The organism is Saccharothrix isguenensis (assembly GCF_052936305.1).
Map to the genome: position 1 here is coordinate 3143401 of NZ_CP193626.1, position 230686 is coordinate 3374086.

Genomic DNA, 230686 nt, shown 5'->3' on the forward strand with positions numbered 1-230686 from the left:
GGCCTCGGCGATCATCGACAAGTACGGCCTGGACGGCCTGGACGTCGACTTCGAGGGCCACTCGCTGTCCCTCAACCCCAACGACACGGACTTCCGCGCGCCGACCACGCCGGTGATCGTCAACCTGATCCAGGCGTTGAAGACGCTGAAGGCCCGCTACGGCGCGAAGTTCGTGCTCACCATGGCGCCGGAGACGTTCTTCGTGCAGGTCGGCTACCAGCACTACGGCGGCAGCGGCGGGGCCGACCCCCGGGCGGGCGCGTACCTGCCGGTGATCCACGCGCTGCGCGACGACCTGACCCTGCTGCACGTCCAGCACTACAACTCCGGCCCGATCATGGGCCTGGACAACCAGTACCACTTCATGGGCGGCCACGACTTCCACGTGTCGATGGCGGACATGGTGCTGGCCGGGTTCCCGGTGCGCGGTGACACGACGAAGGTGTTCCCGGGGCTGCGGCAGGACCAGGTGGCCATCGGGCTGCCGGCGAGCGTCAACGCGGGCAACGGGTTCACGTCGGTCGCGGAGGTCCACAAGTCGTTGGACTGCCTGATGAAGGGCGCGAACTGCGGCACGTACAAGCCGAAGGCCGTGTACCCGGACCTGCGCGGGCTGATGACGTGGTCGGTGAACTGGGACCGCCACAACGGCTTCGAGTTCTCCCGTTCGCACCGGGCCTACCTGCCCCGGTAGCCGATCCTGACCCGCCGGGGTTGCCACCCGGCTGCCCGACTGGACCTCCCGGCCGCACCCGGCGGCGATGGACGTGGCGGCGACGCCGGCAAGCGCCGCCGCCACGTCCGCGTCCTAGCAGCCGATGCGGTGGGTGGACAGCGCGATGTCGTCCATCCAGATGTCGTAGCTTCCCTCGTTGGGCTGGTAGAGCTGCCAGCCGAGCTTCACCGTGTCGAACTCTGGGAACAGGAAGTCGACCTGGTTGCCGCCGTGCTCACGGGTCGACACGGTCAGGTCCGGGTTCGCCACGCCGTCGAACCACAGCGTGATCCGGTTGTCGGTGGCGTCCATCCGCCACTCCACGCACTGCCACACACCGGCCCGGGACGGCGCCGACTCGCGCCAGTTCGTCCAGTCGCCGGTCGGCCCGCCGTCCGCGCCGACACCCCACAGCGCCTCGTCCAGCGGCGGCACGTACTGGCCGCCCAGCGGGCGCACCACCTCGGGCCCGTCGCCGGTGGCCTCGATCAGGGTGTAGTGGGCCCAGTCCGGCTGGTCGGGGAACTCGGCGACCTTCACCCGGACCCGGCCGTAGAAGCTGTTGCCGGGCGCGGTGAAGTCGTCCACCTTGAGGAACGCCCGGCCGTTGCCCTCGGCGCGCACGTGCAGCACCTTCTGGCCGCGCCGGTCGCGCTCGACCTCCAGGGAGCCGTTCCTGGTGTCGACGCCCCACTTCAGGCTCGTGCCCGCTCCGGTCGGCACGTTCTGGAAGTCCTCGCAGAACAGCAGGCCGGGACGGGAGCAGGTCTTCAGCCGGTGGTCGGCGGGGCCGGCAGCGGTCGCGGCGGGGAGGGCGACGACCGACAGCAGGACGGCGAGGACCGCCGAGGACAACCGTTTCCGCACGGGTAGCTCCTTCTGCGCTGAGGGGGCAGCAGGAAGTTATCCGTTCTGGGAACGCTCCCATACCTCTGACCGGCGCAACAGCGTTGATCTGTTCGCGCGGGCCGGGAGGCTACTCGAAGCGGGACGGGTCGCCGGCGCCGTGCCGGACGACCTCCGGCTCGCCCTGCGAGAAGTCGACCACGGTCGTCGGCACGGTGCCGCAGTCGCCCGCGTCCAGCACCGCGTCGACCACGTGGTCCAGCCGTTCCTTGATCTCCCAGCCGTGCACCAGGGGCTCTTCCTGGTCCGGCAGCAGCAGGGTGCTGGACAGCAGCGGCTCGCCCAGCTCCTCCAGCAGGGCCAGCGCCACCGGGTGGTCCGGGATGCGCGCGCCGACCGTCTTCTTCTTCGCGTGCATCAGCCGGCGCGGCACCTCGGTGGTCGCCGGGAGGATGAACGTGTAGCTGCCCGGCGTCGCCGCCTTGATCGCCCGGAACACCGCGTTGTCCACGTGCACGAACTGGCCCAGCTGGGCGAAGTCGCGGCACATGAGGGTGAAGTGGTGGCGGTCGTCCAGGTGCCGGATCTGCCGGATCCGGTCCAGGCCGGCCTTGTTGCCCAGTCGGCAGCCGAGCGCGTAGCAGGAGTCGGTGGGGTAGGCGATCAGGCCGTCCGCCTTGATCAGCGCGACCGCCTGGTCGATGGACCTGCGCTGCGGGTTGACCGGGTGCACGTCGAAGTACCTCGCCATGCGGGGAGCCTAGTCTCCCCGGTCGCCGGCTGAGGGAATGCCCCGGACTCCCCGTGGCCGTCGCCGGGCGCCGTGTCGGTCGTTGTCAACATGAGGGTGCTTCGGGATCGATTCACACGTTCGCGTGGATGATCCGCACGGTCGGATAGCGATGACAGTCCTAATTGGACGTGAGTCGACGCGTGTGGTGAAGATGCCTCCGGTGCCGGGGATTCGGGCGCGGAGATCACGTGCCGTCCTGGGCGCCCGACGCTCATCTCGGATTGAAAGCAGAGCAACACTCATGTCCGGCAAGGAAAACGCACCTGACGACCACTCGCTCCCCGTCCACCTCGTCGGCTCGCTGCCGCGTCCCCTGTGTGACGATCCGGACACGTCCATGCGCTGGTTCCTCGCGAACCGCAGCGGTGCGAGGCTGACGGCCCTGCCGTCCGACCGCGACGCGCGATGGATCATCGACTGGCTCACGTACCACCTGGCGTCGCTGCCGGCGCTCGACCAGGTGCGCGGCGGGGACAGCCGTGGCTACGACGACATGCCGTACTACCGCGTCCGGCCGGGGCACCGGCTGCGGCCGGAGGACATCGGCCTCGCCCGGGTCGACCAGGCCGACGCGGCGTTCGCGGCACTCGAACGGCTCGGCGGCGGACCGGGTGTGCCGCACCGGGTGCAGGTCGGGATCCCGAACACGCTCGACTTGGCCGTCTTCGCGTTCGGCTCGATGGAGGCCGCCTGCGAGTGGTTCCCCGTCGTGGAGTCCGCCGTGGTGGACGAGGTCGTCGGGCTGGTCGGCCGGTGGGGTGATCGGCTGCAGTTGCAGTTGGAGACGCCCGCCGTGCTGGTGGCGTACCACCTCACGCCGCGGTCGGCCTGGCCGGCGCTCACCGGTCGGATCACGCAGCAGGTCGCCGAGGTGCTCGCCGCCGCGCCGGACACGCGGTGGGTGGTGCACCTCTGCTACGGCGACTTGGAGCGCGTGCCCGTGTTCACGCCGACGGACCTGTGTTCGGCGGTGGAGTTCCTCAACGCGCTGGCGGGCGTGCTGGCGTCCCGGGGTGTCCCGATGCCGACCGTGCACCTGCCCATAGCGAGTGGGGAGAGCCCGCCGTCCACCGATGCCTCGTTCTTCGAGGCGTTGCGGAGCCTGCGGAGCGACGTGGAGATCATCGCCGGGTTGGTGGCCGAGGAGCATCCCGAGGAGACGCGCGAGGCGCTGGGTCTGACCGTGGAGGCCATCGGCCGCCCGGTGGCCGGCGTCGCCGCCGCGTGCGGGTACGGGCGGCGCACGGTGGAGTCGGCAGCGGCGAACCTGAAGTTGGCGGCACGACTCGCGAAGGAGTGGAGCGCGCGCTGACTACCCTGCGTCGGACCGGTGCCGCTGGTGCGCCGCCCGGTAGACGGGAGTGGTCGTGCTCTTCACCGTCAACGTGGCCGTCGCGCTTCGTCGAGGACGGCACTGGCTGCTGATCGTCCGCGGCCCGGGGTGCGGCACGCGCCCGGCACGCTCGCGGTGGTCGGTGGTCACCTCGAAGTCGAGGGTCCGGGTAGTGACGTGCTGGAAGCCACGGCACGTCGGGAGGTCGCCGAGGAGGTCGGGGTCGACCTCACCGGCACGCCGCTGGTCTGCGCCGAGAGCCCGTTCTTCGTCGGGGACACCGGGAACCGCGTGGTGGGCGTCGTCTTCGCGGCTGTGTTGCCGGACGACGCCGTTCCCGCCGTCACGACGCCCGAGGAGGTGGCGGGCCTGGGGTGGTGGACCCTGGCCGAGTTGGCGGCCGAACCCGACTGTCCTGCCTGGACCTTGCAGAGCGTCCGGCGGGCGGCGGCGGTGTCGGGCTGAGGTCAGCCGAGCGCGTCCCGCAGACCCAGGCCCGCCGGCGGGGGTAGTGGGTCGCCGGCTTGGAACGCCTGGATCAGGTAGGCGACGAGGCGGCGTGAGGCGGCCACGGTCGCGTCCACGGAATCGGTGACGAGGCCGTTGTTGGCCATCAGCACCAGGTTGAGGTCGTCGGGGGTGAAGTCCGGGCGCAGGCGGCCGGTGTCCTTGGCCCGCGTCACCAGCCGGGCGAACGCCTCCTCGGCCAGCGCGCGCTTCTCGTCCACCGGCAACGCGTTCGGGAACGCGCTCAGGAACGCCGCGCTGAACCCGCGGTCCCGCGCCTGCATCTCGCACAGCTCCTCCACCACCCGGCAGAAGGCGCGCCACGGGTCGGGGTCGTCCAGCGCGTCGTGCACCACGGCCGTGCAGGACTGCAACTGGTCCGCGAACACTTCCGTGATCAGCGATTCCTTCGTGGGGAAGCGCCGGTAGAGGGTCGCCACGCCCACCTCGGCCCGGCGGGCGATCTCGGTCATCGACACATCCAGCCCGAGCGCGGCGAAGGTCTCCCGCGCCGAGGCGACGATGCGGTCGCGGTTGTGCTGCGCGTCCACGCGCAACTGAGGCGTCCCAGCGGTCACCCCTCTCACTTTAGCTCAAGTGGAGGGCACCTTCCGTTTGTCGTGTTAGCGTCGAAGTGGAGGGTACCTTCCACTTACTTGAGGAGTGCGTGATGCGCGCAGCGCTGTTCGACCGGTACGGGCCGCCGGAGGTCCTGTACGAGGGCACCGTGCCCGACCCGGAGGTCAAGCCGGGGCAGGTGCTGGTCCGGGTCCACGCCGCCAGCGTCAACGGCGGCGAGGTGATCGCCCGGACCGGGAAGCTGAAGCTTCTGCTCGGCTCCAAGTTCCCCAAGCGCGTCGGCGTCGACTTCGCGGGCGAGGTCGTCTCCGGTCCGGGTTTCGAGCCCGGCGCGCACGTGTGGGGAACTCTGCCTCGCGGTCCGTTCGGCAGCGCCGCCGAGTACGTCGCCGTCCACCCGCGCCAACTCGCGCCCAGCCCCACCGGCCTCGACCTGGTCCACGCCGCCGCACTGCCGGGCGTCGGCACCACCGCCATCACCGCGTTGCGCGACAAGGCCGAACTGCGCCGAGGGGAACGGCTCCTCGTCCGCGGGGCCGGCGGGGGAGTCGGCAGCGTGGCCGTGCAGGTGGGCAAGGCGTACGGCGCCCACGTCACCGCTTCGGCCGGCAAGCGCAACCTCGACTTCGTGCGCGAACTGGGCGCCGACGAGGCGGTCGACTACCGCACCGACCCCGCCGACCTGGGCAGCTTCGACGTCGTCCTCGACACCTACGGCAGCACGCCCCGCGCCTATCGCCGCCTGCTCGCCCCCGGCGGCCGGATGGTCGGCATCGCCTTCCGCTCCGGCGCTGACATCGGCTATGTTCTCGCGTCGGCGGTGTTCGGCGCGCGGCGCGTCCGGTTCTTCAGCGGCAACCCCAAGTCCGACCTGTTCGCCGACCTCACCGCCCTGGTCGAGAGCGGCGCGGTGCGGCCGGTGGTGGACGCGGTTCACCCGCTCGCCGAGATCGCCGCAGCCCACCGCGCGCTGGAAGCCGGTGGCGTGCGCGGCAAGCACGTGGTCCGCGTGGTGTGAGGGTCAGACGAACGGGCTCAGCGTGTTCTCGGCGCCCACCAGCGCCGCGCCGTAGAACTCGAGGTTGACCTGCGGGATGAGCATGCCGTGGCGGGCGGCCACCGTGGCGTCGCGCCAGATCCGCTGCAGGGGGCTCGCGTCGGCGAAGCCGCTCGAACCGTGCGCGTAGAGGAGGGTTTCGAGCGCACGGGTGACGTTGCGCGCGGCGACGGAGGTGTCGGCACGGCAGCGGGCGCGGACGAGATCGGTCGGGTAGGTGGTCTCGGCGGCGTGGCGGTCGAGGGTGTCGGCCGCGCGGTAGGCGTGCAGTTCGGCGGTGTCGAGGGCGATGGCGGCCTCGGCGACCTGGAGCTGGAACGCGACCGAGTCGCGTTGCCGGGCGAAGTCGGTGTACGCGATGGCCTTGCGCTCGGCGGCGGCGGTCACGTGGGTGAGGGCGGCGCGGCCCAGGCCGAGCAGCGGGGCGGCGAGCATCACCACGAGCGTCGCCACGAACGCGGCGCGGTAGGTGGTCGGGTTGGCGGGCGTGACGTTCGAGCCCTCCACCAGGGGACCGAGTCGCAGCACGCGGTGGTCGGGCACGAACGCGTCGTCCACCACGAATCGGTTGCTGCCGGTCGACCTCATCCCGGCCATGTGCCACTCGTCCACGATCCGGTAGTCCTCGCGCGGCACCAGGAGGACCGCCGGGCCGTCGTCGAGGACGACGGCCGCCAAGCCCCAGGTCGCGTGCCAGATGCCGGAGGCGTAGCTCCACCCGCCGCTGAGGCGGTAGCCGCCGGGCACGCGGTGGACCGGGCCGCTGGGCTTCAGGGCGCCGCTGATCCGGGCGTCGGGATCGGCGCCCCACACGTCGTCCTGTGCCTGCTCGGGGTACTGCGCCACGATCCAGCTGCCGCCGTTCCACAGCGCGGCCACCCAACCCGCGCCGCCGTCGATCGCGGCCAGTTCGGCCGCCACGTCGAGGTGCGTGCGGACCGACGCCTCTCCGCCGCCGTAGCGCGCGGGGGTGGCGAGGCGGAACGCTCCCGTTTCCCGCACCACCTCCACGGTGTCGTCGGCCAGTCGGCGTTCGGCGTCGGCCCGGTCGGCGGCGCCGGTCAGCTGCGGGGCGAGGGCCTTGATGGCGGTGAGGACGTCGGCACTCATCGGCAACCTCCGGTGGGCGTTACGGCGAGTAACGATCCTCCCACTGTGGATGGCCCGAACGGAGCGCCCATTCGCGTGGAGGCACCGCCACCACATCGAGCAGGCCACCATCGCGATAGCGCATCCGAACCGCCTGCCACACCTATCGGCCACAGCCGGCCCGGCACACCGTGACCTGACCCTGATGACTCAACCTCTGCGGTGCTGCGTCAGCGGGGAAGGCGCACGTCGTCGAGTCGGCGGAAGCCGGCGGCGTGGAGCAGGCGGGTGGCGCGGTCGTTGATGCCGGTCCGGGCCGGTGATCCGGGAGGCGAGGAGAAGCCGCCGCCGGAGAGTGCGCCGGCGAACAGGACGATCATCAACAACGGCAGCAGGGCAGTCCGGGTGGTCATCGCCCACGGGCCCTTGAGCCCGATCGGGCTGCCGTCGGCGACGCGCACGAGCCGAGTGCCGGCGAGTACCGCGCCCAGCGCGCGGCCATTGCCGTAGCAGAGGCCGTACAGCGGTGGCACCAGGAACAACACGGCGATCAGGAACAGGGCGAGCTGGCCGTCGTCGATGGCCCCGGAGCTGTACGGGACGGAGGCGGCGACGATGCCGACGGCCACACCGAGCAGGTAGACCAGGAAGTCGACCACCCACGTCGCCAGCTGCTGCCACCCGCTCGGCCGGACGTAGAGGGTGCCGTCCTTGAACGTTTCGATGCGCCTCGCGTCCTGGTCCCCGAGGGCGTGCACCGCCTGGCTCTTGACGACCTCCAGTCGGCTCGGCGCCCGGCCGACGTGGGGCATGACCATCACACTCTCCTGTCGCTTCGTGACCGACCGCATCCCGCACCACCTCGGATGCCGGACCGGGTGGTGCGCACGACCTGAGACGCGGACGACGGCTCCGGGGATCCCCGTACGTATGATCCGGGGTCCACGACCAGAGGACGGGACATGAACTCGGATCCGAACGCCGCCCGCGGCGGCCAGTCGCGTCCAGGCCAGTCGCGTCCGGGCCAGTCGCGTCCAGGGCGGTCGCGTCCCGGGCAGGGCGGCGAGGACGCACCGCCCCCGGACCGACCGCAGATCCCGTTCGTCAAGTACTTCGCGGCGCACCTGCTGACGGGGATCGTGGTGTTCGTGGTGCTGACCTTCGCGGTCCCCGGCGAGAACGCGCTCACCGCCCGTGACGTGATCGACTACCTGGCGTTCCACATGCCGATCCCGGTGATCGTCTCGACCCTGCTCTCGTGGCTCATCACCCGGCGCATGACGCTGCCGTACTGGGCGATCGCGCTCATCGCCCTGCCGACCTACCTGTGCACCCTCTTCGTCTACGAAATGGGCCTGCTCATGGCGGCCTCGTAGCAGCGGACCGGTGGGTCAGGCCTCGGCGGCGAGGAGCCGGGCGAGGTCGACCGGCCTGGTGAACATCGGCCAGTGACCCGAGTCGATGTCGACGAAGTCCAGCTGCGAGGCCTTGGCGAGTTCACCGCCGCCGATCCACTCCAGAGCCTGGGCGGGGCTGAACTCGGGGCACACGACGACGGCCGGGACGTCGAAGCGGCGCTCGTCCGCGTAGCGCACCACGCCCGTGGCCACTCCTTCGGGAACGGGAATCGCCCGGGACTCGAAGCGGCCCCTGGCTTCGTCATCCAGGTCGACGGAGTCCGGACCCTCGAACGGTTCCCAACCTGGGAACGGCATGGCGCCGTCCTTCGTCTCGAAGAAGTCCGCGAAAATCTTGCCGTCGCCGGCCGGGAAGCCGCCGACGAGGACGACCTTGGCCACCTTCCCCGGTCGGGCGTCGGCGGCGAGCCACGCCAGGGTGGCGGCGGCGGAATGTCCCACCACCACGGGCTTCCCGGGCATCGAGTCGACGGCGGCGAGCACGGCGGCCACCTGGTCGTCCAGCGTCGCGGCGGTGGTCCCGTCCCCCTGGCCTGGGAGGGTGAGCGGCACCGGGTTGTGGCCGAGTGCTTCGAGCTCGGGCACCACATCGTCCCAGGCGGATCCGTCGAGCCACAGGCCGGCGACGAGCAGGATGTCCATGGTCGGTTCGCCTTCTCCGGTGAGGTCTCATCCGCTGACCTCCAGGACGCCCATCATGCCCATGTCCTCATGGGACGTGGCATGGCACTGGTACGCGGTCCGCCCCGCCACCCAGCTCAACGGCACCGCGATCATCACGGTGCTGCGGGGCGGGACGTCGACGGTGTCGCGCCAGGCTCGCAGAGGTTCGGTGGGGTGTGGTCGGGCGGGTGGGTGTTCAGTCACTGTCCTGGTCCCGTAACGGCCGGTCGAACCGCACCGATGACCGGCGTACACACGTTCGCGGTTGGGAGTGCATGGTGGACAACTCGGCGTTAGGCCTCGTCATGCTGGAAGCCGGGGTCCCGGTGGTCGTGACCGGGGAGGAGCACCACCAGGCTTGGTTGGCGCGGTACCCCGTCGAGTCCGGAGGGCGGCGCGTCGCGGTCTCGTTGGCGTGGTGCGTCATCGGTGCGGGCAAGCATCGCGGCCAGTACGCCATCGAGGTCCGGTTGGACGGGCAGCGGGTCGGCGAGCTGACGCACCTGATGTCGCGGCGCTACGCCGACGTGCTCGGCCAGGTCATCGAGAGCGGTGGCACGCCCGGCTGCGAGGCCGTGATCCGGCACGGCGATCGTGGTCTGGAAATGGTGGTCCACCTGCCGCGCGACCCGTCGAACGTCGTCGTGCCACCGCCGCAGACCGCCTTCGCTCCGCCGGTGAAGCGCCGGTCGCGCCGCAAGGTGCTGATCGCGGCCGGCTCCGTGCTGCTGCTGTTCGTCGTCATCGGCGCCTTGTCCGACCCGAAGACCGGTGACGTGCCGCCCGCCGCCCTGACGACGTCCGCCGCGCCCGTCACGACGACGACCACCGTCGCGCCGACCACGGCCACGGCCACGACAACCACCACCACGACCACGACCACCACCACGACGACGACCGTCGAGCCCGCGCCCAATCCGGAGCCGAAGCCCAACCCGCAGCCGAAGCCCCAGCCCCAGCCCCAGCCCCAGCCCCAGCCCCAGCCCAACCCGGCCACCCAGGCGCCGGCGCCCGCGCCGGTACCCGCGCCCGCGCCGAACCAGGGCTGCCACCCCAGCTACCAGCCGTGCGTGCCCTTCGCGAGCGACGTCGACTGCGCGGGCGGGAGCGGCAACGGCCCCGCGTACGTGCGGGGTCCGATCACCGTCGTAGGACCGGACGAGTACCGCCTGGACCACGACAACGACGGAGTGGGGTGCGAGTAGGCGGGCGTTTGGGCTGAACGGCGGCTGGGCGACGGTCTCCGGAGCTGCCTATAGTCCGGGCGAGATGTTCTGGGAGCGCTCCCAGAAATCGCCCCGACGGAAGAGGGATTCTCGATGAGGAGAGTTCTCGCCGGTGTGCTCGCGACCTCGGTCCTGGCCGGCCTGGTCACGATCGCAGCGCAAGCGAGCCCCCGGACCGCAGCAGCCGCCGACGAACCCGTGGTCGTCGTCTCCAGCACGTTCGACGACGGCACGGCGCAAGGCTGGACGGCACGTGCCGGCGAGGTGGTTGCGCCCAGTACCGCCATCGCCCGCAGCGGCACGCACAGCCTCGCGGTCACCGGCCGGACCGCCGGGTGGCAAGGCCCTTCCCTGAGCATCCTGGACAAGGCGCAGAAGGGCATCGGCTACGAGCTCTCGGTGTGGGTGCGGCTGCCCGCGGGCCAAGCGGCCACCGACGCCAAGCTGTCCGTCGAACGCCGCACCGCCGGCACCCCGTCCTACGACCAGGTGGTCGGCAGCACGGCCGTCACCGCGAACGGCTGGGTCAACCTCAAGGGGTCCTACACGCTCGCCGCCGACGTCGACTTCCTCACCGCCTACGTCGAGGCGACCGACGAGACCGCCGCGCTGCACATCGACGACTTCTCGATGTCCTACACGCCGCTGCCGCCGATCCAGACCGACATCCCGTCGGTGAAGGACGTGCTGGCCGACCACTTCGCGGTGGGCGCCGCGGTCGAGAACGCCCAGGTCCTCAACAACCACGGGCAGTTGCTCGCCAAGCACTTCAACTCCATCACCCCCGGCAACCAGCTCAAGTGGGACGCGACCGAGCCCACCGAGGGCACCTTCCGGTTCGCCGACGCGGACGCCCTCGTCACCTGGGCGAAGGCCAACGGCTCGGTGGTGCGCGGGCACACGTTGGTCTGGCACCAGCAGACCCCGGCGTGGGTGTTCAAGGACGCCGCGGGCAACGACATGACCGCGACGCCGGAGAACAAGGCCCTCGTGCTCGCCCGCCTCGACGCCCACATCCGCGCCGTCGTCGGTCACTACGGCGCCGACATCCCCGTGTGGGACGTGGTGAACGAGGTCATCGACGAGAACCAGGCGGACGGGCTGCGCCGCAGCAAGTGGTTCGAGCTGACGGGCCTGGACTACCTCCGCACCGCGTTCCGGGTGGCCCGCGAGGTCGCGCCGAACGCGCAGCTGGTGATCAACGACTACAACACCAACGTGCCGTCGAAGCGCGACAAGCTCTACGACCTGGTCGTGAAGCTGCGTGCGGAGGGCGTGCCGATCGACGCGGTGGGCCACCAGATGCACGTCAACGTGCAGTGGCCGTCCGTCGCCGAGACGGAGGCGATGCTGGCCAAGTTCGCGCCGCTGGGCATCGACCAGCAGATCACCGAGATGGACGTCTCCATCTACACCGACAACAGCCAGTCCTACCCGACCCCGCCGCGCGAGGTGCTGCTCACCCAGGCCTACCGCTACCGCGACCTGTTCGAGCTCTACAAGCGGCACTCCGACAAGATCAGCTCGGTGACGCTGTGGGGCTTGGCGGACGACGACACGTGGCTGGACAGCTTCCCGGTGACCCGCAAGGACCACCCGCTGCTGTTCGACACGCGCTTGCAGGCGAAGGACGCGTACTGGGGCGTCGTGGACCCGAGCCGGATCGGCGGAACCACCACCACGACCACGCCGACCACCACGACGACGTCCACCACCACCGGCACCAGCACGACTACGACGACGGCCGGCTCGACGACGACCACCACCAGGACCGCCACGCTGACGACCACGACGATCCTGCCGCCGGCGGCGTGCACGGTGGTCTACACGGTCGTCAGCCAGTGGCAGGACGGGTTCCAGGCCGAGGTGCGCGTCACCAACGGGACCACGAGCGCCATCAGCCCGTGGTCGCTCACCTGGCCGTTCCCCAAGGGCCAGCAGATCACCCAGTTGTGGGGTGGCGAGCACACCCAGGAAGGAGCCCAGGCGACCGTGCGCAACGCGTCCTGGAACGGCACCATCGCGCCGAACGGCACGGTGACGTTCGGGTTCCTCGGCACCTGGTCCGACCGCAACGTCAAGCCGATCGACTTCACCCTGAACGGGGTGAGCTGCCGGTCCATGATCAGGTGACGCTCAGTCCTCGGTGATCCGGTAGTAGCGGACGGGCGTGTAGGCGTCCGCCGTTGCCGCCGACCACTTCCGCTCCACTGGCGGCGCGCCGTCGGGGCCGGTCTGCTCCCGCACGACCGGCTCCGACCGCGCCTCGTCCGCCCAGCGCACGAACAGCGCCGCGTGGTTGGCGTTGGTGAGCGCGTCACCGAGCCGGAGGTCGGCGCGGGGGATCTCGGTGGAGACCTCCCGGAGCGTGTTCGTGGTGCGGGAGTGGGTCAGGCCCCACGCCATCGATATGTAGCCGGAGCAGTCGGTGCGGTACCTGCCGTACTCGTTCTCATGACAGGACTGCTGGCTGTACGGCACCCCCGCGTCCAGCCAGGACCGCGACCGGGCGTCGGTCTCGCTGCGCGAGGTCACGCGGTCCTCCGCCGTCGTGCCGCAGGCGATCTTCGCGCTCGGGTCGGCGTGTGCGACCGGAGCGTGGAACGCCACCGTGCAGGCGAGGACGGCGATCAAGGTGCGGGTGCTCATCGAAATCCCCTCTGGTGCGGTGTGCCGCCGGTGTGCGGTCCCGGCGAGGTCGGGCGACACGAGGTTTCCCGCACCACTCGGAAATAGCGGGAATCCACCCGGCCGAGTGGTGTGCGGTGCGTGCGTGCGGTTTCACGTCAGGTGACCAGGGGTAGTCGGATGGTGATCGACGTCGAAGGGAGTCGGTATGCGCACGGTCGTCGTCGTCTCCGCGCTCTGCGTCGCGGTGGGCTGCGGAACGGTGGCCTGCGGTGGTGAGCCGGCGCAACCCGACCCGACCGGGGCGTCCGAGCCGGAGGTGAGCAGCAGGCAGATCGGTGTGCTCGCGCCCGTCGACGCGGCCGACGCGGCGTTCACCTACGACCCGGACGCCGCCCCCACCGGAGCCCGGCTGGAACTGGAGGTGTCCGAGGGCGAGGGCACGACGACCGTGCGCCTGACCGCCGAATTGCTCCAGCCCGACCGGGGTTACGCGGTCCACGCGCACACCGAGCCCTGCGGCCTCACGGGCAGCGACGCCGGCCCGCACTACCAGCACGAGGTGGACCCCGCCGCGACACCGGAGCGGCCGTCCGTCGACCCGGCCTACGCCAACCCGCGCAACGAGATCTGGCTCGACCTCACCACCGACGGCCAGGGCAACGGCTCGGCCGAGACCACCGTCCCGTTCGCCTTCGGCGACCGCGTGCCGGCCTCGATCGTGCTGCACGAGGAACCGAAGACGTCGACCGAACAGGGTCGCGCGGGCAGCGCGGGCGGCCGGGTGGCCTGCTTCACCGCCCCGTTCCGCTGACCGCCGTACCGCTGACGGTCTTGTTCCGCTGACGCGCAGCGACTTCAGGTGCTCGGTTCACGCGGTGACGTCGTGCGCTGACCTGTGCCGTGCTGCCCGGGGCGGCGGCGGGTCCGCCCCGGACGGCGGGTCTCAGCGCTCCAGCAGCATCGCCAGGTCCACCGCGTTCGCCATGGCTTCCGTGCCCGCGTCGTTCGGGTGCAGGTGGTCGCCGCTGTCGTACGCCGGGTCCAGCGTGGCCGGGTCGCCCGGCAGCGCGGTCGCGGCGGCGAAGTCCACCACGCCGTCGAACTCGCCGGAGGTGCGGATCCAGTCGTTCAGCGTCCGCCAGGTCGCCTCGCGCTCCTCGGTCCAGATGAACGAGCCCTTGAACGGCAGGACCGTGCCCCCGTACACCTTCACTCCCTTGGCCCGCGCCTGCGCGATCACGTCGCGGTGCCCGGCGATCAGGTCCTCGGCCGACGCGCTGTAGCCGATGTCGTTCACCGCCTCCAGCAGGATCATCGCCTTCACGCCGGTCTGCGACAGCACGTCCCGCTGCACCCGCGTCACGCCCGCGACGCCCCAGTACGGCTCGTCGCGGTCGGCGATGAGCCGGTTGCCGCCCAGGCCCGCGTTCACCACGGACAACGTCCGGCCGGGCACCGCGTCCAGCCGCCGGGCCAGGAAGTCCGGCCAGCGGCGGTTGGCGTTGCCGGTGGTGCTCGCGGTGTCGGTGATCGAGTCGCCGAACGCCACCACCGTGCCCGCGACCCGCCGCGACGGCGCCACGTCCACGCCGTTCACGACCATCCAGCACGGCGTGTCCTGGAACCCGCCCGACTGCACACCAGTCCGGTCGCCCGACGCCAGGTAGTTGCCCTGCGCGGTGAACGGGTGGTTGGTCAGCGGGCCGGTCGCACGCGGCAGGTAGGCGCTCACCAGCAGGGTCGACAGCGGTTTCACGGTCAGCGCGACCGGGTCGCTGAAGACCTCCCTCCCGGCCGGCACCGTGACGCTCCGCCTGCCCTGGAACGTCACCGTGCGCAAAGTGCCCGGCACCGCCGCGTCGCCGGACGCCTGCACCGCGACCGAGGTCCGACCCACCTCTAACGGCGTGGCGCCGAACGCGTTCGTCAGCCGGACCCGCACGGAGTTGCCGCCGGCGCTGAGGAACACCACGTTGCGCACGGTCTGGTTCTCCAGGCCCTGCCCCGCCGGGCAGTCGCTCCAGGGGATCACGCTGCCGACCACCGGGCTCGCCGCCCAGCCGGCCACCCAGGGTTTGCCGTGGGCCGTGGCGGCGGGCTGCGCCACCACGGTTGCCACGAGGGCGGCGATCACGGCCAGTTTCCCGACGTGTCCTGCCATGAAGGTCTTCTCCCTACGCCAGTCGTCATTGGTGGCGTCGCCGACCGTGGCAGCGAGGTGATTAACCGGTCAAGCGAGGCACGACGAGCGGTGTAAGAGTTGCGGTGAGTGGTTCGGCTTAAAGCGTAAGTTCGACGCTGCGGTGTGGCCGCGCCCCGCGGCAGGGGACGCGGCCAGGGAGGCTCAGGCGTACTCGGGCAGCGTGCGGGCCACGTCGTGCGGCGACGGCATGGCAGCCACCTCGTCGGCGATCGCCCGTGCCGCGCCGCGCACGGCCTCGTCGGCGAGCAGGCGCCGCGCCTTCGCCGTGATCGCCTCGGCGGTCAGGTCGGCACCGGTCAACCGGTCGCCCAGTCCCGCCCCGACCACCATCTCGGCGTTGCTGAACTGGTCGGCCCCCTGCGGCAGGAGGAGTTGCGGCGCGCCGACGCCGAACGTGCCCAACGTCGTGCCGCTGCCACCGTGGTGCACCACGAGGTCCACGTGCGGCAACAGGTCGGCCTGCGGCACCCACGGCACCACGACGACGTTGTCCGGCACCTCGCCGAGCGAGTCCACCTCGACCGTCGGGCCGGCGGCCACGAGCACCCGCGCGTCCACCGCCCCCAGTCCCTCGATGGCGGTCCGCAGCACACCCGCGTCGCCGAACGCGGTGCCCAGCGTCAGGTACACCAACGGCTCGCGGTGCGCGGTCACCCACGACGGCAGGTCGCCCGGCTCGGCGAACGGCACCGGCCGCAGCTCGATCCGCTTCGGCGACCTGGCCAGGAAAGCCGGGTCCTGCACCGACGGCGGGCAGATGTCCACGTACGGGTTGCCGAGCACCATCAGGTCGTCCGAGGGCACCTCGACACCGAGTTCCGCGGCGACCTCGGCCAGGGGCGCCTGCGCGTGGGCGCCGATGTCGTCGGGCCGCCACATCCGCCCGAACGAGTGGCACAGCGCGGGCACCCCGGCGGCCTTCGCGGCCAGGCCGGCGCCCGCGTTGGCCAGCTCGTGCACGACCAGGTCGGGCTTGCGCGCCGCGATGACGGGCTTCAGGTCGGCGGCGAAGCGGCGGGGCAGCACCGAGCCGAACACCAGGGGGATCACGTGCTGCCGGACGGCCTGCCCCCGCTCCGGCGGGATGTCCTCCTGTGCCGCCGCGAACGCCTCGCGCATGCCGATGCCACCGGTGACGTGCTCGATGCCGTGCGGGGTCAACGCGTCCGCGAACGCCGCGCCGGTGACGAACGTGACGTCGTGGCCCAGCTCGCGCGCGGCGATCGCGAGCGGCACCAACGGGTAGGTGTGTCCGTGTGTTTGCAGGCTGGAGAAGAGGATTCGCACCAGGCCGAGCGTAGCGAGGTTTTTTCTACAGCGGGTGAATTCGTCCGTTCGCCACCCTCGCGCAACGAGGTGGCGGTCAGTCCGGCGGCGAGGCCTGGTCGCCCCGCACCGCCACCGTGGCGTCGATGCTCGCGCTCAGGAACCGTGCGACGACCTCCTTGTCCGCCTCGCTGAACTGCTCCCACGCCTCGGTGAACGCGTTGTCGAGCGGGACGAAGAAGCGGCGGCCCAGGTCCAGCGCCTTGTCCCGCACCCGCACCTCCACCTTGCGCCGGTCTTGCGGGCTGCGGATGCGCTCGACGTGCCCGGCCGCCTCCAGCCGGTCGAGCACCGACGTCGTCGCCGACGCGCTCAGGTGCAGCGCCTCGGCCAGTCTGGTGGGCGTCATCGGCTCGCCACCCCACCGCGAGTCCATGATCACCGCCAGCGCGTTCAGGTCGGTTCGGTGCATCTTCTGCTTCTCGCCGAACAGCTCCGCGAACCGGTCGGTTTCGACCGTGAGCTGCCGGAGCAACCTGACCAGGGCCGAGTTGTCGGCCATCCGCCCTCCACTTATTCTTTCGATGGTCGAACTATCAGGCCGTCGAACTACGTGGTCTTGGAGGTCATTCTCCCGTGCAGGCGACCCGCACCCGCACCCGCTGGCTGCTGCCCGCCCTCGTGGCGGTCGCGTGGCTGGCGCTCGGCGGCTTCTCCGGACCGTTCGCGGGCAAGCTCAGCGAGGTCACGGTCAACGACAGCACCGCCTTCCTTCCGGCGTCCGCCGAGGCCACCGAGGTCTCCGAGCTGGTCAAGGCGTTCGGTGAGGTGCGCGGCCTGCCCGCGATCGTGGTCGCCGAACGCGCCACCGGGCTGACCCCGGCCGACCGCGAGTACCTGGGCAGCCGGAACTTCGCCGGTGAGGCGTCGCCGGTCATCCCCTCCGCCCGGGACGACCAGGGCGCGCAGGTAATCGTGGTGGTCGACCAGGGCGACCCGGCGGGCGCGGTGGAGGGGATCCGGGCCGAGGTGGGCGACCCGCCGGACGGGCTCACCGTGCTGGTCACCGGTCCCGCCGCGCAGATCGCCGACCTGAAGGAGGCGTTCAGCGGCATCGACGGCCTGCTGCTCCTGGTCGCGGGCGCGGTGGTGGCGCTGATCCTCGTGCTGGTCTACCGCAGCCCGCTGCTGCCGCTCGTGGTGCTGGTGTCGGGGATCTTCGCGCTCGGCCTGGCCAGCCTCGCCGTCTACCTGCTCGCCGACGGCGGCGTGCTCGACCTCAACGGCCAGAGCCAGGGCATCCTCTTCATCCTCGTCTTCGGCGCGGCAACGGACTACGCGTTGCTGCTCGTGTCCCGGTTCCGCGAGGAGCTGCGCGACACCGAGGACCGCTACCAGGCCATGCGGACGGCGTGGCGGGCCACCATCGAGCCGATCGCCGCGTCGGCGGGCACGGTGGTGCTCGGCGTGCTGTGCCTGCTGTTCAGCGACCTCAACTCGAACAAGGGCCTCGGTCCGGTGGCCGCGATCGGCATCGGCGCGGCGCTGCTGGCGTCGGTCACGTTCCTGCCGGCGGTGCTGGTGCTGCTCGGCCGGTCAGCGTTCTGGCCACGTCGACCGGAACTCGGCTCGCCGCACCCGGAGACGAGCGGGCTCTGGGCGCGGGTCGCCCGGCTGATCTCCGCCCGACCCCGGGCCACGTGGGTCGTCACCACGCTGGTGCTGCTCCTCGGCGTCGCGTTCGTGCCGCAGCTCAAGGCGTCCGGCACGACCCAGTCGGACGTGTTCCTCACCGAGGTCGACTCCGTCGCCGGGCAGGAAGTGCTGTCCCGGCACTTCCCGGGCGGCAGCGGCGCACCGACCGTGGTGCTGGCCCGCGCGGAGCGGGCGGAGGAGGTGACCAGGGCGGCGGACGTGCCCGGTGTGTCCGGGGTGCGGCCCGCCGGCGAGGCTTCGGGCCTGGTGCGGCTGGACGTCGTGCTGGACGACCCGGCCGACTCCGAGGCCGCGCTGGCGACCGTGCAACGGCTGCGTGAGGCGGTCCGCGCGGTGCCGGAGGCCGATGCCAAGGTGGGCGGACCCACCGCGACCCAGCTCGACACCCAGACCACGTCGGAGCGCGACCGGCTGGTGATCATCCCGATCGTGCTGCTGGTGATCTTCCTGGTGCTGGCGTTGCTGCTGCGGTCGCTGCTCGCGCCGTTGCTGCTGATCGCCACGGTCGTGCTGTCGTTCGCGGCGACGATGGGCGTGGCGGCGCTGGTGTTCAACGGGATCCTCGGCTTCCCCGGCGCCGATCCGGTGGTGCCGCTCTTCGGGTTCGTGTTCCTGGTGGCGCTGGGGATCGACTACAACATCTTCCTGATGACGCGGGTCCGCGAGGAGGCCGGTGGGCTGGGCACGCGGGCGGGCGTGCTGCGCGGGCTGACCATCACCGGAGGTGTGATCACGTCGGCGGGAGTGGTGCTCGCGGCGACGTTCTCGGCGTTGGCCGTGCTGCCCGTCCTGTTCCTCGCGCAGATCGCGTTCATCGTGGCGTTCGGCGTGCTGCTGGACACGTTCGTGGTGCGGTCGCTGCTGGTGCCCGCGCTGGCCGTGGACATCGGCCGCCGCATCTGGTGGCCGTCCCGGCTGGCCCGCGGGAAGGACTGACACCGGTGGGTGCGTGGCGGAGCCGAAGGACTCGGCCGTCGGCGGCGTTCGACGCGGCGCCCGTGGGTCATCGGGGTGATCCGAGGTCGGGCGGAGCACGAGGGTGACGAAGCCGAGCACGCCCCGGTAGCGCCGAGCCGGCTCTCCCTGTGGGCGGCGGACGTGGCGAGCGCCTGGGAGTGGTCCGGGTGGTCGGGGTTGTCGAGTGCCCAGGCGGCCAGTGAGCCGGTCCAGCTCCACTCGTACTCGTCCCACTCCGCCACCGTGCTCACGTGTCCGTGCACCTGAGTCCAGCCGTCCGCGACCACCGCGGCGACCGTCGCGGCGAGGTCGGCGTACGTCTGCGCACCGTCCAACTCCGCCCGGACCGCCGGTTCCGGCTCGCGCTCCCAGAAGCAGTCGCCGAGCAGCACCGCACCGACCTCGGCGAGGTGACCCCGTGCGGCGGCGAGGGCGGGCAGCAGCCCACCGAAGGCGTAGGCGGCGCCGACGCTGAGGACCACGTCCGCCCTGCGGTCGGACCGGTACGCGGCCACGTCCCGCTGGACCAGGTGGAGCCGGTCGGACACGTCGAGAGCGGCGGCCTCCGCGCGGGTCTCCCGGAAACCGGCGTCCGAGATGTCCCCGCCCACCGCCGTGACGCCCTTGTGCGCCCGTAGCGCCCGGAGCAACCAGGCGCCCTCACCACAGCCCAGGCCGAGCGCCTGCGCGTCCGGCCGATGGATCACCCGATCGAGGAGTTCCGTCACCGCATGATCGCTGAGGGGCGCTGCGATCGGGTGATCCCGGTGCGCCGGCGCGCTGAGTGTCTGTCGATCCACAACCGTGTGCTCAACACCTCGTCAGGCGCCGCGCTGCCGTTCGGTGACGAGCACTCGGCTGATGAGCACACCGGCCCGGGAGCGCCGGTGGGCGGGGACGACGACCTGTCGTCCCCGCCCGCAGCGCCTACCCGCAGACCGCGCCGTTGGACGCCGAGCCGACCAGCTTGGCGTACTTCGCCAGCACACCCCGCTGGTAACGGGCGGGCAGCGGTTCCCAGCCCACCCGGCGGGCGGCCAGTTCGGCGGCGTCCACCCCGATGTCCAGCGTGCCGTCGGCGACGTTGAGCGTGATCGGGTCGCCGTCGCGGACGAACGCGATCGGCCCGCCGTCCGCCGCCTCCGGGGCGACGTGGCCCACGCACAGGCCGGTCGTGCCGCCGGAGAACCGGCCGTCCGTGAGCAGCAGCACGTCCTTGCCCAGGCCCGCGCCCTTGATCGCGGCGGTGATGGCCAGCATCTCCCGCATCCCCGGCCCGCCCTTGGGGCCCTCGTACCGGATGACCACCACGTCACCGGCCTTGATCGTGCCGTCCTCCAGCGCGTCCATGGCCGCGCGCTCGCGGTCGAACACCCTGGCCGTGCCGGTGAACACGTCCGAGTCGAACCCCGCCGACTTCACCACCGCGCCGTCCGGCGCCAGCGAACCGCGCAGGATCGTGATGCCACCGGTCCGGTGGATCGGCTCGCTCATCGCCCGCAGCACCGTGCCGTCCGGGTCCGGCGGCGCGATGTCCGCCAGGTTCTCGGCGACCGTGCGGCCGGTGACGGTCAGGCAGTCGCCGTGCAGCAGGCCCGCGTCCAGCAGCGCCTTCATCACCACCGGCACACCGCCGATGCGGTCCACGTCCGTCATCACGTGCCGGCCGAACGGCTTCACGTCCGCCAGGTGCGGCACCTTCGCGCCGATCCGGGTGAAGTCGGCCAGGGTCAACTCCACCTCCGCCTCGTGCGCGATGGCCAGCAGGTGCAGCACGGCGTTGGTGGAGCCGCCGAACGCCATCACCACGGCGATCGCGTTCTCGAACGCCTCCCGCGTCATGACCTGCCGGGCGGTGATGCCCTTGCGCAGCATCTCCACCACCGCCTGACCGGACCGCCGGGCGAACCCGTCCCGCCGTCGGTCCGTCGCGGGAGGCGCCGCGCTGCCCGGCAGCGACATGCCCAACGCTTCGGCCGCGCTCGCCATCGTGTTCGCCGTGTACATGCCACCGCACGCGCCCTCACCAGGGCAGATGGCCCTTTCGATCAGGTCGACGTCGGCTCGGCTCATCAACCCGCGGGCGCACGCGCCGACCGCCTCGAACGCGTCGATGATCGTCACCTCGCGCTCGCTGCCGTCCGACAGCGTGACCCGCCCGGGCAGGATCGACCCCGCGTAGAGGAACACGCTCGCCAGGTCCAGCCGGGCCGCCGCCATCAGCATCCCGGGCAGCGACTTGTCGCACCCGGCCAGCAGCACCGAGCCGTCCAGCCGCTCGGCCTGCATGACCGTCTCCACGCTGTCCGCGATCACCTCGCGCGACACGAGCGAGAAGTGCATGCCCTCGTGGCCCATCGAGATGCCGTCGGACACGGAGATCGTGCCGAACTCCAGCGGGTACCCGCCGGCCGCGTGCACACCGTCCTTGCTCGCCTTCGCCAGCCGGTCCAGCGGCAGGTTGCACGGCGTGATCTCGTTCCAGGACGACGCGACACCGATCTGCGGCTTGACCCAGTCGTCGTCCCCCATCCCCACCGCCCGCAGCATGCCGCGCGCGGCGGTCCGCTCCAGGCCGTCGGTGACGTCGCGACTGCGAGGCTTGATGTCCGGCATCTCGTTCATGGGCCGAACCTAACGGTTCCCGGGGTGTTGTTCACGCCGTGCCGTGGCCGCCAGGTACTACGGTGGTGCAGTGGCAGGACGCGGGAGGCAACGACGGTGACCACCTGGACCGATGTGATCAACTACGTCCGCACGCGGTACGAGGTGCTGGAGGAGACGGACAGCTGGCTGCGGTTCCGGCTGGACACGGGGAACAGCCGCACCCAGCAGGTCGCGGTGCACCACGTGCCCGACGAGGACGGCGGGGGTTGGCTGGAGATCTCCTCGGCGGTCGGCCACGCCGACAGGATCGACCCCGGCCGGCTGCTCGAACTGGCCGGCACGTGCCTGGTCGGCGGCGCGGCGGTGGTCGACGGCGTAGCCCTGCTCAAGCACACCGTGCCGCTGGAGGACCTGAGCGTCCTGGAGGAGTTCGAACGCCCGCTGACGATGCTCGTCGCCAGCGCCGACGCGTTCGAGCACGAACTGACGGACAAGGACCACTTCTGACACCGGTCCACGGCGCGGCGGGCGGCCCGGGCGCGGCTATCCGATCAGGATCTCCAGGTCGGCGCACACCCGGGCCACGTCGCCCGCGCACAGCTCGGCGGGCTTGATCGCGTTCTCCGCGACGACCACCTGGCGGACGTTCTCGACGGTGATCAGGTCCGCGCCCAGCAGCACGGACTTCACGTCCCGGCCGGACACCAGGTCACGGGTGTTGCCCGTGGCCAGGTCGTCCGCGCCGCTGAGGTCGCCCTTGGCGACGGCGGCGGCCAGGCGCGCGGCGGCCTCGGCTTCGTCGCGGATCGGCTTGTAGACCGTCATGCACTGGTCGCCGCGCAGGATGGCGCGCAGGCCGTCCAGGGTGGCGTCCTGACCCGTCACCGGCACCCGTCCGGCGGCGAGGCCCCGCTCCTCGAGCACCTCGATCGCCGCGCCCGCCAAGCCGTCGTTGGCGGCGACCACGCCGTCCACCCGGCCGCCGTTCGCGTCGAGCATCCGGGCGAACGCGATCTTGCCCTCGGCCACGTCCCACTTGTCGACGGCGTGGCTCTGCGCGAGCTTCAACGTGCCGTCGTCGTACAGCGGGCCGAGTTTGCGGCGCTGGCCGTCCGCGAACAGGGTGGCGTTGTTGTCGGTGGGTGGGCCCTGCAATTCGATGATGTGCGCGCCCGGCCTGGCGCCCAGGCACTTCAGCAGGCCCTCGGCCTGGAGTTCGCCGACGTTGATGTTGTCGAACGAGACGTAGTAGTCGGCGTGGCCGCCCATGCTGATCCGGTCGTAGTTGATGACCGGGATACCGGCCGCCTTGGCCCTGGCCTCGACCTCCGCCCCGCCCTTCGCGCTCAGCGGCGTGGTCACCAGGACGTGGACCTGCTGGCGGATCATGTCGTCGGCGATGCTCGCGAACTTGCCCTCGTCGTTGTCGGCGTCCTCGATCAACGGCTCCACACCGGCGAACCGCAGTGCCTGGGCGAGCTTCGGCCTGTCCTGCTCCACCCACCGCGAGGACGTCTCGTCGTCCGGAAGGATCACGCCGACCACGGGTTTGCCGGCGTTCACGCCGTCCGGCTCGGACCGCGCCCCGCCGTCAGCACCGCACGCGGTGGAGATCAACGCGACAAAGGCGACGGAGAGCGCTCTCCGACGGTGCATGGCCGACTCCCGGACCTCATGTGCGAAAAGGGGGAGTCGGAATTCCAGCCTGTTCATCGGGGTCGAGTCAAGCTTTTCCCTGATTCGTGTTCGCGTGGTGACCGGGTGGTGAAAACGAATTGCGGAAAGAACCGTGACCGGTGGAATCGGGTCGTGATACCGGGAATTCCGGTCGGGCTCGGCGACGCGTGACGGCAGCCGGCGTCGCGCGGGATCGGCCTCCGGCGTGACGCTGCCGACCCCGCGCGACGTCGCCGTGGTGTTCCGCTTCGGTCACCCGGCCGCTTCGATCACCCCGTCTGCTCGGCGCGCTCCTTGAACGCGTCGAACACCTGCGGCCAGCCGCCGTTGTTGTCGTTCATCGCCTTGGTGCGCACGTCCTCCGGCGCGGCGAGGGAGGCGAAGCCGCTCTCCACGACGCGCAGGCGGGTCTTGTCGCCCTCCGTCGTCAGCGTGAACTCGACCAGGGTGGTGTTGCCGTCGCGCAGCTCCTCGCCGGGGAACGCGCTGGCCCAGCGGTAGGCGACGGACGTCGGCGGCGCGACCTCCTCCACGCGGACCGGGAACTCGCCGAACCGGGTGTTCTTCGCCACCACCGATTCGCCCTCCCGCGCTGCGGCGCCGGTGCTCGGGTCTTCGGCGACCCAGAAGCCCGGCACGGCGACGAGCGACCACACGCGCTCCAGCGGCGCGTCGATGAGTGTGTCGTGCTCGATCCGGTCTTCGCTCATGGCGTGGACTCCGTTCACTGTCGACGTTTGTTGCAACCAGATAGTTGCACAAAGTCGGGCGAGTGGCAACCGGACGGTTGCTACCTGAGTGCTCGGCTGCCAGGACACGGGTGACTCGAGAACCACTTGGCCCGTGCATCGCCTCGTCCGATATGGTTTCGGGCTCCCCGGCTGAGAGCAGGTGTCGCCATGGCGTGTCGAATCAGCGAGCTGGTGCTCGGTTGCCGCGATCCCGAGCTGCTGGCCCGGTTCTGGTGCGAGGTCCTGGACTTCGTCGTGCTCGATCGTGAGGACGGCATGGTGGAGATCGGGCCGCGCGAGGGGTTCGGCGGTCCACAGCCGACGATCATCCTCAGTCGAGGGGACGAGCCGGAGAAGGGGAAGTCCCGGCTGCACGTCGACGTCAACGCCACCGACCGCGATCAGGACGCCGAACTCGAACGCCTGCTGGAGCTCGGTGCGCGCCCGGCCGACATCGGCCAGACCGGGGAGGAGCAGTGGCACGTCCTGGCCGACCCGGAAGGCAATGAGTTCTGCCTGCTCAAGGCCCGCCTGCGTCCACTCTGACGCTCGTCGGCCACGCCTCGGCGGGACCTGGTGAAGGCCGCCCAGGCGTGCCTCTGCGGGGGAACCGATTGGTTCCTGACCGCCTCCTAGCCTCGCAGTCGTGAGAATCGGAATCCTCGGTGCGGGGACGATGGCGGACGCGTTGGGCTCGCGGTGGGCCGCCGCCGGTCACGAGTTGATGGTGGCCGGGCGGACGGCGTGGAAGGCCCGGAAACTGGCCGACAAGTGGGGAGCGCGCAGTGGGAGCTTCCGGGAGGTCGCCGAATTCGGCGAGGTGGCCTTGATCGCGGTGCTCCACCAGGGGGTGGCGGCGACGCTGGACGCGATCGGTGACGCCTTGCCGGCAAGGCCGTCATCGACTGCACCAACCCGGTCGAAGTCGAGCACTTCACGCTCGTCACGCGGCCCGGTGTGTCGATGGCGCAGCACATCGGGCAGGTCACCGGCGGGCACGTCGTCAAGGCGTTCAACCTGTGCCACGCGGACGTCTGGCGGATGGAGCCGCCGGTGTTCGACCACCGCCGCCTCGTCGTGCCGCACTGCGGCAACGATCCGGCGGCCACGGAACTCGCCACACGTCTGATCACCGACCTAGGGTGCGAGCCGTTGCGGGTCGGGGACCTCAGGCACGCCCATCACCTCGAGGCGATGGCCGCCGTCATGATCTCGCTGCTGTTCGGCGGAATGGACACCCTGACGGCGTTCAACCTCGTGGCAGGCACGAGGTCGGGGTGAATCTCGGTCGCGACCGGGTTCGATCGCGAATAAGTTCTTCCTCGAGCAGAGGAGAACCGTGGAGCAGATCAACAAGCGCCTGATGAACTGGGCTTCCATCCTGGACCCCGGCACGCGTGAGCAGGCCGAGAAGGCCTCGCGGATGCCGTTCATCTTCCCGCACTTGGCGCTCATGCCCGACGCGCACCTCGGGAAGGGCGCCACGGTCGGCAGCGTCATCCCGACCCTGGGCGCGATCATCCCGGCAGCGGTCGGCGTCGACATCGGCTGCGGGATGATCGCCGTCCGCACCCAGTTCACCCAGGACGACTTCCGCCAGCGTCCGCTCGGCGCTCTGCGCGAGGCGATCGAGAAGGCCGTGCCGCTGTCGGCGGGGAAGTACAACAAGCACCTCGCGTCCACGGCGCGTGAACGGGTCGGAGCGCTCGCGGCCAAGGCGGAGGAGGCCGGTTTCGACCCCGGCTCCTACGCCGGGAACTGGGAGCTCCAGCTCGGCACGCTCGGCAGCGGCAACCACTTCATCGAGGTCACCCTGGACGAGACCGGCCGGGTGTGGCTGTTCCTGCACTCCGGTTCGCGCGGTGTGGGGAACAAGATCGCCCAGAAGCACATCCGGATCGCCCGCGAGCAGTGCGACCGGCGCTGGATCAGCCTGCCCGACCCCGACCTGGCGTACCTGGTCGAGGGCGAGGACGACTTCTGGCGCTACATCCGCGAGATGCGCTGGGCGCAGGAGTTCGCCTGGCTCAACCGCGAGGAGATGATGGACCGCGTCGTGGACTGCGTGACGGACTGGGTGGGCCGTGACGTGGAACGACAGGAAACCGTGAACTGCTTCGCCGGCGAGACGCAGGTCATCACCCGCACAGCCACGCGTCCGATCGAGTCGTTGGCGGGTGGGGTCCACGAGTTGCTCACCGCCGACGGGGAATGGGTGAAGGCCCCTGTCCGGTCGTTCGGACGGCAGGAGGTCCACGAGATCGTGCTCAGTCGCTCTGGGGTGATCAAGACGATCCGGGCGACGGCCGACCACCGTTGGCTTCTGCGTTCGCGACGAGGACACCAGTACGAGGCGACGACGGCTGAGCTGAAGTCCGGCGAAAGGCTCGAGGTCACCTTCCCGCGCCGGCCGGACGGGCTCGCGGTGGACCGTGAGGCTGCCGCTCGCGGTTTTGTCTACGGCGACGGTCACAAGGACGGCAACCGCGCCATCGCGAACTTCTGCGGCACCAAGGACACCGCGCTCCAGCCGCTGTTCGCAGGGCTCGGGCGCCCGCCACGCGTGTACGACAAGGTGACACGGATCAACGGGCTGCCGGTCGAGTGGAAGACCGAACGGCCGACGCTCGACTCACCGCCAGACGTGCTGTACGGGTGGCTCGCGGGGTACTTCGCGGCCGACGGTGATGTGGGCGAGACGGGTCGCCCGACTCTCGCTTCCTCATGCCGGGAGAACCTGGAGTTCGTCCGGCTGGCCTGCCAGGCCGTCGGTATCGGCACGTTCGGCATCAGGACACGGATGCGGTCCGGCTTCGGCACCGAGCCGACCGCCCTGCACCTCGTCGGCCTGATGCGAGGCGACCTCGATCCGGGGTTCTTCCTGATCGAGGAGCACCGGGCTCGGTTCATAGCCGGGCGACACGCCGCCGAGCGCCGCGGTTGGAACGTCCTCTCCGTTCGGTCGACCGGAGAAACGACCGAGGTGTACTGCGCCGTCGTCGAAGGTACGCACTCGTTCGCTTTGGCGGACAACATCCTGACGCGAAACTGCCACCACAACTACACGGAGCAGGAAACCCACTTCGGCAAGAAGGTGTGGCTGTCCCGCAAGGGCGCCATCAACGCCGAAGAGGGCGCCCCCGGTCTCATCCCCGGCTCGATGGGCACGGCGTCGTACGTGGTGGTCGGCAAGGGCAACCGCGTCGCGCTGAACTCCTCGCCCCACGGCGCCGGGCGCGAGTACTCGCGGTCGGCCGCGCGCCGGGCGTTCAACCGGGAGGACCTGCGCAAGGCGATGGTCGGCATCGAGTACCGCGACACCGACGCGTTCATCGACGAGATCCCGGCCGCGTACAAGGACATCGACGTCGTGATGCAGGACGCGCGGGACCTGGTGGAGGTGCGGCACACGCTGCGGCAGATCGTCAACGTGAAGGGGGACTGACCCGGCTCGCTCGGGCCGGGCTCATTCGGGCCGGGCTCACTCCGGCCGGATCGCCTGCGCCCGCGGGTACTTCCGGCCCGGCACCGGCGTGGGCGACCCGGTGAACGACACCGGCGTGCCGGGGAGCAGCAGGGTGAGGCCTTCGGGCAGGTCGTCGCGGGAGGCGTACCAGGAGCCGCCGCGGGCGTCGGTGATGAACCCGTGCGGCTGCCCGGTGCGCCAACCGGTCACCGTCCCGCGACGACGCCCGCGCGGCAGGCCGGCGGAAGAGGCGACGGCCTCGGCCGAGCGCACGAACGGGCGCCGCAGCGGGTAGTCGTCGTGGTCGGTTGGCGTGAACAGCGCGTCGAAGGCCGGTGTCAGGGTCGCCGCCGCCCGCAGCGGAGCCGCCGTGCGCGGCGTCCAGGCGGGCGGCGAGACGGACGGCACGTCCACCACCGGCACGACCACCCGCACACCGCGACCGGTCAACCGGGTCACCAGCGGCGTGAAGTCGGCGTCGCCGGTGACCAGCACGACCCACTGCAGCGGCACGGTCGTCGCGCGCTCCCACGCTTCGAGTGCGAAGTGGACGTCGACGCCCTTCTCCTTGCCGCCGTGCAGCGGCAAATCGTGCCGGACGACCCCGGCGGACGCCAGCACCGCGTCGAACGACGCGGCCGGGGTCTCGATGCGACCCCGCACGTAGTGGGCCTCCCGCAGCACGCAGTCGTCCAGCGGGAGCCCGGTCTCGGTGTGGACGTACCACCGCAACGCGTCGTGGAAGCCGTCGAGCGAGACGCGGGCCGCGCGCGGGTGGGCGGTGGCGTAGAAATCACTCAGATAAGCGAACCACGTTCCGTCGTAGAACACCCCGATGCGCACGATCTCCGCCACCTGACGAACCTTACCCGGCCGAACGGGCGCACCACGCGGGCCGGGCGGAGCACGCACCCGACCCGACCCGCGTGGGCGACGCCGCTAGCCGAAGGTCACGACGAGGCGGCCGTCCGCGGCGTACGACCAGCGCAGGGCGCCGGTGTAGGAGGAGCACCGCGAACCGTTCGTGCCGGACCAGAACTGGTTCGAGCCGTCGACGTTGCCGAGGGTCCGGTCGTTCGTCCCGCTGCCGGTGCGGCACGAGGTGTTGTTCCGGAACACCGAGCTGCCGCCGTCGAAGTTGAAGTTGCGCTCGGTGTTGTCGATGCTGATGTTGTCCGACACCGTCATCGAGCCGAGGTTGCGGTTGTAGGTGAAACCGTGCTTGCCGTTGTCGTAGGCGATGTTGCGGCGGATGACGTGGTTGACGCCGATGTCCTCGCCGCCGAGCTTGTACCCGTTGCGGTCGCCGTTGCCGGCCTGGCCGCCGTTGCTGAGCGTGCCGTTCTCGTACGCCAGCGAGTCCTCGATGGTCACCGCGCCGATGGGACCCGTGTCCGTCTTGGTGTAGAGGTCCCAGCCGTCGTCGATGTTGTTGTGCGCCACGGCGTAGCGGAAGACGTTGCCGGGTCCGGAGGTGAGCTTCGCGGCGAAACCGTCGGCGTCCTCGCCGTCGGAGTCGGCGTTGTCGTGCGACTCCGCGCTCAGGATGAGGTTGTTGGCCGGCCACTGGTCCTTGGGCGTGGTGGAGAGCATCCGCGAGAGCTGCAACCCGGTGTCGCGGTTGAAGCGCGTGATGGTGCGCTCGAAGATGTTGTTGCTGCCGCCGACGAAGATCCCGTTGTCACCGGCGTGCTCGACGATGATGCCGTGGACGTGCCAGTACGACCCGTTCACGGCGAGCCCGCGGTTGGCCGGGTCCTCGGACTGGGCCGAGAAGTTCAGCACCGGCGTCTCGCCGGGGTGGGCGGCCAGCTTCTTGCGGGCGGTCGCCGTGCCGTTGTTGCCCTGCGGGATGGTGACGGTCCGGGAGTGCGCGTACGTCCCGCCGCGCAGGTAGATCGTCCCGCCCGGGGCGATGCGGGTGATCGCCGAGGTGAGCGTCGTCGGGTCCGCCACCGTGCCCGCCGCGCCGTCGCGGCCGTTCGGGGCCACGTACAGCGTGTCGCCGACCGGCGGCGGGGTGCCTTCGGACGTGAAGTCCAGGTAGTCGAGGTTCGGCAGGCCCGCCGAGCCGGTCGGGTTGAGCCGGATCGTGTTGCTGCCCGCGTTCACGGTGGCGGTCAGGGTCTTGGTGACCCAGGTGCTCCACGCGCCCGTGCCCTCGAACGGCACCGACTGCGCGGTCGTGCCGTTGACGATCAGGTTCGCGGACCGGGCGCTGGTGGTGCCGTTGGCGAACCGCACCGCCAGCGTCGCCGTGCCCGCCGCCGCGGCGTTCACGGTGAACTGGGCGTAGGCGCCGGTCGCGTTGGTGCCGTTGCAGAACCCGGTGCCGGAGAAGCCCGACCAGTCGCTGTCGATGGAGCCCGTGCAGACGGAGGGCGACGTCTCCGCCTCGTGGTGGGTCGTCGCGGCGTTCGCCGTCCCCAGCGATAACGCCAGGACGGCGCTCGCGGCCAGGGCGACGCCCGCGGCAAGCGGTGTGAATCTCATCGTGGGATCTCCTGTGTCGTGGAAGCCGCCAATTCCCGCGATTCCACGAGAACGGACACCGCTGCGCGAGCGCTCATGCACGCCTCCTTGCGGGCAATCGGCCGGAACGTGACCTGTTCCCTCGTTCACGTCTCTGAACTGCGCAAACATTGTGACGAGCGGTCTCAGGCACGTTAACTCAGCTGTTCTCGACACACAATGTCCGAATGGCTGACCGCACGGAGTTCATGATGGTGAACAATCACGCCGAATGGGAATCGTTCACCATCATGAACTCCGCGGTGGTATTGGTCAGTCGTACAGGCGGATGTCCGCGATGCTCCACCAGTTGCCCGCCGCGCCGGTCGACGTGACCCGCAGGTGCCTCGCACTGGTGCGGCGCACGTCGATTTCGGTCAGCTGGCCGGCGCCCGTGCCGGTGGCCAGGGGCCGCCACGTCGTGCCGTCGTCGCTGATCAAGACTTCCCAGTTGCGGGCGTAGTCGCCGAGGTCGCCGCCGCTGTCCACGGCCACCCGGCGGAAGTGCTCGCGGGAGCCGAGGTCCAGTTGCACGTACTGACCCGACGCCTGGGCCTGGCCGCTGCTCCAGCGCGTGGAGGCGTCGTCGTCCACGAGGTTCCCGACGCCTTCACCTGCCGGTGACGCGGTGGCGGTGGCGCGGTCCAGCGACACCTGGTCGAGCTTGGTGCGGAGCGCGTGGTCGCGCGGCCAGGTGAACGTGGCCAGCGCGCCGCCGGGCAGGGTGTACTCGAAGAGCCGTTCGCCGACCTTCACCGCGAACGTGCGCGGGTCGTCGTTCTCGTTGTGCACCACCAGTGCGGTGGAGCCGTCGCGGTTGCGGAACGCCACGTCCATGACCTGGCCGTTCCAGCCGGTGGTGCCGAACGACGTGCTCGCGACCCGCTTCGCGCCCGGCTTCACGAACTTCGACAGGTGGCCGATGGTGTAGTACTCGGCGTCGGTGGTCACGCTGCCGTCCGGGTGGACGGTGACCAGGCCGGTGCACGTGCCGCAGCCGCCGTTGTGCGGGCCGCCGGTGCTGTCCAGCGCGATGTTCCAGTTCACCACCGACTTGGCGTGGTTGCGGGTCGTGCCCACGACGACGTTGCGGGCGTGCCAGGTGAGCGTGTCGCGGAAGACCTTCGCCGGCGGGTCGGTCGCGCCGCGCGAGCCGGAGCACTCGGTGAACCAGATGCCCTTGTCCGGGAACGCGTCGTGCAGTGCGGTCTGCGCGCTCGGGTCGCCGTAGTAGCAGTGGAACGCGGTGCCGGCCACCCAGCGCGCGGCCGGGCTGCCGAGGATCTGGAACGGGTAGTCGGTCTCCGGGCTCGTCCCGGGCGGGGTGGCCGCGATGTCGTTGGGGTGCGTGGCCCAGTTGTGGTCGTAGGCCAGGATCTTCGTGCGAGGGCTGGCGGTCCGCAGCTTCGGGCCCAGCGCCTCGATCACCGCGAGCTGCTGCGCCACCGGCATGTCCGTGCCGGGGTAGGCGTCCGGCGTGCGGTTCTGGGGTTCGTTCTGCACGGACAGGAAGTCCACCGGCACGCCGGCGGCGGTGTAGGCCTCGACGAACTTCACCAGGTAGCGGGCGTAGGCGTCGTAGACCGCCGGGTCGTCCTCCAGCCGGCCGCCGACCAGCGAGTCGGTCGTCTTCATCCACGCGGGCGGGCTCCACGGCGTGCCCATGACCTTCAGCGCCGGGTTGAGCCGCTTCGCCTCGCGCAGCAGCGGCAGCACCTGCGCCTCGTCGGGGGCGATGCTGAAGTGCTCCAGCGGGAAGTCCGTCTGACCGGCGGGGACGTCGTCGTAGGTGTAGTGCTCGGCGGCGGCGGTGAAGTCCGACGAGCCCACCGGCTGGCGCAGGAAGCTCACGCCGATGCCGTGCACCGGGTCGAACAGCTTGCGCATGGTCTCGGCGCGCACCTCCGGGGCCAGCGCGTGCAGCACGGTCGCCGACGAGTCGGTGATCGACGCGCCGAAGCCGTCCACGGTCTGCTCGGTGCGGTCCGGGTCCACGACGATCGTCGGGTGCGGGGAGGAACCGGCGCCGAACGTGACGGGCGCGCGCTCCGCCAGCAGTTCCGCGCGGTCGACGGTCGTCACCCACACCCGCGCCCGCGGGCCGGTCTCGTGACCACCGGCGGCCTGCCCTGCCGGCACGGCGGCGAGACCGAGGATCAGGGCCGCGGCCGAGGCGCGGCGAACAGTCGTTCTCATCGTCGTCCTTAAGCTGAGGAGGTCCGGATGTAACACGAGGTCAATCACTGTGTAACGGCTGCTCGCAGCATGAAACACTTGCTTCCGGCTGTCGTCAACCCCGCGCCGGACACCGGTCGCTATAGTGAGCACGTGCAAACAGAAGCCGGTGACCTGCGGCAACGTCATGCCCGATAACCGGCGCGTCACCGTCCGCGACATCGCCGCGGAGACCGGTGTCTCGATCGCCACCGTCTCGCGGGTGCTCAACGACCACGCCAACGTGGCCCCGCGGACCCGCGATCTGGTACTCCAGGCGGTCGAGCGAAGCAAGATGCGCGTCAGCGAGCCGGGCCGGCCGCGCACCGTCTACGTGCGCTGCCCCTACGTGCTCACCGACTACTTCGGCCTGATCGTGTCCTCGATCGCGGAGACGCTGAAGCGCCACGGCCTGCGCCTGGTGCTCGACGCGGGGGAGTCCTCCCAGCACGCCGACACGCTCGCCGGCCTGCCCGACGAGCCCGGCATCAACGCGGCGATCCTCATCCTCCCGCCGGAGACGGGCGACCAGCTCGTCGCCCTGTCCCGCACCGACCTGCCGTTCGTCGTGGTCGACCCGCGCACCCCGCCGCCACCGGACATCGCCGCCGTCTCGGCCGCGCACTTCGCCGGTGCCCGCGCGTTGACCGGCCACCTGGTCGGCCTCGGCCACCGCGACATCGGCGTCATCGCCGGGCCTGAGGACTGGCTGGCCAGCGACGCCCGGCTGGCCGGTCACCGCGCCGCGCTCTCCCAGGCGGGCGTCCTGCCGATGGCGCACCACCTCTGGCACGTCGAGCCGACCACGGAGGCCGGTCACCGCACCGCCGCGGAACTCCTCGACCACCCGGAACGGCCCACGGCGATCGTCTGCTTCAACGACAAGCTGGCCGTCGGCACGTTGCAGGCCGCCCGTGAACGAGGGCTGCGCATCCCCGACGACCTCTCGATCGCCGGGTTCGACGACATAGACATCAGCCGGGCGACCGACCCGCCGCTGACGACCGTGCGCCAGCCGTTGCAGGAGATGGGGCGCATCGCCGTCACCCAGCTCATGCGGATGCTCGACGGCCACCAGCCCGAAGCCCTGCACATCGAACTGGCCACCACGCTCGTCGTCCGCCACTCCACCGGACCGGCCTGATCCGCCGGCCGCAGAGTCAGGCGATGGCGCCGCCGACGTGCGCGACCACCTCCCGCAGCCAGGTGTGCCCGGCGTCCTGGGTGTGCACCGGGTGCCACCGCATCGCCTCCTGCAGCGGCACGGCGGGGAACGGGCACGGCAGCACCCGCCCGCCCGCCGTGGTCGACCGCTCCGCCAGCCGCCGCTGGATCATCGCCACCCGCCGCGTCCCGGCGGCAGCAGTTGGGACAGCGGCACGGACACGTCGGGCTGATGCCCAGCATGCTCAGCTGCCGGGTGACCGGGGCGTCGCAGGCCCGCTGGTACACCGCCCACGGCAGACGGCCCAGGTCTTCGAGCGTCAGCTCGTCACCCACCTCGGGGTTCTGCAGACGCACGCAGAAGGGGCCTGCGTCCCCTCCGGAACGCAGGCCCCACCCGCGTCAGTGGCCTTGGCTGTGCCAGTCGGTCAAGTGCGACGCCTCTGTGCCGATCGTGGTGTCCTCACCGTGGCCGGTGTGGACGACGGTGTCCTCCGGCAGGGTGAACAACCTCGCCGCGATGGACCGGACGATCGTGTCGAAGTCCGAGTACGACCGGCCGGTGGCGCCCGGTCCGCCGTGGAACAGGGTGTCCCCGGTGAACACGGCGCCCAGGTCGGGGGAGTAGAAGCAGCACGCGCCGGGTGCGTGACCCGGGGTGTGCAGCACGTGCAGCGAGATGCCCGCGATCTCCACGACCTGTCCGTCGGCGAGGTCGCCGTCCGGCGCGACGTCCGGGTGGGTCAGGTCCCAGAGCACGCGGTCGGCGGGGTGCAGGAGCACCGGCGCACCGGTCGCGCGGGCCAGGTCCGGGGCGACGCGGACGTGGTCGTCGTGGGCGTGCGTGGCGAGGACGGCCTTCACCTCGCGCCCGTCGACGACCCGCAGGATCGCGTCCACGTCGTGCGGCGCGTCGATCACGACGCACTCGGTGTCGTCACCCACGACCCAGACGTTGTTGTCCACGTCGAACGTCTGCCCGTCGAGGCTGAAGGTGCCCCGCGTGACGGCGTGGTCCACCCGGGCCATCAGAAGACCACCACCGAGCGCAGCACGTCACCGTGGTGCATCTTGGCGAACGCGTCCTCGACCTGGTCGACCGCGATGGTCTCGGTGACGAACGCGTCGAGGTCGAGCCGCCCCTGCCGGTAGAGGTCGATCATGTACGGGAAGTCGCGGGACGGCAGGCAGTCGCCGTACCAGGACGACTTCAGCGCCCCGCCGCGCGAGAAGAAGTCGATCAGCGGCATGTCGATCCGCATGTCCGGCGTCGGCACGCCGACCAGCACGACGGTGCCGGCCAGGTCACGGGCGTAGAACGCCTGCTTCCAGGTCTCCGGCCGCCCCACCGCGTCGATCACCACGTCCGCGCCGAACCCGCCGGTCAGCTCCCGCACCCGCGCCACCGCGTCCTCCGACGCCGCGTCCACGGTGTGCGTCGCCCCGAGGCCGCGCGCCCACTCCAGCTTCCGCGGGTCGAGGTCGACCGCGATGATCGTGGTCGCCCCGGCGATCCGGGCGCCCGCCACCGCCGCCGAACCGACCCCGCCGCAGCCGATGACGGCGACGCTGTCACCCCGCCCGACGTTGCCGGTGTTGACGGCCGCGCCGAACCCGGCCATCACCCCGCAGCCCAGCAGCCCGGCCACGGCCGGTGACGCCTGCGGGTCCACTTTGGTGCACTGCCCGGCGTGCACGAGCGTCTTCTCGGCGAACGCGCCGATGCCCAGCGCCGGGGACAGCGGCGTCCCGTCGGCCAGGGTCATGGGCTGGGCGGCGTTGTGGGTGTTGAAGCAGTACCAGGGCTTGCCCTTGAGGCACGCCCGGCACGTGCCGCACACCGCGCGCCAGTTCAGCACCACGAAATCGCCCGGCGCGACGTCGGTGACGCCGTCGCCGACCTGCTCCACGATCCCGGCGGCCTCGTGGCCGAGCAGGAACGGGAACTCGTCGTTGATCCCGCCTTCCCGGTAGTGCAGGTCGGTGTGGCACACGCCGCACGCCTGCACCCGCACCACGGCCTCACCCGGCCCCGGGTCGGGCACCACGATGTCGGTCACCTCGACCGGGGCGCCCTTGCCCCGGGCCACCACGCCACGAACCGTCTGTGTCACGAATTCCCTTTCTCGGTGCTGCTGTCCTCAGCGTTCATACCCGATCAACCCGCACGGTAAGCGACTCCCACGCGCGCAGGGTGTTGTCGTGGTGCCGCTCCGGCGGCCCGGCGAGTTCGATCCGGGCCACCCGCTTCGCCGGCGCGGTCAGCAGGGCCGCGGCCTCCAGGCGGGCGACGTGCTGCTCGACCCGCCGATCCGGACGTCGCGGGTAGCGGTGCGGATGAACGTCTGCACGGGCGACTCCCAGCGCACGGCCTCGTCGGAAGCCACCCTGGCAAGGTGCGGCTCCGCCCGCAACCGCTGCCACTGGTCCGGGTGGGTGGCGAAGGCGTACAGCACGGCGGCCAAGCCGTGCACGGTCGTGTCGACACCGGCCGAGAGCAGCGAGCCAACACAGCCCTTGGTCGTCCTGCGGGACGACGATGACCTTGTCGCCGTACGCCGCCAGCTCGGGAGAAAACGCCATGGTGCACCTGCTCCGGCCGCCGTAGAGCAGGCGCCAGTCGGCGCCGACCAGCTCGGCCTGGCGCACCATCGGCAGCAGCGGCGTGATCCCGATGCCGCCCGCGATGAACAGGTAGCGCGGCGACGGGACCAGGCGGGAGTTGGTGCGCGGACCGCCGACGGCGACCCGGTCACCCAGGCGCACGACGTAGTGGACGAACGCCGAACCACCGCGCTCGGCGGGCTCGCGCAGCACCCCGATCCGGTAGCTGCGCGTCCCACCGGTCCCCGCACAGCGAGTGCTGGCGGACCACCCCGTTCGGCAGCACCAGGTATGGCGGTTCTCACCACGGCGACGTAACGGCCGCGACCGGTCGGGTTCCCTCGCGTTTCCACTGAGCGGAAGGGCGTCGGACCTACCGCACGGTGACCGACCGTGCGCGGAGGGGCGGAGTAACTTGACGGTGCGGAGCGTGAAGACTGCGGGGGAACGAGGGCGAGATGCAGGGTGGGGAGAGCGGGGGGCCGGACGAGATCGACCTGAGTCGACCGAGCGCCGCCCGCGTGTACGACTACTACCTCGGTGGGGCGCACAACTTCGCGGTCGACCGGGAGATGGCCCAGCAGGCCATCCGGATGTGGCCCGAACTCCCGGTGATCATGCAGGCGAACCGGGCGTTCCTGCGCCGCGCCGTCCGCTACTGCGTGGCCGCCGGCATCCGGCAGTTCCTGGACCTCGGCTCCGGCATCCCGACGGCGGGCAACGTGCACGAAGTGGCCAGGGCCGCCGCACCGGACACGCGGGTCGTGTACGTGGACCGGGACCCCGTCGCGGTGACCTACAGCAGGTCCATCCTGGGCGACGACCCGCTGACCACCGTGGTCAAGGCCGACCTGCGCGCGCCGGACGCGCTCCTGTCCCGGCCGGAGGTCACGTCGCTGCTGGACTTCGACCAGCCGATCGCCGTCATGATGGTCGCGGTGCTGCACTTCGTGCCGGACTCGGACGACCCGGCTCGGACCATCGCCGGCTACCGCGACGCGCTCCCGCCGGGGAGCTTCCTCGTCGTCTCGCACGCCTCGGACGAGGGGCAGCCGGAGAAGGTGGAGGAGCACCGGCAGCTGTACCGGAACACGTCGACGCCGATGACGATGCGCACCCGGAAGCAGGTCTCCGCCCTGTTCGAGGGGTTCGACCTGATCGACCCGGGCGTGGTGTACCTGCCGCTGTGGCGGCCCGAATCGCCGGACGACGTGGACGAGCACCCCGAGCGGTTCACCGGCCTCGCCGCGGTCGGGCGCAAGCCCTGAACCCCTGGTCGGACCATGGAACTTGCTAGTATGAGCCCATGCCTGATAGTGCCGATACAGACGGTTGTAGTAGTAGGCCGGGCCAGACCCGGCTGATCGAGGATTCGCCGTTCGCGGCGGACGCATCATGTTGATCCTCGCCGGTGTGGCGGCGATCGTGGCCCTCACAGTGGCCACGGGGTACTTCGTGGCCCAGGAGTTCGCCTACATGGCGGTGGACCGGGGCCGGTTGCGGCAGCAGGCGGAGAGCGGCGACAAGGCCGCCGAGCGCGCTTACCGCGTCACCCGGAAGTTGTCCTTCATGCTCTCCGGCGCCCAGTTCGGGATCACGGTCACCGCACTGCTCGCGGGCTACGCGGCCGAACCGCTGCTCGGCACCGGACTGGCCGACCTGCTCGGGCTGACGGGCCTGTCCCCGGCGCTGGCGCTCTCCCTCTCGATGGCCGTGGCGCTGGTGTTCGCCACGGTGGTCCAGATGGTGCTCGGCGAGCTGCTGCCCAAGAACTTCGCCATCGCCCGGCCGGAGGCGCTGGCCAAGGCGCTGAGCGGGTCCACCCTCGCCTACCTCAAGGTCGCCGGCCCGGTGATCCGCCTGTTCGACGCGGCGGCCACCCGGCTGCTGCGCGCGTTGGGGATCGAGCCGGTCGAGGAGCTGCCGCAGGGCGCCACCTCGGAGGACCTGAAGCGGATCATCGGCGACGCGAGCAGCCAGGGCCACCTCGACCCGGAGCTGTCGCACCTGCTGGAACGCGGTCTCGGATTCCGGGAACTGGTCGCGGAGCAGGCCATGACACCGCGCGTGGCGGTGCACAGCGTGCGTGCCGACGAACCCGCCGCCCGCGTCGTGCGGCTGCTGGACACGGGCCACTCGCGGTTCCCGGTGTTCGGCGACGACCTGGACGACCTGCGCGGTGTGGTCGGCCTGGCCGAGGTGCTGACCGTGGCGCCCGAGCGGCGGGCGAGCACCCCGATCGGTGACATCGCGTCGCCGGCGCTGGTGGTGCCCGCGACGCTCCCGCTGCCCGCCGTGCTGGAACGCCTGCGCTCCGAACGCCGCCAGCTGGCGTGCGTGGTGGACGAGTTCGGCGGCTTCTCGGGTGTCGTGTCGCTGGAGGATCTGGCCGAGGAGCTGGTCGGGGCGATCCGCGACGAGGACGACCTGGAGGAGGCCGTCATCGAACCGCTGGGCGCGGGCTCGTGGCGGGTGCCCGGCCGGATGCGGGTGGACGAGATCGCCGACACCACCGGCGTCGAACTGCCCGCCCACGACAGCTACGACACCGTGTCCGGCCTGGTGCTGCGCCGACTGGGGCGTACCGCGCGGGTGGACGACGAGGTCGAGTTCGACGGGGTGTCGGTGCGGGTGACGGCGGTGGCGCGGAACGTGCCGGCCACCGTCGTCATCGCCACCTTGGCGGGTGCCCGATGAGCACCGGCTGGTCTTTGGCGCTGTCGTTGGGGTTGTTGATCGCCAACGCGTTCTTCGTCGCCGCCGAGTTCGCCCTCATCTCCGCCAAGCGGCACCGGTTGGAGCAGGCCGCCGAGACGAGCCGCGCGGCCCGTGCGGCCGTGGCCGGGGTGCGCGAGCTGTCGTTGATGCTCGCCGGCGCGCAGCTCGGCATCACGCTGTGCACGCTGGGGCTCGGCGCGTTGGCCAAGCCCGCCGTCGCCGACCTGCTCGACCCGCTGCTGGCCGCTACGGGGCTGCCCGCCGGGGTGTCGTACGGCATCGCGTTCGCGATCAGCCTGGTACTGGTGGTGTTCCTGCACATGGTGGTGGGCGAGATGGCGCCGAAGTCGTGGGCGATCTCGCACCCGGAGCGCTCCGCCACGTTGCTGGCCCTGCCCTTCCGCGCGTTCGCCCACTCCGTCCGCTGGGTCCTCAGTGGACTCAACGGGGTGAGCAACGCGTTGCTGCGGGCGATGAAGGTGCAGCCGCAGAACGAGTTGGCGCAGGCGCACCGGCCGGACGACCTGCGGATGCTGGTCCGCCAGTCCGCCGAGCACGGCCTGATCCCGGAGGGGCAGCAGCGCCTGCTGACCCGGATGCTGCAACTCCAGAACACCACGGTGGCGCAGGTGATGGTCCCCGTCGAGCAGACGGTGACCGTGTCCGAGCGGACCAGCGCGCGGACCATCGAGCTGCGCAGCCGTGAGTGCGGCCGTTCCCGCTTCCCGGTGACCGATCCGGAGGGCCGGTTCGTCGGCCTGGTCCACATCCGCGACGCCGTCCGGGCCACCGCCGCGGGCGCCGACACCACCGCCGGCGACCTGATGGGGACGGCCCTGACCCTGCCCGCCGCCATGCCCGTGGCCCAAGCCGTCACCGCGATGCGCGCGGACCGCGCGCAACTCGCCCTGGTGGCGGACGAGGACCGGGTCGTGGGCATCGCCGCTTTGGAGGACCTGCTCGAAGAGCTGATCGGCGAGTTCGAGGACGAAACCGACACCCCGCTCGTCGTGACGTAGCCACGTGCCGCGCCTGAACCGTTGTGGTAGGACGGCTCTACGGCGCTGCCCGGCGCGGAACCTCCTGGAGGAACACGATGTCGACCACTTCGGACGACCCGACCACCGCGCCGCCCGGTCGCCCGGCCGTGGTCGACCTGGCCACCTGGCAGGCCGCCCGTGACGAGCTGCTGCTCCGCGAGAAGGCCCACACCCGCGAGGGCGACGCCATCGCCGCGGCCCGCCGCCGGCTGCCGATGGTGGAGTTCGACGGGACGGTCGAGGTCGTGGGACCGGACGGCCCGGTCCCGTTCCTCGACCTGTTCCAGGGCCGCGACGAGCTCGTGGTCTACAAGCACATGTGGTACGACGGCGCGCCGCACCAGGGGCAGTGCGAGGGCTGCACCACCACGGCGTGGCACCTGAAGGACGCCGTCTACCTCAACGCCCGCGGCGTCTCGTTCGCCATCCTGACCACGGGCCGCCGGGACGAGGTGGCCGCCTTCGTCGAGTTCATGGGCTACACCCAGCCCTGGTACTCGGTGCGCGGTCTGGACGGGCCGGTCGGCGGGGACATGGGCTACCTCGCCTGCTTCCTCCGCGACGGCGACCGCGTGTTCCTCACCTACTCCACGACGGGCCGCGGCAACGAGCCGGTCAACGGGTCCATGAGCCTGCTCGACATGACGCCCCACGGTCGCGGCGAGGCCTGGGAGGACAAGCCCGAGGGGTGGCCCGAGGGCGACCGGCCGTGCTGGTCCTGGCGCGCGGACGCGGACGGGAACGCGGACTGGGGCCCGACCAGTCGACCGGTGCCGCAGTGGACCCGGCCCGACGCGACCCCGGTGGAGACCCTCGGCCGGAACGGCCACCACCACTGACGCGGCTCGACGACGCCCTGGGACGCGCGATCCGCCCGCCGCTGTGAGAGCGGCGGGCGGACGTGCGTGCGATCAGGACCGGATCAGGATGCGGTGCAGGTGAGGGTGTAGGCGGTGCCGGAGGTCCCGGACGCGACGAAGCCGAAGCTCGCGCTGGAACCGACGCCGACCGAGCCGTTGTAGGCGGCGTTCCGCGCGGTGACCGAGGACCCGCTCGTGGTCAGGGTCGAGCTCCAGGAGGAGTTGATCCGCTCGCCGTTGGCGAAGGTCCAGCTCACCGTCCAGCCGTTGATCGGCGTGGAGCCGGCCGCCACGCGCACCTCGCCCTGGAAGCCGCCGGACCACTGCGAGGTGACCCGGTAGGTGGCCGAGCAGCCCGCCGGCGGGTTGGTGGTCGTCGTGGTGCTGGTCGTGGTGGTCGTGGTCGTGGTCGTGCTGGTGGAGGTGGTGGTGCTGGTCGGCGTCGTCGTCGTGGTCGTCCCACCGGTGAAGTTCACGTCGCTGCAGGCGTAGTAGCTCTGGTCGAGGTGGCTGGCCTGCCACACCGTGAACAGGATGTGGTGGCCGCTGCGGCCGGGCGCGTTGACCTGGACGGGCGTCCGGTTGCCCGTGGGGATCCTGCCGGTCTGGCCGACGAGTTCCAGGTCGCTCCACTTCAGGGCCTGCGTCTTCGGGTCGAAGCCCTGCTTGGTGGAGTAGACGCGGATGTAGTCGGCGCCGTGCGAGGACGTGTCGTTCAGGTTGAGGGTGAACTGGTTGGGCTTGTTCGGGGCGGTCCACGCGCCGACCTTGTCCATGGCGGCGTAGCGGCCGTTGAAGGTCAGTCCACCGCTGCACAGCTGCCCGTCGGGGATGGCCCCCTGGTGGTTGCCGGCGACGCCTTCGCGGAACAGGCCGTTCCAGTTGTACATCGCGGCCGGCTCGGCCTGCCACGCCTGGTAGCACATGGGGTCTTCGGTGGCCATCTGCTGCGTCGGGCCGTTGGGCCAGCGGTTGTGGCAGCCGTAGTGGCGCGACGGCGGGTCGCTCACCGCGCCGTGGGCCGAGGCGTTGCCCGCGCCGAAGGTCACCACCAGCAGGGTCGTCAGCAGCGTCAGGCAGGTGCCGAAGATCGCCGACGCCCGCCACACGACGGCCTTGGTCGAACCGCCGCCAGGACGGCGAGGTCCGGTGGGAGCGCTTTCAGAGAAGCGAAGCATGTGAACCGCCAAATCTTCATTGATCGACGACATGGACTTCCGCGGGTTCCGGGGGCGGCCGGAACCGACGGTTCTCGAAGCACGTGAGCACTCAGCCCTCGCTGCCTGGGAGCGCTCCCAGACGTGGTGTCGAGAACTGGCTGCTCATCGGTCCTGCTCCGGGTGTGGTGCACGCCGAACCGTTCGCTCGGGGCCGGTGGGGGCCACCCGAGGGCGATCGGAGTCGGGACACCTCGAACTCTTGCGCAACTTGAACGATCACGACGACGGTACGGTCGTCGGCCGGCGCTCGTCAAGGGCGAACCCGCATCACGACTGCGGACTTCGGCATGGTTGCGAAAACACGCGGCGGGGTGCCCGGACCACCGGGTCCGGGCACCCCGACAAGGGTCGCGACTAGCGGATCGAGCCGAGGCGCAGGAACACCGATTCGCCCGGCGCGTCGTCCACGCCGTCGTTGTCCACCACGCCGACCAGTCGCCGCTGCGGTCCGTCGCCGAGGACGGCCAGACCTTCGGGCTTGTCGTGCGTCGCCGCGCCGCCGGCGGTCAGGGCGGGCAGCAGGTCGCGCGCCTCGGTCTTGGGCACCACCGGCTTGGCCTGGCCGGCGGCGACCGGCGCGACCCGCGAGACGTCCACGCGGTAGACCTTCTTGAGGACCGCCGCGTCACCGCGCCGGTTGTCGCGCTCCAGCACGAGCAGCGTGCGGTCATCGAGGGCGGTCACCTCGGACAGGCCGACCCAGGCGCCGGCGGGCGCGGCGTCGAGCGGGTAGGCCACGAACGCCCATTCGCCCGTGACCGGCGTGAAGCGGGCCAGCGTCGCCTGTCCGGGCCGGTCACCCTTCCACTCCCGCTGCACGGCCACCCAGACCTGCTCGCCGTCGCCGCGACCTGTGGTGGTCACGCCCTCGAAACCGTTGCTCGTGGCGGTCGCCGCCACAGAGTCGGGCAGCGGGACCTCGCGGACGACCTCGCCCCTCGCCGTCACCTCGACCAGCAGGTCGGGCCGCGCCTTGCCGTTGCCCTCGGCGGCCACCCAGTAGCCGCCGTCCGGCCGTGCGGCGATGCCCTCGCCGTCGTAGTCCACCGGCTGCCCGTCCTTGGTCACGACCAGTTCCGCGTGCACGCGGGCGGGCGTGGACCCGGTGTCGACGGTCAGCACCCGGGTGGGGCTGTACGCCGAGTCGGTGATCGCCACGACGTCGCGGGCGTTGCCCGGGACGGCGGAAAGCCCCGACAGCGCACCGAAACCGATGCCGTCGGACACGATCGACGGCGTGCCCTCGTTGCGTGCGGCGGACACCGCCGGCGGCGTCCGGGTGATGCGGTAGGACGTGAGCGAGGACCGCACACCGTCCTCGGCGGAGTCCTCCTCGGCCGACACGACCAGCGTGCCGGTCGCCGGGATCGGTAGCAGGCCCTCCGGGCCGACACCGGTCGGCAGCGCCTGGAGGAACCGCGGCCGGCGCGGGTCGTTCACGTCGTACACCGCGACCAGGTTGGCGCGTTCCATGCCGACGAACGCGTACCTGTCGCGCCCGAACGACGCCACGGCGATGCCTTCCGGCTCGACGCCCTTGTTGTCCGAGCGGCCGTCGGGGTACTGGCCCTGGCGGATCGCGGCCTGCTGCAGTTCGTTGCCGGACGAGTGCACGACCTGGCCGGACGCCGCGTCGAACACCGTCCACGTGCGAGAGCCGCCCCCGTAGTCGCCCTCGTCGGCGGTGCCGAGCGTGCGGTCGTCCAACCAGGCCACCGCGTCGGGCTCCCGGGCCGCGGTGATCGTCGCGGTCGGGTCGATCCGACCGTCGTCCGCGACGTCCACGCCGACGACCGTGGCCGAGCCCGCGGAGAAGTGGTTCACCACCGTGCCGGAGCGCAGGTCCACGATCGCGATGTGGTTGTTCTCCTGCAACGTCACGGCCGCCTGGCCGCGGCCGTTGACGCTGACGTACTCGGGCTCGGGGTCGCCGGGGGCGATTTCGGCGATCCCGGTGAGGTCGACCCGGCGCAGCGCCCACGACCCCGGTCCGCCGTCGAGGTCCACGATCGCGAGGAAGCCCGCCGGCGCCTGTGGCATCGCGCCGTCGTCCACGTCCTCGTCACGCTGGTTCTCGATCGCCACGGCGGCGTGCCGGCCGTCGGGGGAGATGTCGATCGAGTCCGGCTGCCCGCCCAGGTCGTGCGTCGCCACGACGGTCCGGGTGTCGAGGTCGACCACGACCAGCACGCCGGAGGGCGACGTGAACGACTCGGAGGTGTCGACCGCGACCAGGGCCAGGCGGCCCACGACGTCCACTGAGGTCGGTTCGCCCGGCACGTCGAGCACACCGGCGGGCGCCAAGTCGCCCTTCCGGCCGACCGAGGCGAACCCGATCCGCCCGGCCGGCGAGTCGGTGTAGACCACGGTCCGCCCGTCCTGCGTCGCCGCCGCGATCTCGGCGGCGGTGTGCTCGGCGGCGGAGCTGTTGTGGAACACGGACAACGTGTCGACGCGCTGGAATCGGCCGGGCGCGGCCGCCGCCGCGGACGACGGCAGCAGCGACGTGGTCACCCCGCAGACCAGCAGGCCTGCGAGAAGACGGACCGGACGGGCCATGGGGCCTCCTACCTCGATGACGGCGCGGGCTTTGTAACCCGTCGAGACGTCGCCGAGGTGAACGGCCGGTGGCGTGCGCCGGTACCTATCGCCACCTGCCGGAACGCGGCTGTGTGCAACGAAGGTCCGGCCAACGCGGGTTCGTCCGACGCGGGTTCGCGCGCAGCGGCCGGTCGGTTCGGCCGGAGGTCTCAGCCGTTGCCGTTGCCCCCACCGCGCTTCTTGTCGTCCTTCTTGTCCTCGTCGTCCTCGTCCTCGTCGTCCTTGCCCTTGTCGTCGCCGATGCGTTGCGAGGACACGACTTCATCGGAGTCGATCAGCGGCGTGCCGTCGCGGACGACGAGCACCAACCGGTGCGACTCGCGGAACCTCTTGCCCTCCGCGCCGGTGAAGTCGATGCCGACGGTGACGGCGTCCGGGCCGGCGGCGGCGGGCGGCGAGCTGATGGTGAGGTCCTTGACGTCACTCCAGGACTTCTCGTACTGCTGCTCGCCCTGCGCCTGGAGCTGCGGTCCGAGCAGTTCCCACGCGCCGGCCGGGTTCTCCGGCAGCAGCCCGTAGTACTCGGCGACCACCTGTTCCAGCCGTTCCGGGGCGACGGTCGTCGGTACGGCGGGCGTGACCGTCGTCGTGGGTGTGGTGCCGCCGGCGGTGTCGGAGCCCCTGGTGGCCAGCACCACACCGAACACGACCAGCGCGGCGACGGCCACGGCGACCAGCGCGATGACGCCTCGACGCCCGGACGTCTGGCCCGGTCGCGGGCCGAGTGGCGCGCCGGACGCCGGTGCATGGCCGGACGGTCCCGGGCTGAACGGTGCCGCGCTGAACGGTGGGCCGGATGCCGGTCCCGCCTGCGGAGCGGGTGGCGGGACGGTCAGCGTGCCGGCCGGGTGCAGGTCGAGCCGGGTCGGCGCCGGTCGCACCGCCCGCAGCAGGTCGGCGGCCTGCGTCATCGTCGGCCTGGTGGACGGGTCGTTGCGCAGCAGCTCCACGAGCACGTCGGTCAGCGGCCCCGCCTGCGTCGGAGGGGCGTAGTGGCCCGAGGCGACGGTGTGCAGCAGGGCGATGGCGTTGTCGCTGTCGCCGAACGGCGGACGCCCCTCCACCGCCGCGTACAGCGTGGCGCCGAGCGAGAACACGTCCGCCGCCGGGCCCGGCTCACTGCCCCGCGCGACCTCCGGCGCCAGGAACGCGGGCGTTCCGGCGAGCAGGCCGGTCTTGGTGACGGTGACGTCCCCGATGGCGCGGGAGATGCCGAAGTCGGTGATCTTCGCGGTGCCGTCGTCGGTCAGCAGGATGTTGCCCGGCTTGACGTCCCGGTGCACGATGCCCGCCGCGTGCGCAGCCGCCAGCGCGCCCGCGATCTGCGCGCCCACGCGCATCACCCGCTCGGCGGGCAGGGCGCCGCGTTCGGCGACCTCGTCGGCCAGGGTCCGGGCGGGCAGGTACTCCATGACGAGGACCGGCCTGCCGTCCTCCTCGACGACGTCGTGCACCGTCACCGCGTTCGGGTGCTGCAACCGGGCGGCGATGCGCCCCTCCCGCGCGGCACGGCCGGCCGCCTCGACCGGATCCGCGCCCTCGGGCACCACCAGTTGCTTGAGCGCCACCACGCGGCCCAGGCGTTCGTCCACCGCCTGCCAGACCACGCCCATCGCACCGGCACCGACGCGCCCGCGCAGCCGGTATCGCCCGGCTACCAAGCGGCCCACGTCCATCGCCGGCACCTCACCCTTCCGGATTGTCGATCCGGGCAATCCTACGTACCGGGAGCGCAGTCACCGACCTCGGCACTCGCCGCCGGGCTCCAACACGAAGATCATCCAGGCAGGAGGGGTTCCCCGTGCGCCGGCGCGGCGACCACGACCGATCAGGCCGCGGTGGACGGCCTGCCGGTCGGTGCGGCGCACTGCGCGAGGAAGGCCGGGCGCGGCCCTTGACCTGCGAATGTGCTGCGTAGGCCGGGGTGGTGTGAACCTCCGTCCCGGATGGCGTAGACTGGTTTCAGCGACGCGGGGTGGAGCAGCTCGGTAGCTCGCTGGGCTCATAACCCAGAGGTCGCAGGTTCAAATCCTGTCCCCGCTACTACGCAGTGCAGAGGCCCCGGGCATCAGCCCGGGGTCTCTGACGTTGTCAGTCCGACACCAAGTCCACGAACGTCGGCCCACCGGCGTCGTCCAGCCGCGCCGGCCACACGTTTCGCGCCGCTTCCCTGCCCGCGATCCGCAGCCGCACGCGCCTGGCGGCCGTTGGTCGGCGCGGGCCGCAGAAGGCCGGGGATGCCGGCCAGGGCGTCGGCGGTGGTCGTCGAGCCCACGATCGGGATGCGCGGCTCGGACAGGTGCCGCACCGCGTCACGGGTGTTCCCGGGCTCGGCCCGACGTGCGCGCCCAGCGCGACGTCGAGCGGCACAGGCCGTGGCCGTCGACCGGGCCTCGCCCACGCCCTTCGGATCAGCGGTCACCGCAACGGAGGGTGGCCGGTGGGCCTCGCCGGTGCCACGCTGGTGGTGATCGACGGGAGGCCACGATGGCGGACGAGAAGCCGGCGAACCGGACCGACGTCGACAAGGCACTGCTCGGCCACGCGACCTACCGGGGCCTGGGGGAGCAGCGGCTGTCCGCGGCCGAGGAGAAGTTCGAGCGGGGCCGCCGCACGGTCGGGCTGTGGCTCGCGCCGCTCGTCACGATCGCCTTCGTGGCGCTGCCGCTGGACATGCCGGGGAACCAGCAGACGCTCGGCGGCATCCTGCTCGGCGTCATCGTGCTGTGGATCACCGAGGCGGTCCCGATCCCGATCGGCGGGCTGCTCGGCGTCGCGGCCGTCGTCATCCTGGGCGTCGTGCCGCCCGACGCCGCGCTGCGCCCGTTCGGCTCGGCGACGATCTTCACGTTCATCGGTGCGTTCATCCTGGCCCAGGCGATGCTCAAGCACGGCCTGGCGCGCCGGTTCGCGTTCCGCATCCTCGCCCTGCCCCGGGTCGGCGGCTCGACCACGGGCGTGATCATCGCGTTCGGCGGGATCACGTGCGTGCTGTCCGCGTTCGTGTCGAACACCGCCACGGTGGCGATGCTGCTCCCGACCGCGCTGGGCATCCTCGGCGTCATCGCGAAGCTGTTGCAGGACAGGGGGATGGTCGCGGCGGACTTCGACCCGCTGCGGCTGCGGGTCGGCACCGCGATCATGCTGATGCTGGCCTACGGCGCGAGCGTCGGCGGGCTGCTGACCCCGGTCGGCAGCCCGCCGAACCTGATCGGCCGCGGGCTGATCGAGGAGGCCACCGGCGAACGCATCTCGTTCGCCCAGTGGACGGCCGCGGCGCTGCCGATCTGCGCGCTCATGTTCGTGGTGCTGGCGGTCGTCCTGTTGCTGCTGAACCGGCCGGAGATCCGGCGCATCGAAGAGGTCGGCGAGTACGTCGCGCGTGAGCGCGCCGCCATGGGCCCGTTGTCCCGCGCGGAGAAGAACACGCTGATCGCCTTCGGCGTCACCGTGACGCTGTGGATCGTGCCCGGCGTCGTGGCCCTGGTGGCGGGCAACGACTCGGACGTCTACGGGGCGATCAGCGACCGGCTGGACGAGGGCATCGTCGCGGTGCTCGGCGCGTCCCTGCTGTACTTGTTGCCGACGGACTGGCGGAAGCGGGAGTTCACCCTCCGCTGGCGCGATGCCGCGGAAATCGACTGGGGGACCATCCTGCTGTTCGGCACGGGCATCATCTTCGGCTCGCTGCTGGCGAGCACCGGCCTGGCCAAGACCCTGGGCGACTCCGCCTCCGCCGCGCTGGGCCTGAGCAGCGTCGTGCCCATCACGATCTTCGCGGTGGTGCTGGCGATCGTGGTGTCGGAGACGACCAGCAACACGGCGTCGGCGGCCGTCGTGGTGCCGATCGTCATCCCGATCGCGGTGGCCGCCGGCGCCGATCCGCTCGTGCCCGCGCTGGCCGCGACGTTCGCCGCGTCGTTCGGGTTCATGCTGCCGGTGTCGACGCCGCAGAACGCGGTGGTCTACGGCTCCGGCGCGGTGCCGATCACGAAGATGATCAGGTCCGGCGCCTCCTTCGACGTGATCGGCGCGGTGCTGATCCTGCTCGGCGTGCCCGCGATGGTCGCGCTGCTGGGGATCGGCGCCTGATGCCCGGACCGGCGCACCGGGTCGCGGGGGTCCCGGGCGACGTGATCGGCGCGGAGGTGATCGCGGCGGCCATCGAGGTCCTCGACGCCGTGTCGGCCGCGCAGGGCATCGCACTGCCCTTCGCGGAGTCCGACTGGTCGTGCGGCCGGTACCGGGCCGAAGGGCGATGATGCCGGCCAACCGGCAGACGACCTACGTCCTCGCTCGCGCACCTGGCCGGCTGACTCCAGACCCGTAGGCCGGGCCGGTGCGCGCACGTCGGATAGCCGCACAGTCCTTCATGGACTGGCCGCACGGGCGCGGTAGGACTCGCGGGCGCGATGAACGACGATGCGCGGGATCACGGCGTGACGCCGTACGTGCACCTGCTGGTCACGATGGCGGTGTCCGGCAGCGCGTTGGCCAGTTCCAAGACCGTGGTCGGCGAACTGCCGCACCAGGTGGCCGCCGCCCTGCGGTTCGGCGGCGGCGCGCTCGTCCTCGGCGAGTCGTTCTCTCGCCTCAAGCGGTGGGCGCGGTGGTCATGCTGGCGGGCACCCTCCTGGCGGTGCTCCGGCTACCGGCCAGAAAAGGCGGTTTGACCATTCTTTTGACGGTATATGATCATAAGTCAGACAAAGATGCCGCAATCCAGGGCAACTTCTGCCTTGGTGCATTCATATGACCCGGATCGCGTTTGCTGCGATCACCCTGCGCGGTACCGGCGCCGCGTTCCTTCGTCAGTCGACCGACCGTTGGACACCTACTCCCGACCTGCAACGGACAGCTGAACCAGAAGTGGGCGGTCAGCGGCGGGACGGTGCGGTCGCTGGGCAAGTGCCTGGACGTGAACGGCGGCAGCACGTCGGACGGCACGATCGTCCAGCTGTGGACGTGCGACGGGTCCGGCGCGCAGAACTGGTCCGTGCAGTCCGACGGCACGTTCCGCAACGGCGGCAAGTGCCTGGACGCCACGGGGGCCGGCTCGGCAGACGGCACGCAGTTCAGCCGGCCGTTCACCCGGCCCGCGTTCAGCCGGCCGGAGACCGGGGCGTTCAGTGGTCGCGGTGGACGATCGTCCTGGCCAGGGCGGCGAGTTCCGCGGCCGGGCGTGGCGCGAGGTCGACCGAGTCCAGGTGGCGCAGGGCATCGGCGAGGAGCAGGTCCGCCTGCTCCTCGCTCCACGCCCGACCTCCGGCCGCCTCCACCAGGTCCGCCATGCGGGCCGGTTCGGCGGTCGTCTCCTGGTACAGCACCGCGAGTTCCCGACCGGCCGGTGTGCCGGACGTCAGGGCGGCGACCACGGGCAGCGACTTCTTGCGGGCGTGGAGGTCCCCGTGCACCGGTTTCCCGGTCACGACCGGGTCGCCCCAGATCCCCAGCAGGTCGTCGACGTGTTGGAACGCCACACCCATTCGCAGGCCGAAGTCACGCAGCCCGGCCACTTCTGCCGGTCCGGCGCCGCCGAAGAGGGCGCCCAGGCCGCAGGCGTTGGCGAGGAGACCGGCGGTCTTGCGCTCCACCATCGCCACGCACTCGGCCAGGTCGATGTCGTGCCTGGCTTCGAAGGCGACGTCGGCGTGCTCACCGTCGACCAGGTCCATCACCGAGGCGTTGAGCATCCGCACGCCGGTCAACGCGGCCCGGTGGTCGCTCGCGGCGAGCACGTCGAAGGCCGACGCCAGCATGGCGTCCCCGCCCAGGATCGCCGAGTGCACGCCGAAGACGTGCCACGCCGTCGGTCGGTGGCGGCGGGTCAGGTCGCGGTCGAGCACGTCGTCGTGCAGCAGCGAGAAGTTGTGCACCAGCTCCACCGCCGCGGCGGCGGGGACGGCGTCGATCGCGGATCCGCCGACCGCCTCGGCCGCGAGCAGCGCCAGCACCGGCCGGATCGCCTTGCCGCCGGGCGAGTTCGTCTGGTCGCCGTGCTCGTCCCACCACCCCAGGTGGTACCCGGCGACGTGTCGCATCGAGGCGGGCAGACCGTCGACCGAGGCGCGGAGGGCCGGCTCCACCATCCCGCGACCCCACGCCACCACGTCGCGCACCGGCCGGGCACGTGCTGCGGCTTCCGATGGCACCACGCGCCTCCTCGTCGGTCGGTCGATCGGGCGGTCAGGCGAGTTGTCGGTCCACGACGGCCGGCGAGAGGACGTGCTGGACCACCATCGCCGCCGCGCCCAGGACGCCGGCGTCGTCACCCGCCTGGGACGGCACGATCCGCAGGTTACCGGTGGCCAGCGGCAGGGAGCGGCGGTAGATCGCCTCCCGCACACCGGCCAGCAGCATCTCGCCGGCGAGTGCGACGGTGCCGCCCACGACGATCAGCGACGGGTTGAACATGCTCACGCACGCGGCGAGGACCTCGCCGATGTTGCGGCCGGCCTGCCGCACCGCCTGGCCCGCTTCGAGGTTGCCCGCCCGGACCAGTGCGACCACGTCGGAACTGGTGTACGCCTCGACCCCCTTGGCGCGCAAGGCCGCCGCGATCGCGGAACCGCTGGCGACGGCCTCCAGGCACCCGGTGTTGCCGCAGCGGCACGGCACGTCGCCGGCGTGCGGCGCGAGGATGTGCCCGAGGTCGCCGGCCGCGCCCACCGCGCCGCGGTGCAGCAGGCCGTTGCTGATGAAGCCTGCGCCTATGCCGGTCGCCACCTTGATCACGATGAGGTGCTCGGCCTCCGGGAACGACGTGGTGTGCTCGCCCAGGGCCATCAGGTTGACCTCGTTGTCCACCAGCACCGGCACGCCGAGTTCGGCGCTGATCAGGCCGGGCACGTCGTAGCCGTCCCACCCGGGCATGATCGGCGGGTTGTTCGGCCGGCCGGTGGAGTGCTCGACCGGGCCGGGCAGGCCGATGCCGACGCCCGCCACGCGCGTCGATTCGAGGCCGTTCTCGGCGAGCAGCGCCCGCCAGGCCGCGATGAGCCGGGGCAGGACCACCTCCGGGCCTTCGGCGATGTCCTGATCGAGCCGGTGGACGGCCAGCGGCGCGCTGGTCAGGTCGGTCACCGCGATGGTGGCGTGCGTCGCGCCGACCTCGGCGGCGAGCACGACCCGCGCACGGGCGTTGAACACGAACCGCCCGGCCGGTCGGCCGCCGGTCGACGCCTCGCTGCCCCCGTCGCTGACGAGACCCGCGTCCAGGAGCGCGTCCAACCTGGCCCGCACGGTCGACCGTGCCAGGCCGGTGACCGTGGTGAGTTCGGAGCGGGTGCGGGGCACACCGTCGCGCAGGAGCCGCAGCAGCTCTCCTGGAGACGCGGCGCCGACGGAGGGAACGTCTTCTTTCACCCTTCAATTGAACCAGAGAGCGCGCCCATCCGGCGCGACTCGGCGAAACATTGCCGACTTTTGGTTGACATCCGCCATTAGCCCCCTTACCGTTCGCCGCATGACTGTGACCCACCTAACTCAAACGGCCGAGAGCGGTCGTACCGAGCCTCGGACACTGCGGGTCGCCGTGGTGGGTGCTGGGTTCATGGGCCGTGTGCACGCCGAGGCGGCCCGGCGTGCCGGGGCCGCGGTGGTCGCCGCCGTGGCGAGCACCCCGGAAGCCGCCGGCCACGCCGCGCGGACCGTCGGCGCCGAGCGCGGGTACCCCGACCTCGACGCGCTGCTGGCCGAAGCGGGGGCCGACGTGGTGCACGTGTGCACGCCGAACGCCCGGCACGCGGAAGCGGTCGAGGCGGCGCTGGCCGCGGGTGCGCACGTCATCTGCGAGAAGCCGCTGGCCGTCAGCGCGGTGCAGGCCGACGCCCTGACCGCCGCGGCGCTCACCACCGGCCGCGTGGGCACCGTCCCGTTCGTCTACCGGTTCCACCCGATGGTCCGCGAGCTGCGGGCGAGGCTGGCGTCCGGGGAGGCGGGCGTGGTCTCCACCGTGACCGGCGGGTACCTCCAGGACTGGCTGGCCGGGCCGAACGACGACGACTGGCGGGTCGACTCGGCCCTGGGCGGGCCGTCCCGGGCGTTCGCGGACATCGGCTCGCACTGGTGCGACCTGTTCGAGTTCGTCACCGGCGACCGGATCCACCGCCTGTCCGCCCAGACCGCCACCGTGCAGGCCCGACCGCGAGCCTCGGTCACCCCGACCGAGGACGCCGCCGTCGTCCAGTTCACCACCGCCGCCGGAGTCCTCGGCACGCTGGTGGTCTCGCAGGTCGCCGCCGGCCGGAAGAACCGGCTGCACCTGGAGGTCTCCGGCACCGAGTCCAGCTTCGCCTTCGACCAGGAGGACCCGGAGCGGCTGTGGGTGGGCCGCCGGGACGGCAACCGGGTGCTGTTGCGCGACCCGTCCACCCTCTCCGCCTCGGCGGCCAGGTACGCGCGGCTGCCCGCCGGGCACGCGCAGGGCTACCAGGACTGCTTCGACGCCTTCGTCGCCGACACCTACGACGCCGTGCGGGGGGATGTCCGGCCGGACGGCCTGCCGACCTTCGTGGACGGCCTGCGCGCGACCCGGATCACCGAGGCGGTCCTGCTGTCCGCCGCGTCCGCCGGGGAGTGGACAGAGGTGGCCGGATGAGTGCCGACCAGGACGTCGTCGTCCGGCTCACCGGCATCACCAAGAGCTTCCTCGGGGTGCCGGTGCTGCGCGGTGTCGACCTCGAACTGCGCGCGGGCGAGGTGCACGCGCTGATGGGCGAGAACGGCGCGGGCAAGTCGACGCTGCTCAAGGTGCTGGCGGGCGTGCACCGGCCGGACTCCGGCCGGATCGAGGTCAACGGCGAGGCGGTCGCCTTCACCACGCCGCGCGAGGCCCAGGAAGCGGGCATCGCGATCATCCACCAGGAGTTCAACCTCCTGGAGCACCGCACGGTCGCGGAGAACGTCTACCTGGGCCGCGAACCGGTCCGCCGGGGGCGGGTGGACCGCCGCAAGATGGAGGAGGACACCCGGAAGCTCCTCGACTGGCTCGGCGAGGAGGGGATCGATCCGGCCGCGCCGATCAGCCGGCTGTCGGTCGCGCGGAAGCAGGTCGTGGAGATCGTCAAGGCCCTGTCCACCGACGCCAAGGTGCTGGCGATGGACGAGCCGACGGCCGCGCTGGCCGACCAGGAAGTGGAACTGCTGTACGACCTGGTCGACCGGCTGAGCAAGCGGGGGATCGCGATCCTCTACGTCTCGCACCGGATGCGCGAGGTGTTCGACCTCAGCAAGCGGATCACCGTGCTCAAGGACGGCGCGTTCGTCACCTGCGCCCTGACCGCCGAGATGACCTCCGACCAGCTCGTCCGGCACATGGTGGGGCGTTCGCTGGACGCGCTCTACCCGGACCGCGCGGCCCCGGAAGACCTCGGCGAGGTCAGGTTGGCCTTGCGCGGCGCGGGCAACGAGCGGGTCCGAGGGGTGACGTTGGAGCTGCGGTCCGGGGAGATCGTCGGCATCGCCGGGCTGCAGGGCTCGGGACGGTCCGCGATCGCCCGTGCGATCTGGGGCACCGAGCCGTTCACGACCGGCACGCTGGAGCTGGACGGCGTGGTGCGGCGGATCACCGGCCCGCGCGCCGCCGTGCGCCTCGGCATCGGGTTCGTCACCGAGGACCGCAAGAGCGAGGGCCTGGCACTGCGTCAGTCCATCCGGGACAACGCGCTGCTGGTCCGGCGGGCGGCGTTGCCGGGCGGCGCCGGGCGCGAGAAGTCCGACCTCGGCGCGTTGCTGAAGTCGGTGGAGATCGTCGCGCGGGGCGAGCACCAGGAGGTGCGGTACCTGTCCGGCGGCAACCAGCAGAAGGTCGTGCTGGCCAAGTGGCTGGCCGTGGGGCCGCGCGTGCTCATCGTGGACGAGCCGACCCGCGGCATCGACGTCGGTGCGAAGCAGGCCGTCCACCGGCTGCTGCGCGACCTGGCCCGGAAGGGCGTCGCGGTGCTGATGATCTCGTCCGAACTGCCGGAGCTGATCGGCATGAGCGATCGGATCCTGGTCGTCCACGAGGGCGCCGTCGCGGGTGAACTTCCCGCGGGCGCCAGTGAGGAGGCCGTCATGGGGCTCGCCACCGGGCACGGAATCGGAGAAGTGGCGTGAGCGTCGTGCAGGAGAAGATCGAGGTGCCCCGGGGGGCCGCCAGGGGTGGCGCCCGGCGATTCAGCCTCACCCCGACCGTGACCGTCTACCTCGCCCTGGTGGTGCTGCTGGTCGTCGGGAGCGTCCTGGTCGGGATCCAGGGCGGCGTCCTGCTCGACCAGGGCGGCATCCTCAACATCCTGACCCGCAGCACCGTGCTGGGGCTGGTCGCGGTCGGCCAGACCATCGTGATCATCAACGGGTCGCTCGACCTGTCGGTGGCCTACCTGGTCGGGCTGTGCTCGCTGGTCGCGGCCGAGACCATGGCCGGCAGCGACGGCATGATGGTGCCCGGCGTGCTGCTGGCGCTCGGTGTCGCCGCCCTCGTCGGCCTGGTGAACGGCCTGGTCGTCACCGTGCTGAAGGTCAACGCGTTCATCGCGACCCTCGGCGTGGCGCTGATCCTGCGGGGCTACCTGGAGGAGAACTACACCGGACCGGCCGGCGACGTGCCGCGCGCGTTCCAGCACCTCGGGTTCGACCGCTTCGGCCCGGTCCCGGTCGGCGTGCTGCTCATGCTCGCGGTCGCCGGCGCGGCCTGGTGGTACCTGCGGCGGACCCGCGGCGGCTACCACATGTACGCGGTCGGCGGTGACATCGACGTGGCCAGGCTGTCCGGCGTGCGCACCGGCCGCACCATCGTCACGGCCCACGTCCTGTGCGCGGTCGCCGCCGGTCTCGCCGGGGTGTTCCTGGCCAGCAGGCTCGGGTCGGGCGCGCCGTACGTCGGCACGGACGCCGGCTACGACCTGGAGTCCATCGCCGCCGTCGTGCTCGGCGGAACGGCGCTGGCCGGCGGCCGCGGCGGTGTCGTCGGCACCATCGGCGGCGTCCTCATCCTGGCCACCCTGGACACCATCTTCGACGACCTCGCGGTCGACCCGTTCTTCAAGGACGTGGTGCGCGGCATCGTCCTCGTCGTCGCGGTGGCGCTCTACGCCCGCCGTCAGCTCTCCAGGAGGTCCGGGTGAACGCGCCCACCACGTGGCGTCCCCGATTGGCGGACGGCACCGCGCCGGTGCTGGCCGTGCTGGCGGTGCTCCTCGTCGCACTCGCCTTCGTCGGCCCGGCCTACTCGGAACCGACCGGCTACCTGGCGCTGCTCAAGCGCGCGGCGCCGTTGGTGATCCTCGCGATCGGCCAGTACTTCGTCATCGTCTCCGGCGGTTTCGACCTGTCGGTCGGGTCGCTGGTCACGGCCGAGGTGGTGATCGCCGCCAGGCTGATCGACGGACAGGAGTCGGCGACGATCTGGGTGATCCCGCTGCTGCTGGCCTTCGGCCTGCTGGTCGGCCTCGTCAACGGGCTGATCACGACCAAGCTGCTGGTGCCGTCGTTCATCGTGACCCTCGGCATGCTCCTCGTGCTCGACGGCGCGGTGTTCCTGTGGACCGGCGGCGCTCCCCGCGGCGCCCTGTCGCCGTCGTTCCGCGTGTTCGGCCGCGGCGGGGTCGACCTGCCGGTGCTCGGGCACCTGCCGTGGTCGGTGGTCGTCCTCCTCGTCGTCCTCGTCGCCGCCGCCTACTTCATGCGCAGCGGCACGGGCCGCACGCTGGTGGCGGTGGGGGACAACCAGGAGGCGGTGCGCCTGGCCGGTGGACGGGTCGTGCGCCTGAAGGTGCTGGCGTTCGTGCTGTCCGGTCTCCTGGCCGCGGTGGCCGCGATCCTGCTCGGCGGGTTCGCGGGCGTGTCGGCCCAGGTGGGCGAGGGCCTGGAGTTCCGGGCCATCACCGCCGTGGTGCTGGGCGGCGTCCTGCTCGGCGGCGGACGTGGCTCCGTCATCGCCGCGGCGGCCGGTGCGTTGACCCTGGAAGCCCTCTTCTCCCTGCTGAACCTGCTCGGCGTCTCCGGCGCCCTGGAGTCCGCCGTGCAGGGCGTGATCATCATCGCCGCGGTGGCCTACGCCTCCCTCGGCGCGAACCTCCGGCTCGGATTCCGGCCGGGCACCGCCGCCGCCGAGCCCTCCACTCGTAACACCCCACCGCCGCACAAGGAGATCCGATGAACAGGAAGTGGTCCGTCGTGGCCGTCGCGGGCGCGCTCGCCATGGCCGGTTGCAGCAGCGACCTGCCCGCCGACAGCGGCACGCCCGGCTCGACGGGCACGTCCAACCCCGCAGGCGCGAAGTCCGAGTTCTTCAACAGCGCGGAGTACGAGCGCCAGCTGAAGTCCCGGACGGTCGCGGCCGAAGGTCCGGCCGACAAGCCGTGGGAGCAGATGATCTCCCCCGAGCTGGTCGACACGGCGAAGTTCGCCAAGCCGGGCGGTGACTACCACGTCTGCTTCTCGAACGCGGCGGTGAACAACCCGTGGCGGCAGGTCGGCTTCACCACGATGAAGGAGGAGGTGAAGCTGCACCCGGAGATCACGAAGTTCACCGTGCTCGACGCGGAGGCCAAGGACGACAAGCAGATCAGCGACATCCAGTCGTTCTCCTCACAGGGTTGCAGCGTGCTGATCGTGTCCCCGAACACGACGGCCACCCTGACGCCCGCCATCGAGGCCGCCTGCAAGACCGACGTGCCGGTGATCGTGTTCGACCGCGGGGTCAACTCGACGTGCCCCGTCACGTTCATCCACCCGATCGGCGGGTTCGCGTTCGGCGCGGACGGCGCGGAGTTCCTGAAGGAGAAGGTGGAGCCGGGCGGCAAGGTCCTCGCCCTGCGCATCCTCCCCGGCGTCGACGTGCTGGAGCAGCGGTGGGCCGCGGCCAACGAGATCTTCTCCGGCAGCGACCTGAAGGTCGTCGGCGTCGAGTTCACCGACGGTGACGCGGCCAAGACCAAGAGCATCGTCAACGACTTCATCCAGCGCGAGGGCCAGATCGACGGCGTGTGGATGGACGCGGGCGCGACGGCCGTCGCAGCGATCGAGGCGTTCCAGGACGCGGGCGTGCCGATCCCGGCGTTCGTCGGCGAGGACCAGCAGGACTTCCTGCGGATGTGGGCCGACGAGAAGATGACCGCCGTCGCGCCGACCTACCCGACGTACCAGTGGCGCACGCCGATCATCGCCGCGCTGAAGATCCTCAACGGTCAGCAGGTGCCCGAGGAGTGGGTGCTCCCGCAGCCGAAGGTCACCGAGGACACGCTGCAGAGCTTCCTCAAGGAAGACATGCCGCCGCTGCACTACGCGATGTGCGGGTGCGAGGGGATGCCGGGCTACCCCGCGCCCTGGAAGTGACGTAGCAGCCCCACCAGGATCGAATCGGAACCCTGCCGAGTCGGATTTCACCGGAAACGGAGGCACCCGTGCACGCCATCGGTGTGAACACGTGGGTCTGGACGTCACCGCTGCGCGACGAGACGCTGGCCGAGCTGGCCACGCGGACCGCCGGATGGGGGTTCGACGTGCTCGAACTCCCGGTGGAGCAGGTCGGCGACTGGGACCCCGCACGGGCGGCACGGGTGCTCTCCGACCACGGCCTCGCCGCGACCGTCTGCCTGGTGATGCCACCGGGCCGGGAGCTGGTCGCGGCCGCCGCCGCGACCGTCGCCGCCACCCAGGACTACCTGCGGCGGGTCGTGGACATCGCGGCGGAGGTGGGGTCGCCGGTCATCGCCGGCCCCGCCTACGCCTCGGTCGGCCGCACGTGGCGCATGTCGGACCGCGAGCGTTCCGACGCCTGCGCCGAGCTGCGCGACAACCTCGCGCCCGTCGTCGAGCACGCCCGCGCGTCCGGCGTGCGGGTCGCGGTGGAACCCCTCAACCGCTACGAGACCAGCCTCCTCAACACCATCGGGCAGACCCTCGCCGCCCTGGAGGGCCTGCCCGCGGACGGCTGCGGCGTCGCGGTCGACGTCTACCACCAGAACATCGAGGAGAAGCACGTCGGCGACGCGATCCGGTCGGCCAAGGGCCGGATCGCGCACGTCCAGGTGTGCGCCAACGACCGCGGCACCCCGGGCGACGACAACCTCGACTGGTCCGACATCGTCGCCGCGATCGCGGAGGCGGACTACACCGGGCCGCTGTGCATCGAGTCGTTCACCGGTGACAACGCGACCATCGCGACCGCCGCGTCCATCTGGCGCCCGCTGGCGTCGTCCCAGGACGCGCTCGCCGTCGACGGGCTGCATTTCCTCCGGGAGGTGGTAGCCACCGCCTGACCCGCGTGTCCCCCCGACTCACCGGCGCCGGCACGCCGGGCGGAACCGAAAGTGTGTGGAGGATCGTGAGAACCCCTGTAGTCCGCTTGCGCACAGTTCTGACCCTCGTGCTGGCCATGCTCATCGTGGTCGGCCTGGCCCCGGCGAGCGCCGCGGCCCACCCCGGCCACGAGGCGCCGGCCGAGTTCCGCGCCCTGCTGTTCACCAAGACCGCCGCCGGCGCCTTCCGGCACGACTCGATCCCGGCCGGCGTCGCCATGGTGGAGAAGCTCGCCGCGGACAACCACTTCGAGGTCGTGCACACCGAGGACGCCGGCCTGTTCACCGACGAGACCCTGGCCGGGTTCGACGTCGTGATCATGCTCCAGAACGGCGGCATGGTCTGGGACACCGACGCCCAGCGCGCCGCCGTGCGGAAGTACGTCAACAACGGTGGCGGCATCGTCGCCGTGCACAACGCGACGGACATGAACATCGAGTCGTCGTTCCCTTGGTGGGACGACTTCGTCAACGGCGGCGCGCACATGACCGCGCACTCCGCCAACGGCCTCTCCGCCACCTCCTACCAGGTGGACGAGGTGCACGAGTCGACCAAGCACCTGCCGGACCGCTGGCAGAAGGTCGAGGAGTGGTACAACTTCAAGCCGAGCATGCGCGGCAAGGTCCACCCGCTGGTCGAGGTGGACGAGAAGACCTACGACCCGGGCCACGAGGCCATGGGCCACGACCACCCGATCTCGTGGTGCCGTGACGCCGAGGGCGGCCGGGTCTGGGCGACCGCCATGGGCCACAACGCCGCCGACTACACCGAGCCGAACTTCGTCGCGCACGTGCTGGGCGGCATCCGGACCGCCGCCGGCGTCGTGCCGTCGGACTGCGGCGCCACCGTCGACGCCAACTTCGAGAAGGTGACGCTCGACGACGGCACCCACGCGCCGACGACGCTGGACGTCGCACCGGACGGCCGCGTGTTCTACACCGAGCTGCTCGGTGAGATCCGCGTGCACGACCCGGCCACCGGCGCCACCTCCACGGCGCTGTCGCTGCCCGTCTACAGCGGCGGCGAGGACGGCCTGGTGTCGCTGGCGCTGGCGCCGGACTTCGCCACCAGCAAGCACCTGTACGTGTACTACTCACCGCCGGGCCTGGCCGAGGTCAACCGGGTCTCGCGGTTCACCGTCGAGGGCGCCGTCATCCGGCCGGACAGCGAGAAGGTCCTGCTGGAGATCCCGGCGTCGCGCCGCGAGGAGCCCGGCCACACCGGCGGGTACCTGGAGTTCGGCCCGAACGGCAACCTGTACATCGGCGTCGGCGACGACACCAACCCGTTCCAGTCCAGCGGGTACGCCCCGGTCGACGAGCGGCCCGGCCGTGACCTGTTCGACGCGCAGAAGACCTCGGCGAACACGAACGACCTGCGCGGCAAGATCCTGCGCGTGCACCCGGAGCCGGACGGCACCTACACCGTCCCGGCGGGCAACATGTTCGCGCCGGGCACGGAGAAGACCAGGCCCGAGATCTACGCCATGGGCTTCCGCAACCCGTTCCGCTTCAACGTCGCCTCCGACGGCACGGTCTACATGGCCGACTACGGACCGGACGCGGGCGGGGACAACCCGTCGCGCGGCCCCGGTGGGCTGGTCGAGTGGAACGTGATCAAGGAGCCCGGCAACTACGGCTGGCCGTACTGCGTGGGCGACAACACGCCGTTCAACGACTTCGACTTCGCGACGAACACGTCCAAGGCGAAGTTCGACTGCGGCAACCTGGTCAACGACTCGCCGAACAACACCGGCCTCACCACGCTGCCCGCCGCCAAGGCCGCCGACGTGTGGTACGGCAACGGCGCCGAGGGCGACGACTTCCCCGAGATGGGCACCGGTGGCGAGGCCCCGATGGCCGGGCCGCGCTACGAGTTCGACCCGAACCTGGAGTCGGACACCAAGTTCCCCGAGTACTACGACGGGAAGCCGTTCTTCTACGACTGGACGCGCAACAAGTTCTGGACGTTCTCCCAGGACGACCAGGGCGGCCTGCTCAAGATCAACGAATGGCTCAAGAGCGCCGCGCCGCTGGCCCCGATGGACATGAAGTTCGGTCCGGACGGCGCCATGTACCTCGTGGAGTGGGGCGGTGGCTACGGCCGGGACAACCCGGACTCCGGCATCTACCGCATCGACTACACGCAGGGCAACCGGCGGCCGACCGCGAAGGCGACGGCCACCCCGTCCTCGGGGCAGGCGCCGCTGCCGGTCACGTTCTCCGGCGCGGGGTCGGACGACCCCGAAGGCGCCGCGCTGACCTACGCGTGGACGTTCGGCGACGGCGGCACGTCCACCGAGACCGAGCCCACCCACACCTACACCGCCAACGGCGTCTACAACGCCCAGCTCACCGTGACCGACCCGTCGGGCAAGAGCGGTGTAACCAACGTCGAGGTGACGGTCGGCAACACGGCGCCGTCGGTGACCATGACGTCCCCGGTCGACGGCGGGTTCTTCGACTTCGGTGACACGGTCGCGTTCGACCTGGACATCACCGACCCGGAGGACGGTCAGCCGGACTGCGCCAAGGCGGTCCTCCAGCCGGCCCTCGGCCACGAGGCGCACGCGCACCCGATCGACCAGATCAACGCGTGCGAGGGCGAGTTCACCACGCTGGTGGACGAAGGCCACGCCGACGCAGACATCTTCTACTCCGTGGACGCGTCCTACACCGACGGCGGCGCCGGTGACCTGCCGCCGCTGGTCGGCCGCGACCTCGCGGTGATCCAGCCCAAGCACAAGCAGGCCGAGTTCCACCAGGAGTCCTCGGGCGTCCTGGTCGGCAACGACGCCGCCGCCGAGTCGGGCAAGCGGGTCGGGGACATCGGCGACGGCGACTGGATCGCCTTCCACCCGGTGAACCTGCACCGGATCGACCGCGTCACCGCACGGGTGGCGTCCGCGTCCGCGGGCGGGTCGATCGAACTGCGCAAGGACTCACCGACCGGCGACCTGGTCGCCACCATCCCGGTGCCCGGGACGGGCGGCATCACCCGGTACGCGACCGCGCCCGACGTGGCGGTCGTCGACCCCGGTGGCACGATGAAGCTGGTCGCGGTGTTCCGCGGCCCGGCCAACCAGTTCACGCTCGACTCGTTCACGTTCATCGGCAAGGGCGTGTCGGTCAACGCCGCGCCGCACGTGGTCGTCACGGCGGACCCGGCGACCGGCACCGCGCCGTTCACCACCAAGTTCACCGCGACGGTGACCGACGCGGAGAACGACGCGCCGTTCACCTACGCGTGGGACCTCGGTGACGGCACTTCGGCGTCCGGCGCCACGGTGGAGCACACCTACGCCGCGGACGGCGCGTACTACGCGTCCGTGACGGTCACCGACGCCGCCGGGCGGACCAAGAAGGTCTCCACCCCGGTGATCGTCCGCGACCCGCCGATGCCGCCCGTCACCTGCGACACCCCGAACCCGGCCATCGCGCCGAGCGACGAGTTCGACGGTGACCGGCTCGACGGGTGCCGCTGGAACGCCATCGTCCGACCGGACCTGGGCTCGATGCGGATGGGCGGCGGTGTGCTGAGCATCGACACCCTGCCCGGTGACATCAACGGTGGCAACAACGACGACCCGCGCAACTTCGTCCTCCAGAACGCACCCGCGGGTGACTGGACGGTGGAGACGAGGCTGGCCGCGCCGGTGGTCGAGCAGTGGCAGCTCGCCGGCTTCATGGTGTACGCCAACGACGACGACTACGTGAAGTTCGACGTCGTCGCGCGCAACGCGCCGGGTCAGGCCGTGACGTTGGGCGCGGAGCTGGTCTCCGAGAACAACGGCTCGTTCGGCGACGGCGGCAACCGGGGCATCACGATCGGCACACCGGAGAGCGGGTGGTGGCACCTCCGCTTGAAGAAGGAGGGCAACACCTACAGCGGCGAGATCAGCGACGGCGGCACCACGTGGACGTCGATGGGCGCTCCGGTGACGAACGACGTGCCGAACGCCAAGTTCGGCCTGATGGCGATCGGCCCGTCGCAGACCATGGGCCCGGTGACGGTCGACTTCGACTGGTTCCGGGTGTCCGTGGACACCACCGCGCCCGAGGTCACGGCGACCGTCGACCCGGCCGAGCCGAACGGCGCGGACGGCTGGTGGACCACGGTGCCGACCGTGGCGGTCCACGCGGTGGACGCCGGTTCCGGCGTGGCCGGCAGCGAGTACCGGATCGACGGCGGCGACTGGAAGCCCTACACCGCACCGTTCCCGGTGACGGGTGACGGCGTCCACGCGGTGGAGTACCGGGCGACCGACGTGCGGGGCAACACCTCCGCACCCGGTTCGATCGAGGTCAAGGTCGACGCGACCGCGCCCGCGGTCAAGCTCGCCGGGCTGTACGACGGCGTGAGCTACGGCCACTCCGAGGACAAGGTGGTCACCTGGCAGGGCGAGGACGCCGCGTCCGGGGTCGGCTCGGTCACGGCCACGCTCGACGGCGCTCCGGTGACGTCCGGCTCGACCATCGCGATGCACGCGCTCGCGCTCGGCGCGCACACGCTGGCGCTGACCGCGACGGACAAGGCGGGCCACAAGCGGGACCTGGTGGTGTCGTTCACCGTCACGACCTCGCTGCCCGACTTGCAGGCCTTGGTCGACCGGTTCTCGGCGGAACGGCGCATCACGTCGTCCGTCGCGCGAGGACTGGACCGCGACCTGGACGAGGCACGCCGGCTGTTGTTCGACGGCAAGCAGGACAAGGCGGTCCAGAAGCTGGAGGGCTTCCGCGACGCGGTCGCCCGCAAGGTGACCGACCAGGCCGTGCGCGACCTGCTCGTGGCCGACGCGGAGGTGGTGATCGCGGCCGTGCGCGGGCAGGCGGGCTGACAGAGGACGGGTTCGACCGTGGTGGCCGTCGCCGAACGTCGTGGATCGACCGCGGCGGCCACCACCCACCATGCGTGGGCGCGAGTGCCGGCTCGCGCCCACCCGACCGGCACCGGGACGTCACCACGTCCCGGTGCCGGCTCGGCGGCCCGACCTCGGTGATCTGAACCGACCCGGTGACCTGGACGGACTTCGAGTGGAGCAGGCGAAGGAGGGTGGCCAATGGCGGACGAACCCACCGGGCTGTGGTTGATCGGCGCACGCGGATCGGTCGCGACCACGGCGATCAGCGGGCTGCTGGCGCTGCGGGCGGGCTTGGCGCCGACGACGGGGTGCGTGACCGAACGACCGGAACTGGCCGGGGCGCCGCTGCCCGGCTGGAACCACCTGGTCGTCGGCGGGCACGACGTGGTCGACACGGGCTTGGTCAAACGGGCGGAGCAGCTGGCCGACAGCGGCGTGCTGCCGCACCGCCTGCTCGGTCCCGTCGCGGCCGGGTTGCGGGCGGCCGACGACGAGGTCCGCGAGGGCTACCACCCGGTCACGCACCGGGGCAGCCAGGCCGACGCCGCCCGGCGGTTGGCGGCCGACATCACCGACTTCCGCGAGCGGCACGGGCTGGCGCGCGTCGTCGTGGTCAACGTGTCCTCGACCGAACCACCGGTCCCGGCCACGCCCGAGCACGACGACCTGGCGTTGTTGGAGCAAGCGCTGGCCGACCCGGCGCGTTCGGTGCTGCCGCCCAGCTCGGTGGCCGCCTACGCGGCGCTGAGCGCGGGGTGCCCGTTCGTGGACTTCACGCCGTCCACCGGCATCGCCTTGCCCGCGCTGGACGAACTCGCCCGACGGGAACGGCTGCCGTACGCGGGGCGTGACGGCAAGACGGGCGAGACGCTGCTGCGGACGGTGCTCGCGCCGATGTTCACCGCGCGGGCGTTGCGGGTGCGGTCCTGGTCGGGGACCAACCTGCTCGGCGGTGGTGACGGCGCGACGCTGGAGGACCCGGCGCACGCGGACAGCAAGATCGTGTCGAAGGCGCGCGGGCTCGCGGCGTTGCTCGGCGACGGCGTCACCGCGCCGCTGCACATCGACAACGTGCCCGACCTGGGCGAGCAGAAGACGGCCTGGGACCACGTGTCGTTCGAGGGGTTCCTCGGCGCGCGCATGTCGCTCCAGCTGACGTGGACCGGGCTGGACTCGTCGCTGGCCGCGCCGCTGGTGCTCGACCTGGCCCGGTTGGTCGCCGCCGCGCACGCCGCCGGTCGGGTGGGGGCGCTGGGCGCGCTCGCGTTCTTCTTCAAGGACCCGCTCGGCAGCGACGAGCACCGCTTCGCCGAGCAGACCCGTGAGCTGTACCGGTGGGCGGGGGAGCTGGGGTGAGGGCGTACGCGGAACTCGTCCGGGCACCGGCCGCGCTGACCGTCCTCGGCGACACCCTCGTCGGGGCCGCTGCGGCCGGCACGCCCTTGCGCGGCAGGCGTTTGCTGCTGCCGCTGTCGTCGGTCGCGCTGTACTGGTCGGGCATGGCGCTCAACGACTGGTCGGACCGGGAACTCGACGCCGTCGAACGTCCGGAGCGCCCGATCCCGTCCGGTCGGATCAGCCCCCGTGCCGCGCTGACCACCGCGGTGGCGCTCAGCGCGACGGGGCTCGGGCTGGCGGCGTTGGCCGGTGGCCGTGACTCGTTGGCCGTCGCCGCGCCGCTCGCCGTGGCGGTGTGGTCCTACGACACCGTCCTGAAGGAGACCGAGGCCGGGCCGCTCGCCATGGCGGCGTGCCGCGCGCTGGACGTGCTGATGGGAGCGGGCCGTGCACAGGCCCGTGCGGCGCTGCCCGCAGCGGCGGTCATGGCGGGGCACACCCTCGGCGTGACGGCGTTGTCCCGTGGCGAGGTGCACGGCGCGTCGCCCAACGCGGCGAAAGCGGTGCTGGGCGGCACGGCCGTGGCCACGGTGGCCACGATCGCCCGCCCGGTCCGGACCTGGCGGCACCGGCTGGGCGTGCTCGCGGGTGCGGCCGGGTACGCGGCCACGGTCGGCCGTGCCCAGCTGGCCGCCGTGCGCGACCCCGGCGCGGGGACCGTCCGATCGGCCACGAAGGCGGGGATCCACGGCATGGTCCCGCTGCAAAGCGCCCTCGTCGCGCGGAGCGGGTCACCGGCCGTCGCCGCCGGGCTCGCGCTCGTGCTGCCCCTCGCCCGCGCGCTGAGCCGGAAGGTGGGCCCGACATGACGTTCCACCTCGGGTACGGCACGAACGGCTTCGCCAACCACCGGTTGGACGACGCCTTGGCGGTGATCGCCGACCTCGGCTACACCGGTGTGGCGCTCACGCTCGACCACGTCCACCTCGACCCGTTCGCCCCGGACCTCGCGCGGCGGGTCGACGAGGTCGCGGCCCGGCTCGACGGCCTCGGCCTGGGCGTCGTGGTGGAGACCGGGGCGCGCTACCTGCTCGACCCGCGCCGCAAGCACCACCCCACGCTGGTCAGCGACGAGCAGGAGGTCCGGGTCGACTTCCTGCTCCGGGCGCTGCGGATCGCGGCCGACCTCGGCGCCGACTGCGTCTCGTTCTGGTCCGGGATCGTGCCCGCCGGGGTGGACCAGGACGAGGCGTGGCAGCGGATGCGGTCCGGCGTCGCGGCGGCCCTGGACGGCGCGGTCCAGCACGGCGTCCCGCTGGCGCTGGAGCCGGAGCCGGGCATGCTCGTGGAGCGCCTGGACCAGGCGCTGGAGCTGCGGGAGGAACTGGGTTCGCCCGGCCTGCTCGGCATCACCCTGGACGTGGGGCACTGCGTCGCGGTCGAACCGCAGGACGCGGCCGACTGCATCCGCCGCGCGGGCGACCTGCTGCTCAACGTGCAGCTGGACGACATGCTGCCCGGCGTCCACGAGCACCTGGAGTTCGGCGACGGCGACCTCGACCTGTCCGCCACGCTCGCCGCCCTGGACGAGATCGGCTACACCGGGCTCGCCGCCGTCGAGCTGCCCCGGCACAGCCACGCCGCGCCCGACGTGGCACGCAGGGCCATGAGCGCGCTGCGCGCGGCGTTGCCCAAGCGGTGGCTCGCGGAGGCGGAAAGCGCGGTGCTGGCCGATCCCACGTCGATCCGCGCGCTCTTCCCCGCTGTCGGCCGGGAGGTGGGCCGCAAGCCGGTCCGGGGCGGGTCCGACCCGCTCGGAGTCGTCCACGGGACCGTGGACGACGTCGCCCGCACCAAGCTGCTGGCCGCCCTCGCGTCGGCGGTCGGACCCGAGGAGCTGGCCGCCGAGCTGACCTCGCTCTACCACCACGGTGACGACGCCGAACGACGTGGCGTCCTGCGCGCCCTCGCCTCCGTGGGGGACAAGGCGCCGGTGGTCGGCGTCGAGTTGGTCAAGGACGCGTTGCGCAGCAACGACACCAGGCTCGTGGCGGCGGCGCTCGGACCGTTCGCCGCCGAGCACCTGGACGCGCACTCGTGGCGGCACGGCGTGCTGAAGTGCCTATTCCTGGGAGTCCCGCTGACCGCCGTGGCCGGGCTCGACCGGCGCGCGGACGCGGAACTGCGGCGGATGGTCGGCGCGTTCGCCGACGAACGCCGCGCCGCCGGCCGTGCCGTGCCCGATGACGCGTTCGACCTGCTGAGGAGCGAGAGCTGATGCGCATCTTCGACCCGCACATCCACATGACCTCACGGACGACGGACGACTACGAGGCGATGCACGAGGCCGGTGTGCGCGCGCTGGTCGAGCCCGCGTTCTGGCTGGGGCAGCCGCGCACGAACGTAGGGTCGTTCACCGACTACTTCGACGCCCTGATCGGCTGGGAGAGGTTCCGCGCGGCGCAGTTCGGCATCCGCCACCACTGCACCATCGCGCTCAACCCCAAAGAGGCGAACGACCCGCGCTGCACCGAGGTGCTGGACGTGCTGCCGCGCTACCTCGCCAAGGACGGCGTGGTCGCGGTCGGCGAGATCGGCTACGACTCGATGACCCCGGAGGAGGACGACGCGTTCGCCCGGCAGCTGGAACTCGCCGTGCGGCACGGGCTGCCCGCGCTGGTGCACACACCGCACCGGGACAAGGCGGCGGGCACGGCCCGGACGCTCGACCTCGTCCGCGAATCCGGCCTGGCCCCCGGACGGGTGGTCGTGGACCACCTGAACGAGACGACCGTGCGCGCCGTGGCCGACTCCGGCTGCTGGATGGGCTTCTCCATCTACCCCGACACCAAGATGGACGAGGACCGGATGGTGGCGATCCTGCGCGAGTACGGCACCGAACGCGTCCTGGTGAACTCCGCCGCCGACTGGGGCCGGTCCGACCCGCTCAAGACGCACAAGACCGGCCTGGCGATGCTCGCCGCCGGGTTCGCCGAGTCCGACGTGGACAAGGTGCTGTGGCACAACCCCGTGGAGTTCTACGGCCAGAGCGGTCGGCTGATGCTGGACGACACGCCAACGGGGGCCACGTTCGCCGGGAACTCCGTGCTGAGGGGCGAACGCCCGTGACGCCCATCGCCTACTGCACGAACGTCCACCCCGCCGAGGACCTGGCCGGCGTCGTCGACCAGCTCGACCGCTACGCCGTCCCCGTGCGGGAGGAGCTGGGCGTCGACACGCTCGGACTCGGGCTGTGGCTGGCCGAACCGGTCGCGCGCGGCCTCGCGGAGGACGTGGCGGCCCGGCGTGGGTTGGCCTCGGAGCTGCGGGCGCGTGGGCTGACGGTGAGCACGCTCAACGCGTTCCCGTACGGCGGGTTCCACCAGGACGTCGTGAAGCACTCCGTCTACCTGCCGACGTGGACCGATCCGCGCCGCCTGTCGTACACGATGGCCTGCGCGACCGTGCTGGCCGACCTGCTGCCCGACTCCGCGTCCTACGGCAGCATCTCGACGTTGCCGCTGGCCTGGCGGGAGCCGTGGACCAGGGCCGACGACGTGCGGGCCCAAGCCGCGTTCGACGTGCTGGCGCGTTGCCTGCGGGCCGAGGCCGGGCGGCACGGCAGGCCGATCAAGCTGGCCGTCGAGCCGGAGCCGGGGTGCGTGCTGGACACCGTCGCCGACGCGGTCGGCTGGCTGGCCGACCGGGTCGACCACGACCACATCGGGATCTGCCTCGACACGTGCCACCTGGCCGTGTCGTTCGCCGATCCGGTCGCGGCGGTGGAGTCGATCCGGGAGGCCGGGCTGTCGGTGGTCAAGGTGCAGGCGTCGGCGGCGCTGGAGGTCGCGTCGCCGGGCACGGAGGAAGGCCGGCGCGCCATCTCCGCGTTCGTCGAGCCGCGCTACCTGCACCAGGTCCGGGAGAACACGCCCACCGGCGTGCTCGCGGCCGACGACCTGCCCGAGGCGCTGACCGACCTGCCCGCCGCCGACCCGTGGCGGGTGCACTTCCACGTCCCGCTGCACGCCTCGCCCGCCGCCCCGCTCACGTCCACGACGGACGTGCTGCTGGCGGCGGCCGACGCGGTCCGGGCCACGTCGGACGCCATGCCGCACGTCGAGGTCGAGACCTACACGTGGACCGTCCTGCCCGGCCCGAGCAAGGACCTGGCGGCCGGTATCGCCGCCGAGCTGCGCTGGGCCGTCGACCACATCGGAGGCGCACCGTGAACCCTCTCGTCGTCATCGACGTCGTCGGCATGACGCCGGCGCTGCTGCCGCACATGCCCAACCTGCGCGCGCTGGGCGAACGGGGCTGGCGGGCCGAGCTGGGCACCGTGCTGCCCGCCGTGACGTGCAGCGTCCAGTCCACCCTGCTCACCGGCCTCACCCCGGCCGACCACGGCATCGTCGGCAACGGCTGGTACTTCCGCGAGCTGGGCGAGGTGTTCCTGTGGCGCCAGCACAACCGGCTGGTGGCGGGGGAGAAGGTGTGGGAGACCGCCCGCCGCGCCCACCCCGGCTACACCGCCGCGAACGTCTGCTGGTGGTACGCGATGGGCGCGTCCACCGACGTGACCGTGACACCGCGCCCGATCTACCACGCCGACGGCCGCAAGTCGCCCGACGCGTACGTCCGCCCACCCGCGCTGCACGACGAGCTGGTGGCCGAGCTGGGCGCGTTCCCGCTGTTCCAGTACTGGGGGCCGACGGCGGCGCTGAAGTCCAGCGAGTGGATCGTCGGCGCGGCCCGGCGCGTCCTCGCGGCACAACGGCCCGACCTGCTGCTGGTCTACGTCCCGCACCTCGACTACGACCTCCAGCGCTTCGGCCCGTCCTCGCCGCAGGCGGTGAAGGCGGCGACCGAGGTGGACGCCGCCCTCGCCCCGCTGCTCGCCGACGCGCAGGCGGCCGGTGGGACCGTCGTGGCCCTGTCGGAGTACGGGATCACGGACGCCCGCAGGCCGGTGGACATCAACCGGGCGTTGCGCCGGGCCGGGCTGCTGGAGGTCTACACGCAGGCCGGGATGGAACTGCTGGACCCGTGGACGTCGCGCGCCTTCGCGGTGGCCGACCACCAGGTCGCCCACGTCTACGTCGCCGATCCCGCCGACATGCCGCGGGCGAGGGCGGTCCTCGCGGAACTGCCCGGCGTGGACGTCGTGCTGGACCGCTCGGCGCAGGCGGGCTTCGGGCTCGACCACGAGCGGTCCGGCGAGCTGATCGCCGTGGCCGAGCCGGACGCGTGGTTCACCTACTACTACTGGACCGACGACGACCGAGCCCCCGACTTCGCCCGTGGCGTCGAGATCCACCGCAAACCCGGCTACGACCCGGCCGAGCTGTTCTTCGACCCGGCCGACCCGCTCGCCAAGGCCAAGGCCGGGCTGAACCTGGCCCGCAAGAAGCTCGGCCTCCGGTACGCCATGAACGTGGTGCCGCTCGACCCGACCTGCGTCCTCGGCACGCACGGCAGGCTGCCCGACCGTGCCGACGACGGCCCGGTGCTGCTGTGCTCCAGCCCGAAGGTTCCGGACGCCGTCGAACGCACCGGCCGGATCGCCGCCACCGACGTCCGTGACCTCCTGCTCGACCTGCAAGGGCTCACAGACGGCGGCTGAGCTGTTTGCCGGGCGGTGGAGTCCGGGGGCATGCTGGGGTGATGGCGGGGGACATCGAGCAGGTACTGGGTGCCGTGGCACATCCCGGCGGGTTCCTGGTGCGCCGACCGGAGCTGTCGGTCGGCGTGGTCCGGGCGGTGTCCAGGGTGTCCGGCTTGGAGATCGAGTTGCTCGCCCGCCGGCCGCTGGACCGGCGCAACGCCAACGAACGACGGCGGGACATCCGCAAGGCCGGGGCGATCGCGCCGCGCACGCTGCTGCCGGCCGTCGACGAGGGCATCGACCTCCGCCTCGGCCTGCTGGACGAGGCCGGCCTCGCGCACTGGCGGCACCCCGATTCGCCGGCGACCAACAGCGGCGACCACGCCGGCGGCGAGTCCGGGCCGACCTACCGTTCCCTGTTCCGGCTGCCGCCGGCGTTCGGCGAGGTCACGCTGGTGTTCGCGTGGCCGGAGATCGGCTTCCCCGAGTCGGTGGTCACCGTGCCGCTGCCGGACCGGGCCACCGTCGAGCGGGCGACCACGTCGATCTGGGAAGCGCCGGTCGCCGCCGAGCCCACCGCCGAGACGTTCGACCACCAGGTGGCATCGTGGCCGCGCGGTGCGGCCATCGAGTCCGGCACCACCGCCGCGCTCCCGCGCGTCCTGCACCGCGACGGCCGCGCGGCCGTCGTGCTCAACCGCCTGGTCGCCGTCGGCCCCGACCTGCTGGCCGGGGGCCTGTCGAGCATCGCCGAGGGTGACGTGGCGCGGACGATCGCGGGCAGTGCGTTCGGTCCGAGCCGACGTTCGTCGCGAGGGCTCGGTGAAGCCGCCCGGATCCGCGCGGACGGCCCCGGCGGCTCCCTCGCGGTGATCCGGGGCGGCCGGGCCCTCTGGCTCAGGGCGCAGTCCGGTTCGTTCTCGGGCGGTGACGGGATCGTCTCCGGCACCCAGGACTTCATCATCGAACGCCCCGAGGACGACGTGCTGGACCTGCTCGTCACCTGGCCGCTCGCCGGACTGCCCGACGCACGCGCGCGCATCCCGCTCGAACGCCTCTGATCCGTCGCCGCTGATCGTCCGCGCTCGCCGTCCCCGCACCGCCGGCCGCCCGCGCGACGACCCGGCTCCCGGCTCGCCGGGTCGGTTCCGCCGGTGGCGTAACCGATCCCGGGCACGGGACCGTCGACTTACCGTGGCCGCATGGAGTCACCGATCACGGGCACCGCCGCCGGCGTGCCGTTCACCGCGCTGCCGCCGACCCCGTCGCCGTCCGCCGACAACGGCCCCGCGCCGCTCGTCGTCACCTGGCACATGCTGGACGCGCCGAGGTCGGACGCCGCGTTCGCCGCCGCGTTGCCGATGAACGACCTGCCCGCCTGGCGGGTGCACCTCGGTATGCCGATGTGCGGGGCGCGCATGGTCGACGGCAGCACGGACGCCGTCGTGCGACTGGTGCGCGAGGACCCCCTGATGTCCTACCTGCACCCGTTCGTCCGACAGGCGTTCGAGGAGTTCCCGGCCGCGCTGGAGTCGATCCGTGCGCAACTGCCGGTCGACGACGGCCCGATCGGCGTGCTCGGCGGGTCGTTGGGCGGAGCCGTCGCGCTGCGGGTCCTCGCCGAGAGCGAGGTCCCCGTCTTCGCCGGCGCCGTCGTCAACGCCGCCATCAGGATGCGGTCCGTCGTGGACATGTTCCCGGGTGACTACCCGTATGACGCGGAGTCCGAGAACGCCGTGGACAGTCTGGACTTCCTCGCCAAGGCGGACGTCATCGCCGGTCGCGCGCCGCTGCTGGTCGTGAGCGGCGAACTGGACCACCCGGCGCTGCGTGCCGACGCGCTGAGCCTGGTCGACGCGGTGGGGACGCGGGCCGAACTGCTGTCGATCGAGGGGCTGGCGCACCCGCTCGCCGACGAACCCGGCATCGAGCCCGCGCCACAACTGCCGCCGGCCCGCCAGGTCGACGCCGGCCTGGTCGCCTGGTTCCGCCGCCACCTCACCACGTGACAGCCGTCAAGCGGACGGTTTGACGGCGGCGACGCGTTCGACCGTGCCGAGCTTGAGCCGTTCGCTGCGCACGACGGTGAACCCCGCTTCCTCCACCACGGGCAGGGGGCGGCGGGTCTGGTGGTCGCCCAGCATCGGCACGGTCACCCGCTCCACGAGGCGCTGGCAGAAGTTGATCGGCCGGTGGTGGCTGCCGACGTGGTCCAGGAGCAGCAACGACCCTCCCGGGCGCAGCACCCGGTTCATCTCGTCCAGCGCGGCCCGCTCGTCGGGGACGCCGCACAGCCCGAGGGTGCAGACGACCGCGTCGAACGTCGCGTCGGCGAAGGGGAGGGCTTGGGCGTCGCCTTCCCGCCAGGTGACGTCGAGGCCGAGTGCGGCGGCACGGGCACGGGCCTGGTCCAGCATGGCGGGGCTGAAGTCCAGGCAGGTCAGCCGGACGCCGGGCGGGTAGTGCGGCAGGTTCAGGCCCGTGCCGACGGCGACTTCCAGGACGTCGCCCCCGGCCCGCGAACAGACCCACTCCCGGCCGCCGCTGAACTGGAGCCGTTCGAGCAGGCCGATGGACCTGTCGTACTTGGGCGCGTACTCGTCCCACTTGGCGCGAATGCGCTCGTCCACGCTGTCCTCCTGGTCGGGCTCACCACGTCGCCGGGGACCCGGCCAGTCCACCGGTCGGCACGTCGCCGCGCACCTCCGGGTCCGCCGTTCCCAGGCGCCGCCCGGCACCCGAAAAACTTCCGGCCGGCCGGGGCCGTTGTCGCTTGAATTGTAAGCGAATGCTTCCCGGGGTGTGGGATGTCATTGTCGGCCGATTTTGTCCTGCGGTCGGGAAAGTGTTCCCGCTTCGGGTTCAGGTCTGTGCACATGGGTCTCTACCAGGCACTTCGGCGAGAACTCCGGCTGTCCGAAGTGGATCGGCGTACTGAGCAAAACAGGAGAAGTGCGGTTCCGTCCGGTCGTGGAAGATGCTTTCGACCAGTATTGACGGAGGGCAGGGTGGCCATGAGCAACAGCACGGTACTCTTACTTTTCCCCATCGCCGTGGCCGTTATCATGCTAGGACTGGGCCTCACCCTGACCCTCGCGGACTTCCGCCGGGTGATGAAGTACCCCAAGGCGATGGTGGTCTGCCTGGTCGCGCAGATGGTGGTGCTGCCGGGGATCTGCCTGGGCCTGGTCCTCCTGTTCGACCTGCGCCCGGAGCTGGCGGTCGGCATGATGCTGCTCGCCGCCTCGCCGGGCGGCAGCACGGCCAGCCTCTACAGCCACCTGTTCAAGGGCGACCTGGCGCTCAACATCTCGCTGACGGCGGTCAACTCCGTGCTGGCGCTGTTCACCCTGCCGGTGATCGTCAACCTGTCGGTGGCGGGCTTCATCGGCGCGGACAGCTCGATCGGCCTCCAGTTCGACAAGGTGGTCCAGGTGTTCGCCGTAGTGCTGGTCCCGATCACCATCGGCATGGCCGTCCGCGCCCGGTTCGGCTCCGTCGCCCAGCGCTTGGAGCGCGCCGTCAAGGTCCTGTCGGTGGTGGTGCTGATCCTCATGATCTCCAGCGTGATCAGCAGCCTCGGCGAGGAGGTGTTCGCCGTCCTCGGTGAGATCATCGTCGTCGTCATCGCGTTCAACTTGTTCAGCATGGGGATCGGCTACTTCGGTCCGCGCCTGCTGGGCGTGGGCGAGCGGGAGTCGATCGCCTCGGCGTTCGAGATCGGCCTGCACAACGCCACCCTGTCCATCGCCATCGGGATGAGCCCGACGCTGTTGAACAACACCGACATGGCGATGCCCTCGGTGACGTACGGCTTCGTCATGTTCTTCACCGCCATCATCTTCGGTCTCATCGTCTCCCGCCGGGTTCGAGTCACCACCGCTGCCGGCGATCCGGTCGCACCCCCGAGCCGGCTGTGACGCCGGGTCGGCTGTGACGCCAGTCGACGAACGCAACATTTCGTGAATTCGAGCGGTAAGTGCGGGATTGGTATGGCTACCGGTCGGTTCGAAGTGAGCCGCACTCATGTTGAGATCGGATGCGGGTTGTGGGACCCGTCGGGCCCGTCCCGTTTCGCGACATCGACCGGGTTGTGTCGTGTGCCACTTCTCGTCACGCTCGGGAAAGATTTCGTTACCGAAGGTCTGACTTCGCCGGAGGAGTGCACGGTCGGGCACGTATAAGAAAACCGAATGGGTCACGTGACCCATTCGCGGTGCCGCCGAATGCCGCGAATCGGTCATTTACAGGTATGCACACGCTTAACAGGTACGAGGCGGCGACGGTTCTCGTGGCGGCGCGGCGGTTCGCCGGACACGTGTCTACTGGCTACCGCGTGACGTCGTTGAGCTGTGTGGATGGCGCTCTGAACGGGCACTGCACCCGTGTGCGGCACTCGCTCGTCGAGGTGGGTGTCCCACTCCTGTAACCGGTGAAATGGATTCGTCCCTGATCGACCTGGCTGCTGTCCGGTTCGCATGTTAATGACGGGTAGCTTTGGTGTGACGCATGGGTACTTGACAGTGCAACTTCCCTGAAGTATATGTGGGTGGACGTTTAGGCGACCTCCGGTGAAAAACGTCCGGAATCTGGCCGTTCGGCCTAGGGCAACTGGGCCAACGGGGCAGGGAATGCGCCCGTTCAGTCCCTTTCAGCCCCTGCGCGGGTGGAGACTCTTGCGCGGCACGGCAGCCGCCGGGTTATTCTCCCGACGCACAACTGGGGAGTGATCGGACGTGCTGACAGGTCATAGCGGGTTGGGTCGTCGCCGACCGTGTCCGGGGATTTAACCCAGCGCTGCCGCTGGAGGGTGTAACGTTTCCCTTGTCCAGACGGATTACGCAGGTAAACCATACCTGCCTGTATTTCGGCGGTTGTCTGCCGCTCACCGAGTCGGTGGCTCCTATGGAAACACGGTGTTGTCGATCCCTGTTCTTCTGACATCGAACTGGTACGGAACAACGCATTGTTGGCGGGATAGCGGGGGGATGCCATGACGGACGCGGATCGCCTACAGGTAGCCATCGTGGGGATCGCGTCGCGGACGCCTGGAGCAGCGGGAACCGAGGAGTTCTGGCAGGTGCTGCGCGGTGGCGTCGACGCGACGCGGGACCGCGACCGGCTCTTCGGTCCCGACCGCGGTGGGTTCGTGGACGGCGTCGAGGAGTTCGACGCCGACTTCTTCCGCATGTCACCACGGGAGGCCGCGGACACCGATCCGCAGCAGCGGCTCGCGCTCGAACTGGCGTGGCAAGGCCTTGAAGACGCGGGCATCGTCGCTGCCGGCACGTCACAGGCGAAGGTCGGCGTGTTCCTGGGTGTCATGGCCGCCGACTACGCGGACCTCGTGGCGATGGCCGGCACCCGCGGCGTCACGCGGCACACGCTGACCGGCGTCCAACGGGCGATGATCGCCAACCGGATCTCCCACACCCTGCGCTTCCACGGTCCGAGCATGACGGTCGACACCGGGCAGTCGTCGTCCCTCGTCGCGGTCCACCTGGCCTGCGAGAGCTTGCGCAACGGCGAAGCGGACATCGCGCTGGCGGGCGGGATCCACCTCAACGTATCGCCGCTCAGCAGCGCCACCGTCGAAGCCGCGGGAGCGCTCTCGCCGTCGGGCAAGTGCTTCGTGTTCGACGAGCGCGCCAACGGGTACGTGCGCGGTGAGGGCGGCGGCGTGGTCGTGCTCAAGCCGCTCACCCGCGCCATCGAGGACGGCGACCGCATCTACGCGGTCATCGAAGGCAGCGCCGTCGGCACCGGCAGCGACGACAGCGGACTGACCGTGCCGAGCGCCACCGCGCAGGCACGCACCATCACCAACGCCCTGGACCACGCGGGAGTCGACCCTGCGGCGGTGCAGTACATCGAACTCCACGGGACCGGCACGCGGGTCGGTGACCCGATCGAGGCCGAGGCGCTGGGCGCGGCCTACGGGCGTTCCCGCACGAGCCCCCTCGTCGTGGGCTCGGTCAAGACGAACATCGGCCACCTCGAAGGCGCCGCCGGCATCGCGGGCCTCATCAAGACCGCGCTGTGCCTCGACCGGCGCGAACTCGTGCCCAGCCTCAACTTCTCGCGGCCGAACCCGCGGATTCCACTGGACGACCTGGGCCTTCGGGTCGTCACCGCCAACGAGCCCTGGCCGTCCGGGGGACGACCCGTCGCGGCGGTGACGTCCCTCGGTATCGGCGGTACGTGCTGCCACGTGGTCCTCACGGCTGCCCCCGCCACGTCCGAAGCCGAGCCGGTCCGGCTCGCGCGCGCCTTGCCGGTGTTGGTGTCCGGCAAGGGTGCCGCGGCGGTGCGGGCGCAGGCAGCGCGGTTGCGCGCGTACCTGGTGGCACACGCCGACTTCGACGTGACCGACGTCGGTTTCTCGGCGGTGACGACGCGCGCTCAGTTCGCTCAGCGTGCCGCGGTGGTCGCCTCGGATCGGGACGGTCTGCTGGCCGGTCTGGACGCTCTCGCCGAGGGTCGACCGGCCGCCGGGGTGTCGCAGGGTTCGCTGGTCGGCGGCAAGTCGGCGTTCCTGTTCACGGGTCAGGGTGCTCAGCGTGCGGGTATGGGCGTGGAGTTGGCGGCTTCGTTCCCGCGTTTCGCCGAGGCTTTGGCCGAGGTGTGTGCGGAGTTGGACCCGAAGCTGGGTCGTTCGCTGAAGGGGTTGTTGGAGGCTGCCGAGGGTTCGTCTGAGGCGTTGTTGTTGAACGACACGGAGTTCACGCAGGCGGCGTTGTTCGCGGTCGAGGTGGCTCTGTTCCGGTTGGTGGAGTCGCTGGGCATGCGTGCCGACTTCCTGATCGGTCATTCGGTGGGGGAGTTGGCTGCTGCGCACGTGGCGGGTGTGCTGTCGCTGGCCGATGCGTGCACGTTGGTGGTGGCGCGTGGTCGGTTGATGGGTGGACTCCCGGCTGGTGGCGGGATGGTGGCGGTTCAGGCGACCGAGGACGAGGTCGTCGGGTCGCTTGCCGGTTTCGAAGGCCGGTTGTCGGTTGCGGCGGTCAATGGTCCGCAGGCTGTGGTGGTGTCCGGTGAGGTCGAGGCGTTGGACGAGTGGTTGCCGCAGTGGGCGCATCGGAAGACGACGCGTCTGCGGGTGAGTCATGCGTTCCACTCGCATCTCATGGATCCGATGTTGGCGGGGTTCCGGGAGGTCGCCGAGGGGCTGACGTTCAGCGAGCCTCGGATTCCGGTTGTGTCGAACGTGACCGGTGGTGTGGTGTCGGCGGAGCTGACCGACCCCGGTTATTGGGTGGACCACGTCCGTGGTGCGGTGCGGTTCACGGATGGTGTCCGCACCCTTCAGGCGCAGGGCGTCACGCGGTTCTTCGAGCTGGGTCCGGACGGTGTGCTGACCGCGATGGCACGGCAGTCGGTGGAGGACGACGCCACCTTCGCTTCGGCGTTGCGGGCACGCCACGAGGAGCCCGAGACGTTCGCGGCTTTCCTGGCCCAGGCGCACATCACCGGCGCCGACGTCGACTGGACCGCCTTCTACGAAGACATGGGCGCACGGCGAGTGGCGTTGCCGACTTACGCCTTCCAGCGCGAGCACTACCGGCTTCCGTCCGGTGTGGGCGCGGGTGACGCCGGCGCGGCCGGGCTGGGCAGGTTCGACCACCCGCTGCTGGCTGCGGCGGTCCGGGTGGGTGACCGGGACGAGTGGTTGTTCACCGGACGGATCTCGTCGGACACCGCGCCCTGGGTGCGCGACCACGCGGTGCTGGGCGTGGTGATCGTCCCCGGCACGGCATTGGTCGAGCTCGCCGCTGCGGCAGGGCGCCACGCGGGCAGCCCGGTGATCGAAGAACTGCGGGCCGAAGCACCGCTGGTCCTGGCGGAGGACGCGCGGCAGTTGCAGGTCGTGGTCGGCGAACCGACCGGCGACGGCCGCCGCCCGGTCGCGATCTACTCCCGGTCCGAGACGTCCGAGGACGACCAGCACTCAGAAACGTGCCACGCGCGGGGAACGCTCGTCGTGGACGGGGCGCCCGTGCCGTCGTGGCTGCCGCTGGAGTGGCCGCCGGTCGACGCCGAACCGATCGCGGTCGACGCCCTGTACGCGCGGCTGACGGAGATCGGCTTCGATCACGGACCGGCCTTCCAAGGCCTGCGGGCCGCGTGGAGCGAGGGCGACGACCTCTACGCCGAGGTCGCGCTGCCCGAAGAGCACGCCGAGAACGCGCCGGAGTTCGGCATCCACCCGGCGCTGTTCGACGCGGTGTTCCACGGCGGACTGGTTCGGACGTCGGCGGCCGAGCTGCCCGCGTCCTGGTCGGGCGTCCGCCTGGGCCGGGGTGGTCTGGCGAGTGCGCGGGCCCGGATCACCCGGACGAGCGGGTCGGCCCTGCGGGTCGACCTCGTCGGTGAGAACGGCGAACTGGTGGCGACCGTGGCGAAGGTCGCGTTCCGCCCGGTCGACCAGGCGCAGCTCACGCCGGCCGGTCAGTCGATCCCGCTGTTCACGGTGGACTGGAACCCCGTGGTCCCGACCCCGCGCAACGGCGTCGATCGGGCCTCCGTCCCGACTCCCGACGTGGTCGTCGCCGTGATCGAGTCGCCGGAGCAGACGGCCGATGTGGCCGTGGCGGCACAGGCGGTCGCCCAGGACGCGCTCGGCTTGATGCAGCGGTGGTTGGCGAGTGAGCCGCCCGCCGCCGCACGGCTCGTTCTCGTGACGCGGCAAGGGATCGCGGTAGGGGACGAAAGCCCCGACCTCGCCCAGGCGCCCGTGCTGGGACTGGTGCGCAGCGCGCAGTCCGAGCACCCAGGCCGGTTCGTGCTCGCCGACCTCGACGCCGACCTCGACGCCGACGCGATCGACTGGGGCTCGTTGGTCGAGCTTGACGAGCCGGTGCTGGCCCTGCGCGAGGGCCGGTGGCTCGCACCGAGGCTGACCCGCGCCGAGGAGCCGAGCGGCCCGCTGCGCCGGCTCGACCCGGACGGGACCGTGCTCGTGACCGGCGGCACCGGTGGCCTCGGCGCTCTGGTGGCACGCCACCTCGCCGGGACCACGCGGCGGTTGGTCCTCGTCAGCAGGCGCGGGTCGGCGGCGGAAGGCGCGAACGCGCTGGTCGCCGAACTCGAAGCGGTCGGTTGCGACGTGCGGGTCGTGGCGTGCGACGTCACCGACCGCGTCCAGCTGGCAGAGCTGATCGGCTCGCTGGAGCACCCGCTGACGGCGGTGGTGCACGCGGCAGGTGTGCTGGACGACGGTGTGGTCGAGTCGCTGACCCCGGAACGGTTGAACCACGTCCTGCGGCCGAAGTTCGCCGCGGCCGTGCACCTGCACGAGCTGACCGCGGGCATGGACTTGTCGGCGTTCGTGCTGTTCTCGTCGGTCTCGGGACTGCTCGGCAGCCCCGGCCAGGCGAACTACGCGGCGGCCAACACCTCGCTGGACGCCCTCGCCGCCGTCCGTCGGGCGGCAGGTCTGCCCGCGACGTCGCTCGCGTGGGGACTGTGGGCGGACCAGGGCATGGCGCGCACGCTCGACGCGGGCAGTGCCGAGCGCTGGGAGCGGAGGGGAGTCCAGGGGCTCGGCGCTGAACTCGGCTTGACGCTGTTCGACGCGGCCCGGCGGCGGGACGCGGCGCTGCTGGTGCCGGTGCGGTTCGACCTCGCCTCACTGCGGGACCAGGCGAAGGCCGGTACGTTGCCCGCGTTGCTGCACGGGCTGGTGCGGGTGCCGGTGCGTCGCGCCGGTGCCGGTGGTTCGTTGGCGCGGCGGCTCGCCGAGCTGCCCGAGGGCGACCGGCCGCGCGTGGTGCTGGAGCTGGTGCAGACGCAGGTCGCCGCGGTGCTGGGCCACACGTCGGCCGCCACCGTCGATCCCGACCGGGCGTTCAAGGAGCTGGGGTTCGACTCGCTCGCCGGTGTCGAGTTGCGCACCCGGTTGATCGAGGCCAGTGGTGTGCGGTTGCCGACGACGCTGGTGTTCGACCACCCGACGTCCGGCGCGGTGGCCCGGTTCCTGCTGGCCGAGGTCGGTGGGGTCGAAGAGGTCACCCGGCCGGTCGCGCGGGTGCGGAGCGCGAAGGCCGACGAGCCGCTGGCGATCGTCGGCATGAGCTGCCGCTACCCCGGCGGTGTCGCCTCGCCCACCGAGCTGTGGCAGCTCGTGTCGGAGGGCCGTGACGCGATCACCGGCCTGCCGGAGGACCGAGGATGGGACCTGGAGCGGCTGTACGACCCGGACCCCGAGAAGCTGGGGACGGTGTACACGCGCGGCGGCGGTTTCGTCGACACCGTCGGTGACTTCGACGCCGGGTTCTTCGGGATCAGCCCGCGTGAGGCGTTGGCCACCGACCCGCAGCAGCGGTTGATGCTGGAAGCCGCGTGGGAGGCGTTCGAGGACGCCGGGATCGACCCCACGACGTTGAAGGGCACGGACACCGGGGTCTTCTGCGGCGTCATGTCCCAGCACGACTACGGCGGCTCGATGCCACCGGAGCTGGAAGGCTTCCGGTTGGCGGGCACCACGTCCAGCGTGGTGTCCGGTCGGGTGGCTTACAGCTTCGGGCTGGAAGGTCCTGCGGTGTCGGTGGACACGGCGTGCTCGTCGTCGTTGGTGGCGCTGCACCTGGCGTCCCAGGCGTTGCGGTCGGGGGAGTGCTCGCTGGCGCTGGTCGGCGGCGTCACCGTCCTTTCCGGACCGTTCCTGTTGACGGAGTTCAGCCGGCAGCGCGGTCTGGCGCCGGACGGGCGGTGCAAGTCGTACGCGGCGGCGGCCGACGGGACCGGGTTCTCGGACGGTCTCGGCCTGCTGGTGCTGGAGAAGTTGTCGGACGCCCGCCGCAACGGCCACCGGGTCCTCGGTGTGGTGCGCGGCAGCGCGGTCAACCAGGACGGCGCGAGCAACGGTCTCACCGCGCCGAACGGCCCGTCTCAGGTCCGCGTGATCCGGCAGGCGCTCGCCAACGCGGGTCTGACGCCCGCCGACGTGGACGCGGTGGAGGGCCACGGGACCGGCACCCGGTTGGGTGACCCGATCGAGGCCCAGGCGCTGCTCGCGACCTATGGCAGTGAACGAGACAACGGTCCGCTGCGGCTGGGGTCGCTGAAGTCGAACATCGGGCACACGTCGGCCGCGGCCGGTGTCGCCGGTGTGATCAAGATGGTGATGGCGATGCGGAACGGGGTGCTGCCGCGGACGCTGAACGTGGACGCGCCCTCACCGCACGTCGACTGGAGCGCCGGGCAGATCAGGCTGCTCACCGAATCCGAGCCGTGGCAGGCGTCGCCCCGCCCGCGCCGGGCCGGCGTGTCGTCGTTCGGGATCAGCGGCACGAACGCCCACGTGATCATCGAAGAGGCGCCGCCCACCGAGGAACCGGTCCGGGACGACCGCGCGCCGGTGGCGATCCCGCTGCTGGTGTCGGCGAAGAGCGAGGTCGCGTTGCGGGCCCAGGCCGACCGCCTGCGTGCCCACCTGCTCGCACGGCCGGAGCTGGAGCTGTTGGACGTCGCCTTCACGGCGGCCACCCAGCGGGCGCAGCTGGATCGGCGTGCGGCCGTCGTGGCCTCCGACCGGGACGGTCTGCTGGCAGGGCTCTCGGCCCTGGCGGACGGCGGTCCGGGCGCGGGCGTCTTCGACGGCGCGCCGATGCCGGGCAAGTCGGCGTTCCTGTTCACGGGCCAGGGCGCCCAGCATCCACGGATGGGCGTCGAGCTGGCGTCGGCGTCCCCGCGTTTCGCCGAGGCGCTGGACGAGGTCTGCGCGGAGCTGGACCCGAGGCTCGGCCGGTCGTTGAAGGAGCTGCTGGAGGCTCCCGAAGGCTCGCCTGAGGCGGCTCTGCTCAACGAGACGGAGTTCACGCAGGCGTCGCTGTTCGCGATCGAGGTCGCCCTGTTCCGGTTGGTCGAGTCGCTCGGTGTGCGCGCCGACTTCCTGATCGGGCACTCGGTCGGCGAGCTGGCGGCGGCCCACGTCGCCGGCGTGCTGTCGCTGGCGGACGCGTGTGAGCTGGTGGTGGCGCGTGGCCGGTTGATGGGCGCGCTTCCGGCCGGTGGCGGCATGGCGGCTGTCCAGGCGACCGAGGAAGAGGTCGTCCCGTCGCTGAAGGCGTTCGCGGATCGCCTCTCGATCGCGGCGGTCAACGGACCGCAAGCCGTGGTGGTGTCCGGTGGTCTGGACGCGTTGGACGAGTGGTTGCCGCAGTGGGCGCACCGCAAGACCACGCGTCTGCGGGTGAGCCACGCGTTCCACTCGCACCTGATGGAGCCGATGCTGGCGGAGTTCCGCCAGGTCGCCGAGGGCTTGACGTTCAACGAGCCGCAGATCCCGATCGTGTCGAACGTGAGCGGCAAGCCGGTGTCGTCGGAGCTGATCGACCCCGGCTACTGGGTCGACCACGTCCGGCAGCCGGTGCGGTTCATGGACGGCGTGCGGGTGCTCGAGCAGTTCGGGGTGACCCGGTTCTTCGAGCTCGGCCCGGACGGCGTGCTCACCGCGATGGCACGCCAGTCGCTGGACGTGGACCACGTCGTATTCGCGCCGGCGATGCGCGCCCGGCACGCCGAGCCCGAGACGTTCGCGGCCTTCCTGGCGCAGGCGCACGTCGCCGGCGCGGTCGTGGACTGGTCCGCGTTCTACGCCGGTTCGGGAGCCCTCCCGGTTGCGTTGCCGACATACGCCTTCCAGCGCGAGCGCTACTGGCTCTCGCCCAGCACGGGGTCCAGCGACCCGGCCGGCGCGGGCCTCGGTCGGATGGACCACCCGGTGCTGTCCGCCGCGGTCGCGGTCGGCGACCGGGACGAGTGGCTGTTCACCGGGCGGATGTCGCAGGACACCGTGCCGTGGGTGCGCGACCACGTGGTGGCGGGCGTCGTGCTCGCGCCGGGGACCGCCCTGGTCGAACTGGCGTTGACGGCGGGCAGGCACGCGGGCTGCCCGGTGCTGGACGAGCTGGTGCTGGAGGCGCCGCTGGTCCTCCAGGGCCGTGCGGCGGTCCAGGTGCAGGTCACGGTCGCGGAGCAGGACGAGGACGGTCGCCGTGCGGTCGCCGTCTACTCGCGTCCGGAAGCCGCCGAGGAGAACGGCGAGGCCACCTGCCACGCCCGTGGCGTGCTCGCCGCGGACACCGGGCCGCCGGCCCCGTTCCCCGCGCAGTGGCCGCCGGCGGGCGCCGAGCCGATCGCGGTGGACGAGCTGTACGCGACGCTCGCCGAGGCGGGCTACGACTACGGCCCCACGTTCCAAGGGGTGCGGGCCGCTTGGCGCGTCGGCGACGAGGTCTACGCGGACGTCGCGCTGACCGATGACCAGGTCGACGCCGCGGGCGGCTTCGGCATCCACCCGGCCCTGTTCGACGCCACGCTGCACGGCGGCTTGGGCAAGCTCGACGCGGGCGACGGGTCGTCCACCCAGCTGCCGTTCTCGTGGTCCGGGGTGCGCATCGAGGAGACCGGGCGCAGCCGGGCACGGGTGCGCATCGCGTCGGCCGGCGAGTCCGGTCTCCGCATCGACCTGGCCGGTGACCGGGGTGAGTCGGTGGCCGGTGTCGAACGGCTCGCGTTCCGGCCGGTGGAGCAGTCGAAGCTGGCCGGTGCGCGGAAGGCCGGGCACGACTCGCTGTTCGCGGTCACCTGGGTACCCGTCACGGACACCACGCCCACCGGGGTCGGGCGGATCGTGGTCCTGGGCGACCTGGCCGCGCCGGGCGAGCGTTTCGCCGACCTGGACGCACTGGACCAGGCCCTCGCGGGTGGTCGCCCCGCTCCCGAAGCGGTCATCGTCGCGATCCGGGACAGCACGGCCGCCGACGCCGCGCAGGCCGTGCGGGACGTCGCCACCGGCACGCTGCGGCTCGTGCAGCGCTGGCTGGCGAGCGAACGGCTGGCCGACGCACGGCTGGTCGTGGTGACCCGCAACGCCGTCGACACCGGTGACGAGGTGCCGGACCTGGCCCAGTCGTCGGTGTGGGGCCTCCTGCGCACCGCGCAGTCCGAGCACCCCGACCGGTTCTCGCTGGTGGACGTCGACGACCCGGACGGCGACATCGCCTGGAGTTCCCTCGTCACGGGCCAAGAGCCGCAGGTGGCGGTGCGCGCGGGACGTGCGCTCGCGCCCCGGCTCACCCGCGCCGCAGCCCCGTCGGTGCCGCCCGGGACCGCCTGGCAGCTGTCGATCGACCGGAAGGGCTCCCTCGAAGACCTCACCATCACCCCCTCGGGCGCCGACCGGCCGCTGGAGCCGGGTGAGGTGCGCTTCAAGGTGCGCGCCGCCGGCCTCAACTTCCGGGACGTGCTGATCGCGCTCGGCACCTACCCCGGTGACGCGCCGCTGGGCAGCGAGGCCGCCGGTGTGGTGCTCGACACCGGCCCCGGCGTCACCGACCTCAAGCCCGGCGACCGGGTGATGGGCCTGGTGCCGAACGGGTTCGGGTCGAAGGCGGTCGCCGACCGGCGGATGATCGTGCCGATGCCCGCCGGCTGGTCGTTCGCCGACGCGGCGTCCGTGCCGCTGGTGTTCCTGACCGCCTACTACGCCCTGTTCGACCTGGCCGGGCTCAAGCGCGGCGAGCGGCTGCTCGTGCACGCCGCCGCCGGTGGCGTGGGCATGGCGGCGATGCAGCTGGCCCGGCACGTCGGGGCGGAGGCCTACGCGACGGCCGGCCCGGCGAAGCGGAACGCGTTGCGCCGCCTCGGGATCTCCGACAACCACATCGCCTCCTCGCGTGACCTCGCGTTCCGCGACGAGTTCCGCGAGTCCACCGACGGCGAGGGCGTCGACGTGGTGCTGAACGCGCTGACCGGCGAGTTCGTCGACGCCTCGCTGGACCTGCTGCCGCGCGGGGGCAGGTTCATCGAGATGGGCAAGGCCGACATCCGCGCGGCCGACCAGGTCGCCGAGGACCACCCGGGCGTCGAGTACCAGGCCTTCGACCTGTTCGAGGCGGGACCGGACCGCATCCAGGAGGTGCTGCGGGAACTCGTCGCGATGTTCGAGCAGGGCCTGCTGGAGCTGTCGCCGATCCGGACGTGGGACGTGCGGAACGCCGCGGAGGCGTTCCGGTTCCTGCGGGAGGGCGCCAACACCGGCAAGGTGGTGCTGACCGTCCCGACGTCGCCGAAGCCCGACGGCACCGTGCTGATCACCGGCGGCACCGGTGGCCTGGGCGCCGTGTTCGCCCGGCACCTCGCCACCCGGCACGGGCTCAAGCACCTGCTCCTGGTCAGCCGGCGCGGCATGGCCGCGGACGGCGTGCCGGAGCTGGTCGCCGAGCTGACCGCGCTGGGCGCCGAGCCGCGCGTCGCCGCCTGCGACGTGTCGGACCGCGGGCAGCTGGCGGAGCTGATCGGCTCGCTGGAGCGCCCGCTGACGGTGGTGATCCACGCGGCCGGTGTGCTGGACGACGGCGTGATCGAAACCCTGACGCCGGAGCAGTTCGACAAGGTGCTGCGGCCCAAGGTGGACGCGGCGCTGCACCTGCACGAGCTGACCGCCGGGATGGACCTGTCCGCGTTCCTCCTGTTCTCCTCGGTCGCCGCCCTGATCGGCAGCCCCGGTCAGGCGAACTACGCGGCGGCCAACGCCACGCTGGACGCCCTCGCCGCGAGGCGTCGCGCGGCCGGCCTGCCCGCCAGGTCCTTCGCCTGGGGCCTGTGGGCGGAAGAGCGCAGCATGGGCGGCACGCTGGACGAAGGCAGCGTGGCGCGGTGGGCCAGGATGGGCATCGGGACGCTGTCCAACGAGCTGGGTGTCGAGCTGTTCGACGCCTCCCGGCTCGCCGACACGGCGCTGTCGGTGCCGGTGCGGCTCGACCTCGGCGCGCTGCGGGCACAGGCACGGTCCGGCACGTTGCCCGCGTTGCTGCGGGGACTCGTGCGGATGCCCAAGCGGCATGCGGAGGCCGGCCGCACGTCATTGGCGCAGCGGTTGGCGAGCGTGCCGGAGAACGACCGCGAGTCGTTCGTGCTGGAACTGGTGCAGGCGCAGGCCGCCGCGGTCCTCGGTCACCCGTCCCCGGCCGCCATCGACGCCGGCCGGACGTTCAAGCAGCTCGGGCTGGACTCGCTGGCGGCGGTGGAGCTGCGCAACCGGCTCACCCAGGCCACCGGGCTGCGGCTGCCCACCACCCTCATCTTCGACCACCCGACCCCCGTCGCGGTGTCCCGTCTCGTGCTGACCCAGGTCGGCGGCAACGCGGAGAAGAGCGGTTCACCGCTGGAAGCGGAACTGCGGAAGATCGAGGCACTGCTGAACGCGGTGGCCGGTGACGCGGAGCAACTCGCCGCGTCCGAGTCACGCCTGCGGTCCCTGAGCAACCGCCTGAGGTCCGTCCTCGGCGGGATGACGAGCACTCGCGCCAAGCCGGACGCCGGGGCTGACGAAGACCTCTACGAGGTGTCCGACGACGACATCTTCGAGCTGATCGACAAGGAGATCGGATCGGCATGACCCAGGCCACGGACGATCCGCGCGGTGGCGGCACGATGACTGACGAGCAGAAGCTCCGCCTGTACCTGCGCAAGGTGACCGGCGAACTGCGCACCGCCAACCGGCGGGTGCGCGAGCTGGAGGACCGCGACGTCGAGCCGCTGGCGATCGTGGGGATGAGCTGCCGGTACCCCGGTGGTGTGACCTCACCGGACGACCTGTGGCAGCTGGTCGACGAAGGCCGTGACGCCGTGTCCGGGCTCCCCGAGGACCGGGGCTGGGACCTGGAGCGCCTGTACGACCCGGACCCGGAACGGCCCGGCACGCTCTACATGCGCAGCGGCAGCTTCCTGCGGGACATCGGCGATTTCGACGCCGGGTTCTTCGGGATCAGCCCGCGTGAGGCGTTGGCCACCGACCCGCAGCAGCGGTTGATGCTGGAAGCGGCGTGGGAGGCGTTCGAGGACGCCGGGATCGACCCGACGTCGTTGCGCGGCTCGGACACCGGCGTGTTCTGCGGCGTCATGACGATGGAGTACGGCGCGCCGACGCCGGAGGTGGAGGGCTTCCGCCTGACCGGCACGACGAACAGCGTGGTGTCCGGTCGGGTGGCTTACAGCTTCGGGCTGGAAGGTCCTGCGGTGTCGGTGGACACGGCGTGCTCGTCGTCGTTGGTGGCGCTGCACCTGGCGTCCCAGGCGTTGCGGTCGGGGGAGTGCTCGCTGGCGCTGGTCGGCGGCGTCACCGTCATGGCCGAGCCGTTCGTGCTGACGGAGTTCAGCCGGCAGCGCGGTCTGGCGCCGGACGGGCGGTGCAAGTCGTACGCGGCGGCGGCGAACGGGACCGGGTTCTCCGACGGTCTCGGCCTGCTGGTGCTGGAGAAGTTGTCGGACGCCCGCCGCAACGGCCACCGGGTCCTCGGTGTGGTGCGCGGCAGCGCGGTCAACCAGGACGGCGCGAGCAATGGTCTGACCGCGCCGAACGGTCCGTCGCAGGAACGGGTGATCCGTCAGGCGTTGTCGAACGCCGGGTTGTCGCCCGCGGACGTCGACGCGGTGGAGGGCCACGGCACGGGCACCCGGTTGGGTGACCCGATCGAGGCCCAGGCGCTGCTGGCCACCTACGGCAGTGAACGGGACAACGGTCCGCTGCGGTTGGGGTCGATCAAGTCGAACATCGGGCACACGTCGGCCGCGGCCGGTGTGGGCGGCGTGATCAAGATGGTCATGGCGATGCGGCACGGGGTGCTGCCGCGCACGCTGCACGTGGACGCGCCGACGCCGCACGTCGACTGGGACTCCGGTCAGGTGTCGCTGCTGACGGAGCCCTCGCCGTGGCCCGCGTCGACCCGACCCAGGCGTGCGGGTGTGTCGTCGTTCGGGGTCAGCGGCACGAACGCGCACGTCATCATCGAAGAGCCGCCCGCCGAGGAACCCGCAGAGGATGCCGGCGCGTCCCGCAGCCTTCCCGCGGTGCCGGTGCTGGTGTCGGCGAAGAGCGACGTGGCGTTGCGCGCGCAGGCGGATCGCCTGCGCGCCCACCTGCTCACCCAGCCGGAGCTGACGCCGTTGGACGTGGCGTTCACGGCGGCCACCGCGCGGGCCCGGCTCGACCTCAGCGCGGCGGTCGTCGCCTCGGATCGGGACGGTCTGCTGGAGGGGCTGTCGGCGCTGGCCGAGGGGCGACCAGGCGTGCAGCAGGGGGCGTACGTCGGCGGCAAGTCGGCGTTCCTGTTCACGGGTCAGGGTGCTCAGCGTGCGGGTATGGGCGTGGAGTTGGCGGCTTCGTTCCCGCGTTTCGCCGAGGCTTTGGCCGAGGTGTGTGCGGAGTTGGACCCGAAGTTGGGTCGGTCGTTGAAGGGGTTGTTGGAGGCTCCCGAGGGTTCGTCTGAGGCTGCTCTGCTGAACGACACGGAGTTCACGCAGGCGGCGTTGTTCGCGGTAGAGGTGGCTCTGTTCCGGTTGGTGGAGTCGCTGGGTGTGCGTGCCGACTTCCTGATCGGTCATTCGGTGGGGGAGTTGGCTGCGGCGCACGTGGCGGGTGTGCTGTCGCTGGCCGATGCGTGCACGTTGGTGGTGGCGCGTGGTCGGTTGATGGGTGGACTCCCGGCTGGTGGCGGGATGGTGGCGGTGCAGGCGACCGAGGACGAGGTCGTCGGGTCGCTTGCCGGTTTCGAAGCCCGGTTGTCGGTCGCGGCGGTCAACGGACCGCAAGCCGTGGTGGTGTCCGGTGGTCTGGACGCGTTGGACGAGTGGTTGCCGCAGTGGGCGCACCGCAAGACCACGCGTCTGCGGGTGAGCCACGCGTTCCACTCGCACCTGATGGATCCGATGCTGGCGGAGTTCCGCCAGGTCGCGGAGGGCCTGACGTTCACCGCGCCTCGCATCCCGGTCGTGTCGAACGTGACCGGCAAGCCGGTGTCGTCGGAGCTGACCGACCCCGGCTACTGGGTCGACCACGTCCGGCAGCCGGTGCGGTTCATGAACGGCGTCCGCACCCTCCAAGCCGAGGGCGTGACGAAGTTCTTGGAGCTCGGACCGGACGGCGTGCTCACCGCGATGGCCCGCCAGTCGCTGGACGACGACGACCTCGTGTTCGCCTCGACGATGCGCGCCCGGCACGCCGAGTCGGAGACGTTCGCCGGTTTCCTGGCCCAGGCGCACATCGCCGGCGCCTCGATCGACTGGCAGTCGTTCTACGCGGACACGGGCGCCCGGCGCGTCGAGTTGCCGACCTACGCGTTCCAGCGTGAGCGCTACTTCCTCCCGTCCAGTGCCGGCGCGACCGATCCCGCCTCGGCGGGTCTCGGCAGGCTGGAGCACCCGGTGCTCGCGGCGGCGGTGCCGGTCGGCGACCGCGACGAGTGGGTGTTCGCCGGGCGCATGTCGCAGGACTCCGTGCCGTGGGTGCGCGACCACGTCGTGCTGGGCATGGTGATCGTGCCGGGCGCCGCCCTGGTCGAGCTGGCCCTGGCCGCCGGCCGCCAGACGGGCAACCAGGGGCTGGAGGAACTGGTCCTGGAGGCGCCGCTGGTCCTGCCGGACAACGCGGCGGTCCAGGTGCAGGTCACCGTCGGCGAGCAGGACCAGGACGGCCGGCGCGACGTCGCGATCTACTCGCGCCCGGAAACCGGTGACCAACGCGGCGCCGTCTGCCACGCGCGCGGAACGCTCGCCGCGGACGCCGAGGCCACCGTGCCGTCGTGGCTCCCGGTCGAGTGGCCGCCCGCAGGCGCCGAACCGATCGCGGTGGACGGGCTGTACGCGCGCCTGGCCGAGATCGGCTACGACTACGGCCCGATGTTCCAAGGCCTGCGGTCCGCCTGGCGGTCCGGCGATGAGGTCTTCACCGAGGTCGTCCTCCCCGAGGGCACCGGCGGGGCGGGGTTCGACCTGCACCCGGCGCTGTTCGACGCGGCGCTGCACGGCGTGCTGCTGGACCTGGAGCTGGGCGCACCGGTCGGGCTGCCATTCTCGTGGTCGGGCGTGCGTCCCGGCCTGGTCGGTGGCACGCGGGTGCGGGTCCGGATCGCCCCGGCGGGCGACTCGGCGCTGCGCATCGACATCACGTCCGAGCTCGGCGAGTCCGTGGCGTCGGTCGACGCCTTCGTCGTCCGCCCGGTGGACCCGGCACAGCTCGAAGGCACGCGGCGCGGTCCGACATCCCTGTTCGAGGTGACGTGGACGCCCGTCACGCCCGCGAGCCGCAACGGTGACGGCCCCGTCCGCATCGCGGTCCTCGGCGGAGACGACTACGCCGACCTGGACGCGCTGGAAGCAGCCCTGGACACCGGCGCGCAGGCGCCGGAACTGGTCGTCGCGCGGATCGAGGCGGCGGCGGGCGAGCTCGTTGCGGCGGCTCACGGGGTCGCCCGCGACACGCTGGCACTGGTGCAGCGGTGGCTCGCCGACCCGTTGTCGGCGGAGATGAAGCTCGCCGTGGTCACCCGGCACGGCATCGCGGTCGGCGACGATGCCCCCGACCTCGCGCTGGCACCGGTGTGGGGTCTGCTGCGCAGTGCGCAGTCCGAGCACCCGGACCGGTTCCTGCTCGTGGACGTCGACACTGCCGACGGCCCGGACTGGGACGCGGTGGCAGGCCTGGACGAGCCGCAGGTGGCGGTGCGCGAGGGACGCGTGCTCGTGCCGAGGCTGATCCCGGCGGGTGAGCCCGCCGAACCGCTGTCGGCGCTGGACCCGGACGGGACGGTCCTGATCACCGGTGGCACCGGCGGCCTGGGTCCGGTGTTCGCGAAGCACCTGGTCTCCCGGCACGGTGTGCAGCACCTGGTGCTGGTGAGCCGGCGTGGCCCGGCCGCCGAAGGTGCGTCCGAGCTGGTCGCCGAACTGGACGCGCTCGGCGCGCGTGCGGTGGTCGCGGCGTGCGACGTGACCGATCGCGGCCAGGTGGCCGACCTGATCGGGTCGTTGGACCACCCGCTGACGGCGGTGGTGCACGCGGCCGGTGTGCTGGACGACGGCGTGGTCGACTCGCTCACCCCGCAGCAGTTGGAGCGCGTGATGCGGCCGAAGGTCGACGCCGCGCTGCACCTGCACGAGCTGACCGAGGGCATGGACCTGGCGGCGTTCGTGCTGTTCTCCTCGATCACCGGCCTGGTCGGCACCCCCGGGCAGGGCAACTACGCGGCGGCGAACACGTTCCTGGACGCGCTCGCGGCCCGGCGGCGATCGGCGGGACTGGCGGCCAGTTCCCTGGCCTGGGGCCTGTGGGGCGAGGCCGGCATGGCGGGCACGCTGGACGACGCCGAGATCGCGCGGCTCGCGCGGACCGGCGTGGAACCGCTGTCCACCGACCTGGGGCTGGAGCTGTTCGACCACTCCCGGCGGCTCGACACGGCGCTGCTCGCGCCGGTGCGCCTCGACCTCGGTGCGCTGAGGGTGCGGGCACGGACGGGCACGCTTCCGGCGTTGCTGCGCGGACTGGTCCGCGTGCCCGCTCGCCGCGTCGAGCAGCACGTGTCGCTGGCACAGAGACTCGCGGGCGTGCAGCCGGCCGAACGGGAAGCGGTCGTGCTCCAGTTCGTGCGGGCGCAGGTCGCGGCCATCCTCGGCCACCCGTCACCCGACAGCGTCCAGCCCGAACGCGCGTTCAAGGACCTCGGGTTCGACTCGCTGTCCGCGGTGGAACTGCGCAACCGGCTCAACCAGGCAGGTGGCGTCCGGCTGCCCGCCACCCTGGTCTTCGACCACCCGACATCGGCGTCGGTCGCACAACTGCTCCTGTCCGAGATCGACGGTGACGCACCGGAAGCGCCCGTCGAGCAGGAGCTCACGAAGCTCGAAGGCATGATCGCCACGATCGGGAACGCGGAGAAGGAGCGGGTGGCCGGACGGCTGCGCGTGCTCCTCGCCGCGCTCACCGACGGTCCTCAGCTCGCGACCGAGCGGATCGAAGCGGCGACCACGATGGACGAGGTTTTCCAGCTGATCGACGCGGAGTTCGGCGCGTCATGACGAGTGCGACCGCAAGCCCGGATCGCCCGAGGGACATGGCTATGAGCGGTGGAGAAACCGACCCGCAGCAGGAGAAGTTGGTCCGGTACCTGAAGAAGATGGCCGTCGACCTCAGCGAGACCCGCGCGCGGCTCACCGAGTACGAGGACCGTGCGAGCGAGCCGCTCGCGATCGTCGGCATGAGCTGCCGCTACCCGGGCGGCGTGATGTCGCCGGACGAGCTGTGGCAGCTCGTGGCGGACGGCCGCATCGGCACGGCGGCGGAGTTCCCCGGCGACCGCGGCTGGGACGTCGAGCACCTCTACGACCCCGACCCGGACCACACCGGCACGTCGTACGCTCGCGGCGGCGGTTTCGTCGACGGCGCTGGTGACTTCGACGCGGAGTTCTTCGGCGTCAGCCCGCGTGAAGCGGTGGTGATGGACCCGCAGCAGCGGCTGCTGCTGGAGTCGGCGTGGGAGGCGTTCGAGGACGCCGGAATCGACCCGACGTCCCTGCGCGGCAGCGACACCGGGGTGTTCTGCGGTGTCATGTACCAGGACTACGGGTTCGTCGCAGGGCAGAGCGACCGGCGTCCCGAGATCGAGGGCTACCTGACGATCGCCTCCGCCGGCAGCGTCGCGTCCGGACGGTTGAGCTACACGTTCGGGTTCGAGGGCCCGGCGGTCAGCGTGGACACCGCGTGCTCGTCGTCCCTCGTCGCAGTGCACCTGGCGAGCCAGTCGCTGCGGGCGCGGGAGTGCTCGATCGCACTGGTCGGCGGCGTCACGGTGCTCGCGCGGCCGAGCGTCTTCATCGAGTTCAGCCGCCAGCGCGGTGTGTCGCCGGACGGGCGCTGCAAGGCGTACGCCGCCGCCGCCGACGGTGTCGGCTGGGCGGAGGGCGCCGGGCTGCTGGTGCTGGAGCGGCTGTCCGACGCGCGGCGCAACGGGCACAAGGTGCTCGCGGTGATCCGCGGCAGCGCGGTCAACCAGGACGGCGCGAGCAACGGCCTCACCGCGCCGAACGGTCCGTCCCAGGAGCGGGTCATCAGGCAGGCGCTCGCGGACGCGGGTCTGAGGGCCGCCGACGTGGACGCCGTCGAAGGGCACGGGACCGGGACGCCCCTCGGTGACCCGATCGAGGCCAAGGCGCTGCTGGCGACCTACGGGCGGGAGCGCGAGAACGGTTCGCTCCGCCTCGGCTCGGTCAAGTCGAACATCGGCCACACCCAGGCCGCGGCCGGAGTCGCCGGGATCATCAAGATGGTCATGGCGATGCGGCACGAAGTGCTGCCGCGCACCCTCCACGTGGACGCGCCGTCGCCGAACGTCGACTGGACCGCCGGTGACGTGCGGCTGCTGACGGAGGCCGAGCCGTGGCCCGCCGGTGAACGCCTTCGCCGCGCCGGGATCTCGTCTTTCGGCGTGAGCGGCACGAACGCGCACGTCATCCTGGAGGAACCGCCGATCGAGGCGGTGTCCGCAGAGCCTTCCGCGCCTTCGGCGGCGGTGCTGTCCGCTGCCGTGCCTCCTGCGACCGTGCCGGTGCTGCTCTCCGCGCGCGGTGAGGCGGCGTTGCGCGAGCAGGCCGACCAGCTGCGGGCGTTGCTGATCGCCCAGCCCGAACTTTCCCTGCTGGACACCGGCTTCTCGTACGCGACCACCCGTGCGCACTTGGAACGGCGTGCGGTGGTCGTGGCAGGTGATCGCGGCGAGCTGCTGACCGGGCTCAAGGCGCTCAGCGCGGCGGAGCCGGCGGCGAACGTGCTCGAAGGGCACGTGATCGGCGGCAAGGCGGTGTTCGTGTTCCCGGGTCAGGGAGCGCAGTGGGAGCGGATGGCGGTGGAGCTGCTGGACTCCTCGCCGGTCTTCGCCGAGGAGGTCGCGGCCTGCGGCAAGGCGTTGTCCCCGCACGTCGACTGGCAGTTGGAGGACGTGCTGCGCGCTGCGCCCGGCGCGCCTTCGCTGGCACGGGTGGACGTCGTGCAGCCCGCGTTGTTCGCCGTGATGGTGTCCCTCGCCCGGCTGTGGCAGTCCTACGGCGTCGTGCCCACGGCCGTCGTCGGGCACTCGCAGGGCGAGATCGCGGCGGCGTACGTGGCGGGCGGTCTGTCCCTTGAGGACGCCGCACGGGTCGTGGCGCTGCGCAGCCGTGCGATCGGTGAGCGGCTGGCGGGCCACGGCGGGCTGGTGTCCGTCGCGCTGCCGGTGGAGCGGGTCGAGGAGCTGATCGAGCCGTACGGCGGCAGCGTGTCCGTGGCGGCGGTGAACAGCCCGGCGGCGGTGGTCGTGGCGGGTGATCCCGGTGCGCTCGACCGGCTGGTGGAGGCCTGCACGGCAGACGGCATCCGGGCCAAGAAGGTGGCCGTCGACTACGCGTCGCACTCGGCGCAGGTCGAGGCGATCGAAACCGAACTGCTGGACGTGCTCGCGCCCATCGCGCCGCGCTCCGGCGGTATCCCGTTCTACTCGACCCTGCGGGGCGGGTTTGTGGACACCGCCGAGCTGGACGCCGACTACTGGTACCGCAACCTGCGCGGCCGGGTCGGTTTCGAGCCCGCGGTCAGGGCGTTGATCGGCAACGGGGTGAACTGCTTCATCGAGATGTCGCCGCACCCGGTGCTGACGATGTCGGTGGAGGACACGATCCAGGACCTCGACGCGGCCGAACGGGTTGCCGCGGTCGGCACGCTGCGTCGGGGCGAAGGCGGGCCCGAGCGGTTCGCGACGTCGTTGGCGGAGGCGCACGTCGCCGGTGTCCCGGTCGACTGGAAGGCGTTCTTCGCGGGCAGCGGCGCGCGGCGGGTCGACCTGCCGAGGTACGCGTTCCAGCGGCAGCGGTACTGGCTGGTGCCCGGCGTGTCCGGTGACCCGGCCGCTGCCGGTCTGGGGCGGCTGGAGCACCCGGTGCTGGCCGCGGCGGTGCAGGTCGGCGACCGGGACGAGTGGCTGTTCACCGGCCGGATGTCGGCCGAGGCCCAGCCGTGGACCCAGGACCACGCCGTGTTCGGCATGGTCATCGTGCCCGGGGCCGCGCTGGTCGAACTGGCGTTGACCGCCGGTCGCCAGGCGGGCTGCCCGGTGGTGGACGAGATCGTGCTCGAAGCGCCGCTGATCCTGACCGACGACGCCGCGCGGCAGGTGCAGGTCACCGTCGCGCCGGCGGACGAGGACGGCCGCCGGCCGGTGGCGATCTACTCGCGCCCGGAGGCCGCCGGAGCCGACGGCGAACGCGAGACCACGTGCCACGCACGCGGGTGGCTCGTTGCCGACGCGCAACCGTCCGTACCGTTCCCCGCGGCGTGGCCGCCGGCGGGCGCGCGGGCGCTCGCGGTCGATTCGCTGTACCCCAGGCTGGCCGAGGTCGGCTACGACTACGGCCCGCTTTTCCAGGGCGTGCGCGCGGCGTGGCGGTCCGGTGAGGACCTGTACACCGAGGTCGTGCTGCCCGAGGACACCGGGGGCGGGGGCGCCACATCTCCTCTTTCCCGGCAACAAAATCCGGCTTCCCCTTCATCCCCGACGCCGGGTTCACTTTCGGGTGATCTCGGTGCCGTGGTGCGGGGGTTCGCTCTTCATCCTGCGCTCTTCGACGCGACCCTGCACGGCGGCCTGATCGAGAAGGAGGCCGGGTCCGGTGCGGACCTGCCGTTCTCGTGGTCCGGGGTGCGGTTGGGGCAGCGGCCGTCCGGTTCGCGGGTCCGGGTGCGGATCAGCCCGGCGGGCGAGTCCGCGATGCGGATCGACGTGGTCGACGAGACCGGGTCGCTGGTCGTCGCGGTCGACACCATCGCGGTCCGCCCGGTCGACCAGGCCCAACTCGAAGGCGCGCAACGCGGACAGCAGCGCGCGCTGTTCCAGGTCGAGTGGGTCACGGTCCAGGACGTGAAGCCGTCCGGAGCGGCGGAGATCGCGGTTCTTGGCGGGATGTCGGCAGCGGGCGAGCGTTACGCGGATCTCGCGGAGTTGGAGCGGGCGCTGGCGGGCGGTGCCACGGTGCCCGACGCGGTGCTCGTCACGATCGAGCCCACCGCGCAGTCGGACGACGCCGCAGCGGCCCGTGAGGTCGCCGGGCGGACGCTCGACCTGCTGCAACGGTGGCTGGCCTGCGAGTCGCTGACCGACGCACGACTGGTCGTGGTGACGCGGCGCGGTGTCGCGGTGGGCGACGAAGCCGCGAACCTGGCCGTCACGCCGGTCTGGGGCTTGGTGCGCAGCGCGCAGTCCGAGCACCCCGGCCGGTTCCTGCTCGTGGACCTCGACGGCGAAGACGGCGAAAAGGACGGAAAGGGCCGAGAAGGCGAAGAGCCGGACTGGGCCACGGTCGTCGGGCTGGACGAGCCGCAGGTCGCGGTGCGCGCCAGTGGTCTGCTCGCGCCGAGGCTCGGACGGGCCGCCGCGGAGTCGACCGGTGGCGCGTGGCGGCTGGCGAGCAAGCGCAAGGGCTCGCTGGAGGACCTGGCGATCATGCCGTCGTCGGGGGAGCGGCCCCTGGGCGTCGACGAGGTGCGGGTGGGGATCCGGGCCGCGGGCCTGAACTTCCGGGACGTGCTGATCGCTCTCGGCCTCTACCCCGGCGACGCGCCCCTGGGCAGCGAAGCGGCCGGTGTGGTGCTGGAGGTCGGCTCCGGCGTGACCGACCTCGCGATCGGCGACCGGGTGTTCGGCCTGGTGCTGGACGCGTTCGGCCCGGTCGCGGTGGCGGACCGGCAGACGATCGTGCCGATGCCCGAGGGCTTCTCGTTCGCCGAGGCGGCGGCGTTGCCGGTGGTCTACCTGACCGCGTACTACGGGCTGGTCGACCTGGCCGGTCTGAAGCCCGGTGAACGGCTGTTGGTGCACGCCGCTGCCGGCGGTGTGGGTATGGCGGCCGTGCAGTTGGCCAAGCACTGGGGTGTCGAGGTCTTCGCGACCGCGAGCAAGCCCAAGTGGGACGCGGTGCGGGGGTTCGGCATCCCCGACGAGCGGATCGCCTCCTCGCGTGACCTCGCGTTCCGCGAGAAGTTCCTCGAGGTCACCGGCGGCGAGGGCGTCGACGTGGTCCTGGACGCGCTCGCGGGCGAGTTCGTGGACGCCTCGCTGGACCTCCTGCCGCGTGGTGGCCGGTTCATCGAGATGGGCAAGGCAGACCTGCGCGACCCGGCGACCGTGGCCGCCGACCACCCGGGCGTGCGCTACCGGTCCTACGACCTGATGGAAGCCGGACCCGAGCGCATCCAACAGATGCTGCTGGAGGTCGTCGCGCTGTTCGAGCAGGGCGCGGTGGACCACTCGCCGATCCGCACGTGGGACGTGCGGCGCGGGCGGGAGGCGTTCCGGTTCCTGCGCGAGGGCCGCAACACCGGCAAGGTCGTGCTCACCGTCCCCGCGCCGCCGGACCCCGACGGCACGGTGCTGATCACCGGTGGCACCAGCGGTCTCGGCGCGCTGTTCGCCAAGCACCTCGCCGAGCGGCACGGCGCCAAGCACCTGCTGCTGGTCAGCCGGCGCGGCCCGGCCGCCGAGGGCGTGCCGGAGCTGGTCGCCGAGCTGGCGTCGCTCGGCGCGGAGGCGACGGTCGCGGCGTGCGACGTGTCCGACCGCACCCAGGTCGCCGCGCTCCTCGGTGCGCTGGAGCACCCGCTCACCGGGGTCATCCACTCGGCCGGTGTGCTGGACGACGGACTGATCGAGTCGCTGACGCCCGAGCGGCTGGAACGGGTGATGCGGCCGAAGATCGACGCCGCACTGCACCTGCACGAGCTGACCGAGGGCATGGAACTGTCGGAGTTCGTCGTGTTCTCGTCGTTCGCGGCGCAGATCGGCAACCCCGGCCAGGGCAACTACGCCGCGGCGAACACGTTCCTCGACGCGCTCGCCGCCAAGCGCCGCGCGGGCGGCCTGGTCGCCACGTCACTGGCGTGGGGCCTGTGGGGCGACGCCACCGGCATGACCGGGGACCTGGACGACAACGAGATCGCCCGGTTGGAACGGCAGGGCTTCGGCGTGCTGTCCGCCCGGCTCGGTCTGGAGCTGTTCGACCAGGCGCGCAAGCTGGACGAGGCGCTGTTCGTGCCGATCCCGCTCGACCTCGGCGCACTGCGGGGGCAGGCACGGTCCGGCATGTTGCCCGCGTTGCTGCGCGGGCTGGTGCGCGCACCGGCACGACGGGTCGAGTCCGCGGGCGGCTCGCTGGCCGAACGACTGGCCGGCGTCGCGCCGAACCACCGGGAACGGGTCGCGCTCGACCTGGTCCGCGCGCAGGTCGCGTCCGTCCTCGGGCACGCCTCGCTCGACGCCATCGAACCCGACCGCGCGTTCAAGGAGCTGGGCTTCGACTCGCTGGCCGCCGTCGAGCTGCGGAACCGGCTCACCCAGGCCACCGGCCTGCGGCTGCCGACCACGCTCGTCTTCGACCACCCGAACCCGCTCGCGGTGACCAGGTTCCTGATCCCGATCGCCATGCCGGACGCCGCGCAGCCGACCACCGAACGGCGGTCGGAGGAGGACCAGATCCGCGACGTGCTGACCTCCATCCCGATCGGACGGCTGCGCAAGGCTGGACTGCTCGACACCCTGCTCGACCTGGCGGACGGCGACGAGGCCGACGACTCGACCGAAGAGGACGTCGAGTCGATCGACGACCTGGACGTGGACGCGCTCATCCGGATGGCCCAAGAAGACGTGTCATGACCCAAGACGCGAGAAAGCCTGGCATGAGAGAGATCGAGCACGTGGTCGCGGCTTCGCGTCCGGACGGGAAGGCGTAGGCGATGGCCTCGAACCAGAACGACATTGTCGATGCCCTCCGCAAGTCGCTCAAGGAGACCGAGCGGCTGCGCCAGCAGAACCGCCGACTCCTGGCCCAGGCGTCCGAGCCGATCGCGATCGTGGGCATGAGCTGCCGGTTCCCCGGCGGCGCCACGACACCGGACGAGCTGTGGAAGCTGGTGTCCGAGGGCCGTGACGCGGTCGTCGGGCTGCCGGAGGACCGCGGCTGGGACCTGGAGAACCTCTACGACCCCGACCCGGACCAGCTCGGCAAGGTCTACGCGGGCGGCGGCGGTTTCGTCGACGGCGTCGGTGACTTCGACGCCGGGTTCTTCGGCATCAGCCCGCGTGAGGCGCTGGCCATCGACCCGGCGCAGCGGCTGGTGCTGGAAGGCGCGTGGGAGGCGTTCGAGGACGCGGGGATCGACCCGACATCGTTGCGAGGCTCGGACACCGGTGTGTTCTGCGGCGCGGTGTCGTCGTTCTACGGCGGCTCGATGACGCCGGAGCAGGAGGGTTTCCGCCTCACCGGCACGGTGGGCAGCATCGTGTCCGGCCGGGTCGCCTACAGCCTCGGGCTGGAAGGCCCGGCGGTCACCGTCGACACGGCCTGCTCGTCCTCTCTCGTGGCGATGCACCTCGCGTCACAGGCCCTGCGGTCGGGCGAGTGCTCGCTCGCCCTCGTCGGCGGCGTCACGGTCCTCGCCGGGCCGTTCCTGCTGGTGGAGTTCAGCCGGCAGCGCGGTCTGGCGGCGGACGGGCGTTGCAAGCCGTACGCGGCCGGTGCGGACGGGACCGGGTTCTCCGACGGCCTCGGCCTGCTGGTGATGGAACGGCTGTCGGACGCGCGTCGCAACGGCCACCGCGTGCTCGCGGTGGTGCGGGGCAGCGCGGTCAACCAGGACGGCGCGAGCAACGGCTTGACCGCGCCGAACGGTCCGTCGCAGGAACGGGTGATCCGTCAGGCGTTGGCGAACGCCGGCGTCAACGCGGCCGACGTCGACGCCGTCGAGGGCCACGGGACGGGCACCCGGCTGGGTGACCCGATCGAGGCCCAGGCGCTGCTGGCGACCTACGGCAGCGAGCGCGAGAACGGGCCGCTCCGGCTCGGGTCGATCAAGTCGAACATCGGCCACACCTCGGCTGCGGCCGGTGTCGCCAGCGTGATCAAGATGGTCATGGCGATGCGCAACGGCGTGCTGCCGCCCACCCTCCACGTGGACGCGCCGTCACCGCACGTCGACTGGGACGCCGGGCAGGTCAAGCTGCTCACCGAGGCCGAGGAGTGGCCCGCCGGTGACCGCCTCCGCCGGGCCGGTGTGTCGTCGTTCGGCATCAGCGGCACCAACGCGCACGTCATCCTGGAAGAGGCTCCCGCCGAGACGGCGGCAGCGGTCGACGGTGTGGTGCCCGTGCCGTCCGCCGTGCCGGTTCTCCTGTCGGGCAAGAGCGACGAGGCGTTGCGGGCGCAGGCTGCCCGGTTGCGCGCGCACCTGGTGGCGCACCCGGACCTCGGGCTGCGCGACGTGGGCTTCTCGGCGGCGACGACGCGGGCGCAGCTGTCGCAGCGCGGCGCGGTGCTGGCGTCGGACCGGGACGGTCTGCTGGCCGGTCTGGTAGCGCTCGCCGATGGCGGATCTGTGGCCGGTGTGGTGCAGGGCCAGGTGTCGGGCGGTAGCACGGCGTTCCTGTTCACGGGTCAGGGTGCTCAGCGTGCGGGTATGGGCGTGGAGTTGGCGGCTTCGTACCCGCGTTTCGCCGAGGCTTTGGCCGAGGTGTGTGCGGAGTTGGACCCGAAGTTGGGTCGTTCGCTGAAGGGTTTGCTTCTAGCTGCTGAGGGTTCGACTGAGGCTGCTCTGCTGAACGACACGGAGTTCACGCAGGCGGCGTTGTTCGCGGTAGAGGTGGCGCTGTTCCGGTTGGTGGAGTCGCTGGGTATGCGCGCCGACTACCTGATCGGTCATTCGGTGGGTGAGTTGGCTGCTGCGCACGTGGCGGGTGTGCTCTCCCTGCCGGACGCCTGCACGTTGGTGGTGGCGCGTGGTCGGTTGATGGGTGGACTCCCGGCTGGTGGCGGGATGGTGGCGGTGCAGGCGACCGAGGGTGAGGTCGTCCCGTCGCTGGAGGCGTTCGCCGGTCGGTTGTCGGTCGCGGCGGTCAATGGTCCGCAAGCCGTTGTGGTGTCGGGTGATCTGGACGCGTTGGACGAGTGGTTGCCGCAGTGGCAGCATCGGAAGACCACGCGTCTGCGGGTGAGCCACGCGTTCCACTCGCACCTGATGGACCCGATGCTGGCGGAGTTCCGCCAGGTCGCCGAGGGGCTGACGTTCAGCGAGCCTCGGATTCCGGTCGTGTCGAACGTGACCGGTGGTGTGGTGTCGGCGGAGCTGACCGACCCCGGTTATTGGGTGGACCACGTCCGTGGTGCGGTGCGCTTCACGGACGGTGTGCGCACGCTGCAAGCCGAGGGTGTGACGAAGTTCTTCGAGCTCGGCCCGGACGGTGTGCTGACCGCGATGGCGCGGCAGTCGGTGGCTGAAGACACGGCCGTGTTCGCATACGCCATGCGCGCCCGGCACTCCGAGGCGGAGACGTTCGGGGCGTTCCTGGCACAGGCGCACATCGCCGGGATCGACGTCGACTGGCCCGTGTTCTACGCGGGCACGGGCGCACGGCGGGTGGAGCTGCCGACCTACGCCTTCCAGCGCGAGCGCTACTGGCTCGCGCCCGACACCGGCGCCGGCGACCCGGCCGCCGCCGGACTCGGTCGCCTCGACCACCCGGTGCTGGCCGCCGCGGTCGCGGTCGGCGACCGGGACGAGTGGTTGTTCACCGGCGTCCTGTCCACGGAGACGCAGCCGTGGGTCGCCGAGCACGTGCTGCTCGGCAACATCGTCGTGCCCGGCACCTCGCACATCGAGATGGCGTTGGCCGCCGGCGCCCGGACCGGGTGCCCGGTGGTCGAGGAACTGGTCCTCGAAGCCCCGCTGCTCCTGCGGGAACAGGTGGCGGTGCAGGTCCAGGTCACGGTCGGCGAGCCGGACGAGGACGGCCGCCGCACGGTCGCGATCTACACCCGCCCGGTCGCCGCGGCGGACGGGGTGAGCGAGACGACCTGTCACGCGCGGGGTGTGCTCGCGCCCGAGTCGGAGCCCATGGCGGCATGGCCGTCCGAGTGGCCGCCGGCAGGCGCCGAGCCGCTCGTGGTCGATGACATGTACGCCCGCCTGAGCGGCATCGGCTACGACTACGGCCCCGTCTTCCAAGGCCTGCGTGCGGCGTGGCGTGACGGCGATGAGATCTACGCCGAGGTGGCGCTCCCGGACGAGTACGTGGACGCGGTGCACGGATTCGGCCTGCACCCGGCCCTCTTCGACGCCGCGCTGCAGAGCGGCGCGGTGCTGTTGGTGGAGGGCGACAACGCCCAGCGCAAGATGCCGTTCAGCTGGTCCGGTGCGCGGATCGCGCGTCCCGGCGCCACCCGGCTGCGCGTCCGCGCTGTGATGACCGGTGACTCCGCCGTGCGGCTCGACGCGGTCGACGAGTCCGGCGCGGAGGTCGTCTCCGTCCGGTCCATCGCGATGCGCCCGGTCGACCAGTCGCAGCTCGAAGGCGGCAAGAGCGGCCAGAACTCGCTGTTCAAGGTCGAGTGGGCCGCCGTCGAGGGCACCTCCGGGCCGACGAAGGTCGTGCGCCTCGGTGGTCCGGACGGCCGGTATGCGGACCTGGCCGCGCTGGAACTCGCGCTGACCGAGGGCGACGCCGTTCCCGACGCCGTCGTGGCGGTGGTCGAGAGCTCGGCGGACGCGGACACCACGGCGGTTCGCGTGGTCGCCGAGCGCACGCTCACGCTGTTGCAGGGCTGGTTGGCGAGCGAGGGCCTGGCCGGCGCTCGGCTCGTGGTGGCCACGCGTGGTGGCATCGCGGTGGGCGACGAGTCGCCTGACCTGGCGGTCGCGTCGGTGTGGGGCCTGGTGCGCAGTGCGCAGTCCGAGCACCCCGGGCGTTTCCTGCTGGTCGACCTCGACGGCGGCTCCGACGGCGACGAGCCGGACTGGGACGCGCTGGCCGGTCTGGACGAGCCGCAGGTCGCGGTGCGCGGCGGTCGACTGCTCGCGCCGAGGCTGGCCCGTGCGGCTGCCACGTCGGCCGAGGTGCCCGCACTCGACCCGGACGGGTCGGTGCTGATCACCGGCGGTACCGGCGGTCTGGGTGCGGTGTTCGCCAAGCACTTCGCCGAGCGCGGCGCGCGGCACCTGGTGCTGGTGAGCCGGCGTGGTGCGGCTGCGAGCGGTGTCGCGGAGCTGGTCGCCGAGCTGGAGGCGTTCGGCGCCCGGCCGCGGGTCGTGGCGTGCGACGTGTCGGACCGCGTCCAGCTGGCAGAGCTGATCGGCTCGTTGGAGCACCCGCTGACGGCGGTGGTGCACGCGGCCGGTGTGCTGGACGACGGCGTGGTCGAATCGCTGACGCCCGAGCAGTTCGACCGGGTGCTGAAGCCGAAGGTGGACGCGGCACTGCACCTGCACGAGCTGACCGCGAGCATGGACCTGGCGGCGTTCGTGCTGTTCTCGTCCGTCGCGGCGCTGATGGGCAGCGCGGGGCAGGGCAACTACGCGGCGGCGAACGCGTTCCTGGACGCGTTGGCGGCGAAGCGCCGTGCAGACGGCCTGGTCGCCAGTTCGCTGGCGTGGGGCCTGTGGGCGGGCTCCACCGGGATGACCGGTGAGCTGGACGACGCCGAGCTGGCGCGGCTGGAGCGGATGGGCGTCGGCGCGCTGTCGGTGGACCTCGGTCTGGAGCTGTTCGACCGGGCCTCCGGGCTCGGTGACGCCCTGCTGGTGCCGGTGCGGCTCGACCTCGCGGCCCTGCGGGTGCAGGCGCGGGACGGGATGCTGCCCGCGTTGCTGCGCGGACTGGTCCGCGTGCCCGCACGGCGTACCGGAGCCGGTGGCTCGCTCGCGGAACGGCTGGCGGGCGTGCCGCGGTCCGACTGGGAGCGCATCACGCTGGACCTGGTGCGCGGGCAGGTGGCGTCCGTCCTCGGGCACGCCTCGCCGGCGGCCGTCGACGCCGACCGCGCGTTCAAGGAGCTGGGCTTCGACTCGCTGGCCGCGGTGGAGCTGCGGAACCGGCTCACCCAGGCCAGCGGCGTGCGGCTGCCGTCGACGCTGGTCTTCGACCACCCGACGTCCGCCGCGGTCACCCGGCTTCTGCTGTCCGAGGTCGAGGGGGTGGAGCCGGCAGCGACGCCGGTCCGCGCCAAGCGGACGCGGACGCCGGCCGACGAGCCGTTGGCGATCGTCGGCATGAGCTGCCGGTACCCCGGTGGTGTCGCCTCGCCCGCCGACCTGTGGCGGCTGGTGGCGGAAGGCCGTGACGCGATCTCCGGGCTGCCGGAGGACCGCGGGTGGGACCTGGAGCGGTTGTACGACCCGGACCCCGACCACGTCGGCACGGTGTACACGCGCGGCGGCGGATTCCTGCGGGACGCGGGTGACTTCGACGCCGGGTTCTTCGGGATCAGCCCGCGCGAGGCCTTGGCGACCGACCCGCAGCAGCGGTTGCTGCTGGAGGCGGCGTGGGAGGCGTTGGAGGACGCGGGTCTGGACCCGACGTCGTTGCGCGGCACGGACACCGGCGTGTTCTGCGGTGTGGTGACGTCCGACTACGGCGGCTCGATGCCGCCGGAGCTGGAGGGCTTCCGGTTGACGGGCACGACGTCGAGCGTCGTGTCCGGTCGGGTGGCCTACAGCCTGGGTCTGGAAGGCCCCGCGGTGTCGGTGGACACGGCGTGCTCGTCGTCGTTGGTGGCGATGCACCTGGCGTCGCAGGCCTTGCGTTCCGGTGAGTGCTCGATGGCACTGGTCGGCGGTGTGACCGTCCTGTCCGGGCCGTTCCTGCTGGTGGAGTTCAGCCGGCAGCGCGGTTTGGCGCCGGACGGGCGGTGCAAGTCGTACGCGGAGGGTGCGGACGGGACCGGGTTCTCCGACGGTCTCGGCCTGCTGGTGATGGAGCGGTTGTCGGACGCCCGTCGCCTCGGCCACCGCGTGCTCGCGGTGGTGCGGGGCAGTGCCGTGAACCAGGACGGCGCGAGCAATGGTCTGACGGCTCCGAACGGTCCTTCGCAGGAACGGGTGATCCGTCAGGCGTTGGCGAACGCGGGACTTTCTCCGGCGGAGGTCGACGCGGTGGAGGGCCACGGGACGGGCACCCGGTTGGGTGACCCGATCGAGGCCCAGGCGCTGCTGGCCACGTATGGGCGTGAGCGGGACAACGGTCCGCTGCGGTTGGGGTCGATCAAGTCGAACATCGGGCACTCGTCGGCGGCGGCCGGTGTGGCCGGTGTGATCAAGATGGTGCAGGCCCTGCGGCACGGGGTGCTGCCGCAGACGCTGCACGTGGACGCGCCGTCACCGCACGTCGACTGGGACGCCGGGCAGGTCAAGCTGCTCACCGAGTCGGAGGAGTGGCCCGCTTCGACGCGTCCGCGCCGTGCCGGTGTGTCGTCGTTCGGTGTCAGCGGCACCAACGCTCACGTGATCATCGAGGAGGCTCCGCCCGCAGAAGCCGATGCTTCTGCCGGCACGGGCGAGTCGTTCCAGCCGCCGGTGGTGCCGGTGGTCGTGTCCGGAAAGGGTGAGGCGGCGCTGCGCGCGCAGGCTGGTCGGCTGCGCGCGTACCTGGTGGCGCATCCGGATCTCGGGTTGGCGGACGTCGGTTTCTCGGCGGTGACGACGCGCGCTCAGTTGTCGCAGCGCGGCGCGGTGGTGGCCTCGGATCGGGACGGTCTGCTGGCCGGTCTGGACGCTCTCGCCGAGGGTCGACCGGTCGCCGGGGTGTCGCAGGGTTCGCTGGTCGGCGGCAAGTCGGCGTTCCTGTTCACGGGTCAGGGTGCTCAGCGTGCGGGTATGGGCGTGGAGTTGGCGGCTTCGTTCCCGCGTTTCGCCGAGGCTTTGGCCGAGGTGTGTGCGGAGTTGGACCTGAAGTTGGGTCGTTCGTTGAGGGGGTTGTTGGAGGCTGCCGAGGGTTCGCCTGAGGCGTTGTTGTTGAACGACACGGAGTTCACGCAGGCGGCTCTGTTCGCGGTAGAGGTGGCGCTGTTCCGGTTGGTGGAGTCGCTGGGTATGCGTGCCGACTTCCTGATCGGTCATTCGGTGGGTGAGTTGGCTGCTGCGCACGTGGCGGGTGTGCTCTCCCTGCCGGACGCCTGCACGTTGGTGGTGGCGCGTGGTCGGTTGATGGGTGGACTCCCGGCTGGTGGCGGGATGGTGGCGGTGCAGGCGACCGAGGACGAGGTCGTCGGGTCGCTTGCCGGTTTCGAAGGCCGGTTGTCGGTTGCGGCGGTCAATGGTCCGCAGGCTGTGGTGGTGTCCGGCGAGGTCGAGGCGTTGGACGAGTGGTTGCCGCAGTGGCAGCATCGGAAGACCACGCGTCTGCGGGTGAGCCATGCGTTCCACTCGCATCTCATGGATCCGATGTTGGCGGAGTTCCGTCAGGTCGCCGAGGGGCTGACGTTCAGCGAGCCTCGGATTCCGATCGTGTCGAACGTGACCGGTGGTGTGGTGTCGGCGGAGCTGACCGACCCCGGTTACTGGGTGGACCACGTCCGTGGCGCGGTGCGGTTCACGGACGGTGTCCGCACCCTCCAAGCCGAGGGTGTGACGAAGTTCTTCGAGCTGGGTCCGGACGGCGTCCTGACCGCGATGGCGCGGCAGTCGGCGGACGAGGACGCGGCCGTGTTCGCCTCCGCGATGCGCGCCCGCCACGAGGAGCCCGAGACGTTCGCGGCTTTCCTGGCCCAGGCGCACATCGCCGGTGCCGTGGTCGACTGGACCGCGTTCTACGCGGGCACGGGCGCACGGCGGGTCGAGTTGCCGACCTACGCCTTCCAGCGGGAGCGCTACTGGCTGAACCACGGCGGCGACGCCGGAGACCCGGCCGCCTCGGGCCAGGCGCGCGTCGAGCACCCGCTCCTCGCCGCTGCCGTCCGGGTGGGCGACCGCGACGAGTGGCTGTTCACCGGCCGCCTGTCGCAGGACTCCGCGCCTTGGGTGCGGGACCACGGCGTGCTGGGCATGGTCGTCGTGCCGGGCACCGCGCTGGTCGAGCTCGTGGCCGCCGCCGGTTGGCACACGGGCAGCCCGGTGGTCGACGACCTCGTGCTCGAAGCGCCGCTGATCCTCCGGGACGACGCGGCCGTCCACTTGCAGGTCTCCGTCGGACCGGCCGAGGACGACGGTCGGCGCGAGGTGGCGATCTACTCCCGCCCCGAAGCCGGCGTCGAGCCCGAAACGACCTGCCACGCGCGGGGAACGCTCGCGGTGGACGAGTCGCCCGCGCCGTCGTGGCTGCCGCTGGAGTGGCCGCCGGTCGACGCCGAACCGATCGACGTCGACGCCCTGTACGCGCGGCTGACGGAGATCGGCTTCGACTACGGGCCCGCTTTTGTCGGCTTGCGCGCGGGCTGGCGGGCCGGTGAAGAGGTGTTCGCGGAGGTCTCCCTCCCGGACGAGCACGTCGAGTCGGCCAAGGGCTTCGGCCTGCACCCGGCGCTGTTCGACGCCGCGCTGCACGGCGGGCTCGGCTGGCTCGACCACGGCACGTCGGCCTCGCTGCCGTTCTCGTGGTCCGGCGTCCGCCTGGCGCGCAGCGGCGCCGCGCGGGTCCGGGTCAGGATCGCCCCGGCGGGCGAGTCGGCGTTGCGCGTCGACGTCGTCGGTGAGCTGGGCGAGCTGGTCGGCAGCGTGCGGAAGCTCGCGTTCCGGCCGGTCGAGCAGGCCCAGCTGGAAGGCGGCCTGAACAGCCGGCCGAACTCGCTGTTCCAGGTCGACTGGACCCCGGTCGTGAACGCGACGCAGAACGCGACGCAGAACGCGTCGGCGCGAGTCGCCGTTCTCGGTGCGGGACACGCGGACCTGGACGCGCTGGAGTCGGCGCTGGCCGAGGGCGTCGAAGCGCCGGAGATCGTCGTCGCGACGATCGACAGCCCCGACGAACCCGCGGACGCGGCGACGGTTCGCGGAGTAGCGGAACGCGCGCTCGGGCTGTTGCAGCGGTGGTTGGCGAGCGAGCAGTTGGCCGAAGCCCGACTGGTGGTGGTCACCCGCAAAGGCATCGCGGTCGGCGACGACGTGCCCGATCTGGCGATCGCGCCGGTGTGGGGCCTGGTGCGCAGCGCGCAGTCGGAACACCCCGGCCGTTTCGTGCTCGTCGACGTCGATGGCGATGCCCCCGAGTGGGGTGTGCTGGCAGGGCTGGACGAGCCGCAGTTGGCGGTCCGCGACGGTCAGGTGCTGGCGCCGAGGCTGGGCCGCGCCGCAGAGGCGCCCGCTCACGACGCGCTGACGCTGAACCCCGGGGGAACGGTCCTGATCACCGGTGGCACCGGCGGCTTGGGCGCGGTGTTCGCCAAGCACCTGGCCACCCGGTACGGGGCGAAGCACCTGCTGCTGGTGAGCCGGAGCGGTTCCGCTGCGGCCGGTGTGCCGGAGTTGGTCGCGGAGCTGGACGCCTTGGGCGCTCAGACCGTGGTCGCAGCCTGTGACGTGTCCGATCGGGACCATGTGGCGGCGTTGATCGGCTCGGTGGAGCACCCGCTGACGGCGGTGGTGCACGCGGCCGGTGTGCTGGACGACGGCGTGGTCGAATCGCTGACGCCGGAGCAGTTGGCGCGGGTCATGGGGCCCAAGGTCGATGCCGCACTGCACCTCCACGAGCTGACCGCCGACGCCGAGCTGTCGGCGTTCGTGCTGTTCTCGTCGGTGGCGGCGTTGATCGGCAGCCCCGGCCAGGGCAACTACTCGGCGGCGAACGCGTTCCTGGACGCCCTCGCCGCCCAACGGCGGGCAGCCGGACTTCCGGCCAGTTCGCTGGCGTGGGGCCTGTGGGCGGAAGCCGGTATCGCGGGCGAGTTGGACGACGCCGAACTCGCGCGCCTGGAGCGCATGGGCGCCGAAGCGCTGCCCACCGACCTGGGGCTGGAGCTGTTCGACCAGTCCCAGCGGCTCGACGCGGCACTGCTGGTGCCGGTGCGGCTCGACCTCGGCGCGCTGCGAGTGGCCGCGCGTTCGGGGATGCTCCCGGCGCTCATGCGCGGGCTGGTGCGGATGCCCGCACGTCGTGCGGGCGCGGGAGGCTCACTGGCGCAGCGGCTGGCAGGGGTGGCCGAGGCCGAGCGCGAGCGGGTCGTCCTCGAACTGGTCCAGGCTCAGGTGGCGGCGGTGCTGGGGCATTCCTCGGTCACCGCGGTCGAGCCGGAGCGGGCGTTCAAGGAACTGGGTATCGACTCGCTCGGCGCGGTGGAGCTGCGGAACCGGTTGACGCAGGCCAGCGGTGTGCGGCTGTCCTCGACGCTGGTGTTCGACCACCCGACGCCGGCGGCGATCGCACGCCTGCTCATCAGCGAGGTGGGCGGTGTCGAAGAAGTCGCCCGCCCGGTCACGCGGGTGCGGACGGCGAAGGCCGACGAGCCGTTGGCGATCGTCGGCATGAGCTGCCGCTACCCGGGCGGTCTGACGTCACCGGACGCGCTGTGGAAGCTGGTGTCCGAGGGCCGTGACGCGATCACCGGCCTGCCGGAGGATCGTGGCTGGGACCTGGAGCGGCTGTACGACCCGGACCCCGACAAGCTCGGCACGGTGTACGCGCGTGGCGGCGGTTTCGTCGACGGTGTCGGTGATTTCGACGCCGGGTTCTTCGGGATCAGCCCGCGTGAGGCGTTGGCGATGGACCCGCAGCAGCGGTTGCTGCTGGAGGCGGCGTGGGAGGCGTTCGAGGACGCCGGGATCGACCCCACGACGTTGAAGGGCACGGACACCGGGGTCTTCTGCGGTGTCGGGCCGTCCGACTACGCCGCGATGCCCGCCGGCGGCCTGCCGGAGATCGAAGGATTCCGGTTGACCGGTGCCACGACCAGCGTGGTGTCCGGCCGGGTCGCGTACAACCTGGGCCTGGAAGGGCCTGCGATCTCCGTCGACACGGCCTGCTCGTCGTCGTTGGTCGCACTGCACTTGGCGTCGCAGGCGCTGCGCTCCGGTGAGTGCTCGATGGCTCTGGTCGGTGGCGTGACCGTCCTCGCCGGGCCGACTCTGCTGATGGAGTTCAGCCGGCAGCGCGGTCTGGCACCGGACGGGCGGAGCAAGTCGTACGCGGCGGCAGCGGACGGGACCGGGTTTTCCGACGGTCTCGGCCTGGTCGTGATGGAGCGGTTGTCGGACGCCCGGCGCAACGGCCACCGGATCCTCGGTGTGGTGCGGGGCAGTGCGATCAACCAGGACGGTGCGAGCAACGGCTTGACCGCGCCGAACGGTCCGTCGCAGGAACGGGTGATCCGTCAGGCGTTGGCGAACGCCGGTCTGTCGCCCTCCGAGGTCGACGCGGTGGAGGGCCACGGGACCGGCACCCGGTTGGGCGACCCGATCGAGGCCCAGGCGCTGCTGGCGACCTACGGCAGTGAACGGGACAACGGTCCGCTGCGGTTGGGGTCGATCAAGTCGAACATCGGGCACACGTCGTCGGCCGCGGGCATCGCCGGTGTGATCAAGATGGTCATGGCGATGCGGCACGGGATGCTGCCGCCCACCCTCCACGTGGACGCGCCGTCACCGCACATCGACTGGAGCGCCGGGCAGGTCAAGCTGCTCACCGAGGCCGAGGAATGGCCGGCGTCGGCGCGTCCGCGTCGTGCGGGTGTGTCGTCGTTCGGTGTGAGCGGCACCAACGCGCACGTGGTCTTGGAAGAGGCCCCGCGCGAGGAGCCGGTGCCCGTCGAGGACGAACGCCCCGCGCCGCCGGCCATGCCGGTGCTGGTGTCGGGCAAGGGCGAGGCGGCGGTGCGGGCACAGGCCGATCGCCTGCGTGCCCACCTCCTCGAACGGCCGGAACTCGGCCTCCTGGACGTGGCGTTCTCGGTGGCGGCGACCCGCGCGCAGTTTGACCGGCGTGCGGCGGTCGTGGCCTCGGATCGGGACGGTCTGCTGGCTGGGCTGTCGGCCTTGGCTAGTGCCGAACCGGCCGCCGGGATCGTCGAAGGCCGGTTGACCGGCGGCAAGTCGGCGTTCCTGTTCACGGGTCAGGGTGCTCAGCGGGCTGGGATGGGTGTTGCTCTCGGGTCTGCTTTTCCGCGTTTCGCCGAGGCTTTGGCCGAGGTGTGTGCGGAGTTGGACCCGAAGTTGGGTCGTTCGTTGAGGGGGTTGTTGGAGGCTGCCGAGGGTTCGTCTGAGGCGTTGTTGTTGAACGACACGGAGTTCACGCAGGCGGCGTTGTTCGCGGTAGAGGTGGCGCTGTTCCGGTTGGTGGAGTCGCTGGGTATGCGTGCCGACTTCCTGATCGGTCATTCGGTGGGGGAGTTGGCTGCTGCGCACGTGGCGGGTGTGCTGTCGCTGGCCGATGCGTGCACGTTGGTGGTGGCGCGTGGTCGGTTGATGGGTGCGCTGCCTGCCGGTGGTGGCATGGTGGCGGTGCAGGCGACGGAGCAGGAAGTCGTCGGGTCGCTCGACGGCTTCGAAGGCCGCTTGTCGGTCGCCGCGATCAACGGCCCGCAGGCCGTCGTGGTGTCCGGTGACGCCGAGGCGCTGGACGAGTGGTTGCCGCAGTGGCTGGACCGCAAGACCACCCGTCTTCGCGTGAGCCACGCGTTCCACTCGCACCTGATGGACCCGATGCTGGCGGAGTTCCGGAAGGTCGCCGAAGGCTTGACCTTCAACCAGCCCCGGATTCCGGTCGTGTCGAACGTGACCGGTGGTGTGGTGTCGGCGGAGCTGACCGACCCCGGTTATTGGGTGGACCACGTCCGTGGTGCGGTGCGGTTCACGGACGGTGTCCGCACCCTCCAAGCCGAGGGTGTGACGAAGTTCTTCGAGCTGGGTCCGGACGGCGTCCTGACCGCGATGGCGCGGCAGTCGGCGGACGAGGACGCGGCCGTGTTCGCCTCCGCGATGCGCGCCCGCCACGAGGAGCCCGACACGTTCGCGGCTTTCCTGGCCCAGGCGCACATCGCCGGTGCCGTGGTCGACTGGACCGAGTTCTACGCGGGCACGGGCGCACGGCGGGTCGAGTTGCCGACCTACGCGTTCCAGCGCGAGCGCTACTGGGTGGCGCCCGGCGCCGGGACCGGCGATCCGGCAGCGGCAGGCCTCTCCCGGCTCGACCACCCGATGCTGACCGCCGCGGTGCCGGTCGGCGACCGCGACGAGTGGGTGTTGACCGGCCGCCTGTCGCAGGACAGCGCGCCGTGGGTGCGCGACCACGTGGTGCTGGGCATGGTCATCGTTCCCGGCACCGCGCTGGTCGAACTCGCCGCCGCGTCCGGACGTCACGCGGGCAGCCCGGTGGTCGAGGAGCTGGTGCTCGAAGCGCCGTTGCTCCTGCACGAGACGGCCGCGGTGCGGTTGCAGGTCACGGTCGGAGCGGCCGGCGAGGACGGTGGCCGCGAGGTGGCGATCTACTCGCGACCCGAAGGCGGCACCGAGCAGGACGTGACTTGTCACGCACGCGGCACCCTCGCCGTTGCCGGGCAGCCGATCGAGGCGTGGTCCGCGGAGTGGCCGCCGGCGGGTGCCGAGCCGGTCGCGGTCGACTCGCTCTACCCGAGGCTGGTGGACGCCGGCTACGAGTACGGACCTGTCTTCCAGGGCCTGCGCGCGGCGTGGCGGGACGGTGAGGACGTCTACGCGGAGGTCGCGTTGGCGGATGAACACCTCGAAGCCGCACAGGGCTTCGGCATCCACCCGGCGCTGTTCGACGCGGCGCTGCACGGCGGTCTGCTGGACAAGGAGATCGGCACCACGGCGGATCTGCCGTTCTCGTGGTCCGGGGTCAGGTTCGGCGAGCAGGGTGTCGGGCGGGTCCGGGTGCGGATCGGCTCGGCGGGTGACTCCACCCTCCGGCTCGACGTCGTCAGCGAGCACGGCGAGCCGGTCGTGAGCGTGGCCAAGCTCGCGGTCCGCCCGGTCGAGCAGTTGCAGCTGGAAGGTGCGCAACGGGGTCGGCAGCGGTCGCTGTTCCAGGTGGACTGGGTCCCGGTCGCGGACGTGACGCGGAAGTCGATGCGTGTTGCGGCCCTGGGCAGTGGTTTTGCCGGTGTGGCGGAGTGTTTCGAGGACTTGGACGTGTTGGAGCGGTCCTTGGTGGACGGCGACGTTCCGGAGGCTGTCCTCGTTTCGATCGAGTCCCCGGTTGGAGGTGATGTCGCGACCGCTGGGCGTGTGGTTGCTGAGCGGACGTTGGTGTTGTTGCAGCGTTGGTTGGCCAGTGAGCGGTTGGCCGGTGTCCGGTTGGTGGTGGTGACTCGGCGCGGTGTCGCGGTGGGTGATGAGGCGCCGGACTTGGTGCAGTCGCCGATTTGGGGTTTGGTGCGCAGTGCGCAGTCCGAGCACCCTGGCCGGTTGCTGTTGGTGGACGTCGACGGCGACGAGCCCGACTGGTCCGCACTGGTCGGTCTGGACGAGCCGCAGGTCGCCGTCCGCGAGGGCGGTCTGGTGGTGCCGCGCCTGGCTCAGGCCGAAACGCCGCAGGTGCTCGACGGGACGGCGTGGCGGCTGGCGGCGGAGCGGAAGGGTTCGCTGGAAGGGTTGGCGATCGTCGGGTCCGACGCCGACCGGCCGCTGGGTGCGCTCGAAGTGCGGATCGGTGTCCGGGCCGCGGGGGTGAACTTCCGGGACGTGCTGATCGCGCTCGGCATGTACCCGGGCGACGCGCCGCTGGGCAGTGAAGCGTCCGGTGTAGTGGTGGACGTCGGTTCCGACGTCACGGACCTGTCGCCGGGTGACCGGGTGATGGGCCTGGTCATGGACGGCTTCGGGTCGCTGGGCATCACCGACCGGCGGATGTTGGTCCCGATGCCCGCTGGTTGGTCGTTCGCCGAGGCGGCTTCGGTGCCGCTGGTGTTCCTCACCGCGTACTACGGGCTGTTCGACCTGGCCGGCCTCCAGCGTGGCGAGCGGGTGTTGGTCCACGCGGCTGCCGGTGGTGTCGGGATGGCGGCCGTGCAGTTGGCGCGGCACATCGGTGCGGAGGTCTTCGCGACCGCCAGCCCGGCGAAGTGGGACGCGGTGCGCGCGCTGGGTGTCCCGGACGAGCGGATCGCCTCTTCGCGTGACCTGGTGTTCCGCGACGCGTTCCGGGAGGTGACCGGCGGCGAGGGCGTGGACGTGGTGTTGAACGCCCTGGCCGGTGAGTTCATCGACGCTTCGCTGGACCTGCTGCCGCGCGGTGGCCGGTTCATCGAGATGGGCAAGGCCGACATCCGTGACCCGGAGGTCGTCGCCCGCGAGCACGCCGGATCGAGCTACCAGTCCTTCGACCTGTTGGAGGCGGGGCCGGAGCGAATCCAGGAGATGCTGCGCGAGTTGGTGGCGTTGTTCGAGCAGGACGTCCTGAGCCTGTTGCCGATTCGGACGTGGGACGTCAGGAGTGGTCGGGATGCGTTCCGGTTCCTGCGGGAGGGTCGGAACACCGGCAAGGTGGTGTTGACCGTTCCGGCGCCGCTGGACCGGGACGGGACGGTCCTGATCACCGGGGGCACGGGTGGCCTGGGCGCGTTGTTCGCCCGCCACCTCGCCGAGACCGGCGTCAGGCACCTGCTGCTGGTCAGTCGGCGCGGTCCTGCGGCGGACGGCGTGCCGGAGTTGGTCGTGGAGCTTGAGGCGGTCGGTTGCTCGGTGCGGGTGGTGGCGTGTGATGTGTCCGATCGGGATCAGGTGGCTGGTCTGATCGGGTCGTTGGAGTACCCGTTGACGGCGGTGGTCCATGCGGCGGGTGTGTTGGACGACGGTGTGGTGGATTCGTTGACTGCTCGGCAGTTGGAGCGGGTGATGCGGCCGAAGATGGATGCCGCTTTGCACCTGCACGAGCTGACGGCGGGTGTGGAGTTGTCGGCGTTCGTGATGTTCTCGTCGGTGGCGGCGTTGATCGGTAGTCCTGGTCAGGGCAACTATGCTGCTGCGAACGCGTTCCTGGACGCGTTGGCGGCCAAGCGTCGGGCTGAAGGGCTTCCGGCCAGTTCGCTGGCATGGGGCCTGTGGGCGGACGCGGGCATGTCCGGCTCGCTGGACGAGAACGACCTCGCCCGGCTGGAGCGGATGGGTACCGGCGCGTTGTCGGCGGAACTCGGCCTCGAACTGTTCGACGAGGCGCGACGGCTGGACACCGCCCTGTTGGTGCCCGTGCGGCTCGACCTGGCCGCCTTGCGGGTCCAGGCGCGGTCCGGGATGTTGCCTCCGCTGCTGCGCGGTCTGGTCCGCGCCCCTGCACGGCGCGCCGAGTCGACGGGCGGTTCGCTCGTGCAGCGACTCGCCGGTGTCGCGGAAGCCGACAAGGAACGGGTCGTCCTCGAACTGGTCCAGGCTCAGGTCGCGGCCGTGCTGGGTCACGCGTCCGCCACCGCGGTCGAACCCGACCGGGCGTTCAAGGAACTGGGTATCGACTCGCTCGGCGCGGTGGAACTGCGGAACCGGTTGACGCAGGCCAGTGGCGTGCGGCTGCCCACGACGCTGGTGTTCGACCACCCGACTCCGACGGCCATCGCGCGGTTCCTCCTCACCGAGGTGGGCCCCGTCGCGGAGCAGGCCGCACCGGCGGTCCGGTCGAAGCAGACCAGGGCGAGGACGGACGAGCCGCTGGCGATCGTCGGCATGAGCTGCCGCTACCCCGGCGGCGTCACGTCGCCGGACGACCTGTGGCGGCTGGTGTCCGAAGGCCGTGACGCGGTGTCGGGCCTGCCGGAGGATCGCGGGTGGGACCTGGAGCGGTTGTACGACCCGGACCCCGACCAGCTCGGCACGGTGTCCACCCGCGGTGGCGGGTTCCTCCAGGGCATCGGTGACTTCGACGCCGGGTTCTTCGGCGTGAGCCCGCGTGAGGCGTTGGCGATGGACCCGCAGCAGCGGTTGCTGCTGGAAGCGGCGTGGGAGGCGTTCGAGGACGCCGGGATCGATCCGGCGTCGTTGCGGGGCAGCGACACCGGCGTGTTCTGCGGCGTCGTTGCCACCGAGTACGGCGGCACGAACCCGTCCGAGCTGGAGGGCTTCCGGCTGACCGGCACGACGTCGAGCGTGGCGTCCGGCCGGGTGGCCTACAGCCTGGGGTTGGAAGGGCCTGCGGTTTCCGTCGACACGGCGTGCTCGTCGTCGTTGGTGGCGATGCACCTGGCGTCCCAGTCGTTGCGCTCCGGCGAGTGCTCGATGGCACTGGTCGGCGGTGTGACCGTGATGGCGGGGCCGCACCTGCTGGTGGAGTTCAGCCGGCAGCGCGGTTTGGCGCCGGACGGGCGGTGCAAGTCGTACGCGGAGGGTGCGGACGGGACCGGGTTCTCCGACGGTCTCGGCCTGCTGGTGATGGAGCGGTTGTCGGACGCCCGGCGCAACGGCCACCGGATCCTCGGTGTGGTACGCGGTAGTGCGATCAACCAGGACGGTGCGAGCAACGGCTTGACCGCGCCGAACGGTCCGTCGCAGGAACGGGTGATCCGTCAGGCGTTGGCGAACGCCGGTCTGTCGCCCTCCGAGGTCGACGCGGTGGAGGGCCACGGGACCGGCACCCGGTTGGGCGACCCGATCGAGGCCCAGGCGCTGCTGGCCACTTACGGCAGTGAGCGCGAGAACGGTCCGCTGAGGCTCGGTTCGATCAAGTCGAACATCGGGCACTCGTCGGCGGCTGCCGGTGTGGCCGGTGTGATCAAGATGGTGCAGGCCCTGCGGCACGGGATGCTGCCGCCCACCCTGCACGTCGACGCGCCGTCCCCTTACGTCGACTGGGACGCGGGCGAGGTGAGGTTGCTGACCGAGGCCGAGCCGTGGGAAGCCTCCGGCAACCGGCCGCGTCGTGCGGGTGTGTCGTCGTTCGGGATCAGCGGCACGAACGCGCACGTGATCCTGGAGGAGGCCCCCGCCGACGCGGTGGCACCGGTCGTCGCGGCCGTGCACCGGCCGGTGGTCTTGCCGCTGCTGGTGTCGGCGAAGAGCGACAGTGCCCTGCGTGCGCAGGCGGACCGGTTGCGGTCGCGCCTGCTGGCACGTCCGGAGCTGGACGTGGTCGATGTCGGCTTCTCGTTGGTGACGACGCGAGGTCAGTTCGACCAGCGGGCAGCCGTGATCGCGTCCGACCGTGACGGTGTGCTCGCCGGCCTCGCCGCGTTGGCGGAGGGCGAGCCGGGGGTTCTCGGCGGTCGACCGGTCAGTGGCAAGTCGGCGTTCCTGTTCACGGGTCAGGGTGCTCAGCGGGCCGGGATGGGTGTTGCTCTCGGGTCTGCTTTCCCGCGTTTCGCCGAAGCCCTGGACGAGGTCTGCGCGGAGCTGGACCCGAAGCTGGGCCGGTCGCTGAAGGACCTGCTGGAGGCTCCGGAAGGGTCGCCCGAGGCAGTCCTCCTCGACGCCACCGAGTTCACGCAGGCGGCGTTGTTCGCGGTCGAAGTGGCGCTCTACCGGCTGGTGGAGTCGCTGGGCATCCGGCCGGACTACCTGATCGGGCACTCGGTCGGCGAGCTGGCGGCGGCCCACGTCGCCGGTGTGCTGTCGCTGGCAGACGCGTGTGAGCTGGTGGTGGCGCGCGGTCGGTTGATGGGTGCGCTGCCTGCCGGTGGCGGGATGGTGGCGGTTCAGGCCACTGAGGACGAGGTCGTCGGGTCGCTTGCCGGTTTCGAAGGCCGGTTGTCGGTTGCGGCGGTCAATGGTCCGCAGGCTGTGGTGGTGTCCGGTGAGGTCGAGGCGTTGGACGAGTGGTTGCCGCAGTGGGCGCATCGGAAGACGACGCGTCTGCGGGTGAGTCATGCGTTCCACTCGCATCTCATGGATCCGATGTTGGCGGGGTTCCGGGAGGTCGCCGAGGGGCTGACGTTCAGCGAGCCTCGGATTCCGGTTGTGTCGAACGTGACCGGTGGTGTGGTGTCGGCGGAGCTGACCGACCCCGGTTATTGGGTGGACCACGTCCGTGGTGCGGTGCGCTTCACGGACGGTGTGCGCACGCTGCAGGCCGAGGGCGTGACGAAGTTCTTCGAGCTGGGTCCGGACGGTGTGCTGACCGCGATGGCCCGGCAGTCGGTGGACGAGGACCGGGAAGCGGTGTTCGTGCCGGCGTTGCGCGCCCGTCACGCGGAGTCGGAGACGTTCGCCCGGTTCCTGGCCCAGGCGCACATCGTCGGTGCCGTGGTCGACTGGACCGCGTTCTACGCGGGCACGGGCGCGCAGCGGGTCGAGTTGCCGACCTACGCGTTCCAGCGCGAGCGGTACTGGGTCTCGGCGGGCGTCGGGGCGGGCGATCCGGCCGCCTCCGGCCTCGGCCGGCTCGATCACCCGCTGGTGGCGGCTGTGGTGCCGGTCGGCGACCGCGACGAGTGGGTGTTGACCGGCCGCCTGTCGCAGGACAGCGCGCCGTGGGTGCGCGACCACGTGGTGCTGGGCATGGTCATCGTCCCGGGCACCGCGCTGGTCGAGTTGGCGTTGGCGGCAGGTCGGCTGACCGGGTGCCCGGTGGTGGACGAGCTGGTGCTGGAGGCGCCGCTGGTCCTGGAGGACGACGCCGCCCGCCTGGTGCAGGTCATGGTCGGTGAGCCCGGTGACGACGGTCGCCGCGAGGTGGCGGTCTACTCACGCCCCGAGGCCGGCGGTGACGACGGCGAACGCCTGGTGATCTGCCACGCCCGCGGTTGGGTCGGTGTGGAGGCGGAGCCGTTGCCGCTGTTCCCGGCGGAGTGGCCGCCGTCCGGTGCGCTGCCGGTCGCCGTCGACTCGCTCTACGCGCGGCTGGTGGAGGCGGGTTACGAGTACGGGCCCGCGTTCCAGGGCCTGCGGGCCGCGTGGCGCGTCGGTGACGACGTCTACACGGAAGTCACGCTGCCCGAGAGCGCCGGTGGCGACGGGTTCGGCATCCACCCGGCGCTGTTCGACGCCGCGCTGCACGGCGGTCTGCTGGACAAGGAGGTCGGGTCGTCCGCGGACCTGCCGTTCTCGTGGTCCGGCGTGCGACTCGGTCACGGGTCCGGCGCGCGGGTCCGGGTGCGGATCAGCCCGGCGGGGGAGTCCGCGATGCGGATCGACGTCGTCGACGAGGCCGGTCTGGCGGTCGTCACGGTCACGACCATCGCGGTTCGTCCGGTGGACCAGGCGCAACTCGAAGGTGCGCAACGGGGTCGGCAGCGGTCGCTGTTCCAGGTGGACTGGGTCCCGGTCGCGGACGTGACGCGGAAGTCGATGCGTGTTGCGGCCCTGGGCAGTGGTTTTGCCGGTGTGGCGGAGTGTTTCGAGGACTTGGACGTGTTGGGGCGGTCCTTGGTGGACGGCGACGTTCCGGAGGCTGTCCTCGTTTCGATCGAGTCCCCGGTTGGAGGTGATGTCGCGACTGCTGGGCGTGTGGTTGCTGAGCGGATGTTGGTGTTGTTGCAGCGTTGGTTGGCCAGTGAGCGGTTGGCCGGTGTCCGGTTGGTGGTGGTGACTCGGCGCGGTGTCGCGGTGGGTGATGAGGCGCCGGACTTGGTGCAGTCGCCGATTTGGGGTTTGGTGCGCAGTGCGCAGTCCGAGCACCCTGGCCGGTTGCTGTTGGTGGATGTCGACGGCGACGAGCCCGACTGGTCCGCACTGGTCGGTCTGGACGAGCCGCAGGTCGCCGTCCGCGAGGGCGGTCTGGTGGTGCCGCGCCTGGCTCAGGCCGAAACGCCGCAGGTGCTCGACGGGACGGCGTGGCGGCTGGCGGCCGAGCGGAAGGGATCGCTGGAAGGACTGGCGATCGTCCCGTCGGTGGGGGACCGGCCGCTGGGCGCGCACGAGGTGCGGGTCGGGGTCCGGGCCGCGGGGGTGAACTTCCGGGACGTGCTGATCACGCTCGGCATGTACCCGGGTGACGCGCCGCTGGGCAGTGAAGCGTCCGGTGTCGTGCTGGAGGTCGGCTCGGACGTCACGGACCTCGCGCCGGGCGACCGCGTGCTGGGTCTGGTGACGGATTCCTTCGGGTCCATGGGCATCGCCGATCGGCGGATGCTGGTGCCGATTCCCGCCGGTTGGTCGTTCGCCGAGGCGGCTTCGGTGCCGCTGGTGTTCCTCACCGCGTACTACGGGCTGGTCGACCTGGCCGGCCTCAAGGCCGGTGAACGTCTGCTGGTGCACGCTGCTGCCGGCGGTGTGGGTATGGCGGCCGTGCAGTTGGCCAAGCACTGGGGTGTCGAGGTCTTCGCGACCGCGAGCAAGCCCAAGTGGGACGCGGTGCGCGCGCTGGGTGTCCCGGACGAGCGGATCGCCTCTTCGCGTGACCTGGTGTTCCGCGACGCGTTCCGGGAGGTGACCGGCGGCGAGGGCGTGGACGTGGTGTTGAACGCCCTGGCCGGTGAGTTCGTGGACGCTTCGCTGGACCTGCTGCCGCGTGGTGGCCGGTTCATCGAGATGGGCAAGGCAGACCTGCGTGACGCGGCGGCCGTGGCCGCCGAGCACGCCGGGGTGCGCTACCAGTCCTTCGACCTGTTGGAGGCGGGGCCGGAGCGCATCCAGGAGATGCTGCGCGAGTTGGTGGCGTTGTTCGAGCAGGGAGCGCTGGACCTGTCGCCGATCCGGACGTGGGACGTCCGGAGTGGTCGGGATGCGTTCCGGTTCCTGCGGGAGGGTCGGAACACCGGCAAGGTGGTGTTGACCGTTCCGGCGCCGCTGGACCGGGACGGGACGGTCCTGATCACCGGGGGCACGGGTGGCCTGGGCGCGCTGTTCGCCAGGCACTACGCCGGTCGGCTCGGCGCGAAGCACCTGGTGCTGGTGAGTCGCCGGGGCACGGCCGCCGATGGCGTGCCGGAGTTGGTCGTGGAGCTTGAGGCGGTCGGTTGCTCGGTGCGGGTGGTGGCGTGTGATGTGTCCGATCGGGATCAGGTGGCTGGTCTGATCGGGTCGTTGGAGTACCCGTTGACGGCGGTGGTCCATGCGGCGGGTGTGTTGGACGACGGTGTGGTGGATTCGTTGACTGCTCGGCAGTTGGAGCGGGTGATGCGGCCGAAGATGGATGCCGCTTTGCACCTGCACGAGCTGACGGCGGGTGTGGAGTTGTCGGCGTTCGTGGTGTTCTCGTCGGTGGCGGCGTTGATCGGTAGTCCTGGTCAGGGCAACTATGCTGCTGCGAACGCGTTCCTGGACGCGTTGGCGGCCAAGCGTCGGGCTGAAGGGCTTCCGGCCAGTTCGCTGGCATGGGGCCTGTGGGCCGAGGCAGGCGGCATGTCCGGCGGGTTGGACGAAGCCGAGATCGCCCGGTTGGAGCGCCAGGGCATCGGCGCGTTGTCGACCGACCTGGGCCTGGAGCTGTTCGACCGGACCAACGGCCTCGGTGCGGCGCTGCTGGTGCCGGTGCGGCTGGACTTCGCCGCGTTGCGGCTCCAGGCACGGGCGGGGATGTTGCCCGCGCTGCTGCGCGGACTGGTGCGCGCGCCGGCGCGGAAGGCCGAGTCGGCGGGCGGTTCGCTCGTGCAGCGACTCGCCGGTGTCGCGGAAGCCGACAAGGAACGGGTCGTCCTCGAACTGGTCCAGGCTCAGGTCGCGGCCGTGCTGGGTCACGCCTCCGCCACCGCGGTCGAACCCGACCGGGCGTTCAAGGACCTCGGCATCGACTCGCTCGGCGCGGTCGAGCTGCGCAACCGGCTCACCCAGGCCAGCGGCGTGCGGCTGCCCACGACACTGGTGTTCGACCACCCGACTCCGGTGGAGATCGCACAATTCCTGCTGACCGAGGTCGGCACGGTGGCGGAGAAGTCCGCACCGCGTGACGGGGGCAGCACCGCCCCCCAGAACGGCCAGGGCACGCTCAGCGCACTCCTCCGGCACGCGCACGCCGCCGGGTCCGTCGCCGACACGGTGCCGCTGCTGACCGGGATGTCCCGGTTCCGGCCGGCGTTCGCATCGGCGGCGGAACTGGGTGACGACGGGTACGTCGTGCAACTCGCCTCGGGCGGCGACGGGACGAAGGTCGTCTGCGTGCCATCCTTCGTGGTGGGCTCCGGACCGCACCAGTTCATGAGGTTCGCCGACCACTTCGAGGGCGTGCGGGACGTCTTCGCCTGCTCGCTCCCCGGCTTCCGCGGTGCGGAACCCTCACCCGGGACGTGGGACGCGGCGGTCGAGGTCCTGGCGGGCTCCATCCGCCGGGTCGTCGGCGACGCGCCGTTCGTGCTGGTCGGCTACTCGACCGGTGGCGTCATCGCGCACTCCCTCGCCGCCGCGTTCGAGGCGGCGGGCGTGAAACCGGAGGGCGTCGTGCTGATCGACACCCCCATGCCGGAACGCGGGGAGGAGACCAACCGGGTCTTCTCCGCGGTGATGACGGAAATCCTCGGCCGCGAGGACGAGGCCATCACCATCGACGACGCCAACTGGCTCGCCATGGGCACGTACATGCGCCTGTTGGCCGAGCACCGGCCGACGCCGATCACCACCCGGAGCCTGCTGATCCGGGCCGGTGAACCGCTCGGCACGGGCGATTCGGCCGACTGGCCCGCGTGGGACGTCGGCGACGACCAGGTCGAGATCGCCGCCGATCACTTCGCCCTGATCGGGTCCGCGGCGGCGGCGACCGCGGCGGCGACCCGGGAGTGGTTGGAGCCGTGAACCAAATCGTGTCTCGGCAAAGCGTTTCAGCGGCCACCACCGTGGCCGTGACCGTGCTAGAAGTACGCCCTGACATTGCCCCACCCCATCCCGCGCGACCGTGCGCGACGGTGTCAGGGCTCGTGGGCGGACTGCACTTGGCGGTGATCGGGGCCGAACGGCACCCGGTTGCCGGGTATGCGTTCTCAGCTCGGTGAGCGAGTCGAATCGTGACGTGGCCACGCGATGGTCGAGAAAGGTGAAGGAAATGGATTCCCCCACTGCAAGTCCCGGTGGCGCCAAGGAGGCCGCGGCCGTCGCGGCGCCGGCCGTCATCCCCGCGACCTCCCTGCCGGGTTCCAAGGCGCCCGCGGTGGCGCAGCTGCTGAGCTACTGGACCAACCCCCAGGCGTTCGTGGAGAAGCGCCGTGAGCGCTACGGCCCCCGGTTCCAGGTCAGCATCCGCATCCCGGCCCGCCCGGTGTACATGCTCACCAGCCCCGAAGACGTCAAGGCGATGTTCCTGGCGCCCGCCGACGTCCTGCACACCGGCACCGGTTCGGCCACGATCGAGAAGTGGACCGGCACCAGCGGGCTGGCCTGGCTGGACGAGGACGCCCACAAGGTGCGCCGCAAGCTCCTCATGCCGAGCTACCACGGCGCGGCGCTGATGCGCATCGGCGACGCGATCCCAGGGATGGCGAAGGAGGACGTCGCGAGCTGGCCGCGTGGCAAGGACATGCCGCTGCACCCGCACATCCACCGCTTCACGCTGCACGTGATCCGCGAGGTCGTCTACGGCTCGCGGACGCCGCGGCGCTGGGACGAACTCCTCGACCTGCTGCTGCAGATGATGGAGTTCAACAACAGCATCGCGTCGCCGATGATGCTCCACAAGATGCCGCCGCGGGTGCTGAAGCTGTTCAAGGCCATCAAGCCGCTGGGCCTGGTGAACTTCCTGCAGTTGCGCGACAGGGCGGACGCGCTGATCTACGAGACCATCGAGGAGCACCGGGAGTCGGACCACCGCGGTGACGACCTGCTGTCGGTGCTGCTGGGGATCAAGCACGAGGACGACGGCACGCCGCTGAGCCCGCGCGAGATCCGCGACGAGATGATGACCATCTTCCTCGCCGGCACCGAGACGACCGCCGCCGCGATGGCGTGGACGTTCGAGTACCTGACCCGGCACCCCGCCGCCATGGAGCGGCTGACCGCCGAGATCGACGCGGGCGAGAGCGACGCCTACCTGATGGCCGTGATCAACGAGGTGCTGCGCCTGCGCCCGTCGATCCCGAACATCATCGTCCGCGAGGTGAAGAAGCCGATCCAGATCGGCGGCGTGCAGTACGAGCCGGGGATGCACCTGTGGGCCAGCGCCTACCTGGTGAACCACGACGCCTCCGTCTACGAGGAGCCGGACGCGTTCCGCCCTGAGCGGTTCCTGGACTCCAAGCCGGGCACGTTCACGTGGATCCCGTTCGGTGGTGGCCGCATCCGCTGCATCGGCGACAAGATCGCCCTGCTGGAGATGAAGGCGATGATCCGGGAGGTGCTGACCCAGTGCCGGCTGGACCGGCCGGACCCGCGCCCCGAGAAGGCCAAGAGCCGCATCGTGGTGAACGTCCCCTCGAACTTCACCCGCGTCGTGCTCCGCGACCGGGTGCGGGAGACCAGCATGGCCTAGTGGCCTCGTGAGTGGTCGCACCGGCCGCCGCCCGATCCCAGGACACCGCGTCCGGGGATCGGGCGGCGTCGTCCTCTCAGCCCTCGCTCGGCTTCCCGGTGCCGGTGCTGTTCTCCGGAGTGGAACTCCCCGGAGTGGCATTCTTTTGGGCGTGGCGGCGCACCGAGCGGAGCAGACCCGCCACGACGAGCCGGTGCGCGCCGGTCCCGACGACCAGCTGCCGGTACACAAAACCGTGCGGGCCGGGGAACCTGGCGTAGCTGCGCGCGCTGAGCAGCGTCCCGCCGGACTGCTCCTCCATGGTCATCACCAGCCGGTACCGGGAGAACCGGTGCCGCCCGGTGAGTTCCACGAGGCGACCGGGCACGGCCGCGGTCACCGCGAACCCGGTGATGGTCGAGCCCACCTCGAACGGCGTCCCGGCGGCCCGGCGCGGTTCGGTGGCCAGAAGCAGCCCCATGGCCGTGCTGCTGCCGGCCGGGGAGCGCGTCATCACGGCCGCCAGGCTGCGCCACACGGACATCGGCGGCGCGGGCACGCGCACGCTGTGCTCGTCCAAGTACGGGTGATCGGTGTCCACGTCAGACGGCGTTCGCGAGCGGGATGTGGTCGGCGACGGACTGCGCCCAGCGGAGGTAGCCGTAGGCCGACGGGTGGAAGCGGTCCTCGGAGAAGAAGTCCGGGCCGATCGGCATCACGTCGGTGGAGTTGATCCACAACGCGCCCGGTCGCGCCGCGCACACCTGCTGGGAAGCGGCGTCGAGCGCGCCCGCGCGGTGGGAGAGGTAGCGGCGCAGCGTGCCCGGCAGCGACGGGAACGTCTTGAACGGCGGGATGCCCACCACCACGACGTGTTCGGCGCGCTTGCCCAGCTCGTCCACCACCGCGCCGAGGTCTTCCGTCCACTGTGCCGGGGTGCGTCGGCCGAGCACGTCGTTGGCGCCCGCGAGGAGCACCGCGACCGTCAGGTCTTCACCGAGCTGGGGGAGGAGCTTGTAGCGGATCCGGCGGGCCGTCGCGCCGTGCTGTCCGATCGCTTCCCACGTGACGGGCCGATTGGTGCGTTCGGCGATCGTGCGGGCCAGGCTGCCGGGGAACCCGTCGTCGTGCGCGTCGACACCGCAACCCGCGGCGGTGGACTCGCCCAGGACGGCGATGCGCACCGCCTCACCGTCCGCGGCGTCACCCGCCGAACCCGTGGTCGGACCGGCGGCCGGCGGCAGGAGCTTGATCGATTTCCGCACCCAGATGCCCTGGGCGGCGACGATCGGCATCAGCAGGGGATTCACGCGCCTGCCCCCTCGTCGACCCGTCGCTCCGCCGACCCGGCTAACTCCTGGTCAACCGCGAAACCGCCCCCAAGTCTCATGGCTGGAGCATGGCATCGGCACCACTCGCCCACAAGAACCCACCCACCCTAGTGACACTGATCTCAGCCGGCTCTCCACCGGACACCGGGCGACAGGTTCTCACGAAGGCGGTCGACGCCGGTGGACCACGTCGATCGGCGAGGCGGTACCAGCGGCCTACTCCACGAAGAGCATCCCGGCGACCGCCCGCGCGGTGCTTTCCGGGTCGTCGCCGGGAGCGGACAGCGCACCGGTGTTCCACAGCGTGGCGAAGCCGTGCACCAGGGACCACGCGGCCAGCTTCGCGATGTCCGGGTCGCGGTCACCGGCCACTCGGTGCGCCCCGCTGACCAACACCGCCCGCGCGCGCTCCTCCGCGACGGACACCGACTCGTCGTCCGCGTGGTAGAGGTCCGGGCGGAACATCACCTCGAAGTGCGCCCTGTGCTCGATGGCGAAGCGCACGTAGGCGACACCGATCTCGATGAAGTCCCCACCGCCGTCCCGCGTCTCGACGAGCGCGTCGGCGAGCAGCTCGAAACCCTCCGCGGCCAACGCGGTGAGCAGACCGGCCTTGTCCTTGAAGTGGTGCACCGGCCCGGCGTGCGAGACACCGACGCGGCGGGCCAGGTCGCGCAGGCTGATCGCGGTGGGGCCGTTCTCGGTGATCGCGGTGACGGCGGCGGCCAGCACGGCCCGTCGGAGGTCGCCGTGGTGGTAGGGGCTCATGCCGTCAGCGTATCTAGTCGTTGACAAGATGAGGGCGGCCGGTGCATCTTGTCGGTGACAAGTTCCTGTTCCAGGGGGAGGCCGCCATGGCGCCGTTCGTGGTCCTGATCGTCGTTTCAGCGGCTCTGCTGCTGTTCCGCAAGCACTGGTCGGTCGCCCTGCGGGGCGGCCTGGCCGCGATGTTCTCGCTCACCGCGGGCGCGCACTTCATCGGCATGCGCGACGAGTTGATCGCCATGGTCCCGCCCGCGCTGCCCGAGCCGGGGCTGCTTGTCACCGTGACCGGCGTGCTGGAGTTCGCGGGCGTGGTGGGCCTGCTGTGGTGGCGGACCGCGCCGTGGGCGGCAGGGGGACTGAGCGTGCTGCTCGTCGCCATGTTCCCGGCCAACGTCTACGCGGCCGAGCAGGGCATCTCACCTTCGCTCGACGACCAACTCCTGCCGCGCACGCTGCTCCAGATCGTGTTCCTGGCCGCCACGCTGGCCGTTGTCGCGCACCACGTCCGGGCACGGCGGGCGGACCGCGTCCCGACGCCCGTCGCCTGACGCGATCGCCGAACGGCCTTCGGGCGGCGACCGGAGCAAGTCGCGGTTCGCCGCCCGAAGGCCGTCGCGTCGGGGTGGTCAGCCGACCAGGAACAGCACCGAGGCGAGCCCGAAGCCGACCAGGCTGATCGTGGTCTCCATGACGGTCCAGGTCTTCAGCGTGGTCCGGACGTCCATCCCCATCAACCGGCCGACCAGCCAGAAGCCGGAGTCGTTGACGTGGCTGGCGATCACCGAACCGGCCGCCAGCGCGAGCACGATCGCGACCAGTTCGAGCGCGCTGAACCCGCCCGCCAGCACGATCGGTTGGATCAGGCCCGCCGCCGTGGTCAGCGCGACCGTGGCCGAGCCCTGGGCGACCCGCAACGCGGCGGCGATCACGAAACCGGCCACGAACACCGGCATGCCGAGGTCGGCCAACGCGCCGGAGAGGGCGTCACCGATACCGCCGGCCCGCAGCACCGCGCCGAACATGCCGCCCGCGCCGGTGATGAGGATGACCGCGCACACCGGACCGAGCGCCGAGTCGACCAGCTTCTCGACGGTGTCCTTGCCCTTGCCGCGCCGGATGCCCAGCACGAACGAGGCCACGAGCACGGTCACCAGCAGGGCGACCGGCGTCGAGCCGAGCGCACGGGCCACCGCGTACCAGGAGGCGTCGCCGTCGACCCAGCCCGCGGCGCGCGCGGCGTCCAGCCCGGTGTTCGTGAAGATCATGAGCAGCGGGAGCAGGAGGAGCGCGACGACGGTCGACGGGGACGGCGGGTTCTCGTCCCGCTCGGCCTGCGGGCCGCCGCTGAGGATCGTCGGCACCGGCAGCACCAGTCGCTTGCCCACCCAGAGCCCGTACAGGTAGCTGGTCACGTACCAGGTGGGGATCGCCAGCAGCAGGCCGAACAGGATGACCAGGCCGACGTCGGCGCCCAGCAGCTCGGTCGCCGCGACGGGGCCGGGGTGCGGCGGGACGAACACGTGCATCACGGAGAACGCGCCCGCGGCGGGCAGGCCGTAGCGCAGCACACCGCCGCCGAGCCGGCGCGCCACCGCGAAGACGATCGGCAGCATCACCACGAGGCCCGCGTCGAAGAAGATCGGGAAGCCGAAGACCAGCGAGCTGATGCCGAGCGCGAGCGGTGCGCGGCGCTCGCCGAACCGGGCGATCAGCGCGTCGGTCAACGCCTGCGCGCCACCCGTCACCTCCACCAGCCGGCCGAGGATCGCGCCGAGGCCGACCAGCAGCGCGACGCTTCCCAGCGTGGTGCCGAAGCCGCCGGTCAGGGTGGGGATCACCGCCGACGCCGGGATGCCCGCGGCGAACGCGGTGAGGAGGCTGACCACCACCAGCGCCAGGAACGCGTGCACCCGCAGGTACATGATCAGGATCAGCAGCAGGGCGATCGCGCCCGCCGCGATGCCCAGCAGCGCGCCCGCGCCGAGCGTCTGGACCCAGTCTTCTGTGGTGTTCATCGGCAGCTCCGTTGCTCCTTGGTTTCCCTCATGGGGCTCAGTGGTCGGCCGGGGTCGCGGCCAAGAGGTCGAGCCGGGTGACGGCGTCCTCGACGATCAGCTCGGGGGTCCCGCGCACGTCCACGGCCGCTCCGTCCTCATCGGACTGGAGCGGCTGGAGGACGTCGAACTGGGACTGGAGCAGCGACGGCGGCATGAAGTGGCCGGACCGCAGCGCCATCCGCCCGCCGATCACCTCGCCCGCGCCGTCCAGGAAGAGGAACCGGACCCGCGCGCCGGCTTCGCGGAGCACGTCCCGGTAGGACCGCTTCAACGCCGAGCACGTGACGACCGTGCTGTCGCCCGCCGCCGCCCGTTGGGTGACCCAGTCTCGGATCGCCGCCAACCAGGGCGCGCGGTCGTCGTCGGTGAGCGGGGTGCCCGTGGACATCTTCGCGATGTTGGCGGCCGGGTGGAACTCGTCGGCCTCGGCCATCGGCCAGCCGAGCCGGTCCGCCAGCAGCCGGGCGACCGTGCTCTTGCCCGCCCCGGACACGCCCATCACCACCACGCAGGTCGGCACGGCGGGATCTGCGCTCGTGGTCATGGGACCCCTCTCGGCTGCGGCGACGAGAACCATCGACGTGAAAAGTAGTACCTTTGGCGGCGAAAGGTATCACCTTAGAGCAGGCTGAGGAAGGCCATGCGGGCTACGCTTCTGCGGTGCCGGTACAACGTCAAGTGGGCGGGCCGGGCGATGCCCTCCACGCCTCCGTGCTCGACACGATCGGGTTGCGGATCACCAGCGGGGACCTCGAAGAAGGCCGGGTTCTGACCCTGGACGGCATCCAGGAACAGTTCGGGGTCTCGCGGACGGTCGCCCGCGAGACCATGCGGGTGCTGGAGTCGATGGGGCTGGTGACGTCCCGGCGCCGAGTCGGCATCACCGTGCGGCCCCGGTCGGCGTGGCAGGTCTACGACCCCCGGCTGATCTGGTGGCAGCTGGCCGGCCCGAACCGCGACACCCAGCTGCGCTCGCTCACCGAACTGCGGATCGCGGTCGAACCGGTCGCCGCCGCGCGCGCCGCCTGGAACGCGTCGGCGAAGGAGCGCGACCGGCTGCTCGACCTCGCCGCCCGGATGCGGCGGGAAGGTGAGGCGGGGGCGCTGGAGTCGTTCCTCGAACTCGACATCGCCTTCCACACGCTCCTGCTGGAAGCGGGCGGCAACGAGATGTTCGCCGCGCTCAAGGAAGTGGTGGCGGTGGTCCTGCGCGGGCGGACGTCCTTGGGGCTCATGCCGGAGAAGCCCGTGCCCACCGCGCTGGACCTGCACGAGGAAGTCGCGCGGGCGGTCGCGTCCCGCCGGCCCGAGGCGGCCGAGCAGGCCATGCGCGCGTTGGTGTCGGAGGTCCGCAGTGCGGTGGTCCCGGTCGACGGGCCTCCCGTCGCCGGCCCGCGCTGACCACCCCGCGCGAGTCCTCCACTCAGACACCCCGAATCCCACGCCCAGGCACCGAGAACCCCGCGCTCAGGCACGCCCGACTCCACGTTCAGACGCCCGGCGTCCGGATCACGGCCCTGGGCACGGGTGTCCCCGACCGGGATGATGGACGTGCCGGACGCGCCGATCACCGGGGGAGTGGCAGCCCATGCGAGCGTGCGTTGTCGGGGCCGGGCCGGCGGGAATCGTCACCGCCAAAGTCCTGCTGGAGAGCGGTTTGGACGTCACGGTCTTCGACAAGTACGCCGAAGTGGGCGGCACCTGGTCACCGGGCGGCTGCTACGACGGCCTGGCCAACCAGTCCTCACGCCGCCTCTTCGAGTTCGCCGACCTGCCCAACCGCTTGCGGTTCGCCAGTGCGGTGGACAGCCGACGCTACCTGGAGGACTACGCCCGGACTTTCGGCGTGCTGGACCGGCTCCGGCCGAGTACCGAGGTGACGTCCGTCCGGCCGGTGGACGGGCAGGGGCGGGTGGGCGCTTCCGGTTGGTCGGTCGACTCCCGGCCCACCGGTGACGAGGCGGCACAGGTCCGGAGCGGAACGTTCGACTACATCGTGGTCGCCAGCGGGGCGCACCACCACGTCCTGCTGCCCGACCTCCCCGGACGCGAGTTGTTCGACGGGACCGCGCTGCACTCCAACGAGGTGCGGGCCGGGACGTTCGCCGGCCGGCGCGTGGTCGTCGTGGGCGGCGGCAAGTCCGCGTTGGACCTGATCACCCGCGCCGCGCACGAGGCGGCCTCCGCCACGCTCGTGCAGCGCAAGGTGAACTGGATGGTCCCCGAACGACTCCTGCTCGGCCTGGTCGACTACAAGTGGATCCTGATGACCCGGCTCGGCGAAGCACTCCTGCCCCGGTACCACGATCCGGCGTGCGTCCGCCCGGTCGACCGCCTCGACGACCGGGTCAAGCGCGCCCTCTGGTCGCTCATCGCCCGCGACATGCTGATCTCCACGGGCCTGCACCGGTTGCCGGAACACCTGCGGCCCGCGCACGACCTGCCCTTCCATCTCGCACACGCCGGAGTCATGCCCCGCGGCTACGCGCGTGCGGTCCGTCGCGGACTGATCGACGCCAAGGTCAGCGCGGTCGAGGCGTACACGCGAGACGGGCTCCGACTGGCGACCGGCGAGGAAGTGGCGGGGGACGTCATCGTGTTCGCGACGGGCCACCGCAGAGTCTTCCCGTTCCTGGACCCGCGCGTCCGGGTGCACGATTCCGCCGGGCGGCTGCGCCTCTACCGGGGCATCGTGCCGCCCGGCGTCGACCGGCTGGGGTTCGTCGGTTTCCGGCAGGTGTTCAACAACATCATGGGCGTTGAGCTCACCGCCCACTGGCTGGCCCACCACTTCCGGGACGCGCTGCGCGCCAACCCGGACGAGCAGCAGATGCGGGAAGCCGTCGACGCCCGCCTGGCGTGGCAGGAGCAGGTGCTCCCCGGTTCCGGCGGCTACGACTTCGGCCCCTACGACATCCACTGCGCCGACGAGCTGATGCACGACATGGGGTTGCCGTCCCGCCGTGCCCGCAACCTGCTCGCCGAATACCTGCTTCCCGGCGGGGTCGCACACCGCTACCGGGGCCTGGCCAGTCCCACGGGGTGTGGGTGAACCACAGCCACCAGGCCCGGATGCCCTTACTGCCTTACGCCTCCCCGATCACCCTCATGCCTCGACGACGACGGGGATGACGACGGGGCGGCGGCGGTAGGTGCGTTGTGCCCACATCTGGACTTCGCGGGTGATGAGGCGTTCGAGTTGTTCGATGTCCTTGATGCCGCGTTCGGCTGCGGTGGCGAGGGATTTTTCGATGGCGGTGGTGGCGGGGGTGAAGGTGGTGGGGTGGTGTTCGAAGCCGTGGGCGATGTAGTCGGGTTGTTCGGTGAGTTGGCCGGTGTCGGTGTCGATGAGGGCGACGATGGTGATGACGCCTTCTTCGCCGAGGGTGCGGCGTTGGGCGAGGGAGGCTTCGGTGACGCCGCCGACGGTTTGTCCGTCGACGTAGATGTTGTGGATGTCGATGTGGCCGGTGAGGGTGATGCGGCCGTCGTGGAGGTCGAGGACGTCGCCGTTGGCGGCGATGGGGACGCGGGTGCGGTCGACGCCGGTGCGGACGGCGAGTTCGGCGTTGGCGCGGAGGTGTCGGGCTTCGCCGTGGACGGGTAGGACGTTGGCGGGTTGGACGATGTTGTAGCAGTAGACGAGTTCGCCGGCGCTGGCGTGGCCGGAGACGTGGACTTTGGCGTTGCCTTTGTGGACGACGTTGGCGCCGCGGTCGGTGAGGCCGTTGATGACGCGGTAGATGGCGTTCTCGTTGCCGGGGATGAGGGAGGAGGCGAGCAGGACGGTGTCGCCTTCCTCGACCTGGATGGTGTGGTCGCCGCCGGCCATGCGGGACAGGGCGGCCATGGGTTCGCCCTGGGAGCCGGTGCAGACGAGGGTGACCTGGCGTGGGGGGAGTCGGTCCATGCGTTTGATGTCGACGACGAGGCCGGGTGGGACTTTGAGGTAGCCGAGTTCGGTGGCGACGGCCATGTTGCGGACCATGGAGCGGCCGACGAAGGCGACTTTGCGGCCGTGGGTGTGGGCGGCGTCGAGGACTTGTTGGATGCGGTGGACGTGGCTTGCGAAGCTGGAGACGATGACGCGGCGGGGGGTGGTGCGGAAGACTTCGTCGATGGCGGGGGCGAGGTCGCGTTCGGCGGTGGTGAAGCCGGGGACGTCGGCGTTGGTGGAGTCGACGAGGAAGAGGTCGACGCCTTCTTCGCCGAGGCGGGCGAAGCCGCGTAGGTCGGTGATGCGGCCGTCGAGGGGGAATTGGTCCATTTTGAAGTCGCCGGTGTGCAGGACGAGGCCGGCGGCGGTGCGGATGGCGATGGCGAGGCCGTCGGGGATGGAGTGGTTGACGGCGAGGAATTCGAGGTCGAAGGGGCCGCGGGTGAGTTCCTGGCCTTCGGCGACTTCGACGGTGAGGGGGGTGATGCGGTGTTCGACGAGTTTGGCGGTGAGCAGGCTGAGGGTGAGGCGGGAGCCGATGACGGGGATGTCGGGGCGTTCGCGCAGGAGGTAGGGGACGCCGCCGATGTGGTCCTCGTGGCCGTGGGTGAGGACGACGGCGACGATGTCGGGGAGGCGTTCGCGCAGGCTGGTCCAGTCGGGGAGGATGACGTCGACGCCGGGTTGGTGTTCTTCGGGGAACAGGACTCCGCAGTCGACGACGAGGAGTTTGCCGTCGTGCTCGAACACGGTCATGTTGCGGCCGATTTCACCGAGCCCTCCCAGGGCGGTGACGCGCAGCGCGTCGGCGGCGAGGGGCGGCGGAGGGGCGGAGGTTCGAGCCATGGTCACACCCTCACGCTACGTGTGGGCCGGGTGACCGGAGAAGGTGGCCTCCAGTCGGGATCGCGAACCGTCCATTGTGGCACCGGTCGGGGGCGACCCCGGTGGAGTCGCCCCGGCCGGAGACGGGCGGCGGAGCGCGCAGTCGTTACGCCGTCACGAGTTCACGCGTAGTCGGCCGATCACGCTCAGTCGCACGGCGGGTGCGGGTGACGCGGACCGCGCGCACCACACCCAGCGCCGCCACCACACCCAGTGCGGCCAGCGAGAACGGTCGGAGCGTGCGGGTCCACGGCCACGCCGACCCGGTGAGGGAGAGGTGGTCGATCGGGTACTCCAACACCTTCGCCGTCCACACCGCCGTGGCCACGTCCGTGGTCCGCGTGAGGTCCCGCAGCACGCCGTCGAACGGGAAACCGGGCTCACCGTGGAGGTAGACCGGCGAGAGGTCCGCGTACCGGTCCGCCGCACGCCGGTCCGAGGCCACCGCCCCCGGCACCACCAGCCGGTCGAGGTCGTCGGTCGGCGATGCCCGGGGAACGAACGTCAACCCGTGCCGGGACCGCACCGGTGAGGTGCCGACGGCCAGCGTCCGGACGGCCAGCGACTGCCCGTAGGTGTCGAAGGCGGAGGCGAGCTCGATCTCCCCGACCCCGTCGGTGAGCAGCACGCCGGTGGTGGGCCGGTCCCAGCCGAAAGCGGTGTTGAAGCCGACGACGGCGTCGGCCGGCCCGATGTGCGCCTGCGCCATCGACGCCGCCGTGCCGCGCTGGTAGTGGCGCCAGCCGACCGCGTCGGCCGTCCGTGCCGCCGCTTCCGGCCCGACGATCCGTTCGACCACGTGCACCGTGCCGTCGACACCCGACAGGATGCCCGCCGTGCTGATGACGTCGCCGTCGTCCACGTACCGCGTGCCCCGGACCCAGTCGACCGCCGGGTGGCGCCCTTCGGCGCCGTCGATGCGCAGCCAGTGCGACGTGGCCGGACGTCCGTCGAGCAGCCCGGCCGCGGCGAGCACCCGTGACCCGTTGCAGATGCTCAGCACCAGCGATCCACCGGCGGCCTGCCCGGTGAGCCAGTCCACGACCGGCTTCGACGTGCTCTCGCCGACGTCCGGCAAGGCGGGCACCACCACGACGTCGGCCGACCCGCCGAGCAGGCGGTCCAGTTCACCGAAGTCCAGGTCGGGGACGAGGTCCAGGCCTCCGGTGAGCGGAACCGGGTGACCGGTGGGCGCGACCGCGTAGACGTTGAACGCGCCCGTCGTGGCCAGGATCTCGTACGGGGCGAGCGCGTCGGAGACGACGGCGCCGTGGTCGCCCACCACGACCACCGCGGTCGGCTTGGAGGGGTCGTGCGCCACCGGGGACGGCGAGGGTGACGCGCTGTCGGTTCGCGGCGCGTACAGGTCGTCGAACGCACCCAAGGCGGTCGGTGTGCCGAGAGCGGCCGGCAGGGCGAGGGCGGCGAGCAGGAACACCACTGCGGATCCGGCGATCCGGCGGGCGGCACGCATCGCTCAGCACCCGTACTCGTGCCGGCGGCGCAGCATCGCGACCAGCATGGCGGGGACCATCAGCACGTGCCCGGCGGTCATCAGCGCCATCTCGGACAGCAGCCCGGTCCAGTGGAACGGCAGCAGCACGAGAAAAGGCACGTACATCGCGGCGGACATCTCGGCGATCCCGGCCCAGCCGTGGCGGCGGATCCGCATCCACAGCGCCATGCCCAACGACATGTTGGTCGCCATCACCAGCACGTGCGCGGTCACGACGTCCGCCAGACCGGGCCACGCGAATGACCAGACCGGCTCCAGGACGACCATCCCGGCCACCATGGCGACGACCATCTCCAGGAAGTGCCGGGTGAACCGCCACCCGGCGCGCGTCCTCGGCTCGGCCTCCGTCCGAAGGGCTGTGGTGATCGGCTGTTCGGGGTTCATGACGACTCCTCCGTAGCGGGTTGCAGTGCTACGGAGATCGTCGGCCGCCGGGGGCGCGCGGTCAGGTGCCGAAGGTCATGCGTCAGGTCATGAGCCCGGCATGACCCCCGGCGGTCAGCACAGGCCGAGTTCCCTGGCCCGCAACGCCGCCTGCGTGCGGTCGCGCACCCGGAGCTTGGCCAACACGCCGGTGACGAGGTTCTTCACGGTGCCCTCGGCGAGGAACAGGCTCCCCGCGATCTCGCGGTTGCTGCGGCCCTCGGCGAGCAGTCGGACGACGTCGAGCTCACGTTCCGACAGCGGCACGGCCAGTGGTCGCCGCACCGGGGCGTCCTCGTGCGGCATCCGGGCCACCCTGGCCACGACCTTGGCCGCGACCGACGGCTGGAGCACCGACTCGCCGCGCCGTGCCGCGACCAGCGCCTCCACCAACCGGGCCGACGACACGTCCTTGAGCAGGTACCCGACCGCGCCGGCCCGCAGCGCCGCGAACACCTCCGCGTCGTCGTCGAACGTGGTCAGCGCCAGCACCCGCACCCCGGGCTGCTCCACCCTCAACCGGTCGGTCGCCGCGATGCCGTCCAGCACCGGCATCCGCAGGTCCATCAGCACCACGTCCGGCCGCAGCTCGGCGCACCGCCGCACGGCCTCCTCGCCGTTGCCGGCCTCGCCGACCACCTCGATCTCCGGCTGCACCTCCAGCAGCGTCGCCAACGCCTCCCGGAACAGGGCCTGGTCGTCGACGATCAGCACCCGCACGGCGGAACCCGGCGCGCTCACGCCGGCACCTCGACGGTCAGCGTCAGGCCGCGCCCGGCGGCCGAGTCGACCGACACCCGCCCGCCCAGGTCCGCCACCCGTTCACGCAGCCCGACCAGGCCGAACCCGGTGTCCGGTGGCACGTCCTCCCGCAGCCCGCGGCCGTCGTCACGCACCTCCAGCCGGACCAGGTCGTCGTGGTCGAAGTCCAGCACGACGTTCGCCGACGAAGCGCCCGCGTGCTTCCGGACGTTGGTCAACCCCTCCTGCGCGGCCCGGAACAGCGATTCCTCCACCTCGACCCGGACCGCCCGGACCGCGCCGTGGACCTCGACCTCGGTCGGCACACCGGCTTCGGCGGCCTCGCCCGCCAACGCCCGCAACGCGTCCACCAGCGGCTCCGATCGGGGTTCGCGCAGTGCGGCGACCGAGCGGCGTACCTCCGCCAGCGCCTGCTTCGACTGGTCCTGCGCCTTGGCCAGCATGGTGTCGAGCCGTTCCGGGTCGGCGGTCGGGATCACCGCGCGCGCGGCCTGCAGCAGCATCTGCACGACGGTCAGGTGGTGGCCCAACCCGTCGTGGATGTCACGGGCGAGCCGGTTGCGCTCCTGCGTGGTCGCGAGCTGCTCGGCCTGGGCGGCGTACCCGCGCAGCTGGTCGTTGGCCGCCGCGAGTTCCGCCCTGGCACGCTGCTCGCGCACCAGCAGCAGCGTCACGACCAGCGTGAACGTGGTGACGGCCAGCGTGTTCAGCCCTTCCCGCAGCCCGTCGGGCCAGTCCATGTCGACGTGGATCAGCGGGATGACGGCGGCGACCACGGCGGCGCCGGGCGTCGGCAGCAGCAGCACGCTCTGCGAGACCAGGACGACCAGCAGCAGCACGGCGCCGACCGCCGCCCCCGACAGCGCGAAGAGCACGAAACCCAGCGGCACCTGGACGCACGCGTAGACCACGGCGAACGCCCGGCCCCGGCCCCGGACCCACTGGAAGCCGAAGATCGCGATCAGGCCGTAGACCAGCCCGACCAGCAGCGTCGGCACGAGTTCCTGCTCGTAGCTCGCCGATCCCAGCGGCAGCGTCGCGTACGCGATCACCGTCAGAACGCTCAACGCCCACTGCACGCCATCACTGTGCTCGCCCCCGAACGCCGTGGTCAAACGTGGGCCTCCGCTTGTCCGCGGACGCCGGCCAGGCCGTGTCTCCGCTGCTTTCACGCTCACATTGTGGGATAACTACACCGGTCACGTCCGCGCAGTGCGCCAAGGAGGAACGACATGCCGGATCACGGTGTCGAAGGCGGCGACCCGGTCGACCTCCCGCCGTACCGCGCCGTCCTCGTGGTCGACACCAAGGAGTTCGGCGCCAACTCCGACCCCGGTCAGGCGCACCTGGTGGAGGTCGTGCCCGATGTCGTCGCCCTCGCCTTCGAACGCGCCGGGCTCGGGCGCGTGTGGCAGGAGGCGTTGTTCCCGCACAACACGGGGGACGGGTTCGGCATCGGCTTCGACACCCGTCACCTGCCGGCCGTGGTCAGCGGGTTCTTCGACGCGCTCCAGGACGTGCTGGCCGAGCGGGACGCCCGGCTGCGCGCCCGCGACCGGGGGTTGCGCCTGCGGATGCGGGCCAGCCTGAACGTGGGACCGGTCCGCGAAGCCGGTCCGGGGGGCGCCGCGGCGGTCGTCGGCAACGCGGTGATCACCACCCACCGGCTGCTCGACGCCCAGCCCGTCCGCGATGTCCTCACCCGCTCGGACCCGGACCAGACGTTCCTCTCGGTGGCGTTGTCCCAGCGGGTGTTCGACGACGTGCTGGCCGCCGGCTACGCCACCCTGTCCGCGTCCCGGGTGGTGCCGAGGTTCGTGCGGATCAAGGAGTACAGCGGCACGGTCTACCTGTACGTGCCGAAACCCAGCGGCGACCTGCTGTCCCACGGCATCGCCGAGTACCAGCAGGACCTCGACGCGGCGCAGGCCGTGCAGCAGGCGCCGGCCACCCCCTCCGGAACAGTCACCACGAACATCATGAGCGGCAGCAACGCCGGGACGGCCATCCAGGTCGGGCACCTCCACGGCGGCCTGCACAACAAGTGAGCGGTCCGGTGTCCCGAAGTGCCGACGCGGCAGGGCTCCGCTTGGCGGTACGGCGGTTGCGCCGCCGGGTGTGAGCATGGTCCGCATGGGCCTCCCGCGCCGATTCACCGGTTCCGTCCTGGTCGTGTTCCTGCTGGGCGGACTGCTGTCGGTCCCGGCCGCCGCCGCCACCGCGTTCAAGGTCCTGCAGCTGAACCTGTGCAACAGCGGCGTCGCCGGCTGCTACCAGGGCAGGCGCGCGGTGGACGAAGCCGTCGTGATGATCCAGCGCCGGCTGCCGGACGTGGTCTCGGTGAACGAGGTGTGCCTGTCCGACCTGCCCCGCCTGACCGCCGCCGTGGGCGCGACCGCCGCGTACCGGTTCGCGTTCGTGCGCAACAGGTCCACGAACTCGAACTACCAGTGCACGGCCGACCGCGGCGCGTACGGCAGCGGGATCGTCGTCAAGGAAGGCATCGCGGCCGGCGGCCACGGCACCTACGCGGCCCAGGACGGCGGCAACGAGATCCGGGCCTGGGCCTGCGCGCTCGGCGCGGTGCGTGGTTTCACCGCCTGCACCACGCACCTGAGCACGACCGGCACGACGGCGCTCGCGCAGTGCCGCGAGCTGGTGCCCGCGACCGCCTTGTCCCACGACCCCACCGGCTCCGCGACGACGCGGCACGTGGTGGTCGGCGACCTGAACCTGAGGTACAGCCCGGGTTCGGCCACCAACGCCCAGAACTGCGTGCCGTCGGGCTGGTTCCGCAAGGGCGACGGCGACGTGCAGCACGTCATCGCCCGCACCCTGACGTTCGTGTCGACCCAGAAGTACGCCATGTACCGCACCGACCACCCGGCGTTCGTCGTCAACTACACGTTCTGAGCGCAGGTCTGGGCCACTCGGTCGGCGCCGGCCGGCGCCTCGCCGTGCCTGGCCTCGATCAGCTGCCCGCGCCTGGGGCCTCCCGAGACCTTGTGCAGGCGGTACGAACCGGGCTTGCCCGCCTCGTGGGCCAGGTGCCTGACGGTGCCCTTGCACACGATCTCCTTGAGCTTCGCGCCAGGGCGTCCGCCGACGTGGAACCCCACCGCGACGTCGTGCCGGTGGGCGAACTGGAAGATGCCGGCGCTCCGGCCCAGGCTGATGCACTGACCCGCGAACACCTGGTTGAGGGTCGAGGGCTCCTCGCCCGCGATCCGGCTCAGCACCGTGTCGGCGGCCCGCGCGCCCAGCGGCATCGCGGCCTGGCAGCTCATCCGCAGCGGCAGGTCCGAGGGCGCCGCCGAGTCGCCGGCCGCGACGATGCGCACGTCGTCCATGCTGGTCAACGTCTCGTCGGTCCGCAGGCGGCCCAGGGCGTCGGTGCTCAGCCCGCTGCGCGCGGCCAAATCGGGCACGCCGAACCCCGCGGTCCAGATGGTCACCGCGCTCGGCAGCTCGCGGCCGTCAGCGAGCCGCACGGCGTCGCGCGCCACGGCCGTCACCGTCGAGTCGGGGCCGTCGAGGACGGTCACACCGAGCCGGGCCATCTGCTTGGCGACCGAGCGCCGGCCCCGGGAGTGCAGGTACGGGCCGAGCACCCCGCCGCACACCAGGGTCACCTCGCGGCCGGCCTCCGCCAGTTCGGTGGCGGTCTCGATGCCGGTCGGACCGGCCCCCACCACGACGACCGGGGCGGTGGCCGGCGCGGCGTCGAGGACCGGCAGCAGCCGTTGCACGTCCTCGAAGGTGGCGATCGGGTACGCGAACTCGGCCGCGCCGGGCACGGTCGGGTCGGCGCTGCCACTGCCCACCGCGTAGATGAGGTAGTCGTAGCCGATCACGCCACCGGTCGCCACCGTGACGCCCCGCTCGGCCGCGTCGATCCGCGTCACGGTGTCGACCACCAGCCGGATGCCGTCGGCCAGCACGTCCTCGTAGTCGACCACCGCGCCGTGCGTGCCGCCCACCAGCTGGTGCAGGCGGATCCGCTCGACGAAGGTCGCGCGCGGGTTGACCAGGGTCACGGTCACGTCGTCGCGCTGCCTCAGGCGATTGGCCGCCATGACACCGGCGTACCCGCCGCCGATCACGACCACATCGGTGTTCAGAGCCATGGTTTCTCCTCCGTTGTCAGCGGTTCGAGCACAAGACACCGCGTGATCGGAGGCTGTGACAGCCCATGAGGCAGGTCACGTCGGGCGGAGGAGGTCGCCTGATGCCTAGATGATTGATTCCAAGGGGTAGGCACCTGGAGATGTGGGGCGAGGGTGTCGATGTACGGGTTGTGACGACCGACATTGACACCCTCGCGACCGCACTCTATGTCAGAACCGACGACCTATTGAGGGACGCGCCGCACCTCGCGCCGTGGCGTCCGAAGGTCGGCCTGCGACCCCGCCTGACCGACGCGGAGTTGGTCACCCTGGCGGTGATGCAGGCCCTGCTCGGATTCACCTCCGAGGCCCGCTGGTTACGCCACGCCCGCGCGCATCTAAGGCATCTGTTCCGCTACCTGCCCCTACAGCCCGGCTACAACAAGCGGCTGCGCAAGGCGTCCGGCCTGGTCAAGGCGGTCATCCGGCTGTTGGCCGTCGACACCGCACTGTGGACCGACGACGTGTGGGTGGTCGACTCCACGCCGGTGGAGTGCGGCCGGTCGCGGGAGACCACGCGACGCTCCGACCTGGCCGGATGGGCCGAGTACGGTTACTGCGCTTCGCACTCCCGCTTCTTCTGGGGCCTGCGGCTGCACCTGGTCTGCACCCTGGGCGGCCTGCCGATCGCCTTCGCGTTGACCGGCGCGAAGGCCGACGAACGCACCACCCTGCTCGGTATCCTCGACGCCGACCCGACGCTCGCGGTCGAGCGTCCCGGCCAGGTCCTGATCGCCGACCGGCAGTACTACGGCCGCGACTTCGAACACGCCCTGGCCGACACCGGCCTCCGGCTGCTGCGCCCGGCACGCAAAGGCGAAGCCGAACGGCCCGGCGCAGCCCTGTTCAAACCACTGCGCCAGACCATCGAGTCGATCAACCAGACCTTCAAAGCCCAACTCGACCTCGAACGACACGGCGGACGCACACCCACCGGGGTCATCGCCCGCGTCCTGCAACGCATCCTCGCCCTGACCGCCGCCATCTGGCACAACGACCACACCGACCAGCCGATCAAGCGCTCCCTGACCGCCTACGACCACTAACCCTTGGAATCAATCATCTAGACGGACATCGAGGCGACGAGCGGCGGTCGGGCCGGGTCGGCGGCGAACGCGCGCCACGCGTCCGCCAGGCAGGCCACCGCGGTGCCGATCACCTCGGGTTCCGCGCTGAACGGCAGCCGCAGCCGGTCACCGCTGCGGCCGGTCGGGTCGAGCGAACCGCCGGGCAGCACCGCCACCCCGTGCCGCAGCGCCACCTGGGCGAAGGACGCGGCGTCGACGCCGGGCAGCCGGACCCACAGCGTCTGGCCGCCCAGCGCGGGCGTGAACTCCCACTCCGGCAGCTCTTCCCGCAGCCGCGCGCACAGGTGGTCGTGCTGCCGCCGCAACGCCGTGACGCGGGCCGACCGCACGGCCTCGAAGTCGGCCACCAACTCCACCGCCACGAGCTGGTCCAGCACCGCGCTGCCGAGGTCCTGCACCGCCTTGAACCGGGCCAGCCGGGCGACGAGCGCCGCGTCGGCGCGCACCCAGCCGACCCGCAGCCCGCCCCACACGACCTTGCTCAACGACCCCACGGTGACGGCCTCCGCGTCGGGCGGCTGGACCGGCGCACCGGTCAGGTCCAGTTCGGCCGGCACCTCGTCGAACACCACCGGCACGTCGCCCGCGACCCGGATCAGCCGCCGCCGCTCCAGCGGGCTCAACGACGTGCCGCTGGGGTTGCGGAACGAGGGCATCGCGTACACCAGCACCGGGCTGCCCCGTCCCAGCGCGCCGGCGAGGTCGTCGTCCGCCCGGACCACCGCCCCGGCCTCGCGGAACAGGTCCAGTGCGCCGGGGTACGTCGGCGCCTCCACCAGCACCTCGTCACCCGGCCGCACCAGCGCGCGGGTCAGCAGCGCCAACGCCTGCTGCGCGCCGGTGGTCACCAGGACCTGGTCGGCCGTCGTCGGCACGCCGAGACCGCGGTACCGGGCGGCGAGCGCGGCCCGCAGCGCCGGGTGCCCGGACGGGTGGTAGCCCAGGTCCACCTCGCCGAGGCGGTCCAGCGCCCGCCGGTGGGCCTCGACCAGCCCGGTCGGTGGCGTCAACGGCCCGGCGCAGGCGAACTGGAGCACGCCGTCGGGCGGCTCCAGGAGGTTCACGAACATCGGGTTCGCCGTCCCCTCCGGAGCCGTCGTCTCCCGGGCAGCCCCCGCACGGCCGCCCGGTGACACCCACGTGCCGCTGCCGCGCCGCCGGGTCAGCCGTCCCTCCTGCCGGAGCAGGTCGTACGCCGCGATCACCGTCGTCCGCCCGACCGCGAGCCCCGAGGCCAGCGACCGGTCCGGCGGCAGCACCGTGCCCGAGGGCAGCAGACCTTCGTCGATCAGCTCGCGCAGGCGCGCGGCCAGGAGCAGGTACAGCGAGCCCCGGCCCGCCGACCAGCGTCCGAGCCGCCCCGCCAGGTCGTCCACGGCAATTGGTTTCACGATGGGACCAATCTAGCCGGATTGGACCTGGTCCCACACCACTTCCGCCCGCAAGCTCGTCCCATGCAGCCTGACACCCGCGTTGTGCACACCGAAGCACCCGCCCTGACCAGCAGGCCCCTGTCCGTGCCGCTGTACCAGACCTCCGGCTTCTCGTTCGACGACCTCGACGCCTTCGCCGACGGGATGACGAGACCGGACGGCGCGTTCGTGTACACCCGGCTCGGCAACCCCACGGTCCGGGCGCTCGAGAACGCCGTTGCGGCACTCGAAGGCGGCGCGGCGGCCCTCGCGACCGCCTCCGGGATGGGCGCGATCAACGCCGTGCTGCTGGCGAACCTGCGGACCGGCGACCACCTGATCGCCCAGCGCGCGCTCTACGGCGGCACCCTCGCCCTCCTCCACGACCTGGAGGAACGCTGGGGGATCACCGTCACGTACGTCGGCGGCCACGACCCGGACGAGGTCCGCGCCGCGGTGCGCCCCGAGACCAAGGTCCTCTACCTGGAGACCATCGCGAACCCCACGGGCCACGTCAGCGACCTACCCGCGCTCGCCGCCGTCGCGGGTGACGACGTGCTCGTGGTCGTGGACAACACCTTCGCCTCACCTCTGCTGTGCCGCCCGGTCGAGCACGGCGCGGACGTCGTCGTCCACTCGTCCACGAAGTACCTCGGCGGCCACAGCGACGTGACCGGCGGCGTGGCGGTCTTCGCCGACGCCGCCCGTCACCGCGCGACCTGGCACCACTCCATCGAGCTGGGCGTCACCCCGGACCCGTTCGCCGCCTGGCTCACCATCCGCGGACTGCAGACCCTGGCGCTGCGCGTCCAGAGGCACCAGCGGAACGCCGAGGTCCTGGCCCGCCGGTTGGACGGGCACCCCGCGGTGCGGGAGGTGCACTGGCCCGGTCTCGACACCCACCCCAGCCACGCCGTGGCGTCCCGTCTCCTCGACGGCTACGGCAGCACCTTCTCGTTCGACGTGGCCGACGCGGACGCGGGCCGGCGGTTCGTCACCGGCCTCGGCCTGGTCCGCCTGGCGCCGTCGTTGGGCGGCACGGAGACGCTGGTGCTGCACCCGGCCGGCACTTCGCACCGCCAGCTCACCGAGGACGAGCTGAACGCGAACGGCATCACCGGCGGCACGATCCGGCTGTCGGTGGGCATCGAGGCCGCGGACGACCTGTGGGACGACATCGCCCGGGCACTGGACCGCTGCGAGGTCACCGCCCGCAAAGGCCCGGAGGGGCGCGGGCCGGGTGACCGCGCGTGACGTGGGCTCAGGCCTCGGGCGTCGAGGCGCTGTCGCGCTCCACGAGCGTGGTGGCCGGCTCGACCCGCGTCTGGACGGGCGTGTCGCCTGCGGCGAGGGTCATGAGCATCCGGGCGGCCGTCGCGCCCATCTCGGCCGGCGGCTGCCGCACGGTGGTCATAGGTGGGCAGCACCAGAGGGAGTTGTCGATGTCGTCGAAGCCCGCCACGCTGAGGTCGTGCGGGAGCTCAGGCCGAGGCGCCAGGCCGCCGCGTAGACGCCGAGCGCCTGGAGGTCGTTGCCGCACAGCACGGCCGTCGGCGGGCCCGACCGGGTCAACAGCTCGCGGCCGAGGTCCGAGCCGTCCTCGAAAATGAACTCGCCGGTGCGTACCAGCCCGCCGTCGAGTGGGCCGCCGATCACCGCGATCCGGCGGTGGCGGCTCGCCCCGTCGGCGCCCGCGTCGCTGACCGTCCGCGATACGCTCCGTCACGGCCGCAGTGTGCGGGAAGTCGCGTCCCGGGCCGATCTTGTTCCCGCTGTCCGCCGTTGGGCGGTCAGGACTGGCCCGGCAGAGGGTATCTCGACGAAACTCACGGCCGGCCCTTCGATATGGTCCATATCGCACTCCGTGCATACATGCCGTGCCGGGAAGGAGAAGTCCGGTTGATCGGGCATCCCGACGAACGCTCCCTGGACCGGTGGCGAACCGCCGACCTGGCCGGCCTGCGCGACGACCTCGACCACGCCCTGCACGCTCGAACGGGACATGCGCAGACGGGACATGCGGAGACGGGGCACGCGGAGACGGGGCACGCGGAGACGGGGCACGTCCGGCCGCCGGCCGACGCGGAGTTGATCGAGGCCGTGCGGGACGGGGAGGTCCAGGCGTACGGGCTGCTCTACGAGCGCCACGTCACCGCCGCTCGGAACCTGGCCCGGCACCTGTCCCAGTCGGGCGCCGAGGCCGACGACCTCGTCTCGGAGGCCTTCGCCAAGGTGCTCGACGTGCTGCGCGCGGGCCTGGGGCCGGACTCGGCGTTCCGCGCCTACCTGCTGACGGCCGTGCGCCACAGCGCGTACGACCGGACGCGGCGGGACAAGCGGCTCAGGCTCGTCGACGACGTCGAGGCGGTGTCGGGCGTCGAGAAGGTCACCACGGTGCCCTTCCAGGACCCGGCCGTGGCGACGCTGGAGCGGTCGCTGGCCACCCGGGCGTTCGAGAGCCTGCCCGAGCGGTGGCAGACGGTGTTGTGGCACACCGAGATCGAGGGCCAGACCGCCGCGCAGTTGGCGCCGATGCTCGGGCTGACCGCCAACGGCGCCTCCGCGTTGGCCTACCGGGCCCGTGAAGGCCTCAAGACGGCGTACCTCCAGGCACACCTGGAGCGGAACCCGACGAACCGCTGCCGCGCCACCGTCGCCAAGCTCGGCTCGTGGACCCGAGGCGGCCTCAACCGGCGTGAAGCCGCCCAGGTCGAGGCGCACCTGGACGAGTGCGTCCACTGCCGTGCTCTCGCCGCCGAGCTGGCCGACGTCAACGGCACGTTGCGAGCGGTGATCGCGCCGCTGGTGCTGGGCACCGGGGTCACCGGCTACCTGGCCGCGTCGGCGGGCGCGGCGAAGGCCGGCACGGCGGCGGGTGCGGCGGCGGGTGCGGTGGCGGGTGCGGTGGGTGCGGCGGCCAACTCGGTCGCGCCGTGGCTCGGCGTCGCCGCCTCGACCACGGCGGTGGTGTTCGCCGTGGTGTGGGGTCTGAACACCGCGCCGAGGACGGCCGTCCCGACCGCGGAGGCCCTGCCTCCCACGGTGAACGCCGACTCGCAGAAGCCCAGGTCGACCACGGCGCCCCGGTCCGCGGCCACCAAGGTGACCGGCGCGACGCATCCGACCACGTTGGGCTCGGCGACGTCCGTGGTGGAACCGGTACCGCCGACCGGGCCGACCGCCGAGGTGACCACCACCGATGAGCCCGCCCCGAAGCCGTCCGAGTCGTCAGCGCCGTTGGTGCCGGTCGTGCCGGAGGGCTTCACCATGAACACCGGTGGCCCGCCCGTCGACGTGCCGGTCACCATCCGCAACCCCGGCCGGACGCCCGTGCCGTCGCCGACGCTCGTGCTGTCGCTGCCCGAGGGCGTCCGGGTGGTCGGTCCCGGTGGCAACCTGCGCGGCAAGGTGTTGGTGCGGTTCGACGGCTCCGCCCAGCAGACCATCGGGTGTCCGGCGGGCCAGGGCACGGTGACGTGCGCGGCCGGTCGGGAGCTGGCCGCGGGCGGCTCGGTGACGTTCGTGCTCCGCCTGCTCGCCGGCCCCAAGGCGGTCGGCGGTGCGGTCAGCGGCACGGTCACGGCCGGTTCGGCGCCGCCGGTGACGGTGGAGTTCCCCGTCACCGTCACGTCGAAGAAGAAGCAGAAGTAGACCGCGACCGCACCGAGGTGGTTCTGGTGGTTCAGTAAGCCATGAAGAGGATCTCGTCCCGGGAGTAGTCGTGCCCCGGGTGGTTCTCCTTGAGGTGCTGCTGGGTCTTGGTCACGAGGTCGTCCTCGTCCTGACCCGTGATGTGCTCCCCGCACGGGCAGGTGATGTTGCGCTTCATTGCACCCTCCGAAGAAGTGATCTCCGGGTCGACTTTACTGCCGGTGGCGCGGGCGTGGAGCCGGTTCGGGTTCGCGCACCCGTAGCGGCCGGTCAGCCGGCGGTCTTCACCACGTAGACCGTGCTGGTCGCCTCCCGTTGCTGCAGCGGGTTGGGGAAGCGCACGATCTCGGCGCTGACGTGGTCGAACCGGTCGGTCAGCGCCGCGGTGTACTCGTCGTCCGGCGGCTCGTTCGACCACAGGGCGAACACGCCGCCGGGGTGCAGGGCGTCGGCCATCCGGCGGAGGCCTTCCGGCTGGTAGAAGTCGGCGTTGTCCGGGTGCAGCAGGTGGCGCGGCGAGTGGTCGATGTCCACGATGACCGCGTGGAAGCGACGGCCGGGCGCTTCCGGGTCGAGGCCGTCGCCGGAGCGCGCGAGCGCGAAGAAGTCGCCGTGGACCAGCCGGCAGCGCGGGTCGGCGGCCAACTCCGCGCCGCCGGGCAGCAGCCCCTGCCGGTGCCAGTCGATGACCTCGCCGAGGGCGTCCACGACGAGCATCGACCGCACGTTCGGGTTCTCCAGCACGGTCCGCGCGGTGTAGCCGAGGCCGAGCCCGCCCACGACGACGTCCAGCGGCGCGGGCAGGTCCGCCAGCGCCAGGTGCGCCATCTCCACTTCGGACACCGTGAAGAGGCTCGACATCAGGTATTCGTCGTTGAGCTTGATCTCGTGGACCTCGCGGTCGAACATCGGGTCCCACCGGCGGCGGAGGACGAGTTCCCCCAGGGGCGTCCGCCGCCAGTCGAGTTCCTGGAAACGCGCGCTCATCGGCTACCTCCGCTGTCGGTCCGCTGTCGGGGAATCACCCGGATCGAACGGTCCGATTCGCGGGGGGCCCGAGACTACGCGGGCGCGTCGAGGAGTTCGGCGAGCAGGTTGCGGACGCGGCGGTCGATGTCGTCGCGGATGGGGCGGACGGCGTCGACGCCCTGGCCGGCCGGGTCTTCGAGCTCCCAGTCCAGGTAGCGCTTGCCGGGGAAGACGGGGCAGGTGTCGCCGCAACCCATGGTGATGACGACGTCGGAGGCCTCGACGTCCTCGGTGGTGAGCTTGGACGGCACCTCGGCGGTGATGTCGAGGCCCAGCTCGGCCAGTACCTCGGAGGCGGCCGGGTTGACCTTGTCGGCGGGCGCGGAGCCGGCCGAGCGGACCGCGACGCGGCCGAGGGCGTAGTGCTGGAGCAGCGCGGCGGCCATCTGTGAGCGGCCGGCGTTGTGCACGCAGACGAACAGGACTTCGGGCTTGCGGTTCAACGGACTTGCCCTTCGGTGACGGGTGCGGTGCTGTCGACGGTGGTCGGGACCGGGTAGAGGAGGCGCAGCAGCGGCACGGCCACCGCCACGGCGACGAGTTGGGCCAGCACGTAGACCGGCACGGAGGAGGGTGCGATGCCGGCGAACGAGTCGCTGAACGCGCGGCCCACGGTGATGGCGGGGTTGGCGAAGCTGGTGGAGCTGGTGAAGAAGTAGGCCGCGCCGATGTAGGCGCCGACGGCGGCGGGCGCGATGGCGGCCCGACCGGACCGGACCAGCGAGAAGATGACGAGCAGCAGGCCTGCGGTGGCCACCACCTCGGACAGCCCGTGCGCGAAGGTGGCCCGTTCGGTGGTGCTGATGCTGATGGGTGCGGCGTCGAACATGGTGTTGGCGACGACCGCGCCGGTGATGCAGCCGAGCACCTGGGCGAGCGCGTAGACCGGGACGTCGCGCCAGGCGAGGTTGCGGAGGAGCGCGTCCGCGAGGGACACGGCGGGGTTGAAGTGGCCGCCGCTGACCGGGCCGAAGATCAGGATGATGGCGTAGAGGCCGACGGCGGTGGCGGCGGCGTTCTCCAGCAGTTGGAGGCCGACGTCACCGGGGGAGAGGGTCTGGGCGGCGATGCCGGAGCCGATCACCAGGGCGGCGAGCAGCAGGCTGCCGAGGTACTCGGCGAGCAGCCGGTGGGCGAGCGGGCGCGGCATTCAGGATCCCTCGGAGGCGGGGCGGACGGCGGGCACGAGGCGTTCGACGCGGTCGGCGAGATCGCGGTAGGCGGTGTCGAACGCGTGCTCGGTGCCGACGGCGGCAGGGTCGGGCACGGACCAGTGCAGCCGGTCGGTGTGCGGTGAGTCGTCGAGTTCTTCGTGGGCGCTGTCGCAGACCGCGACGACCAGGTCGTCGGGGCGCAGCACCTCGTCCAGGTGGTGGGGGCGGGCGCGGGTCAGCGACAAGCCGTTGCTGCGAGCGGTGGCGACGGCCAGCGGGTGGACCCGGTCGGCCGGTCGGGTGCCCGCGCTCGCGGTCGGGACGGTGCTGCGCTTCTTCCACAGGGCCGCGGCCAGCTGCGAGCGGGCGGAGTTGTGGCTGCACACGAACACGACCCGGGGCGCCTGCCGCCGGCCGGTGGGCACGAGGTCGGCCAGCGCGGCGGTGCGCAGGCGCAGGTAGGTGCGCCGGTGGTCGCCCTCCGAGCGGGACCGCTCGACGACGCCGGCCTGTTCGAGCAGCTTGACGTGGTGGGCGAGCAGGTTGCTGGGCAGCCCGAGCTTGCGACCGACCTCGCCGGGGGAGGCGTCGCCGAGCACGAGCAGGTCGACCAGGGCGAGCCGGGCGGGCTCGCCGAGGGCCGCGTGCACGCGCGCACGAGCCGCCGTGCCTGGAGGCCAGTCAGTAGTCATTGACTCAATGATGCTTGAGCGGGTCCGCTGGGTCAACCTGTTGACGTCCGCCGCAATACTCAACAATCACGGGAGTCGTTCGACGGGGTGTTCGGTGCTGAGACCATCGAGCGGTTCCTCCACTCCAGTCACGACCAGTTCGCCGCGCACAGCACCATCCCGAACTACTTGCCGCTGCCGGCCGAGCGGTTCGCCCGTCAGCGCCTGCACGCCCTGGCCCGGGTTGACGGGCGCCACCAGGACGGCAAGCCGACCGTCCTGTTCCTCTGCGTGCACAACGCCGGTCGCAGCCAGATGGCGCTCGGGTTCTTCCGGCACCTCGCCGGTGACGCGGCCGTGGCGTGGTCGGGCGGCTCCGAACCGGGCTTCGAGATCAACCCGTCCGCGATCGAGGCGATGGCCGAACGCGGCATCGACATCACCGGCGAGTTCCCCAAGCCGTGGACCGAGGAGATCATCCGCGCCGCCGACGTCGTGGTCACCATGGGCTGCGGCGACGCGTGCCCCGTCCACCCCGGCAAGCGTTACCTGGACTGGACCCTGGACGACCCGGCGGGCCGGGACGTGGCCGACGTCCGGTCGGTGCGCGACGAGGTCGAGCGCCGGGTCCGCGCCCTGCTCGCCGACCTCGACGTGCCGGTCGCCTGAGCTGCCGGCCCTGAACCGTCGGCCCTGGACCTCCAGGCCTTGAACCGCCAGGCCCCGAATCGGCAGCCCTCGCAACCGTCAGCCGGAGTGGGCCGGGTCGGGTACCAGGGCGACCAGCTCCTCGGGCGCGGACAGCCGCCACGCCTCGAAGACCAGCTCGGCCAGCTCGTCGGCCTCGATGCCCTCCAGGTAGACGACGACCCAGCCGAAACCACCGGACGTGAACTGCTCCTCGAAGACGTCCGGCCGTTCGGCCACCAGCGCGAGCTGTTCGGAGATGGTCTGCTTGAGGCCGACGGTCTGCGTGTTCGGCCAGTAGTAGCCGAACCGCTTGCCCCGCACGCTGAACGAGCTGTACTGCCCGCTGTCCGTGCGTTCGACCTCGACGAGCGCGTTCACCACGCGGAAGAACTCGTCACTACCCACAGCCACCGCAGCCCCCTGAGACGTCCTACTGCGGAGTGTAAGTCTCCCGTCCTGACGGCACGGACTTGAGGGCGATCGCCGCCGCGATCACTCCCAACACCGCCAGCAGGGTGAACACCGCCGGGTAGCCGCCCAGCGGCCCGGCGAGCGCGATCGCGGCCCACGGCGCGACGGCGCCGGTGACCGTCAGCGGCGCGTGGAGGACGCCGCTGAGCCGTCCGTAGTGGGCGGTGCCCCAGCGCTCGGAGATGGCGGTGGCGTGGGTGAGCGTGAAGATGCCACGGACGGCACCCGCCAGGACTGCGGCGGCGACGAGAGCGACCGCCGGACCGGGGACGAGTCCCAGGAGGAGGGTGGTGGTGGCCGCCGCGAGGAGGACACCGGCGGTCCGGGCCTGCACGCCGAACTTCGCCGCCAGGCGGCCGTAGCCGAGGCGTCCGAGTACCTGGCCGACGCCGCTCAGGCCGAGCGCCCAGGCGGCGGTGGTGGCCGAGACGCCCCGTTCGACGAACAGCGGCACGAGGGCGACGACGATCCCGTACACGGCCAGCGCGCCGACGCTCATCGAGACCACGAGCAACACGAACGGGCGGCTGCGGACGATCGTGGTCGGACGGCGGGCGTCCGTCGCCGCCGGGTGGGCGGGCCACGGCAGCCGCAGGCCGAACAGGTGCGCCGGCACCGTGAGCACGGCCAGCAGCGCGGCGAGGACCAGGTACGTCTCCCGCCGGCTGAACTGCCCGGCCAGCGCGTCGGTGAGCGGGGCGAACACCGTGCTCGCCAGCCCACCCGCCAACGTCACCACGGTCAGCGCGGCCACCCGGCGGTCCTCGCCGTGCCAGCGGGTCAGGGCGGCGAACGCCGGCTGGTACAACACCCCGGCCATCGCCACCCCGACCAGCACCCACCCCGTAGAACCACGGCAGCGACGAGGCTGACGCGACCACGCCCAGCGCCGTCACCGCCAGCACCGACCCCACCGTCATCACCAGGCGGGGGCCGTGCCGGTCGAGCAGCCTGCCGACCGGCACCCCGACCACGGCGCTGACCAGCAAGGCCACCGAGAACGCCCCGGTCACCGCTGCGCCGGACCAGCCCCTGTCGGCCGCGATCACCGGCGCCAGCACCGGGAAGCCGTAGAACAGCACTCCCCAACTGGTGATCTGCGTCAGGCACAGCACCACCAGCACCCGCTGCGGCCCGGCGCGCCCCTCGACCACGCCGGGTCGCGCCGCCTCAGACCCGCGCACCCGGCGCGGTCAGGGTCAGGCTCTCCACCGCCGGCCCGCCGCAGCAGCCGCCCGACGACTCCGGCTCCGCCACGTCGAACACGCCGGACCCGCCGCACACCCCGGTCTCGGGCAGCGTCAGCTCGACCTTCGCCGCCGACTCGTGGTCGCCCGCGATCTCGGCGGCCACGCTGCGGACCTGCTCGTAGCCGGTCAGCGCGAGGAACGTCGGCGCACGGCCGTAGCTCTTCATGCCCACGAGGTAGACGCCCGGCTCCGGGTGCCGGAGCTCGTTCGCCCCATGCGGGTACACGGTGCCGCACGAGTGCACGTTCGGGTCGATGAGGGGAGCCAGCTTGGTGGGCGACTGGAGCACCGGGTCCAGGTCGAGCCGCACCTCGGACTGCCACGAGTGGTCCGGCCGGAAGCCGGTCAGCGACACGACCTCGTCCACCGGGTCCAGCCGGTGCCCGTCCTGCGACACCAGCACCAGGCGCTCGCCGTCGCGCTCGACCGACTCCGTGCGGAACCCGGTGACCACCTCGACGTGCCCGGCCTGCACCGCTTCCCTCGCCTTGAGGCCCAACGCGCCGCGCGCCGGCAGCTGGTCCGACTCGCCGCCACCGAACACGGCGCCGACCGCGCCGCGACGCAGCAACCACGTGATCTTCGTGCCGGGGTGCCGCTCGGCCAGGTCGGTCAGCGCGATCAGGGCGGTGAGCGCGGAGTGCCCGCTGCCCGCCACGGCGATCCGCTTGCCCGCGTACCGGGCCTGCTCGCCCACCACGTCCGGCACGCGGTAGTCGATCCGGTCCGACGCCTCCAGCTCGCCGGCCGCCGGCAGCCCGTCCCCGCCCAGCGGGTTCGGCGCGCCCCACGTGCCGGACGCGTCGACCAGCGCGCGGGCGGCGATCCGCTCGCCGCCCTCGACGTGCACGGTCAGCGGCTCGCTGTCCCGACCCGCGTCCACGACCCGGTCCCGTCCGCGGCGGGCGACCCCGACCACCTTGGAGTTCACCCGGACGTGGTCACCGAGCGCCCGTGCCAGCGGCACCAGGTACTGCGCCGCCCACTCCTCGCCGGTGGGGTAGCCGTCCGGGTCGGGCGCACGCCACCCGGTGGGCTCCAGCAGCCGCCGTGCGGCCGGGTCGACCAGCTCCGACCACTGCGAGAACAGTCGGACGTGCCGCCACTGCGCCACCGCCGCGCCCGCCTGCGGGCCCGCTTCCAGCACCAACGGCCGCAACCCGCGCTCCAGCAGGTGGGCCGCCGCGGCCAACCCGACCGGCCCCGCCCCGACCACGACCACGGAGAGCTCGTCCACCAGACACCTCTTTCATCGGTGTTCCTCGATCGAACGAGGGGAATCTATCGAGGAACGTCGATTGATGCAACCATCGGTGTTTGTCGATAGTCTGGGGTCATGACGACGCTGCTGCCCACCCCAGGCCTCGCGCCGGAGGACGCCACCACGTACGCCGAGTGGTTCGCGTGCCTGGCGGACCCGACCAGGGTGCGGCTGCTGCACACCGTCGCCACCCATCCTGGCGAGATCACCGTCGGCGCGCTCACCGAGGCGATCGGCGTGAGCCAGTCGACGTGCTCGCACCACCTCCGAAAACTCGCCGACGTGGGCTTCGTCAGGCTGCGCAAGGAGGGCACCGCGACCCTCGTGTCGGTCAACGCGGCGTGCTGCACCGGCCTGCCGCACGCGGCGGACGCCGTGATGGGCACCATCGTCACCCGGCCGTGCTGCCCGACCGACCTGCCCCCCGACGTCACCGTCCGCGCCCTGCGCGAGGAGGACTGGGCCGACGTCCGCCGCATCTACGGCGAGGGCATCGCCACCGGCAACGCCACCTTCGAGACCGAGACGCCCAGCCGCCGCACCCTCGAAGCCAAGTGGTTGCCCGGCCACAGCTGGGTGGCGGTCGTCGACGACCAGGTCGCCGGCTGGGCCGCCCTGACCCCGGTGTCGACCCGCGAGTGCTACTCCGGCGTGGCCGAGAACTCGGTGTACGTGGGTGAGGGCTTCCGCGGTCGCGGCGTGGGCAAGGCTCTGCTGCACAAGCAGGTCACCGCCGCCGACGGGGGCGGCCTGTGGACACTCCAGACCGGCATCTTCCCGGAGAACCGGGCCAGCATCGCCCTGCACCACTCGGCCGGCTTCCGCACCGTGGGCGTCCGCGAACGCATCGCCCGACACCACGGCGTGTGGCGCGACACCGTCATGCTCGAACGCCGCAAAACCCCGTGAGTCCTCCATCCAGAACGTGTGAGTCCTCCGCTCCGAACGCGTGAGTTCAACACTCGGAACGCGGCTGGGCGCACGCCCGACGTGCGGCGCCGGGCTGAGGGGGTGACACTGGGCGCGAATGTCCGTCTACAAGGGACGGTCAAATGCCGTTGCGCGCCGAGTCCGGTTTCCCCGAGCTGATCCGGCCCATGCCGGCCACGCCGGGTGGGCTCCCGGTGGGCACGGGGTGGGTGTTCGAGTTCAAGTGGGACGGTGTGCGGGCCGTCACCTACGTGCGTGGCGGTGGGGTGCGGGCGATGACCCGCAACGACCTGGAGGTGTCCGCGACCTACCCGGAAGTCCGGGTGCTGTCCACACTCCTGGGTGACAGGGAGGTCGTCCTCGACGGGGAGATCGTCGCTCTCGGCACGCGGAAGCAACCCGATTTCGCCCGGTTGCAGTCCCGCATGCACGTGGCCCGACCCGGTGACGACCTGCTCGCCCGCGTGCCCGTCGTCTACTACGTGTTCGACCTCCTGCACGTGGACGGCCGGTCGCTGCTCGGCGAGCCGTACTCCACCCGCCGGGACGAGCTGGCGGCGCTCGGGCTGGGCGGCCGGGGCGAGGTGCGGGTGCCGCCGTCGTTCACCGACGTGGACGGTCGGGACGTGCTGGCGGTGGCCGAGGACTACGGCCTCGAAGGCGTGGTCGCCAAGCGGGCCTCCTCCCGGTACGAGCCCGGACATCGCTCGACGGCGTGGGTGAAGGTGCCGTTGGTGCGCACGCAGGAGGTGCTGATCGGCGGCTGGCGGCCGGGTGACGGTCGCCGTGCGGGCACGATCGGCTCGCTGCTGCTCGGCGTGCCCACCGACGACGGGCTCCGGTACGTCGGCAAGGTCGGCACCGGCTTCACCCACGCGGCGCTGGTGGACCTGCGGGAACGGTTGCGGCCGTTGGCCCGGACGGCTTCGCCGTTCGTCGGCCCGGTGCCCCTCGACCAGGCCCGCCGCGCGCACTGGGTGCGGCCGGAGCTGGTCGGTGAGGTCGAGTACCGGACGTGGACGACGGACGGCCGGCTGCGGCACTCGTCGTGGCGCGGTCTGCGACCGGACAAGAACCCCGAGGACGTCGTGATGCCGCCCCCGGTCACGGGTTGAACGGGATTGTCGGTGCGGGCTGCTAGCTTCCGGCCGACATGATCCGGACGACGGGGGCCACAGTGGACGGTGCAGTGGACGGCGCAGTGGACGGCGGCGAGAAGAACGCGTTGAGGGTGTTCCTGGACGCGCAGCGGGGTGTGGTGCTGGCGATCCTCGAAGGACTCGACGACGAAGCGTTGACGACGACGGTCCTGCCCTCGGGTTGGACTCCGGTGGCGATGGTCGAACACCTGGGCTACGCCGAGCGCCACTGGTTCCAGGAGATCCTCACCGGCAACGCCGAGCCGCTGCCGTGGACGGACCCCGAGCCGTTCACCACGCCGAGATCCCCGTCCGAGGTCTTCGCGTTCTACCGGGAGCAGTGCGAGCGGTCCGACGCCGCGATCGCCGCCATGCCGCTGTCGACCGTCCCGGTGGGGCGCCACCCCGATCCGCTGGGGTGCGAGACCACCGACCTGCGCCGGATCGTCCTGCACATGATCGAGGAGACGGCACGTCACGCCGGCCACCTCGACGTGGTGCGCGAGCTGCTGGACGGGAAGACGGGGTTGGGGCCGCGCTAGCTCGGGGGCCGCCCCAGGTGACTTCGAAGTGCCTCCTTCCGCGTCCGCTCCGCAGGGCACATGATGCATGTGCATGCAAGCGGCGGACCGAGGAGTGAAGTGCACACGACATCGCAGAGCCCACCGGTCGACGGTGGCCCCACTCGCATGACCCCGCGCGCCCGCGCACTGCTTCTCGTGCTGTGCGGCTCGATCTTCCTGGAAGGCATCGACGTCTCGATGCTGGGTGTCGCCCTGCCCGCGATCAGGGCGGACCTCGGCATGGCGCCCGGCGAACTCCAGTGGGTCGTCAGCGCCTACGTGCTCGCCTACGGCGGTTTCATGCTGCTCGGCGGACGCGCCGCCGACCTGCTCGGCCGCCGTCGGATGTTCGTCCTCTGGCTGACCGTCTTCGTCCTGTTCTCCGGCTTGGGCGGCCTGGCCACCGAGGGCTGGATGCTGATCACCGCCCGTGCGATGACCGGCCTGGCCGCGGCGTTCATGACGCCCGCGGGGCTGTCCCTGATCACCACCAGCTTCGCCGAAGGACCGCTGCGCAACCGCGCGCTGCTCTGGTACGCGGGCACCGCGGCGGGCGGCTTCTCGCTCGGCCTCGTCGTCGGCGGACTGCTGACCGCGCTCGGCTGGCGCTGGGTGTTCTTCGCCCCGGTCGTCCTCGCCGCCGCGATCCTGGTCCTGGCGGTCAGGCTGATCGAGCACGACGCGACGCCCGCCCGGACCGGTCAGGGCTACGACATCGTCGGCGCGGTCACCATGACGCTGGGCGCGGTCGGCGTGGTGTACACCGTCGTGGTCGCCCCGGAGGTCCCGCCCGGCGAGACGGCGCTGACGGCAGCGATCAGCCTCGCGCTGCTGGCGGCGTTCGTGGTAGCAGAACGGAGGTCCAGCGGGCCGTTGATCCGGCTGGGCATCTTCCGCAGCGCGAACCTGGTGCGGGCGAACCTCGCCACGGTCCTGTTCGCCGGGTCGTTCGTCGGCTTCCAGTTCATCACCGTGCTGTACATGCAGGACGTGCGGGGCTGGACCGCGTTGCAGACCGGCGTCGCGCTGCTCGTGATCGGCATCGACTCGGTGCTCGCGCCGACCCTGACGCCGAGGTTGGTCGACCGGTTCGGCAACCACAAGGTCCTGTTCGCCGGCTTCACGGTCGCGCTCGTGGCCTACGCGCTGTTCCTCGGCATCCCCGCCGACGCCGACTACTGGACCGCGATGTTCCCGACGATGGTGCTGCTCGGCGTGGCGTTCACGTTGGTGTACGGCCCGTTGACGATCGTCGCGGTGGAGGGCGTCGCGGACGAGGAGCAAGGGCTGGCGGGCGGCATCTGGAACACGTCGTTCCAGTTCGGCGCGGCGCTCGGCCTGGCCCTGGCCGCGTCGTCGAGCGTGGCGGAGGGCGGGTTGCTGGAGGGCTTCCACCGGGCGCTGGTGGTGCCGGTGATCGCGACCGGCGTGGCGGTGGTGATCGTGGCGACCGGGTTGGCTGGCAGGGAGAAGGTCGGCAGGGAGAAGGTCGGCAGGGAGAAGGTCGGCAGGGAGAAGGTCAACGGGTAGGCGGTGGCGGGTAAGGGGGTTGGCGGGTAAGGGGGAGACGGGCCCGCGAGGCGGCTCGCGGGCCCGTCGCCGTCAGAACGCCTGGTTCGCGAATCCCCGGCGCGCCGCGGCGGACAGGAACGTCTGCCACGCCGCGCTACTGGTGTGCGGGTCGCCCGTGACACCGAGCCGGGACTTGGCCGTGTTGAACGCGCTCTGGGTCTTCGGGCCCCAGATGCCGTCCACCACGAGACCCGAGCTCATGAAGTTGTTGCACAGCGACTGCACGAACTTCACGTCGCTGTCGGAACTGGTCACGCAGCGGACCGGCAGGCCGCCGAAGTCGGCGTGGATGTGGTCGGCGTGGGCGGAGTTGTACCAGCCGTCCAGCACGTACCGGAAGCGCCGCCGGCACGCCGCGTCCACCGCCAGGTACCGACGCCGGGTGGCGAGGGTGGTGGACGCGTGGTGCTGGTCGAGCGGCGAGGAGACCTGCCCGCCGCTCCACCGGACGTAGTCGAGGTCCATCGCGGTGCCCGCGCCGTGCTGGCCGGGCTTGTTCACGTAGAAGCCCGCCGACACGAGGTAGGTGATGCTGCCGTAGGCCGACGACAACGACCGCAGGTCCCGGATCCACAGCACCATGGAGTCGTAGAAGGCCTGGGTCGCCTGCCAGTTGCGCAGGGTCGTGTTGCCGCGGCTGGACCGCCAGTAGTAGACGGGGGTGCCGTCGATCCGGCTGAACGTGATCATCGGGTCGCCTCCACGGTGATCAGTCGGCCGCCGGTGAGCCAGCCGGACCGGGTGCCCGCGACACCCAGTGACTTCGCGTCCGCCGGCACGTCCGGTCGGGTCGTGCCCGCGTCCAGCACGCCGGTGAGCGGGGTGGCGTCGACGATCTCGTTGCCGACCCAGTGCACGCGGCCGTCCACCGCGGTCATCCCGCGCACCGCGACACCGTCCAGGCGGGGCCGGGCGGTCCAGCTGACGCCGTTGTGCGAGGTGTGCAGGACGGTGCCGGAGATGTCGACGGCCGCGACGATCCAGCCGTCGGCGGTCGCGGCCACGGCGGTGGCGGACAGGCCGTCCGTCCACTCCAATCCGCGGACCGGCACGGTGTTCCAGCCGTTAGCGGTGCGGCGTGCGGCGATACGGACCACCGAAGCGCGCTCGTGCTTCACGACGGACCCGAACGCCAGGCCGCCGCCGACGGCGGTGAACTCCGAGCGAACGCCGTGCAGGCGGCGCACCTCGTGCCACGTGATGCCGTCGGTGGATTCCCAGATCGTGGCGATGGGGTCGCCGCTCACGGCGCCGACGGCCACGAACGTGGTCCCGTCGCCGGTGACGTCGACCAGGTCGGCGCCCGCGAGGCCGGTGGTGATGCGCACCGAGCCGCCCTCGTCGACGAGCACCCACTGGCCGTCTTGTTGCGCTAGAAGGAGAGGAGCGCCGTCAGGTGCGGCGAACACTCCAGCGGTCCGGTCCGGGGTGATGTGGTCCGGGGTGATGTGGTCCGGTGTGGCGCCCGACGCGGGCGCCGAGGCAGCCGCGTGGGCCGGTAATGCGCTGGCGAGTGCCGCGGAAGCGGCGGCACCCAGCACGAACGTTCGGCGATCGAGCACGTCAGTCCTTTCAGGGGCAGGGGGAAGTGCTGACGTGGCACAGGGTCGGTTGGAAGGTTTCCAACCCCGAGTGTTCCAATTCCGAGTATTGGGCCGGCCGATCGTCGCGGCAATGGTCCATTCCGCCGAAACCTGGCACGGGCGGATGCCGAGGCGGGTGCCGAGGGCGGAGCGCTGGAGGCGGGCGCTGCTGAGCGGCGGGCGCTGCGGGAACCCACGCCGTGCGGCCGGCGCTGCGGAACACCGTTGTGCGGCCGGTCGCAACTCCGTGGTCCGGGGCAGCGCGCGGGCGTAGGATCCGGGCGTTCGCGACTGGCGTGCGGAGGGTGGGACAGACCACCGGGGAGCGTTGAGCCGGATCGCACCGCGCGCCTGGGTGCTACGGCAGCGCCCCCGCGCGCGTGGAGGTCGTCGTGCACGAACCCGCCATCCCGTCGTTGACCGGTGCCGACCCCGAGGTCGCCCGACTGGTCCAGGCCGAGGCCCGTCGCCAGTTCGAGAAGGTCCGGCTGATCGCCTCGGAGAACTACGTCTCGACCGCCGTGCTGGAAGCCACCGGCTCGGTCTTGACCAACAAGTACTCCGAGGGCTACGCGGGCCGCCGGTACTACGAGGGCCAGCAGGTGGTCGACCCGGTGGAGGAGTTGGCGATCGGACGGGCCAAGGCCCTGTTCGGCGCCGACCACGCCAACGTCCAGCCGTACTCCGGCTCACCGGCGAACCTGGCCGTCTACATGGCGTTCCTGAACCCCGGCGACACGGTCATGGGCATGGCCCTCCCCGCCGGCGGCCACCTCACCCACGGCTGGGGCGTCTCGGCCACCGGCAAGTGGTTCCGCAGCGTGCAGTACGGCGTGCGGAAGGACACCGGGGTCGTCGACCTCGACCAGGTCCGGGACCTGGCCCGCGCCGAACGCCCGAAGGTCATCTTCTGCGGCGGGACGGCCATTCCGCGCACCATCGACTTCCCGGCGTTCGCCGAGATCGCGAACGAGGTCGGCGCGGTGCTCGCGGCCGACATCGCGCACATCGCCGGTCTCGTCGCCGGTGGCGCGCACCCGTCACCGGTCGGGCACGCCCAGGTGATCACCACGACCACGCACAAGACGCTACGCGGACCCCGTGGCGCGATGATCCTCACGGATGCCGCCCATTCGAAGGCCGTCGACAAGGCGGTGTTCCCGGGCCTGCAAGGTGGTCCGCACAACCACACGACTGCGGCGATCGCGGTCGCGTTGGGGGAGGCGTTGGAGCCGTCCTTCGGTCTCTACGCGCACGCGGTCGTGCAGAACGCCCGCGCATTGGCCGCCTCGCTGCTCGACCGCGGCTTCGACCTGGTCTCGGGTGGAACCGACAACCACCTGGTCCTGGTGGACGTGACGGGCAAGGGCATCGGGGGCAAGCCCGCGGCGAAGGCGTTGGACCGGGCGGGTGTCGAAGCGAACTACAACACCGTTCCCTTCGACCCGCGCAAGCCGTTCGACCCTTCCGGCGTGCGACTCGGCACGGCCGCCGTCACCACCCGTGGCCTCACCGCGGACCACATGCCGCAGATCGCGGAGTGGATCGAGCGGGCGGTCCTGGCGGCGGACGACGAGCAGGTGCTGGACCGGATCGCGGCCGAGGTGGCGGAGCTGATGGCGGGTTACCCGATGCCCGGCTGGGCGTAGCGGACCACGTCGGCCAACCGTTCCACGTCCGCGCGGAACGTCTCGTGGCGGACGACGGTGACGTGATCGACGCCCGGTAGCTGGTCGACGGGGAGTTCCGCCCCGTCGACCAGCACCGGGATCACCGGCACGGCCCGTTCCGCCGCCCGCTCCACCTCCGCGCGCATCAGGTCGGTCGGCGTCCAGCCGGGGCCGACCACGGCCAGCAGCACGTCGCACTCGGCCACGTCGCCCACGACCGGCCGGCCGATGTCGTCCAGTCGGTCCGCGATGCGGCCCGCCAGGTGCAGGTCCTGCGGACGTCGGTAGCTGAGGTACAGGCGTGCCTGCCGCTGTGCGGGCAGGTCGATCCCGGCCAGTGCGGCGAACGCGCGGTCGCGGACGTCGGTGGGTGACAAGCCGCTGCGGGTGAGGACGGCGAGGGCGATCCCGTCGTCCTCGGCGAGCACGCCGAGCAGCAGGTGGCCGGTGTCCACGTGCCGGTGGTGCAGTGCGAGGGATTCCCGCACGGCCAGTGCGAGGGCCCGTTTCGCGCCGGGGGTGAACGGCAGGTGTCCGGGGACCGGGAGCGTGCCGCGGGCGTGGGAAGCCCGCACGTGTGCCCGGCAGGTCTCCAGCGACAGGCCGAACGACTGCAGGACGGACGCCGCTGCGCCGCCTTCGCCGATCAGGCCCAGGAAGAGGTGGTCGGTGCCGATGGCGGTGTGGTTGAGCCCTCGCGCCTCCTGGAGGGCCAACACCGATACCCGGCGGGCGCTTTCGGTGAACCTGTCGGGCACCCGGCACTCCTCCGTGCGTGTAGCTCGCTGCAATCACAGCATCGCACCGGGTTGCCGAGTGTTACCTGAATTTATCGGTGGCGGCGACCCTCGCTTCGGTCATCGCGTCGCTCCCGCCGTGCGCGGTCTGGGGGAGGACGATCAGCTCGGCGTCCGGCCAGGCGTGCGCGAGGTCGAACGGCGTGCCGGTCAGATTGACCAGGTCGAGCTGTCCTTGAACGATTACGCCCGGGATGCCCGCGAGCTTCCACGCCTCCTCCAGGACGATCCCCTCCGGGAGCCAGGAACCGTGCGCCCAGTAGTGCGTGACCAGTCGTGCGAAGGCCAGGCGGAACTCCGGAGAGTCGAAGTGGCGTTGGGCGGGGGTGAGCGGCACGAGGGCCGACTCCCACCGGCACCACTCCTCGGCCGCGCGGTGGTGCACGGCCGGATCCGGGGAGAGGAGCAGCTCCAGGTATCCCGCTGCCGGGTCGCCGGTCGGCGCCAGTTCGCGGAACCGGGCGTGCGCTTCCGGGAACATCGGGGCCACACCTGTCGTCAACAGGTCCGTCTCCGACCGCCGGCCGGTCGCCACGCCTGCGTGGACCATCTCCGACACCCGGTGCGGGAAGCGCTCTGCGTAGACGAGGCCGAGGACCGAGCCCCACGACGCGGCGAACACCAGCCACCGGTGGACGGCCAGGAACTCGCGCAGTCGTTCCAGGTCGTGGATCAGGTGGTCGGTGGTGTTGGTGGACAGGTCGACCGTCGGCCGGCCGGCGTGCGGGGTGCTCCGGCCGCAGCCGCGTTGGTCGAACAGGACTACGCGGTAGGCGGCCGGGTCGAAGTACCGGCGGGCGTTGGCGGTGCAGCCGGAGCCCGGACCGCCGTGGAGGACCACGGCGGGCTTTCCGTCCGGATTGCCGCACACCTCCCAGTACAGGTGGTGTCCGTCGCCGACGTCGAGCATGCCGTGGTCGTACGGCTCGGTCTCGGGGTACAGCACGGGCTCTCCTCCATCGGATGCAACAGTGCTGTTATATTAGCGCTTACGGGTTGGCTCCGGTCGGGGTAGGTGCGGGTGGTGGTGCGGTACGGCTCGATTCGACAGGGGTCCAGGTGTCATGGGCTGGTCGAAGCCCATGTCGAATCGAGCCTTGTCGGTCCCGGGTCGTGGGTGGTTCGGGCGGGGTGGGGGATGGGTGGTTGCGCGCGTCCTATGTGGACTGGTCGGTACCGATCGTGATCACGCAACCTTCGTGGTCGACGTGGGGGACGTCGGTGTCGTCGAACCAGTGGCCGCCGTCGCCCAGGTAGCGGAACCGGTGGGTGCCCGGCGGGAGGATCACGGTGACGGTGCGCGTGCCGTCGCGGCGGGGCACCAGCTCGTGCACGCCGGGGGTCCAGCCGTTGAACGTGCCGACCACGCTCACCGGGCCGCGCGGCTGGTCGAGCGGTAGTGAGAAGGTGACGCGGCGCTTCGGGCCGAAGAGGCGAGTGCTGCGGAGCATCGTTCTCCCTCAAGGGTCGATCTTGCCTTCCGGGCACCTTAGCGGTCGGCGGTGTGGACCTGTTCGAAGTAGACGGTCACGCGTCGGGGTGACGTATGGTCCTCGGAGTGCCGCCGATCTCGGATGAAGACGCCTTCTACCACGCCTGCGAGCAGTCGGACACCGCGCTGCTGGACGATCTGCACCGGCCGGGTTTCGAACGTATGGTCAACCACAAGCTGGACTTCGAGGACGTGGCCGGTCTGCGGTGGTTCCTCGATCGTGGCGTCGACGTCGATGCGGAGTTCTGCCTCCACCACGCCATCGGGCGCGGGCGGAGCATCGAGGTGCTGGAGCTGTTGATCGCTGCCGGTGCCGACGTGAACCTTCCTTGGGGGCGGTGGGACGTCGGTCGTCGTCCGTTGGCGCTGGCGGCGAGGTGTGGCCACTTGGCGGCTTACACGATGTTGCGGTCACGCGGTGCTGAAGCCGTCCTCGACCCCGTGGACCAAGCGGTGTTGGCGGTGGCGCGCGGCGAGTCCGCGTCGCTGCCCCGTGCTGTCGCGCCGGTGCTCGGCACGCCCGGTGGTGACGATTACGGGTGGATCCTGGGCCAGTTCGCGGCTCTGGGGCGGGGTGACGTGGTGGGCGCGCTGCTGGATGCGGGGATGGCTGTGGACACGCGCGGGTGGAGCAACTTCACCCCGCTGGACCAGGCTGCGATGAACGGTCGGGTCGAGGTGGTCCGGCTGTTGGTGGCGCGCGGTGCGGATCTTGCGGACAAGGCGTTCGACGACGACGGGCCCACACCGCTCGACTGCGCGTTGTGGGGTGTCCGGAACAGCCGCGCGTCGGACGGGGACTATCCGGGGACCGTGGCCGTGCTGGTGGCTGCCGGGGCCCCCACGAGGTATGAAATCGGCGGCTGAAGGAGGGATCACAAGTGTGCACACTCTGCAAAGTTGCAGAGTGTGCACGTTTTTCCCTACGCTGATCAGGTGAGCACGCAGGCGGCCGGGGGGCTTCGTGGCCGCAAGAAGCGGCAGACTCGTACGGCTTTGGGGCACGCCGCGGTGCGCCTGGTCGCCGAGCACGGGCTCGACCAGGTGACCGTCGAGGACATCAGCGCTGCGGCAGGGGTTTCGCCGCGAACGTTCTTCAACTACTTCGCGAGCAAGGAAGACGCCGTGCTCGGGCCCGACCCGGATGCGGGGCCCCGGATGCGCGCCCGCGTGCTCGCCGCGCCGGCGGAGCTGTCCGCTGCGGCGGCAGTGCGTGAGGCGTTGTCGGCGGAGGTAGCCGCCGAGCCGGCGGACGACCGCGACCTCTGGTTGCAGCGGATGCGGGTGGTGCAGCAGCACCCCGTGCTCCTGGCGAAGGTGTTCTCCGGCGGTGAAGCGGTCGAACGGGAGCTCGTCGCCGGCATCGCCGAACGGGTGGGCCTGCCCGCTGACGACACCTACCCGCTGCTGCTCGGGGCGGCGGCGGGTGCGGCGTTCCGGGTGGCCATCACCAGGTGGACCGGCACCGCCACGCCGCTGCGCGTCCTGCTCGCCGAAGCCGTCGACCTGCTCGCCGGAGGGCTCGCCGAACCGCCGTCCTGACCTATCGCGACCAACTGGGGGATCCGATGTCCACCGCAACCGGCACGACCTCGCGCCGGGACGTCATGCAAGCCATGTCCGGCCTGATGCTGGGCATGTTCGTGTCCATCCTGGCCTCGACCATCGTGTCGAACGCGCTCCCGCGCATCATCGCCGACCTGAAGGGCTCGCAGTCCGTCTACACCTGGGTCGTCACGACCGAACTGCTCGCCATGACGGCGACCGTGCCGCTGTGGGGCAAGCTCGCCGACCTCTACAGCCGCAAGCTGCTGATCCAGCTCTCACTGGGCCTGTTCGCGGTGGGCTCGCTCATCGCCGGGTTCTCCCCGAACGTCGAAGTGCTGATCGCCAGCCGGATCGTGCAGGGTCTCGGCGCGGGCGGGATGACGGCGTTGGCGACGATCGTGATGGCGGCGATGATCCCGCCGCGCGAGATGGGTCGTTACGCGGGCATCTTCGGCGCCGTCTTCGGCGTCGGCACGGTCGCCGGGCCGCTCATCGGCGGGATCCTGGTGGACACCTCGTGGCTGGGCTGGCGCTGGTGCTTCTTCATCGGCGTGCCGTTCACCCTCGCCTCGGTCCTGCTGCTCCAGCGCACGCTGAACCTGCCGGTGGTGCGCAAGGAAGTCAAGATCGACTACCTGGGTGCGGCGCTGATCGTGGGCGGTGTGTCCACGCTGCTGGTCTGGTCGACGTTGGCCGGCCACCAGTTCGAGTGGGCCTCGGCGTGGACCGCGCTGCTGGTCGCGGTCGGCGTGGCGCTGCTCGGCCTGGCGGTGTGGGTGGAGTCGCGGGTGGCGGACCCGATCGTGCCGCTGAGCATCTTCGCCAACCGGACGGTCGCGATGACGACGCTGGCCAGCGCCCTGGTCGGCGTGGCGATGTTCGGTGGCACGGTGTTCCTGTCCCAGTACTTCCAGATCGGTCTGGGCAAGACGCCCACGCAGGCGGGCATGATGAGCCTGCCGCTGATCTTCGGCCTGCTGGTGTCGTCCACGGTGGCGGGTCAGCTGATCACCAAGTGGGGCAGGTGGAAGGGCTTCCTGGTCGCCGGCGGCGTGACCATGGTCGGCGGGATGCTGCTGCTGGCCACGATCGACGCGAACACGAGCGTGTTCATGGTCAGCGTCCACATGGCCGTGCTCGGTGTCGGCGTCGGCCTGCTCATGCAGAACCTGGTGCTGGCCGCGCAGAACGACGTGCCGGCCCGGGACCTCGGTGCGACGACTTCCACCCTCACGTTCTTCCGCAGCCTGGGTGGCGCGATCGGTGTCAGCGCGTTGGGCGCGGTGCTCGCCAACCGGGTGACCGGCCTGAGCGAGGAGAAGTTCGGCCCGGCGCCGGACGGCGCGGAGGCCACCGTGCCCGACCTGTCGCTGCTGCCCGAGCCGGTGCGGTTGATCATGCGCGAGATCTACGCCACGGCCACGGCCGAGCTGTTCCTGATCGGCGCGCCGATCGCGGCGCTCGCACTGGTGGCGGTGCTGTTCATCAAGGAGAAGCCGCTCAAGACCCTCAGCGGTGACGAGCGGCTGGCCGCGGAGATGGCGGACGGCCACTAGACACGGTGTCGCACCTGCCCCGGTAAGCACCGGGCAGGTGCGACACTTCCGCGCGTGTCAGGACTGCGTGAACGCAAGAAGCTGGCCACTCGCACGGCGTTGGCCGATGCGGCACTGCGACTGTGCGTGGAGCACGGCCTCGACGGGGTGACAGTCGAACAGGTGGCGAACGAGGCCGGCGTATCGCTGCGTACGTTCTTCAACTACTTCACCTCCAAGGAGGAAGCCGTCGTCGCGGGCGACGTCGCCACGGCTGCGGCGTTCGTGCAGGCCTTCGCCGAGCGGCCCGCGGAGGAAGCGGTGTTGCGCGCCCTGCGCACGGCGCTGATCGAGGTCGTGCCCGAACGGATCGACCCGGAACGAGTGGCGCAGCTGCGGGTCCTGCGCCGGACGCCGGCACTGCTGCCGCACCAGGTCGCGGCCTTCACCGTGCAGGAACGGGAACTGGCCGCCGCGGTGGCAGAGAGGGTCGGCGTCGACCCGGCGACCGACCTCTACCCGATGATGTTCGCCGCCACGGTGATGGCGACGTTGCGGGTCGTCGTCGGCTGGTGGCTGGACGCCGCCGAGCGGCCCGAGCTGTCGGAGCTGATCGACGTGATGATCGACCGGCTGGACGCGGGTTTCGCCGCCGCTGAGTAGTTCTGCGGTCGGGGCAGCGGTGGAGGAGTCGTGCCCGCGCGGCGGTGGCCCCTCGAACGCGGGCCGGCCAGGGCGCGAGCACACTGGCGCTGTGGACGGCAAGCGCAAGCGCGGTGAGTTGCGGATCTACCTCGGCGCGGCTCCCGGGGTCGGCAAGACGTACGCCATGCTGAGCGAGGCGCACCGACGCCGGGCCCGTGGCACCGACGTGGTCGTGGGCCTGGTCGAGACGCACGGCCGGGCGCAGATCGAGGCGCTGCTCGAAGGTTTGGAGCAGCTGCCGCCCGACCACCTGGAGCTGGACCTGGACGGCCTGCTGGCCCGTGCGCCGGAAGTCGCGGTCGTGGACGAGCTGGCGCACGTGAACGCGCCCGGCGCACGCAACGCCAGGCGCTGGGAGGACGTCGAGGAGCTGCTGGACGCGGGCGTCGACGTGCTGTCCACGGTCAACGTCCAGCACCTCGAATCGCTCAACGACGTGGTCGAGCGGATCACCGGCGTGGCGCAGCGCGAGACCGTGCCGGACGAGGTGGTGCGGCGCGCCGAGCAGGTCGAACTGGTCGACATCACGCCGGAGGCGCTGCGCCGACGCCTGGCGCACGGCAACGTCTACGCCGCGCACAGGATCGACGCCGCACTGGGCAACTACTTCCGGATCGGCAACCTGACCGCGCTGCGGGAACTCGCCCTGCTCTGGGTGGCCGACCAGGTCGACGTCGCGTTGCAGGGGTACCGCTCGGAGCAGCGCATCACCGACACCTGGGAGACCAGGGAACGGGTCGTGGTGGCGATCAGCGGCGGCCCGGAGAGCGAGACGCTGATCCGCAGGGCCCGCCGCATCGCGGTGCGCGCCGGCGCGGAGCTGATGGTCGTGCACATCATGCGCGGCGACGGGCTGACCGGGGCGTCACCGCAGCTGGTGGCGGGGTTCCGGCGGGTCACCGAGGACGTGGGCGCGACGTTCCACAGCGTGGTCGGCGACGACGTGCCGACCGCGTTGCTGGACTTCGCGCGCGCGGTGAACGCGACGCAGCTGGTGCTGGGGACGTCCCGGCGCTCACGCCTGGCGCGGGTGTTCGACGAGGGCATCGGCGCGGCGGTCATCCAGGCGTCCGGGCCGATCGACGTGCACATGGTCACGCACGACGAGGCGCGTCGCGTCCCGCGGTGGCGCCTCGGCGGCACCACGGCACGGTCGCGGCGCCTGCTGGGCTGGGGGTTGGCCGCACTGCTGCCCGCCGTCGTGACGGGGGTGGGGCTGCTGTGGCGCGACAGCGTGACCTTCTCGACGGACGTGGTCGGGTTCTTCCTGGCCACGGTGGTGGTCGCGCTGGTGGGCGGGCTCGGTCCGGCACTCGCCGCCGCGTTGCTCGGCGCCGGGCTGCTGAACTTCTTCTTCACCCCGCCGTTCCACAGCCTGGCCCTGGCGAACTCGCGAAACCTGGTCACGCTGATCGCCGTGCTGCTGGTCGCGGTGCTGGTCGCGCTCGTGGTGGACCGGGCGGCACGGCTGGCCGAGCAGGGCGCGCGGGCCCGTACGGAGGCCGCGTTGCTCGCCTCCTACGCGCGGACCGTGCTGACCAGCCCGTTCCCGGTGGCCCGACTGCTGGAGAAGGTGCGCGAGAACTTCGGGCTGGAGTCGGTGGCGCTGCTGGAGCGGCGCGAGGGGGAGTGGGAACGGGTGGCGTGCGTCGGGCCACGGCCTTGCGCCGAGCCGGACGAAGCCGACGTGGACGTGCGGGTGACGGCGGACGTGCACCTCGCGTTGCGCGGCCGGACGCTGCCCGCGGGGGACCAGCGCGCGGTGGAGGCGGCGGCCGGTCAGGCGTTGATGGCGTTGCGGCAGCAGCGGATGGCCGCCGAGACCGCCGAGGCGCAGCGGCGGGCCGAGACGACGGAGCTGCGCACCGCGTTGCTGTCCGCCGTGGGGCACGACCTGCGCACCCCGTTGACCTCGATCAAAGCGGCCATCGGCAGCCTGCGCGACACCGGCCTACGACTGTCCGAAGAGGACATCTCCGAGCTGCTGGAGACCGTGGAGGTGTCCGCCGACCGGTTGACCGGGCTGATCGACAACCTGCTCGACTCGTCCCGGTTGGCCACCGGCGCGGTCGCGCCACAACTGCGTGCCGTCACGTACGACGAGGTGGTGGCGCGCGCTCTGGCCGGTATCGACGAACGCGCCACGCTGTCCGTGGACGTGGCCGAACACCTGCCGCCCGTGCTCGCCGACGTCGGCCTGCTCGAACGCGTGGTGGCGAACGTGATCGACAACGCGCTGCGGCACGGCCGGCTCAGCCCGCGCCGGATGGTCGACGTGGACGGCGACGGACGGATCAAGGTGGACGAGCCCGAGATCGCGGTGCGCGCCAGCGCCTACGGTGACCGGGTCGAGCTGCGCGTCGTGGACCACGGCCAGGGCCTGCCGAAGAACACGGCGAGCGCGGTGTTCGCGCCGTTCCAACGCTTGGGCGACCGGGCCGCCACGCCGGGCGTCGGCCTCGGGTTGAGCGTGGCCAAGGGTTTCGTGGACGCGATGGGCGGCGCGATCACGGCGGAGGACACGCCCGGCGGCGGCCTGACCATGGTGATCTCGCTGCCGATCGCCCCGGTGACGGCCTGACCGCCGCCACCGGGGGCCGGGAGGTCAGCGGCGCGGGGTCGTGCTGATCAGGGTCCACTTCGCGGCCTTCAGCGTGCCGTCGGCGGTGGTGCTCTCGCCGACGACCAGGCCCCGGTCGTTCACCGCCACCGGCAGGCTGTGCGCGCCGCCGAGCGAGCTGAGGTAGGTGATCCTGCCGTCGCGCCACAGGAACCCCCGGGGCGCGTCCGGGTTGTCCGCCGACGTCCAGCCGATCACGTCGCCCCGCTCGTTGACCGCGACCGCCTCGGACGGGCCGGGCACGCCCAGGTCGACCGGCTTGCCGCCGCCAGGCCACAGCGCGGCCCGCTTGACCGCGGTGGACTCCGTGGACCAGCCGACGACGTCGCCACGCTCGTTGATGGCCTGCGGACCGTTCGCCACCTGGCCGGACGGGGACAGCACGGTCACGTCGCCGCCTTCCCAGCGCAGCGCCTGCGTGCCCCGGTTGCCGACGACCACCCCGGCCTCGTTGATCGCCTCCACCGAGTAGCCGCCGGAGCCGGGCACGGCGGCCAGCGGTTCGCACTTCGTGGTGTCGGCGCAGCGGAACGCGTGCGCGTCGGTGCCGAACATGGGCAACTTGGACCCGGCGACGACCCCGGCGTCGTTGATCGCGCTCAGCGACAGGTGCGGCCCGGACAGCGGCAACGCCGTGTGCTTGCCGTCCCGCCACACCGCCGCTCTCTCCTGGTGGTAGCCGTACGGCGAGGTGGAGTACGTCATCGGCACCGCGCCGTTGTTGTTGATCGCCGACGCGGAGACCCAGCCCGAGCCGGGCGGCGTGATGTCGGTGACCTTGCCCTCGTGCCAGATGAGGGGGCGTTGGACGTACGGTCCGGCGCCGCTGACGGCCACCAGGCCGAGCACCTGGCCGATCTGGTTCATCCCGGTCGGGGTGCCGGCGCCGAGGTCGGTGCCCGCGTTGCCGCGCGCCCACTGCACGGTGTGCGGCGCACCGTTGCCGTAGGCGGCGCCGACGATCTGGCCGAGGTCGTTGACCGCGATGGTGCGGTGGGTGGGGTAGCCGGGCAGGCCGGGGAGCTCGGTGACGAAGGCGGCTGCCTGCGCGGCCGGCGTGGTCACCAGGGGCAGGGCCAGGGCCAGGGCGATAGCGGCTGTGGGCATGCGTGACTTGGGCATGATCGCTCCATTGCGAGATGTCCGCTGAATCGATTCGAACGCTAGTCCCGGTCGGACGGCGCCGACGACGGCCGGACAGCGGAATCGGGGGGACCGTTGTCTGCTCAAGCGTTCGCGCACAGGACGTCCTGGCCCGATTGGGAGACGGCGTCGTCCCGCTGACCGGTGACGTGGTGAACACCGTGTGGCTGGCCCGAGGCGCCGACCTCGTGCTCAAGATGAACGAGGACGCGCCGCCCACCCCGCGGGCGCACGAGGTCGGGGCGGAAGGCTTGGCGGTGCTCCGCCGGCACGGTCTGCCCACCCCGCGGGCGCACGAGATCGAAGCCGACTGGCTGCTGCCGGAAGCCTTGACGCCGTGACCGCCCGCGTTCGACGCGTTCTGGGAGTCCGCCGGGCGGGCGATCGCCGCGGTGCCGGTGTCAGAGGCCCAGGGTCACCGACCGGGCCCGTCCAGCGGGTTGGTCCGCAGCCGATCGGCCAAGCCGCCACCCATCAGCCGTGCCGCGGCGCAGCCCGGTTTCCGGGTGGCCTGGTCGTCGGCCCGCTTCAGGAACTCCTCCGCGAACCCCAACCGGGGGAACCGGGTCACCACGTCGTCCTTCAACTGCTCGGAGAACCGGTCCAAGCCGCCGCCGGACACGTCGGCGGTGACCGCCACCTGGAGCAGGTGGCTCTCCGCGTCCTCCTCGGCGGACACGTCGTCGCGCATGTGCAGCACGATGACCTGGGCCAGTCGGTCCCGGCGCACCCGACCCCAGCCGGCGCCGGCGGCGAACACCCACGCCAGGTGGCCGCCCGCCTCCTCGAACGGCACGGTGTGGCTGTCGAACGGCGGGGTCAGCGCGAGGTCGTGCAGGAGCGCGGCGACGTACAGCAGCTCGCCGTCGTGCGGGATGTCCGCGTAGGCCGCGTACGCGACGGCCCACGCGTAGGAGCGCAGCGAGTGGTTCAGCAGCCACGGCTCGGCGTACTCGTGGCACACCTCGAGAGCGGCGGCGGCGGCCTTGGAATCGGGCGGGGTGAAGAAGTCCACGACGTTCAGCCTAGGTGTACGGCGGTCGGAAGACGCGGTGACACGGCCCTGTTCCGCCGCTCAGATGATGGCCGCGAGGCGCGTGCCCTGGTCGATCGCCCGTTTGGCGTCCAACTCGGCGGCGACGTCCGCGCCGCCGATGACGTGCGTCACGACGCCGCGCGCGGTGAGCACCTCCACGAGGTCGCGGACGGACTCCTGTCCCGCGCACACCACGACCGTGTCGACCTCCAGCACGCGGGCGCGCTCACGCTTCGGCCCGAACGAGATGTGCACGCCCTGCTCATCGATCCGCTCGTAGTTGACCCCGGTCAGCTGCTCGACCCCCTTGGCGGCCAGCGCCGCGCGGTGCACCCAACCGGTGGTCTTGCCCAGCCCCTTGCCGATCTTGGACGACTTGCGCTGCAACAGGAAAACCTGACGTGCGGGCCTCGCCGGCTTCGGCGCGGTGACGCCGCCGCGCCCGTCCTCGGGATCGGTGACACCCCACTCGGCCCGCCACCCGTCGAGGTCGAGGGAGGTGTGGGTGAGGAACTCGGTCACGTCCACCCCGATGCCGCCCGCGCCGATCACCGCGACCCGGTCGCCGACCGGCGCACCGTGCCGCACCACGTCCACATAGGACAGCGCGCGCTCCACGCCGGGGATATCGGGGATCCGAGGCGTCACGCCGGTGGCGAGGACGACCTCGTCGAAGTCGGCCAGGGTGTCCGCTCCGGCTCTCCGGTTGAGGTGCAGCTCCACCCCGGTCAGCTCGATCCGCCGTCGGTAGTAGCGGATCGTCTCGGCGAACTCCTCCTTGCCGGGGATGCGCCGGGCGATGGCGAACTGGCCGCCGATGTCGTCGTCCGCCTCGAACAGCTCCACCGCGTGCCCGCGTTCGGCCAGCGACGTCGCCGCCGCGAGGCCCGCGGGACCGGCGCCGACCACCGCGACCCGCTTGGCGCGGCGGGTCGGGAGCAGCTGGAGCGTGGTCTCGTTGCCCGCGCGCGGGTTGACCATGCAGGTCGCCTTCTTCATCGCGAACGTGTGGTCCAGGCACGCCTGGTTGCACGCGATGCACGTGTTGATCTCGTCCGACCGGCCGGTCTCGGCTTTGCGCACCCACTCCGGGTCGGCCAGGAACGGGCGTGCCATGGACACCATGTCCGCGTCACCGCGTGCCAGCACCTCCTCGGCGACCTGCGGCATGTTGATCCGGTTCGAGGTGACCACCGGGATGCCGACGTGCGGGCGCAACTTCGCGGTGACGTTCGTGAACGCCGCCCGCGGCACCGAGGTGACGATCGTCGGCACGCGTGCCTCGTGCCAGCCGATGCCCGTGTTGATGATGGTCGCGCCGGCGGCCTCGACCTCCTGGCCGAGCGCCACCACCTCGTCCCACGTCTGGCCGTCCTCCACCAGGTCGATCATGGAGAGCCGGTAGACGAGGATGAAGTCCGGCCCCGCCGCCTCGCGGCAGCGGCGCACGACCTCGACCGCGATGCGCCGCCGGTTCTCCGGGGTGCCGCCCCAGCGGTCGGTGCGCTTGTTGGTGCGGGGCGCGAGGAACTGGTTGATGAAGTAGCCCTCGGAGCCCATGATCTCCACGCCGTCGTAGCCCGCTTCACGGGCGAGGGCGGTGGCTCGGGCGAACGCGTCGACCTGCGCCCGCACGCCCCGGTCCGACAGCGCGTGGGGGCGGAACCTGCTGATCGGGGACTTGAGCGCGGAGGCGGACACGGTGAACGGGTGGTAGCCGTACCGACCGGCGTGCAGAAGCTGGAGCGCGATCTTGCCGCCGTTGTCGTGCACGGCTTGGGTGATCGTGCGGTGGTCGCGCGCTTCGCGGTGCGTGGTGAGCTTGGAGGAGAACGGGTAGAGCGAGCCCGTCAGGCTGGGGGAGAAGCCGCCGGTGACCATGAGCCCGACGCCGCCGCGCGCCCGTTCGGCGAAGTAGGCGGCGAGTTTGTCGAAGTCCTTGGCGCGGTCCTCGTTGCCGGTGTGCATGGATCCCATGAGGACCCGGTTGGGGAGGGTTGTGAAGCCCAGGTCCAGGGGCTTGAGCAGGTTCGGGTACCCGGTCGTCACCGTTCGTCCTCTCGCATCGCGGCAAGCGCCTCGTCGCACCACTCGACCAGCCCTTGCTCGGCCCGGATGCCGCCGCGCAGGATCAGGTACTGGTGCAGCCGTCGGCCGGAGAGGCCCGACGGGTCGGGGAAGTCCTTCTTCTCGAACGCGCGGTAGACGTCGAGTCGTTCGGCGTGCAGGTCGCGGTGCCGGGCCAGCTCGGCGATCACGGCTCGCGCGTCGCCCAAGGACGCTCCGCGCACTTTCACGGCCAGGTCGTTGCGCACGGTCTCGGGTGCGCCGGGGGAGGCGAGCCAGCGGGTGAGCTCGTCGCGGCCGGCCTCGGTGACCTCGTAGACCTTCTTGTCCGGGCGGCCGTCCTGGGAGACCTCGTGGCAGGAGACCCAGCCGAGGTCGTCCATGCGCTTGAGCGTGCGGTAGATCTGCTGGTGGGTGGCGGTCCAGAAGAAGCCGATCGACTTCTCGAACCGCTGGGCCAGTTCGTAGCCCGAGCCCGAGCGCTCGTCCAGCGACACCAGGATCGCGTGCTCCAACGCCATGGCGGTGACGGTAACCGTGCAACGGGGTGCAGTGCAACTGGTTGCATAGGTAGCCGCTGCCACGTCCAACGTACGGCCGGTGACCCGGCATTGGCCTGTGACGCGTCGGGGCGTGGTGGCGGAGCCGCAGGAAGCTCCGCCACCACGTCCGGATCAGGACCTGCCGGAGGTCAGAACTGGAGGGACCAGCCGTTGATCCGGCCGACGTCCGACGACGCGACGTCCCGCACGCGCAGCTTCCACGTGCCGTTCGCCACCTCACCCGAGGCGTCCACCGTGTACGTGGTGAGGACGTTGTCCGCGCTGTCGCTGCTCGAGTTCTTCACCCGGAACGCGGTGCCGTCCGGTGCGACCAGGTCGATCACCAGGTCGCCCCGGTAGGTGTGGGTGATGTCCACCCCCACCTCCAACGCGGCCGGCGCGTTGCCCGCGACTACGGTCACCGTGATCGGGCTCTCGACCGTGGTGAGGTCGGGGATGGCCACGTCCGTCGGGTTCTCGAAGCGGGCTCCGGGCGAGGTGCCCGTACCGGCCAGGGTCCACAGGGCGTAGGCGATGGCATCGCTGTTGCGGTCCAACGCGGTGGCGTTGACGTTGGCGGTGGTGTCGCACGACCGGTGGTAGCAGCGGTCGAAGGCGACGCCCGACGTGCCGCCCCACTTCTGCGCCTGGGACGCCGTCTTGATCACCTCGGCGCCGGTGAACGTGCCGCCGATCGGGATGCCGGCCCGTGCGAACGCGGCGTGGTCGGAGCGACCGCCGACGGACGTCAACTCGGTCGGCACGCTGAACGCCGCCTGCAGCGTCTGCTGCAACAACAACGACCCGCTCGGCTGACCGGAGGCGCTGTAGACGAAGTAACCGGGGTTCGGCGACCCGATCATGTCGAAGTTCAGGTACCCCTTGACCTTCGACCGCTCGGTCGTCGGCAGGCTGTTCACGTAGTGGTTGGAGCCGACCAGACCCAGCTCCTCCGCACCCCACCAACCGAAGCGGATGTGCTTCTGCGGGGCGAAGCGCAGTCGGGACACGGTCAACGCGACCTCCAGCAGGCCCGCCGATCCGGTGCCGTTGTCGTTGATGCCCGGTCCGGAGCTCACGCTGTCGAGGTGGCCGCCGAGCATCAGCACGTTGTTCGGGTCGCCGCCCGGCCAGTCGGCGATCAGGTTGTACCCGGTGGTGCCGTTGTAGGTGAACTGCTGCACGGACGTCTGGTACCCGGCCGCGTCGAGCTTCGCCTTGACGTGGTTGATCGACGCCAGGTAGCCGGGCCGGCCGTGGGCCCGGTTGCCGCCGTTGTTGTTGGCGATCGTCTGGAAGTCGTTCAAGTGCGCCTGGACGTTGGTCAGCGAGATGTCGGGCACGGCCAGTGCGTCCACCGGGGCCGCGGTAGCGACGGGTGGGCTCAGCAGGGCCGCGGCGAGCACCAGGGCGCTCGCCAGCGGTGTCGTCCTCTTCAAGGACATGGCTGCCTCCGCAGGGTGTAGGGAAAGCCACGCCTGAGCCTGAGGCGCAGGGACACCGTGCGGTAGCGACTTTCGTAGTCGCACGTTCGGACGCACCTGAACGATTCCGTGCGCTCGATAACTTCAGTGTTGAATGAAAAAAGGTCTACTGCTGGGCGCGTTGAGCGCGAGCCCGGCGCTTGCCCTCGTGCATCGCCTGCACGCGCGCCACCGGGATGGTGTGGCCCTCGGCCACCAGGTCGTCGGGCAGCTCCTGCGGCGCGGGCATCCGCGCATTCCAGCGGTCGTCGTCCCCGAGCAGCGCGACGGCGGTCCGCACGGTGAAGTCGGCGGGCGTCACGGAGTCGAGGTCGTCCCAGTCCACGGGGAACGACACGGTCGTGCCCGGCCGGATCCGCGGGCTGTACGCGGCGGCCACGGTCGAGCCGTACGCACGCGTCGAATCGAGGAACACCCGACCACCCCGGTCGTCCTTGATGAACGCGGTGGTCGCCAAGTCCGGGTCCAGGCGCTCGGCCCGTGCCGCCAGCGCACGCGTCGCGGCGGCGACATCGTGGTCGACACCTTCCACTGGCACGAACACGTGCACGCCCTTGGACCCACTCGTCTTCACCACACCGGACAGCCCGTCTTCCGCCAACGCCCGGCGGACGAGCTTCGCCGCCGCCACGACCACGTCGAACCCGGCGCCCTCCGGCGGGTCGAGGTCGAGCACCAGGTACGTGGGCCGGTCGAACGCGTCCGCGAGCCCCAACGTGACGTGGTACTCCACCGCGCGCTGGTTCGCGAACCACAGCAGCGTGCGCCGGTCCTCGCACACCGCGTACCGGATCTCGCGCTTGGACGACTCCGCCCACAGCGTCACGCTCGGCACCCACGGGGGCGTGTACTTGGGCAAGTTCTTCTGGGTGAACGGCTCCTGCCCCGGCCGTACCCGCATCACCGACAGCGGGCGTCCCGCCAGCCCGGGGATGATCCGGTCCCGCACCGCGTCCAGGTAGTCGACCAGGTCGCCCTTGGTCGCGTCGGCCCCGTCGAACAGCGGCTGGTCGAGGTTGGTCAACGCCACGCCGTCCCGCTCTTCACCCATCGCACCACCCTTGCCGTTCGACGCGCTCCCGGCAAGCCGGACACGGCCCGTTCCGCGACGGAGCGGGCCGCGCCGAGGGCTCAGGAACCGCCCCGAGCACTGCGATGTCGAGTCGACGGAGTCGGGCGGGGTCGGCGATGACCTCGTAAGCGGCGATCCGGCCGTGCCGGACGGCGACGGTGAGGGCGAACCGGAGCCGTCCTCGTGGGGCGACGACGATGCCGACCCGTCCGTTCACCAGGGCCGTCTCCGCGTGGTGGGCGTTCGAGGTGAGGGCGACGGTCTCGCGGGCGACGGTGGGTGCGCCGCGGACTTCGGTGGCCGCGCCGGGCGGCACAGCGATGGGGTCGGCGCGGCGGACGACGTCGGGGTCGAGCACGGCGATCAGCGCGTCGAAGTCGCCCGCGCGGGCGGCGGCGAGGAACGCCTCCACGACGTGCCGGTGGCAGGTGACCTCGGCTTCGTCGACCACGGTGGTGCCGCGGACCTTGTGCCGGGCGCGGCTGGCCAGCTTCTTGGTGGTGGCGGTGCTGCGGCCGACGATCGGCGCGATCCGGTCGAACGGCACGGCGAACGTGTCGTGCAGGATGAAGGCGATCCGCTCGGCGGGTGCGAGGGTGTCGAGGACGACGAGCAGCGCGCGCCCGATCGAGTCGGCCAGGACCGCCTCCGTCGCGGGGTCGTCGTCGGCCGGCGTCTCGGGCAGGTGGTCGACGGTGTCCTCGCGGCGGGTCCGGCGTTGGCGGAGCACGTCCAGGCACACCCGGGAGACGACGGTGCGCAGCCACGCGGCGAGGTTGTCGACCTGGTCGGCGTCGACCCGGCACAACCGCAACCAGGTCTCCTGGACGGCGTCCTCCGCTTCGGGCAGCGAGCCCAGCATCCGGTGGGCCACCGCGCGCAGGTGCGCGCGGTGCTCCTCGAACCGGTCCGAAAGCACGTCGCGCATCGGTCCCCTTCCCGCCTCGTCCACCCGGTGGACGAGGCGGGAAGCCGAAAGGTGACGGGCGATCTCCTCGACTGCCGGCCGTGGACGTGGTAGCCAGGTGTCGAGTCACGGCCGCCGCCGGAGACCCGAGGAGATCGATCGCATGGGGAATCGTCTTGCGGCGGTGGGCGTCACACTCGTCTGCCTGGTCGCAGTGCTCGTCGGCCCGGCCAAGGCCGCCGCGGCGGAGCTGTCCGCCGCGTTCAGCCGGTCGTCCGTCTGGAGCACGGGGTACGGCGGGCGGGTCGTGGTGACCAACACCGGTGACGCGGAGAGCACCGGCTGGGTGGTGGAGTTCGACCTCCCGCCCGGTTCGACGGTGGCCAACGCGTGGAACTCGGTGCTCACCCGGGACGGGCAGCGCCACCGGTTCGCCAACGCGGGCTTCAACGGCCGGATCCGGCCTGGCGGCACGGCGAGCTTCGGGTTCACCGTCTCCGGTACGGGCCTGCCGACCGGCTGCACGGTCGACGGCGTGCCGTGCGACGGTGGGGGTCAAGCTCCCGACACGTCCGCGCCCACGGTTCCCGCGAACCCGCGGGTGACCGGAGTGACGGCCGGTTCGGTGTCGTTGGCCTGGGCCGCGTCGACCGACGACGTCGGCGTCGCCGACTACCAGGTCCTGCGCGGCACGACGGTGGTCGCGTCGACCACGTCCACCTCCGCGACCGTCGGCGGCCTCCTGCCCAGCACCGCGTACGCCTTCACGGTGCGGGCGCGTGACGCGGCGGGCAACACCTCCGGCGCGAGCACCGAGGTCACCGCCACGACCGGCGCGGGCACCGGCGGAGGGTCCGCTGTGGACGTCTCCACGGCCGCGCAGCTCCAGGCCGCGTTGGCCGCCGCCACGCCGGGCCAGACCATCCGGATGGCCGCCGGTGTGTACCGGGGCGCGTTCGCGATCACCCGGCCGGGTACCGCCGCCGCTCCCATCACGCTCACCGGACCGGCGGACGCGGTGCTCGTCAACGACGGCCCGTCCGGTTCCGGGCCGGGCTGTCCGACGCCGACGCCGGGCTGGGACCCCGGCTACGGGCTGTGGCTGCACGACGCGCCGCACTGGAACCTGGCCGGGTTCACCGTGCGGGAGTCGAAGAAGGGCATCGTCGCGGACAACTCCCACCACACCGTGATCGACCGCGTGCACGTCCACCACGTGGACGAGGAGGCCGTGCACTTCCGGCGCTCGTCGGCGGACAGCGTGCTGCGCGACTCCACGATCAGCCACACGGGTCTGGTGCAGCAGGGGTACGGCGAGGCGGTCTACATCGGGTCGGCGAACTCGAACTGGGCGTGCCACGGCAACTCCGGCGGCGTCGACCGCAGCGACCGGGTGCAGGTGCTGGGCAACCGCGTCGGGCCGGGCGTGACGGCCGAGCACATCGACGTCAAGGAAGGCACGGTCGACGGGGTGATCAGGGGCAACACGTTCGACGGCACCGGGATCTCGGGTCAGAACTCGGCCGACTCGTGGGTCGACGTGAAGGGCATGGGCTACCTGATCGAGGGCAACACCGGCACGTTCGCCGCACCGGGGACGTTCGCCAACGGCTACGAGACGCACAACCCGGTCACCACGCCGTCGTTCACCAACGGTTGCGGCAACGTGTGGCGGGACAACCGGTCCGACCTGGGCGGTGTCGGCCAGTACGCGATCCGGATCACGTCCACGTCGAAGTGCCCGGGTGTGCCGAACGTCGTGCACGCGTCGAACACGGTGACGCGGGCGGTGAACGGCCTGACCAACATCCCGGTCACGCCGTGAGCCACCGGGCTACCGGTCGGTAGGTTGATCGGCTAGGTTCCGGGCGTGACCCAACCGAACGCGCAGGCGCACGTCGATGTCCATGCTTCCGCGGACGAGGTGTACGCCCTGGTGAGCGATCTGCCCGGGATGGCGGCCATGGCCCAGGAGTACTCCGGTGGGCGGTGGCTCGCCCCGGCGGCGGGACCGGCGGTGGGCGCCCGTTTCGCCGGGTCGAACCGGCGCGGCTTCCGCGTCTGGCGCACGGTCTCGACCGTGACCGACGCGGAGCCGACCCGGTTCGCCTTCGACGTCCGTTCGCTGGGGCTGTCGGTGGCGCGCTGGCAGTACGACATCGAGCCGACCGACACCGGCTGCCGCGTCACCGAGAGCACCTGGGACCGCCGGCCGGCGTGGTTCCGCCCGCTCTCCGTGCTGGCGACCGGTGTGCGTGACCGGAGTGCGGAGAACCAGCGCAACATCGAGAGCACGCTCGCGGGGCTGAAGGCGGCGGCGGAAGGGGCGCGGGGTGTGGAGTGATTCCTCCGACGAGGTCGACCTCCGCGTGCTGTCGAACACGGGAGCCCGTCGTCCTCGCCGGAGACCGGGCCGCTGAGCGTGCTCTACACCTCGGTGCCGCTGACGAACTCGGAGCACGACTGGCTGGAGCTGGGCTTGTTCATCGGGCACCAGCACGCGCGGAGTCTGCTGGTGTCCGCGTCGATCGAGGTGTGTTGTGCGTGCCCGCAGGACCAGGCCGGGCTGATCGAGGTCATCCGCGGCCGTGCGCTCTCACCGACCTGGACGGCGACCGCCACCACCGCGAGCTGCTGCCCGCCCGGACGGTGGCCGTACACCTGGACGGCGACTCGTTGGCCGAGTTGCGTGCGGTGCGCGCCATCGACGGCGGCGCGTCCGGGCTGTACGACGGCGTGCTCGCCCACCTGCCGCGGCGCGGCGGAACTGGGAGCCCGGTCCGCTCAGCCGACCGCGGCTGTGCACATCCTGAATTGCATTTCCGCCTGTTGATCGAAAGCGCATTCCGGTCCGTTTGGTTAGGCTTCCCTCAATGTTTTCGTGTTGCGGCACCCGGTGGTCGGTGGCAACGTCGCAGGTCCCGGAGTTGAGCCAGAGGAGCGGTTATGGCCACCACGGAAATGCCGGCTGTCAGCGAGTGCACCGTCACGGGTTGTTCGTACAACCACGATGGTTGTCACGCTTTCGCGATCACCGTCAGCGGGGTCAACGGCGCCGCCGACTGCGGAACGTTCATCCCGCTCGCACGAAAGGGCGGTCTGCCCAAGGTCGTCGCCCAGGTGGGGGCGTGCTCGCGCACGGACTGCGTCTACAACGAGGACTTGGAGTGCGCCGCGTCCGGTGTGCGCGTGGGGCCCGGCCAGGGCGACCACGCGGCCAACTGCCTGACCTACACCAGGGGCACCGACCGGGCCGCGACCCCGACCATCTCCTGACACGGTCCGCGCACGACGTCCCCGGCCTGCCGGCACCCCTCAGAGCTGACCGACCGGCAGCGCGGCGGACAGCGGTCCTACGCCGTCGGCGGTGGTGCGCCGCCACCACCAGCGGTGGCGGACGCCGGGTTTTCGGGCGCCGGGTCCTTCGGAACGGGTCCACCGTCATCCACCGCGGGACCGACGCCCGGCCGTGAGTGCGCCGCCCAACGTCCGCAGCCGGTCATCGGTCCGGACCACCTGCTCGGCGACCACGTCGAGCGCCCGGTCCAGGTGCGGTCGCACGACGGTGGCCCAGTCGCCGTCCCGGTCCCGGGCCTCCTCTGTCGGCTCCGGGAACACGATGCGACCGCGTACACCGCGGTTCCCGCTGAAGGACGCCGTGCCACGCGAACTGGTGGACGCCATCCGCGCGGTGGCGTCCGGCGAGGCGTGCTGGACCCGACCGTCGCGAAAGGACTCATCCGCGAGTTCGCCGCCCGGCCGCGCCACCAGCTGCCGACGTCGGCGGAGTTGGGGGAGCTGACGCCGCGGGAGCGCGAAGTGCCGGTGCTCGCGGCGCACGGGTGGTCGAACGAGGAGATCGCCGGGCACCTGGTGGTGGGCGAGGCGACGGTCAAGACCCACCTGGGTCGGATCCTGATGACGCTCGGGCAGCGCGGCCGGGCCCGAGCGATCGCCGCCGCGTTCCACAGCGGCCTCGTCGCACCGGGCAGCTGTCCGCCGCCCGCCGGTCGCGTCCGGGACGGCTAGGATGCCGGGGGTGACGATCACCATTCCCGGCTTCGGTGAGCTGACGCCGGTGGACCACACGCCCGAAGGTGTGGCGTGCTGGAACGCGACCGCCGCCGGGACGTCGGTCAGCGTGCTGGTGGAGGAGCCGGCCTCCACCGACGACCTCGACCTCGCGTTCATCGGCTCGGTCCTCGACGAGCGCGAACGGCTGCTCAAGACCGCCCGCGAGGCCGTGGACGAGCACCTGCGTGATCGCCCCGGCTACGGCCCCGACGCCGTCGCCGAGCCCGAGTTCACCTTCCACCCCGGCCGTGACTGGCTGGTCCGGTTCGCCGAGTGCAGCGTGCCCGGCCTCGGCGAGTTGGGGGTCGTGGTCGTGTTCAACGGCGCCGACGTGGTCGGTGTGGACGAGCTGACGGACGTCGAGCTCGACGACGAGTGACCGGGCGTGCCCCGCCGGGTGGCTTACGCCCCTGACCCTGTACTTCCTACTCAGCACTCGGTGGCTTCGGTGCTCCGTGGCTTCGGTGCTCCGTGAGGTCGCCGGGCGATGCGTTGCCAGGCCGCCGGTCGCTGTGCTGTCATCGGTGGACCGCCGCGTGGAAAGCGTTTTCCGTGAAGGGAGAACCGATGCGCGTACTGGTCCTCGCGGCCCTGCTCGCCTTGGGCGCCGCCACCGCTCAGGCGTCGGCCGCACCAGCTCAGGCCGCGGCGATGGACTACTGGCAGTACGTCGCCACGTACGAGACCGAGCAGGAGTGCGAAGAGGCGGGCCAGGACAAGCCCTGGGACGTGGACGAGCACGTCTGCTGGAAGTACGGCGGCTGGGACCTCTACTGGATCTTCCCGACCTGAGCCGCACCGGGGACGGACTGGGCGAAGCGGAACACGTCGTCCGGGTCGTAGTGTGACTTGACGGCGCGTAGGCGGTCCGCGTTGGCCCCGTAGTACGCGGTCAGCCAGTCGTCCTGGGCCGGGTCGGGGAAGTTCGGGTACACCCGACCCGTGCCCCAGGGGTGGAGGATCGCCCATGCCGCCGCCAGCCGGTCCAAGACCTCCTGCCCACGCCGCGCCGCGCCGTTCGGGCCGACCAGGACCGTGTGCTTCACGAGGAACGCCTGGTCGCGGTGGGCGAACGCGGTGGCGTCCGGCGCGACCCGCCCGTAAGCGCCGCGCCACGGCGTGAACGCGACCTCCCGCAGCTCACCGTGCGCACGGCCCGATGCGAAGTGCGCGAGCAGCGCCGACACCGCCTCGTCGGGCAGCGGCCGGTCGAAGAACTCGGTCTTGGCGGTGGACATGCCGGGCCGGTCGTGGACGAGCGGGATGCTCACCGGATCGCGGGCGACGGCCGAGTGCGGCGTCGCGTGCAGCAGCGCGGCGTCGGTTGGGGACACGTCGACCACCTCGGCGACCACCGGAGCGACGCCGAAGCCGGCCGGAACACCGAGCCAGTCGCGGTCCGGCACCGCTCCGACCAGCACCACCACCGGCTCGTCGTCCGGGGACTCCGGCGCGAGCAGGACCAACTCCACCGACACCCCGTCCGGTGCGTCCGGCGCCCACCGCTGCCACCAGTCGACCAGGGCTGCGGCGTGGCGGAAGTCCCACGTCATCCGGAGGTGGGTGCGGGGCCGGGCGGGCACGGTGCGGAACGTCGCACGGGTGACCACGCCGAAGTTGCCGCCGCCCGCGCCGCGCAGCGCCCAGAACAGGTCGGGCTCCCGGTCCTCGGACGCCTCCACGACGTCCCCGGACGCCAGCACGACCTCGGCCGACACCAGCGCGTCACAGGTGAGCCCGTGCAGTCGGCCGTGGCTCCCGAACCCGCCGCCGAGCGCCGCGCCGACCACCCCGACCGATGGGCACGACCCGACCGGGACCAACCGGGCCGACGACGCCAGCGCCTCGGACAACCGGCCGATGCGGACGCCGCCGCCGACCGTGACCAGGTCACCCGACACGGACAGCGAGTCCGACGGCGTCAGGTCCAGCAGCAAGCCGGTCGTGCTGGAGTGGCCGGCGTTGCTGTGCCCGCCACCCCGCACGGCGAACGGCCACCCGCGCTCCCGGGCCAGTGCGAGAGCGGCGGCGACGTCGGCGGCGGACGAGCAGCGGGCGACCGAGCGCGGCAGCACCTCGTGCGGCCGTCCGATGAACTGGCCGCGGGACCACGCGTACCGCGGATCGTCCGGACCCACCAGCTCAGGCATCGGCGTACATCCGGCTCTGCAACTCCGACAGCTCCGCGTACCGGCCGCCCAGGGCCAGCAGCTCGGTGTGCGTGCCCTCCTCGGTCAGCTCCCCCTCGTGCAGCAGGAGGATCCGGTCGGCGTGCCGCACGCTGGCCAGCCGGTGCGTGATGAGCACGACGGTCCGGTCCTCGGCCAACGAGCGCAGCGACTCGTACACCGCGAACTCGGCCTTGGCGTCCAACGGCGCGGTCGGCTCGTCCCAGATCAGCAGCGGCGCGTCCCGGTAGAGCCCGCGGGCGACGGCGAGCCGCTGCCACTGGCCGCCGGACAGCTCCACCCCGCCGCGGAACTGCTTGGACAGCAACGTGTGCCAGCCTTCGGGCAGCTGGTCGACCACCTCGCCCGCGCCCGCCTGCGCCGCCGCGTCCAGCGTCGCGAGCCCGTCCGGGTCGGGCCGGTCGTGCCGGCCGACGCGGACGTTCACCCGAGCCGTGTGGGGCCACCGGACCGGGTCCTGGAGCACCATCATGACCCGGTCGGCGACCTGTGCCCGGTCCACCAGCGCGATGTCGTGCCCGCCCCAGCGGACCGCGCCGGACGTCGGCGTGTACAGGCCGGCGATCAGCTTGGCCAGCGTGGTCTTGCCCGACCCGTTCGCGCCGACGAGGGCGATCGTCTCGCCGGGCTCGATGGTCAGCGACACGTCCCGGACCGCCGGTCGGGTGCTGCCGGGGTAGTGGAACGTGACGCGGTCCAGCGTGACCCGGCTGGGATCGATCGGGGCGTCGACGCCGTCGCGTTGCGCCGACCGCGCGGCGGAGGCCAGGAACTCCTGGTAGTCGGCGACGTACATGCCCTGCTCCACGAGCTGGTTCGCGGCCAGCACCAGCCGGTTCAGCGCGCTCGTGGCGACCCGGATCGAGATGGCCGCGGTGCCCGCCACGGCCAGCGGCACCCAGCCGTACCGCACCAGGCCGCCCAGCACGACGTAGGTCACGGCGAGGCCGAGCCCGGCGAGCGCACGGCCGACGCCGCGGACCCTGGCCTGCGCGGTGGCGAGCCGGACGTCCTCGTCCCGCAACGGGTCCGCCGCCACCCGGTACTCGTGCAGCACGAACGGTTCGGCCTGGTAGGCGCGGATCTCGGCGGCGGGCTCCCGTTCGGTGGCGAGACCGGCCACCATCTGCACCCGCCGGTCCAGCGCCACGGTGCGACCGACGCTCGCGTAGGCGAGCTTCGCGGCCCGCTGCACCGCCCACCCGTCCGGGATCACGGCCAGCAGCAAGACCGGCACCAGGATCGGGTGGAGCACGGCGAGGCTGCTGGTGGCCGCGACGATGCCCAGGGTGGCACCGAGCAGCTCGACCAGGTTGTCGGCCGCGCGTTCGAGGTAGAACAGGCCCCGGTCGCGGGCGCGGTGCATCCGGTCGTGGAAGCGGGCGTCGTCGAACGCGGCCAGGTCGGCGGCGAGACTGGCCGCGTACAGCCGTTCCTCGGCCAGTCGCCGCACGGCGGGCGTGATGCGGGCGTGGGCGAGGGACACGCCGACGTCCATCGCGCCGCGCAACCCGAACGCCGCGCCGACCAGCAGCAGGTCCGGCAGGGCGGCCAGCACCCGTTCGGCGGTCGGTCCGCTCGCCAGCAGCTCGGTCAGCACGCCGGCCGTGGCGAACAGCCCGAACGCCGCCGCGAGCCCGGACACCACCTGCATCACCGCGACGGCCAGTGCGGGCAGCGGTGCGGCCTGGCGGATCATGGCGAGCACGGGCCAGGTGGCGGCCGGCAGGCCGCGCAGCACGTGGCGGGGTGCGGTCGCGGCGGTGTCGTCCAGCTGCCAGTGCGGGGTGACCAGCGCGTCCTCGCGCGGATCACCCTCCTCGGCCGTCACGCCACTTGCCCCTGCCGGCCCCTTCGCGCCGTTCGACCCGGTCGTGTCGGTCACGTCGGACCGTCGCCGAGCAGCAGCACGGACGGCAGGTCGCAGTCCGGGTGCATCCGCAGCAGTTGGTACGCGATCCCGCCCGAGCCGGACATGATGCTCGGCGAGTACACCTCCCGGGCCAGGCCGGTGGTCGGTCCGTTCGCCTCCAGGCTGCCGATCACCATCGCGTCCACGGTCGTCCGGTCCAGTCCGTCAGGGGCGACACCGGCGTCGAGCGCGGTCGTCATCAGCTCCCACGTGCCCGTGTCGCCGTGGCACAGCGTGTGGGTCCACCCGATGCCGTCACGCAGACCCGAAGCCGCCGCGCGGCGCAGCACTTCGGGGTCCTGCGTGGCCAGGCCGACGCCGACCGCGCCGTGGCACCAGGCCGCGGCGATCGTGTTCGGCTCGCGGGGGTCCATCCACGCTTCCCGCTCCCGGCTGTACCAGGTCTCCTCGAACGCCGCCGCGCCTTCGGCCAACGCCGAGAACCGGCGTTCACCGGTGACCGCCGCCAGCTCGCCCAACGCCCACCCGATGCCGGTCGCGCCGTGCGCGAAGCCGCCGATGCCGTTCGGCCAGTTCGGCGCGCCCCACCGGACCAAGCCGCCATCGGTGCGGGCTTCGGACACCAACCGCCGGCCCGCGTCCGCCGCCAGGTCCACCCACTTCGCCTGACCGGTCCGCTCGGCCAGCATCAGCAGGGGCACGATCGCGCCCGCCGTGCCCACGACCACGTCCGGACCTTCGCTCGCGGCGATCGCGGCGGGCATCTGCTCGGCCAGGAACTCCGCGTCGTCGAGGCAGTCCAGCCCCAGCCGGTGCAGCGTCAGCCAGCACCAGATCTGCGAGCCAAGCCCGATGTACCCGCCCACGGGATCGGGCCTGCGACGGGTGTGCTCCGACTGGGCAGCCCACCACCGCTGGGTCAGCTCGGCGGTCCGCACGGTCCCGTCCAGCAGGTCCGACACGTCGTCCACCGGGTCGACACGGCCCGCCGCCACCTCCCGGCGGTAGGCGGCGAGCAGCACGGCCACACCCAACGTGCCGCCGTACAGGTCGGGCGTGAGGGGAGTGGTCTGCCACCCGGACCGGTCCAGGATCGGCGCGAACCACGTGGCCGTGCCGTCGCTGCCCCGGATCGCTTCCCGCGCCAGCTCACGCATCACCTCGGCGGCCAGCGCGCGCCGGCGCGCGTCCAGAGAGGACCGATCGGGTGGCGGAGCGGTCATCCGGTGCAGGTCCGGTTCCCCGCCCTGGTTCAGGTAGGCGCTGACCAGCGCGGCGTGCGTGACGCGGCGTTCCAGCGCGAGGTCCGCGGTGCGCCAGTTGTGCAACGCCAGCTCCACCTGGTCGACCCTCGGCCCGCAGACCGTGCCGCCGGGCGTGTGCAACCAGCCCTCGGCGGGCGTGGTGGTGAACACCGGGATGTCGCCGTTCAGCAGCTCGGCGACCTCGGCCGCGTGCACGTCCGGGTCGCCCGGTCCGCGCGTGTTCATCGAGTGCCGGGCCAGCAGCGCCCTGGCCTTGCGTTCCGCCGTGTCCTGGTCGTGCAGGCCGGCCGGGTGCCACAGCATCCGGGCCAGCTCGGTGTACGACTCGGTGTCGCGCACGATCACCCGCACCACGCAGTCGGCGAACGCCGCCAGCAACGGCGCCAGGTCACCCGCCTGGTCCAGCCGCGTGATCCTCGCCGCCATCTCGTCGAACCCGGCCACGACGCGCGGCCAGTGGCGGGCCAGCCGGGGGTGCGGGCTGGGCAGGTTCCGGGTCGGCGGCAGCTGCTGCGGCACGATGACCACCCGCGCCTGGTCGGTGCCGGCGCCCACCAGGTCCGGCATCCCGACGTCCGGCTGCTCGCCGGGCAGCCCGCCCATCGCGGACCCGTCCACGCCGCGCCAGCCCAGGCCCGCGCCGCGACCGGGCAGCAGACCGGTCCGCAGCACCGTCCCGTTCAGCTGCTCGGCGATCAGGTCGGTGGCCTCGCCGGCGCCGGTCGGCGGGTGCGGCGGCCGTGGCGTGAAGACGCTCTCGCAGTCCACCACCACCGGCACGGGTCCGCAGGCGATGATGTTCTCCGCGTGCAGGTCCGTGCCGGACACCAGCCGCATCACCGCCAGCCAGTGGCCCAGGTTGCGGTAGAAGACGTCCAGCTCCGCGTCCGTCTCGCAGTACCGGTGCGCCACGTGCTCGGCCCAGCCGTAGCCGTCCGCCACGATCGCGCGCGGCACCCGGATGCCGTCGCCGTCGCCGGCGGTGAGCACGGCCAGGAACTCCGCCAGCCGCCGGTCCACCTCCATCGGACGGGGCTTGTAGACCACTGTGCCGCCGGTGCAGTGCAGGAGCGTGACGGTGTGGCCGCCGAGGTGGCTGTCACCCGCGCCGAACTCGACCTTCCGCAGCTCTCCGGCGTCCGCGCCGAGCAGGTCCGCCAACCGGGACCGGTCGGCCGCGAAGCGCGACGCCATCGTGTGCACGGCGTCGGCCCGGTTGCCCACGACGGCGCGCAAGCGGGTCACGAGGTGGGGGTAGTGGCGGGTCAGGTCGTCCCAGAACTCCGGCCGGGCCGCCCGTCGCAGGAACTCGGCCCAGCGGCCGGCGGGGTCGGCGGCGGTGAGCCTGCCGGTCACGCGCGCCGCGTTGAGCTCCAGCACGATGACGCGGACGACCTTGCGCCGCACGGTGTCCAGCACCGCTTCGCGGGCGGCGTCGAGCACGGCGTCCGCCTCGGCGGCGCCGAGGTCGGCGACCTCGGCCACACAACGGGCCAACCGGTCCAGAGCGGGACCGATCAGCCAATCCAGGGTCCGGTCGAGCTCGCCGACCTCGTCGATTGGCATCGTCAGCAGCAGTACACCGGGGCGGACGCGGTGCACGACGAGCAGCGGCTGCCCGGCGGGTTGCAGGCCACGATGTCACCCTCGGCGAACTCGCCGTTGGCGAACAGCGGACCGGCGGGGTTGTCCCACTCGTCCAGACCGGCGCGCCAGCGTGCCACCAGTTCCTCGGCGTCGAGCAGCATTGCGGAGGTCATCCGTGCTCCCTTCCTCGATGGGAGCCGGAGTGTAAAAATCCCGTGCACACGGTGGCGCACACAAAAAGTCGCGCTGCGCCGATCAGTCGCGCCCACCCGGTTCCGGGCCGGCCGCGGCGTTGCGCCGAACGGCCTCGTACAGCTCCGTCGTCTCCCGGCTCGGTGCCACGCCCAGCTCCGCGTCGAGTACCCGCACCAGCCGTTCGTAGACCGCGACGGCTTCGGTGCGGCGTCCCGCAGCGGCCAGCGCGGCGACCAGGTGCCGCCAGAACCGTTCCCGCAGCGGGTATTCGAGCACCAGCCCGGCCAGCACGGGCACAAGCTCGTCGTGGAAGCCCAGCGCCAGCCGAACCTCGACCAGGTCTCCGACGGCGCCGATCCGCTGCTCGTCCAGCATCGCGACATCCGGTCGGACCGCTTCGGGCACCGGCACCCCGGCCATCACCGGCCCCCGCCACAGGCGGACGGCCCGGGTCAACGACCGGGCCGCCGAGTGGTGCGCGCCGTGGCCGCGTAACTCCCGTCCCTCGGTCAGGAGGCGTTGGAACAACGTCACATCCACCCCGTCCGGGGGAGCGACCAGCACGTACCCGTCGCGCGAGCTGACGATGCCCGGCTGACCGGCCGCGCCGAGCAGCCTGCGCAACTCGGCCAGGTGCGTGCGCACGTTCGACGCCGCCGACGCCGGCGGGTGGCCCGGCCACAGCGCCTCGATGATCCACTCCAACGGCAGCGCCCGGTTGGCGCGCAACGCCAGCACGCCGAGCAGGATCCGCGCCATCCGCCGCGCCGGGTGGCGCAGCACCCCACCGGACCGCACCACGGGCCGTCCCAGCACCAGAACCGCCATCCGACACCCCTTCGCGGGCAGAACCTCCCGATATACCAGGGGGCGGGTGCGGCGGACACCGACGTTCCCGCACGTTCGCACGTCACTGCGGACCGGCGAAGGCAGCCGTCGCGGGCCGAGGCGTCAGCAGAACTTGCGGAGGATCGAACCGGATGTGCCGGGCAGCGACACCGACTTCACGACCTTGCCGCGCTCGGTGACGTGCGGTCCGCCCAGTCTCACGGTGACGGACCGGCTGCCGGTCGGGTTGGCGTTGACGACCACCGTGCCGCAGGCGAAGTCCCGCCCGAACACGTTGGGCGCCACGGACCGGTAGGGCCCGGCCGGCGAGCCGAGGTCCCACTCGTACTCGGGGTGCCACGGCGTCGCGTCGTCGTAGCGGTCGGTCTGGTGGAGTTCCGCGATCGCGGCCCGCTTGCCGTTGGCCATGAGGTAGCTCGCCAACGCGTACCGGAACGCCCGGTCGTCGCCAGGGCTGAAGTGCGGCTGCACCCAGGTGATCTTGCCGCGGGCCTCGTTGGACGCGATCTCGGCGACCTGCTTGCTCCACCCCTCCGGGTACTCGGGCAGCAGGTTGGTGTCGTCGAACGCCACCCACCACTCGTCGAAGCCACCGTCCAGGTGCTCGGTGTACGCGTCCCAGACGCCGGCGTGCAGGCGGGCGTTGGAGAGGTTCGCGACCGTCTTCAACCCGGCCGCGACGAATTCGCCCCGAGTGTTCGCCAGCATCGACTTGTACGCCTGCTGGAACTCGGCGTCCGTCGGGTACTTCGCGGGGCACACGCCAGGGTGATAAGCGTCGCACGGGAACAGCGCGTTGTCCATGAAGACGCCGTCGAATCCGGAAGCGGTGCTGCTTTCCACCACCCGAGTGGCCCATGCTTCCTGATACGCCGTGTTGCCCACGTCCATCTGCCAATGCCCTGAATAGCCGCTGTACTCGAACCGCCGGCCCTCAGGATCGAGCAGGAACCACTCAGGGTGGTTCTTCTCCGCCTCGCAATAGCCCACTCCGGTGGGCAACCGCGCGTCGTCGACACCGTTGCGGCAGGCATACGAACGGGTGGAGGACAGGTCTTTGTAGACGAACACCCGGACGTCCGGGTTCACCGCCTTGAGCCGGGGCACCATCCAGTCCTCCCAGGCGTTCAGCACGATGTAGCTGCGCCGGCGCGCCTCGATGAACAGGGCGTAGTCCGAGACGGGCGTGCTGTTGAGGTGCAGCCAGAAGGACTGCACGCGCCCACCTCCGCCCGGGGTCGGACCGCCGCCCGCGACCACCGCGGATTCCGACGGGGCGGCCAGGACCGCCGACACCGTCACGGCCACCACGGTGGACAGCAGTATGCGGCTCCGGCCACGTAGCGCAACTCGGCCGCGTTCATCCGGAGTGAGCAGGGACATGTCGACCCCAATCGCGGCGGGGCCTTGTCCTGTACCGACGCGACGACAACGCCGATAGCGATCGTGGGTGAAGGGCACCCGCCTTCGTATTCGATCTGCCCGGATCACCTGCTGTTCGGTGACTACGCGTGCGCCGCGCAGTGGAACCGTTGATCGACGCACCGGTCAAGCACTCGTCGCCGGTCACGTATGAAATACCCGGTCCCCACCTGTTTATTCGGTCGACCACGACGAGATCGCGGCGAACCGGCATCCCTCGAAAAGGGCCGCGCTGTACGTGGTCGACCGGTGACATCGCCGCTCCACCTTCCCGACCTCGCCCGTTAATCACAGGTTCGCCCCGCGTTCTCGGCTCCGGGAAACCGGTCGTCGTGACCACAGAGGGCGTCACGGAGCACGGCTCCGACCACGCGCGTGACCTGGCGGCGAGCCTGCTCGGCTCGATGGGGGACCGGTGGCGGCACACGAGCGCGGTGGCCGCCCGCGCGGCGGACCTGGCCGTGACGGTCGTCGAGGCCGACCGGGACCTGCTCGTCGCCGCCGCGTGGCTGCACGACATCGGGTACGCCGAGCCGGTGGTCGACACCGGCTTCCACCCGCTGGACGGTGCCCGCTACCTGGACCGGGTCGGATGGCCTCGGCGGATCGCCGCCCTCGTCGCGCACCACTCCGGCGCCCGCTTCGTGGCCGAGGTCCTCGGTGCCGGCAGAGCGCTCGACGTCTACGGACAGGAGACCGGTCCGGTCGCGGACGCTCTGACCTACGCCGATCAGACGGTGGACAACGTCGGCCGCCGCGTGTCCGTCCGGCGCCGGTTGGCCGACGTGCTGGAGCGGCACGGCCCCGACTCGCCCAACGCCCGCGTCCACCACCTCCGCCAACCTCACCTGCTGGCCGTGGCCGAACGGGTCGAGGCAAGGCTGGCCACCGCCTGACCACGACGCCGGCCCCCGGGACCGAGGCGCTGCCACCGATCCGGGTCGACCACGGCCGGGCACGCTCCACCTGGCCGGTGGAACAGCCGTCCAGCCTCGTCACCCGGGCAGAGGTCGTCGAGCTCCGCGCCGCGTGCGAGCGGGAGTCGGTGGTGACGACCCGTGCGCTGGACGTCGAGTTGGCTCGCACCACCCTGCTGGACCGCCTGTGCCTGGCGATCCTGTTCGGACAGGGGAGAACGGCGTCCACCCGGGCATGGCGAACCCGTTCGCCCACGTGATGGAGTGCCTGGCCTCCTGCCAGCGGCGGATCAGCTCGCCGAACCTGTTCAGCCCCGGCAACATCGAGGCCGCGCTGCGCGCGCTTGCCCCGGCTCGGCGGCACAGCGTGCTGGACGGCCTGCTGGCACTGACCAACGGCTTGGTCGACGGCGAGAGCACCCCGGCCGAGCGGTGACCATGGACCCCTCGACCGCCGGCGCGCACGCGAGTGCGGTCCACAGCAGCAGTCTCATGGCGAAAGGCTAGGGAGACGCGGGTCACAGCACACCTGAATCGGGCAGAGCTTGAGGTGTGGCACCCACTCCCGGTGATCACGGCGAGGCGACGAACTCACCGATCCGATCGTTTTGTCGGACCCCGTCGCTAGCCTCCTGCCCCACACCGTCATGAACGATTCGCAGGAGGAACCGTGGGTTGGCTGGACGCCGCCGGGTACCAGGTGCGGCTCGGGGAGAACGGGCGCGTCCAGTGCCGCAACGGCAAGGGAAAGCTGCTCTCCTCGGTGCCCGCGTCGCTCAAAAACGATCCCCAGGTCTCCCAGTTGAGGCAGCTCGCCGAATGGCTGTCCCGGCACGAGGCCGAGTGCCTCGCCGCCGTGGACGGCTGGATGGTGCGCTCGCTGCCGGTGCCCGCGGCGCTGATCGCGGAGGTCTGGGTGGACGCCGCGTGGGCGGCCGTGCTGCGGGACCTCGTGGTGAGGGCGGACGACGGCAGCGGCCCGGAGACCGGCTTCCTGCGTGACGCCGACCCGGAGCGCGGGCTCGGCGTCGTCACGCTCGACGGCGACACGCGCCGGCTGCGGCCCGAGGTGGTGGGCATCCCGCACCCCGTGCTGCTGGAGGACCTGGAGGAGCTGCGCGAGTTCGGCGCGGAGCTGGGCGTCGAGCAGAAGGTGCAACAGCTGTTCCGGCAGACGTTCACCCGGCCCGCCGACGTGGCCGGCAAGAGGTCCGTGGACGACTACGCGGGCGGCAAGTTCGCGCAGCTCAACCACGCGCTGGGTCGCTGTCGCACGCTCGGTTACCCGGTCCGCGGCGGTGACGCGGTCTACTCCGCGTTCGAGGACGGCCGGGTGGTCGAGGCCCGCTACTGGATCGGCTCGGACTACCCCGAGAACGAGTCGTGGACCGGCGGGCTGACGTGGGCGCTGGAGGACGGAACCGCGGTGCCGCTCGCCGACGTCGGACCGGTCGCCTGGTCCGAGGGCATGCGCATGGCGTCGGCGATCCACGCCGGTCGCGTCGTCGAGGAAGCGGTGGTGGCACCGTGAACGCCCAGAACCCCGACCCGCGGAGCTCGAACGCCCTGCTCGCGGCGGGTGCCGTGCTGCCCGGCACCTCCGACATCGGCGAGGACCGCGACACGGTCACCGCCCGGCACTACAGCCACCCGGCGCTCGGCGGACGCGTGGTGGTGCGGCTGGCGCCCGCCGTGCTCGGCCGCGCCGAAGACCTCGCCTGCGAGTACCTCGGCTTCGACGAGCCCGCACGGGTCGAGGGCGTCGGCACCGGCCGGCGCAGCGCGCTGGGCTTCCCCGCGTGGGCGCTGGTGCACGACCCGGCCAACGCCCACCACGCGCTCAACCTCGTCAAGGACATCGAACGCCTGGCCCGCAGGGCCAAGTCGAAGGCCGGCTCGGCCAAGGACGGCTTCACCGCGCTGGGCGCCATGCTCGGCCGGTCCGCGCCGCACTTCCTGCCCACGTTCTACGAGCAGGCCGGGCGGATCTTCCTCCAGCACGGCAACACCTCCTACGCGGCGAGCATGTTCGGCAAGGCGCGCGAGGCGGAGGAGGTGCACGACCTGCCGGTGGATCCCGAGCGCACCCGCGAGGTGTTCCTGGAGTTCGCGTTCGCCGGCGCGCTCACCGCCAAGGCGCTGTCCGCCCACGCCAAGGGCCTGGCCCGCAAGCACGACGCCGACGCGGCCTACGAGTTGTTCCTGACCCTGTGCGTCGAACGCACCCGCGGCGGCCTGCCCCCGTACACCGGGATGCCGGAAGACCTGCGGAGGTTGGCGAAGGGTGCCAGGCGGGACCTCCGCGCCGAGGACGCGAGGCTGCTGCGCGGCGTCCTCGACAGCTCCGCGATCAGCCGGGCGGGCACCGCGTTCTGGAAGGCGTACCGGGACTCGCTGGTGGCGTTGGCGACGGACGACGCGGAGGTGCGCGGCCGGCTGCTGTCGTTCGTGCCCGACGCGGACGGCGCGCTCGACGTGTGGCTGGACATCCTCACGGCGTGCGGCGCGACCCGTGCCCTGATCGGGCCGGACGAGGTGCGGGCCGAGCCCGCCGGGTGGCTGTCGGCGGTGCTCAACGTCCGCTGCTCGGCGTGGCGGGGTGTCGGGCGTTCCGTGCGGCTGCTGGATCTGGTGGAGGCGATGGCCGACCGGCTCGTCGCCGACGGTGTGCCGGTCCGGGTGCGGCTCTACCGGAGGCTGGGCGACCTGGACGTGCTCGACCTGCTGGTGGCGCGGGGGGTGCCGATCACGTCCGAAGACGACCGGAAGCCGGACCTCCACGTCACCGGTTGGCTGTCCGACGACAACCCCGGCCACCGCGACCTGACCGCGCTGGCCGCGTCCGAGTGGTTCGGCCCCGCCTTGAGCACGGGGTTCGTGTCGTACCTCGACTCCAGGTCGCGCAAGGACACCGCGGACGTCGACGTGCTGCTCGCCGCGATGACCGTGCCGGGTCTGCGCACCGCGCTGGGCAAGTGGATCACCACGCGCGCCGCCGCGGTCGCCGCCACCGGCCTGCCGGGTCTGGACGCCGACCTGCGCCGCCTGACCGTGGTGCGCCTGCCCGAGGCGTTCGTGGACGTGCCGGAGGCGGCCGAGTCGATCGCCGCCACCGACGTCGCCGCCGCCCTGCACACCACGTTGCGCGCCGGCCTGCTGGACGAGCTGGGGTGGCCGGCGCTGGAGGAGGCGGTCGAGCGGCTGCGGTCCGCCGCCGTGCCGCAGCCCGCCGCGTCGACCGCCGCCGCGTCCCGTGACGCGGGTGTCGTCGTGTGCGGCGAAGGCTGGCCCGCGCTCGTGCTGCGCCGCGGCGAGACCTTCGTGGTCGTCGGCCCGGACGGTGTGCTGGCCGAACACGTGTCCCGCATCCCCGCCGACGCCCGCGGCCGGTACAGCGAGCCGTCCGCGTCGTGGTTCGACGGTGTGCTGCTGGTGCGCTGGCAGGGGCCGGACGGCGAGTTGGCGTACTGGAGCGACGCGCCGGACCGCGTGTTCGCCGTGGGCGAGGGCGACACCTACTACTACCGGCGCGAGCCGGTCACGCCGTCGATCGCGCTGCCCGGCGGCGCGCGCTTCAAGGGCGGGCGGGCCGTCCACCCCGGCGACACGGTCCTGCCGACGTCGAAGACGGCGCACGGTGACGGTACGACGGTGTGGACCGCGGCCTACCACGAGCACGCGTGGCGCTGGTTCGAGGTCGACCCGGCCACCGGCGAGCGCGGACGGGCCGGCCTGCCCCGGTTCGTGGAGGACTTCGCCGCCGACGGCGCTTCCCTCTCGCTCGACGACTGCGACCTGAGGCCTGCCCTGCCGGCGACCGAAGGCAGCCCGCTCGGCGCGGTGGACGGCCTGCACGGCTGGCGCGTGCGCTGCGAAGCCGACGGCTCGTGGACCGGTGAGGGCATCGACGGCCGCCGGGCCCGGCTGTCCAGCGGTCGCCGGAGCCCGGTGGGCGTGCTGCGCCTGCCCGGCGGGGCGGAGCTGACCGTGGCCGGACGCGACTCGATGGTGCTGTTCGACGGCAACGGCACCGAGTTGGCCTCCGTGCCGGCCACCGCGAAGTACCCGCCGTACGCGACCGGCACGCCGCTCGTGCCGGCGTTCGACTGGTGGCACCTCCTTCGGCCGCGTGACGAGGCCGGGTCCGCCGCCCTGCGCGGTGTGACCAGGGAGGCCGTGGACGCCATGCTCGCCGCCGCCCTGGCGGAGCAACAGGAGAAGCCGCCGTCGATGCGCGCACGGCTGGCCGCGCTGGTGCACGGCGACCGCGACGCCCTGGCCGCCGCCGTGACCGCCGCCCTGCCCGGCCTCACCCACCCCGGCTTGATCGCCGGCGTGGCCGACGTGGTGCGCCGCGCCGCCGGACTGCTGCGCGGCTACCGCGACTACGCCTTGATCGCCGAAGCCGCCCGCCTGGTCGAGCCGGTCCTCGCGCCCACCGGGCCGTCGATCTCCGACAACGAGGTCGCCGCCGCGCTCGGCTGGTTCGGCAACTACTCGTCGCGCCACTCGCTGGGCGATGCGCCGACCAAGCTGCCCGAGCTGATCGCCGCGCTCGCCGAGACTGCCGCGCAGGCCGAGCCGGTGGGCCGGGAGCTGCCCGAGTCGGGGATGCCGAACTGGTTCTCCACGCTGCCGGACCTCGCCGCGGTGGCGCACCGCGCCGCGTCGCCGCTCACCCCCGACGACCAGCGGGCCGCGTTGGTGCTCGTGCTTCGGGCCGTCGCGGACAGCGGCCTGACCGACGCCGCCGGGCACTGGCGCGCCGTCGGCGTGGTCGTGGCCGCGGGGAAGTCCAGCCCGAAGGGGCGGGTCGTGCCGGTGCGCGACGGGTTCATCGCCCTGTTCGAGACCCAGTGGCGCAACGAGCCCGGCAGCCGGTTCAACGGCGTGCAGTTCAGCCGCACGCCCGGTGTCTTCCACCTGCCGAAGGACTGGCTGGTCGAGTTCGCCGACGAGGTGCGGACGCCGTTTCCGCGCGAGCGGATCACCCGGTTCCTCGACGTGCTGGCCGAACGCGGCCCGGCGCCGTGGTTCCCCGAGGCGGTGCCCGCGCTGGTGGAGCGCACGGGTCTGAGCAACGCCGAAGCGACCGTCCTGCTGGCCGGGATGCCCGGCGTGCTCCAGTGGGGCGCGAAGTTCCTCGGCACCGCCGAACGGCAGCTGCTCGACTTGTCCGCGGCCGGCGCGAAGGCGGCGAAGGAACGGCTGCAAGGGCTGTCGCGCTGGTACCTCCGCCGCCTGGTGGCCGCCGCGGTGCCCGCCGATCCGGCCGACCTGTGGACGCGGGGCCCCGACGTGGACGCGGTCGCCGAGTTGTGGATCGCCGAGCACGGGCAGCGGTCACCGGTACCGGACGACGTGCTGGCGGACGCGGTGAAGCTGGTCCAGGTGCAGCGAGTCGGCGAGTACGTGACGGGTGTGCTCAACCCCGACCTGACGTCGTGGCTCACCAAGGACGCCGAGCTGACGTTCACCGGCTCGGCGCTGGAGGCCCGTCACCCCGACGGGTTCCAGCCGCCGGCGCTGTGGGCGGTGCCGCAGGTGCTGCTGTGGCTGGCGCACCGGCTCCCGGCCGGCTCGCCGCTGCGGGCCCGGCTGCCCGAGGCGTTGTCGCTGGCCCGGCAGCGGGTCGCGCACCCCGGTTTCGCCGTGGAACTCGGCCGGTGGATCAGTCTGGAGAAAGTCTGCGCGCTGCTCGACGTCGACGAGCCCACCACGAGCGAGGTCTACGCGTACCACGGCTGGCTGGAGCTGATCCGTGTCGGCGAGCAGTACTGCCGGCTGGTGGCGCGTCCCGGCCTGGTCGGGCCGGGCGACCGGGAGCTGCTGGTAGCCCTCGCGATGATCGGGAGCGGGCAGGACAAGCTGCGGATGCTGGACCGGCTGGCGGACGACCGCCTCACCGCCGCGTGCGGTGTCCCTGTGCTCGATGGCGTCGATCCGGCGGCGTACCACCAGGACCCGACGGTGTCCGTGCCCGCGTTGGTGGCCGAGGCCGCCGAGCGGTTCGGGTTGCCGGAGGACGCGGCGGCGCTGTACCTGCAACTGCTGGCGCTGCCAGATCCCACCGACGCGAACGTGGCCAGGTGGACGGGGTGGAAGCCCGCCCGGCTGAAGCAGGCCCGTGCCGCGCTCGCCGAGACCGACTTGGTGCTCACCGCGAAACGCGCGCGGGCCGGGCGGTCGCTGTTCCTGCCCGGAGGGTGGCTGGCGCTGTCGGCGCCGCACCTGCCGCTGGAGATGTGGAAGGCGCCGATGTTCGAGTACACCGCGGGCCGGCCCGGCGCGATCGTGCCGCTGGAACCCGTCGCGGACCTGTTCGCGCGCGCCTGGCGGCGGGTCCTCGACGGTGACGCCCCCGCTTACGAAGAGTTGAAGACCGGAGGACGCAGGTGACCGCACCCACTGAGGTCGAGCCCACAGAGGTCGGACCCGCGGACGTCGGACCGAGGCAGGTCGAACCGGCCGAGGACGCCTTCCGCGAGGAGCTGGCGTTCCTGGCGGCCTTCGACAGCGGCCCCCGGCCACCGGGGTGGCGGCTGACGCCGCGCGCCGTGGTGACGTTCGTGATGGGCAGTGGCGACACCTTGGCGCTGCCCAAGGGAGTCGCGGTGGACGGCGTGCCGTCCCGGCTGCTGATCAGCCCCAAGTTCGTCGGTGAGCGCGCGCTGGTCGAGCGCGCCGTGGTGACCCTCGCGGGCGAGCGGGGTCTGCTGCTGGTCGGTGAACCGGGCACGGCCAAGTCGATGCTGTCCGAACTGCTGGCCGCCGCCGTGTCCGGCAGCAGCCAGCTCGTCGTGCAGGGCACGGCCGGCACGACCGAGGACCAGTTGCGCTACGGCTGGAACTACGCCTTGCTGCTGGCCGAAGGGCCGAGCCCGCGTGCGCTGGTGCCGTCACCGGTGTTCAACGCGATGCGCGGTGGCGGGGTGGTGCGGGTCGAAGAGGTGACCCGGTGCCTGCCCGAGGTCCAGGACGCGTTGGTGTCCATCCTGTCCGACCGGCGGATCGCGGTGCCCGAGCTGTCCGGCACGGACGCGGCGACCGTGCACGCCGCGCCCGGCTTCACCGTGATCGCCACCGCGAACCTCCGGGACCGGGGCGTGTCGGAGATGTCGGCGGCGTTGAAGCGGCGGTTCAACTTCGAGGCCGTCGGACCGATCGGCGACCTGGCCGCCGAGACCGCCTTGGTGCGGCGGCAGGCAAGTGCCGCGATGGCACGGGTCAGCGCGCCTTTCAAGGTGGACGACGTGGTGCTGGAAGTGCTGGTCACCGCGTTCCGCGACCTGCGCAACGGGGTGTCCGAGGAGGGCTGGGCGGTCGAGCGGCCGTCCACCGTGATGAGCACGGCGGAGGCGGTGTCGGTCGCCACCTCGCTCGGCCTGGCCGACGCGTACTTCCCCGGCGACCGCGACCCGTTGTCGTTGCTGCCCGGCCACTTGCTGGGCGTGGTCCGCAAGGACGACCCGTCCGACGCGGTCCGGCTGCTCGGCTACTGGGACGGTGCGGTGCGGCGGCGGGCCGAGTCGGGCGCGCGCACCTGGCGACGGCTGTGGGAACTCCGTGACGTCCTCGACGCCTGACCTCGCGAACGGCCTGGCGGACGGCCTCGCGAATCGCCCCGCGGACGGCTTGGCGGACCGGCTGGCCGAGCACGACGTGCCGCACCTGATCGGGGTGCGGCACCACTCGCCCGCGCTCGCCGGTGTGATGCCCGCGCTGCTGGAGGCGTTCGCGCCCGAGGTGCTGCTGGTGGAGCTGCCCGAGGAGTTGGGGGAGTGGCTGCCGTTCCTGGCCGATCCGGACCTGGTCGCGCCGGTCGCGTTGTCCGGCGCGTCCCCCGACGGTCGCCTGGCGTTCTACCCGTTCGCGGATTTCTCGCCCGAGTTGGCCGCGATCCGGTGGGCGTACCGGAACGGCGTGGAGGTCCGCCCGTGCGACCTGCCGATCGCCTCGCGCGCTGACGGGCACCGGGGTGGGAAGCAGGGCGCGTCACCGCTGACGGACGCGTTGCGCCGGGCGACCACCGGCCGTGACGGCGACGACCTGTGGGACCGGCTGGTGGAGGCCGCCGCGCCGGGCCAGACCGCCGAAGCGGTGCGGCGGGCGGCCTTGCTGGTCGGCTGGGCGTTGCGCCGGGACGCCGAGGACGGCGGGGTGGACCCGTTCGACCTGCGCCGGGAGGCGTGGATGCGGCGCGCGGTCCAGCGTGCGGACGGACGCCGGTGCGCGGCCGTGATCGGGTCGTTCCACGCGGCGGCGCTGCTGGACGGGCCGGTCGACGACTCGCCCGTGCCGAAGGCGGACGTCGTCACGTCGTTGGTGCCGTACGGGTTCGGGCTGCTGGACGAGCGGTCCGGCTACCCGGCGGGCATCCGCGACCCCGAGTGGCAGCAGGCCGTGCTGGAGGCGGCCGGTGACCCGGACGCGGTGGAGGCCGCCGCCGCGTCGGTGATCGTGCGGATCTGCGTCCGGGTCCGGGAACTCGGCCACCCCGCCGGTCCGGGTGAGGCGCGGGAAGCGTTGCGGCTCGCGGTCGACCTGGCCCGGCTGCGCGGTCTGCCCGCGCCCGGACGGGGCGAGGTGGTGGAGGCGGTGCAGACCGTGCTGACCCACGCCGAGCCGTTGGGGCGCGGTCGGGTCGTGGCGAGGGCCGCCGGGGACGTGCTGGTGGGGCACCGCACGGGGCTGCTCGCGCCCGGCACGCCCCGGTCCGGTCTGGCTCCGGCGGTGGAGTCGTTGCTCGCGTCACTCCGGTTGCCCGGCCCGGACTCGCGGGAGCCGGTGTCGCTGCGGCTGGACCCGTTGCGGTCGGCGCTGGACGCACGGCGCGAGGTGGCGTTGCGGCGGATGACCGTCCTCGGGGTGACGTACGCCGAGGAGACCGCGACCACCGGTGTCGGCGGCGGCGACGCGCTCACCACCCGGTGGACCGTGGCGTGGACCCCGACGACGGCGGCCACCTTGCCGGTCGCCGGGTTGTGGGGCGCGACGCTGGAGCTGGCCGCGACCGGTCGGCTGCGCGCCCGGCGCGCCGACCGCGAGAAGCGGGGCGGACACACGCCGGCCGCCGTGCTGAGGGACCTCGCCGACGCCGCTTCCTGCGGGTTGCCCGAGCTGGTGAGCACGTTGTTGGGCGACGCGGCGACCGTGCTGCCGTCCGCCGGGACGCTGCGGGAGTTGTTGGCCGCCTTGGACCTCCTCGACCGGTTGCGTGCCGGTCACCTGGCCGGGACGCCCGGCGACGTGCTCGACGCGCACCCGCTGCTCGCGCGGGAGCTGGAGACGGCGGCGGTGGCCCAGCTCGACGGGCTCGCCGGGTCGGAGGACGTCGCGGACGCGCGGGCGCTGGTGGAGTTGGGGCAGCGCCACGAGGTGCACGGGATGCGGCTCTCGTCCTGCCTGCGGCGGCTGGCCGACGAGGGTGCGCCGCTGATCGCCGGCGCGGCCGGGGCGGCGCGGGTGCTGCTCGGGCTGGTGCCGCCGGCGGCGTTGGGGGAGCGGGTGGCGTCGTGGCTGGACCGCGCCGGCACCCCTGAGCGGCGGGATGTGCTGCGGCGGGGGCTGACCGGGGTGCTCGCGGCGGCCGGGCCGTTGCTGGAGACACCGGAAGCGCTGTCGCCGTTGCTGGACCGGGTGGAGAGCTTGGCGGACCGGGATTTCCTGGACCGGCTGCCGGCGTTGCGCGGGGCGTTCACCTCGGTCGGTCCGGCGGCTCGGGCCCGGGTGCTGGCGGTCGTGGAGGAACGCACGGGCGAGCGGGTCGACGCCGTGGGCGCCCCCGACCCCGAGCTGCTGGCGGTGTGGTTGGCCGCCGAGCAGGCAGCCGTGGACGCCCTGCGCGCCCACGGCCTGGAGCTCGAACACGGTGAACGTGCCGTGGCCGACGTGCCTCCCACGGTCGTGGTGACGTCGTCGGGCACGTTGCACGCGGCGGTTCGGTGGCGGCTGGTGCTCGGGGCGAGTGGTGAACGGCCGGCGGGTGCCGGGCGCTATGCCGCCGCGCTGGACGAGTTGTACGGGCGTGACCGTGGCGAGGGCGCGCTGTCCGGTGATCTGGGAGCCGACCGCACCAGCCCGTTCCCCGACGTGCGGGAGTGGTCCGAGGAGCTGCGGGACCTGTTCGGCGACCACGTCCGGGAGGAAGTGCTGGCCGCGGCGGCGGAGGGCGGGCGGCTGGAGGCGGCGCTGGAGATCGACCCCGGCTCGGTGCGGCCCTCGGTGGAGTTGCTGCGGAACGTCCTGTCATTGGCCGGCGGGTTGTCGGAGTCGGCGTTGGCGCGGCTGCGGCCGTTGGTGGCGCGGCTGGTGCGGGAGCTGACCGCTCAGCTGGCCAACCGCATGCGGCCGGCGCTGACCGGAATCCAGTTGCCGGTGCCGACCCGTCGTCCCGGCGGTCGGCTGGACCTGCCGCGCACCCTGCGCGCCAACCTCGCCACCGCGCGGCGTGACGCCACCGGGCGGGTGGTGGTCGTGCCGGAACGCCCGGTGTTCCGCACCAGAGGACGGCGGTCGAGCGACTGGCGGCTGGTGCTGGTGGTGGACGTGTCCGGGTCGATGGAGGCCTCCACGGTGTGGTCCGCGCTGACCGCCTCCGTGTTCGCCGGGGTGCCCGCGCTGTCCACGCACTTCCTGGCGTTCTCGACGGAGGTCGTGGACTTGACCGACCGGGTGGCGGACCCGTTGTCGTTGCTGCTGGAGGTTCGGGTCGGGGGTGGCACCCACATCGCGGGAGCTTTGCGTCATGCCCGTTCCCTCGTGACCGTTCCGGAGAGGACGATGGTGGTACTGGTCAGCGATTTCGAGGAGGGCGGTCCGGTCGGGCCGCTCGTCGGGCAGGTCCGGGAACTGGTCACCTCCGGGGTGACCGTGCTCGGCTGCGCGAGCCTCGACGACCGCGGCGTCGCCCGCTACTCCACGTCGGTAGCGGGCGCGCTGGTCGCGGCCGGGATGCCGGTCGCCGCGCTGAGCCCGCAGGAGCTGGCGCGATGGGTGGGGGAGAAGGTGCGCGGATGACCGTGCCCCCGATTTCTCCTGCGGTGGTGGCCGATGTGCTCGACGCCTTGCCGCCCCGGCTCAGGAAACGGGTCGACGCGTCGCTGGCCCGTGTCGCCGACTGGACGGTGACCGTCGACGGCGACACGGCGCGTGCCGCGCTCGATCCCGAGACCGCGTTGACGTGGACCTTGCGCGGTGGTGCGCTCACGTCGGCCGACGACCTGGCGTGCAGCTGCCTGCTCGCGCCGAAGTGCCTGCACCGGGGCATAGCCGTCGCCGCGGCCGACATCGCCTCCGACGCTGCGGCCGGCGATGTTGTGTCCGGCGGAGCTGTGCCTGATGGCGCTGTGTCCGGTGGCGCTGTTCCCGAGGCCGTGCCGGACGTGTCCGCCGCGCCGGTGGAAGCCGACACCGAGCCCGCGTCCGACAGCGAACGCGCGGCAGCGGCGGCGCTGTGGCAGGCGTGCGGGACGGTGCTCCGGGCAGGAGCCACCGGCAGCGGCGCGGTGGTGCGGGCCGAGCTGCTGCGCGCCGTGCACACCGCACGCGTGGCCGGGCTGTACCGGGCGTCGGCGAACGGTCTGCGGATCGCCGCCGCCCTGGCCGCCGCACGGGCCGGAGACTCGTCGTTCGACCGGGGAGTGCTCACCGCCGACCTGGTCGACCTGATGCTCCTGTGCCACGACCTGCGCACGGGCACCGGTCCGGTGGCCGAACTGCGTGGCACCGCCCGGCGCGAGTACCGGCCTATCGGCTCTCTCCGCCTGTACGGTCTGTGCACCGAGGTGGTCATCAGCGGTTCCGGCTACAGCGGCGTCGTCACGCACCTCGTGGACGACGGCGGCGTGCTGTGGACCGTTCCGGCGATCATGCCCGGTGGTGCGGAACGGATCGCCGCCGCCGCGAGCGGTCCCGTGGCGATCGGCGAGTCCGGGCTGAGCCAGCGTGAGCTGGGACGCGCCGGCCTGCTCCTGTCCGGCGGCACCGCGTCACCCGACCACCGGCTCGGCGCGGGCAAGAACGTCCGTGCCGTGTCCGCGTCCGCCGGGTCCTGGGACGAGCCGCCGTCGGCCGGCCTGTGGGCGCAGCCGTTGTCGGAGCAGGTGTCGCGCGCCTTCCAGGCCAACGCCCGATCCGAGGCCGACCGCCCGGCCGGCGCGGACCTGCTGTTCCTGGACGCGACCGTGCTCGGCGCGGCGGGTGGCGCGTTGCGGGTGGCCACGAACGCGGCCGATGTGGACCTGGTCGGCAGGGGTGAGCGGGCCAGGGACAACCTGCGTGTGCTCGCGGGGGCGGCCGGTGTGCGGCTGCGTTTCGTCGCCCGACTGCTGCCCGACCGTCCCGGCACGGCCGTCGCGCTCGCCGTCGCCGGTGATCTCGACCTGCCCGCGGACCTCCGGCACCACGTCGACCTCGGCCTGGACCGGATCCAACGCTCGCACGTCGTCGGGGACGGCACCGGTGAGCTGCCGCCTCGCCCGGAACCGACCGAGCGCGTCCCCCGCCCCGTTCGTCCGCTGGAGAACGTCGTGCACCGGGTGGCACTGGGAGGCCGAACCGTGGCAGCCATCTCGTCGGCCGACCGTGACATCGCCGCCCTGACCCGAACCGGCCTCACCGCCACCGCCGACGTGCTGGCCGACCTGGCCGCCGCGTCGCGCGACCGTGGCCGTGACGCGTTCGGCCGGGTCGTCCGCGACGCCGGTGACGACTTCCCGTTCGCCTGGTTGCGCGCCGGCCTGCACGTCCGCGAGTTCACCCGTGCCGCCGCTCGTCAAGCCTGGCTGACCGCCACCCACCCCTAACCCCGCGAGTCCTCCACTCGGACACCCCGAACCCCACGCTCACGACCGCGCACGACCGGCACGGCGATCTGTCTGGTGGGCTCGCGGTGCCTGACCGGAGGACTCGCGGTGTGTGAGTGGAGGGCTCGCGGGTTAGTGGGGGAGGTGTTCGTAGGCGAGGTTGGTGCCGGTGGTGGCGCGTTCGGCGGTGATGACGGTGTCACCGACCAGGAGGGCGCGGTCGTCCACCAGGGGGGTGCCGGTTTCGCCGCGGCTCAGGCGGCAGCTCAGCAGGGCCGGTGAACCGGGCTCGCGGTGGAGCGCCGCAGCCTGCTGCGCGGTCAGGGCGACGGCCTGGATCGTCTCGCTGGCCTGCCGCACCGGACTGCCGACGTCCGCCAGGACCTGGTAGAGGGACTGGTGGCGCAAGGGCTCGACGCCGATCCGCGACCCGATATCCTCCGGCAGGTAGGACGTCTGCAACAGCAGCGGAACCGAAGCGCCGGCGGTGCGGGTGCTGCGCAGCCGTTCGACCGCCAGCACCCGGCCACCTTCCGGCAGGCCGAGCCGCGCGCCCACGTCCGCCGGCGGCACGACGAGCCCGGAGTCCAGCACCTCGGTCTCCAACTCGATCCCCTGCTCGACCAAGTCCTGCGACAGGCTCCGCAACCCGGTCAACCCGTACGAGAACGAAGGCCGCCGCACGAACGTCCCCACCCCGTGCCGCGTCTCCAGCAGCCCGTCCGACTCCAACGCCCGGATCGCCTGGCGCACGGTCATCAGCGAGACGTCGAACTCCTCGACCAGCTCCCGCTGAGCCGGCAGCGGCGAGTCCACCGGGTACCGCCCGTCCACGATCCGGTCGGCCAGCACCCGGTAGATCGCCAGGTACTTGGGCACGCGCGTCTCGTACTCGCGGCCCGTGCGCCGCCCGTCGTCCACCGGTGGAAACTCCCGACCTCGGTCAACCCCCGGCCGAGGATAGCGCCCGGCGGAACGCGGCCACCGCGTCCACGACCTCGGCGACCGGCGCGCCGTCGACGAGCATCCGCATGAACGCCGAGCCGACCACCACACCGTCGGCGTCCGCACAGGCCTCCACCGCGTGCGCGACCGTGGAGATGCCGAAACCCGTCACCACCGGCAAGTCCGTCATCCCCTTGAGCCGCCGCGCCGCCTCCCGGGCGGTCGTGGAGAGGGCGGAGCGTTCACCGGTGACGCGCATCGAACTCATGCTGTACACGAACCCGGACGACGCCCGCGCGATCTCCCGGCACCGCCCGTCGTCGCACGCGGGCGCGGCCAGCAGCACCGCCGCGACGTCGGCCTCCGCCGCCCGCGCCAAGTACTCCGCCGACTCCTCCAGCGGCAGGTCCGGCACGATCACGCCACGCACCCCGACGCCGGCCAGGTAGTCGACGAACCCGCCCACACCTCGTTCGGGTGTCAACGTCATCGCCACGTTCGCATACGTCATCACCACCAGCGGCACCCCGACCTCCAGCCCCGCCAACGAGTCGAGCAGCGGCCTGGGCCGTCCGCCACGACCGGTGGCCAGCGCGGCGGCCTGCTGCACGGTCGGCCCGTCCAGCATGGGGTCGGAGAACGGCAACCCGATCTCGACCGCGTCCGCCCCGGCCTCCGCCGCGCCGCGCACCAGGTCCAACCAGTCCGGCACGACCCCCGCCATGACGTACGGGATCAGCAGCCGACGCCCGTCGGCGCGGGCCGTCCGCAAGTGGTGTTCCAACGTGGCCACGGCGACGCTCATCGGAGGTGCTCCCTGATCTGGTGGATGTCCTTGTCACCGCGGCCCGACAACGTGACCAGCACCGTCGACCCGGCCTCCAGCTCACCGGTCGCGGCGGCGTCGACCACCCACGCCAGCGCGTGCGCGGATTCCAGCGCGGGGAGGATGCCCTCCGTCCTGGTCACCAGCTTCAACGCCCGCAACGCCTGCTCGTCGGTGACGCTCGTGTAGTGCGCGCGGCCGGTCGAGGCGAGGTGCACGTGTTCCGGGCCGACGCCCGGGTAGTCGAGCCCGGCCGAGATCGAGTGCGCTTCGAGGACCTGGCTGTCGTCGTCCTGCAGGAAGTGCGACATGAACCCGTGCAGCACGCCGAGCTTGCCCTTGTCCACCGCGCTGCCACCGGCCGCTTCGACGCCGACCAGCCGGGCGGGGGTGTCCACGAACCCGGCGAACGTGCCCGCCGCGTTCGACCCGCCGCCGACGCACGCCACCACGACGTCCGGCACGGCGGTGGCCAGCCGGTCGGCGCACTGGGCGCGGGCTTCGTCGCCGATGACGCGCTGGAACTCGCGCACCATCCACGGGTAGGGGTGCGGGCCCATGGTGGAACCCACGCAGTAGTGCGCGGCCTCGGTCTCGTTCACCCACGCGCGCAGCGCGCCGTTGGTGGCCTCCTTCAACGTGCCGACGCCGTTCGCCGACGTGACCGGCACCACTTCGGCGCCGAGCAGCTCCATCCGGAAGACGTTCAGCTCCTGCCGTCGCACGTCCGTCCGTCCCATGTAGACGGTGCAGGCCAGGCCGAGCAGCGCCGCGGCGGTCGCGGTGGCCACGCCGTGCTGGCCCGCCCCGGTCTCGGCGATCAGCTTGCGCTTGCCCATCCGCTGCGCGAGCAGCGCCTGGCCCAGCACGTTGTTGATCTTGTGCGACCCGGTGTGCGCGAGGTCTTCCCGTTTCAGCAGCACGCGCACGCCCAGTGCCTCGGACAAGCGGGCGCACTCGGTCAACGGCGTCGGCCGACCCACGTAGGTCGCGAGCAGTCGTCGGTACTCCGTGGTGAACGCGGCGTCGGACCACGCCTCGCGGAACGACGCCTCGACCGCCTTGGCGGCGGGCATGAGTGCTTCGGGCAGGTATCGCCCGCCGAACCTTCCGAACCGACCGGCGGCATCGGGTGCGCGCATGGCGCCGGCGCTGACTGGGGTGAACACATCTAGAACTCTAGAACTCATCCGTCGCGAGAAGCAAGTGGTAGCACCCGTCCGTCTCCGCAGCCCGTTCACGCATTGGTGGGTTATCGGCCTCGACCGGCGGTTACCGTGCCGGGGTGGAGATTCGTCGAGGCGACCTGGGCGACCTGTCCGCGATCATGGCGATGCTGGACAGCGCGGTGGCGTGGCTGGCAGCCGCGGGCCGGACCGGGCAGTGGGGGAGCGAGCCGTTCTCGGACCGGCCGGAACGGGTCGAGTCCATCGCCGAGAAGATCCGTTCGGGCACGGCGTGGATCGCCGAGGTCGACGGTGAGCCGGCGGGCGCCATGACCCTCGCCCCCGAGCCGCCCCGGTACGTCACCCCGGTCGACGAACCGGAGGTCTACGTGACGCTGCTGGTGACGTCACGGGCGTTCGGCGGGCTCGGCGTGGGCAGCGCGCTCCTGTCCCACGCCCGTGAGGAGGCGCGGCGCGCGGGCGTCGGGCTGCTGCGGGTGGACTGCTACGCGGGCTCGGACGGCCGGCTGGTCGACTACTACCGCCGCAACGGGTTCGAGCCGGTCGAACCGTTCACGGTCAAGTCCTGGCCGGGGCAGCTGCTGGCCCAGCGGGTCGACGGTTCGCCGACCGTCCGGCGTCTTCAGCGCAGCGTCGCGGACGCCAGCGGCACCGGCGTCTCCTGACCGGGCCAGGTGCCGGTCAGGACCGTCCCCGTCAGTTCGGCGCCGGCGTCGAGGCTGCGGATCACGGCCAGCTCGACGGCGGCCGTCACGATCAGCGTCGGATCGCCCTGGATCACGCCCTCGAACGCGCCCGCAGCCGGCGCCTCCGTGCCCCGCGCCGCGCTGCTCTCGATGCCCATGTCGGGGTCGCGGGGTACGAGTCGGTCGTCGACCTGCACGAACTGCTCGGCCTGACCGGTGCCCGCGAGGATCGCGCTCGCCAGGGCGGCGGCGTACACCGGGTCGCCGACCGCGTCGTAGACCCAGCGCTTGCCCAGCACCGAGTGCTCGGTGGTGCCCACCAGCCACTCGTCGGCACTGTCCAGGGGCGCGTCGCGGTAGGTGAGGGGCACCTGGTGCACGGGGCCGTCGCCGACGCGGACCAGCAACGTCTCGATCCCGACCTCGCCGGCCGGGTCGTCGAAGCGGTAGGCCGCCACTCGCGTCACCTCGCCCGCCGGAGCGGTGTGCCGGCCGCCGCCGGGCAGCCGGCCGGACAGCAGTTCGAGCTTCGTGGGCCGCAGCGTGGCGGGGTGGATCAGGGCCATGCGCCCATCGTAGTCGCGTGATCAGGATGAGCTGCCGGGTCGTTCACGCTCGGGTCGCGCATGAGCCGGCCGTCGTCACGGCAGGGCGCCGGTGGTGGACAGGAGGAGGGCGACGGCGGGGAGGAAGTTGTTCACCTGGTGCGCGACGACGGCCGCGAGCAGGTTGCCGGTGTACATCCGGGCCAGGCCGATGGGGATCGACAGCACCAGCAGCAGCGGCGTGCGCAGCAGTTCGAGGTGCGCGAAGGAGAACGCCAGGCTGGTCACCGCGAACACGACCCAGCGGTTGAGGCCCCAGTGTTCGAGCGCGCGCCACAGCACGCCCCGGAACAGCACCTCCTCGCCGATCGGCGCCAGCAGCCACACCGCGAGGAACGTCACGACGGCCGCCGCCAGTCCCAGCTCCCGACCGGCGAACACGTCGCCGACCGCGGAGTTCGCCCGTTCGGCGCCCACCCACGCCGCCCACAACGCCGCCGCGGGCAGCGTGAGCACCAACCCGCCCACCCCGAACGCCAGCCCGATCCCGACGTCCTTGCCGTTCCAGCGGACCGCCAGCTCACGCGGTGCCCGCCCGGCCTTCGGCCCGCGACCCCACCGGGCCACGCCGAGGAAGGCCACGACCGCGCCCAGCGCGGTCGGCAGGGTGAGCACCGCCAGGAGTCCGCCGTCCGACATCAGGGCCAGGTCTGGCGTGCCGAACGCCAGCAGCACGAGCACCGACATGACCACCATCGCCAGCTGCCCGGCGAGGAACACGGCCACCAGCGTCAGCCCGACCCGCAGGCCCCCGGCCGGGACGACACCGGACGGCCGCGGCTGGCTCTCGTCATCGGTCACAACCGTGGATAACCCGTGACGACCGTCCGGTCAACTCGAACCACCGCTCCGCGCGGGTGTCGTTCGTGCGCGGCAGGTCGTGCGCCGGTCGTCGATGCGCGGCGCTGGAAGCCTGCGCGACCCGAGCCGGCCCGACGCGAGCTAGCCCGACGCGCGATCCGCCCACGACGACAACGCGTGCAGGCGCCACCGCTGTTCGCCGTCGTCGCGGAACTCCCCGGAGGCGCGCATCCCGATGCGCCGCGCGACCGCCTCGCTGGCCGGGTGCTCGGGCGCGATGTGGGCGTGCACGGCCCTCGCCCCGCGTCCGACCAGCCAACCGACCACCCCCGCGGCCGACTCCGTGGCGTAGCCGAACCCCTGGAACGGCACTCCGACGACCCACGCCACCTCCGCGACCAGGCCGTTCACGCCGATCGTCGTGGTCGCCTGCACGGTGCCGACCGCGACCTCGTCCTCACTCCGCCGCACGACCCAGTTCAGCCGGCCTTCACTCCCGTCATCGGACGACGGCCGTTCCCACCGCAGGTACCGCGCCGCCAGTTCGGCGACGCTCGGCGGCGCACCGCCGATGATCGAGTACAGCGCCGGATCACCCAGCACGGCCGCCATCTCCTCGGCGTGCCCGACCCGCACCGGTGTCACCCGCAACCGCGCCGTGCGGATCACCGCATCCTCCGGCCAACGGCCCCGCAGCACGATCGCGCCGCCCGTGTTCGGCCGCTCGTCCCCTTGCGCGGTGGATGGTGTGCTCACTGGCGATCTCCCTGGACGTCACCGCGACCGTGGCCCGGCAGCCGGGAAGACCCAAGCCACCACGCCTAACTCTCCTGCACGGGCACCCCGGGAGGAAGCTGTTTTCGCCACGCGTGTTCGGCCGCCCGTCGGGCGGCCACGTGTTCTGAGCGTTGAACCCGGGGGTCCTGGACGGAGGACTCACGTGACGCGGACGTCGGACTCACGCGGTGTTCGGGACTGACGGTGTTCATGAACGACAGGTAGGGTTGCCACACGTTGCCACCGCACGTGGCATGGTGTGCCGGGAAGCCTGGTCGGCGTCTGGTCTCGACGACGCCTGGAGCCGCCCGTGCACCCGAACACCACACGCCTGTTCAGCCGCGGATCGTGGCCCGAGGCCAAGCGGATCGGCGACGTCCTCCGGCTGGAGACCGTCGGCGGGGTCCTCATGCTCGCTCTGGCGGTGATCGGCCTGGCCTGGGCGAACTCGCCCTGGGCCGGGGCCTACACGGCGTTGGGCGCGGTGGAGTTCGGGCCGGAGTCCCTGCACCTGAGGCTGAGCCTGGTGGAGTGGGCGTCCGACGGCCTGCTGGCCGTGTTCTTCTTCGTCGCCGGGCTCGAGCTGAAGCGCGAGTTCGTCGCCGGCGACCTGCGGGACGTGCGGCGGGCCGCGGTGCCGGTCGCGGCGGCGATCAGCGGAGTCGTCGTCCCCGCGTTGATCTACGTGCTGATCAACGCGACGAACCCGGACGCGCTCAACGGCTGGGCCATCCCGACCGCCACGGACATCGCGTTCGCGCTCGCCGTGCTGGCGGTGATCGGCCGCTGCCTGCCGGCGGCGTTGCGCACGTTCCTGCTCACCCTCGCCGTGGTGGACGACCTGATCGCGATCCTGCTGATCGCCCTCTTCTACACCGACGACCTGTCCCCGGTGCCGTTGGCGCTGGTCCTGGTGCCGCTGGGGCTCTTCGCCGTGCTGGTGCAGCGACGAGTGCGGTCGTGGTGGGTGTTGCTGCCCCTGGCCGCGCTGGCGTGGGGGCTGATGCACGCGTCCGGGGTGCACGCCACCGTCGCCGGGGTGCTGCTCGCGTTCGCCGTGCCGGTCGTCCGGCGCACAGGCGAAGGCCCCGGCCTGGCCGAGCACTTCGAGCACCGGTGGCGTCCGCTGTCCGCCGGGTTCGCCGTGCCGGTGTTCGCCTTCTTCGCCGCCGGTGTCTCCTTCGGCGGTGTGTCCGGCCTGCTCTCCTCCGCCACGGAGGGCGTCACGCTGGGCATCGTGCTGGCACTGCTGCTGGGCAAGACCATCGGCATCACCGGGGGCACCTGGCTGGTGGCCCGGTTCACCAGAGCCGATCTCAACAAGGAACTGGCTTGGGTGGACGTGCTCGGCATCGCCGTCCTCGGTGGCATCGGGTTCACCGTGTCGCTCCTGGTCAGTGAGCTGTCCTTCGAGCCGGGCTCGGCCGAGTACGACCACGCCAAGGTCGGGGTGCTGCTCGGATCGCTGCTGTCGGTGCTGGTGGCCACGGTCATCCTGCGAGCCCGCAACCGGGTGTACCGGCTCATCCACGAGGAGGAGACGCGCGACGACGACCAGGACGGCATCCCGGACGTCCACCAGCGCGACCCGGCGTGACCGGGGGTCAGCCGCCGAGCTGCAGCCGGCGCTTCAGCAGTCGGCTCACCGGCGGCAGCGCGGCCGTGCGCAGCGGCAGGTCGCGCAGCCACAGCCGGAACGGGTCGGCCGGCGCGTAGATCCCCTTCACCCGACGGCCCAGCTTCTGCTTGCGGCGCACCTCCGGCCGCAGGCCGCCCTCCCACGCGGCGAGCACGGCGGGCACGTCGTCCGACTCCTCCAGGGCGGCGCCGAGCAGGTCGGCGCCGCCCAGCGCGAGGGACGAGCCGTACCCGGCGAACAGCGTCACGCACCACGCCGCGTCACCGAGCAGGACGACCCGACCGCTGCTCCACCGGTCCATCACCACCTGGCTGAGTGTGTCGTAGTAGACCGAGTCGGCGGTCCGCAGCCGGCGGAGGAGGTCCGGCGCGAGCCACCCCATGTCCGCGAACACCTCCGGCAGCCGCGCCTGGGGACCGGCCGCGAGGTCGCGGGCGACGTCGTCGGTGCGGAACCCGAAGAACGCGGCGGACCGGTCACCACCGAGGCTGATCGCGGCCAGCGTGCGGCCCTGGGAGGTGAGGCTGGCGGTGGCGCCGGGGGCGAGGCCGTCCGGCCGCCCGTCCACCATGAACACCCCGACCACGTGGTCCAGGTCGAGCAGGTGGTCCCGTTCCGGGCCGAACACCAGCGACCTGGTGCGGGAGTGCAGCCCGTCGGCGCCGACCAGCAGGTCGGCGACCTCGCTCGAACCGTCGCTCAGCCCCACTTCGACGCGGTCCGCGTGCTGCTCGACGGACGTGACGGTGGTGCCGAACCGGATGTCGGCGTCCCCTTCGACGGCCCGGTACAGCACGTCCTCGATGTCACCGCGCAGCAGGTTGAGCGACCGCCGACCGACCAGGGCGCGCACGGTGGCGCCCGGCACGGTGAACCGGGTGGTCCCGTCCGGCCGCACGTAGACCATGTCGTCAGGGGTGATGTGGCGCTGCTCCAGCTCGCCCAGCACGCCCATCCGCTCGGCGGCGTCGTAGCCCAGCCCGGCGAACGTCACCGCGTAGCCACCGGAGCGGCGGCTCGGCGCCCGCTCGACCACGACCGGCTGCCAGCCCGCCTGGCGCAGCCGCAACGCCGCGCCCAGGCCCGCGATACCGGCGCCGACGATCACTGCCCGCTTCGTCATGTCGTTGATCCCCTCGGTGTGGTGAGACCCGCGGCGACGATGTCGACCAGCAGATCGATGATCGTGGGGTGCAGGGCCGGGTCGCCGAGCTGGTCGGCGAACATCGGCACCAGGAGGACCGTCCGCAGCACGCCGATGACGACGGCCGGGTCCACGTCGACCAGCTCGCCCGCGCGCTGCCGCTCGGCCACGAACTCCGACAGCGCGGCGACGGGGTTGTCCTCCGCCAGCGCGGTGACCCTGGCCGGGTCGAGCTTCGCGGCGACGGCGCGCATCTCCTCGGGGTGGCTCATCAGCCTGCGCCACAGCGGGCTGGTGGTCAGCTCGTGCAACGTGGCGCGCAGGAACCGGCGCAGGCTGTCCCTCGTGTCCGCGCCGGCCGACAGCGCTTCGTCCACGACCCGCCGCTTGACGCCGGCCGTCTGCCGGAGCATCAGCTCCAGGTAGAGCGCTTCCTTGGACTCGAAGAAGACGTAGAAGCTGCTCTTCGCGACCCCGGTGGGCGCCATCAGCTCGTCCAGCGTGGTCTTGCGCAGGCCGACCGTGGTGAACAGCCGGTAGCCGGTCTCCAGCAGCAGCTCCGTGATCCGGGCTTTCTCCCCGGCCGAGAACGCGGGTGGCGTCGCTCTCCCCCTTGGCTCCGCGACGCCACCTCGGCGCCTCTGCGACCATAAAAACAGATTCGTCATTTGTTTTCAAGCGGACCGGCGTCACACCCGTCCGTCCTGCGACGGGCTGCCGTCAGACGAGGTCGGCGAAGAGCTCCACCTGGTTGGTGCGACCGGCCACGATGAGGATGTCGCCCCGTTGCACGACGGTGTCGGCGGTGGCGTAGGTGAAGTCGTGGCCGGGGCGTTTGATCGCGACCACCGTGATGCCGTGCAGGCTGCGCAGCCTGCTCCGGCCCAGCGGCACGCCGACGGACTGCTCCGGCGCGACGGTCTTGACCATCGCGTAGTCGTCCTCGAACTCGATGTAGTCCAGCATCCGGCCGGTGACCAGGTGGGCGACGCGCTCGCCCATGTCGTGCTCGGGCAGCACGACGTGGTGCGCGCCGATCCGTTCCAGGATCCGGCCGTGCTGACGGCTGGTCGCCTTGGCCCAGATGGTGGGGATGGCGAAGTCGGCCAGCAGCGCCGTGGTCAGGATGCTGGCCTCCAGTTCGCTGCCGATGGCCACCACGGCCCGCTGGAAGTCGGGCACGCCGAGTTGGCGCAGGGCTGTCTCGTCGGTGGTGTCGGCCACGGCGACGTGCGTGAGGTCGTCCGCGTAGCGCTGCACGATCGCGGGCCGTGAGTCGATGCCCATGACCTGCGTGCCGTGCGCGGCCAGTTCCCGGGCCAAAGACCCGCCGAAACGGCCCAGGCCGATGACCACGACGCGGGCGGGACGGGGTGCGGTGCGGTCAGCCAACGATCGGTCGCTCCTCTGGTAGTTCGTAGCGGCGCGCCCGCTCGCGCAGGGCGAGCGCGGCGGCCAGGGTGATCGGGCCGAGCCGGCCGAGGAACATCAGGACCACCAGCACCAGCTGCCCGCCGGCCGGGATGGACGCGGTGATGCCGGTCGACAGGCCGACGGTGCCGAACGCGGAGATGGCCTCGAACAGCACCGCGTCCAGTGGGAACCCGGTGATCAGCAGCAGCGCGAACGTCGAAGCGGCCACCGCGCCGACGCCGAGCAGCGCCACCGTGAGGGCCTGGCGCTGGACTTCGGCGGACAGCCGCCGTCCGAGCACGTGCACGCTCGGCTCACCGCGGATCTCGGCGGCGATGACGAACGCCAACAACGCGAACGTGGTCACCTTGATGCCGCCCGCGGTGCCCGCGCTGCCGCCGCCGACGAACATCAGGAAGTCGGTGACGAGCAACGACGCCGGTGACATCTGGCCCACGTCGACCGAGTTGAACCCGGCGGTGCGGGGGTTGACCCCGTGGAACGCCCCGACCAGCAGCTTGCCCGGCACGCCCAAGGGCCCGAGGGTGGCCGGGTTGGTCCACTCGATGGCGGTGACGGCGACGATGCCGAACACGGTCAGCGCGGCGTAGGTGCCCAGCGTGATGCGGGCGTGCAACGTCCAGCGGCCCAGCCGACCGCGCAGCCGGCGGCCGAGCTCGAACAGCACCGGGAACCCCAGCCCGCCGACGGTGATCGCCACCATCATCGGCACGGTGATCCAGGGGTCGGTCGCGTACCGCACCATGCTGTCGGCGTAGAGGGCGAAGCCCGCGTTGTTGAACGCCGAGACGCCGTGGAACACGCCCTCGTACAGCGCGCGGCCCCACGGCATGTCGTAACCGGCGGCGAACCGCGTGGTCAGCACGACCGCGACCACCGCCTCGACCGCCAGGCTGACCGCGATGACCCGCAGCACGACCCCGCGCACCTCGCCCAGACCGAGGGACTTGGTCTCGGCCTGCGCGGTCAGCTGCAGCCGCAGCCCCATCCGGCGGGCGACCAGCAGCCCGAGCAGCGAGGCCAGCGTCATGATCCCCAGTCCGCCGGCCTGGATCAGGACGAGCACCACGACTTCACCGAACGTCGACCAGTGCGTGGCGGTGTCCACCACGACCAGCCCGGTCACGCACACCGCCGAGGTGGAGGTGAACAGCGCCGCCACGACGCCCGCCGACGCGCCGTCCTCGGTCGCGATCGGCAGCACCAGCAGCAGCGTGCCGACCAGCACCGCACCGCCGAAACCGAGCACGACCAGCCGAGCCGGACTGCCGATCCCCGCGGTCACCCGAGGACGCGTTGCCCTCACGCTCACTCTCCCGGACGATCAGGATCCCGACCGCCGAACCCTAAACCGGCACCGCGACCCGGGCAGTCCGTCCGCCGGGATCTTTACGGCGATCGCATGCCCCGCAGGTAGCCGACGGCGGCCCAGGGGCGGCGGCCGGACGCGAACACCTTGCCGGTCACGACGGCCCGCGCGAGGCGGGTGCGGCGGAAGATCGTGAGCATCATCGCGGTCGGGTCGAACCGGACCGTCGCGTCGACCTTCCCGCCGTCGGGCGGGTCGATGGAGAGCCGCCCGTCGTCCCTCGTCAGGACGACGGGGGTGGTGTGCTTCGAGCGGAACCCGATGACGACGCGGCCGGGCGCGCCACCGCGACCGGGCGGGCCTCCGGTCAGCAGCCGGCCCGAGTCGCCGCCGAGCAGCTGCATCAGGAACACGTCGAACGACAAGGCGGCGTACCGGGTGGGGATGGGCCAGGGGACGTCCAGCGCGCGGGCGATGTCCAGGCCGTGGATCATGGTCTCGTTCAGCTGGTGGGCCACGAGCGTCGCCGCGGGCAGGCGGGCGCTGCCGAGCCACGGGCGCAGTTCGTGCGGGTCCACGTCGTCCGCGCGGGCCAGCAGGAGGTCCACCTGGTCGCGGTGGCGGTTCGCCGACGCCTCCGTCGAGTGGTCCGGGTAGTGGTCGAGGGCCGTGTCGTTGAGCCGGCCGAAGTCGGCGAAGCTGCTCTCACCGGCGAGCCGGTCCAGCTCGGGGTAACCCAGCGGGGACGGGTCGTCGGCGATCAGGGCCGCGTTGAGGCGGGCGACGATGGCGGTGTGGGCGGCGGTCTCGGCGACCGACCAGTTCCCGACCGCGCGCAGGTCGGGAGTCCGGCAGTCCCGGAGCAGCCGGTCGAACCGGTGGCTCACGTCGGCGAGCGCGTCACGCAGTTCCCGCCACCGCTGATCGGTGAGTGCCAACTCCACCAGTCGCCCCCTGACGCCGCGGGGCCCACGACGAAGCCCACGGGGACGAACATAGCGACGTCGTCAGGCGGGGGCTTCCGCCAAACTGCTCTCGATCGGCCACTTCGGCGGCGCCACCGCTTCGTGCCTCGACCACGAGCGGAGCCGGCAGTGCCGTCCCCTCAACGGCGTCGTGACCGCGCCGGTTCCGAGAGCACCCGGCGGCACCACCGCGCCGCGGACCGCTGGTAGCGCCCGGCCGCCTGCCACGCGAGGACACCCGCCGCCAGGCTCGCCACCACGACGAGCAGGCGCGGCAGGTGGTCGAGCAGGGGCGGGTACACGGCGTAGTGGATCAGGTAGATGTGGAGCGACGCGCCTGCCAGGAGCGTCACGAGCGCCACCACCGCCTTGGGCAGCCGCACGCGCGCCACCCCGAGGAGCAGCACCAGCCCCACCCACACGACCGCTTCCCGCGCCGGGTCGTCGAGCGTGTCGGGGATCAGCAGGAACGCCAGGACCAGGACGACCGCTTTCTGCCACCGCGTCCCGGCTCGCTGCACGAGCCACCCGAGCACGAAGAACCACGCCGCGCCCAACGTGGTCATGTTGCGTTCGGCGAAGGAACTGGAGTCGTCGAACCCGATCCGCAGCAGCAGCGAAGCGCCCAGGAACACCAGCGCGGTGAGGAAACCGTGCGCGCGTTCGGCCCGCCGCACGAACGGCACCGCGAACAGCACCGCGAACGCCACCAGCGCGTGCACGACCACTTCCACGAACCAGTAGCCGACCGCTCCCGTGCCGACGAAGTTGTTCACCAGCAGGACGTTCACGACCGTCACGTCGTCCGTGACCGCCGCCCGGTACCCGAGCCACAGCGCCGCCGGAGCCGCGATCAGCGCCGCGCTGCGCACCATCCGGCTCGACAGCGGCAGCACGAACCGCGCGAAGTTCCACCCCGCGATGACCAGCAGCAGGTGCGCCCCGCCGGTGATGTCGAAGAACTCGATGTGCGACCCGACGACCAGCACGATCGCGATCGCCCGCAGCACGATGTTCATCTCGACCGACGGCATCCGCGAGGACACCGGAGCCCGTCCGCCCTCCAGCTCCGCCACCGGCGTGGTGTGCCAGTCCGCCGGCAGCGGGCCGAGCACCCGTTCCAGCGCGACCGACGCCTGAACGTAGCTCAGCGAATCACCGCCGAGGTCCACGAACGTCGCGTGGTCCGGCACGTCCGACACCCCGAGCACCGAGGCGAACACCGTCCGGACCGAGCCGCCTTCAAGAGCCGGAACGCGCCCCAGCCGGGCCACCGCCGCGTAGTCGACCTTCCCGTTCGGCAGCCGGGGGACCTCGCCGACACGGACCACGCGCACGCTCGCGCCGGGCAGCCCGCAGCGGTCCCGGACCAGCCGGTCCACCCGCCGGACCCCGCCCCGCACCGCGACCACGAGCCCGTCGTCGGTCCCCGCGCACGCCGACTCGACGCCCTCCTCGGCCAGCACCCGCTCGACCCGGTCCAAGTCGATCCGCAACCCGAAAAGCTTGACGAACCGGTTCTTGCGGCCGATCACCTCGTACAGGCCTTCGGGCGTGCGCCGGGCGAGGTCGCCGGTCCGCAGCTCACCCGTCGTGCGGCCGAGCGCGAGGTCCGCGGGGCGGTGGGCGTACCCGAGCATCACGTTCGGACCGCGGTACACCAGCTCGCCGTCCGCCGCGATGTCGAACTCCCCGCCGGGGATGGGCACGCCGATCGCGGACGGGTGGGCGCACGCCAGTTCCGGCGGCAGGTAGGCCATCCGGGCCGTCGCCTCGGTCTGCCCGTACATGACGAACAGCCGCCAGCCGCGGTCCGCGCCGAGCCGGGCGAACCGGCGGACCGACTCCGGCGCGAGCCGCCCGCCGGCCTGGGTCACGTACCGCAGGCTCGGCAGGTCCATCTGCTCGAACCCGACCCGGTCGAGCAGGTCGAACGTGTGCGGCACGCCGTGCAGGCCGGTCACGCCGTGCTCCCGCACGACCGCCCAGAACTCCGGGTCGACCACCGACCGGTCGGTCAGCACGAGCCCCGCGCCGCGCAGCAGGTTGCTGTTCACGACCGACAGCCCGTAGCAGTAGTGCACCGGCAACGACGTGATCGAGCGGTCCGTGGCGCGGAGGTCCAGGTACTCCGCGATGGCCTCGGCGTTCGCCGCCAGGTTGTCCGACGACAGCCGCACCAGCTTGGGGGAGCCGGTCGAGCCGGAGGTGGACAGCAGCAGCGCGAGGTCCGGGTGGAGCTCGTGCGCGGTGCCGGTCCGGTGCTCGGTCCACCGGCCGTCGACCACCACGTCCGGGTCGTAGGCGGACGTCAGCACGTCCACCTGCGTGGGGGCGGTGAGCAGCACGGGGTGCCCGCCGCGCAACGCGGCCAGGTAGGCGACGAGCGAGTCGACGTCGTTGCGCACGGCCAGCAGCACCAGCCGGCGCACCGCGCCCAGCCGGTCGGCGGCGGCGGCCACCCGGTCGTCCAGTTCCCGGTAGCTGATCGCCGTGCCGTCCGGCGCGACGAGGGCGACGCGGTCACCGTGCGCGGCGAGCCCCGCCGCGAACCCGAGGTCGGCGGTCGCGGTCACGACGTGCCGCCGGCGAAGAACAGCGCCGACCCGGACACCTGCACCGCCGTGACGTCCCCCGGTCGCACCGGCGGGGCACCCTGGACCCGTGACCGCACGCGCGTGCCGTCGCCCAGCCGCAGCAGCACGGTCGCGTCGTGCCCGTGGAACAGGACGTCGTCCACAGTGGCCGCGACACCGTCCGCGCCGACGTGCAGCTGCTCGGGCCGCACCAGGACCGTGCCGTTGCCCGCCGCGGTGTCCAGGACCGCGAGTCGGCCCAGCGGGGTGTCGGCCACGCCGTTGCGCGCCGAGCCGTCGAACGTGACCGCCTCGCCCACGAACAACGCCACCCCGAGATCGGTCGGCGACGTGTAGATCTGTTGCGGCGCACCGAGTTGCGCCACCACGCCGTCGCGCATCACCGCGACCAGGTCGGCCACGCCGAGCGCTTCCTGCTGGTCGTGCGTGACGAGCAACGCGGTCGCACCGAACGCGTGCAGCGCCGTCCGCACATCGGCGCGCAGCTCGTCGCGCAGGCTCGCGTCCAGCGACGAGAACGGCTCGTCCATCAGCACCACACCCGGCCGAGGCGCCAGCGCCCGTGCCAGCGCCACCCGCTGCTGCTGCCCGCCGGACAGCTGCGCGGGCATCCGGCGCCCGTACCCGGACAGCCCGACCAGCTCCAGCAGCTCCTCGACCCGGCCGTCCCGGCGCTGTGCCCGGGTCAACCCGAAGCCGACGTTGCCCGCCACGGTCAGGTGCGGGAACAGCGCGCCTTCCTGTGGCACGATGCCGATGCCCCGCCGCTCCGGCGGCACGTGGGTGGACCGGTCGGCCAGCACCCGGTCGCCGAGCCTGACCTCACCGGACCGCACCGGGTGGAACCCGGCCAGCACCCGCAGCAAGGTCGTCTTGCCGCAGCCGGACGGCCCGAGCACGGCCAGCAGGCGGCCTTCGGGGACGGCGAGGTCCAGGCCGCGCAGCACCGGTTCGGGCCCGTAACCCACGACGAGACCGCTGACGCGCAAGTCGCTCATCGCACACCTCCACGAAGGAACCGGTCCAGCACCACGGCCGGTATCGCCGCCACCACCAGCAGCACCGCGGCGTACGGGGCCGCGGCGGCGTACGCGGCGACCTCCGTCTTGGTCCACAGCTCGGTCGCCAGCGTGTCGACGCCGGTCGGCCGCAGCAGCAGGGTCGCGGGCAGCTCCTTGGCGCAGGTCAGGAAGACCAGCGCGGCGCCCGCGAGGATGCCCGGCGCGGCCAGCGGCACGGTCACCCGCAACCGCGTCTCGGTCCGGCTCTTGCCCAGCGACCGCGACACGTCTTCGAGCACCGGCGGTGCGTGCGCGACGGCGGTCCGCACCGCGCCCACCGCGAGCGGCAGGAACAGCACCGCGTACGCGAACGCCAGCATCGGCGTCGTCTGGTAGAGACCGGGCGCGAACCGGATGCCGAAGAACACCAGCGCCAGCCCGATCGTGATGCCCGGCAACGCGTGACCGGCGAACCCCGCCAGCTCCACACCCCGGACCAGCGCGCCGCGATGACGTGCCGCGAGCACGCCGACCGGCAGTGCCAGCACGATGGTCAGCGCCGCGCCCAGCGCCGACACCGCCACCGTGTTCGCGGTGGTGGACAGCAGGTCGTCGCCCATGGTGGACCGGCCCGCGGCGAGCCACCAGCCGAGGCTGAACACCGGCACGCCCAGCGACACCAAGAGCAGCGCGGCGGTGCCCAGGAACGCCGGGACGCGGGCCCTGCCCAGCGGCACCGTGACGGCGGGACGCGGACCCCGGGTCGTGGCGGCGGCTCCCCGCGCCCGCCGTTCACCGACGGTCAGGGCGATCGCGAGCGCCACGAGGACACAGCCCAGGATCGCGGCGGGCGTGCGGTCGAAGGTGGCCCGGTAGCTCGTGTAGATGCCGAGCGTGAACGCCTCGTACCGCATCAGCGACACGGCGCCGAAATCGCTCAACGCGTACAGCGCCACCAGCAGCCCGCCCGCCGTCGCCGCCGGCCGGACCTGGCGCAGCGTCACGGAGAAGAACGTCTGCGCGCTCGTCCGGCCCAGGGACCGCGCGACCTCCTCCACCGCCGGGTCGGCCGTGCGGAGGGCGGCGGCCACCGGCAGCAGCACGTACGGGAACGACACCAGCGTGAGCACCAGGAACGCGCCCGCGAACCCGGTCAGTCCGGGCACCAGCGCCACCCACGTGAACCCGGCCACGTACGACGGCACGGCCAGCGGCAGCACCAGCAGCACACCGGCGGCGCGCCGTCCGACCATGTCGCTGCGCACCACCAGCCACGCGCCCAGCACGCCGATCACGACGCAGGCCACCGTCACGGCGCCCGCCAGCGCCAGGCTCCGCACGGCGAGGTCGAGGGTGCGGGCACGCCACAGCACCCGCCCCACCTCGCCCACCCCGCGGTCGAAGGAGCGGACCGCCAGGTAGGCGAGGGGTGTCAGGGCGACCCCGGCCACGACCAGGGCGAGTGCGGTGTTCGTCGGTGCGGCCCGCAGCGGACCCCTCAGGACAGCCCTGCTTCCTGCAGCAGGGTCAGCGTCTGCTGGAGGGAGGACAGCTTCGACAGGTCGATGTCCGGGCCGTTCAGCTCGGTCAGCGCCGGCAGCCGGTGCTTGGCCGACTTCACCGTCGGGTTGGCCGGGTACTCGGCGGTCTCGTCCGCGAAGTACCGCTGCGCCTCCTCGGACAGCAGGAACCGGACGGCCTTCACCGCGGCCTCGTTCCGGTCCGTGCCGGCGACCACGCCCGCACCCGCCACGTTCACCAGGCTGAGCGGGTCGCCGCCGCCCGCGTAGTGGAGCTTCACCTTGACCGCGTCGGCGCCGTTCTCGGCGACCTTGGCGTACCAGTAGTAGTGGTTGATCAGACCCGCCGGCAGCTGACCGTCGTTCACCGCGTTCATGATGGCGATGTTGTTGTCGTAGCGCTTCGGGTCGTTGGCGGCGAAGTCGCTCAGCCACCGCTTGGCGAAGTCCTCGCCCTTGACCACGCGCACCGACGTGACGAACGCCTGCCAGGAGGCGTTGGTGGGGGCGTAGCCCATCCGACCCTTCCACTTCGGGTCGACCACGTCCTCCAGCGTCTTCGGCAGCTCCGCTTCGGTGACGACCCGCGGGTCGTAGGCCACCACGCGGGCACGGGCCGAGGTCGCGACCCACTTGCCGTCGTCCGCCCGGTACTCCTCGGGCACCAGGCCGAGCACGTCGGCGGGCAGCTCGGCGAGCCGGCCCTGCTCGGCGACCGCGCCCAGCGCGCCCGCGTCCTGCGAGAAGAACACGTCGGCCTGCGTGGCGTCGCCCTCCTCCAGCAGCTGGGCCGCCATCTCGCCGCTGCTGCCGTAGCGCACCTCGACCTTGACGCCGGTGGCCTGCTCCAGTTGGTCGAGCACACCGCCGACCAGCTCCTTGTTGCGACCGGAGTAGATCACCAGGGCGTCACTGCCGCCGGCGCTGCCGCACGCGACTACCGGGACGGTCAACAACGCCATGATCAACGCGACGGCGCGTGCGCGACGGCTCACTGCGGGTCCTCCTCGTACTCCACCCTGGCGGCCCAGGCGTGGGACAAGGTAAAGCTAACCTAAATTTCACACAACCCCGTGAGGGCAATGCCCGGTGCGACACCGGACACACCACTCGTCCGGCGTGGTCACGCGGCGGTGGCCCGACGAGGCGAAATCGTGCTGGTCGGCCGGGGTCGGGGCGCGGGCCGACCGGCTCCGCGCCCCGGCCTGATCACGCCGCGTACGTGGCGTCCTGAGCCGTGCGCACCACCTTCCGCGCGTCGTCGGCGGTGAGCAGGCCGGCCGACACCCACGCGTCGGCGGTGGCCCTGACGTGCTGGATCAGGTGGCCCTTGCCCCGGAACGGCGCGGCGGCCCACACCTCGTCCAGGAACGTGGTCCCGTCGGCCCGGCTCGGGTTCGCCACCCCGGCGTCCCGGCCGCCGAACGCGACGCGCGGCTCACGGCGGTGGAAGTAGACGTGCGTCGGGTCCTCCGTGCCCTCGAAGAACGGCGCGAACTCGACGCCGTCGAGCACGTGGTGCAGCGGCTCGCCGGCCACCGGCGTGAGGTGGGCAGCAGGTCGCCGGACAGCCCGGCGTTGCGGTACAGGCCGAACTCCAGGAACGTCCGGCGGGGGTCCCGCGCGACCAGTAGGCCGCTCGCAGATCGGCCGCGGCAAGGGCGAGCCGGCGACGTGTCCGGCAGCGTCGACTCAGGGGCAGAACCGGTTGAGCAGGCGTGGCCGATAGAGTCCGGCACCACCGGAGACCTGGAGTGACACGTTGAGCGACGACGAGCTGCGCCAAGCGGCGGAAACCGAGCTGCGCCACCGGATCCTGCCGTTCTGGCTCGGTTTGGCGGACCGCGAGCACGGGGGCATCCACGGTCACGTCGACGCGGACCTGGAGATCGACCGGACGGCGGACAAGGGCGCGGTGATGGCGTGCCGGTTCCTGTGGACCTTCTCGGCCGCCTACCGGAACTTCGGTGACCGGTCCTACCTCGCCGCCGCCCAGGACATGTACCGGTTCATCACCGGTCGGCTCGTCGACCCCGAGCACGGCGGGGTGTTCTGGTCGGTCGACCACACCGGCGCCCCGGCGGACACCGACAAGCACGTCTACGCGCAGGCGTTCGCGCTCTACGCGTTGAGCGAGTACCACCGCGCCACCGGAGACCAGGGCGCGCTCGCCAGGGCGACGGAGATCCACGACCTCGTGACCGGCGTCGGGTTCGACCCGGTGACCGGGGCGTACCGCGAGCAGTTCGACCGCGCCTGGACGGCCAAGCCGAACGCCCTGCTCGGTGAGATCGACCGCGCCGACATCACGATGAACACGCACCTGCACGTCCTGGAAGCGCTGACCGCGTACCACGTGGTGGCCCCGTCGCCGGCCGTGGCGGGCCGCGTCGCCGCCCTGCTCGACACCTTCCGCGACCGCCTCTACGACCCGCGCCGCCGGTCACTGCGGGTGTTCTTGGACGCCGGGTGGCGCGAGCTGGACGACGTGATGTCGTTCGGCCACGACATTGAGGCGAGCTGGCTGATCGACGAGGCGTCCCGCGAGATCGGCGCGGACCTGCCGGAGATGGTCGTCGGGTTGGCCCGGGGCACGGCCGAGCGGGCGGTGCTCGCGGACGGCTCGGTGGCGAACGAGGCGGTGGCGGGCCGGGTCGACGCGACGCGCGTCTGGTGGGTGCAGGCGGAGGCGGTCGTGGGCTTCCTCAACGCGTACGAGCGCACCGGCGACGGGATGTTCCGCACGGTGGCGCGCGGCGCCTGGGACTACATCTCGACCAGCATGATCGACCCGAGGCCGACCGGGGAATGGCTCTACGCCAGGGACGCGGACAACGTCCCGCTCCGGAAGGAGGCGGCCGGGAGGTGGAAGTGCTGCTACCACAACGGACGCCTCTGCCTGCAGCTCGTGGAGCGCCTGACGCCCGCGACCGCCGACCGAACGTGACGTCGTACGCCGTGACGGTGCCCGCGACGGCCACCGGGTAGCCGACGCGCGTGGCGAGCCCGGTCCGGTCCGCACGGACAGCCGGCTCTGCCGTTCGACGGGGGAAGCGACCTCCGCACCCCGTGCCCACCGAACGGTCGGGGGACCGGCGTGACCCGTCGCCGGGTGGCGCGAGTCCACCTGGTCGAGCGGTCAGACCCGGTACGCGGCCACGTATCGCGCCGGGTCGCGGTCGAACTCACCCTCCCAGCGGCGGACGACGTCGTCGGCGAACGTCGTCCCGCTGGCCACGACCTCCTCGACCGGGTCCAGGTAGCCGAGCACCTCCGGCCGCTCCACGCCGGCCTCGACGCGGGCGGCCAGCCCCTCTTGGGCGAGCCGGACCAGCTCACCTCCCAGCTCACGCGCCGTGACGTCGCCGACCATCGCCGAGAGCCCCTTGACCGGCAGCTCCCGCATGGTGTGCTCCAGCTCGTCGGCGGAGTAGCCGCGGAGCAGGTCCCAGGCCGCGAGCCGGGACGGCCGGTGGTAGGTCAACCCGACCCACAACGCGGGCACCGCCGGGATGTGCGGGTAGGGCGGGCCGTCCGGGCCGCGGAGTTCGAGCGTGCCGCGCACCCGCACGTCGGTCCACAGCTGCGACAGGTGGGACGTCCAGTCGGCCCACGTCGGAGGGCTCCCGTCCGGGAAGCCCTCCTCCAGCACCGCGCCGAACGGGCGGTCTCCCGCCGCGTGGCAGCCGGCGGCCGTGCGGCGGTAGATCATCGGGAGGGTCAGCGCCCACTCGACGAAGTCCTCCGCCGTCATCGCCTCCCGCAGCCCGACTCGCAGCAGGCCGCAGCGACCCGGGTCGGACTTCAGCCAGCTCTTGCGGCGGCGGGACCGCAGGCCGGTCACCTCGCCGCCCGCCAACGGCGAGTTGACGAACAGGGCCGACACCATCGGTGAGGCGGCCACCTGCACCCGGACCTTCTCCGCGAGGTCCTCGGCCGACGTGTAGTCCAGCGTGGTCTGGGTGGAGAGGGTCAGCGCCATGACCACCGGCCCCTCCGCACCCTCCTCGCCGAGGCGGTCGAAGTGCTCGCGCATGACGGCGCCGCGCGGCTTCGGCACCCACGACACGTCGCGGAGCCGGTCGAACGGCAGGTTCGCGCCGGGCACGATCGCGTGGCCGAAGCGATCGGCGATCTCGGCGATCCGCCCCATCGTGCGGCGCATGTCCGCGACAGCGGTCGTCAGGTCGGAGGTGGGCGCGGACGCGTACTCGAGCGCGCCACCGGGTTCCAGCGTGACCGCCATCCCGCTGCCGGTGGTGAACCCCGTGAGGTGCCCGTCGTCGTGCAGCGGCTCGCCGCCGAACTCGGCCGACAACGCCCCGAGCAGGTCGCGGATGCCGTTGGGCGCCGAGTAGGGGATACCCCGGCCGGTGTCCGGGTCGACCACCGCGTTCTCGATCTCCAGCCCGATCCGCTCCCGGACGTGACCTGGTCTGGTGAACAGGGACGTGAGGTCTTCCCTCCGGAGCGTTGCGGTGGAGCTCGCGCGCATGTGGTCCTCCGAACGGCCTGTCGACGGCGCTCTCCGCGTCGGATCGCGCACCTGACCCGTCGAGTGCCCCTGACCCGTCGAGTATGGGCCTCAGAGCCGTACTCGACCTGTCGGGCGTCGCCTCGTCCGGCTCACTCCGGGCGCTGCCACCGAGGGTCGTCAGGAGGCGGTGACACGAGCGGAGGAGGCGGTCGGTGGAGGTCGACGGGCGTGAGCCCGACCCACGGCTGCGACAGCGCCTCCACCGGCGCGAGGAACCCGGGGGTGGACTGCCAGTCGCCGATCCGCCGCACGACCACCACCGCGAGCGCGGCGGCGGGCACCCCGAGCAGTGCCGCCACGGTGGCCAGCACCGCTCCGTTGGTGAACGCCTCCAGGGTCTCGCCGTGGACCAGGATCCGGCCCGCGATCCGTTCGAGCACCTCGGAGGTGAGGAACAGCGCCCACCACCAGTTGACCTCCGAGTGGCTCCGGTCGAGCTCGTGCGCGGGCCGGCTCACCTGCCAGACGTCCAGCGTGTACCGGCGCGGGATCCACAGGTTGACGATGGGCAGCCAGCCCCAGATCGCCCACGACTTGCGGAACCGGTGTCCGTGCGGCCCGACGAGGTCGGCGTTCGAGCGGACCCGCCACAGCCACACGATGAACACGACGCCCGTCGCCAGGTACAGGCCGACGACCGGGATGTCGATCAACACGCTCAGGGCGAGCGTGCGGTCGATCTCGGGTTCGCTCACGCTGCCGTAGAGGTAGCCGTCCAGCATGGCGCGCACGTGCCACACCCAGCCGGCCACGAGCACGTGCGACAACGCCGTCAGCCCGACCAGCACGACGAACGCGGCGCCAAGGCCGCGCACCGAACGGAACACTTGTCCCCCCACGTGGATGGTCCCCCGACCGGCGCGGAGCGTAACCGATTCGGGGGACCACCGAGAACTGCGATCCGTGCTGGGCACGGCATGTCACCAGGACGTCACGTGCCGTCCTCCCCGGTCCAGGTAGTCCTTGAAGTGGATGGTGACGGAGTGGCCGTCCGAGGGCCAGTTGGGCACGGCCACGGTCCGTGACCGACCGTCGGTGCCGCGTGCGGTCTGGGTGACGCGGATCGTGTCGGCGGCGTCGGGCTGCGCGGGCAGGTAGGCGTCCACCGCGGTCAGGAACGGCAGCGTGGTGAACGGCGGCAGCGCGACGCCCGGCGTGGACGCGCGGTCGCAGTGGTCGTCGAACACGAACGCGGCGATGACCTGACGGGCGCGGGGCGCGACCGCCTGCTCCATGACGTTGACGCCGTTGAAGGTCAGCCGGTCGGAGTCGGCCTGGTCGGACCACCACTCGCGGTTGCGGACGACGGTGAGCGCGCTGTGTCCGGGACACCGGTCGACGTAGTCCGCGACGCCGCCCGGACGCGAGACCTGCAACCGAACGAACCGGTCGCTGCGCTCGAACGGCTCGAAGTAGAAGTGGTACGTCAGCTGCCCTTCCCGCACCAGCGCCAGTTCGTAGTGCTTGCGTCCGTTGACGGGCAGCGGGCCGAACGAGCCGTCGGCACCGGTCCGGACGCTGTGCCGGGGCCCTCCGCGCCGTGCCCCGGTCGAGGCGTCGAGCTCCCAGACCTGCAACACGCCTTCGACGCCCGCGTTCTGCGGGAAGTACGCCGCCCGGCCCTCGATCTCCACCCGCCCGGGAGGCTCGGGCACCACCTGAGTCGTCGCCGCGGGCCTGCCGCGCAGGAACCGGTACATGTGCGCGAAACCGTCCGCCGACGTGGTGGTCTCCGTGTGCCCCAACGTGGTCAGGTACACGTTCGTCGCGCCGCCGATCGAGCCGTTGGGCTGCAGGCTGCCCCACAGCGCGAGCGTCGGCACACCGCCGGGCAGCGCGGCGCTGGAACGCCCGTCGACGTTCACGTACTTCCGCACCGACGCGGCCCGTTCGGGGGAGGCCAGGTAGGTGTGCATCACCGTCGTGCCACGGGAATGCGCGATCACGTCCACCGTGGACGATCCGGTGCGCGCCCGGACCCCGGCGATGAACACTTCGAGGTCGGCGACGGCCCGGTCGTTGGTCGGGATGGTGGTGTCGTACTCGAAGGCGTGGAGGAGCGCGTCCCGGTAACCGTTGCCGGAGAACCGCTTCGCGTTGGACTGCCACTGCTGCGCCGAACCCTGCTGGCCGTGCACGAAGACCACGGGGGTGAGGTCGGCGGCTTGGGCGGGCGTCACGGTCGCCGCCACGAGCGCCACGACCAGTGCCAGGACCTTCATCGCCGACCTCCGGTGGCCACGGCGTCCGCCAGGTTGCGCCGGGCGTCGGCGTGCAGCAGGTACCCCGCGTGCACGTTGGCGACGTCGGCGGTCACCACCCGGTGCAGGTAGTCACCGCGGTTCGGGTAGAGCCGGGCCACCGTCGCCGCGTCGAACGGCACGTGCGCGCCGAACAGCCGGCAGAACGTCTCACCGGTGTTGTCACCCGTGTTCTCCGCCCTGGGCGCGGACACCTGCGACAACCGGATGCCGCCGAGGGCGAGGCCCAGCGCGTCCCGCTTCTTGGTGACGCCGTCCGCCTCGAACTCCAGCGGCGGGGCGGTCGGCGGCGGCGTGCCCCGCTCGGCCCACCGCCGCAGGTGGTCGTAGGACGCGGCGGTGACGTGGTGCATCGGGATCCGGCTGAACGGCGGTCGGTCGCACGCGTACTGCGGCGCGCCGCCGAGGTCGCGTTCGGAGATCGGCGCCCGGTAGACCTGGCCCTCGTGGCCGGAGTGCGCCGCGCCCGCCACTTCCCAGCGGCGGAACCGGTCGGTGTCGGCCGGGCGCTGCGCGGTCCGCACGTCGGTCTCCGACAGCACCTGGAAGACGGGTTCGGCGCCCGCCCGCGTCGGGGCCGAACCGACGATGAAGCCGTAGCCGTCGAAGACCGGCTGCTGCTGCGGCAGGACGCGGTCGTACAGCACCGTCATCCGGGCCGCCGACTGGGAGGCGCCGATGGCGAGCAGCGTTCTGGTGCGCAAGCCGCCCAAGGCCGTCGTGACGGCACGACCGGCCTGGGTGAAGATGTCGTAGGACAACTCGTCGGCGGTGAACCGGCCGCCACCGGTCACGTCGAGGCCGCCGTACCGGGCCGGGCTCCAGCCGCGGAGCTGGTCCACGCCGACGCGCTGCGCGGACACGCCGACCCAGGCGTAGCCGGCCCGGACGACCGACTCGGCGTTCCACAACGCGTCCAGGTCGTACCCGGCGGTGACGTTCTGCCACTCGACCAGCGCGGTCCCGTTGTAGTCCCGCGCGTGCACGGGCCGCCGCACGATGATCCGGGTCGTGTACGGCACGCCCGTGGCGACCTTGGTGCCGTCGACCGCCCAGCCGTCGGCCGTGCCTGAGACGTGGAACTCCTCCTCGACGTACCGGGAGGCGGCGAGGTCGGCGGGGGTGGAGAAGAACGGGTAGGTGTCCTCGATCCGGTCCGCGAGCCGGTCTCCCGGCACGGCGCCGGGCAGCGGCCCGACGAGCCGGGGCACCGCGCCGGACACCGGATCAGGTGAAGCGGAAGCGACGTGCGTCGGGACGAGGAGGCCGAGGACGGCCGCGACGAGACCGAGCCGCCGCCACGGGGAAAGGGACATACCGGCTCCCACAGCGATGGGGGGTGGAGGGCACCGCCGACGGTAGCCAGGGCCGGACGACCCGCACCAGGACGCGCGGTGATCGTGAGACCGCTGTCGCAGCGGGTCAGCGGTGCTGGAGGAGCACCGTCCGCGCGACCCGCTCGGCGAGGTCCGGGTCGAGCGGCGCGCCGGTGAGCAGTTCCGCGTAGAGGCTGGACTCCACGATCCGCACGTAGAGGAACGCCACCTGGTCGAGCGCCGAGGTCGACCAGGGGCCGCCGTCGACTTCCAGCAGGATCTCCTTCTGCGCCGACACCGCACGCCGGTGCACCCCGCCCGACGCGTTGAACAACACCCGCGCCGCGGTCTCCGGCTCAGCGCGCAGGAACGCGCGGAACGGCCCCGCCGCCCGCAGCTGCTCCACGAACCGCCGGGTGACCTCCAGGACGCCTTCGACGCCGCCGTTCGTGCGCTCGCTCCGGGCACGGGCGAGGACCCGGTCGGCGAGCACCCACAGCACGTCGCCGAGCAGCCCGTCGCGGCTGTGCACGACCCGGTAGAGCGTCGCCCGGCTGATGGCGAGGCTCGACGCGAGCCCGTCCATGTCGACCCCGCCGTGCCGCAGGAAGAACCGGCAGGCGCCGTGCAGCACCTGGTCCTGGCTCACCACCCGCCCGGTCGAACCCACCGTCGCCCCCGCTTCCGCCGGTCCGCCCGTCCGGCCACTCGCATCATCGCCCGGAGACCGGCCGACCG

The 230686-nt window shown here is 71.9% G+C and carries 167 protein-coding genes, 1 tRNA gene, 6 pseudogenes and 1 riboswitch (1 of these 175 cut by a window edge); of the genes and pseudogenes, 83 read left to right on the plus strand and 91 right to left on the minus strand.

Annotated features, from left to right (window positions below; genetic code table 11):
• Window positions 1–694: the end of a chitinase gene (locus ACRAKI_RS14815; RefSeq protein ID WP_447007659.1), read on the plus strand. The gene continues 806 nt to the left of window position 1, outside the view; 694 of the gene's 1500 nt are visible here — the last part of the coding sequence; the start codon falls outside the window, past its left edge; its stop codon occupies window positions 692–694.
• Window positions 695–808: 114 nt separating this feature from the next.
• On the opposite strand, the gene ACRAKI_RS14820 is transcribed toward ACRAKI_RS14815, so the two are convergent.
• Together ACRAKI_RS14820 and ACRAKI_RS14825 are read right to left on the minus strand one after the other, a co-directional pair.
• Window positions 809–1582 carry a hypothetical protein gene (locus ACRAKI_RS14820; RefSeq protein WP_447007660.1) on the minus strand — a complete coding sequence of 258 codons (774 nt, stop codon included), beginning with the start codon at window positions 1580–1582 and terminating at the stop codon, window positions 809–811.
• Between the two features lie 109 nt (window positions 1583–1691).
• Window positions 1692–2312, minus strand: coding sequence for an L-threonylcarbamoyladenylate synthase (locus tag ACRAKI_RS14825; RefSeq protein WP_447007661.1), 621 nt, complete (start codon window positions 2310–2312; stop codon window positions 1692–1694).
• 283 nt (window positions 2313–2595) lie between these two features.
• Between ACRAKI_RS14825 and ACRAKI_RS14830 the strand changes: the two genes are divergently transcribed.
• Window positions 2596–3666: a hypothetical protein gene (locus ACRAKI_RS14830; RefSeq protein WP_447007662.1), complete on the plus strand. Its 1071-nt coding sequence runs from the start codon at window positions 2596–2598 to the stop codon at window positions 3664–3666.
• A 27-nt stretch (window positions 3667–3693) separates the two neighbouring features.
• Entirely contained in the window at window positions 3694–4152 is a 459-nt protein-coding gene (locus ACRAKI_RS14835) for an NUDIX domain-containing protein (RefSeq protein WP_447007663.1), read from the plus strand.
• Window positions 4153–4154: 2 nt separating this feature from the next.
• On the opposite strand, the gene ACRAKI_RS14840 is transcribed toward ACRAKI_RS14835, so the two are convergent.
• Window positions 4155–4772 (minus strand): TetR/AcrR family transcriptional regulator, encoded by a 618-nt coding sequence (locus ACRAKI_RS14840; protein ID WP_447007664.1) that lies wholly within the window; start codon window positions 4770–4772, stop codon window positions 4155–4157.
• A gap of 92 nt (window positions 4773–4864) precedes the next feature.
• Here ACRAKI_RS14840 and ACRAKI_RS14845 point away from each other — a divergent pair, with 92 nt between their 5' ends.
• Window positions 4865–5791, plus strand: coding sequence for an NAD(P)-dependent alcohol dehydrogenase (locus ACRAKI_RS14845; protein WP_447007665.1), 927 nt, complete (start codon window positions 4865–4867; stop codon window positions 5789–5791).
• A 3-nt stretch (window positions 5792–5794) separates the two neighbouring features.
• On the opposite strand, the gene ACRAKI_RS14850 is transcribed toward ACRAKI_RS14845, so the two are convergent.
• Complete coding sequence (locus tag ACRAKI_RS14850; RefSeq protein WP_447007666.1) at window positions 5795–6940, minus strand: acyl-CoA dehydrogenase family protein; 1146 nt, start codon at window positions 6938–6940, stop codon at window positions 5795–5797.
• 209 nt (window positions 6941–7149) lie between these two features.
• Window positions 7150–7737, minus strand: a complete 588-nt coding sequence (locus tag ACRAKI_RS14855; protein WP_447007667.1) for an RDD family protein — start codon at window positions 7735–7737, stop codon at window positions 7150–7152.
• Window positions 7738–7881: 144 nt separating this feature from the next.
• Between ACRAKI_RS14855 and ACRAKI_RS14860 the strand changes: the two genes are divergently transcribed.
• The gene (locus tag ACRAKI_RS14860) at window positions 7882–8295 is read left to right on the plus strand and encodes a hypothetical protein (protein WP_447007668.1); all 414 of its coding nucleotides are present in this window, start codon (window positions 7882–7884) and stop codon (window positions 8293–8295) included.
• A gap of 15 nt (window positions 8296–8310) precedes the next feature.
• Here ACRAKI_RS14860 and ACRAKI_RS14865 read toward each other — a convergent pair whose 3' ends face one another.
• Together ACRAKI_RS14865 and ACRAKI_RS14870 are read right to left on the minus strand one after the other, a co-directional pair.
• Window positions 8311–8979 carry an alpha/beta fold hydrolase gene (locus ACRAKI_RS14865; protein WP_447007669.1) on the minus strand — a complete coding sequence of 223 codons (669 nt, stop codon included), beginning with the start codon at window positions 8977–8979 and terminating at the stop codon, window positions 8311–8313.
• A gap of 27 nt (window positions 8980–9006) precedes the next feature.
• Entirely contained in the window at window positions 9007–9204 is a 198-nt protein-coding gene (locus ACRAKI_RS14870; protein WP_447007670.1) for a multicopper oxidase domain-containing protein, read from the minus strand.
• A gap of 71 nt (window positions 9205–9275) precedes the next feature.
• On the opposite strand from ACRAKI_RS14870, the gene ACRAKI_RS14875 reads away from it, so the two are divergent.
• A complete protein-coding gene (locus ACRAKI_RS14875; RefSeq protein ID WP_447007671.1) occupies window positions 9276–10205 on the plus strand; it encodes a hypothetical protein in 930 nt (309 codons plus the stop codon).
• Window positions 10206–10319: 114 nt separating this feature from the next.
• Entirely contained in the window at window positions 10320–12359 is a 2040-nt protein-coding gene (locus ACRAKI_RS14880; RefSeq protein ID WP_447007672.1) for an endo-1,4-beta-xylanase, read from the plus strand.
• Window positions 12360–12362: 3 nt separating this feature from the next.
• On the opposite strand, the gene ACRAKI_RS14885 is transcribed toward ACRAKI_RS14880, so the two are convergent.
• A complete protein-coding gene (locus ACRAKI_RS14885; RefSeq protein ID WP_447007673.1) occupies window positions 12363–12875 on the minus strand; it encodes a hypothetical protein in 513 nt (170 codons plus the stop codon).
• Between the two features lie 187 nt (window positions 12876–13062).
• Between ACRAKI_RS14885 and ACRAKI_RS14890 the strand changes: the two genes are divergently transcribed.
• Window positions 13063–13668: a superoxide dismutase gene (locus ACRAKI_RS14890; protein WP_447007674.1), complete on the plus strand. Its 606-nt coding sequence runs from the start codon at window positions 13063–13065 to the stop codon at window positions 13666–13668.
• A 132-nt stretch (window positions 13669–13800) separates the two neighbouring features.
• Here ACRAKI_RS14890 and ACRAKI_RS14895 read toward each other — a convergent pair whose 3' ends face one another.
• The 3 genes from ACRAKI_RS14895 to ACRAKI_RS14905 form a co-directional block, all read right to left on the minus strand.
• Window positions 13801–15018 carry a GDSL-type esterase/lipase family protein gene (locus ACRAKI_RS14895; RefSeq protein ID WP_447007675.1) on the minus strand — a complete coding sequence of 406 codons (1218 nt, stop codon included), beginning with the start codon at window positions 15016–15018 and terminating at the stop codon, window positions 13801–13803.
• Between the two features lie 183 nt (window positions 15019–15201).
• On the minus strand, window positions 15202–16347 hold the full coding sequence (locus ACRAKI_RS14900; protein WP_447007676.1) for a glycosyltransferase: 1146 nt from the start codon (window positions 16345–16347) through the stop codon (window positions 15202–15204).
• Window positions 16348–16423: 76 nt separating this feature from the next.
• The gene (locus ACRAKI_RS14905) at window positions 16424–16888 is read right to left on the minus strand and encodes a MarR family winged helix-turn-helix transcriptional regulator (protein ID WP_447007677.1); all 465 of its coding nucleotides are present in this window, start codon (window positions 16886–16888) and stop codon (window positions 16424–16426) included.
• Window positions 16889–16962: 74 nt separating this feature from the next.
• On the opposite strand from ACRAKI_RS14905, the gene ACRAKI_RS14910 reads away from it, so the two are divergent.
• Window positions 16963–18978 carry an MMPL family transporter gene (locus ACRAKI_RS14910; RefSeq protein ID WP_447007678.1) on the plus strand — a complete coding sequence of 672 codons (2016 nt, stop codon included), beginning with the start codon at window positions 16963–16965 and terminating at the stop codon, window positions 18976–18978.
• Between the two features lie 530 nt (window positions 18979–19508).
• Here ACRAKI_RS14910 and ACRAKI_RS14915 read toward each other — a convergent pair.
• A pseudogene (locus tag ACRAKI_RS14915) lies at window positions 19509–19799 on the minus strand (SAM-dependent methyltransferase); the annotation flags it as partial.
• A 127-nt stretch (window positions 19800–19926) separates the two neighbouring features.
• Window positions 19927–21624 carry a dihydroxy-acid dehydratase gene (ilvD, locus tag ACRAKI_RS14920; protein ID WP_447007679.1) on the minus strand — a complete coding sequence of 566 codons (1698 nt, stop codon included), beginning with the start codon at window positions 21622–21624 and terminating at the stop codon, window positions 19927–19929.
• Between the two features lie 96 nt (window positions 21625–21720).
• Here ilvD and ACRAKI_RS14925 point away from each other — a divergent pair, with 96 nt between their 5' ends.
• Window positions 21721–22113 (plus strand): hypothetical protein, encoded by a 393-nt coding sequence (locus ACRAKI_RS14925; RefSeq protein ID WP_447007680.1) that lies wholly within the window; start codon window positions 21721–21723, stop codon window positions 22111–22113.
• Window positions 22114–22149: 36 nt separating this feature from the next.
• On the opposite strand, the gene ACRAKI_RS14930 is transcribed toward ACRAKI_RS14925, so the two are convergent.
• Together ACRAKI_RS14930 and ACRAKI_RS14935 are read right to left on the minus strand one after the other, a co-directional pair.
• A complete protein-coding gene (locus ACRAKI_RS14930; protein ID WP_447007681.1) occupies window positions 22150–23262 on the minus strand; it encodes a sugar ABC transporter substrate-binding protein in 1113 nt (370 codons plus the stop codon).
• Window positions 23263–23552: 290 nt separating this feature from the next.
• Window positions 23553–23993 carry an SRPBCC domain-containing protein gene (locus ACRAKI_RS14935; RefSeq protein ID WP_447007682.1) on the minus strand — a complete coding sequence of 147 codons (441 nt, stop codon included), beginning with the start codon at window positions 23991–23993 and terminating at the stop codon, window positions 23553–23555.
• A gap of 189 nt (window positions 23994–24182) precedes the next feature.
• Between ACRAKI_RS14935 and ACRAKI_RS14940 the strand changes: the two genes are divergently transcribed.
• The 4 genes and pseudogenes from ACRAKI_RS14940 to ACRAKI_RS14955 all read left to right on the plus strand — a co-directional run bounded on the left by ACRAKI_RS14940 (window position 24183) and on the right by ACRAKI_RS14955 (window position 27459).
• Complete coding sequence (locus ACRAKI_RS14940) at window positions 24183–24560, plus strand: VOC family protein (RefSeq protein WP_447007683.1); 378 nt, start codon at window positions 24183–24185, stop codon at window positions 24558–24560.
• A 130-nt stretch (window positions 24561–24690) separates the two neighbouring features.
• Window positions 24691–24834, plus strand: a pseudogene (locus tag ACRAKI_RS14945) (NADP oxidoreductase); the annotation flags it as partial.
• A gap of 143 nt (window positions 24835–24977) precedes the next feature.
• Window positions 24978–25295 (plus strand): hypothetical protein, encoded by a 318-nt coding sequence (locus tag ACRAKI_RS14950; protein ID WP_447008630.1) that lies wholly within the window; start codon window positions 24978–24980, stop codon window positions 25293–25295.
• 58 nt (window positions 25296–25353) lie between these two features.
• On the plus strand, window positions 25354–27459 hold the full coding sequence (locus tag ACRAKI_RS14955; RefSeq protein ID WP_447007684.1) for an RtcB family protein: 2106 nt from the start codon (window positions 25354–25356) through the stop codon (window positions 27457–27459).
• Between the two features lie 36 nt (window positions 27460–27495).
• Here the strand turns inward: ACRAKI_RS14955 and ACRAKI_RS14960 are convergent, their stop codons facing one another.
• The 3 genes from ACRAKI_RS14960 to ACRAKI_RS14970 form a co-directional block, all read right to left on the minus strand.
• The gene (locus tag ACRAKI_RS14960; RefSeq protein ID WP_447007685.1) at window positions 27496–28335 is read right to left on the minus strand and encodes an NYN domain-containing protein; all 840 of its coding nucleotides are present in this window, start codon (window positions 28333–28335) and stop codon (window positions 27496–27498) included.
• An 84-nt stretch (window positions 28336–28419) separates the two neighbouring features.
• Window positions 28420–29973, minus strand: a complete 1554-nt coding sequence (locus ACRAKI_RS14965; protein WP_447007686.1) for a carbohydrate-binding protein — start codon at window positions 29971–29973, stop codon at window positions 28420–28422.
• A gap of 291 nt (window positions 29974–30264) precedes the next feature.
• Complete coding sequence (locus tag ACRAKI_RS14970; protein ID WP_447007687.1) at window positions 30265–32187, minus strand: discoidin domain-containing protein; 1923 nt, start codon at window positions 32185–32187, stop codon at window positions 30265–30267.
• Between the two features lie 124 nt (window positions 32188–32311).
• On the opposite strand from ACRAKI_RS14970, the gene ACRAKI_RS14975 reads away from it, so the two are divergent.
• Window positions 32312–33349: a LacI family DNA-binding transcriptional regulator gene (locus ACRAKI_RS14975; RefSeq protein ID WP_447007688.1), complete on the plus strand. Its 1038-nt coding sequence runs from the start codon at window positions 32312–32314 to the stop codon at window positions 33347–33349.
• 16 nt (window positions 33350–33365) lie between these two features.
• Here ACRAKI_RS14975 and ACRAKI_RS14980 read toward each other — a convergent pair whose 3' ends face one another.
• From ACRAKI_RS14980 to ACRAKI_RS14995, 4 genes are all read right to left on the minus strand, one after another.
• Window positions 33366–33548, minus strand: coding sequence for a hypothetical protein (locus ACRAKI_RS14980; protein ID WP_447007689.1), 183 nt, complete (start codon window positions 33546–33548; stop codon window positions 33366–33368).
• Between the two features lie 223 nt (window positions 33549–33771).
• Window positions 33772–34398, minus strand: a complete 627-nt coding sequence (locus ACRAKI_RS14985) for an MBL fold metallo-hydrolase (RefSeq protein WP_447007690.1) — start codon at window positions 34396–34398, stop codon at window positions 33772–33774.
• Window positions 34398–35483 carry an S-(hydroxymethyl)mycothiol dehydrogenase gene (locus ACRAKI_RS14990; protein WP_447007691.1) on the minus strand — a complete coding sequence of 362 codons (1086 nt, stop codon included), beginning with the start codon at window positions 35481–35483 and terminating at the stop codon, window positions 34398–34400. Before ACRAKI_RS14990 ends, ACRAKI_RS14985 begins: the two co-directional genes overlap by 1 nt.
• Before the next feature lie 147 nt (window positions 35484–35630).
• Window positions 35631–36524 carry a cytochrome P450 gene (locus ACRAKI_RS14995; RefSeq protein WP_447007692.1) on the minus strand — a complete coding sequence of 298 codons (894 nt, stop codon included), beginning with the start codon at window positions 36522–36524 and terminating at the stop codon, window positions 35631–35633.
• On the opposite strand from ACRAKI_RS14995, the gene ACRAKI_RS15000 reads away from it, so the two are divergent.
• The 4 genes from ACRAKI_RS15000 (at window position 36432) to ACRAKI_RS15015 (ending at window position 40570) form a co-directional block, all read left to right on the plus strand.
• On the plus strand, window positions 36432–37241 hold the full coding sequence (locus ACRAKI_RS15000; protein ID WP_447007693.1) for an SAM-dependent methyltransferase: 810 nt from the start codon (window positions 36432–36434) through the stop codon (window positions 37239–37241). The two genes, ACRAKI_RS14995 and ACRAKI_RS15000, sit on opposite strands and share 93 nt — an antisense overlap.
• A gap of 127 nt (window positions 37242–37368) precedes the next feature.
• Window positions 37369–38670: a hemolysin family protein gene (locus ACRAKI_RS15005; protein ID WP_447007694.1), complete on the plus strand. Its 1302-nt coding sequence runs from the start codon at window positions 37369–37371 to the stop codon at window positions 38668–38670.
• Complete coding sequence (locus ACRAKI_RS15010; RefSeq protein ID WP_447007695.1) at window positions 38667–39710, plus strand: hemolysin family protein; 1044 nt, start codon at window positions 38667–38669, stop codon at window positions 39708–39710. Before ACRAKI_RS15005 ends, ACRAKI_RS15010 begins: the two co-directional genes overlap by 4 nt.
• 77 nt (window positions 39711–39787) lie before the next feature.
• On the plus strand, window positions 39788–40570 hold the full coding sequence (locus ACRAKI_RS15015) for a DUF899 domain-containing protein (protein WP_447007696.1): 783 nt from the start codon (window positions 39788–39790) through the stop codon (window positions 40568–40570).
• 83 nt (window positions 40571–40653) lie between these two features.
• On the opposite strand, the gene ACRAKI_RS15020 is transcribed toward ACRAKI_RS15015, so the two are convergent.
• The 3 genes from ACRAKI_RS15020 to ACRAKI_RS15030 form a co-directional block, all read right to left on the minus strand.
• Window positions 40654–41769, minus strand: a complete 1116-nt coding sequence (locus ACRAKI_RS15020) for a lytic polysaccharide monooxygenase (RefSeq protein WP_447007697.1) — start codon at window positions 41767–41769, stop codon at window positions 40654–40656.
• Between the two features lie 396 nt (window positions 41770–42165).
• On the minus strand, window positions 42166–44370 hold the full coding sequence (locus tag ACRAKI_RS15025; RefSeq protein WP_447007698.1) for an esterase-like activity of phytase family protein: 2205 nt from the start codon (window positions 44368–44370) through the stop codon (window positions 42166–42168).
• A 191-nt stretch (window positions 44371–44561) separates the two neighbouring features.
• Window positions 44562–46088: a serine/threonine-protein kinase gene (locus tag ACRAKI_RS15030; RefSeq protein ID WP_447007699.1), complete on the minus strand. Its 1527-nt coding sequence runs from the start codon at window positions 46086–46088 to the stop codon at window positions 44562–44564.
• A 293-nt stretch (window positions 46089–46381) separates the two neighbouring features.
• Between ACRAKI_RS15030 and ACRAKI_RS15035 the strand changes: the two genes are divergently transcribed.
• The 5 genes and pseudogenes from ACRAKI_RS15035 to ACRAKI_RS15055 form a co-directional block, all read left to right on the plus strand.
• Window positions 46382–46455, plus strand: a tRNA-Met gene (locus tag ACRAKI_RS15035).
• Window positions 46456–46899: 444 nt separating this feature from the next.
• The gene (locus tag ACRAKI_RS15040; protein WP_447007700.1) at window positions 46900–48504 is read left to right on the plus strand and encodes an SLC13 family permease; all 1605 of its coding nucleotides are present in this window, start codon (window positions 46900–46902) and stop codon (window positions 48502–48504) included.
• Window positions 48504–48674 carry a hypothetical protein gene (locus tag ACRAKI_RS15045; RefSeq protein ID WP_447007701.1) on the plus strand — a complete coding sequence of 57 codons (171 nt, stop codon included), beginning with the start codon at window positions 48504–48506 and terminating at the stop codon, window positions 48672–48674. The genes ACRAKI_RS15040 and ACRAKI_RS15045 overlap by 1 nt, the downstream gene beginning before the upstream one ends.
• Window positions 48675–48824: 150 nt before the next feature.
• Complete coding sequence (locus ACRAKI_RS15050) at window positions 48825–49085, plus strand: hypothetical protein (RefSeq protein ID WP_447007702.1); 261 nt, start codon at window positions 48825–48827, stop codon at window positions 49083–49085.
• A 95-nt stretch (window positions 49086–49180) separates the two neighbouring features.
• Window positions 49181–49474, plus strand: a pseudogene (locus ACRAKI_RS15055) (ricin-type beta-trefoil lectin domain protein); the annotation flags it as partial.
• Between the two features lie 64 nt (window positions 49475–49538).
• Here ACRAKI_RS15055 and ACRAKI_RS15060 read toward each other — a convergent pair.
• Both ACRAKI_RS15060 and ACRAKI_RS15065 read right to left on the minus strand, forming a co-directional pair.
• On the minus strand, window positions 49539–50567 hold the full coding sequence (locus tag ACRAKI_RS15060; protein WP_447007703.1) for a family 2 encapsulin nanocompartment cargo protein polyprenyl transferase: 1029 nt from the start codon (window positions 50565–50567) through the stop codon (window positions 49539–49541).
• A gap of 31 nt (window positions 50568–50598) precedes the next feature.
• Entirely contained in the window at window positions 50599–51777 is a 1179-nt protein-coding gene (locus ACRAKI_RS15065) for an ROK family protein (protein ID WP_447007704.1), read from the minus strand.
• 100 nt (window positions 51778–51877) lie between these two features.
• On the opposite strand from ACRAKI_RS15065, the gene ACRAKI_RS15070 reads away from it, so the two are divergent.
• The 15 genes from ACRAKI_RS15070 (at window position 51878) to ACRAKI_RS15140 (ending at window position 72511) form a co-directional block, all read left to right on the plus strand.
• Entirely contained in the window at window positions 51878–53011 is a 1134-nt protein-coding gene (locus ACRAKI_RS15070) for a Gfo/Idh/MocA family protein (RefSeq protein ID WP_447007705.1), read from the plus strand.
• The gene (locus ACRAKI_RS15075) at window positions 53008–54510 is read left to right on the plus strand and encodes a sugar ABC transporter ATP-binding protein (RefSeq protein ID WP_447007706.1); all 1503 of its coding nucleotides are present in this window, start codon (window positions 53008–53010) and stop codon (window positions 54508–54510) included. The genes ACRAKI_RS15070 and ACRAKI_RS15075 overlap by 4 nt, the downstream gene beginning before the upstream one ends.
• Before the next feature lie 17 nt (window positions 54511–54527).
• On the plus strand, window positions 54528–55520 hold the full coding sequence (locus ACRAKI_RS15080; RefSeq protein ID WP_447008426.1) for an ABC transporter permease: 993 nt from the start codon (window positions 54528–54530) through the stop codon (window positions 55518–55520).
• Window positions 55517–56554, plus strand: a complete 1038-nt coding sequence (locus ACRAKI_RS15085; protein WP_447007707.1) for an ABC transporter permease — start codon at window positions 55517–55519, stop codon at window positions 56552–56554. Before ACRAKI_RS15080 ends, ACRAKI_RS15085 begins: the two co-directional genes overlap by 4 nt.
• On the plus strand, window positions 56551–57732 hold the full coding sequence (locus tag ACRAKI_RS15090) for a substrate-binding domain-containing protein (protein WP_447007708.1): 1182 nt from the start codon (window positions 56551–56553) through the stop codon (window positions 57730–57732). Before ACRAKI_RS15085 ends, ACRAKI_RS15090 begins: the two co-directional genes overlap by 4 nt.
• A gap of 68 nt (window positions 57733–57800) precedes the next feature.
• Window positions 57801–58658, plus strand: a complete 858-nt coding sequence (locus tag ACRAKI_RS15095; protein WP_447007709.1) for a sugar phosphate isomerase/epimerase family protein — start codon at window positions 57801–57803, stop codon at window positions 58656–58658.
• Between the two features lie 86 nt (window positions 58659–58744).
• Window positions 58745–63535: a ThuA domain-containing protein gene (locus tag ACRAKI_RS15100; RefSeq protein WP_447007710.1), complete on the plus strand. Its 4791-nt coding sequence runs from the start codon at window positions 58745–58747 to the stop codon at window positions 63533–63535.
• Between the two features lie 222 nt (window positions 63536–63757).
• Window positions 63758–64915: an inositol-3-phosphate synthase gene (locus ACRAKI_RS15105; RefSeq protein ID WP_447007711.1), complete on the plus strand. Its 1158-nt coding sequence runs from the start codon at window positions 63758–63760 to the stop codon at window positions 64913–64915.
• Window positions 64912–65766, plus strand: a complete 855-nt coding sequence (locus ACRAKI_RS15110) for an SCO3242 family prenyltransferase (protein WP_447007712.1) — start codon at window positions 64912–64914, stop codon at window positions 65764–65766. The genes ACRAKI_RS15105 and ACRAKI_RS15110 overlap by 4 nt, the downstream gene beginning before the upstream one ends.
• The gene (locus ACRAKI_RS15115; RefSeq protein ID WP_447007713.1) at window positions 65763–67175 is read left to right on the plus strand and encodes an EboA domain-containing protein; all 1413 of its coding nucleotides are present in this window, start codon (window positions 65763–65765) and stop codon (window positions 67173–67175) included. Before ACRAKI_RS15110 ends, ACRAKI_RS15115 begins: the two co-directional genes overlap by 4 nt.
• Window positions 67175–68026 carry a TatD family hydrolase gene (locus ACRAKI_RS15120; RefSeq protein WP_447007714.1) on the plus strand — a complete coding sequence of 284 codons (852 nt, stop codon included), beginning with the start codon at window positions 67175–67177 and terminating at the stop codon, window positions 68024–68026. Before ACRAKI_RS15115 ends, ACRAKI_RS15120 begins: the two co-directional genes overlap by 1 nt.
• Entirely contained in the window at window positions 68023–69129 is a 1107-nt protein-coding gene (gene eboE, locus ACRAKI_RS15125; RefSeq protein WP_447007715.1) for a metabolite traffic protein EboE, read from the plus strand. The genes ACRAKI_RS15120 and eboE overlap by 4 nt, the downstream gene beginning before the upstream one ends.
• Window positions 69126–70520, plus strand: coding sequence for an alkaline phosphatase family protein (locus ACRAKI_RS15130; RefSeq protein ID WP_447007716.1), 1395 nt, complete (start codon window positions 69126–69128; stop codon window positions 70518–70520). The genes eboE and ACRAKI_RS15130 overlap by 4 nt, the downstream gene beginning before the upstream one ends.
• Before the next feature lie 41 nt (window positions 70521–70561).
• Window positions 70562–71563 carry a hypothetical protein gene (locus ACRAKI_RS15135; protein ID WP_447007717.1) on the plus strand — a complete coding sequence of 334 codons (1002 nt, stop codon included), beginning with the start codon at window positions 70562–70564 and terminating at the stop codon, window positions 71561–71563.
• A 141-nt stretch (window positions 71564–71704) separates the two neighbouring features.
• Complete coding sequence (locus ACRAKI_RS15140; protein WP_447007718.1) at window positions 71705–72511, plus strand: alpha/beta hydrolase family protein; 807 nt, start codon at window positions 71705–71707, stop codon at window positions 72509–72511.
• Window positions 72512–72517: 6 nt separating this feature from the next.
• Here ACRAKI_RS15140 and ACRAKI_RS15145 read toward each other — a convergent pair whose 3' ends face one another.
• Entirely contained in the window at window positions 72518–73132 is a 615-nt protein-coding gene (locus tag ACRAKI_RS15145; RefSeq protein ID WP_447007719.1) for a class I SAM-dependent methyltransferase, read from the minus strand.
• 384 nt (window positions 73133–73516) lie between these two features.
• On the opposite strand from ACRAKI_RS15145, the gene ACRAKI_RS15150 reads away from it, so the two are divergent.
• The 7 genes and pseudogenes from ACRAKI_RS15150 to ACRAKI_RS15180 all read left to right on the plus strand — a co-directional run bounded on the left by ACRAKI_RS15150 (window position 73517) and on the right by ACRAKI_RS15180 (window position 124318).
• Complete coding sequence (locus ACRAKI_RS15150) at window positions 73517–74422, plus strand: bile acid:sodium symporter family protein (RefSeq protein WP_447007720.1); 906 nt, start codon at window positions 73517–73519, stop codon at window positions 74420–74422.
• A 1073-nt stretch (window positions 74423–75495) separates the two neighbouring features.
• A complete protein-coding gene (locus ACRAKI_RS15155) occupies window positions 75496–86907 on the plus strand; it encodes an SDR family NAD(P)-dependent oxidoreductase (RefSeq protein ID WP_447007721.1) in 11412 nt (3803 codons plus the stop codon).
• A 74-nt stretch (window positions 86908–86981) separates the two neighbouring features.
• Window positions 86982–90008 (plus strand): annotated as a pseudogene (locus tag ACRAKI_RS15160) (type I polyketide synthase); the annotation flags it as partial.
• 102 nt (window positions 90009–90110) lie between these two features.
• Window positions 90111–92360 (plus strand): annotated as a pseudogene (locus tag ACRAKI_RS15165) (SDR family NAD(P)-dependent oxidoreductase); the annotation flags it as partial.
• Window positions 92361–92437: 77 nt separating this feature from the next.
• On the plus strand, window positions 92438–99013 hold the full coding sequence (locus ACRAKI_RS15170) for a type I polyketide synthase (RefSeq protein WP_447008427.1): 6576 nt from the start codon (window positions 92438–92440) through the stop codon (window positions 99011–99013).
• Window positions 99014–99093: 80 nt separating this feature from the next.
• Complete coding sequence (locus ACRAKI_RS15175; protein ID WP_447007722.1) at window positions 99094–122652, plus strand: SDR family NAD(P)-dependent oxidoreductase; 23559 nt, start codon at window positions 99094–99096, stop codon at window positions 122650–122652.
• 247 nt (window positions 122653–122899) lie between these two features.
• Window positions 122900–124318 carry a cytochrome P450 gene (locus ACRAKI_RS15180; RefSeq protein ID WP_447007723.1) on the plus strand — a complete coding sequence of 473 codons (1419 nt, stop codon included), beginning with the start codon at window positions 122900–122902 and terminating at the stop codon, window positions 124316–124318.
• 76 nt (window positions 124319–124394) lie between these two features.
• On the opposite strand, the gene ACRAKI_RS15185 is transcribed toward ACRAKI_RS15180, so the two are convergent.
• The 3 genes from ACRAKI_RS15185 to ACRAKI_RS15195 all read right to left on the minus strand — a co-directional run bounded on the left by ACRAKI_RS15185 (window position 124395) and on the right by ACRAKI_RS15195 (window position 126396).
• Window positions 124395–124898: a hypothetical protein gene (locus tag ACRAKI_RS15185; protein WP_447007724.1), complete on the minus strand. Its 504-nt coding sequence runs from the start codon at window positions 124896–124898 to the stop codon at window positions 124395–124397.
• Between the two features lies 1 nt (window position 124899).
• Window positions 124900–125607: an SGNH/GDSL hydrolase family protein gene (locus ACRAKI_RS15190; protein WP_447007725.1), complete on the minus strand. Its 708-nt coding sequence runs from the start codon at window positions 125605–125607 to the stop codon at window positions 124900–124902.
• 237 nt (window positions 125608–125844) lie between these two features.
• Window positions 125845–126396 carry a TetR/AcrR family transcriptional regulator gene (locus ACRAKI_RS15195; RefSeq protein WP_447007726.1) on the minus strand — a complete coding sequence of 184 codons (552 nt, stop codon included), beginning with the start codon at window positions 126394–126396 and terminating at the stop codon, window positions 125845–125847.
• Between the two features lie 86 nt (window positions 126397–126482).
• Between ACRAKI_RS15195 and ACRAKI_RS15200 the strand changes: the two genes are divergently transcribed.
• Window positions 126483–126941: a DoxX family protein gene (locus tag ACRAKI_RS15200; protein ID WP_447008428.1), complete on the plus strand. Its 459-nt coding sequence runs from the start codon at window positions 126483–126485 to the stop codon at window positions 126939–126941.
• Between the two features lie 78 nt (window positions 126942–127019).
• Here ACRAKI_RS15200 and ACRAKI_RS15205 read toward each other — a convergent pair whose 3' ends face one another.
• Entirely contained in the window at window positions 127020–128408 is a 1389-nt protein-coding gene (locus tag ACRAKI_RS15205; protein WP_447007727.1) for a GntP family permease, read from the minus strand.
• A 37-nt stretch (window positions 128409–128445) separates the two neighbouring features.
• The gene (locus ACRAKI_RS15210; protein WP_447007728.1) at window positions 128446–128994 is read right to left on the minus strand and encodes a gluconokinase; all 549 of its coding nucleotides are present in this window, start codon (window positions 128992–128994) and stop codon (window positions 128446–128448) included.
• A 116-nt stretch (window positions 128995–129110) separates the two neighbouring features.
• Between ACRAKI_RS15210 and ACRAKI_RS15215 the strand changes: the two genes are divergently transcribed.
• Both ACRAKI_RS15215 and ACRAKI_RS15220 read left to right on the plus strand, forming a co-directional pair.
• Window positions 129111–129851, plus strand: a complete 741-nt coding sequence (locus tag ACRAKI_RS15215; protein WP_447007729.1) for a FadR/GntR family transcriptional regulator — start codon at window positions 129111–129113, stop codon at window positions 129849–129851.
• A 187-nt stretch (window positions 129852–130038) separates the two neighbouring features.
• Entirely contained in the window at window positions 130039–131502 is a 1464-nt protein-coding gene (locus tag ACRAKI_RS15220) for a flavin-containing monooxygenase (RefSeq protein WP_447007730.1), read from the plus strand.
• Window positions 131503–131556: 54 nt separating this feature from the next.
• Here the strand turns inward: ACRAKI_RS15220 and ACRAKI_RS15225 are convergent, their stop codons facing one another.
• The 5 genes from ACRAKI_RS15225 to ACRAKI_RS15245 form a co-directional block, all read right to left on the minus strand.
• Window positions 131557–133233, minus strand: coding sequence for a ribonuclease J (locus tag ACRAKI_RS15225; protein ID WP_447007731.1), 1677 nt, complete (start codon window positions 133231–133233; stop codon window positions 131557–131559).
• Between the two features lie 145 nt (window positions 133234–133378).
• Window positions 133379–134746: a DJ-1/PfpI family protein gene (locus ACRAKI_RS15230; RefSeq protein ID WP_447007732.1), complete on the minus strand. Its 1368-nt coding sequence runs from the start codon at window positions 134744–134746 to the stop codon at window positions 133379–133381.
• Between the two features lie 3 nt (window positions 134747–134749).
• Window positions 134750–135172, minus strand: coding sequence for a hypothetical protein (locus ACRAKI_RS15235; RefSeq protein WP_447007733.1), 423 nt, complete (start codon window positions 135170–135172; stop codon window positions 134750–134752).
• Between the two features lie 114 nt (window positions 135173–135286).
• Window positions 135287–135952: a response regulator gene (locus ACRAKI_RS15240; RefSeq protein ID WP_447007734.1), complete on the minus strand. Its 666-nt coding sequence runs from the start codon at window positions 135950–135952 to the stop codon at window positions 135287–135289.
• Window positions 135949–137040 carry a sensor histidine kinase gene (locus ACRAKI_RS15245; RefSeq protein WP_447007735.1) on the minus strand — a complete coding sequence of 364 codons (1092 nt, stop codon included), beginning with the start codon at window positions 137038–137040 and terminating at the stop codon, window positions 135949–135951. Before ACRAKI_RS15245 ends, ACRAKI_RS15240 begins: the two co-directional genes overlap by 4 nt.
• A 165-nt stretch (window positions 137041–137205) precedes the next feature.
• On the opposite strand from ACRAKI_RS15245, the gene ACRAKI_RS15250 reads away from it, so the two are divergent.
• Together ACRAKI_RS15250 and ACRAKI_RS15255 are read left to right on the plus strand one after the other, a co-directional pair.
• A complete protein-coding gene (locus ACRAKI_RS15250) occupies window positions 137206–138021 on the plus strand; it encodes a hypothetical protein (protein ID WP_447007736.1) in 816 nt (271 codons plus the stop codon).
• A 76-nt stretch (window positions 138022–138097) separates the two neighbouring features.
• Window positions 138098–138886, plus strand: coding sequence for an endonuclease/exonuclease/phosphatase family protein (locus ACRAKI_RS15255; RefSeq protein WP_447007737.1), 789 nt, complete (start codon window positions 138098–138100; stop codon window positions 138884–138886).
• On the opposite strand, the gene ACRAKI_RS15260 is transcribed toward ACRAKI_RS15255, so the two are convergent.
• On the minus strand, window positions 138874–140100 hold the full coding sequence (locus tag ACRAKI_RS15260; RefSeq protein WP_447007738.1) for an NAD(P)/FAD-dependent oxidoreductase: 1227 nt from the start codon (window positions 140098–140100) through the stop codon (window positions 138874–138876). The genes ACRAKI_RS15255 and ACRAKI_RS15260 overlap by 13 nt on opposite strands.
• Window positions 140101–140270: 170 nt before the next feature.
• On the opposite strand from ACRAKI_RS15260, the gene ACRAKI_RS15265 reads away from it, so the two are divergent.
• Window positions 140271–141185 (plus strand): IS982 family transposase, encoded by a 915-nt coding sequence (locus ACRAKI_RS15265; protein WP_447002037.1) that lies wholly within the window; start codon window positions 140271–140273, stop codon window positions 141183–141185.
• Window positions 141186–141202: 17 nt separating this feature from the next.
• Here ACRAKI_RS15265 and ACRAKI_RS15270 read toward each other — a convergent pair whose 3' ends face one another.
• On the minus strand, window positions 141203–142618 hold the full coding sequence (locus tag ACRAKI_RS15270) for an aminotransferase-like domain-containing protein (protein WP_447007739.1): 1416 nt from the start codon (window positions 142616–142618) through the stop codon (window positions 141203–141205).
• A gap of 63 nt (window positions 142619–142681) precedes the next feature.
• On the opposite strand from ACRAKI_RS15270, the gene ACRAKI_RS15275 reads away from it, so the two are divergent.
• Window positions 142682–143893 carry a trans-sulfuration enzyme family protein gene (locus tag ACRAKI_RS15275; protein ID WP_447007740.1) on the plus strand — a complete coding sequence of 404 codons (1212 nt, stop codon included), beginning with the start codon at window positions 142682–142684 and terminating at the stop codon, window positions 143891–143893.
• A gap of 7 nt (window positions 143894–143900) precedes the next feature.
• On the opposite strand, the gene ACRAKI_RS15280 is transcribed toward ACRAKI_RS15275, so the two are convergent.
• A complete protein-coding gene (locus tag ACRAKI_RS15280) occupies window positions 143901–144509 on the minus strand; it encodes a substrate-binding domain-containing protein (protein ID WP_447007741.1) in 609 nt (202 codons plus the stop codon).
• A gap of 29 nt (window positions 144510–144538) precedes the next feature.
• Between ACRAKI_RS15280 and ACRAKI_RS15285 the strand changes: the two genes are divergently transcribed.
• Complete coding sequence (locus ACRAKI_RS15285) at window positions 144539–146290, plus strand: sigma-70 family RNA polymerase sigma factor (RefSeq protein WP_447007742.1); 1752 nt, start codon at window positions 144539–144541, stop codon at window positions 146288–146290.
• A gap of 31 nt (window positions 146291–146321) precedes the next feature.
• Here the strand turns inward: ACRAKI_RS15285 and ACRAKI_RS15290 are convergent, their stop codons facing one another.
• The 5 genes from ACRAKI_RS15290 to ACRAKI_RS15310 all read right to left on the minus strand — a co-directional run bounded on the left by ACRAKI_RS15290 (window position 146322) and on the right by ACRAKI_RS15310 (window position 149165).
• A complete protein-coding gene (locus ACRAKI_RS15290; RefSeq protein WP_063797683.1) occupies window positions 146322–146468 on the minus strand; it encodes a DUF1059 domain-containing protein in 147 nt (48 codons plus the stop codon).
• A gap of 92 nt (window positions 146469–146560) precedes the next feature.
• Entirely contained in the window at window positions 146561–147277 is a 717-nt protein-coding gene (locus ACRAKI_RS15295) for a spermidine synthase (RefSeq protein ID WP_447007743.1), read from the minus strand.
• A gap of 74 nt (window positions 147278–147351) precedes the next feature.
• On the minus strand, window positions 147352–147762 hold the full coding sequence (locus ACRAKI_RS15300) for an arsenate-mycothiol transferase ArsC (protein ID WP_447007744.1): 411 nt from the start codon (window positions 147760–147762) through the stop codon (window positions 147352–147354).
• Window positions 147759–148469, minus strand: a complete 711-nt coding sequence (locus tag ACRAKI_RS15305; RefSeq protein WP_447007745.1) for an aquaporin — start codon at window positions 148467–148469, stop codon at window positions 147759–147761. Before ACRAKI_RS15305 ends, ACRAKI_RS15300 begins: the two co-directional genes overlap by 4 nt.
• A complete protein-coding gene (locus ACRAKI_RS15310; RefSeq protein WP_447007746.1) occupies window positions 148470–149165 on the minus strand; it encodes an arsenate reductase/protein-tyrosine-phosphatase family protein in 696 nt (231 codons plus the stop codon).
• Window positions 149166–149192: 27 nt separating this feature from the next.
• On the opposite strand from ACRAKI_RS15310, the gene ACRAKI_RS15315 reads away from it, so the two are divergent.
• On the plus strand, window positions 149193–149813 hold the full coding sequence (locus tag ACRAKI_RS15315; RefSeq protein ID WP_447008429.1) for an arsenate reductase ArsC: 621 nt from the start codon (window positions 149193–149195) through the stop codon (window positions 149811–149813).
• Between the two features lie 78 nt (window positions 149814–149891).
• Here the strand turns inward: ACRAKI_RS15315 and ACRAKI_RS15320 are convergent, their stop codons facing one another.
• The 4 genes and pseudogenes from ACRAKI_RS15320 to ACRAKI_RS15335 all read right to left on the minus strand — a co-directional run bounded on the left by ACRAKI_RS15320 (window position 149892) and on the right by ACRAKI_RS15335 (window position 152792).
• Window positions 149892–150245: an MmcQ/YjbR family DNA-binding protein gene (locus ACRAKI_RS15320; RefSeq protein WP_447007747.1), complete on the minus strand. Its 354-nt coding sequence runs from the start codon at window positions 150243–150245 to the stop codon at window positions 149892–149894.
• A 19-nt stretch (window positions 150246–150264) separates the two neighbouring features.
• Window positions 150265–151125, minus strand: a complete 861-nt coding sequence (locus tag ACRAKI_RS15325; protein WP_447007748.1) for an MFS transporter — start codon at window positions 151123–151125, stop codon at window positions 150265–150267.
• A 43-nt stretch (window positions 151126–151168) separates the two neighbouring features.
• Window positions 151169–151489, minus strand: a pseudogene (locus tag ACRAKI_RS15330) (MFS transporter); the annotation flags it as partial.
• Window positions 151476–152792, minus strand: a complete 1317-nt coding sequence (locus ACRAKI_RS15335) for an FAD-dependent oxidoreductase (RefSeq protein WP_447007749.1) — start codon at window positions 152790–152792, stop codon at window positions 151476–151478. The gene ACRAKI_RS15335 and the pseudogene ACRAKI_RS15330, both read right to left, overlap by 14 nt.
• A 99-nt stretch (window positions 152793–152891) precedes the next feature.
• Between ACRAKI_RS15335 and ACRAKI_RS15340 the strand changes: the two genes are divergently transcribed.
• The 4 genes from ACRAKI_RS15340 to ACRAKI_RS15355 all read left to right on the plus strand — a co-directional run bounded on the left by ACRAKI_RS15340 (window position 152892) and on the right by ACRAKI_RS15355 (window position 156978).
• On the plus strand, window positions 152892–153725 hold the full coding sequence (locus tag ACRAKI_RS15340) for a helix-turn-helix domain-containing GNAT family N-acetyltransferase (protein WP_447007750.1): 834 nt from the start codon (window positions 152892–152894) through the stop codon (window positions 153723–153725).
• Window positions 153726–153868: 143 nt separating this feature from the next.
• Complete coding sequence (gene ligD / locus ACRAKI_RS15345) at window positions 153869–154861, plus strand: non-homologous end-joining DNA ligase (RefSeq protein WP_447007751.1); 993 nt, start codon at window positions 153869–153871, stop codon at window positions 154859–154861.
• 74 nt (window positions 154862–154935) lie between these two features.
• Entirely contained in the window at window positions 154936–155427 is a 492-nt protein-coding gene (locus ACRAKI_RS15350) for a DinB family protein (protein WP_447007752.1), read from the plus strand.
• A gap of 147 nt (window positions 155428–155574) precedes the next feature.
• Complete coding sequence (locus ACRAKI_RS15355) at window positions 155575–156978, plus strand: MFS transporter (protein WP_447007753.1); 1404 nt, start codon at window positions 155575–155577, stop codon at window positions 156976–156978.
• A 72-nt stretch (window positions 156979–157050) separates the two neighbouring features.
• On the opposite strand, the gene ACRAKI_RS15360 is transcribed toward ACRAKI_RS15355, so the two are convergent.
• Together ACRAKI_RS15360 and ACRAKI_RS15365 are read right to left on the minus strand one after the other, a co-directional pair.
• Window positions 157051–157710, minus strand: a complete 660-nt coding sequence (locus tag ACRAKI_RS15360; RefSeq protein WP_447007754.1) for an extensin family protein — start codon at window positions 157708–157710, stop codon at window positions 157051–157053.
• On the minus strand, window positions 157707–158582 hold the full coding sequence (locus ACRAKI_RS15365; protein ID WP_447007755.1) for a hypothetical protein: 876 nt from the start codon (window positions 158580–158582) through the stop codon (window positions 157707–157709). Before ACRAKI_RS15365 ends, ACRAKI_RS15360 begins: the two co-directional genes overlap by 4 nt.
• Window positions 158583–158880: 298 nt before the next feature.
• Window positions 158881–158967, plus strand: a riboswitch (ZMP/ZTP riboswitch).
• 28 nt (window positions 158968–158995) lie between these two features.
• Here ACRAKI_RS15365 and ACRAKI_RS15370 point away from each other — a divergent pair.
• The gene (locus ACRAKI_RS15370) at window positions 158996–160252 is read left to right on the plus strand and encodes a serine hydroxymethyltransferase (RefSeq protein WP_447007756.1); all 1257 of its coding nucleotides are present in this window, start codon (window positions 158996–158998) and stop codon (window positions 160250–160252) included.
• Here the strand turns inward: ACRAKI_RS15370 and ACRAKI_RS15375 are convergent.
• From ACRAKI_RS15375 to ACRAKI_RS15385, 3 genes are all read right to left on the minus strand, one after another.
• On the minus strand, window positions 160228–161031 hold the full coding sequence (locus tag ACRAKI_RS15375) for a Clp protease N-terminal domain-containing protein (protein ID WP_447007757.1): 804 nt from the start codon (window positions 161029–161031) through the stop codon (window positions 160228–160230). The genes ACRAKI_RS15370 and ACRAKI_RS15375 overlap by 25 nt on opposite strands.
• Window positions 161032–161092: 61 nt before the next feature.
• Entirely contained in the window at window positions 161093–162016 is a 924-nt protein-coding gene (gene pip / locus ACRAKI_RS15380; RefSeq protein ID WP_447007758.1) for a prolyl aminopeptidase, read from the minus strand.
• A gap of 211 nt (window positions 162017–162227) precedes the next feature.
• Entirely contained in the window at window positions 162228–162521 is a 294-nt protein-coding gene (locus ACRAKI_RS15385; RefSeq protein WP_447007759.1) for an isoamylase early set domain-containing protein, read from the minus strand.
• Window positions 162522–162628: 107 nt separating this feature from the next.
• Between ACRAKI_RS15385 and ACRAKI_RS15390 the strand changes: the two genes are divergently transcribed.
• The 5 genes from ACRAKI_RS15390 (at window position 162629) to ACRAKI_RS15410 (ending at window position 168931) form a co-directional block, all read left to right on the plus strand.
• A complete protein-coding gene (locus ACRAKI_RS15390; RefSeq protein ID WP_447007760.1) occupies window positions 162629–163429 on the plus strand; it encodes an ankyrin repeat domain-containing protein in 801 nt (266 codons plus the stop codon).
• A gap of 69 nt (window positions 163430–163498) precedes the next feature.
• Window positions 163499–164104 (plus strand): TetR/AcrR family transcriptional regulator, encoded by a 606-nt coding sequence (locus tag ACRAKI_RS15395; RefSeq protein ID WP_447007761.1) that lies wholly within the window; start codon window positions 163499–163501, stop codon window positions 164102–164104.
• A 26-nt stretch (window positions 164105–164130) separates the two neighbouring features.
• The gene (locus ACRAKI_RS15400; protein WP_447007762.1) at window positions 164131–165666 is read left to right on the plus strand and encodes an MDR family MFS transporter; all 1536 of its coding nucleotides are present in this window, start codon (window positions 164131–164133) and stop codon (window positions 165664–165666) included.
• A 54-nt stretch (window positions 165667–165720) separates the two neighbouring features.
• Window positions 165721–166308: a TetR/AcrR family transcriptional regulator gene (locus ACRAKI_RS15405; RefSeq protein ID WP_447007763.1), complete on the plus strand. Its 588-nt coding sequence runs from the start codon at window positions 165721–165723 to the stop codon at window positions 166306–166308.
• A gap of 91 nt (window positions 166309–166399) precedes the next feature.
• Window positions 166400–168931 carry a DUF4118 domain-containing protein gene (locus tag ACRAKI_RS15410; protein ID WP_447007764.1) on the plus strand — a complete coding sequence of 844 codons (2532 nt, stop codon included), beginning with the start codon at window positions 166400–166402 and terminating at the stop codon, window positions 168929–168931.
• Between the two features lie 24 nt (window positions 168932–168955).
• Here ACRAKI_RS15410 and ACRAKI_RS15415 read toward each other — a convergent pair whose 3' ends face one another.
• Entirely contained in the window at window positions 168956–170092 is a 1137-nt protein-coding gene (locus tag ACRAKI_RS15415) for a hypothetical protein (protein WP_447007765.1), read from the minus strand.
• A 137-nt stretch (window positions 170093–170229) separates the two neighbouring features.
• Between ACRAKI_RS15415 and ACRAKI_RS15420 the strand changes: the two genes are divergently transcribed.
• Complete coding sequence (locus tag ACRAKI_RS15420) at window positions 170230–170454, plus strand: hypothetical protein (protein ID WP_447007766.1); 225 nt, start codon at window positions 170230–170232, stop codon at window positions 170452–170454.
• A 74-nt stretch (window positions 170455–170528) separates the two neighbouring features.
• Here ACRAKI_RS15420 and ACRAKI_RS15425 read toward each other — a convergent pair whose 3' ends face one another.
• The 6 genes from ACRAKI_RS15425 to ACRAKI_RS15450 form a co-directional block, all read right to left on the minus strand.
• On the minus strand, window positions 170529–171128 hold the full coding sequence (locus ACRAKI_RS15425; protein ID WP_447007767.1) for an HD domain-containing protein: 600 nt from the start codon (window positions 171126–171128) through the stop codon (window positions 170529–170531).
• 60 nt (window positions 171129–171188) lie between these two features.
• A complete protein-coding gene (locus tag ACRAKI_RS15430; protein WP_447007768.1) occupies window positions 171189–173198 on the minus strand; it encodes an oxidoreductase in 2010 nt (669 codons plus the stop codon).
• On the minus strand, window positions 173195–173737 hold the full coding sequence (locus tag ACRAKI_RS15435) for a PadR family transcriptional regulator (protein ID WP_447007769.1): 543 nt from the start codon (window positions 173735–173737) through the stop codon (window positions 173195–173197). Before ACRAKI_RS15435 ends, ACRAKI_RS15430 begins: the two co-directional genes overlap by 4 nt.
• 170 nt (window positions 173738–173907) lie before the next feature.
• Window positions 173908–175203 (minus strand): M28 family metallopeptidase, encoded by a 1296-nt coding sequence (locus ACRAKI_RS15440; RefSeq protein ID WP_447007770.1) that lies wholly within the window; start codon window positions 175201–175203, stop codon window positions 173908–173910.
• A gap of 145 nt (window positions 175204–175348) precedes the next feature.
• Complete coding sequence (locus tag ACRAKI_RS15445; RefSeq protein ID WP_447007771.1) at window positions 175349–176293, minus strand: DNA polymerase domain-containing protein; 945 nt, start codon at window positions 176291–176293, stop codon at window positions 175349–175351.
• Window positions 176286–177242, minus strand: a complete 957-nt coding sequence (locus tag ACRAKI_RS15450; RefSeq protein ID WP_447007772.1) for a sigma-70 family RNA polymerase sigma factor — start codon at window positions 177240–177242, stop codon at window positions 176286–176288. The genes ACRAKI_RS15445 and ACRAKI_RS15450 overlap by 8 nt, the downstream gene beginning before the upstream one ends.
• 142 nt (window positions 177243–177384) lie before the next feature.
• Between ACRAKI_RS15450 and ACRAKI_RS15455 the strand changes: the two genes are divergently transcribed.
• A complete protein-coding gene (locus ACRAKI_RS15455; protein ID WP_447007773.1) occupies window positions 177385–179046 on the plus strand; it encodes a cellulose binding domain-containing protein in 1662 nt (553 codons plus the stop codon).
• Window positions 179047–179091: 45 nt separating this feature from the next.
• Window positions 179092–179565 carry an SRPBCC family protein gene (locus ACRAKI_RS15460; RefSeq protein WP_447007774.1) on the plus strand — a complete coding sequence of 158 codons (474 nt, stop codon included), beginning with the start codon at window positions 179092–179094 and terminating at the stop codon, window positions 179563–179565.
• A gap of 83 nt (window positions 179566–179648) precedes the next feature.
• Here ACRAKI_RS15460 and ACRAKI_RS15465 read toward each other — a convergent pair whose 3' ends face one another.
• Window positions 179649–179969 carry a hypothetical protein gene (locus ACRAKI_RS15465; protein ID WP_447007775.1) on the minus strand — a complete coding sequence of 107 codons (321 nt, stop codon included), beginning with the start codon at window positions 179967–179969 and terminating at the stop codon, window positions 179649–179651.
• A gap of 198 nt (window positions 179970–180167) precedes the next feature.
• Between ACRAKI_RS15465 and ACRAKI_RS15470 the strand changes: the two genes are divergently transcribed.
• Window positions 180168–180497, plus strand: a complete 330-nt coding sequence (locus tag ACRAKI_RS15470; RefSeq protein ID WP_447007776.1) for a DUF1540 domain-containing protein — start codon at window positions 180168–180170, stop codon at window positions 180495–180497.
• A gap of 165 nt (window positions 180498–180662) precedes the next feature.
• Here the strand turns inward: ACRAKI_RS15470 and ACRAKI_RS15475 are convergent, their stop codons facing one another.
• Window positions 180663–180839 (minus strand): hypothetical protein, encoded by a 177-nt coding sequence (locus ACRAKI_RS15475; protein WP_447007777.1) that lies wholly within the window; start codon window positions 180837–180839, stop codon window positions 180663–180665.
• 90 nt (window positions 180840–180929) lie between these two features.
• Here ACRAKI_RS15475 and ACRAKI_RS15480 point away from each other — a divergent pair, with 90 nt between their 5' ends.
• The 3 genes from ACRAKI_RS15480 to ACRAKI_RS15490 all read left to right on the plus strand — a co-directional run bounded on the left by ACRAKI_RS15480 (window position 180930) and on the right by ACRAKI_RS15490 (window position 182087).
• Window positions 180930–181250 carry a helix-turn-helix domain-containing protein gene (locus tag ACRAKI_RS15480; RefSeq protein WP_447007778.1) on the plus strand — a complete coding sequence of 107 codons (321 nt, stop codon included), beginning with the start codon at window positions 180930–180932 and terminating at the stop codon, window positions 181248–181250.
• Window positions 181251–181260: 10 nt separating this feature from the next.
• Window positions 181261–181674 (plus strand): hypothetical protein, encoded by a 414-nt coding sequence (locus ACRAKI_RS15485; RefSeq protein ID WP_447007779.1) that lies wholly within the window; start codon window positions 181261–181263, stop codon window positions 181672–181674.
• Between the two features lie 188 nt (window positions 181675–181862).
• Window positions 181863–182087 carry a hypothetical protein gene (locus ACRAKI_RS15490; protein WP_447007780.1) on the plus strand — a complete coding sequence of 75 codons (225 nt, stop codon included), beginning with the start codon at window positions 181863–181865 and terminating at the stop codon, window positions 182085–182087.
• On the opposite strand, the gene ACRAKI_RS15495 is transcribed toward ACRAKI_RS15490, so the two are convergent.
• From ACRAKI_RS15495 to ACRAKI_RS15520, 6 genes are all read right to left on the minus strand, one after another.
• On the minus strand, window positions 182066–183445 hold the full coding sequence (locus ACRAKI_RS15495) for an FAD-binding oxidoreductase (RefSeq protein ID WP_447007781.1): 1380 nt from the start codon (window positions 183443–183445) through the stop codon (window positions 182066–182068). The genes ACRAKI_RS15490 and ACRAKI_RS15495 overlap by 22 nt on opposite strands.
• Window positions 183438–185315: an ABC transporter ATP-binding protein gene (locus ACRAKI_RS15500; protein WP_447007782.1), complete on the minus strand. Its 1878-nt coding sequence runs from the start codon at window positions 185313–185315 to the stop codon at window positions 183438–183440. Before ACRAKI_RS15500 ends, ACRAKI_RS15495 begins: the two co-directional genes overlap by 8 nt.
• A gap of 50 nt (window positions 185316–185365) precedes the next feature.
• Complete coding sequence (locus ACRAKI_RS15505) at window positions 185366–188188, minus strand: type 2 lanthipeptide synthetase LanM family protein (protein ID WP_447007783.1); 2823 nt, start codon at window positions 188186–188188, stop codon at window positions 185366–185368.
• A gap of 2 nt (window positions 188189–188190) precedes the next feature.
• A complete protein-coding gene (locus tag ACRAKI_RS15510) occupies window positions 188191–188382 on the minus strand; it encodes a DUF6229 family protein (protein ID WP_063747199.1) in 192 nt (63 codons plus the stop codon).
• An 82-nt stretch (window positions 188383–188464) separates the two neighbouring features.
• Window positions 188465–189232 carry an AfsR/SARP family transcriptional regulator gene (locus ACRAKI_RS15515; RefSeq protein ID WP_447007784.1) on the minus strand — a complete coding sequence of 256 codons (768 nt, stop codon included), beginning with the start codon at window positions 189230–189232 and terminating at the stop codon, window positions 188465–188467.
• A gap of 123 nt (window positions 189233–189355) precedes the next feature.
• Window positions 189356–190555, minus strand: a complete 1200-nt coding sequence (locus ACRAKI_RS15520; protein ID WP_447007785.1) for a putative glycoside hydrolase family 15 protein — start codon at window positions 190553–190555, stop codon at window positions 189356–189358.
• Between the two features lie 452 nt (window positions 190556–191007).
• On the opposite strand from ACRAKI_RS15520, the gene ACRAKI_RS15525 reads away from it, so the two are divergent.
• From ACRAKI_RS15525 to ACRAKI_RS15560, 8 genes are all read left to right on the plus strand, one after another.
• Window positions 191008–191571 (plus strand): HD domain-containing protein, encoded by a 564-nt coding sequence (locus ACRAKI_RS15525; RefSeq protein WP_447007786.1) that lies wholly within the window; start codon window positions 191008–191010, stop codon window positions 191569–191571.
• 77 nt (window positions 191572–191648) lie between these two features.
• Entirely contained in the window at window positions 191649–191852 is a 204-nt protein-coding gene (locus ACRAKI_RS15530) for a hypothetical protein (RefSeq protein ID WP_447007787.1), read from the plus strand.
• The gene (locus ACRAKI_RS15535; protein WP_447007788.1) at window positions 191828–192028 is read left to right on the plus strand and encodes a hypothetical protein; all 201 of its coding nucleotides are present in this window, start codon (window positions 191828–191830) and stop codon (window positions 192026–192028) included. Before ACRAKI_RS15530 ends, ACRAKI_RS15535 begins: the two co-directional genes overlap by 25 nt.
• Window positions 192029–192262: 234 nt before the next feature.
• Entirely contained in the window at window positions 192263–193123 is an 861-nt protein-coding gene (locus ACRAKI_RS15540) for a DUF4132 domain-containing protein (protein WP_447007789.1), read from the plus strand.
• Window positions 193120–197991, plus strand: coding sequence for a hypothetical protein (locus tag ACRAKI_RS15545; protein WP_447007790.1), 4872 nt, complete (start codon window positions 193120–193122; stop codon window positions 197989–197991). The genes ACRAKI_RS15540 and ACRAKI_RS15545 overlap by 4 nt, the downstream gene beginning before the upstream one ends.
• Complete coding sequence (locus ACRAKI_RS15550; RefSeq protein WP_447007791.1) at window positions 197988–199178, plus strand: ATP-binding protein; 1191 nt, start codon at window positions 197988–197990, stop codon at window positions 199176–199178. Before ACRAKI_RS15545 ends, ACRAKI_RS15550 begins: the two co-directional genes overlap by 4 nt.
• Window positions 199159–202611 (plus strand): DUF5682 family protein, encoded by a 3453-nt coding sequence (locus tag ACRAKI_RS15555; protein WP_447007792.1) that lies wholly within the window; start codon window positions 199159–199161, stop codon window positions 202609–202611. Before ACRAKI_RS15550 ends, ACRAKI_RS15555 begins: the two co-directional genes overlap by 20 nt.
• Complete coding sequence (locus ACRAKI_RS15560; protein ID WP_447007793.1) at window positions 202608–204398, plus strand: hypothetical protein; 1791 nt, start codon at window positions 202608–202610, stop codon at window positions 204396–204398. Before ACRAKI_RS15555 ends, ACRAKI_RS15560 begins: the two co-directional genes overlap by 4 nt.
• Window positions 204399–204530: 132 nt before the next feature.
• Here ACRAKI_RS15560 and ACRAKI_RS15565 read toward each other — a convergent pair whose 3' ends face one another.
• Genes ACRAKI_RS15565 through trpB form a run of 3 tightly spaced genes read right to left on the minus strand, consistent with a single transcriptional unit; the run spans window position 204531 to window position 207359 of the window.
• Complete coding sequence (locus ACRAKI_RS15565) at window positions 204531–205319, minus strand: GntR family transcriptional regulator (protein ID WP_447007794.1); 789 nt, start codon at window positions 205317–205319, stop codon at window positions 204531–204533.
• Between the two features lie 22 nt (window positions 205320–205341).
• A complete protein-coding gene (trpA, locus tag ACRAKI_RS15570) occupies window positions 205342–206148 on the minus strand; it encodes a tryptophan synthase subunit alpha (RefSeq protein ID WP_447007795.1) in 807 nt (268 codons plus the stop codon).
• On the minus strand, window positions 206145–207359 hold the full coding sequence (trpB, locus tag ACRAKI_RS15575) for a tryptophan synthase subunit beta (RefSeq protein ID WP_447007796.1): 1215 nt from the start codon (window positions 207357–207359) through the stop codon (window positions 206145–206147). The genes trpA and trpB overlap by 4 nt, the downstream gene beginning before the upstream one ends.
• Before the next feature lie 95 nt (window positions 207360–207454).
• On the opposite strand from trpB, the gene ACRAKI_RS15580 reads away from it, so the two are divergent.
• Window positions 207455–208021: a GNAT family N-acetyltransferase gene (locus ACRAKI_RS15580; protein ID WP_447007797.1), complete on the plus strand. Its 567-nt coding sequence runs from the start codon at window positions 207455–207457 to the stop codon at window positions 208019–208021.
• Here the strand turns inward: ACRAKI_RS15580 and ACRAKI_RS15585 are convergent.
• From ACRAKI_RS15585 to ACRAKI_RS15595, 3 genes are all read right to left on the minus strand, one after another.
• Window positions 207979–208608: a CG0192-related protein gene (locus ACRAKI_RS15585; RefSeq protein WP_447007798.1), complete on the minus strand. Its 630-nt coding sequence runs from the start codon at window positions 208606–208608 to the stop codon at window positions 207979–207981. The genes ACRAKI_RS15580 and ACRAKI_RS15585 overlap by 43 nt on opposite strands.
• 75 nt (window positions 208609–208683) lie before the next feature.
• Window positions 208684–209448, minus strand: coding sequence for a CPBP family intramembrane glutamic endopeptidase (locus tag ACRAKI_RS15590; protein WP_447007799.1), 765 nt, complete (start codon window positions 209446–209448; stop codon window positions 208684–208686).
• 141 nt (window positions 209449–209589) lie between these two features.
• The gene (locus tag ACRAKI_RS15595) at window positions 209590–210204 is read right to left on the minus strand and encodes a GNAT family N-acetyltransferase (protein ID WP_447007800.1); all 615 of its coding nucleotides are present in this window, start codon (window positions 210202–210204) and stop codon (window positions 209590–209592) included.
• A gap of 331 nt (window positions 210205–210535) precedes the next feature.
• Between ACRAKI_RS15595 and nhaA the strand changes: the two genes are divergently transcribed.
• The gene (nhaA, locus tag ACRAKI_RS15600) at window positions 210536–211822 is read left to right on the plus strand and encodes a Na+/H+ antiporter NhaA (protein WP_447007801.1); all 1287 of its coding nucleotides are present in this window, start codon (window positions 210536–210538) and stop codon (window positions 211820–211822) included.
• A gap of 7 nt (window positions 211823–211829) precedes the next feature.
• Here the strand turns inward: nhaA and ACRAKI_RS15605 are convergent, their stop codons facing one another.
• From ACRAKI_RS15605 to ACRAKI_RS15650, 10 genes are all read right to left on the minus strand, one after another.
• Complete coding sequence (locus ACRAKI_RS15605) at window positions 211830–212987, minus strand: FAD-dependent monooxygenase (protein ID WP_447007802.1); 1158 nt, start codon at window positions 212985–212987, stop codon at window positions 211830–211832.
• Window positions 212984–213676, minus strand: coding sequence for a TetR/AcrR family transcriptional regulator (locus ACRAKI_RS15610; RefSeq protein WP_447007803.1), 693 nt, complete (start codon window positions 213674–213676; stop codon window positions 212984–212986). Before ACRAKI_RS15610 ends, ACRAKI_RS15605 begins: the two co-directional genes overlap by 4 nt.
• 52 nt (window positions 213677–213728) lie before the next feature.
• Complete coding sequence (locus ACRAKI_RS15615) at window positions 213729–214400, minus strand: potassium channel family protein (RefSeq protein WP_447007804.1); 672 nt, start codon at window positions 214398–214400, stop codon at window positions 213729–213731.
• Window positions 214393–215748 carry a TrkH family potassium uptake protein gene (locus tag ACRAKI_RS15620; protein ID WP_447007805.1) on the minus strand — a complete coding sequence of 452 codons (1356 nt, stop codon included), beginning with the start codon at window positions 215746–215748 and terminating at the stop codon, window positions 214393–214395. Before ACRAKI_RS15620 ends, ACRAKI_RS15615 begins: the two co-directional genes overlap by 8 nt.
• An 83-nt stretch (window positions 215749–215831) precedes the next feature.
• Window positions 215832–216695, minus strand: a complete 864-nt coding sequence (locus ACRAKI_RS15625) for a maleylpyruvate isomerase family mycothiol-dependent enzyme (RefSeq protein WP_447007806.1) — start codon at window positions 216693–216695, stop codon at window positions 215832–215834.
• Between the two features lie 161 nt (window positions 216696–216856).
• Window positions 216857–219292: an AMP-binding protein gene (locus ACRAKI_RS15630; RefSeq protein ID WP_447007807.1), complete on the minus strand. Its 2436-nt coding sequence runs from the start codon at window positions 219290–219292 to the stop codon at window positions 216857–216859.
• Window positions 219289–220311 carry an ABC transporter ATP-binding protein gene (locus tag ACRAKI_RS15635; RefSeq protein ID WP_447007808.1) on the minus strand — a complete coding sequence of 341 codons (1023 nt, stop codon included), beginning with the start codon at window positions 220309–220311 and terminating at the stop codon, window positions 219289–219291. Before ACRAKI_RS15635 ends, ACRAKI_RS15630 begins: the two co-directional genes overlap by 4 nt.
• Entirely contained in the window at window positions 220308–221765 is a 1458-nt protein-coding gene (locus ACRAKI_RS15640) for an ABC transporter permease (protein ID WP_447007809.1), read from the minus strand. The genes ACRAKI_RS15635 and ACRAKI_RS15640 overlap by 4 nt, the downstream gene beginning before the upstream one ends.
• A 47-nt stretch (window positions 221766–221812) precedes the next feature.
• Window positions 221813–222829 (minus strand): iron ABC transporter substrate-binding protein, encoded by a 1017-nt coding sequence (locus tag ACRAKI_RS15645; protein WP_447007810.1) that lies wholly within the window; start codon window positions 222827–222829, stop codon window positions 221813–221815.
• A gap of 214 nt (window positions 222830–223043) precedes the next feature.
• Window positions 223044–223373 (minus strand): hypothetical protein, encoded by a 330-nt coding sequence (locus tag ACRAKI_RS15650; protein WP_447007811.1) that lies wholly within the window; start codon window positions 223371–223373, stop codon window positions 223044–223046.
• A gap of 223 nt (window positions 223374–223596) precedes the next feature.
• On the opposite strand from ACRAKI_RS15650, the gene ACRAKI_RS15655 reads away from it, so the two are divergent.
• Window positions 223597–224781 carry an AGE family epimerase/isomerase gene (locus ACRAKI_RS15655; RefSeq protein ID WP_447007812.1) on the plus strand — a complete coding sequence of 395 codons (1185 nt, stop codon included), beginning with the start codon at window positions 223597–223599 and terminating at the stop codon, window positions 224779–224781.
• A 192-nt stretch (window positions 224782–224973) separates the two neighbouring features.
• Here the strand turns inward: ACRAKI_RS15655 and ACRAKI_RS15660 are convergent, their stop codons facing one another.
• The 5 genes from ACRAKI_RS15660 to ACRAKI_RS15680 all read right to left on the minus strand — a co-directional run bounded on the left by ACRAKI_RS15660 (window position 224974) and on the right by ACRAKI_RS15680 (window position 230618).
• Window positions 224974–226329: a glutamate-cysteine ligase family protein gene (locus ACRAKI_RS15660; protein ID WP_447007813.1), complete on the minus strand. Its 1356-nt coding sequence runs from the start codon at window positions 226327–226329 to the stop codon at window positions 224974–224976.
• A gap of 131 nt (window positions 226330–226460) precedes the next feature.
• Window positions 226461–227186: a DUF4328 domain-containing protein gene (locus ACRAKI_RS15665; protein ID WP_447007814.1), complete on the minus strand. Its 726-nt coding sequence runs from the start codon at window positions 227184–227186 to the stop codon at window positions 226461–226463.
• 105 nt (window positions 227187–227291) lie between these two features.
• Complete coding sequence (locus ACRAKI_RS15670; protein WP_447007815.1) at window positions 227292–228593, minus strand: hypothetical protein; 1302 nt, start codon at window positions 228591–228593, stop codon at window positions 227292–227294.
• Window positions 228590–229948 (minus strand): alpha/beta hydrolase domain-containing protein, encoded by a 1359-nt coding sequence (locus tag ACRAKI_RS15675; RefSeq protein ID WP_447007816.1) that lies wholly within the window; start codon window positions 229946–229948, stop codon window positions 228590–228592. Before ACRAKI_RS15675 ends, ACRAKI_RS15670 begins: the two co-directional genes overlap by 4 nt.
• Window positions 229949–230054: 106 nt before the next feature.
• Window positions 230055–230618 (minus strand): QsdR family transcriptional regulator, encoded by a 564-nt coding sequence (locus ACRAKI_RS15680; protein ID WP_447007817.1) that lies wholly within the window; start codon window positions 230616–230618, stop codon window positions 230055–230057.
• Window positions 230619–230686 lie beyond the last annotated feature (68 nt).

Coding starts and splice junctions, on each gene's coding strand:
- ACRAKI_RS15010 (WP_447007695.1), top strand. CDS start 38,667: ATGAGCACCGGCTGGTCTTTGGCGCTGTCGTTGGGGTTGTTGATCGCC.
- ACRAKI_RS15585 (WP_447007798.1), bottom strand. CDS start 208,608: ATGGCCCTGATCCACCCCGCCACGCTGCGGCCCACGAAGCTCGAACTG.
- ACRAKI_RS15505 (WP_447007783.1), bottom strand. CDS start 188,188: ATGCCAATCGACGAGGTCGGCGAGCTCGACCGGACCCTGGATTGGCTG.
- ACRAKI_RS14830 (WP_447007662.1), top strand. CDS start 2,596: ATGTCCGGCAAGGAAAACGCACCTGACGACCACTCGCTCCCCGTCCAC.
- ACRAKI_RS15070 (WP_447007705.1), top strand. CDS start 51,878: ATGACTGTGACCCACCTAACTCAAACGGCCGAGAGCGGTCGTACCGAG.
- ACRAKI_RS15200 (WP_447008428.1), top strand. CDS start 126,483: ATGGCGCCGTTCGTGGTCCTGATCGTCGTTTCAGCGGCTCTGCTGCTG.
- ACRAKI_RS14865 (WP_447007669.1), bottom strand. CDS start 8,979: ATGGACATCCTGCTCGTCGCCGGCCTGTGGCTCGACGGATCCGCCTGG.
- ACRAKI_RS15385 (WP_447007759.1), bottom strand. CDS start 162,521: ATGCTCCGCAGCACTCGCCTCTTCGGCCCGAAGCGCCGCGTCACCTTC.
- ligD (WP_447007751.1), top strand. CDS start 153,869: ATGCCGTTGCGCGCCGAGTCCGGTTTCCCCGAGCTGATCCGGCCCATG.
- ACRAKI_RS15660 (WP_447007813.1), bottom strand. CDS start 226,329: ATGCGCGCGAGCTCCACCGCAACGCTCCGGAGGGAAGACCTCACGTCC.
- ACRAKI_RS14850 (WP_447007666.1), bottom strand. CDS start 6,940: ATGAGTGCCGACGTCCTCACCGCCATCAAGGCCCTCGCCCCGCAGCTG.
- ACRAKI_RS15495 (WP_447007781.1), bottom strand. CDS start 183,445: ATGCCTGAGCTGGTGGGTCCGGACGATCCGCGGTACGCGTGGTCCCGC.
- ACRAKI_RS14930 (WP_447007681.1), bottom strand. CDS start 23,262: ATGCACCGTCGGAGAGCGCTCTCCGTCGCCTTTGTCGCGTTGATCTCC.
- ACRAKI_RS15455 (WP_447007773.1), top strand. CDS start 177,385: ATGGGGAATCGTCTTGCGGCGGTGGGCGTCACACTCGTCTGCCTGGTC.
- ACRAKI_RS14965 (WP_447007686.1), bottom strand. CDS start 29,973: ATGAGATTCACACCGCTTGCCGCGGGCGTCGCCCTGGCCGCGAGCGCC.
- ACRAKI_RS15005 (WP_447007694.1), top strand. CDS start 37,369: ATGTTGATCCTCGCCGGTGTGGCGGCGATCGTGGCCCTCACAGTGGCC.
- ACRAKI_RS15090 (WP_447007708.1), top strand. CDS start 56,551: ATGAACAGGAAGTGGTCCGTCGTGGCCGTCGCGGGCGCGCTCGCCATG.
- ACRAKI_RS15290 (WP_063797683.1), bottom strand. CDS start 146,468: ATGAAGCGCAACATCACCTGCCCGTGCGGGGAGCACATCACGGGTCAG.
- ACRAKI_RS15205 (WP_447007727.1), bottom strand. CDS start 128,408: ATGAACACCACAGAAGACTGGGTCCAGACGCTCGGCGCGGGCGCGCTG.
- ACRAKI_RS15135 (WP_447007717.1), top strand. CDS start 70,562: ATGGCGGGGGACATCGAGCAGGTACTGGGTGCCGTGGCACATCCCGGC.
- ACRAKI_RS15235 (WP_447007733.1), bottom strand. CDS start 135,172: ATGAACCCCGAACAGCCGATCACCACAGCCCTTCGGACGGAGGCCGAG.
- ilvD (WP_447007679.1), bottom strand. CDS start 21,624: ATGAACGAGATGCCGGACATCAAGCCTCGCAGTCGCGACGTCACCGAC.
- ACRAKI_RS14940 (WP_447007683.1), top strand. CDS start 24,183: ATGGCGTGTCGAATCAGCGAGCTGGTGCTCGGTTGCCGCGATCCCGAG.
- ACRAKI_RS15260 (WP_447007738.1), bottom strand. CDS start 140,100: ATGGCTCTGAACACCGATGTGGTCGTGATCGGCGGCGGGTACGCCGGT.
- ACRAKI_RS14880 (WP_447007672.1), top strand. CDS start 10,320: ATGAGGAGAGTTCTCGCCGGTGTGCTCGCGACCTCGGTCCTGGCCGGC.
- ACRAKI_RS15610 (WP_447007803.1), bottom strand. CDS start 213,676: ATGACGAATCTGTTTTTATGGTCGCAGAGGCGCCGAGGTGGCGTCGCG.
- ACRAKI_RS15560 (WP_447007793.1), top strand. CDS start 202,608: ATGACCGTGCCCCCGATTTCTCCTGCGGTGGTGGCCGATGTGCTCGAC.
- ACRAKI_RS15150 (WP_447007720.1), top strand. CDS start 73,517: ATGAGCAACAGCACGGTACTCTTACTTTTCCCCATCGCCGTGGCCGTT.
- ACRAKI_RS15445 (WP_447007771.1), bottom strand. CDS start 176,293: ATGGGTGAAGAGCGGGACGGCGTGGCGTTGACCAACCTCGACCAGCCG.
- ACRAKI_RS15535 (WP_447007788.1), top strand. CDS start 191,828: ATGGCGAACCCGTTCGCCCACGTGATGGAGTGCCTGGCCTCCTGCCAG.
- ACRAKI_RS15115 (WP_447007713.1), top strand. CDS start 65,763: ATGACGTTCCACCTCGGGTACGGCACGAACGGCTTCGCCAACCACCGG.
- ACRAKI_RS15635 (WP_447007808.1), bottom strand. CDS start 220,311: ATGAGCGACTTGCGCGTCAGCGGTCTCGTCGTGGGTTACGGGCCCGAA.
- ACRAKI_RS15310 (WP_447007746.1), bottom strand. CDS start 149,165: ATGACTACTGACTGGCCTCCAGGCACGGCGGCTCGTGCGCGCGTGCAC.
- ACRAKI_RS14860 (WP_447007668.1), top strand. CDS start 7,882: ATGAACTCGGATCCGAACGCCGCCCGCGGCGGCCAGTCGCGTCCAGGC.
- ACRAKI_RS15220 (WP_447007730.1), top strand. CDS start 130,039: ATGCGAGCGTGCGTTGTCGGGGCCGGGCCGGCGGGAATCGTCACCGCC.
- ACRAKI_RS15325 (WP_447007748.1), bottom strand. CDS start 151,125: ATGGCCGGGGTGTTGTACCAGCCGGCGTTCGCCGCCCTGACCCGCTGG.
- ACRAKI_RS15210 (WP_447007728.1), bottom strand. CDS start 128,994: ATGACCACGAGCGCAGATCCCGCCGTGCCGACCTGCGTGGTGGTGATG.
- ACRAKI_RS15670 (WP_447007815.1), bottom strand. CDS start 228,593: ATGAAGGTCCTGGCACTGGTCGTGGCGCTCGTGGCGGCGACCGTGACG.
- ACRAKI_RS14935 (WP_447007682.1), bottom strand. CDS start 23,993: ATGAGCGAAGACCGGATCGAGCACGACACACTCATCGACGCGCCGCTG.
- ACRAKI_RS15400 (WP_447007762.1), top strand. CDS start 164,131: ATGTCCACCGCAACCGGCACGACCTCGCGCCGGGACGTCATGCAAGCC.
- ACRAKI_RS15440 (WP_447007770.1), bottom strand. CDS start 175,203: ATGTCCTTGAAGAGGACGACACCGCTGGCGAGCGCCCTGGTGCTCGCC.
- ACRAKI_RS14825 (WP_447007661.1), bottom strand. CDS start 2,312: ATGGCGAGGTACTTCGACGTGCACCCGGTCAACCCGCAGCGCAGGTCC.
- ACRAKI_RS14970 (WP_447007687.1), bottom strand. CDS start 32,187: ATGAGAACGACTGTTCGCCGCGCCTCGGCCGCGGCCCTGATCCTCGGT.
- ACRAKI_RS15470 (WP_447007776.1), top strand. CDS start 180,168: ATGGCCACCACGGAAATGCCGGCTGTCAGCGAGTGCACCGTCACGGGT.
- ACRAKI_RS15030 (WP_447007699.1), bottom strand. CDS start 46,088: ATGGACGTGGGCCGCTTGGTAGCCGGGCGATACCGGCTGCGCGGGCGC.
- ACRAKI_RS15605 (WP_447007802.1), bottom strand. CDS start 212,987: ATGACGAAGCGGGCAGTGATCGTCGGCGCCGGTATCGCGGGCCTGGGC.
- ACRAKI_RS14875 (WP_447007671.1), top strand. CDS start 9,276: ATGGTGGACAACTCGGCGTTAGGCCTCGTCATGCTGGAAGCCGGGGTC.
- ACRAKI_RS15020 (WP_447007697.1), bottom strand. CDS start 41,769: ATGCTTCGCTTCTCTGAAAGCGCTCCCACCGGACCTCGCCGTCCTGGC.
- ACRAKI_RS15255 (WP_447007737.1), top strand. CDS start 138,098: ATGGTCCGCATGGGCCTCCCGCGCCGATTCACCGGTTCCGTCCTGGTC.
- ACRAKI_RS15155 (WP_447007721.1), top strand. CDS start 75,496: ATGACGGACGCGGATCGCCTACAGGTAGCCATCGTGGGGATCGCGTCG.
- ACRAKI_RS14885 (WP_447007673.1), bottom strand. CDS start 12,875: ATGAGCACCCGCACCTTGATCGCCGTCCTCGCCTGCACGGTGGCGTTC.
- ACRAKI_RS14855 (WP_447007667.1), bottom strand. CDS start 7,737: ATGGTCATGCCCCACGTCGGCCGGGCGCCGAGCCGACTGGAGGTCGTC.
- trpB (WP_447007796.1), bottom strand. CDS start 207,359: ATGAGTTCTAGAGTTCTAGATGTGTTCACCCCAGTCAGCGCCGGCGCC.
- ACRAKI_RS15015 (WP_447007696.1), top strand. CDS start 39,788: ATGTCGACCACTTCGGACGACCCGACCACCGCGCCGCCCGGTCGCCCG.
- ACRAKI_RS15295 (WP_447007743.1), bottom strand. CDS start 147,277: ATGAGCGCGCGTTTCCAGGAACTCGACTGGCGGCGGACGCCCCTGGGG.
- ACRAKI_RS15045 (WP_447007701.1), top strand. CDS start 48,504: ATGCCCGGACCGGCGCACCGGGTCGCGGGGGTCCCGGGCGACGTGATC.
- ACRAKI_RS15355 (WP_447007753.1), top strand. CDS start 155,575: ATGACCCCGCGCGCCCGCGCACTGCTTCTCGTGCTGTGCGGCTCGATC.
- ACRAKI_RS15075 (WP_447007706.1), top strand. CDS start 53,008: ATGAGTGCCGACCAGGACGTCGTCGTCCGGCTCACCGGCATCACCAAG.
- ACRAKI_RS15250 (WP_447007736.1), top strand. CDS start 137,206: ATGCCGGATCACGGTGTCGAAGGCGGCGACCCGGTCGACCTCCCGCCG.
- ACRAKI_RS15340 (WP_447007750.1), top strand. CDS start 152,892: ATGACGACGCTGCTGCCCACCCCAGGCCTCGCGCCGGAGGACGCCACC.
- ACRAKI_RS15140 (WP_447007718.1), top strand. CDS start 71,705: ATGGAGTCACCGATCACGGGCACCGCCGCCGGCGTGCCGTTCACCGCG.
- ACRAKI_RS14845 (WP_447007665.1), top strand. CDS start 4,865: ATGCGCGCAGCGCTGTTCGACCGGTACGGGCCGCCGGAGGTCCTGTAC.
- ACRAKI_RS14950 (WP_447008630.1), top strand. CDS start 24,978: ATGGCGCAGCACATCGGGCAGGTCACCGGCGGGCACGTCGTCAAGGCG.
- ACRAKI_RS15415 (WP_447007765.1), bottom strand. CDS start 170,092: ATGCCCAAGTCACGCATGCCCACAGCCGCTATCGCCCTGGCCCTGGCC.
- ACRAKI_RS15175 (WP_447007722.1), top strand. CDS start 99,094: ATGGCCTCGAACCAGAACGACATTGTCGATGCCCTCCGCAAGTCGCTC.
- ACRAKI_RS15225 (WP_447007731.1), bottom strand. CDS start 133,233: ATGGCTCGAACCTCCGCCCCTCCGCCGCCCCTCGCCGCCGACGCGCTG.
- ACRAKI_RS15000 (WP_447007693.1), top strand. CDS start 36,432: ATGCAGGGTGGGGAGAGCGGGGGGCCGGACGAGATCGACCTGAGTCGA.
- ACRAKI_RS15040 (WP_447007700.1), top strand. CDS start 46,900: ATGGCGGACGAGAAGCCGGCGAACCGGACCGACGTCGACAAGGCACTG.
- ACRAKI_RS15435 (WP_447007769.1), bottom strand. CDS start 173,737: ATGGCGTTGGAGCACGCGATCCTGGTGTCGCTGGACGAGCGCTCGGGC.
- ACRAKI_RS15180 (WP_447007723.1), top strand. CDS start 122,900: ATGGATTCCCCCACTGCAAGTCCCGGTGGCGCCAAGGAGGCCGCGGCC.
- ACRAKI_RS15025 (WP_447007698.1), bottom strand. CDS start 44,370: ATGGCCCGTCCGGTCCGTCTTCTCGCAGGCCTGCTGGTCTGCGGGGTG.
- ACRAKI_RS15105 (WP_447007711.1), top strand. CDS start 63,758: ATGGCGGACGAACCCACCGGGCTGTGGTTGATCGGCGCACGCGGATCG.
- ACRAKI_RS15675 (WP_447007816.1), bottom strand. CDS start 229,948: ATGTCCCTTTCCCCGTGGCGGCGGCTCGGTCTCGTCGCGGCCGTCCTC.
- ACRAKI_RS15305 (WP_447007745.1), bottom strand. CDS start 148,469: ATGCCGCGCCCGCTCGCCCACCGGCTGCTCGCCGAGTACCTCGGCAGC.
- ACRAKI_RS15360 (WP_447007754.1), bottom strand. CDS start 157,710: ATGATCACGTTCAGCCGGATCGACGGCACCCCCGTCTACTACTGGCGG.
- ACRAKI_RS14890 (WP_447007674.1), top strand. CDS start 13,063: ATGCGCACGGTCGTCGTCGTCTCCGCGCTCTGCGTCGCGGTGGGCTGC.
- ACRAKI_RS15275 (WP_447007740.1), top strand. CDS start 142,682: ATGCAGCCTGACACCCGCGTTGTGCACACCGAAGCACCCGCCCTGACC.
- ACRAKI_RS15280 (WP_447007741.1), bottom strand. CDS start 144,509: ATGCACGGAGTGCGATATGGACCATATCGAAGGGCCGGCCGTGAGTTT.
- ACRAKI_RS15510 (WP_063747199.1), bottom strand. CDS start 188,382: ATGACCTCCGCAATGCTGCTCGACGCCGAGGAACTGGTGGCACGCTGG.
- ACRAKI_RS15120 (WP_447007714.1), top strand. CDS start 67,175: ATGCGCATCTTCGACCCGCACATCCACATGACCTCACGGACGACGGAC.
- ACRAKI_RS14985 (WP_447007690.1), bottom strand. CDS start 34,398: ATGGCCCGGGTGGACCACGCCGTCACGCGGGGCACCTTCAGCCTCGAC.
- ACRAKI_RS15450 (WP_447007772.1), bottom strand. CDS start 177,242: ATGCGCGACGTGCTTTCGGACCGGTTCGAGGAGCACCGCGCGCACCTG.
- ACRAKI_RS15050 (WP_447007702.1), top strand. CDS start 48,825: ATGAACGACGATGCGCGGGATCACGGCGTGACGCCGTACGTGCACCTG.
- ACRAKI_RS15195 (WP_447007726.1), bottom strand. CDS start 126,396: ATGAGCCCCTACCACCACGGCGACCTCCGACGGGCCGTGCTGGCCGCC.
- ACRAKI_RS15230 (WP_447007732.1), bottom strand. CDS start 134,746: ATGCGTGCCGCCCGCCGGATCGCCGGATCCGCAGTGGTGTTCCTGCTC.
- ACRAKI_RS15515 (WP_447007784.1), bottom strand. CDS start 189,232: ATGGCGGTTCTGGTGCTGGGACGGCCCGTGGTGCGGTCCGGTGGGGTG.
- ACRAKI_RS14905 (WP_447007677.1), bottom strand. CDS start 16,888: ATGGCCGACAACTCGGCCCTGGTCAGGTTGCTCCGGCAGCTCACGGTC.
- ACRAKI_RS15490 (WP_447007780.1), top strand. CDS start 181,863: ATGCGCGTACTGGTCCTCGCGGCCCTGCTCGCCTTGGGCGCCGCCACC.
- ACRAKI_RS14895 (WP_447007675.1), bottom strand. CDS start 15,018: ATGGCAGGACACGTCGGGAAACTGGCCGTGATCGCCGCCCTCGTGGCA.
- trpA (WP_447007795.1), bottom strand. CDS start 206,148: ATGAGCGTCGCCGTGGCCACGTTGGAACACCACTTGCGGACGGCCCGC.